Below are 228461 nucleotides of genomic sequence, written 5' to 3'. Positions count from 1 at the left end.
CGCCGCTGTCGATCAGGAACAATTGGCCGGGCACGACCTGGGCGTTTGTCTGCTCTGTCACCCGGTAATGGACGATCGCGCCGTTGGGGCCGGCGCCTGCGATGGTGTCAAACGAGAGCTCTTTCAACGCGCCGGTGTCGCGCCGGAAGCTCTCGAGTTGTTTGGCCACGTCGATTTCCGTCAGGGTGCCGGTGGGTGCGGTTTCATCGAACCAATGCAGGAACCGCGCCATCGCCACGGCGTCGCGCAGGTGTGCGGTGCCTGTGGCGGCGATCTCGGCGTCGGTTTTGCGGGCCTTGGGCAAGACCGTCGGGTCGCGCTCGGCGGCGATATCCACGCCCGCGTCTTGCAGGATTTCCGAAATCGCGTGGGGCGCGCTGGCGGTATCCAGGCGCACGGTGCCTTCCAGCCCTTCCAAGGCAGCGGGAAAGCTGGACGGGGGGGCAGTGTGCACCTGAGGCCCCAGATGCGCCCGCAGGTCTGGCGTCAGTCGCGCGTCGTCGAGGAAAAGGCGCAGGGTGCCATCGTCAAACAAGATCGCATTGGCTTGGACCACAGGATTACGCGCAATGTCCGAGCCTCGGATGTTGAGCAGCCAGCAAATCCCATCGGGCAGGGTCAGCACCGCCGCCCCGTGGCCGGCATCGCGCAAAGCCTCGGCACAGGCTGCACGTTTTTCAGCGGCGGTTCTTCCGGCAATATCATCGGGAAAGATCGTGATCGGGGCAGCGGGCGGGGCCGGGCGGTCTGTCCAGATCGCATCCACCAGATTGTTCGAGGGGACCAGTTCAACGCCTGAGCCGCCAAGCGCCGTTTCCAGCGTCGCAATCTCGCGCCCCGTATGCAGCCAGGGGTCAAACCCGACCTTGCCGCCTTGGGGCAGGGCCGAGCGGAGCCATTCGGCCAGTTGGACCTCGGGCCAATCCACGGGGGTAAAGACATCGGCCACCTGCGCCCGCACCTGCACCCGGTAGCGTCCGTCCACGAAAACACCCGCCACATCGGGCAGCACGGCGGCAAACCCGGCCGATCCGGTGAAACCCGTCACCCACGCCAGTCGCGCATCGCAGTCGGCCACGTATTCGCCTTGGTGGGCATCGGCGCGTGGCACAAGAAAGCCATCCAACCCGACCTTGGCAATCTGCGCCCTTAGGGCGGCAAGGCGCGGGGGGCCATCTTCGGGCCGGGTCGATGCGGTGAAATCTTGGAACATGCTTAACCTTTGTTCAGCGCCCCGCAGGGGCCACCGCGCCCAAGCCGAAGGCGCGGGCGCAAGGGAGGTGGCCTGAGGCGTCGTTGTCGATGCAGCCCTGAAAGGGCGGCGGGCCCGGTTGGAGGGCCAATATCGCGGGGCCGTTGTAAGAGGCGCCGACGAGGCGCCGGTCAGGGGGGCCTAGCCGACCCGTTTCATCCCCATTACGCGCGCGCGCGCCCGTGGGTCGGTATCAAACAACGACGCCAGTTGTTCTGTAATCGCGCCCGCCAATTGCTCGGCGTCGGTGATCGTCACCGCCCGCTCATAGTAGCGGGTCACGTCGTGGCCAATGCCGATTGCCAGAAGCTCCACCGCGCGGCGTTTCTCGACCATGGCGATCACGTCGCGCAGGTGTTTTTCCAGATAGTTGGCCGGGTTTACCGACAACGTGCTGTCGTCCACCGGCGCCCCGTCCGAGATCACCATCAGGATCTTGCGCGCTTCGGTGCGGCCCACCATCCGGCGGTGCGCCCATTCCAGCGCTTCGCCGTCGATGTTTTCCTTCAGCAGACCCTCTTTCATCATCAGGCCCAGATTATCGCGCACGCGCCGCCACGGCGCATCGGCCGATTTATAGACGATGTGGCGCAGGTCGTTCAGGCGCCCGGGCTGTTGCGGGCGACCCTCGGCCAACCATTCTTCCCGTGCCTTGCCGCCCTTCCACGCCCGCGTGGTGAAGCCCAGGATCTCTACCTTCACGCCACACCGCTCCAACGTGCGGGCCAGAACATCGGCACAGATCGCCGCGATAGAGATCGGGCGGCCCCGCATGGAGCCCGAGTTATCGAGCAGCAGCGTCACCACCGTGTCGCGGAATTCGGTATCGTTTTCGACCTTGAAGGACAGGGGTGTTGTGGGGTTGGCCACCACACGCGCCAGGCGGCCCGCATCAAGAATGCCTTCCTCGCGGTCAAATTCCCAGGATCGGTTCTGTTGCGCCTGAAGGCGGCGCTGCAATTTGTTGGCAAGGCGCGACACAGCGCCCTTCAGCGGATCGAGCTGTTGATCCAGATAGGCCCGCAGGCGTTCCAGTTCTTGTGCCTCGGCAAGGTCTTCGGCGGCAATTTCCTCGTCATTCTCGGTCGAGAACACCGTATAGCCGGGATCTGCCTCGGAATGAGGTGCAGGCGGCAGAGGTTCCTGCGGCGCTTCGCCGTCGGGCATTTCCTGCTCTTCCGCCTCGTCCATATCGCCGTTGTCGTCCATCTCGACCTGGGCTTGGGACTCGTCCTGCTGTTCCTCTTGCGACTGCTCGGGAGAGGCCTCTGCCTCTTCGTCATCATTGTCGTCTTCGCCGGTGCTGTCGGGGGCGTCGTCTTCTGTGTCTTCGCCGGCGTCGTCTTCGGCCTCGTCGTCCATATCATCGGGGTCATCGCCCAACTGGTCGCCGTAGCCCAGATCGTCAATCAACTGACGGGCGAATTTGGCGAAGGACTTTTGGTCAGACAGCACGTCTTGCAGGTCTTCCAAAGTGCCGTCGCAACGGTCCTCGATAAAGCCACGCCATAGCTCCATCACATTGCTCGCCTCAGGCGGCAGATCGCGGCCCGTGGCAAGGTGGCGGATCAGGTAGCCCGCCGCAGTGGACAGGGGGGCGTCTGATGCTTCGCGAATTTCGCCGTAGCCTTTGCGGCGGGCATCGTGGCCGATTTTCGCGTCGATGTTGCCTGCGGTGCCGGGCATGTCGCGGGCGCCCATGGCTTCACAGCGGGCGTTTTCCATCGCGTCCATCAGGTCGCGGGCCATCGCCCCTTGCGGCGCGTACCGCGCAGCGGTGCCTTGGTCGTGATATTTGTGGCGCAGGGCCAATGCATCGGCGGTGCCACGGGCCAGTAGAACCTCCTCGCGGGTCATCCGGCGGCTGACCTGAGGCAAGCGGACGCTGTCGGCGCTGAGCCCGGGGGGATCAACGGTATAGGTCACGGCGAGATCGGGATCATCGGCCATCACCCGCGTCGCGTCGGCAAGGGCCTTCTTGAACGGGTCAGCGGGATTATCGGAGGGGTTGAACTTGCTCATCCCTGATATCTGGACCGACACGGGGCCAAGAGCAAGACCTGCGACTGAAGCAGGGGCGTAAAATCACTGCGGGGCTGCCTCGTACCACGCGGTAAAGACATCGTCGCAGGGTTGCGGGCGGCTTTGTTCCGGGTTCCATTGCGACAACGCGATATGGGCCCCGGCAATCTGTCCGCGCTCGGTCACATCGAAGATCGGCGCGTCTTGGGTTTCGTCGGGGTCGGGACGTTCGGCCGAAGCGATCCAGTCTCCGGTCAGCAAGTTTGTATCGCAGCTATACGATCCGCCCATGATCCGATCATAGGTTGAATAGGTCTGCCCCGCCATCACGAAGGCCCCGTCCCGGTAGGCGATGGTTAATTCATTTGTCCAGGTAAAGCGGCCGATGCCGATTTGCTCTTCGATCACTTGTAGCGATCCATTCTCAGCCTGCGCAAGGCTGGGAGATTGGCCAAACATCGGTCCATTGAAAGCAATGTTGCGCGCCACGGCAAGGCTTTCGTGCGGCGCGTTGGCACGGCGGTCCGAGAAGATCAGCAGGTCGGCGGTGTCCGGTTCCGTTTCTGACGTCAGGAGCACGACGGTCTCGCAGCCGTGACGCTCTTCCACCAGATCAAAGCAGGCACTGGCGATCAGGCGTGGAAGGACTTCCATTTCCGCCGAGGTTTGCGCCGTGGCGGGCAGGGGAACAAGGGCGAGGGCTGCAAGGGACAGAAAACGCATGGGATATCCTTGACATAAAACGCCACTTTGACCGGCGCGGCAGCGCAGGCCAAGGCTGGAAAACCCGCAGCGTTTTGCGCGTGGCGATGGGCAGGGCGCGTCGCGACATGCGCCTATGCTGTTAATCGCCGCTACTGGACGAACCAATCGGGCTCGGCATTGCCGCCGCAGAGCACGACGCAAACTTTCTCGTCCTTCTCTGGCACATAGGCGCCCGAGGTCAGCGCCGCCAACGCCACGGCGCTGCCCGGCTCTCCGATCAGGCGGGTGGCCTCCCACAAGCGGTTGGCGGCATCAAAGACATCCGAGTCCGGCAAGATCACGGCCTCGTCCACAAACTCTCGGATCAAGGCAAAGCTATCGACGCCAAGCCTTGGCCCGCCCAAAGACCCCGCTGCGACCCCGCTGGCGGAAACGTCGATGTCTGGACCTTCACGCATGGATTTCTCCAGCGTGTTCGTTCCCTCGGTCTCGACCGAGACGATCTTCACGCGGTCCCGGAACCATGCGGAAATACCGCCAATGAGGCCGCCGCCGCCGGTGGATACAAAGATCGTGTCAATTCCGTCCATCTGCGCCTCGATCTCCCGGGCTAATGTGCCCTGGCCGGTGAGCGTCGGGATCGTGTCATAGGGATGCACCGAGAGCGCACCAGAGGCCTGCGCGTAGGCGGCATATTCGTCCATGCAGGCCCCCACGGAGCCTTCAGTCAACACGACCTCGCAGCCAAAGCCGCGCATCCGGCGCAGTTTCTCCTCTTTCGCGATCAACGACGGGACGTAGATGCGGCTTTGATGGCCGAGCGTTGTAGCCGCGTAAGCCACGGCGGCGCCATGGTTGCCGCCTGACGCGGCCACCACACCGGTGGGGGGCACATCCCGGGTTAACATGTTGTAAAACGCGCCGCGCAGCTTGAACGATCCGGTGATCTGTGTGTGCTCCAGCTTGAAAGTCACGGGGCAGGGCAGACCGAGCGCATGCGCTTCCACTGAAAGAATTGGCGTGCGGCGAATATAAGGGGCGATCAACGGGGCGGCGGCCGAAATGGCGTCAGGCATAGGATGTGTCATGGGCGCGACGATGGACCCGTCACGCGCGATGGTCAACGGGCGCGCGGCAGGCTTTTGCAAAAGCCTGTGCAGAGCCTTGCAAGGCTCTGATTAACGCCCTTGCAAGGGCGTTGGACAGGAATTTGCAAATTCCTGCCCTGCGCTGGCGTCACAATCCGGCGCAAGGGTCGACGGGGGCGGGCGCTGAGGGGCGTCCTTCGATGCGGCGCGCGATGTCTTGGCTGCGACGGATGAGTCCCAGTGTGTTGCCCGGCAAGCCCGCCGCTTCCAGCACGGCGCCCTCCACGGCGCCCCGTACCTCACCCCGCACCCGGTTCTGGGCGTATTGGCCCGCCCGGCAGGCGGCCTCTGCCTCGGTTTGCGGAATGACCGGGATGTTGGGCACGCCGGGAATGTCGCCAAGCCGCACGCCCGGCGCGATTTCAGGGTTGAGTTGCGCATTGATATCGGGCGTTTGGATATCCGCGATAATCACCCCACGGGTCGCACAATCAAGCCGTGTGCCCTGCGGGTCCGGGCCAAGCACGGTGCAGGTCTCCCCGCCCGCAAGGGTCACAGTTTGACCGGGATTATAGGTGGGCTGGCAGGCCGCGATGAATAGAACGGGCAGAAGAGCGAGGTGTTTCATCGGGCAAATGTGACCCAAGGAGCTGCCGCGGGTCGAGGGGAAAACCCACGCCCCTTGCCCCGAAGCCTGCCGTCAGGACGACTGGCAACGCAAGGCGGCGCTATCGCCAATCGGGTGGCAGGTCAGATCCGACGGGTATTCCTGAAAGGTCAGCACACCGGACCCGCCTTGGGTCAGGGTGGCCCGTCGGCTGGCCTCGGGGTTGGCGATCAGCACTCGGACGTAAAACCGGGTCAGCGCCCCTTCCGGGGAAGTCTCGATACGCTGCAAAAGGTCTGATGCTTCAGCAGCTGTCAGGTCGGTGATGATTTCAGGGGCGGGCAGCAGCAATTCCGCCGCAATCCAGCGCCGTTGTACGCCTGAGGGGATGCCTGCGATATCTGCAAGCTCAAGGTCCTCTTGGCCCGAGATCAGGCGGGCGAGGTCGCGCAATTCGGTTTCAAATTGTCCGGCCTGCAATACGTCGTCCACCGCTGCCAGGACATAGCCCATGCGGGTCGCGCGGCCTTGGTCGAAGCGCTGTGGGTCCAGCAAATCCCCAAGCTCCCTCTCTCCGTCCTCCAAAGCAACCTCGGGCAAAACGTCCCGCGCCATTTCGTGGCGGAGGACATTGCGCATACGCTCAAAATCCTGGCAATCGGATTGAACTTGGCGCAGCAGCGAGAGGAACGGTTCCGGCGGATTGCGCGGGGGCTCCCCACCGGCGTGCAATACGGCGACGGCAACGGCGTTCTCTCGGCCCCGTGCCTGGGCCAAACGGGTGATCTCCTCCAGCGCGACGCCGGTTTCTTCCGACAGCGAAGCGAGGCTTACCGATGCGCCGTAGTGGTCGATCTCGCGGGCGTTCATCGCGCAATGGGCCCCGAACCACGCAATCGCAGCGCGGATGTCAGCAAGCGCCGCAGGGCGAGTGGAAAAGGCGGGCGGGCGAAGTCCCTCCGCATTCAGCGCGCCCACAGTCAAGACCAGCGCGACGAGGGAAATGAGGTATCTCAGGCCCATAACGTTCCCAGCTTTGGTTGCACACTTGGTGCTGCAAGCCCTGATGCTCTAGACGCCCGATAAGTGGGGCGCCCGATACGTTAGGTGCCCGATACTTCAGGCGAGTGTGCTTCCAAGGCTCGCGAACACGAACACCATAAAAGAAACCACGAAGTAACCAAGCCCTCGGTTTCGCCGGAACAGCAAACCTAGGCACCCGATCACCAAAGGAACGAACAGGCTGCCCAATTGGTAGCCAATGTAGCCCGCCCAATCCATTTGGCCCATCATGTCCCGCTGCACGATGATCGCAAGCGACGGGCCAAATTGCAGAACCGCGAGAAATGCGATGGTGACACCGACCCAAAGCGACGTTCGCGGCTTTTTCGACGGCGTTACAACAGGGTTACGGCCGAGATGATCCGCGCCCGAATTGCCGGACGCGGGTGTAGTATCGTTCCGATCAGCCAAGGCTCATGGAGGCGGCACTTTCGGGCAGCTCTTCATCGAAGCAACGCTGGTAGAACTCGGCCACGGTCTGGCGCTCCAACTCGTCACATTTGTTCAGGAACGACACGCGGAAGGCATAGCCCACGTCGCGGAAGATTTCAGCGTTCTGGGCCCAGTTGATGACAGTCCGAGGCGACATGACGGTGGAAAGCTCTCCGTTCATGAATGCCGTGCGGGTCAGCTCCGCCACCGTCACCATCTGGCTCATCGTCTTGCGACCGGCCTCGGTGTTGTAGTGGGGCTGCTTGGCGAGAACGATGTTCACCTCCGCATCATGGGACAGGTAGTTCAACGTTGCGACAAGAGACCAACGGTCCATCTGCGCTTGGTTGATCTGCTGGGTGCCGTGGTACAGACCCGTCGTGTCGCCCAAGCCCACGGTGTTGGCCGTGGCGAAAAGGCGGAAATAGGGGTTTGGGGTGATGATCTCGTTCTGATCCATGAGGGTCAGCTTGCCGTCGGTTTCCAACACGCGCTGGATCACGAACATCACGTCGGCGCGGCCCGCGTCGTATTCATCAAACACGATGGCCACGGGATTGCGCAGCGCCCAAGGCAGGATGCCTTCGTGGAATTCTGTCACCTGTTTGCCGTCGCGCAGCTTGATGGCGTCTTTACCGATCAGGTCGATCCGGCTGATGTGACTGTCGAGGTTTACCCGCACGGTGGGCCAGTTCAGACGTGCGCCAACTTGCTCGATGTGGGTGGATTTGCCGGTGCCGTGGTAACCCTGCACCATAACGCGGCGGTTGTAGCCGTAGCCTGCAAGGATCGCCAAGGTGGTGTCGGGATCAAACTTATAGGTCGGATCAATCTCGGGCACGCGGTCAGTCGGCTCGGCAAAACCCTTGACCTTCATATCCGTGTCGATGCCGAACACCTCACGGACCGAGAACTCTTCGGTGGGTTTCGCGTCGATGCTCAAGCTGTTGCCGTCGGCCATGGTGCCCTCAAAAATCTGGAAATTGCCTTCCGCTCGAAATGCATTAAATAACGCGGCGCTGCAAGGGGGAGGGCGCCGTGACAACAGGAACACTCGTGACTGGCAACCTGGCGCAAGCTGTGCTTTGGGTAGGCCCATGACAACGCCGCAGGACCTTGAGGAAATGATGGCGCGCATCCAATTGCGCGACCGTTCGGCTTTTTCTTCCCTCTATTCGGCAACCTCTGCGAAACTTTTCGGGGTGATCCTGCGTGTCTTAAAGGACCGAGCTGGCGCGGAAGATGTTTTGCAGGATGTTTACGTCAAGATTTGGAACAAGGCGGACCGTTACCGGGTGACCGGGCATAGTCCGATGACATGGATGATTACGATTGCACGCAACGCGGCGATTGACCGATTGCGCGCACAGGGTCCCGCGACGGACGATGTCGATGACATCGTGACGCTCTCGGCCCTCGGCGCCACGCCCGAGCAGACGGCGATTGCGGCCAGTGAAGCGGGCCGGATCGTGGATTGCCTGGCGGAGCTGGACGCGGACCGCGCCAACGCCGTTCGCGGCGTCTATCTGGAAGGGCAGTCGTATCAGGACATGGCCTTGCGGTACGATGTGCCGCTAAACACGATGAAAACATGGCTGCGCCGCAGTCTGAACAGTTTGAAGGAGTGCCTCGCGTCGTGAGCGACCGGACCGACATACCGCCTGAGACGGACCCGCTGGCGGCTGAGTATGTGCTCGGCCTGCTGTCGCCCGTTGAGCGCACCGCGTTTGAAGCGCGGCTGCGGGCCGAGCCCGTGTTGGCCAAAGAAATCCGCCAATGGGAGGTCTATTTCGCCACGATGGCTGATCTGGAGGTCGCGCCCGTGGCCCCGCCCGCCCGTGTTCTACACAGCATCGAGGCGCAGGTTTTCAGCACCGAAACCACCCGCGGCAGCCTATGGGACCGCGTGGGCTTCTGGCGCGGGCTGTCGGTCACAACCTCGGCACTGGCGATTGCGGCGGTGGGCTTTGCCGTTTTGACCAATATCCAGCTCCCCACCACCGATGTGCCGGAAACGGGCATCCCGGCGGGGACGTTGTTGATGACCCATCTGGTGCCCCTTGAAGGCTCCACCCTGGGACTTGCCGTAACCCGAGAGCCCTCTGGCGTGCTGCAAGTGCGCCGGGTGGCGGGCACCATGGCCGCAGACCGCTCGCAGGAGCTGTGGGTGATTGTGGGCGACAATGCGCCAGTGTCGTTGGGTATTTTGGACGACGACGCGCTGACCACCCTGACCCCTGACGCGGATTTGGATGCGCTGTTCACGGTGGGGGCGGCGCTGGCCATCACTGATGAGCCTTTGGGCGGCTCGCCCACGGGTGATCCGACTGGCGATGTTCTTGCCTTGGGCACGCTTGTTGCGCTGTAAGGTGCTGGTCGGAAACGACTTTTCCAAGATCACAAATCGTTCATCAGAATATTTCATCTTTTTTGAAACAAGATGAACCGTCTTTTCGTGGCTTCTCATGTCTCCGGGCAGCGACCCGGCAACCAACTGAGGAACACTCACAATGACAATCAAATCCTTTGCAGCAACTTTGTCCGCAGCAGCTCTTCTTTCCGGCGCAGCTTTCGCCGATGGCCACGCGAACCCACAGGTTGGCGGCGCTGACATGATGATGGAAATGAACATCGTCGAGAACGCCAGCAACTCGCCCATCCACACAACGCTGGTCGCAGCGGTTGTGGAAGCAGGCCTTGTGGACACGCTGGCAGGCGACGGTCCGTTCACCGTATTTGCGCCCACCGATGACGCATTCGCCGCGCTGCCTGAAGGCACCGTGGCTGCGTTGCTCGAGCCTGAAAACCGCGACCGACTGGTCGAAATCCTGACCTGCCACGTTGTGGGCGCGGAAGTGTTCTCTGACGCCATTGGCGGCATGATCGCAGATGACGGCGGCGCGCACCCGGTTGAGACCCTCGGCGGCTGCACCCTGACCGCTGAAATGAACGGCGACATGATCACATTGACCGACGAGCAGGGCCAAGTCGCCACGGTCACGATCCCCGATGTGGACCAGTCCAATGGCGTGATCCACGTGATCGACACAGTAATGTTGCCTGCCGCTTAAGCCAGATATTCGGATGGTCCGCGTGTTCGTGCGGGCCATTCGTGCAGGCAGCAGCCATCCTTGCGGTGTGTACTTGCCCAACACGTCCTTCTGTCCCCTGTGTATGGGTCCCGTTTGTGACACACCAAAAGGAAAAGCCGGGCGTATCATGCGCCCGGCTTTGTTATGTATTCAGACTTTTGACGCGCCTGAAGAAGGCGCGCGGCTAAGGTTTAGTTCCAGCAGCTGACCCGAACCGTCATGTCTGCGGCTTCACGGCTGATGTTTTCGCGGTTCAATGCGCCCACGGGCTGCGCCAGCGTCAGGCCAATGCCCGCGCCTTGCAAAACAGGCACCAGTTGGTCCGAGCGCAACGCCAGCGTCACATCGGAGGGCAGGGTGCGGTTGCCCACAGTGCCCGGAAGAACCACGCCAATGACATTGCCCGACAGGTCCAGAACCGGGCCGCCGGCCTCGGTATCGGCGGTGTCTACGGCAAGGCGTTGTACGGTTTCTTCACCGTTCACGCCGCGCAGGTCCGCCAAGGTGCCGAAGGTGGTGGAGGCCGAAGACAACGCGCCGCCAAAGGGGAAACCCGCCACGGCGATCTCTGCACGCAGACGCGAAGGTGCATCGGCCACCTGGGCAAACCCCAATGGGGCAAGCTGTTGGTTGGGGGTCAAGACGGCAATGCCCAAAGCCTCATCACGGAAGCTGACCGTTGCCTCATAGGCGTTGTCGATCAGGATCTGACCGCATTGGCCGATCACTTCCGTCGTTGTCAGGACCGAGCCTTGGGCATCCAGATAGAAGCCAGAGCGCACGATATCGGGTCGGCGCACGGTCAAGCCAGAGACCATGTCGATGCTTTCATCCAGCCCCTCAGGCACCGCTGCCGGGTCAAGCGAGCCTTCAACGGCCTGGAAGCTGGCCTGCATCATCGGCAGAACACGAGCGATCTGGTCGTCGGCGGAAGGCTCCCAAATCAGGGTGAAGCCCTTGACCGCGCCGTTCACCAGCCGCGCTTCGGTATGAGAGCGCAGCTCAGGCGATTGGCCGGTCAGCACGAAGCTGTCGTTGCCACGCTCCCGTTCGCCCTCAAGGGGGACGATGTCGAGGGTTTGCATGATCTCGTAGAGGCCAAACAGCGTCGCCCGGTCGCCCGGCTGGCTGATCAACATGACGCGCACGCCGCTGTCGTTGATTTCGTCATATTGGGCGAAGGGGAAGTTGTAGCTGCCGAAATTCACCATCGCCATGGGCAGATCCATCTGGATGCCCGCGCGTTGGTCCAGCACGTTGCGCATGCCCAGGGCGTTCAACTCGCCCTGATATTCGCCAAGCAACTGCGCCCGTTGACGGGTGGTGAGGATTCCCGAAGGCTCCATCCCGCGGTCGGTCTGATACGCCTGCATGGAGCCGCGCGTACCGGGGCCGAAGGCGCCGTCGATGCGGCCATTGTAGAAGCCGAACCATTGCAGGGCGATTTGCAGCTGGTCGCGCTCTTCGCGGGTCAGGGCGGCCTCGGACTGGCGGGCCTGTTGCGGGGTCTCGTCTGGGACGACGACCTCTTCAACCACCTCTTCGACGACGATTTCCTCGGCAGTCTCTTCCTCAACAAGCGGGGTTGTTTGGTCCAGATCGCCCGCAGCAACGGGGTAGAATTGCGAGGCATAAAGATCGCCATCTTCCAGGAAACTATCGCGTGGGATCAGACCTTGGCCGAGCAGACGCTGGATCACCAACTGCCCGGTTTCCGGGTCAAACGGGCCAAGGGCCACGGCGTAAAGACCGGTGGTGGCGCGAAAACCGTTCACGTTTTCGACCAGTTGCGCATAGGCGCGTACCCGTTGTTCGGCGGCGGCAAGGCTTTGATGCGCCTCGATCTGAACCCAGACTTGGTTCTGCGCCTGTGCGCTGCCAACAAACCCAAAAACCACAAAACTCAGGGCCATAAGCCCCTGCAAAAAACGCATCGCCATGATTATCCCGTAACCCTGTATGTAATTCTCAACACGCTTGGCCCTACGTGACCCGCGCGATCCAGTCCTGAACGTACCGGGGCTTTGCGTCGATTGCACCCTGTTTTGCAATAGTTTTCCGCAAGTGATGCCCCTAGCGTGGCCGATATGCGCCATCGCCGCATCGGCGCTTTGGATCGGGTCGCTTTGTTGACCACGGCCCGCGCCCCGTCTAGTCATCGCGCCAAACCCGCTATACCGGAGCCGTTCACCGATGACTGAGGCAACCACCCCCCGCTCGTTCCAAGAGATCATCCTGCGCCTACAGGCGTATTGGGCGGCCAAGGGCTGCGCGATCATGCAGCCCTACGATATGGAAGTTGGCGCAGGCACGTTTCATCCTGCCACAACCCTGCGTTCGTTGGGCGACCGGGCGTGGACGGCGGCCTATGTGCAGCCCTCGCGCCGCCCCACCGATGGGCGCTATGGCGAGAACCCCAACCGCTTGCAGCATTACTATCAGTATCAGGTCATCATCAAACCAAGCCCGCCCGACCTGCAGGACCTCTACCTTGGCAGCTTGCGGGCCATCGGAATTGATACCGATCTGCACGACATCCGTTTCGTGGAAGACGATTGGGAAAGCCCCACCCTTGGCGCCTGGGGCTTGGGTTGGGAAGTGTGGTGTGACGGCATGGAAGTGTCTCAGTTCACCTATTTCCAACAGGTTGGCGGCCACGATTGCCACCCCGTCTCGGGCGAGTTGACCTACGGGTTGGAGCGTTTGGCGATCTATATCCTTGGCATCGATCACGTCATGGACATGCCCTACAACGACCCCGATGCGCCGATCGCGCTGACCTACGGCGACGTGTTCCGCCAGACGGAAGAGGAATACTCCCGCCACAACTTCGACGCGGCCACCACCGAGACCTTGTTGCGCCACTTTGAGGATGCCGAGGCCGAGTGTCAGCAACTGTTGTCCCACGACGCCGTGGACCCAAAGACCGGCAAACTTATCATCATGGTCCACCCCGCCTACGACCAAGCGATCAAGGCGAGCCATATGTTCAACCTTCTTGATGCCCGTGGCGTGATCTCGGTCACGGAACGCCAAGCCTACATTGGCAGGGTCCGTGCCTTGACGAAGATGTGCGCCGATGCCTTCGTGCAAACGGCAGCAGGCGGCGCGGATGTGACAACTGCGGCAGGTGCCGCGTGACCTCGGGCCGCATCATCGTGGTGGTGATCGTGCTGTCCACGATCCTGTTTGGCGTGGGTCTTTGGTACACCAACACCCGCGCCTATTATGCGCCGTTGGAAGAGGTTTCTCTGACAGTTCAGGCCGAAGACGGCACGCTGGTGCCGCTGGCGATCTCGGACGCGCAAGGCATTGACGCCGCGACCTCTCCGTTGCGCTACCGGGCCTGTTTCACGCTGGATGATATGGCCCCTCTGGCCGATGCCACACCCTACGCCGACCCCACGCCTCTGTTCCCGCCCGCGTGGTTCGATTGCTTTGATGCCTCCGCTATTGGCGGGGCGCTGGAGAGCGGCGCGGCGCAGGCCTACATGAGCCAATTCGACTTCGCCCGTGGCGTGGACCGCGTGGTTGCCATCTTCCCCGACGGGCGCGGCTTCGCCTGGACCCAACTTAACGGCACGCTGGAATAGGTGCCGCCGATAACCCCATTCGCGCGATTGCCCGCGCCTGACGATCAATAGGACGCTTCCCATGCCCGACCTTCTGCTGGAACTCTTTTCCGAAGAAATACCCGCCCGAATGCAGGCTCGCGCCAGTGCGGACCTCAAGCGGATGGTGACCGATGGTCTGGTGGAGGCAGGGTTGACCTACGCCTCTGCGGGCACTTTCGTCACGCCCCGCCGCCTTGTCCTGACCGTTGAGGGGCTGACGGAATCCTCGCCCACCACGTCCGAAGAACGCCGTGGCCCCAAGGTCGGCGCGCCGGAGAAAGCGTTGGAAGGCTTCCTGCGCGGGGCAGGGGTGTCGCGTGATGCGCTGGAAGAACGCGAAGAAAAGAAGGGCACCTTCTACTATGCCAAAGTCACGACCGAGGGCCGCGAGGCGCAGGTCATCATCGCCGAGTTGATCCCGCAAGTGATCCGCACGTTCCCTTGGCCCAAGTCCATGCGCTGGGGCTCGGGTAGCCTGAAGTGGGTGCGCCCGTTGCAGTCGATCCTGTGCATTCTGTCGCGCGAAGATGGCTCGGAAGTGGTGCCATTCGACGTGGACGGCATCACGGCAGGCAACACGACCGAAGGCCACCGTTTCATGGCACCGGGCCGCTTTGCGGTGTCCTCGTTCGATGATTACTCTTCCAAACTGCGGGCCGCCCATGTGGTTCTGTCGGCCCAGGACCGGGCCGATGCGATCTGGCACGATGCCACCAACATGGCCTTCGCGGCGGGGCTGGAGGTTGTGGAAGACGCCGGCCTTCTGGCCGAGGTCGCGGGCCTTGTGGAATGGCCCGTCGTCTTGATGGGCGAGATTGCCGAAGATTTCCTGGGCCTGCCCGCCGAAGTGCTGCAAACCTCCATGCGCGAACACCAGAAGTTCTTCTCGGTCCGCAACCCCGCCACGGGCCGGATTGAGCGTTTTATCACGGTTGCCAACCGCGACACGGCCGATGCCGGAGCCACGATCATCGCCGGTAACTCCAAGGTGCTGTTCGCCCGTCTGGCAGACGGAAAGTTCTTCTGGGACAACGACTTGCGCATTGCGCGCGACGGTATGGGCGCATGGCGCGAGGCGTTGAAGAACGTCACGTTTGAGCGCCGCTTGGGCAGCCAGTCGGAACGGGTGGAGCGCATCGCCGCCTTGGCCCGCGAAATCGCCCCCATGGTCGGCGCGGACCCAACGGCGGCCGAGACTGCCGCCCGCATCGCCAAGGCCGATCTGTCGTCGGAAATGGTCTATGAGTTCCCCGAGCTGCAAGGCACGATGGGGAAATACTATGCCTTGGAAGCGGGCCTCGCCCCCGAAATCGCCGCCGTGGCCGAAGAGCATTACGCCCCCCTCGGCCCCACCGATGACGTCCCCACAGCGCCGTTGAGCGTCGCCGTGGCGCTGGCCGACAAGCTGGACCTGCTGACAGGCTTCTGGGCGATTGATGAGAAGCCTACCGGGTCGAAAGACCCGTTTGCGCTGCGCCGTGCGGCACTGGGGGTTATTCGTCTGGCGCTTGAGAACGGCCTGCAATTCTCGCTTCAGGCTTTGATGATAAAGGCGTTTGAAGGCGGCTATGACAAAGAACCTCAGGACGCTATTGAACTTTCCGCAGACTTGATCGGATTCTTCCATGATCGCCTAAAAGTTCTGCTTCGCGATCAAGGCATTCGCCATGACGTTATTGATGCGTGCCTAGGCGGTGCTAATGACGATGTGCTGGATCTTCTCGTAAAGCGCGCCCGCGCGTTGCAATCCTTCCTCGACACGCCCGACGGCGAAAACCTGATCCAGGGCTACAAGCGTTCCGCCAACATCCTTGCCCAAGCCGAGCAGAAGGACGGGGTGGAATATCGCTTCGGTGCGGACGCCAAATACGCCGAAACGGCTGAGGAAACGGCCCTGTTCGACGCCCTTGAAGCGGCGAGGAAAGCCATCGCGCCAGCGGTGGCCGAGGAGCAGTTTGAAGCCGCCATGGGCGAGATGGCCAAGCTCCGTGCCCCCATTGATGCCTTCTTCGAGGCCGTTCAGGTGAACGCCGACAGCGATATCATCCGCCGTAACCGGTTGAACTTGCTGCACGATATTACGCAAACCTGTGGCTCGGTGGCGGATTTGACCAAGATCGAGGGGTAATCCGCCTACGCCGCGCCGCAGCAACACTTCTGCACAAAACTGTCACATGATTGCCCGGTTAACTGGACAGTCATGGCTCCGACTGTATCGTTCGCGAATGTTAACCCGGAACCCGGCCCATGCTTACCACGCCTGACTTCACCGAGATCACACCCACCGCCGATATCCGCAAGGACCGGCATGGGAACCGTGCGAAGTGCCTTCAGCGGTTGGTGCGGCTGGATATGCCCGTGCCGCCAACGGTCGCGCTCAGCTTCGATACAGTGCGCGCGATCGCGGAAGGGCGGATGCCTGATCTGGAATCGCTGGTGGGCCTGTTTGGCTCCGGTGCGCTCTTGTCTGTGCGGTCGTCTTCGGAAACGCCCGATTGGGGCGGGCCGGGCACGATCCTGAATGTCGGCATGTGTGACGCCACCCATGACGCGCTGGCGCAAACCCACGGCCCCGACGTGGCGGGCGCGGTCTATACGAATTTCATCCGCTCCTACGCGGTGCACGTCCATCGCCTTGATGCCGATGATTTTGAAAACCCCATCACCCCAAGAATCGCCAAGGCGGCCTATGAGGCCGAGATGGAAGAGCCGTTTCCGCAGGACCCCACGGTGCAATTGGCGGAAGTTCTGCGCTCCATGGCGCGGGCGTGGGAAGGGACGACGGCGCGGCTCTTGCGGCAAGCCCGAGGGGCGCCCGCCGATGCGGGGCTTGGCCTTGTAGTGCAGAAGATGGCGCTTGGCCCGGCGCAGGGGATTTCCGGGGCAGGGGTCATTCAGTTCGTTTCCTCCGACACCGGGGAACCTCAAGTTACCGGGCGATATCTGCCCCGCGGGCAGGGGCGTCAGGCGCTGACAGAAGGGGCGGCGCAATTTATCGAAAGCGACCCCCGTGGCGCTGCCTTGGAAGATGTCGCGCCCGAGCAATTGCAAGCCCTGCGCAATGCCCACGGTGTGATGCGTCACCGGCTGCGCGAAGAAATGCAGATCGAATTCACGTTGATGGATGGGGAACTGTCGATCCTCGATGCCATACGCACCCCCCGTTCAGCCCGCGGTGAGGTTGAAATCGCCGTCGCCCTCTCGGAAACCGGCGTGATTTCTCGGGAAGAGGCGTTGATGCGCATTCCCCCGTATACGCTCAACGGATTGCTACACCGGCAGGTCAAACCCGGCGGGGATCGTGATTTGCTGACCACGGGCATTCCCGCCGCCCCCGGTGCCGCGACCGGTAAGATCGTGTTCTCAAGCGCCGGTGCCACCGCTGCCGCCGCGCAGGGGGAGCCTTGTATTCTGGTGCGCCGCGAAACCTCGCCCGAGGATATTCGAGGAATGCACGCGGCACAGGCGATTTTGACAGAACGCGGTGGCGTGACCTCCCATGCGGCGGTCATTGCCCGCGGTTTGGGCCTGCCCTGCGTGGCGGGCGCGACGAGCCTGCAACTGGATGCGCGCAAGAAAACCATCACGGTGCCGGGGCGTCGGGTGTTTCATGAGGGCGATATCATCACCATTGACGGCTCGGCGGGGGAAGTGCTCGTCGGCGCGGCGGAGATGATCGAACCCGCCCTGGGCGGTGCCTTCGCCAAACTGATGGATTGGGCCGATGAGGCCCGTGATATTGGTATTCGCGCCAACGCAGACACGCCCGAAGATGCGGCCATGGCGCAGAGTTTCGGGGTGGACGGGATCGGCCTGTGCCGGACCGAGCATATGTTCTTCGACGCCACGCGCATGACAGTGATGCGCGAGATGATCTTTGCCGAGAACGCCCAGGATCGCGCGGCGTCCCTTGATCGCTTGCTGCCGATGCAGCGGGAAGATTTCACCAAATTGTTCGAGTTGATGAAGGGCCAGCCCGTCACAATCCGCCTGTTTGACCCGCCCTTGCACGAATTCCTGCCCCGTGACCGCGATGGCATCCGCGCCTTGGCGGAAGCGCTGGACATACCGGTGAGCCGTGTGGCGCAGCGAATTGAGGCGTTGCAGGAATTCAACCCGATGTTGGGGATGCGTGGGGTCCGCTTGGGCATTACCGTGCCTGAGATCTATGACATGCAGGCCCGCGCGATTTTTGAGGCGACCGTTGCGTCCTCCAAGAAAGGCGCGCCGATCGTCCCAGAGATCATGATCCCCCTGGTCACGGCCCGCCGTGAAGTGGAGATTGTGAAAGCCGCCATTGACGGTATTGCTGCCGAAGTGCGCAACAAAACCGGCGTGAATTTCACCTATCGCCTTGGCGTCATGGTTGAAACGCCGCGTGCTGCCCTGCGGGCCGGAGAGATCGCCGAACATGCGGCGTTTTTGTCGTTCGGCACCAATGACTTGACCCAAATGACCTATGGCCTCAGCCGCGATGATGCGGGCCGTTTCATGTCCGCCTACGTGCAACAGGGGGTCTTCCCGGAGGATCCGTTTCGAGAGTTGGACATGGACGGTGTGGGGGAGTTGGTGCTTCTGGGCGCTGAGCGGGGGCGCTCGGTGCGGCCCGAACTGACCCTGGCGCTTTGCGGCGAACACGGCGGCCATCCAGAGTCGGTTGAGTTCTCGCGCAAGGCGGGTTTCGACTATGTGTCGTGCTCTCCGTACCGGGTGCCGGTGGCAAAGCTTGCAGCCGCTCAATTCTCCATCCAAGACAAGGGCTTGCTGGGGGACGTTAAGGTATAGCTTTAAGGCGTGTCCTCTAAATCTAGTGGGCCTCATACGGGCCAACACAGGACTCAGGGCCGATTTTGCCGTTCCTAAAATTTGAGTTAACTACCCGCCAACGAGATCAGCCAGGACCCGCAATAGAACGGGACCGGCTTTTTCCCTTGGAAGGGTGCAGTGATGAAACTACGGATTCTGTCCGCGTTTGGCGCGGGCTTTTTAATTGTTTGCGCCGCCTCAGGTGCCAACGCGCAAAACATGTCGGCCACGGATGTGACGCTGAGTACATCGACCGCGGCCAACGGGCTTTCCGGCGTGCTGGATCAGTTGATGGGGATGGAGGCGGCCTCTCTTTCGTCGCTGACAGCCACACGCTTGCGCCAGATCGGTTCTGCCTATGACGCGGCGCTCGCGGGCGACGACCCCCGGATCATGGATGCCGCCGAGTTGGACGCATTGCGCACCCCGCGCGGCAACGCCCAATGGCAATGCTTGACGGAAGCGCTCTATTTTGAAGCACGGGGGGAGCCGATTGCCGGCCAATACGCCGTCGCTGAAGTGATCTTGAACCGCGTTGATGCGGGGAATTACCCCGACACGATCTGCGGCGTCATCACCCAAGGTACGGGCCGCCAGTTCGCCTGCCAGTTCACCTATACCTGCGACGGACGCTCGGAAGAGATGACGGACGAGACCGCGATGCACCGTCTTGGCCATATCGCGCGGATCATGATTGACGACGCCCCGCGCGACCTGACGGCGGGGGCCACCCATTACCACGCCGATTGGGTAAACCCCCGTTGGGCAAGCGTTTATCCGCAAACAGCTGCCATCGGCATCCACCAGTTCTACCGCCAGCAATACTGAGTTCGCGTCGGAATTGGCGGTATAGTCGCCGCAAGCTGGCCCTTGCGGCGCGATTTTCTCGTGTTAGACGAGCCTTGTCCCAATCCAAGGCGCACGCCCATGTCTGACGAGATTTCCCAAGCTTTTAGCCATCCCTCTGAACGGGCCAAGGCGACCGCCGACGGCACGCCGCGCGACCGTATCTCGATGACGGACCATGTGCGCGAGGTGGAGATCGGGGCGTTTCAGGCCGAAAGGGGCGTGACCCAGAAGATCCAGTTCGATGTGGTGGTCGAGGTCGAGACCCGCGCAGAAAGCGCCACCGATGATGTGGATCGCATCCTGAGCTACGACACCATCGCCGAAGCGATTGACGCCGCCCTGGCCGCCGAGAGGGTGAACTTGCTGGAAACCCTCGCCGCGCGTATCGCCGACAGCATTCTGGAACACCCCTTGGCCGCGCGGGTCTTCGTGCGGATCGGCAAGTTGGACCGGGGGCCCTATACTTTGGGGGTCGAAATCCTCCGCCAAGCGCCCGAAGGCCGTCGCCGCCTGCGTTTGCTGGCCGAAGCCGCCCCCCATCCCATCGTGGTCTACCTCTCCGATGCCGCTATTCACCGGACCGACCTTCCTGCCTTGTTGGACGCATTGGAGAAGGCCGAAGCGCCGTTGATCCTATGTGTCGACGCCCCCAAGGTGGCCGCCCCGCAAGCCGCCCACGCCATGCCCCAACGGCGGATCGCGCTGTTGGCGATTGAGCAATCGGCCTGGGTCCTGGCGGCAAGGGACGCCCGATGCGTTGTCGTGGACAGCCGGACAGAGCTTGATTGGGCGATGAAACAAGGGAAAATCAGCGTTTGGGCCCCCTCCAAACTGGTCCTTGATGCGGTAGAGGGGCCGGGCACCGATGTGACCGATCCCGTCGCGCTGGCCATGTGGCTTGGCGATGCGTTTGAGGCGCAACGGGTCATTACCCTGGGGGCCGAAGGTGAAACGGGCCCCGATGCCTTCGCCGCCGATGCGATGCCCGATCTTACGTAAGGCGCATCAACAGGCGTTTGTCTGCCTCGTTCTGCGCGGGAACAAATCCGGCCTTTTGCATCACGCGGACCGAGGCGTTGTCGTCGCGCTCCACATAGCCAAAGAAGCGATCTTCGCGCAGATCAACGCGCCCGTAATCGAGGGCAGCCCTCAGAAATTCGCTGGCAAGGCCTTGGCCCCAAACCTCTGGTATGAAATGGAAAAGAACCTCTAGACCGTTGTCGGCAAAGCCAATGCGGAAGCCGCCGACGCCCACTTCATTGCCCGCATGAGACAGGCGCCAAGGCGCGATGGAATGGCGCTTCCAGTCCTGAATATCGCGGCTCAGGTCATTTTTGGCGCTGTCGCCGAACAAGCGCCCATAAAGCGGCGCCGCCTCTGGAACAGGGGGACGGCCGGTGAGCCGTTGGGTCCGAAAAGTAGGTGTTTGTGCCATGCCACTTGGTGCCAGAGATCCGGGCAGAGCGCGACCCCGCATTCGCGGGTATACTGCACATAGTTTGTGCACACTTGTGTCGCGCCGCATCGGGCGATATTTCGCGCCATGACCTATTATTGGCGAGCCATCCCCAGCATTGACCCCGCGCGCCCCGTCGCCGCCCTGCCTTTGGCGGGCGGTTGGGCTTGGTTTGACCGGGTTGAGAGGCTGTCCCGTGGGGGACCCGCGCAGATCGTGCCCTTGTCCGACGTGCCGGAAGACGTGCTGAGCCGGATGAGCGCACCGCGTGCCCCGCTCGGTGCGCTGTCGCTTGACGAACCTCGGACCATGGGGATTCTGAACACGACGCCCGACAGTTTCTCGGACGGGGGGCACCATATCGAGCTGGAGGCCGCCGTGGCACGGGCGCGTCAGATGGTGACCGAGGGGGCCGAGATTATCGACATTGGCGGCGAATCTACGCGCCCCGGTGCGGCTTTCGTGACGCCTGAGGAGGAAATTGCCCGCACCGCCCCGGTGATCGAGGCGTTGCAAGGCGTCGGCACGGTAATTAGCCTTGATACCCGCAAATCAGCCGCGGCGCGGGCTGGCATGGCGGCAGGCGCGCATATTCTGAATGACGTGTCGGGCCTGCGGTATGACCCGGAAGTGGCCGATGTAGCCGCCGCCATAGGCGCACCGCTGATCCTGATGCATTCCATCGCCACCCCGGACACCATGCAAGCGATGGCCGCATCTGCCTATTCGGACGTTCTGTTGGATGTATATGACGGGCTGCAAGACGCCATTGAAATGGCCGTGTCCGCTGGTGTGGCCCGCGACAGGATTATCGTCGATCCGGGCATCGGCTTTGGCAAGACACAACCGCAGAACCTTGCGCTGATCCAGCGGGTGTCACTGTTCCACAGCCTTGGCTGCGCCATCTTGCTTGGCGTGTCACGCAAAGGGTTTATCGGGACGATTGCGGCTCAACCGCTGGCTGACCAGCGGGGACCAGGGTCGGCGGGCATTGGCCTATGGGCCTTGGGGCAGGGCGTTCAGATATTGCGCGTCCATGATATTGAGATGCACACTCAGATGATCGCGCTTTGGCGCGCGGTTCATCGTGGGCAGTGACCTGATTGGTTAAAGCGAAGGTATTGGAACTGGAATGACGCGTAAATTATTTGGCACCGACGGTGTAAGAGGCCAAGCCAACACCTATCCGATGACCGCCGAAATGGCGCTGCGCATGGGGGCGGCGGCAGGGCGCTTCTTCCGGCGCGATGGCTCGGCGGCGCATCGGGTTGTGATCGGGAAGGATACGCGGCTTTCAGGCTACATGATCGAGAATGCGCTGACGGCGGGGTTTACCTCGACCGGAATGAATGTGCTGTTGCTGGGGCCGGTGCCGACCCCTGCGGTGGGGATGCTGACACCGTCGATGCGGGCGGATGTGGGCGTGATGATCTCGGCCAGCCATAATCCGGCGGTGGATAACGGCATCAAGTTCTTCGGCCCCGATGGGTTCAAACTGGATGACGAAGCCGAGCTGGCGATTGAGACGATGACCTTGGACGGCGTCGATCTGGTCCAATCCACGAACATTGGCCGTGCCAAGCGCATTGATGACGGGCGCTTCCGGTATCTGGAGCGGGTTAAATCCACCTTTCCCAGCGACTTGACCCTCGATGGGATAAAGGTCGTGATTGATTGCGCAAACGGTGCGGCCTACCGGGCGGCGCCAGAGGTGCTGTGGGAATTGGGCGCCGATGTGATCCCGCTTGGGGTGGAGCCTGACGGGCTCAACATCAACCTCGGCTGCGGCTCCACCAAGCCCGAGGCGGCAGCGGCAAAGATCCGGGAAGTGGGCGCGGACGTGGGCATTTGCCTTGATGGCGACGCTGACCGGGTCATTTTGATCGACGAGAAGGGTAATGTTGCCGACGGCGACCAGATCATGGCCCTTTTTGCCAAGCGCTGGTCCGATGAAGGCCGCCTGAAGGGGCGCACTCTGGCGGCCACGGTCATGTCCAATCTGGGGTTGGAGCGATATTTGGCGGAATCTGCGATCACGTTGCATCGCACCGCTGTGGGCGACCGCCACGTGGTGGAAGCGATGCGCTCCAATGGGCTGAACCTGGGCGGAGAGCAATCGGGCCACATCGTGATGACTGATTATGCGACGACCGGTGACGGCTTGATCGCGGGTCTGCAATTCCTGGCGGAAATGGTCCGGACGGGGCAAAAGGCCAGCGCGTTGGCCCATAGTTTCGAGACCGTGCCGCAGCTGTTGAAGAACGTCAGGTTCGAGCTTGGCGCGACGCCTTTGGACACGCCCGGCGTGAAAGCCGCGATTGCGGCGGGCGAGCAGAGGTTGACCGGAACCGGGCGTTTGCTGATCCGTAAATCCGGCACGGAGCCCCTGATCCGCGTGATGGCTGAGGCGGAAGATGAGGCGCTGATGACGGCGGTGGTCGATGATATCGTCGGCGCGGTCGAGGACGCGGTTTAGAGGTCCTGCGGGCGTATCGCCCCGGGGTGAAGACGGCATGAACGCGGCTTCGCCGCGTGCTGGGGGCGCTGCCCCCAATGCGGTGATTTGCAGGCAAATCCCCGCCCCCCGGGATATTTCAAGAACGAGGAATTACGGAACCGAGGTGACCGGTGTGCCGGCGACATAAGTTTGCGTGATGGCGCGATCGTCGCCCATCATGATGGTGGGGAAGATCGCCTCCCATATCGTGGTGGCGCGGGCGGAGCGTTGGGCAATGGCGGGGGTGGAGGAGAGGGAGAGGACGCAGAGGTCGGCCTCGAACCCTGGCGCGACGCGGCCGATCTTGTCCGACAGGTGGAGCGCCTCGGCGGAACCGCCGGTGGCGCGCCAAAGCAGTTCTGCCGGGTGGAGCGCCTCGCCGCGCAGCTGGCCGATCTCATAGGCGGCGGCCATGGTGCGCAACATCGAGAAGCTGGAACCGCCGCCGGTATCCGTCGCGAGACCGACGGGAAGCTTATCGGCAAGGGACATGTCGAACAGGCCCGAGCCGATGAAGGTATTGGAGGTCGGGCAATGGATCAGCGCGGCGCCGACCTCGGATAAGCGGCTGATTTCGCGGGGTTTGAGGTGGATAGCGTGGCCATAGAGGCCTTTTGCTCCAAGCAGCCCGTGGGCCTCGTAGGTATCCAGGTAGTCGCGCGCATCGGGGAAGAGGTCGCGCACCCAGGCGATTTCGTCCACCTGCTCGCTCAGGTGGGTTTGCATCAGGCAATCGGGGTGTTCAGCCCAGAGCAACCCCAAGGCGCTGAGTTGCTCGGGCGTGGAGGTGGGCGAGAACCGCGGCGTGATGATGTAGCCGAGGCGGTCTTGCCCGTGCCACTTTTGCAGCAGCGCGCGGCTATCGTCATAGGCCGATTGCGCGGTGTCGCGCAGGTTGTCGGGCGCGTTGCGGTCCATACAGGTCTTGCCGGTCAACGCACGCATATTGCGGGCTTGGGCTGCCGCAAAGAAGGCATCGACCGAGGCGGGGTGGATCGTGGCGTAGCTGGCGACGGTGGTGGTGCCGTTGGCCGTGAGAAGATCCAGATAGCGGCCCGCGATATCGGCGGCATAGGCGGGGTCGTCAAAGCGGGCTTCTTCGGGGAACGTGTAGGTGTTGAGCCAGTCAATCAGCCGCTTGCCCCATGATGCGATCATCGCCGTTTGGGGGTAGTGGGTGTGGGCGTCCACAAAGCCCGGCAAGATCACGTCGGACCCGTGGTCTGTGACGGGCACCGATGGATGCGCCGCCCGCAAAGCCGCGCCATCGCCGACATCGGCAATCATGCCGTCGCGGATCAGGACGCCGCCTGCGCTTTCATGGTGCACAGTGTCCAGCCCCAGCTTGCGAGGGTCGCCGTCAAAGCACAGGACTTGGCCAAGGATCAAATGTTCTTGCACGGTAGTCTCCGGTTTTTCTTTCTCGGTGATAGCCCTTCTAGAGCCCCCATGTTAGGCGGTTTATGAGCGAAAAACAGGGGGCACCCCATGGCCGTAGATGTAGACGAGTCCACCGACGATGCACGCGACACCTATGCGCTGGATAAATCCCTGCGCGCCCGCCTGCGTGATGCCCTAGAAGCCCACGATGTGGCCGCCATCGATGCGTTGATGGAACCGCTCCATCCTGCTGACATTGCCGACTTGTTGGAACAGGTGACCAGCGCCGAGCGCGAAGATTGGTTAACGCATTGGTCCAAGGGCATCGACGGCGAGGTTCTGTCCGAACTTGAAGAAGGCCTGCGCGAAGAGGTTCTGACGCTGCTGCCTGATACGCAGATCGCCGTGGCCGTGCGCGAGTTGGACTCGGACGATGTGGTCGATCTGTTGGAAGACGCCGGCGATGACCAGGCTGAGGTGATCCTTGAGGCGTTGGAACCGGCGGATCGGGCCGCCGTGGAAGCGGCGCTGAACTACCCTGAAGATACCGCCGGCCGCCTTATGCAGCGAGAGATCGTGGCCGTCCCCGAGCATTGGTCGGTGGGCGAGGCGATAGATTACATTCGCGATCAGGCCGGAAATTTGCCGGAAGAATTCTACCACGTCATCCTGACAGATCCTCGTATGAAGCCAACGGGTTACGTGATGTTGGGGCGCCTTCTGGCGACGGTGCGCGGGGTGAAGCTGCACGACATCACAGAGGACAGTTTTCGTCCCATTCAGGCAAACCTGCCGGAAGAAGAAGTCGCCTATGCCTTCAACCAATACCACCTGATCACGGCTCCCGTCGTTGATGACGATGGCCGTTTGGTGGGCGTCATCACCATCGATGACGCGATGATTGTTCTGGATATGGAGGCCGAGGAAGACATCCTGCGCCTTGCCGGTGTGGGCGAGGAATCGAGCCTTTCTGACGGGGTGATTGAAACCACGAAACAGCGCTTCCCGTGGTTGTTTGTGAACCTTGTCACCTCGATCATCGCCTCGCTGGTGATTGCTCAATTCGAGGTTGCCTTGGCAACCATCGTGGCCTTGGCGGTCCTGATGCCGATCGTGGCATCCATGGGCGGAAACGCGGGCACTCAATCGTTGACGGTGGCCGTGCGGGCGATTGCGACGAAGGATTTGACCCCCTCCAACTTGATGCGCGTGGTGGCGCGGGAGGCGGGCGTCGGCCTGATTAACGGCGCCATCTTTGCGGTCATCATGGGGATCGTGGGCATCGTGTGGTTTGGAACCGTGATGTTGGGCGTCGTGATCGGCGCGGCGATGATCATCAACCTGTTGGTGGCGGGCCTTGCGGGCATCTTGGTGCCTGTGGTGTTGGACCGCTTGCGGATTGACCCGGCGCTGGCCTCGGGCGCGTTTGTGACCACGGTGACAGATATTGTCGGCTTCTTCGCGTTCCTGGGCCTGGCGGCGCTGCTGCTGCTGTAGGGGCCTTGCGGCTGCAGGGGATCGTGCGCGGCGGATCGCGGCGCATTTTCAGCAGGTTAGCCCGGAATTTCCAGCGTCACAGTGCGTCCGCTGCGCACGTATTGCAGGGTTGTCTCGCCAATGGCGGCGACCCGGCCCCCGTCCAGGCGATCACCGACTGTGACCCGCACAAAGCGGCCCGAGGCAAGGCGCACAAGGGCGCGACGCGACGAAGAGGTGCCGCTGACGCCGATCAGATTCACGTTACGCAGGCGGATCACATTACGCTCGGTCGCGGCGCGGCTGACATCGGCGTTGGATGGAATCGCGGGGCCGGGCGAAACGGCAGCGGCGGCAACGGCGGTGGGGGCCTCGGTCGGGGTGCGGTCTGCGGCGGCCACGATCTCGGCAATATTGCCGGGGCGGGTACGCGGCAAAAGGGAGCGCGCAATCGCCAGCTCTGTGCCCGCAAGCGCCAGTTCAACAGCCTCATCCACGGCATCGGGGTCCGTCGGGGAAGCTTCATCCTCGGCCGGGAAAAGCGAGGCCTGCGCGGCTGTTTCCTGCGGCGAAGCGGGACGGGCCGAAGGGCGGCGTTCGCTCAACTCCACCTGCGTCAGTCCGCCCAGGATTTGCCGTTCACGATTTTCAGAAAGACCACCGGGCCGCTCGGCCGGGCGGAAGGCGGCAAGGATCGCATCCTCGGCGTCAATCACAGGCGCGGCCGCGGCCACCTCACGCGGGCGCGGAACGGCGCCCCGAGGCGGCACCCCTAAAACGACAAAAGCGCCCTCGGGCGTCAGTACGCCTTCTGGCGTTGCGGCGATCAGGCCATTCTCTGTCAGGTTGAACTCGGTCCCGAAGGCCGGCGGCGGGGGGAAACGGCGTAAAATTTCGCCGGGGTTCACGCCCGGATCAGGCAAGGCCACCGCGTCAAAGGCGCTGACCTCAGGGTCAATCGAGGCGGTGTAGACGCGGTCCAGCAGATCAAAGGGCCGCAGGTCTGGCCGCTCGGGGGACCGGGCCCAAATGCCGTCCTCGGCGTAAAGCGCTTCGGCTTCTTCGATCGAGGGGTTGCGCCCCTGGTCGATAACGGGAAGCGGCGGCAGATCAAGGTCTGCGTCAATATCCGGTAGCTCGGCGATATCCGCGTCCGTGGCGGGATCACTGGCGGCCATATCCGGGAGTTCCGGCGTATCGCCTTCCAGCACGATGCCATCGGCTGCGGCCTCATCGGCAAAAGTCGGTTGCTCTGTCTCGGAAACGCCGAAGACGGGCGGTGCGGTTCCCACAACGGGGGCGGGCACGCCGCTGGCCATGGTGGTGTCATCCTGACCGATGCCAATGAAGCGCGCGACGGCGCTGTCGGGCATGAACAGCACGGACCAAATCGCCACGAGCGCCAACAAAAGAAGCAAGATTACCGTAAGGACCAAGCCGGTCCTGAACGATCCGCCCGTCGGTTTGGTCGCCTTGCGCGCCAATAGGCCCGAAGCAAAGGTCCGATCGCTTGCTGTTTCACCCTCAACCGCAGGGGCAGTGGCCTTCTGACGGCGCCGCAGACTGCCACGGGCCGGCGCCGCCACTTCCGTCGTTTCCGGCGAAGGCGCTGCATCTGATGCGGCGGTGTCCACAGGCGGGGCAGGGCGCGGGTCCGCCTCGGCCGGCTTTGCGTTGGACCGACGCTTCAATATCCCGGCAAGGCGCCCGCCGCGCGTCGCGGATTTCGCCGACCCGGCAGGCGGTTCATCAAACGGAGAGGGCTTGCGCTGCGCCGCGACTCCGGTGACGCCCAATGGTGGTTGCGGCACAATTTCCACCCGGGGGCGCGGCGGCGGCGTTTCGCCCGATGCGGCCTCGGGGCGGGCCTTGCTGGCGTTGCGCACGCGCTGCAATTGCTCGGCCAAGCGCGGCATCGGGGAACCGGATGCCGCTGCTGGCGTAGCACCCGCAGGTGGTGTGGCCGCGCCGGGTGCGTGGTCCTGTGACGTAGGCGTTGGGGCGCTGCGGGCGGGATCATCGGGATGAGCCAGCCCAAGGCGCGAGCTGCGTTGCCCAACAAGTGAGCCACGCCCGCGGTCGGGTGCTGGCACGGCGCCGCTGGTCTCGGTGGGCGTCGCAATCGCGCGGTCCGAGCCTGTGGGGGCAGCGGTCGGCCCCCGACGTGCTACGAATTGCCCATCTGCGGGGGCGTCCGGCTTTGGCGCTGATTCCAGCGGCGCTTCGCCTTTTGGGACGTCTTCATTCTTCGGAGCCTCGGTCGGTGGCGAAGTTTCGCGCAGCGCCCGCGCCCGTTGCCGAGCCTGCAATGAGGCAGGCGACGGGGCAGGGGGCAACAGATCATCGCCGTCGCCTGCGTCGCCAATGGTTTCCAACGGCAATTCTGGCGCAACGTTGGGCAACTGCGCCGGGGAGTCGTCTGCTGGCAATGCCGTGATCGGGCCAGAAACGCTGGGGTCTTCAATGGCTTGAACGGTGGTTTCTTCTTCAGCCTCTGCGGCAACCTGTAAAGCCTCGGCCAAGGCGGCATTCGGCTCGGCTACGGTGTCTTGCGGTTCTATAGATGGCGGTACCGGTAGGGATGCCTCGCCCTGCGGCTCCAGCGACAGTTCGGGCGCGTCATCCTTGGGGGCAGCCTCGGGATCGGGGGCGTCTGTCACGGTGCTTTCGCCGGCGTCTTGCTCCGCCTGCTCGGCAGCCGCCGCAACGGGCGTTTCCGCAGCAGGGACTTCCGGTTGGCCGTGGGTATCTGGGCCAAAGGCAATCCCCTCGGCGCTGAAGCCCATCGCTTCGGCCTCTTTCCCAAGCCCGAAAGTCGGCACGCCGGGGAAACGCTCCATCGGGGGCATCGCGGCGAACCCTTTGCCGGCGAAGCCGTATTGCGCGGCAAACCCGCGCGCTTCGTCCAGCGTTTCTCGGGCGACCACGGCGATCTTTACCCGGTCCTCTTCCAAAACCTGCCAGTCGTATTCCAACTCGGTCACGGCGTAGGGGGTCAGACCCTCCAACCCTTCCTCAATCCGAAACGCGGTCAGCTCAGGGTCGGCGGTCGGCGCGGTCAGCGAGGTGTAGAGGATCTGGTCGTCAGGCAGCACCAAGAGCGCCTCAAACCCGTCGCCCTCGCGTTCCACCGCAAGGTCGCGCAGGCCCGCAAGCGTGGCGCTTAGATCGGGCACGTCCAGTGCCGTCTCTCCGATCATCGCCCAATGGCCTGCGGCTTGACGATGGGCCAAGGCAATGCCGTCGGACGAAAGGAAGAGTGCGATTTTCACAGTCAAGTCAGGCCTCAATATTTCGTCTGCGCCGTGGCTCAGGTGCCACAATCGCCCCCTCTTACAGGGGAATCCGATTGGGGCAAACCATTCACAGCGCCCCGAACCCTCGATCGGCAAGTTTTAGACTAAACCTTTTAAGGGCATGGCAAAAGGGGGAGGGCGCCTGTGAAAAAAAAGGGGGCAGCATGGAATGCTCCACACCGCCCCCATTTAGGGTCGAATTGGTTAACGAAGCCCTTACGCTGTTGCCGCCGACAGGGCTCGGTCCAGATCAGCGATCAGGTCGTTCACGTCTTCCGTGCCAATTGAAACGCGCACAACATTGGGGGCCGCACCGGCGGCTTCCTGCTGTTCAGGCGTCAACTGGCGGTGCGTGGTCGACGCGGAATGGATGATCAGCGACCGCGTATCGCCCAGGTTCGCCACATGGCTGAAGATCTCCAGCGAATCGACCAGCTTCAGGCAAGCGTCGTAGCCGCCCTTCACCGCAAAGGTGAACAACGCACCCGCCCCCTTGGGGCAAACATCCTTCACCCGGTGGTAGTAGGGAGAGCTCTCCAACCCCGCATAGGTCACGAAATCAACCCGCGGATCATCCTCCAACCACTTGGCGATTTTCTGCGCGTTCTCCACATGGCGCTCCATGCGCAAGGACAACGTCTCGATCCCCATCAACGTGTAATGCGCCGCCTGTGGGTTCATCGTCATGCCCAGATCACGCAAACCAATGGCAATTCCGTGGAAGGTGTAGGCCAGCGGACCGAACGTCTCGGCGAACTTCAACCCGTGATAGGCAGGCTCCGGTTCGCTCAGCGATGGGAACTTGTCCGAGGCGGCCCAGTCAAATTTACCCGAATCGACAACACACCCGCCGGTGACGGTACCATTGCCCGTCAGATACTTCGTTGTGGAATGCACAACCAAGGTCGCCCCATGCTCAATGGGGCGGTGCAGATAAGGCGTCGCCGTGGTGTTGTCGATGATCAACGGAATGCCCGCGTCATCGGCAATATCGGCCACCGCGCGTACATCCATGATGTAGCCGCCGGGATTGGCAATCGCTTCGCCAAAAATAGCCCGCGTATCGTCGTCGATGGCAGCTTTCACGGCATCCAGATCGTCAAAATCGACAAACTTCGCATTCCACCCAAACCGCTTGATCGTCTGGCTGAACTGCGTGACCGTGCCGCCATAAAGACGTGTGGAGACAACCACATTGCGCCCCGGTGCCATCAACGGGAACAAGGCCATCAACTGCGCCGCATGACCCGAGGAACAGCACACCGCCCCCGCGCCGCCTTCCAGGGTGGCAATCCGCTCCTGCAACACGGCAACCGTGGGGTTGGTCAGGCGCGAGTAAATATACCCCACCTCCTGCAAGTTGAACAAAGCCGCCGCGTGATCTGCATCGCGAAACACATAGGCCGTGGTCTGGTAGATCGGTGTCTGCCGTGCCCCCGTCGCCGGATCAGGCCGAGCGCCTGCGTGAATCTGAAGGGTGTCAAAGCCGTAGCTGGGGCCATCTGTCATCAAGTCTCTCCCGATAAATTTGCCCGCTTGTAGGTCATCCGGCCCGCGGCCCGCAATATCTGCGCCCCATCGAAGACCAAATGTTCTGCGCAACGGCCAATGAAGAAACGCCCGGCCCGCTCCTTCATCTTGGCCAATACAACTCAATCCGTCCTCTCCCCCAAGCGCGACGCAACGCGCACTGGACGCCGCCGCCGCAACAGGGCAAAACCCCCTCAAACGACCCAACCGCGCGGATCACAGCCCATGGCCAGCCTCATCAATCGCCTTTTCACTTGGTGGAACGGTCAAACCATCGGAACTCAGCTTTTTACCGCCCGCAAAGGCGAAAAAGTGGGGGAGGATGCTCAAGGCAACATTTTCTATCGCACCTCCGATGACAGCAAACGCTGGGTGATCTTCAATGGCGATGTCGAGGCGTCTCGCATTGATCCTGAATGGCACGGCTGGCTTCACCGCACGTGGGATGAGGCGCCCTCCGACAAGCCCGTGATTCACAAGGCTTGGGAAACGCCGCATTTGCCAAACCTGACTGGCACCGCCATGGCCCATGCGCCAGCAGGCTCGATCCGACGCGAGCAACCCGCCCCGCGCCGCGATTATGAGGCTTGGACGCCGGAGTAAGACGCCCGGGTAAGGCGCCGGAATAACCGCCTCCGCCCGATCCACACCCCTTGCTCTATTCCCCCTTGGCGGCAGGCCGTGGGCAGGATACCTACGTCCCATGGCCGAGACTGATTATTCCTTCACCGAAATCGCAACTGGCGGCGCCGTTCTGGCCGCCGCTGTTGGATTTTTCCTCTATGCGCAAAGCCCCGGCACCGTCTCGGGCTCGGGCAGTTATGAGCTTTTGGCCGCCTTCCGCTCGGCCGAGGGGATTTCCGTAGGCACGGAAGTGCGCCTTGGTGGCGTTCAGATCGGCACGGTCACCGGGATGGAACTGAATCCTCAGACCTTCCTCGCGGAAACTACCTTTTCCGTCGATAACGCCATCGTCCTTCCCGACGACAGCGCCATTGCGATTTCCTCCGAAAGCCTGCTCGGCGGCTCTTATGTAGAGGTTATTCCCGGCGGCTCCCCCTTCAATCTTGAGGCAGGAGGCGAGTTTCTCGACACGCAATCCTCAGTCAGCCTCATCACATTGCTCCTGCGGTTTGTGGGCGGGGCGGCGGATAACTGATGAAACTTGTATCCACCCTTGGCCTGTCCGCACTACTTCTGGCTGCCCCCGCTATGGCGCAGCAATTTGACGTGATCGACGGCGATGGCACGTTTGATGAATTCCAACTGGACACCGGAGACGGCGACGGCACTGGCCTGACGCTCTCTGAAGGGGCGGAAAACGGCGATATCCAGCTGAACCTCGGGACCGGCGCGGCCGGCACGTTTGAAACCTTCCCCGGTGTCAGCGGCCCCGTCACCTCGGTCAGCCAACCCGCCACGGAAACCGGCACAACGGTATCGCTTCGTGCCCTCGATAAAATGCTGGGACAACCCACCGATATCGAGCTTTCCATGGGTCAAACCGTGGTTTTCGGGCGCATCGCAATCCGCGTGATTGAATGCCGCTATCCCTCAGCTAACCCCGAAGGCGATGCCTTTGCGTTTCTGGAAGTGCTTGATCTGGAAGGGGAAACCCTGTTTTCTGGATGGATGATAGCTTCTAGTCCGGCGTTGAATGCGTTGGAGCATTCGCGCTACGACGTTTGGGTCTTGCGCTGCGCGGCCTAGGCTAGAACGTCAGCGGCGCGTCTTCCGGCAAGCGCAAGAAATCCGCTTCTTTCTCCAGTGCTTCCGTCAATTTTTCGCGGTAAGTCGCCCTTGGGATTTCGATCGCGCCAAGGCTGATCAGATGATCGGTGACGAATTGCGTATCAAACAGGGTGTAGCCCCCGGCGTGCAGGCGGTGGACCAGATGGGCAAGGGCCAGTTTCGATCCTCCGGTGCGGCGCGAAAACATGCTTTCGCCAAAGAACGCGCCCCCGAGCGCGATGCCAAAAACCGCGCCGGCCAGCCCTTCGTCGTCCCAGATCTCGACCGAATGCGCAAAGCCGTGGGCGTGCAGCGCTCCGTAACACGCGGTCAGATCGGCGTTGATCCAGGTTTCGTCCCGGTCCGCACAGCCCGCCACAACGCCTGCGAAGTCTCGGTTCACGTGAACGCTGTAGTCGCCCCGTTTGATTCTGCGCCGCAGGGAGCGGGAGATGTGGAAGTTTTCCAATGGAAAAATACCGCGCCATTGGGGGTCGACCCAAAAAACCTCGGGGTCATTCACGCTTTCTGACATCGGAAAAATGCCCGAGGCATAGGCCCGGATCATCAGGTCCGGGGTTAACCGGGGCCGGGCATCAGAGGTCATATCATGGGCCATGTCTGAATTTTAAGGGGCGTGGCCGCAAAAGCCCATGGAAAATTCCCCCCATTATGATCGGGAACCGGCCGAGAATGAAATTTCGCCGTGCGCTTAACCGGGCATTAAGATTGTTATGATTAATTCTCTCCCGTCAAAGCTCCGTTGAGGCTCTGGTTCAGGGCAGGGGCTTTCAAGTGCAGTGGCCGGTGAAGCAGACGCTTTCGGTTGCACCCCTCGCGCCCCTTTGGGGGCCGCTTATGCAAGATGTATTGCATTGCATTGTTCGTGGGCCTCACCCCGCCGGACGCTTCAGTGCTTCATCGTGTTCGTGAAAAAGACGGCCAGCCGATTCCCTGGACAGGGGCATCGGCTGGCCGTCAGCATCTAGCAAATAAGCTGAAAGGCCCTGCGCTGAGCGCCAAGGCGCCAGCACTCAAGCCAGAGGACCGGGCCAAATCAGATGATCCGGCCCGAGACCGCGTTAGGACATGTTTTCTTCCAGCCAGTGTTCCAACCAGTGGATGGTGTAATCACCGGTTTGCACGGCATCCGCTTGCAGCAGCTCGTGAAACAGCGGGACCGTCGTGTCGATGCCATCGACGATCAATTCACCCAAGGCGCGGTTCAGACGTGCCAAAGCTTCGGGCCGGTCACGGCCCTGCACGATCAGCTTGGCAATCAACGAATCGTAGTACGGCGGGATACGGTAGCCATCGTAAAGCGCGCTATCCATCCGCACACCAAGCCCGCCGGGGGCGTGGTATTGGGTAATCGTGCCGGGGCAGGGGGCGAAGTTGGGCAACTTCTCGGCGTTGATCCGCACCTCGATCGCGTGGCCTTGCACCTGTAGATCGGCTTGGTTGAACGACATCGGCTCACCTGCCGCGACCCGGATTTGTTCGCGGACAAGATCCACGCCCATGATCGCTTCGGTAATGGGGTGTTCCACCTGCAAGCGGGTGTTCATCTCGATGAAATAGAACTCACCGTTCTCGTACAAGAACTCGATCGTGCCCGCGCCTTCATAGCCCAGTTCGGCCACCGCGTTGGCGCAGATCATGCCGATGCTGTCGCGCAATTCCGGGGTGATGGAGGGGCCGGGGGCTTCTTCGAACACCTTCTGGTGGCGGCGCTGGAGCGAGCAATCACGCTCTCCCAGATGGACGGCATTACCTTTGCCATCGCCAAACACCTGCACCTCGATATGGCGCGGTGTGCCAAGGTATTTCTCGATATAGACCTCATCGTTGCCGAAGGCGGCCTTGGCCTCCTGGCGGGCGCCTTTGAAGGCGGTGTCAATCTCATCGGCAGATTTGGCCAGCTTCATGCCGCGCCCGCCGCCACCGGCGGTGGCTTTGACAATGACCGGATACCCGAATTCTTCGCCAATGGCGCGGGCCTCTTCTATCGTCGCCACGCCGCCGTCCGAGCCGGGAACGCAGGGGATGCCCAAACGCTTCGCGGTTTCCTTGGCGGTGATCTTGTCACCCATCATCGAGATATGCTCGGCCGAGGGGCCAATGAACTTGATGCCGTGGTCTTCAACGGCCCGCACGAAATTCGCGTTCTCGGACAGGAAGCCATAGCCGGGGTGGATCGCTTCAGCGCCGGTGATCTCACAGGCAGAGAGGATCGCGGACATGGACAGATAGCTATCGGTGCCGGGCGGAGGACCTATGCACACGCTTTCGTCGGCCATGCGCACATGCATCGCATCGGCGTCAGCGGTGGAGTGCACAGCGACGGTTTCAACACCCATTTCACGGGCCGCGCGGATGACACGCAGGGCAATTTCGCCCCGGTTGGCGATCAGGATCTTACGGAACATGGGCCAGGACCCTTTCAGTTATTCGATGATCATCAGCGGCGCGCCGAATTCGACGGGGGCGCCATCGCCCACGACAATCCGCTTTACGGTGCCAGCATGGGGTGCGGGGATATGGTTCATCGTTTTCATTGCTTCGATGATCAGCAAGGTTTGGCCTTCCGAGACCTTGTCGCCAACGCTGACGAAGGCCGGGGTGCCGGGCTCTGCCTGCAAATACACGGTGCCGACCATGGGTGAGGTCACGGCGCCTGCGGCCTGAGACGGATCGGCAGCGGCGGGCGCAGCAGCCGGAGAGGCCGGCGCCGCAGCGGCAGGGGCCGCCGGCGCAGCAGCGGGGGCAGCTGCCGGGGCCTGCACTACCGCAGGCGCGGCCATTGCGGCCTGTTTGGCGACGCGGACGTTCAGCCAATCATTCTCGCCGTATTCACGCTTTACATGCAGTTCAGTCAGCTCGTTCTCTCGCAATACGTCTGCCAGTGCCTTGATAAAGGCTACGTCGTTGTCATGCGTCTTTTCTGCCATGTTGCTCTCACCGTCTGTCATTGGCCCATGTCTATGGGTCTTCCTGTCATATCGGCTATAACGCAGCGTTGCCTTGGGGAAAACCCGCCGCGTGCGGTGACCCTTTTTCGGGAACATTGCACTTTTCGCCTAATATAGCAGCAAAACCGCCCGCACGCGGGCGTCGGAGCAAAAACCGGTCACGTAAAAATTTTACCATTTGATAAATTTTTGAACTCGTGCCAGCCTGATTCCTGACCAAGCCATGATTTCAAGCGAGGCCCTATGCGTAACACTCCCTTTACTCCCGGTATCGCGCCTGCGCGTCTTGATGCCGCCGAGCTGGCGCAGAATTTCACCGATCTGCACGCCCCTCTGGATGGGCACGAGGCCCTCGTGGCCGCCGATCGGTGCTATTTCTGCCATGATGCGCCCTGCATCACGGCTTGCCCCACATCCATTGATATACCTCTGTTCATCCGGCAAATCGCCACCGGCACGCCGGAGGCCGCGGCGACAACAATCCTGGAGCAGAACATTCTGGGCGGCATGTGCGCCCGCGTCTGCCCGACCGAGACGCTCTGTGAAGAGGCTTGCGTGCGCGAAACCGCAGAAGGCAAGCCCGTGTTGATCGGCCAATTGCAACGCTACGCCACAGATACCGTGATGGCAGCGGGCATACATCCGTTTACCCGTGCCGCTGAAACCGGCAAGCGCGTAGCCGTAGTGGGGGCGGGGCCTGCGGGCCTAGCTTGCGCACACCGCCTTGCGATGAAGGGCCACGATGTGGTGATGTATGACGCAAGGCCCAAGGCTGGCGGTCTGAATGAATACGGCATCGCCAGCTATAAAAGTACCGACGATTTCGCTGCTGCCGAGGTGGATTGGCTCCTGAAAATTGGCGGCATTACCCTGGAAACGGGCAAAGCCCTTGGGACGGACCTGACCCTTGATGGCCTGCAATCAGATTTCGACGCGGTGTTCCTTGGCATGGGTTTGGGCGGCGTCAACGCCCTGCGTGCTTCTGGTGAAGACCGCGCCGGCGTGACGGATGCTGTTGAATTCATTGCCGATCTTCGCCAGACGAGCGATCTTGGTGTGCTGCCTGTGGGCCGCAATGTCGTGGTGATCGGCGGCGGCATGACGGCGATCGACGCCGCGGTCCAATCCAAGCTTCTGGGTGCGGAAAGCGTGACGCTTGTCTATCGCCGGGGACGAGATGCCATGCCCGCCAGCCGGTTCGAGCAAGACCTCGCGGCCTCCAAGGGGGTGCGGTTCATTTTCAACGCCATGCCGGTCGAGGTGCTTGGAAACGGCGCTGCTACCGCGCTACGGTGCGAATACACCAAGGCAGAAGGCCGTAGCCTGACAGGCACGGGGGAAACCTTCGATATCCCCGCCGATCAGGTTTTGAAAGCCATCGGCCAAACATTGGACGGCGCGCCGGACAAGCTGGCGATAGATGGCGGCAAGATCACCGTGACGGACGCGGGCCGCACCAGCGTGGACGGCGTTTGGGCGGGTGGCGATTGCGCGTCTGGCGGCGAGGACTTGACCGTGACCGCGGTGGCCGAGGGGCGCGACGCCGCCGAAGATATGCATAAAACACTGATGGGTAAGGAATAAATCATGGCTGACCTGACCTCTAACTTCATCGGCATTACATCGCCCAACCCCTTCTGGCTGGCCTCTGCGCCGCCCACTGACAAGGAATACAACGTCCGCCGCGCGTTCGAGGCGGGGTGGGGCGGGGTCGTCTGGAAAACACTCGGTTCTGAAGGGCCGCCCGTGGTCAACGTGAACGGCCCGCGCTACGGCGCGATTTATGGCGCGGATCGGCGGCTATTGGGGCTCAACAATATCGAGCTGATCACCGACCGCGATCTTTATACAAATCTGGACGAGATCAAACGCGTCAAGGCCGACTACCCGGACCGCGCGATCATCGTGTCAATCATGGTGCCTTGCGAGGAAGAGGCGTGGAAAGCCATCCTGCCCCTGGTGGAAGATACCGGCGCCGACGGGATCGAGCTGAACTTTGGCTGCCCCCATGGGATGTCCGAGCGCGGCATGGGCGCGGCGGTGGGGCAAGTTCCCGAATACATCGAAATGGTGACGCGCTGGTGTAAGCAATATTACTCCAAACCCGTGATCGTGAAGTTGACCCCCAATATCACCGACATCACCAAACCGGCGGCCGCGGCCAAGCGGGGCGGGGCCGACGCAGTGTCGTTGATTAACACCATTAACTCTATCACCTCGGTCAACCTCGACACGATGTCGCCCGAGCCATCTATCGACGGAAAAGGCTCTCACGGGGGGTATTGCGGTCCGGCAGTAAAGCCGATTGCCATGTCGATGGTTTCGGAAATTGCGCGGGGCGCTGAGACCCAGGGTTTGCCGATTTCGGGCATTGGTGGCGTCACCACTTGGCGCGATGCGGCAGAGTTCATGACCCTTGGCGCGGGCAACGTGCAGGTTTGCACGGCGGCGATGACCTACGGCTTCAAGATCGTGCAGGAAATGATCTCGGGCCTGTCGCAATTCCTTGATGAGAAAGAGATGTCTCTGGATGAACTGGTGGGTCGCGCGGTGCCGAACGTGACGGACTGGCAGTATCTGAACCTGAATTACGTGGCCAAGGCGAGGATCGACCAAGACGCCTGCATCAGCTGCGGCCGGTGCTATGCGGCCTGCGAGGACACCTCGCATCAGGCAATCTCCATGTCCGAGGATCGCGTTTTCGAGGTGATGGACGACGAATGCGTTGCCTGTAACCTCTGCGTGAACGTCTGCCCGGTTGAAAACTGCATTACGATGGTGGAACTTGAAGCGGGCGCGTTGGACGAGCGCACCGGTGAAAGAGTCAGCAAAGACTATGCAAACTGGACAACCCACATCAACAATCCGGGCCGGGTTGAGGCCGCGGAATGATTGAACGGCTCGACCATGTGAACCTGCGCACGACGCAGCTTGATAAGATGATCGCGTGGTACGAGCATATTTTGCAGCTGGAAAACGGGTTTCGGCCCGGTTTCCCGTTTCCCGGTGCGTGGATGTATGCGGGCGACGTGCCTGTCGTGCATCTGGTGGGCGTGGATCAAACGCCCCCGAAGGCCGACGATCTGGCATTGGAACATGCCGCGTTCAGCGCCAAGGGCCTGCACGAATTTATTGCGCGTCTGCAAGAGGCGGGTGAGGGAATGCGCTTTGTGCGGGTGCCCGATGTGGCGCTGGTTCAGGTTAACGTTTGGGACCCCGACGGAAACCATTTGCACATTGATTTCCATGCGTCCGAAGCTGATGGCCTGGATTTGGAAGACTTCAATACCACGCAGATCAGGGCGTAAGAAGCCGCGAGAACAGCGTTTCAAGAAACCCTTCCGCCTCTTTCAGCGGGTCGCGATCTTCCCCCAGAACGGCGCGGACCTGCGCGTCGAAATCGGCGTAATGCTGGGTCAGCGACCAGATCGAGAAAATCAGGTGGTGCGGATCGCTCGGCGCGAGTTTTCCGGCTTCCATCCAGCCTTGGATTACGGCAGCCTTTTCATCCACCAGGGACCGCAAATCGGTGGAAAGACCGTCGCCAATCCGCGGCGCACCCTGCACGATTTCTTGGGCGAACAGCCTCGATTCGCGGGGGAGATCCCGGCTCATCTGCAATTTCCGCCGCACATATGCCAGCAATTCTTGCTGCGGGTCACCGTCGTCGCGAAGCTCTCTCAACGGGTCCAGCCAAGTGTCCACCAAGCCCGCCAGAAGGGTGACGTGAATCTCTTCCTTGGAGGCGAAATAGTATAGAAGATTTGGCTTCGACAGCCCCGCTTCCTTGGCAATCGCATCCAATGTCGCGCCGCGGAAACCGTGGGCGGAAAACACCTCGAGCGCGGCCCCCAACACCAAGGCACGGTTCTTTTCTTGGATGCGGGTCCGAGGTTTCTGCGCAGTCATCTGTCCGCCTGTTTATTTGGTGCCCAAAGGGGCGGCAATTTTGGGCCCGGAATGCTGAATTCGAGCCATCGAGGACAATAAGTCCGGGGTTTTGGTGCGGTTTGTGCCCGCGAATGGATCGTTAGCGTTGACTGCTACGATTCATTTGCTAGCGTGCTCTTGACCATTTGGTCAAAAGATTTCGCGCTACAAGCGCGTTAGATGAAAATTTTGCCGCCTCCGTGCGGCGGGGGGAAATAGCCATGGCTCTCGACCGCAGCAACCCGGTTCCCAATGATCTTAGCGCCTTTTGGATGCCGTTCACTTCCAATCGGCAGTTCAAGAAACAGCCGCGCATGTTCGTCGGTGCCGACAAGATGCACTACACCACCGCCGACGGGCGGCAGGTGTTGGACGGCACGGCGGGTCTCTGGTGCTGCAACGCGGGCCATAACCAGCCCCGCATCGTTGAAGCGATCCAGAAGCAAGCCGCCGAGATGGACTATGCGCCCGCGTTCCAAATGGGCCACCCCAAAGCGTTCGAGCTGGCCAACCGCCTGCGCGACATGGCCCCAAAACCGTTTGAGCATGTGTTCTACACCAACTCTGGCTCGGAAAGTGTTGAGACGGCGTTAAAGATCGCCATCGCCTATCAACAAGCCATCGGGCAGGGCACGCGGACCCGGCTGGTGGGGCGTGAGCGAGGCTATCATGGGGTCAACTTCGGCGGCATTTCCGTCGGTGGCATCGTGAACAACCGCCGGACCTTCGGCTCCCTCCTGACCGGGGTGGATCATCTGCCTCATACTCATCTGCCGGACCAGAATCGCTTTGTAAAAGGCCAGCCCGAGCACGGCGCCCACCTGGCCGAAGAGTTGGAGCGTATCGTGGCCCTGCACGGTGCCGAGACCATCGCCGCCTGTATCGTCGAGCCAATGGCCGGGTCCACCGGTGTTCTCATGCCGCCAAAAGGCTATCTCGAAAAGCTGCGCGAGATTTGCACAAAGCACGGAATTATCTTGATTTTTGACGAGGTTATCACCGGCTTCGGGCGCTTGGGTTCCAGCTTTGCGGCGGAACATTACGGCGTCATGCCGGACTTGATTACCACCGCCAAAGGGCTGACCAACGGCGTCATTCCCATGGGCGCAGTGCTCGCCACCAAGCAGATCCACGACGCTTTCATGTCTGGTCCCGAACATCTGATTGAGCTGTTCCACGGCTACACGTATTCGGGCAATCCCATCGCCTCGGCCGCCGGTCTGGCGACGCTGGAGACCTATAAAGAGGACGGCCTGTTTGAACGCGCCGCCGAGCTTGCGCCCTATTGGGCCGATGGCGTTCATTCCTTGCGCGACTGCCCCCACGTGATCGACATCCGGTCAGAGGGTCTTATCGGCGCGGTTGAGCTGGAGCCGATCGCGGGCGAGCCCACAAAACGCGCGTTCCAAGCCTTCCTTGATTGCTACGACAAGGGCGTTTTGATCCGCACCACGGGCGATATCATTGCCATGTCTCCGCCTCTCATCATCTCGAAGACCGAGATAGATCAACTGTTTAGCACGTTGCGAGACGTCTTGACCAACTTGGACTAGCGCGCTCCAGCACCGCCCCCACCCCAAGCCAGCATTCGAAGGACGAAGAATATGCCAGCCCCCGCAGAGAACATGAAAATCGACGGCGCCCGCCTGTGGGATAGCCTGATGGAGATGGCAAAAATCGGCCCCGGTATCGCGGGCGGCAACAACCGCCAGACCCTGACCGATGAGGACAGCGAAGGTCGGCATTTGTTCAAGGATTGGTGCGACGCTGCGGGGTGCACGATGGGCGTGGACCAGATGGGCAACATGTTCGCGCGGCGCGAAGGCACCGACCCGGACGCGCTGCCGGTATATGTGGGCAGCCACCTGGATACGCAGCCCACCGGCGGCAAATACGATGGCGTTCTGGGGGTGCTTGGCGGGCTGGAAATTATCCGCACGATGAATGACTTGGGGATCAAAACCAAACATCCCATCGTCGTCACCAACTGGACCAACGAGGAGGGGACGCGCTACGCCCCCGCCATGCTCGCGTCCGGTGTTTTCGCTGGGAAACACACTCAGGAATGGGCCTACGACAAGGTCGATGCCGAGGGTAAACGCTTCGGGGATGAGCTGGAGCGGATAGGTTGGAAAGGCGACGAAGTCGTCGGCGACCGCAAGATGCACGCCTTCTTCGAGCTGCATATCGAACAGGGCCCGATCCTTGAGGCTGAGGGTGTCGATATCGGCGTGGTCACCCACGGCCAAGGTCTGCGCTGGATCGAATGTACGATCACGGGCAAGGAAAGCCACACCGGCTCTACGCCCATGCACATGCGCAAGAACGCGGGCCGGGGCCTCGCGCTGGTGACGGAACTGGTCCATGAAATCGCGATGAAGAACCAGCCCAATGCTGTCGGCGCGATTGGCCATGTGGATGTCTACCCGAACTCTCGCAACATCATTCCGGGCAAGGTTGTGTTCACAATCGACATGCGCACACACATCCTCGACAAGCTGGAAGGCATGGTGGCCGGGCTGATGGAACGCGCGCCAAAGCTGTGTGAAGACATCGGCGTCACCTTCGAGGCCGAGATCGTCGGCCAGTTCAACCCGCCCGCCTTTGACGACAAATGTGTCACGGCGATTAGACAAGCGGCTGAAAGACTTGGATATTCGCACATGGATATCGTATCCGGGGCAGGGCACGATGCGTGCTGGATCAATGACGTGGCCCCGACAGCGATGGTGATGTGTCCCTGCGTGGACGGTCTAAGTCACAACGAGGCCGAAGAAATCAGCCCGGAATGGGCAGCGGCCGGTGCGAATGTTCTCTTTCACGCGGTCGTCGAGACGGCGGAGATTGTTACATGAATTCAAAGATTTGGTTGGCTATGGGAGCGACTTTGGCGCTTGCTGGATGTGTGTCGCCTACGCCTGAGGGGCAAACGGAGACATTGCCCGAGGAAGTGCTGGTGCTTGTCGCGCCGGGCCAGGATACCTCGTCGGTCCGTCTGCAAGATGACGGCTGCTACTGGTACTTGCACAACAACGTGGTCGAAAGCGTCTACATCCCGCTTATGACCCGCGACCAGCGGATGATCTGCGTGGTGGCACAGTAACATGCGAAAATAGGGGGTTTCATGAGCAAGGTTATCAAGGGCGGCACGATTGTCACCGCAGACCGTCAATGGAAGGCGGACGTACTGATTGAAGGCGAAAAGATCGCTGCAATCGGTGAGAACCTGACCGCAGATGAGGTAATCGACGCGGAGGGCGCTTATGTGATCCCCGGCGGGATCGACCCCCACACGCACCTGGAGATGCCCTTCATGGGCACCACAGCGGCGGAGACCTTCGAGACAGGCACCTTCGCGGCTGCCGCTGGCGGCACGACAATGCTGGTGGATTTCTGTTTGCCCGGTGAAGATGGCTCCCTTCTCAACGCCATTGATGAGTGGGACCGCAAATCCAAGGACCAGATTTGCGTCGATATTTCCTACCACATGGCGATAACCGGCTGGTCTGAAGATATCTTTAACGAGATGGACGCCGTGGTTAACCAACGCGGCATCAACACCTTCAAGCATTTCATGGCCTATAAGGGCGCTTTGATGATCGAGGACGACGAGATGTTCGCCTCGTTCAAACGCTGCGCCGAACTGGGTGCGCTGCCGCTGGTCCATGCGGAAAATGGCGATATCGTGCAGGAACTGCAGCAGAAATATATGGCGATGGGGGTGACGGGGCCGGAAGGCCACGCCTATTCCCGCCCACCCGAGGTTGAGGGCGAAGCCGCCAACCGTGCCATCATGATCGCTGACGCCGCCGGTACGCCTTTGTACATAGTTCACGTGTCCTGCGAGCAGGCCCACGAGGCCATCCGCCGTGCGCGTCAAAAAGGCATGCGTGTCTATGGCGAGCCACTGATCCAGCACTTGACGCTCGATGAGTCCGAGTATTTCAACAAGGATTGGCAATACGCCGCCCGCCGTGTCATGTCGCCTCCGTTCCGGTCCAAGGACCACCAGGATGGGCTTTGGGCGGGCTTGGCATCGGGATCGTTGCAGGTTGTAGCGACGGACCACGCGGCCTTCAGCGACGAACAAAAACGCATGGGCGTCGACAACTTCGGCATGATCCCCAACGGCACCGGCGGTCTGGAAGAACGCATGGCGATGCTCTGGACCAACGGCGTGGAAACAGGCCGTCTGACGCCGGAAGAATTTGTCGCGGTGACGTCCAGCAACATCGCCAAGATCCTTAACATCTACCCGATGAAGGGCGGTATCAACGTGGGCGGTGACGCAGATATCGTGGTCTGGGACCCGAAACTGGGCCGCACGATCACCACGGCTACGGCAAAATCCATCCTTGATTACAACGTGTTCGAGGGAATGGAAGTCAGCGCCTCGCCGCGCTACACGCTATCGCGCGGCGACGTCGTTTGGGCTGCTGGCCAGAACAGCCAGCCGCAGCCGGGCAGGGGCAAGTTTGTGAAGCGTCCCCCAAGCGCCAGCGCCACGCAGGCTCTGTCGAAGTGGAAGGCGCTGAACACGCCCCGCAAGATCGAGCGTGATCCGATGAACATTCCGGCGGGGGTTTGACCGCACCCGTATTTCCTGTGTTTCGCCCGGCCACACGCCGGGCGGCCCCCGACCGCTCCCCCGGGCGGGGGCTCCTCCCCCACCCGCGGCCGGGGTCCGCCCGATGAGCAATGTATTGACCGATCAGCTTCATACATCCGGTGCGACAGATGCGGGATCTCCCGTTATCCAAGCCAAATCCCTTGACCTCACGTTCCAGACCAACGACGGGCCGGTGCAGGCGCTTTCTGATGTCTCGTTGGATATCAACAAGGGCGATTTCGTTTCCTTCATTGGCCCTTCCGGCTGCGGGAAAACCACGTTTTTACGCACGATCGCGGCGCTGGAACAGCCCACAGGCGGCAGTGTCACCGTCAACGGCATGTCACCGGACGAGGCGCGGCGGCAGCGGGCTTACGGCTATGTTTTTCAGGCGGCTGGCCTTTACCCGTGGCGGACGATTGAGAAGAACATCAAGCTTCCGCTGGAAATTATGGGGTATTCCAAAAGCGACCAACAGGCGCGGGTGGATCATGTCTTGCAGCTTGTCGATCTGGAAGGGTTCGGGAAGAAGTTCCCGTGGCAGCTGTCCGGTGGGATGCAGCAGCGGGCCTCCATCGCGCGGGCGTTGGCCTTTGATGCCGATATTCTGCTGATGGATGAGCCATTCGGCGCGTTGGATGAGATCGTGCGCGACCGTCTGAACGAAGAGCTGTTGAAGCTGTGGGCACGCACGGAAAAGACGATTGGGTTCGTGACCCACTCGATCCCTGAGGCGGTCTACCTGAGCACCAAGATCGTGGTCATGTCGCCCCGCCCCGGGCGGATTACCGATGTGATCGAGAGCGATTTACCCCGGGAGCGTCCCTTGGAAATCCGCGACACGCCGGAGTTTCTGGCGCTGGCCCACCGGGTCCGGGAAGGGCTGCGCGAGGGGCATGCCTATGAGTGATATCGCGGCCCCGGCACCCTGCGCGTTTTGCGTGACCATGCGCCGGATCACCGGGGCGGTGTTGCCGGTACTGGTCGTGGTCGGCGTGATCGTCGCGATCTGGTACGCGGCGGCCTACAATATGAACCGCGCGTGGACCTTGGATCAGGCAGAGCGGCGGGGGCTGGAGGTCAGCGCCGGAGAGCTGTTTACCGACACCATGTGGCAAGAGCGGCCGCGGCTGCCCGCGCCGCATCAGGTGGCGATTGAACTGTGGAACACCACCGCCGGAGAGGCGATGTTTCGTGAGCGCCGCGGCGAGCTGCGCCCAAACCCCAGAAGCCTGTGGTTCCATGCCTTCCAAACCCTCGCGCCGACGCTGTTGGGCTTTGTGATCGGCACGCTGTCGGGCATGTTGTTGGCGGTGGCGATTGTTCATAACCGGGCGATGGATATGAGTGTGATGCCTTGGGCGATTGCCTCGCAGACCATCCCGATCCTGGCGATCGCGCCCATCGTGATCGTGGTTTTGAATGCCATTGGTTTGGTGGGATTGGTGCCGAAGTCTCTGATCTCGGCCTATCTGTCGTTTTTCCCGGTCGTGGTCGGCATGGTGAAGGGGCTACGAAGCCCCGGCGCAATGGATCTGGACCTGTTGCGGACCTATTCGGCCAGCCGGGGCGAGACATTCTGGAAATTGCGGTTGCCGGCCTCGGTCCCGTTTTTGTTCGCCTCTTTGAAGGTGGGCATCGCGGCGGCACTGGTGGGCACGATCGTGGCTGAGTTGCCAACGGGGGCTCGGTTCGGATTGGGGGCCCGGTTGCTTACAGGAAGTTACTACGGCCAAACGATCCAGATTTGGAGCGCATTGTTCATGGCGGCGCTCTGCGCAGCGGTGTTGGTGAGCATTTTAGGGGTCGTGGAACGGACAACGTTGCGGCGGATGGGCCTGGATCGATGAAGGCGCATGGGGCGGGTGTTGGAGTGAGTTGTATTTGCCAAGATGAAGGAGCGACGCGGTGAGTGAAGTTCAGGCACGCCAAGCTGTCGGGCCCATGGTTTGGATGGGCGGTGCGGTTCTTGCTATTGTCATCGTGGGAATTCTGGATTGGCGCGCGGCCTTGTTGATGGCGGTTTGGCTTGGCGCTTGGGCATTGAACGCCTGGATGGCGCGGGAGTGTGTGGCGGGCGCGCGCATTTTGGTGCCGGTGGTGTTTGGGTTAACGCTGTTAACGCTTTGGGAACTGGCGGTGCGGCTTTACGAGGTGAGCCCGGTCATCTTACCCGCGCCAAGCGCCATTGCGCTGGCGTTCGCGGCGAATATTCCGACGCTTTGGGTGGATTTCGTCCAGACGATCTTGCGCGGTGCCTTGGTGGGATACGTATTGGGCTGCGGCATAGCGTTTCTGGCAGCACTGGCGATTGATCGGTCTGCGTTTTTGCAGAAGGGCTTGTTGCCGGTGGGCAATTTCATCGCGGCACTGCCAATCGTGGGCACCGCGCCGATTCTTGTGATGTGGTACGGATTTGGCCCGTCCTCCAAGGTGGCCGTTGTGGTGGCGATGGTGTTTTTTCCCATGCTGGTCAACGCGGTGCAGGGGATGAAGGAAAGCGACGCCATTCAGCGCGATTTGATGCACACTTACGCGGCCAATTATTGGCAAACATTGCTGAAGTTGCGTCTGCCCACAGCGATGCCGTTTTTGTTCAACGGGTTGAAAATCTGCTCAACCCTTGCGCTGATCGGGGCAATTGTGGCTGAATTTTTCGGCTCGCCCACGGTGGGCATGGGCTTTCGGATTAAGATCGAGGTCGGACGTCTGGCCATGGATATGGTTTGGGCAGAGATTGCTGTCGCGGCACTTGCCGGCTCGGGCCTGTATGGGTTGATGGCATTGATGGAGCGTCAGTTGACGTTTTGGCATCCGTCGCACCGAAGTGTGCGCAAATGAAGGCTGCACCGAAGTGTGCGCTGATAGGAAGATGCGAAGCTGAGCGCGATTGAGATAGCGGTCGCCGACGTGATTGCCTGAGGCACAAGTGCACCGGAGAGTGCTGCTGAGGGTGAAAAGACGAAGTTAACGACAACAATAACTACGCAACTTGGAGGGAATATTATGAAACATCTGACACTTGGCGCTGCGGCGCTTTTGGCGAGCGGCGGCATGGCGCTCGCGGATGGCCATGCGGCCGAGGTAAACTTGCAGCTTCAGTGGGTCACGCAGTCGCAATTTGCGGGCTATTATGTGGCGCTGGAGAACGGCTACTACGACGAAGAAGCGCTTACGGTGAACATTATTCCTGGCGGCCCGGACATTGCGCCTCCGCAGGTGCTGGCCGGTGGCGGCGCGGATGTGATGCTGAACTGGATGCCTTCGGCTTTGGCGGCCCGGGAGAACGGCCTTCCGGTCGTGAACATCGCGCAGCCGTTCGTCCGCTCGGGCCTGATGCTGACCTGTTGGGCCGATAGCGGGATCACCGAGCCTGCCGATCTGGCCGGGCATACCGTCGCGCATTGGTTCTTTGGTAACGAGTATCCGTTTCTGTCGTGGATGTCCCAACTGGGTATCGGAGTGGAGGGCGGCGATGACGGCGTGACGCTGTTGCAGGCCGGCTTCAACGTCGATCCGCTGTTGCAGCGCCAAGCGGACTGCATGTCCACGATGACCTACAACGAATATTGGCAGGTCATCGATGCGGGCGTCACGCCCGATGAGCTGGTGACATTTCGCTATGAGGATTACGGCGTTTCCACGCTGGAAGATGGTATCTGGGCGTTGGAAGAAAACCTTGAAGACCCCGAGTTTGTTGACCGTTTGGCCCGTTTCGTACGCGCCTCCATGCGCGGTTGGGCCTGGGCGGCTGAAAACCCCGATGATGCCGCGATGATCGTGCTCGACTACGATGAGACCGGTGCCCAGACTGAAGAGCATCAGCTGCGCATGATGGGCGAGGTTGCCTTGCTGGTTGAAGGCGGCGATGGCCGTTTGGACGAGGCCGCGTATCAACGCACCGTCGACACGCTGTTGGCGGGTGGCTCCGATCCGGTGATCTCGGCCGCTCCCGAAGGGGCTTTCACCCACGTTGTGACAGACGCCGCTTTGGCCGAATAAACTCAGAGCCACTTGTCTGATTGGATCGAGAATTGGCCCCGCGCGCTATCTGCGTGCGGGGCCTTTTCGTGTTTAAGCCCATCGGTCCCGACCTGTCTGAGGACGTCCCATCGCGCTCCTTGGGCAGGGTGTCGCGACGTATCCGCTAGCGACGGATATCCACGGTCGGGTTTTCCGCTTCCCCATCGATATCGCGCAGTGTGGCGGTCATGGGATCTTCCATCTCTACCGGTTCGGCGGGCTCTTCAATTTCTGGCGCATCGGCGATGACGGCAAGCACCGTCGCCTCGCGTGGCGGTTCGGGGGGGACCGGGACGTGATCGTTGTCGCCCACCTCAAATGTATCCAGAGGCTGAAATTCCCCTTCGGTTTTGGCCCGTGTCGGATCAGTTCCGGCTGGCGCCAGGACAGGTCGCTGGGTTTCAGCAGATGTGCTTAGTGCATTCTGCCCATGGGATAGTTGTGTTGTTGCGGCAAGACCCGCGGCATCCGCCCTTGGCGAAAAACTTGAGTATTCCATTTCTCACTCCTCACACGAAAAATCGTACAGAGACACCCGCGACCAAGATGCCTCCAAAGACGTTTCCGACCCGTTAACGCCGCATTCTCAATGCGGAAAACTTGAGGAAAATGCGGCGAGGAGCGTAGCGAGGAGCCGTCGGCTGTACCCATTGCCCTGCGCCCCCGGTTGTGTAAATTGCTTGAAAATTCTGTAAAGAAGAGCCCCCATGGCGCAGCACAAACCCGACCATCTCACCGGCAGTCGCATACGCGAACGGCGCTTGGCATTGGGGATCAAGCAAGGGGCATTGGCGGCAGAGGTGGGCGTGTCGCCCTCATACCTGAACCTGATCGAGCATAATCACCGAAAGATCGGGGGCAAGTTGCTGCTGCAATTGGCCCATGCCCTGGAGGTAGACGTCTCGGCCCTGACTGAAGGGGTGGACGCGGGCATCAGCGAGTTGCTGGACGCGGCCGCGAGGGCCTTGGGCGGTGTCCCCGCGGAAACCGCGCGTATCGACGAATTGGTCGCCCGCTTCCCCGGCTGGACCGCGCTGATCGCCGCGCAAGAGGCCCGCGCCCGCGCGCTTGAGGGCCAGATTGATGCCCTGAGGGACCGATTGGCCCACGATCCGGCTTTGGCCGAAGCGATGCACGAAGTGCTCTCCTCGGTCGCTGCGATCCGCACCACGGCGGATATTCTGGTGAAAGAGGCTGATTTGGACCCGGCTTGGCGGGGCAGGTTTCACCGCAACCTGCATGAGGATGCGGAGCGGCTGTCGTCACGTGCCACGGGGCTTTTGGCGCAGTTCGAGGCGCCGGGGGCAGGGGCGGAAGTCTCGGCGCCGGAAGAAACCGTGGAGGCGATGTTTGAGGCCGAAGACCATTACTTCGCCGAGATCGAGGCCGCCGATAGCACAACCCTTGATGATGCCATTGCCGCCGTTTTGGCACGTCACGCGGGCATGATCGACGGACCCGCCCGCGTCAAGGCCGTGGCGCGTTTGCGCGCTTATGCCCGCGATGCGCAGCGCCTGCCCATGGCCGATTTAGCGCCCTTGGCCCAACACATGGCCTATGATCCGGCCCGCATTCTGGACGCGCTTGGGGGCGACGTTGCCCAGATGCTGCGGCGCATTGCGAGCCTGCCATCCGGCGCGGGTGTGCCGCTGATGGGGTTGGCGATTTGCGACGCATCGGGTGCGATGTTGCACCGCCGCAAGTTGCAGGGTTTTGTGCTGCCGCGCGTGGCGGCCGGCTGTCCCCTATGGCCGCTCTACCGGGCATTTGCGCGGGTGGGCCAGCCCGATACGGCCATTATCGAGACCCCAAGGGGCACAAGGTTCAAGGCATGGACCATAGCTCAGCCCGTGTCAGAGGAGGGCACAGCAAGCCCCCGTTTCGGCGCGCCCGCAAGGGTGGAGGCGACGATGCTGCTCATGCCGCTTACCGCAGCCTCGGAGCCATTGGAGGTGATCGCCGCCGGCCCCGGTTGCGGCACCTGCCCGCGAGAGGGCTGCACGGCCCGGCGTTAGGGCAGGGGCCATTCTGACAGGAAGTCATTGCGCGGCGGCGCAAGTCTATGCACACTCGCACAATCAGGCTTGGGGCGCAGGCGAACGGGAGGGTTCGTGCACCCTGAAGAGGAGGGCTGATGACCGGAGAACAAAAAGGCGCGGCTGCTATTGGCAGCTCGGCGGCGGAAATGACTGCACATGATGCCGGGCCCGATATCGGGCTCGATACGATAGACCGCGCGGGGCAAGGCGCTAAACCTGACGGGATAAACGCCACCGTCGGGCGCATCCTGATCGTGGAAGATGAATCCAATATCCTGGAGGCAATCAGCTTCATTCTTGGCCGTGCCGGATGGGATGTGCGCGGCCATGGCAAGGGCGGGGACGCGCTGGAAGAAATCGCCCGCCTGTCGCCGGATATGCTGGTGCTGGACGTGATGTTGCCGGGGCGTTCAGGGTTCGAGATCCTGGCCGACCTGCGGGCGCGCCCTGAAACCCGGGATCTACCGGTGCTGATGCTGACTGCGAAGGGGCAGGCCAAGGACCGAGATCAAGCGATGGCACTGGGGGCCAACGGCTTTCTGACCAAACCCTTTGCCAACACAGAACTGCTCGACGTTATTACCGGGATGCGCAAAAGCGTCGTACACTCAGAGGGGTAGACCCGTGGCCCGCCGCCTTTTTCTGGAACGCCGCACTTATCGGCAATACCGACTGCAAGACGCGGCGCGGCTTTTGCCGTTCCTCTGCGCGATCCTCATTTTCGGCCCCGTATTCATCCGCGACGGTGCGGGAGAGGACGCAACCCTGGCCGGAGAATTGGTCTATTACTTCGCCATCTGGCTTGGGATGATCGTCCTGACCGCTCTTGTCAGCCGCGCCCTTGTCGGCAGTGTCCCGGCCGAGGCAGAGCCTCCGATCGCGCCAGCAAGCCTGTTGGCCGACCCGTCAGAGCGCGACTGACATGCGCAGTCTCGACGGGTTGATCGCGGTCTGTGTGCTCTATGTTCTGGGCCTGTTTGCCATTGCGTTCTGGGCCGAAAAAAGCGCCCGGAGGGGCGGGGCGAGGTGGCTGAATTCCCCGATCACCTACACGCTAAGCCTGTCAATCTATGCCACCGCCTGGACATTCTACGGCGCGGTAGGTTCTGCGGCGCGGTCTGGGTTGGAGTTCCTGACCATCTACCTGGGGCCGACGTTGGTTTTTGTGGGCTGGTACTGGCTGCTCCGCAAGGTAGTGCGGATCGGGCGGGCGCAGCGGATCACCTCTATCGCCGACATGATCTCCAGCCGCTACGGAAAGTCCGGCGGCTTGGCGGCGCTGGTCACGGTTTTGGCGGTGATCGGCACCACCCCCTACATCGCCCTGCAACTGCAATCGGTGACGCTGTCGTTCTCGGTCTTCGCGCAACCCGGTGCGTTTGGCTCCGCCGGATCAGGGGCCACGGCGGTCTGGTTGGCGGGGGGGCTTACGGTCTTCACCATCATCTTCGGCACCCGATCCCTGGACCTGAACGAGCGTCACCCCGGCCTTGTCAGCGCCATCGCGTTCGAGGCCATCGTGAAGCTGGCCGCGATCCTGAGCGTGGGCGTCTTCGTGGTTTGGGGCGTGGCGGACGGGCCGGGGGATATGCTGGCGCGGATTGAAGCCTCTCCCATCGCGAGTGAGCCCCTGAACGGGTCCCGTTGGCTGGGGCTGACGGTGCTGGCGGGGGCGGCGATCCTGTGCCTGCCAAGGATGTTCCAAGTGCTGGTGGTCGAGAACTCGGACGAGCGCCACCTGGCCGTCGCAGGGTGGGCCTTCCCACTATATCTGCTGCTTATTTCGCTATTCGTGGTGCCCATCGCGGTGGCGGGGATGAGCTTGCCCGGCACCGGCACAAACCCCGACCTTTACGTGCTGACAGTGCCCTTGTCGTTGGACCAAGACCTATTGGCGCTACTGGTGTTTCTGGGCGGATTTTCGGCGGCGACCTCTATGGTGATCGTGGCCGCGCTGGCGCTTTCGACGATGGTTTCCAACCACATCATCGTGCCCTTGTGGTTGCAGATCATCCCGCGACGCGATGCCCGCGGTGGCGACATGCGGAGCATGGCGTTGATGGCGCGGCGCTTCTCGATCGCGGGGGTGCTGTTGTTGGGGCTGCTGTACTATCGGCAATCGGGGGGCAACGCGGCGCTGGCCTCCATCGGGTTGATCTCGTTTCTGGGGTTGGCACAGGTGCTGCCGGCCCTGGTGGGCGGCATCCTTTGGCGCGGCGCCACACGGCCCGGTGCGGCCCTGGGGATCGGCTTCGGCTTCGCGATTTGGGGCTGGTTCCTGCTGCTGCCCAATGTGGTGGAAACCGGCGGCATGATCGCCCCGATCCTGTCCGAGGGGCCCTTCGGCATCGGCTGGCTATCGCCCGCAACGCCATTGGGGTTAAAGGCCACGGATCCGCTCCTAACCGCCATGGTCCTGTCGCTCGGGGTGAATGCGTCGCTGTTCATCATGGGGTCACTCCTGACGTTCCCCACCCCCTTGGAACGCTTGCAAGGGGCACAGTTCGTCAATGTTTTCGACCATTCCCGCGCGTTGAAGGGATGGAGAGGCGCAGCCGGCACGGCCGACGATTTGTTGATCATGGCGCAACGTATTCTTGGGTCGGGCCGCGCGGGCCGGCTCTTTGCCGAGGTTGCCGCCGCTCAAGGCCACGAAGGCGACGTGCCTGAGCCCACGCCCGATTTCCTCCAACGGCTAGAGCGCGAGTTGGCAGGTTCGGTCGGCGCGGCAACGGCCCATGCGATGGTGGCCCAGATCGCGGGGGCGGCCAGTGTTTCCGTGCGCGACCTGCTGGCCGTCGCCGACGAAACGGCGCAAATCATGGAGTATTCCAGCCAGCTCGAGGCCAAGTCCGAGGAACTGGCCCAGGCCGCCCGCAGCCTGCGCGAAGCCAACGCCAAGCTGACGGAGCTGTCGGTGCAAAAGGATGCCTTCCTGTCGCAGATCAGTCACGAATTGCGCACGCCCATGACCTCGATCCGGGCGTTCTCGGAAATTCTGATGCAGTCTGACCCGCTCGACGATGCCGCCCGTGCGCGCTTCAGCCGGATCATCCACGACGAGTCCATGCGCCTGACCCGATTGCTCGACGATCTGTTGGACCTGAGCGTGTTGGAAAATGGCCGCGTGACGCTGAATATGGGCAGTGTGAGGCTGTGCGACGTGATGGACCGGGCAATTTCGGCGGCGGGGGCGGAATCGCAAACCCACATGATTATCAAGCGCGACCGGGATGCGGAAAACGTGAGCCTCTGGACCGATGCGGACCGTCTGTCGCAGGTGTTCATTAATCTAATTTCCAATGCGCAGAAGTATTGCGACGCGTCGGTGCCGGAACTGACGATTTCCGTCGTGCGCTCGGACCAAGGGGTTGCGGTGGATTTCCGCGACAACGGATCGGGGATACCTTCACGGCAAGAGTCTCTGATCTTTGAGAAATTTTCTCGTCTCGATACGGCCCGGGGGGCGCCGGGGGCGGGGCTTGGATTGGCAATCAGTCGCGAAGTCATGAGCCGTCTGGATGGGCGTCTGAGCTTTCTTGCCAGCCCCGGAGGAGCGTGGTTTCGGGTGCAGCTTCCTTTAGCAGCTTTAGAGGCGGCGTAAGGGGTTTGTTAACGGGTTTTGTGCGATGCCCTATCTTATGTGACCTGCCAGAAGGCCCCGCACAAAGATGTCCGCTACCGACACGCAATCCGTACTCTCCCGCATGATCGCGGCTCATCTCGGCTCTGGGGCCGAGAACGGCGATATTGTGCCCGGTTTGCAAACGGGGCTGACCCGCGCGATCCGCCGTTCGGCCATGCCCTACGGCACCTTGGCTCCGGAAGTGGCTGAGGTCAGCGTCACACGCGACGCCACCCTATCGGAATCCGTGGCCGGATTGCCGGAACATGGGCTGCTTGCCGCGATCGAAGACGACAGCGGGCGGCGCGGGTTGTTCGCGCTGGATCACCCCCTTGTCGATTCCCTGATCGAGGTACAGGCAACCGGCCATGTGGAAGAGGTCCTGCAACCGCCGCGCACGATCACCCGCATTGACGAAGCCCTCTGCCGCGACTTCGTGGATCTGGTCCTGGGGGCCTTTGCGTTGGAAACTGTCGCTCTGCCCGATCGTGATTGGCCGGACCGAATGAGTTACGGCAGCAGCATCACCGAACGGGGGCAATTGAACCTGCTGATGCCCGAACGCGGATACCACCTGTTGAAAGTGTCGGTCACGATGGGCGGCCATAAGACGGGTGAGTTGGTCGTTCTTATGCCCAATGATCCAGCCATTGCCCGGCGCAACGCGCTTGCCGCACCGCAAGGCGACGCGCCCGAACAGTGGGGCGCAAAGATGTTAGGCGCCCTCAGCACCGCCCCCATGGCGCTGGACGCGGTGTTGATGCGCGTGACCATGCCCCTCGGGAAGGTTGAGGCGTTGAAAGAGGGTGACTTGATCCCGTTCGAGTACAGCGACCTGACATCTGTGACGCTTGAAAACGAGAGCGGCCATGTGGTGGCCACGGGCGGGCTTGGGCAATTGTCGGGGCGCCGCGCGGTCCGCCTTGGGGGCGCGAAATCGTCCGGCGCAGGGCCCGACCCGGCAACCGGAGCGGCTGCAGAAACCGATGCGGCAAAACCTGCGCCGCTGCCCGCCGATGGATTGGCGGGCTTTCCGATGGCGCAACCGGGCGCAGGCGTGGGCATGCCTTTGGATGAGATGCCGATGGCAGCGGTGCCCGATATTGCGGTTAGCCCTGCCATGGCGCCCGGCGGGCTGAACATGGCAACAGGAACCGGCACCTTGCCATCCGGCCCCGACGGGGCTGATCCCGCCGCTGCTATAAGCAAGGCGAACCCAAGCACCGCTGTGGTGTAGGGGGCAGAAATTGCGCGCAGCTATCTTTCTTGCAATCCGTTGCCCTCTCTGTCAGCGTCCCCCTGAATGCTGACATCGCCCCGGCGTGAACCACGCCGATCGCCGCCCTTCGCCCCCCTGTATTTGTGTTCATCGCCTCCGAGCACGCTTGGATACTCAGCATCGCCAAGGCCCAGTTTGCGACCATCCGAGAGATCGTCTGACGCGACCCACGGATAATTTGCCTCTAATCTGCCTCAATCTGGGCCAGAAATCTCCCGCTTATGACCTTGGAAAGGGCGCGCCCTGTGCCTCTTTTCGCCGTGCTTTCCCGACATAAACCACCTGTCTCACCGGCGAATAAGTGGGACGCGCAGCAAGCGCAGACAGTTTGGCAAGTCGGGCTCTGAGGGCCCCTCACGCAGGAGAAGTCCCATGATGAAGTCCCGTTTCATCCCCGCCGTTATTCTTGGCGCCGCCCTCGCGGTTTCCGGCTGCGTCAGCAGCACTGACGTGTCGCGCGACATCGGCCCCGACAGCATTCCCGTGATCGAAAACATCGTGGTGCAGGATTGGGACGTTGCAGAAGTTGTGGTTAACGTGCCGCAAACGCTGACCGCTTCGGAAGCCAACACCATCAAGCCCCGCGCGGATATCGTATGGCGCGAAGACCCCATTGGCGACCGTCACGCCCAGGTTGCCGCTCTGATGAGCGCCGCGCTTGAACCTGCTTTCGCCAACGTATCGGGGGCCGTGCCGGTGATCGTGTCGCTCGACGTGACCCGCTTCCACGCTCAAACCCAACGAGTGCGGTATTCCAACATCCCCTCCGAGCAAGAGATTGAGTTCGTGATGACGATCCGCCACGCCACCACCGGAGAGATACTCTCCGGCCCCACCGACGTGGATCTGACCTTCCCGGCACTGGGCGGAAATGACGCCGTCATCGCCGACGCCGAAGGGGTGACCCAGCGCCTGCGCATCAGCCAGCGTTTGCAGGCTTGGGTCTCGGAAGAATTCATCGGCCCCGCGAACGCATCGCTTCTGGTGGCCTCGAACTAAGCCTTAACAGCACTTTCCATCTTACGAACGGGCCAATAACCCGCTAGAGGGGGCGCTATGACAGCGCCCTCTTTTCCCGTTCTCCGCCTTAAACCCAAGGCCGACGCCCGCCGTATCCGCCATGGCCACCCCTGGGCCTGGGCCGATGACCTCGTCCTTGATCGCCGCTCCAAAGCCGTGCCTGCGGGCGCTTTGGCCCTTCTGGAGGATGCCGAACGGCAGCCCATGGGCATTGGCGTGGCCACCGTCAACGCGCGCATCGGCCTGCGGGTTCTGGATCGTGCTCCCGGTGCCGTGATCGACACCGACTGGCTGCGCGCCAAGATCACCCGCGCCGTGGCCCTCCGTACAGCGCTCTATGACGCGCCGTTCTACCGCCTGATCCATGCCGAGGGCGATGGTCTTCCCGGCCTGATCGTGGACCGTTTCGGCGACACCTTGGTGATGCAACCCAATGCGATCTGGCTTGAAGAGCGGCTCGATGATCTGACAGCACTGCTGCTGGAGGCCACCGGCGCCACCACTTTGATCAAAAACGGCACCTCCCGCGCCCGCGCATTGGAGGAACTGCCCGAAGAAATGCTCACCCTGGCCGGCACCGCTCCCAAAGGCCCGATCGAAGTGCCGATGAACGGTGCCATCTACATGGCCGATGTCATGGGCGGCCAGAAAACCGGCCTGTTCTACGACCAACGCCCGAACCACGCATTCATGGCGAATCTCTCCAAGGACGCGCGCGTTCTAGACGTGTTCACCCACGTAGGCGGCTTCGCCCTTGCCTCGCTCGCGGCAGGCGCAAAAAGCGCGCTGGCCGTCGATGCCTCCGAGCCCGCGCTGTCGCTGGCCGGGCAGGGGGCCGCCGCCATGGGCTGCGCCGACCGGTTCTCAACCCGCCAGGGAGACGCCTTCACCGTGATGGAGGCTCTGGCCGCAGAGGGCGCGAAATTCGACGTCGTAATTGCCGATCCCCCCGCTTTCGCGCCATCGAAACCGGCGCTCGACAAGGGCCTGCGCGCCTATGAACGCGTCGCGCGTATCGCTGCCTCGCTGGTGGCGGAAGGCGGCACGCTGATGCTCTGCTCTTGCTCTCACGCGGCCGATCTGACGAAGTTCCGCGCCTCCTGCATCCGTGGCATCGGTCGCGCAGGCCGCGATCCCCGGATCATCTACACCGGATTTGCCGGCCCCGATCACCCGGTCCACCCAAGCCTCAGTGATACGGGCTACCTCAAGGCGCTCGCGTTTACCCTATGAACGCGGGCTCCCCGTTGCCGGTCGTCGTCATCGACGCCTGTGTGCTCTACCCTACGGTGCTGCGCCAAATCGTCTTCAGCTGCGCAGAAGAGAGCCTTTTCACGCCGATCTGGTCCGAGCGTCTGCTGGAGGAATGGACCCGCGCCGCGGCCCGCAATGGCGGCGCGCTGGATGAACAACTGGCCAAATCCGAGGCCTCAAGCGCCAACTTGCGGTTCCCCAAGGCGCTCACGCCCCCCGGCGACGAAGCACCCCTCTGGCTGCCCGATCCCGCCGACATCCACGTGCTCGCCACCGCGGTCCAAGGCGGCGCGTCCACGATCCTGACCCAAAATCTCAAGGATTTCCCGGCCCGCGAACTCTCGGGCTACGGCGTCAAAGCCACCGCGCCCGATCCCTTTCTGATGGACCTCTGGCTCACCCATCCCAAAGCCGTCGCCCAGGCCGTCGCCACCACCCATGCCGAGGCCGAGCGCCTCTCAGGCCAAACCCTCCCACTGCGTGCGCTGCTCAAACGGGTCAGGCTCCCCCGCCTCGGCAAAGCACTGTCGGCCTAGCTTCATCTTTTTAAAAATATCGCGGGGGTAGGCGCATCTTCAGATGCGCCAAGGGGGCTGGCCCCCTAATTTCCAACCATAAAACCCGTCACTCCGATGGCAATTCAGACCGCCACCGAGCTTCCATCGCCTCAATCGCCGCGATCCGTTCTGCTGTCTTGGGGTGGCTCATCAACCATGCCGGCGCGCCACCGCCCTTCAAACCCGCCAAATGCTCCAGCTTCTCGAACATCGACTTCTGTGGCGCAGCCCCAAGCCCCGCCGAAACCATCAAGGACGTGGCATAAGCGTCGGCTTCATATTCGTCCTGTCGGCTCAACCGCGCCGCCAGCAACGCCCCCACAGCGTTGCCGATCATCGGACCGATACCGGGAATGAACCGCCCCAAAACACCCGCCAACACCGCTCGCACCGCGTTTTGGCCGGAGAAATCAATCATCCGCCGCCTTGTGTGCCCCAAGGCAACATGGCCCAACTCATGGGCTATCACGCTGGCCAACTCCTCGGCCGTAACTTCGCCCGCAAGGTAGCGATTGTAGAACCCGCGTGTCAAAAAAATCCGCCCATCGGGGGCAGCCAGCCCGTTTACGGCATCAACCTCGTAGACGTTCACACGGATGTTATCGACACCCAGAACCTTCGCAAATTTTTCGGTAATCTCGCGCAACCGGGCGTCGGCCAACTCAGTGGAGCGTGCATCAAGGTCGCGATTGGTGCGCCAGGCCGAGAACATATAGCTCACAAGGCCGTAGCCCACGGCAAGAAGGATCGGGGTCAGCTTCAACATACCTCAGATATGGGGCGCGCGGCTCGGTGCGGCAATGGCAAATGCCAACAGCTCAGGACGTGGCTCTGACCCGGCGCATAAGGGCCACGCCCAAACCCACCGTCACCAAACCCGCCACCAGAAAGCCCGAGGTGTTGCCAAGCAAGGTCGCAAGGTCTTGCACTCGGTCACCGAACAGGTAGCCGAGCCCCAGATAGAAGCTGACCCAAATTGCCTCCCCCGCCGCGTCCCACAGCAAGAAGCGGGGCCAACGCATTCGAACCGAACCTGCCACGATATTGACGTACGGCCCCAAGGGCGCGAACAACCAGGTCGAGAAGAAGACCCCAAGTCCGGCCTTCTGGCGCAAGGTTTTCTGCGCTTTGGCAATCACCTTCCCTCGGGAAGGGCTTCGGCCCCAACGCGCCAAAAGCGCGGCCCCGCTGGTGCGCCCCAAAAGATAGCCAGTGTTGTCGCCCAACACTGCCGCAGTCCACGCCGCAAGCCATAGCTGCGCCGCCTCCAGATCGCCTGCCGCCACAAAGGCGCCCGCCGACAGCATCACGATCGAGGTCGGGATCGGAACCAGAAGGCAAGAAAAGAAGGCGCAAAGGGCCACGATGATCGCCCCGTAAGTGGCCACAAGGGCAAGGGCGGTTTCGGTCATTGACCAGACGCCCGATGGGCTGCGATCGCTGTATTGATCTGGGCAATGATGTCCGACAAAGGCACGCTGCGTTGATCGGCGAGGTCTTGCAGCCGGATCGGTCCCCGGTCGGCATCGGTCAGGTTCAGGGCGTCGCGCATGATTTCCCTTGGAACGCTCCAAGACATGCCGACGTAGCCGGGCGTCATCCAGCCAGCGATAGGCTGCTCCACATGGCGCGGGTCAGCCCAGTAGATCGCCTTTCGTGCGGCATTCACCCCAAAGAACAGCGTCGAGAGCAGCGCCAAGGTGAAGGCGGTCATCAACCACGGTGCCTTGGCCCAAGCGGCCCGAAGGCGCGCGATCAGCGGCCCAACTCCCGCATGCCCCGGTCGATGCCCTCAAGGGTCATGGGGACCATACGGCCCTCGAATATCTCATCAATCATCTGGGTCGATTGCGTGTAGCGCCAGTGCCGTTCGGGCGTTGGGTTGATCCACATATGATCCGGCCACTGGGTGCGGGCCCGTTGCAACCATGTGCTGCCCGGTTCCTCGTTCCAATGCTCATTGGCGCCGCCCGCAAAGGCGATCTCGTAGGGGGACATCGCCGCGTCGCCCACGAAAATGCATTTATAATCAGATCCGTAGGTGTTCATCACCTCGAAGGTCGGGATCGTCTCTGTCCAGCGTCTGCGGTTGTCGCGCCAGACGCTTTCATACAGGCAATTGTGGAAATAGTAGTATTCGAGGTGCTTGAACTCGGCCTTGGCGGCGCTGAACAATTCCTCCACCACTTTCACATGGTCATCCATCGACCCGCCCACATCCAAGAACAGGATCACCTTCACCGCATTGCGCCGCTCGGGCCGGGTCTTCACATCCAGATAGCCGTTTTCAGCCGTGGCGCGGATGGTCCCGTCGAGGTCCAGCTCCTCCGCCGCGCCGTTACGCGCCCATTGCCGCAGCCGTTTGAGCGCGACCTTGATGTTGCGCGTGCCCAGTTCCACATCGCCGTCCAGGTTCCTGAAATCGCGCTTGTCCCAGACCTTCACGGCCTTGCGGTGGCGGCTTTCGTGCTGCCCAATGCGCACGCCTTCCGGGTTGTAGCCATAGGCGCCGAAAGGGGACGTGCCCGCCGTGCCGATCCACTTGGAGCCGCCTTGGTGGCGTTTTTCTTGTTCCTTCAAGCGCTCGCGCAGGGTCTCCATCAGCTTGTCGAAGCCGCCTAACGCTTCAATCTCGGCGCGTTCTTCCTCGGACAGGTGCTTCTCGGCCAGCTTTTCCAACCACTCCTGCGGGATTTCCGTAGCTTCCAGCACATCTTCTGCACTGATCGCCTCCAGCCCGCCAAAGGCGTGGGCAAAGGCCTGGTCGAAGCGGTCCAGATGGCGTTCATCCTTCACCATCGCCGCGCGGGCGAGGTAGTAGAACCCGTCGATGTCGTAGGTTACCAGCCCCACAGAAACGCCTTCCAGAAACGCGAGGTATTCGCGCAGGGAAACCGGGATGCGGGCGGAGCGTAGGGTTTGGAAGAAGGGCAAAAACATGGGCGTAGCCTAGCTACTGAGGGGCCGGGATCACAAGCATAAGAAGGGTGCCGATCAGAAAGCCGATGATCGCAATCACCGCCCCATATTGCGCCATGTCGGCCGCGTTGCCGCCTTTGCGACGGGCCAGAAATACGCCGATGACAGCGCCCAGAGCGGCGCCAATGAAGTTCAGCATGGGATGTCCTGCCTTTGGCCTGTTTACCTGCCGGGCGACAATGCCGCGACCTCGGTCAGCCGTGCGCTGACGGCTGCGTTCGAGCCGAAGCCATAGCGGCCCCAAGCGAGGCTATCAAGCCGAACGCTTCGGGCCTCGGAAGCGCGGCCCGTGTCGTCCAGCGCCTCGGCGCGGATCATCAGTAGCGTCGACAGAAGCGAGGCGTTTTGCGCCTGAGTGGCGGCGGGCATGGCGCGTTCGGTCAGGCGCAACGCCTCGGTCGTGCGGCCAGCGGACAACGCGAAGGCGGCCAGTTGCATGTCCACATGGGCCGATTGGATGCCGCGGGGGGCGACCCTTTCAAAGATGGTCGAGGCCGATTGGAACGCTTGGATCGAGGTTTCCACATCGCGCGACAGGGTCAATCGGCCCAAGGCGAAGTAGCTGAAGGCAAGGCGCGTGTCGGTCCATTGGCGTTGCTGCGCCATGCGCAGGGCACGTTCCGCCGCCGTGATCCGTGCCTCGTCCGACGAACCCGGCCCAAGGGCTGCTTCAATCGCGGTGATCCACGCCCGCGGCGTCTCCGAGCCTTGGCCCCCCGCAACCGATCCGCCGCGCGGATTGTGACGGGCAAGGATGCCGGGCAGGGCGGCGGAAACCTGGCCGCGCGTCATGCCAGAGCGAAGCGCCCCGTCATAATACGTGCGCAGGACCAGCATATCGAAGCCCGTCAGCACGGCGTTGAAGTTGTCATCGTTGAACACGGAATCCGACAGCCGGTAGAGGTCGTTTAGCGGCCCGAGGGCTTGGGCGATCTCCTCGTGCAGGCAATCGCGTACCTCTTGCGGGGACACGTCGGAGGGGATGAAAACGGCGACCCGTTCGCGGGTATCCAAGGTTGTCCAATCCAGCGTCCGACCCGACCGGGCGCGGCGGAACTCGGACCAGGAACTGACGCGCGGCACCACGAAACACGCGGCCTGCGGCACCACACGCTGCATCCGGGCACGGGGCATGGTCTCGATCGTGATGGAGGCCGTGGCGCTGGAGCTGCGGGAAATGTCGATCCCGGCTTCAGTCCGAAGCCTGCTGAGCAACTGATCGAGGTCCGCGTTCAGCGAGGCAGGCGCGCCAGAGGTCACGGCGACAGTAATGGGGCCTTCAAAACGGCTCATCCGGTCAATGACGCGGCCCGATTCCATCTGAAACGTCAGATCAAGAAAATCCGCCGCGATAGAGGTATTGGACCGCGAAGGTGACGCCACGCGGGGGCTGCCAAAGGTGTTCATCGCGGGAAGGTTCGCTGGCGTGGCCGCCGCCCCACGAGCCGGAACATCCGTTGCAGCGGTGGGCGCACAGGCCGAAAGGGCGAGGGCGAAGAGGGGGGCCGATAGGGTCAGAAAACGGAACAAATACGTAGCTTTCAATTTCTAGAGTATTTCATGAAATCAGTCGGTTGCGCGATACGATCGTAAAGCGTGCGCGCGGTGGTGTTAGTCGTCTGGGTCAGCCAGTAGACGGTGCCGCGCCCCTTGGCGTCGGCATCGGCGTAGACCGTTTCAATCAGCGCCCGTCCCAGGCCGGTGCCACGCGATTGCGGGGCGGCAAAGAGATCTTGCAGATAGGTCACCTGCTCAGCCCGCCACGAATGGCTGTGAACGACGATATGAGCGAATCCCACCAGCTTGCCGTCTTGCTCTGCGACCCAACCTTGCAGATCATCCCGTTCCCCGTCGATCAGGCGCGAAAACAGCAGATCATCATGGTCGTCGGCGACGTCCGCCCCATAGAACTCAAGGTACCCACGCCACAAGGCGCCCCAAGACGCTCTGTCCGCTGCCCGTAAGGGGCGAATGTCGAATGAAGCGGTCAAATGGAGGTCTGCCTTAACCTTGGGGTGGTGCCTTACGCGCAAATTGCCTCGTGATTATGGCAGGAATCAGGCAGCCTGAAAAACGTTCGCGAAACAATACCGGCGAATGACCGCCTACCGTTGCCCACGCGCCATAAATGCCAACCTTTCAAACAGCGCGACATCCTGCTCATTTTTCAGCAATGCCCCATGCAGCTTCGGCAAGGCCGAGGCCCCATCGCGGCGCAAATCTTCGGGCTGCAAATCCTCGGCCAGCAGTAATTTCAGCCAATCAAGCACTTCCGAAGTCGAGGGCTTTTTCTTCAAACCTTGCTGATCGCGGATCTCGTAGAATTGTGTCAAAGCGGTGGTCAGAAGGGCGGGTTTAATGCCGGGGTGGTGGACCTCTACGATCTTCTTCATCACCTCCATTTCGGGGAAGCGGATGTAATGGAAAAAGCACCGGCGCAAGAACGCATCGGGCAGTTCTTTTTCATTGTTGGAGGTGATGATGACGATGGGCCGAACACGGGCTTTCACGGTTTCGCCGGTCTCGTAGACGAAGAATTCCATCTTGTCGAGTTCTTGCAGAAGATCGTTCGGAAACTCGATGTCCGCCTTGTCGATCTCGTCAATCAAAAGCACGCATTTGTCAGTGCGTTCAAAGGCTTGCCAGAGCTTCCCCTTCCGAATGTAATTGGCAACATCGTGGACACGTTCTTCGCCCAATTGGCTGTCGCGTAGACGAGAGACAGCGTCATATTCATAAAGACCCTGCTGCGCCCGAGTGGTGGATTTGATGTGCCATTCGATGATCGGAAGGTCCAAGGCGCTGGCCACTTGGCGGGCCAGTTCCGTCTTGCCTGTACCCGGTTCGCCCTTGACCAAAAGTGGCCGCTCCAGGGTTACGGCGGCGTTCACCGCCACGGTCAGGTCTTGGGTCGCAACATAGTCGGCGGTGCCGTCAAATCTTAACAAGGTGTTTCCTCTCAACCGGGCAGGGGTGGTTTATAAATTGGCTACCTCACACACTATCTAGGTGACAAGCCACCTTTGCGGGTGTAATCGACCGCCACGGGGATACATGGACTGGCGGAGGTTAGACACCATGGTTGAAAAGAACCCCATTGAGGGGAGCGACATGAAAGCAGAAGTTTTTTTACCGGATGACTACCGTCCTGCCGAAGACGAGCCATTCATGAATGAACGCCAGGTGGAGTATTTCCGCCGGAAGCTATTGAACTGGCGCGACGATCTGCTTGACGAAAGCCGCTCGACGGTGACGACGCTACAAGACGGAACACGCAACATTCCTGATGTGGCTGACCGCGCGTCTGAAGAAACGGATCGGGCGCTGGAACTGCGCACACGCGATCGCCAACGTAAACTGATCGCCAAGATCGACCAGGCGCTCAGGCGTGTGGAAGAAGGCGAATTCGGGTATTGTGAAGTGACCGGTGATCCGATCTCGCTCAAGCGGTTGGATGCACGCCCCATTGCCACGATGAGCCTTGAAGCACAAGAACGGCACGAGCGCCGTGAAAAGGTGCACCGCGACGACTGAGACGGCCGCGACAGCGGGCCGCTTGGCGTTTTGGAAATTGAAGGGGCACCCATCGCGGGTGCCCTTTTCGTTGGGAGAGGTAAGATGTTGGTTGGCAAGCAGATTACAGTGATTGGCGGGGGCATCGGCGGCTTTGCGACGGCTTTGGCCTGCGCGCGCCACGGGGCGTCGGTCACGATACTGGAACGGGCCGAAACGATTGCCGAGGTCGGCGCAGGGTTGCAGATATCGCCCAACGGTTGGGTCGTGTTGAAGGCGTTGGGGCTGGCCGATGAGCTGGCCGCCACCGCAACGAAAGGCATGGCGGTTTGCCTGCGGGACTTCCGCCACGGGGCAGAGGTATTTCGGATGCCCCTACGTGATCCGTTTCATTTCGTCCACCGCGCCGATCTGATTGACGCCCTGCAAAACGCTGCGATTGATGCGGGCGTGCAGGTCCGTCTTGGTGTTCAGGTGGCGCAAGTTGTGGCCGAGGAGCATGAGGTTCATCTGACCCTTGCCGATGGTACGACAGAAGTGCACGGGCTGACCATCTCTGCTGATGGCCTGCACTCGGCGGGACGCGCGCACCTCAACCCGCGCTCAAAGCCGTTTTTCACCGGGCAAGTGGCCTGGCGTGCGCTGGTCCCGACAGAGGCGCTACCGCCAGAGGCCCATGTCTTCATGGGACCGGGCCGGCATCTGGTGCGCTACCCTCTGCGTGGCGGCGCGTTAACCAATATCGTCGCCGTGGAAGAACGCGACGCCTGGGCGGCAGAGGATTGGGATTTGACCGACACGCCGCGCAACCTACGCGCGGCGTTTACGGATTTCTGCCCTGAAATCAGGGACCTATTGGCAGACGTTGAAGCGCCGAACCTTTGGGGCCTGTTTCGCCACCCGGTGGCGAGCCAATGGTGCAATGGCCCCTTGGTACTGCTTGGTGACGCCGCGCATCCGACCCTGCCGTTTCTGGCGCAAGGGGCGAATATGGCGCTGGAAGACGCTTGGGTCCTGGCCGAAAGCCTTGCGGGGATCGACGATGTGGGGCTTGCGCTGCACAGTTATCAGTCGGCGCGCAAATCCCGGTGCGCCAGGATCGTGGAGGCGGCCAACGACAACGCCACCAACTACCACCTGCGCCCCGGTCCGTACCGGTTTGCGGCCCATACCGCCCTTCGTGCGGCGGCGCGTTTTGCCCCGCACGCGGTGACCAATCGCTTCAACTGGCTCTATCATCACGACGTGACGCGGTAGGTCAGGTGGCGGTATCCAGCCAGATCGTGACCGGCCCATCGTTGATCAGGTGAACGTCCATATCGGCGCCAAATGTGCCGGTTTCCGTGGCAACCCCGAGCCGGCGAAAACACTCGGCGGCGTGCAGATACAGCGCCTCTCCGATCTGCGGGGCAGCAGCGGCGGAAAATCCGGGGCGGTTGCCACGGGACGTATCGGCGGCCAAGGTGAACTGGCTCACAACAAGCACCCCGCCGCCCTCATCAACGAGAGAGCGGTTCATTTTGCCCGCGTCATCTTTGAAAATTCGCACTTTGGAAATCTTGGTGACCAGCTTTTCGGCCGCGTCCTGCGTGTCGCCTTCCATGGCGCAGAGCAGGATCAGCAGGCCGGGACCGGTTTGGCCGACCACTGCGCCGTCAACCTCGACCCGCGCTTCATGGACGCGCTGAAGAAGCGCTCTCACAAGAGCTCATCCCGGCGCGGCGGATTGGCGCCCGCACGGGTCACGGTGACAGCCGACGCCCGCACCCCAAGGGTCAGGGCCGATCGCAGGGTATCTTCGTCCAAGCCATTGACGATCTTGTCTTTGTCCAACGCACCGGCATCATCAAGCCCGGCCAGAACGCCCGCGTTGAAAGTGTCGCCAGCGCCCACCGTGTCCACCACCTGCACCTTGTTGGCATCGACGTGAATGTCGCCGCCGGCATGGAAGGCGGTGACACCGTCGGAGCCCTGGGTGATGAGCACGATGGCGGGGCCTTTGGCGCGCAGTCGCTCGGCCAGAACCGGCAGGGAATGGTCCCCAAGCAGCCACCGCAGATCCTCGTCCGAGGCTTTGATAATATCGGAATGGGCCAGAATTTGATCGAGCCGGGCGCGGAAGCGGGCCTCGTCGGCGATGAAGCCGGGGCGAATGTTGGGGTCGATCATTACGACACGGTTTTGCGTATGGGCTTGTTGGATCAACGCGGCGTAGGCCTCGGCGCAGGGTTCAACGGCAAGGGAGATGCCGCCGAAGAAACAGGCTTTGGCAGCATCCGGGATCGTGGGCAGGTCGGCCTCTGTCAGCATTCTTCCAGCGGTGTTTTCGTCGTAAAACGCGTAGCTGGCCTGACCATCGGTAAGGGTCACAAAGGCCAGCGTTGTGGGGCGGTCGTTGCGGTGGGCCAGCGCGCTGCCGACACCATTGGCCATCAACACCCCATCGAGGCGTTCGCCAAAAAGGTCGGTGGAGAGGCCCGAAAAGAACTCGGTCTGCGTTCCCAAACGAGAGAGAGCAATGGCCGTGTTGAACACCGAGCCGCCGGGGTAGGGCGCAAAGGCAGCCTCGTGGGCCTCGGTTTGACGGGGCAGCATGTCGATCAGGGCTTCGCCGGCGCACAGGATCATGGGGTCTCTCCATCTTGGTTGCGGGTGAGTGTTAGCGGTAACAGGCCCATGGGGGAAGCCTGTTGTTACCTCAATCGCATAACAATGACCAAACGGCTCATCCGCGCAGCGTCTTCGCCGCGTGGATGATGACGGCGAAGACGCCCTGCGGATGAGCCGTTCGCCTTACGAAAAGAGATCAGCGATCCATCAGCTCCAGACCATAAAATACGGCACCAGCGATCACGATGGCCCCAAGAACGGCCAGTGCAATCTTGCCCCAGCTATAAGGACGCTCGCCCTGTACCTTGCCGTTTTGAGCGTTGACCACGAAACGATAACTTTTGTCGTGGTACTTGTAGGCGGCGATCCAGACGGGCAGCAGAATATGCTTGAAGGTCACGTCATCCACATGGGTGTTCATCGCGTCGATTTTCTGGGCGTCCCCGCCGATATCTCGGCGAATGTCGCGTTCAATCTGGGCGTTCATGATCGCCCTTGCCTCGACCATGCCCTCGTCCAACTCCACCGTGTAGCCTTCGGCGCGAAAGCCCGACAGGAACTCGGGCCGATATTCCGCCAGCGCACTCAGATCCCAGGGCGCCAGCGCATCGGTATAGCGTTTGGGCAGCGATTTGGAGGCGAGCACGAGGATATCGTCAAAGAACCGGCTGACCCGTCCCGATGCGCGGGTCCAGCGGATGCGACGTTCTTGCCGGGGCTTTCCATCGGGGCCTTTCACCGTCACGTAATAGGCCGTGCCCTTTTGGCCGCGATAGCTGGTGTTTGTGTCGGCATCGTAGGTCCAATAAGGCACATAAATCCCGTCGAGGCTGCTCTCCTTCCGGGCATATTCCTTTAGCCCGCCGGGGGCGAACCAAAGCCCGCCAAGCCAGTCGTTCATGGCCTTTTTCGCCTCGCGCTCGGTCAATTGGAACGGCACCAGCCCCTTGGGCTTGATGTGGCGATGGGTGCCCGTATCCGCCACCACAGGCGTCGCGCAGAAAGGGCATTCCTGGCTGTGATCGGCCCCGTCAAACTGCACCTGCGCCCCACAAGAGGGGCAGGCGGAGACCCGGGTTTCTTCCATCTCGGCGGCAGCAACTTCGCCGCGCAAGGCCGCCTCGAAATCGTTCTCTACAAGGGCCGAGCTTTCGCCAGCGGTTTCACCGTTCCAGGGGCCATCTTCGACTTCGATCGGTTCCTCGTTGCCACAGTGATCACAGATCATCTTCCCCTCGGTCGGGGCGTAGCGCATGTCAGAGCCGCAGTTGGAGCAAGGAAAACGATGTTCATCCTCGGGGCGGGCGGGCTCGGGCGTGCTATCAAAGGTATCGGACATGGGAAAAGGTCTTCCGGTGGAATGCGTGATGAACCCAGTGTCTTGCGAGTTGCGGCCAGATTCAAGCAGGGAAATCCGCCGCTTGGCACAGCCGCGCTGACGTCGCCGTCACAAGAACCGATGCAGCGCCTTGGGGGCCATGATCCGTAGAGCATTGTCGCGCAGGTGGATGTGGCGCCAGATATGGAAGCCCGCGTGCAGCAATGCGATCAAAGCCAGCACGTAGAATTGATAGACATGGACCCACGACACGACGCGGTGGGCCTCCGGCAGATCCAACGGCGGCGCGATGGGCAAAAAACCCCCCGCTCGCAGCATCACGGCCGAGGTCAGCCCCAATCCAAAGCCTGTCAGGGCCACGCAAAACAGCCCCCATATCAAGCTCTTATGCAACATCGGATGCAGAGCCCGGGCGCGGGGCGGCAGCTTGGGACCGGGGCGCGAGGCCAGCCCCCGGCAGAGGTGCGAGACTGTCCACAAGAGGGCAAGGGTCACGAAAATCAGCCCATTGATCGAATGCAATTGAAACCATCCCGGGCCCAACCGGCGCAGGGCATCGGGATCGGCGAAAATGAACCAGATAAAAAACGGGATGATTCCCCAGTGTAGCAGCTTCAGGCGAGTGCGGCGGTTGGGAAGGCGGAAGGGGAACAGGGACATCGGGATGCTCTTTCGGGCCTCAAGAGATAGCGCGATTTTCTCGATTGGAAAGGGTAGCCGGCACGGGCAGGAGTTAATGCTGCCAATCGGGCCGCCTGCGGGCGGCTTCATCGGTGGTTGTCTTACAAATCGTGCCAAGCAGCGGGGTTATTACCCGAACCAACGGCCGCTCGGATCGCAACTGTGCCAATTGTTTGGTCGGATCAGACAGGAACGCCGGATCATTCAGCTTAAAGATCATCGCGCCGCTCATTTCGCTGGTCTGTGCGCCCTTGAAACGGTGCATGCGCGGGCAAGCGCCTTTTCCTTGCGCCAACACCGCGTTAAATAGGCAGTATATCACAATTCTGGAAGCAACATGACCCGCCCCGTCATTGGCATTATCGGCAATCACCATCTTATCAACGATCAATATGCGACCCATGCGGGTGGTATAATGAACTCGGAAGCTGTGGCGGAAGTCTCGGGCGGCTTGCCGTTGATTGTGCCTTCCAACCCCGGATTCGTAGATTTTGAATCGCTTCTGGCGACCTGTGCGGGCTTTGTTTTCACTGGCGGGCGGCCCAATGTGCACCCCGAAGAATACGGTGAAGACTATACCGAAGCCCATGGCACCATGGATCGGGATCGGGACGCGCTGACCTTGCCTTTGATCCGCGCCTGCGTGGAGCGGGGCCAGCCGATCCTTGGACTTTGCCGTGGATTTCAAGAGGTTAACGTCGCCATGGGCGGGTCCCTCTATCCTGAGATACGTGATCTACCGGGCCGGATGAACCACCGGATGCCCCCAGACGGCACGATTGAGGAAAAGTTCGAGTTGCGCCACACGGTGACCTTCACGGAAGGCGGGCCGTTCCACCGCTTGATGGGCGCCCGAGAGGTGATGACAAACACGCTGCACGGCCAAGGGATCAAGCAAGCGGGCCCCCGTGTGGTGATTGATGGCCATGCCCCCGACGGCACGCCCGAGGCGATTTATATCGCCGACGCCCCCGGATTTACCCTTTCGGTTCAATGGCATCCGGAATACCGCGCTGCCGATGATCCGGTGTCTCGGCCGCTGTTTTCTGCCTTCGGTGAAGCGGCCGCTGCTTGGGCCGCCGGCAGAATGCCCGTTACCGTGAGTGACGTGGCCTAGCGCTCGGCGCCTCATCGGCTTCCATATTTTTGTTGCCTGATCGCGCGGCGTTCGGGCAAAGTTGCGGCCATGAACGGCTGTGGTCAGCGCAAAGGGTTTGCTTTCACAAACCCCGCCGATCACGCGCCCCTATGGGTGTAGTTCGTTGCATTTACGTGGAAAAATTTGAAAGGTTTCCTGATGATCTCTAATTTGCTGAAGACCAGCATCGCCGCGACCGTGCTTCTTTCCAGCCCCGCATGGGCTGATTGGAGCGCCAATTTAATCTCTCTCGGGGCAACGGGCGCGGGGGCGACGGGGCAGGTGGAATGCGCGCCCAATGGGTCGTTCGGATCGGTCTGGGGCACGGGCACCTATACGTCCGACAGCTCCGTCTGCACCGCTGCGGTTCACTATGGCTGGATCGCCCACGACCAAGGCGGGATGGTCGATTTCCGCCAGGTGCCGGGGCTGGATTCCTACGCCGGATCGGCACAAAATGGTGTCACCTCATCGGACTACGGTGCTTGGAGTGCAAGCTTCCAGATCACGGGCGCGACGCCAATTGGCGGCGGTGTGCGGCAGATCGCGTGGGGCGATAGCGCGGATTCACTCGGCGTCGCCAGCGCGGTGGGAGAGGTCATTTCGCTTGCGTGTCCTGCCGATAGCCTTGGTGGCGGCTCGGTCTGGGGCACGGATGTTTACACCTCCGACAGTGCGATTTGTGCGGCAGCGGCCCATCGCGGACACATCGTCCCTGCAACGGGCGGCATCGTGACGGTACGCATTCTGGGTTCGCAGCCCAACTATGGCGGCTCCGAGCGCAACGGCGTTGTGTCCTCGGATTACGGGGAATGGTCGCGGAGCTATTCTTTCCACTAGAAAATCAAGGCACTAAGGCTTGCCCCGGTCCCATGGTTAGGGGCAAGCGCTGCGGTGGCAGTCACGCCACTTTGGCTGCCAGAAATGCACCCATTTTCGCAATGGCCGCATCTGCTGCGGGGGTCCGTCCGGCGTGTAGCTGCCAGACATGGGGCAAGCCGGGCCACAGGTCGAGCGTGGCGTCATCCATCGCGTCGAGCAACCGTTTCGCGTCTTGGGCCAAGGCCTCTCCGGTGGCGGCCTGGATCAGGGTTGGGGGCAGGTTGCTGAGGTCGCCAGACAGGGGCGAGATCGCTGCACTGTCGCGGTCCATCCCCGGTAAGTAGACGTCTTTTATGCGCTCGGGCCACGATGGCGGGATCAGGATCTCATCCTCAGCCTCCGCGAAACGCGCTTCCACCTCGCCAGACAAATCGGCGATCGGGGCCAGCAATCCGAGGGCCTTGGGAGTCGGCGCATTCCTGTCGCGGGCATGGCAAGCCACCTGCAAAGCCAAGCAACCGCCGGCGCTGTCGCCGCAAATGGCGACCGGCGGCGTTCCGGCCTGAACCAAAGCGTCAAACGCGGCGATGGCGTCTTGCTTGGCGGCGGGGAAGGGGTGCTCCGGCGCAAGGCGGTACTTCGGGACGACAGCGCGAAGCCCACATGCGGCGGCCAGATGGGCGACCAACGCGGCGTGGGTTTGGGGGCTGCCGATGGTGAAGCCGCCGCCGTGCAAGTACAGCAGGACCGGGGCATCCGGGGCGACACCGGCGGGAAGAATGTGCAAGCTGCCGTCGGCCTGTTTGGTCACACTCGCGCCTTTGGGCAGCGCAGCCCCCAACGGCGCGGTCATGGAAAATAGCTTGCGAAGAATGGGTTGCGAAGGGATGAGCCGCAAAGCGGTCCGGTCAACGTAGCGCGCCATGGCCCGCCAGAAGCGGTCTGTCAGTGTCAGTTGCATCGCGATCAGGCCCTTTGCCGTGTTCCGGTTGGCCTGATCTTTGCTGTCCGGGGCCATTTCCACAATCCCCCTGTCGCGACGTCGCGTGACAGAACCGGCGAAAGACGCGCTTATTCCGGCGGGGGCAACAGCGTGATTTCCCCCTGATCCGCCAGGTCGCGAATGGTGGAGACCAAATCAGACATTGCGGCTTCGCCTTCCTCGGGTTTCGGGGCGCCAAGCCCCTCTGCCTCATCGCGCATCTGTTCGGCCAAGCGTTTTGACATATTCTCCAACAGAAATTCGACCGAGAGCGGCGCGGCGGAAAGCCCTGCCGCGAATGCCACGATGATCGACTGCGCGTCCGCCTTTCGAACAATGATGGGCACATCGCCTGGTTCGACCCGTTCCGGGATGTGGTTGAACGAGAAGATGGACTTGCGCACTTCCTTGGCGAAAGGCGCGTCCTTGTCGTTGAGCCCCTCTAGCATCTTGTCGCGGGCTGCCTGCGGGGTGGAGTTCAGGATCGCGCCCACCCGTTCAGCGGCGGTCTTGGAGAAGGCCTGCGGTGGCACCGCCTCCAATATCGCGGCGACATCGGCGCCGATACGCGTCACCAGATCGGGCGAGATCGTTTCGGTCAGCGCAACGGTATGGGCAAGGATTTGAGCCCTGTCTTCCGGCACTTCCGCCAACAGCGCCGCCGCCTTTGCCACGGTCAGCTTCGACAAAAGCACAGCGCAAACTTCCGCGCTTTCGCTTTCCATCAACGGAGAGAGCCGATCCACCGGTTGCTTGGCGATCCGTGCCCACGGATCGTTGCCTTCGCTGTTGGCGGCGGCCGAGCGCAGCGCGCTGAGCGCGTCCTCGCCAAGGTGCGGTTCCAGAAGATCAATTGTCTCGCCAAGACCATCGGGGAAGCTCAGGGCCAGATTGTCGATCCGATCCGTAAATTCACGCACCACAGCCGCCAAGGTCTGGCGATCAATATTTCCAAGTTCCGAGATGATATGAGCCAGCCGCGTCTGATGGTGCGGCGCCAATTTTTGTACGCCCGGTGACACGCCTTGCCCCAGCAAAAGCCGCACAATCACGGCCGCCTTTTGCTGCTGTCCCATGCGTTTGGGGGTGACATCAATCATCCCCGCACCGCCATTGGCCACGCCATCCAGCGATAGTGAAGACGAATTGCCGTGAACGTCGCGCAGCACTTCCATATTGGCCCTTTCTCATCACCAAATAGGATCAGTAGAGCCAAAGCATTAAGGTTCGGTTAGTGCGCGACGCTCGCTTTCAGGAAATAGCGTTATTCGCCAAACACGCGGGCGAAAATCGTGTCGACGTGCTTGGTGTGATAGCCTAGGTCGAACTTTTCCTCGATCCCGTCCACGCCAAGGGCAGCCACAACGGCCTCATCCGCCAGCAATTCCTCCCGGAAGTCAGTGCGTTCCTCCCATACTTTCAGGGCGTTGCGCTGTACCATGGCATAGGCGTCTTCGCGGGAAACACCCGCCTGCGTCAGCGCCAAAAGCACCCGTTGGGACATCACAAGACCGGGGTACTTGTTCATATTGTCCATCATGTTTTCGGGGAAGATCAGCATCTTGTCGATGACACCGGTCAAACGATGCAGGGCGAAATCAAGGGTCACTGTCGTATCAGGCCCGATGGCACGTTCCACGGAGGAATGCGAAATATCGCGTTCATGCCACAGCGCCACGTTCTCCATCGCGGGCACCACGGCCATACGCACCAGCCGCGCAAGGCCGGTCAGGTTCTCGGTCAGGACCGGGTTTTTCTTGTGCGGCATCGCGGAAGAGCCCTTCTGCCCGACCGAGAAAAACTCTGCCCCTTCAAGGACTTCCGTGCGCTGCATGTGGCGGATTTCTGTTGCCACGTTTTCGATGCTGCTGGCGATCACGCCCAGGGTCGCGAAGAACATCGCGTGGCGGTCGCGCGGGATCACCTGGGTGGAAATCGGCTCTGCGATCAGGCCCAATTTCTCGCAGACGTGGGCCTCAACAGCGGGGTCGATGTTGGCGAAGGTGCCAACTGCGCCGGAAATCGCACCGGTGGCGATCTCTTCGCGGGCCTGCACCAGACGGGTGCGGTTGCGATCCATCTCGGCGTAGAAACGGGCAAACGTCAAACCCATGGTGGTGGGCTCGGCGTGGATGCCGTGGGACCGGCCCACGCGGACCGTCATCTTATGCTCCATCGCGCGTTTTTTCAGGGCCGCCAGAAGCGCATCCATATCGGTCAGAAGGATGTCAGCGGCGCGCACCAGTTGTACGTTCAAACAGGTGTCGAGCACGTCGGAAGAGGTCATGCCCTGATGCACAAAACGTGCTTCTTCGCTGCCCACATGCTCTGCCAGATGGGTCAGAAAGGCGATCACATCGTGCTTGGTCACGGCCTCGATCTCATCAATGCGGGCGACGTCGAAGTCTACGTCTTTGGCCTTCCACACAGCGTCGGCATTTTCGCGCGGGATCACGCCCAGATCGGCCTGGGCGTCGCAGGCGTGGGCCTCGATTTCGTACCAGATGCGGAACTTCGTGGCGGGCTCCCAGATGGCGACCATTTCGGGGCGGGAATAGCGGGGGATCATGGGCTTGCCTTTCACGAGAGATTTCGGCTGTCTGATACGAGGCTGAAGCAAAGGGAGCAACCGGGTGGGGCGATTGGCAGCAGGGGGCGCGGACAGATGATAGGGTTGGACGCGCTGAAGGGGCGTTGGCGCCTGTCGCGCGTTATCACCGATTACCGTGCAGATATGACCGGGCGCTTTGAGGGGGAGGCCATGTGGCGGCCTTTCGATGATGGGCTTGAGCAGGTTGAGGAAGGCACGTTGCGCTATGGCGCGGCGGCGCCGATGCAAGCGACGCGGCGCTACCTGTGGCGATCTGAAGGTGCTGACCTTGCGGTGTTTTTTGACGATGGCCGTCCGTTCCACACCGTCCCGAAAGCGGCCGAGGAAGCCTTGCACGACTGCCCGCCTGACACCTACCGCGTGCGCTATACCTTTGCAGACAAGGACCAATTCTCGACCCTTTGGCGCGTCACCGGCCCGCGCAAAGACATGCTTCTGGACACCACGTTCACCCGCATTTGATCTTTCGCGCCTGCGACGGCAGGAAAGCCGCCGCTTGCAAATAAAACGGGCCTCGGTGACGGTGTCTCCATTGATCCTTTACCTTTTTCCCGGAGTTTCTTCATGCGCCTCCTCCTCGCGACTGCTGTTCTTGCCGCCCTCAACTTGCCGCTGACCGCCACGGCGCAGCAGGGTGGAGGCCTTACGCCTGATCTTGGGCCCAACATCACGGGCCACGTGTGGTCGCGGTTCACGCAAATCAGCGACAACGTGTTTGATACGGTCCTTGGCGTGAGCTACGGCGTGCCGGAAACCGATGATGTCGCCATCATGGGGCAGTGCTTTATTGGCGCTCAGGGACCGTTGGTCGCGCTCCAGGTGGGCGCCGATATCGAGGGGCTGGCCGAGGATTCGGTCGCGACGCTGAGGGTGCGTGCCGATGACGGGCGCGTCGTTGACGTGGACGGCAGCGTGGTCGGCACGAATGCGGAATTCGGCGTTTCGGGGATCGAATTGGTGTTAGAAATGTCTGACCCCGCGTGGCTGGTGATCGCAGGCAGCAACACGGTGCAATTTGAGAGGGTCGGCGGGCGCGGGGGCTTTACCCTTACGGGCAACGGACCCAACACCCTCGGGCCGTTTCTGGCCGATTGCGATCAGATCGACACGCTGACACCGGAAAGCGGGCTGCGCCCCTCGGCCCCCATTGGGGCGCAGGATGGGTTTTTGTCTTGCGATAACCTTGGTCGGGTTGCCTCGCGCAATACGGGGCAAAGCAACGTGCTGACCTTTACCAACGAAAGTGGCCTGTTTCGGGCGTTGTTGTGGGTTGATACCAACGGTGTGCCCGTCGACATGGGCGCGATGAACCCCGGTGAGCAAATCTCCTTCAACACAGATCCCGGCCATGTCTGGATGGCGACCGACGGCCCCGGCAATTGCCGTGAGATGATCCAGCCCGTAGCCGGACAAATCGGCTATACGCTTACGGTTCAGTAGGCTCTTCAAACCCTGATGGGGGAGGGCCGGGGCCAGGGCAGGGCCTTAGCCCTCTTCAGCCTTGGCCGCCGCCATGATGCGATCTGCTTTCTTGCGCACCAGAACGCTGCGCAGGTCGTGCATGGCCAGCAAAAGGCGGTCTGTCACGTCCTCCAGATCATCATCCTCGGCCCGGCTGTTGGCCCAATGGGTGGTGAGGTTCAGATAATCAACGGCCCGGTGGATATCGTCGATATCGCGGTCTTTCAGGACCGCGCGACGTTCCTCCATCCATTCCGCGATAACGGCGGTCTCTTCCGCGTCCAAGACGTGATCGCCGTGGGGTTTGACATTGCCGTTACGGATGTTGACGACGGCAATTTCGTCCATCTCAATTCGGCGCTGGCGGTTCTCGGTCGAGACCCGAAACACCGCGGCGCCGTTTTCGCGGATGCGGAAGTAGTATTCGGGAAGATCGGTCATCGTGGGCCTGTTCCGGCATTGTTTCGTTGCGGCGACTGTCCGGACAATAGGTTCGGACGTCAAGGCGCAGGGCTAAACACGCCGCGCGATCATGTAAAGACGCGGCGGGGTTCCCGGTTGAATGGACTCTTCCACCACCTCAAACCCGGCGTCCAGGATGGCCTTTTGCAGCTGCGAAATCCGCTGGTGACGCACGAAAGGCGCTTTGCCAAACAGGGCCATGATGCTGACCAGGGGTTTGAAAAACCACTTCTCCCCCAGACAGGCGGTCTTGGAGATGAGCAGCCCGCCCGGTTTCATGTTCGCATGAAGTTGCGCGAGGACGCCGGCCTGATTTTCCAGCAGATGCAGAACGTTAAGGGCAAGAACGCCATCAAAGGGGCCGTTGGCAAACACGGTCGGGTCATCGGCTTCACCCGCGATGAGGGTGATGTTCTCCACGCCCACCTCAGCCGCTTTTTCGCGCCCGATTTCGATCATTGCGGGGGAAATATCGGTCGCGGTGATATGGGCCACGTGCCCCGCCAGCTCCAGCGCGGTGGAACTGGTGCCGCAGCCGATTTCCAACACGTGATCGGTGGGCGACAGATGCGCGATTGTCCGCTCCAGCGTGGCGCGATACCCCTCGGGGTCCGAAATCTTGCTGGCGGCGTATCTGGGCGCGGCCTTGTCCCAGAAGGTGGCGGCAGAGGTCATGGTGAGGCTCCTTTGCCAATCAGCTTACGGGGCTCGTCCCCTGAACAACACGGGGAAATCCCTCCGGTTCAGGCCCGGATCGGCGCAAGCCCCTTGGCGATCCACCGTTGTGCGAAAATGAACACGATCAGCGGCGGCACCATGGCAATCACCGCCAGCGTCAGCGATGCCGGAGAGCCCGCGCGCAGCAACGCGATGCCGCTGACCACCGTGGCCCGGTCCGGCGCTGAGGGGGAAGCGATCATCGGCCAGAGGTATTGATTCCACCCCAACACGAAGAAGAACGCCAGAAGAGCGGCTATGATTGGCAGGCTAAGCGGCACGATAATATCGCAGAAAACACGCACAGGCCCGGCCCCATCAAGGCGCGCGGCCTCGATCACTTCCGGCGGGAGCTGCATCAACTGTTGCCGCAGGATCAAGGTGCCAAGGCCCGTGGCGGTGATCGGCAGGATCAACCCGGTGTAGGTGTTCAACAGCCCAAGGGCGTCGGTCACAAGTATCGTCGGCATGATCCGCGACTCGATGGGCAGGAACAGAGGCAGCAGGATCAGGGGAAAGATGAAGCCCGTGCCGGGGACACGAAAGAAGACGAGGGCGAAGGCGGCGAGCAGGGAGGTCGCCGTTTTGATCAGGGCCACGCCCGCCGCGATGATGAATGAGGTGGTCAGGAGCTGCCAGAGATCGGGGCGTGGCGCGACTGGATCGGTGAGGGCCGAGAGGGAGGCCAGCGGAAATCCGTTGACCAGCAGGAGGGCGGGCGGCCCCAGCATGACGACGCAGCCGAGGATCAGGATCGCGTGGTCGATGAGGCGGGCGCGGGGCATGGGAAAGGCCTAGCGGGCGCGGGGCGTGCGGGCAAGGGGCGAGGCCCGTGTGGTGGGGTGCTCAAGCTTGAGCATCTTCGTAAGCTATTGTTGATACTCAGTATTCCGTTTGAGCTTAACGGTTTGTTAAGGGTTTAGACTTGACCACTTAGTCGAGCAGGCGATCTACCAGCAGCGTCAGGGCTCCGGCTGTCTCAGACATGCCGCGGGCTTGCAGGTCGTCGAGGCCGACGAAGGCGCCGTAGAACAGCGTCGCGGCAGAGCGGGGGTGGCCGAGCGGTTCCAGAAGGTCGGCCACGTAGTCTATCCGCGCCGTGTCGATTGCGGCGACGGCCTCTGCCGCGCGGGCATCGCGGAGCGACCAGGCGCGGATGGCCGGCTCGATCAACAGGCCGCCAAAGCGATCCGGCGCGCCGTCGTTGGCGATTTGTGCGAGGTGGCGCAGCTTGGTCTCGGGCGTCGGAAGGGCCTCCAGCGCGGCGACGATCCCGGTGAAAGCCTTGTCCTGCCAGAGCGCCAACATGGCGGCGTGGAAGGCGGGCACATCTTTGAAATGATGATAGAAACTGCCCTTGGAGGTCTTGAGCCTGCGAGCCAACGGCTCGGCCTTCACGGCCTCGGGGCCACCTTCGGCAAGGGCGCGGAAGCCAGCGGCGATCCAATCATCAGGGGTGAGGCGATTTGTCATGAGCGGACCATACGGATGCGTATTGTGCAGCGCAACACTTTGACCATACGGTGGCGTATGGTTGTTTGTGAAAGGGTAGGCTGATGACTGTGCGCGCTTTGAATGTTCCGATTGTAGTGGCCGGGGGGCTGTATCTGGCAACGGCGGCGATCCACGCGTTCATGGGCGGGCCAGAGGTCAACGCGCCGGTGCAGGCGAGCGGGTTGGACCCGCTGGTGCGGGCCGTGTCAGCGGTTGTGTGGCACGCGCTGACGGCGATCTTCGTGGTGTTTGGCGTGGCGCTTCTGTGGACCGCGCGGAGGCCGAGCGCGGCGCTGGTGTGGACGGTGCTGGCGGTGTCTGTGGCGTTTGTGGGGTTGTTCTTGGGGGGCGGCGTGGTGGCGCTGGGGACGGTGTGGCCGATGCCTCAGTGGGTGCTCTTTGGGGGGATTGCGGGGTTTTGGGATGGGGGGTGAGGCGAGAAGGGTGAGCGGTAGGCGGGTCTTAACCGATTTTCCGCATGCAGCACAAAGCTCCAGTATCGCAGAAAAAATGCCTCAAAATCTCTCAAGACCGAGAGGAAGCGCCACTGTATGACCTAAACGCAGCTTTCAGAGATAACCGGAGACAAGGAGACAAATATATGCACCGAAATAACGCGTGCGAAGCTCAGTCCGGCGTTTTTCCCCACTCTCGCGCGGCTATTGGTTCTAATCAGATTTATCTTCTATAGCGGCGTACCGCGTGCGATCTGCGGTAATCAAAAATGCTAAATCTCCTTCGCCTCCCGGCTTGTCAATTTGGGACTTTATTACAAAATCCACTTCCATGATCAACTTTGTTGCAAGCGAATTCGGAGCCACTCCGAAAGCGATTGACGCCACCGCCGTACCGGAAAGCCCCTGAACGTCGTTGTAACAGGTCGCGCGGCCAGCGATGGTTGCTTGGTTCGATGTGGGGGCGTAAGGATTGCGACCACCGCCACCTCCCGTACCGACAATCTCATTAGAGAGTTTGAATTGGCGGGGTTCGGAAATTTCGATCCAAAGCGGTTCCTTTGAGCGGTTACGCGTAAAGAATCGCGCCACAAGCTCATGGCTGTCAACGGTCCTTTTGCATGACAGTCGAAAGAACTCATCAGGACTCGGGACCAAATGATGCCCGTCCGCGTTCGGAGAGCCTTGGGACGGTGAAAACTCGGGTGCATTGATTTTTCTTGCGTCGATACGCTCATTTGACTTCGCTGCTATAGGAATAGATGCCGAGGCTGTTACTAGGCGCTTCTGGGCAAAAAAATGTACCCACATACCGATCCCAATACCCATGACTAACGTGAGAAGTGGCATGTTGTTCGTTAGCACATCCACAAACGGCAAGGCGAAATTCTCAGTATCCCATCCAAGAATATCGAAAAGAGCTTCGAAAAACGGCTCCACTAGCATTGCCGCGAGTGGCCCGAGAAAAAATATAAGACCAATGGTTCTGAGCGCTGACATATAGGCACTAATTTCACACACGGTTTCGGTTGTGGAGTCCCAAACATCAACATGTTCGCCGTGGTTTGACAAAAGTCCGGAAATTTCAAGAGCTGATCTTGATCTTCTTTTTGGGGTTGGGAGCGGTCACTGCTGTCGCTGAGCCTATCCTAGCCGGCGTTACCGTCGCCGGAGCCGTTAACGTATGCTCCCTCGCCAAATCTTTGATTTGGCAGCGCCCGAACCGCCCCCGTCGTGCCGAAGGCACGCCTATGGCGTGACGCGGGCGCTTCACGCCCTCCCCTCGGTTCGGGCGCGGTTGCGCGTAATGGCAGAGGTCTGGTCGTTGGGGGGTGCGAAGGCGGGCCGGGGCCCGCCCTACGCCATTAGCTCAGGTCTGCGCAGAACTTCTGGATGCGGGTGCAGGCTTCCTTGAGGTTCTCGTCCGAGGTCGCGTAGGACACGCGGAAGGCGGGCGACAGGCCGAAGGCACCGCCGAAGACCACGGCCACGCCGTTTTCCTCCAACAGCGCCTTGGCGAAGGTCTCATCCGTGTCGATCTTCGTGCCCCCGGCCGAGGTCTTGCCGATGCAGCCATGGATCGAGGGGTAGACGTAAAAAGCGCCTTCGGGAGTTGGGCAGTCGATGCCCTCGGCCTCGTTCAACATCTTCACCACCAGATCGCGGCGACGCGCGAAGGTTTCGTTGTTGGGGGCAAGGAAATCCTGCGGCCCGTTCAACGCCTCCACGGCGGCCCATTGGCTGATCGAACAGGGGTTCGATGTGGATTGCGACTGCACTTTGCGCATCGCTTTGATCAGCTCATCGGGACCCGCGGCATAGCCGATACGCCAGCCAGTCATCGCATAGGCCTTGGAGACGCCGTTACAGGTCAACGTGCGGTCCATCAGCTTGGGTTCAACCTGCGCGGGGGTGGCGAATTCGAAGCTGTCGTAGACGAGGTGTTCGTACATGTCATCCGTCATCACCCACACATGGGGATGCTTGAGCAGGACATCGGTTAACGCCTTTAACTCTTCCGCCGTATAGCCCGCGCCGGTGGGGTTGGAGGGAGAGTTGAAGATGAACCACTTGGTCTTCGGCGTGATCGCGGCGTCCAACTGCTCGGCCGTAATCTTGTAGCCGGTCTGGGAGGGGCCTTCGACGAACACAGGCTCGCCCCCCGCCAACAGAACCATATCGGGGTAGGAGACCCAGTAAGGGGCGGGGATAATCACCTCATCGCCGGCATTCAGGGTCGCCATCAGCGCGTTATACAGAATCTGTTTGCCGCCGGTGCCCACGGTGACCTGTGCGGTGGTGTATTCCAGATCGTTATCACGCTTGAGCTTGGCGACGATCGCCTGCTTCAGCTCTGCAATCCCATCAACGGCCGTGTATTTCGTCTTGCCCGCATCAATCGCGGCTTTAGCGGCGGCCTTGATGTTTTCAGGGGTGTCGAAATCGGGCTCACCCGCGCCGAGGCCAATCACGTCCTTGCCCTGAGCCTTCAGCTCGGCAGCGAGGTTGGAGACGGCGATGGTGGGAGAGGGTTTCACCCGGGCAAGCGTGTCGGAAAGGAAGGGCATCGTGTCGCGTCCTTTGGGGATGGAGCCCGCCAAGATCGGGCTATATTGCAGATAACAGGTGCATAGAGCGGCCTATCGGCGCGATCAACCTCTAGGAGAGACATTCCCATGGACGACCAGTCAAACGACGGAACCACATGGTTCGATGCGGAGACCACGACCTTCGGAGATCGCGTCACCGGCGCGCGCGAGGCCGCAGGGCTGACGCAGCCCGAATTGGCCAAGCGGTTGGGCGTAAAGGTAAAGACGGTGCGCGGATGGGAGAACGACCAATCCGAGCCTCGGGCCAACAAGCTGGGCACCTTGTCGGGGGTTCTGGGCGTGTCGATGATGTGGTTGCTGGCGGGGCATGGAGAGGGACTGGACAGCCCGGAACTAACCCAGCCCGTTGACGCGGACGTAGAGAAAATCCTGATTGATCTGCGGCAGATGCGGCAGGAACAGATCAATCTGGCCGAGCGGATGGGACGGATCGAAAAACGCCTGCGCGCCGCCCTTGGCAACCCATGAGCGAGCCGCGCGAAACCCGCCTGAAGCGCCTGCGTCTGCGGGCATGGCACCGGGGCATCAAGGAGATGGACCTGATCCTGGGCGGTTGGGCTGACCGCAATCTGGCCCAGGCCGACGATGCCACCCTCGATGCGTTTGAAGCGGTGATGGCAGAGTCCGACCACGACCTGTATCAGTGGGTATCGGGACAGGCGGAGGCGCCCGCGGAGTTGGCGGAAATGGTCACCCGCATCGGTGCCGATATGCGGCCAACCTTGGGGCGCGGGGCGTAACCCTCTTGTAAGGCGCTCAAACTAAATAATTTTTCTGGTTTAACGGAATGTTCGTGTTTTTCCCCGAATCTACGGAGAAAGCAGTGATTGCGGAGCCAAAAATTATGAGTATGCATGCGCCCCTCGCCTCGCCGACCCAAGCGGGTTTCTTGGCAGGCTATCTAGAATCCCTCGCGATGGTGGAGCGATTGCATCGACTGCTCCTCGACGTGATAAAAGATGAATTCGAACGCTTGGGGGTGCTTGATATCAACGCCGTCCAGGCGCTGTTGTTGTTCAATATTGGCGACAATGAAGTCACCGCAGGCGAGCTGAAATCGCGCGGTTACTATCAGGGGTCCAACGTCAGCTATAACCTCAAGAAGCTGGTCGATATGGGCTATATGCACCACCAAAAATGCGAGATTGACCGCCGCTCTGTCCGGGTGCGCCTGACGGAAAAGGGCCGCCATGTACGCGACACCGTCGATGGCCTGTTTGAGCGCCATTCAGAAGGGTTGGAAAAGCAAGGTGTGCTAAACGCCGATGGTGTGGATCGGCTGAACCATTCCCTTAAGCGGATCGAACGGTTCTGGTCCGACCAAATTCGCTACATCTACTAGGGTCGCGTCCCGATGCTGCGCGCTCAGTTTGACTCAATCGGAGCGAGCGGCGGAAGATCGGGCAGCGTGTATCCGGCCTCTGCCAAGGCAGGGCGGACCTGGTTGTCGAGCGATCGGCGCACGATGGGGCCGCGAAAGTGCAGGACGATAACGCCGTCGGCATTGATGAAGAAGGTCTCGGGCATCGCCACAACACCCCAATCGCGGCCATTGCGGGCGGCGGGGTCGGCACCGATCAGATCGTAGGGGTTGCCCAGTTCCTCAAGGAACGACAGGGCCTGAACCTCTCGGTCGCGATAGTTGACACCGTAAAGCGGCACCCCGGCCTCGGCCAAGGCGGTCAGGGTCGGATGTTCGGCTCGGCAAGGGGGGCACCAAGACGCGAAGAAATTCAGGATGACCAGATCTTCCCCCTCCAACGCATCACGTGTCAGAAGCGGGGTTCCGGGCACCAGTTCCAGATCAAGGGGCGGGGCAGGGTGACCTTGCTGCGGCGACGGCAGGGCTTGGGGGTCAATGCCCGCGGTTTGGGCGTCTTGATTGTTCATCAACTGCCAGCCGGCAATTCCGAAAAAGCTGGCGGTCAGCGCCAGCGGAAGGATCATTAACCAATTGAGTTTCACGACGGACGTCCCGATGCTTTGCGGGCTTCAACCTCGGCCAAACGTCGCGCCACGCGGCGCGAGCGGGCCACAGAGAAGGCGATCAGCGCACAAAGGCACAATATCGTCCCACCGTAAGCTGCCAGAACCGGCACGGCATATTGTCCAAGATCAACCATCAAGCCATTTGCTCCTGTGCGATCAGAGCCTTCAGGCGTCGAGCGCGGATTTCAGTTCGGGTGCGGAACAGGACGAGCGCCACGAACAGAAGGAAAAACCCGCCGATACAGGTCCACAGCGGATAGGCGAAGACATCGGCGACGTTCTCTTCTGCATCCATGCTCAGCGACGCGCCCTGATGCAGGCTCTGGTTCCAGAACAGGATCGCATAGCGCGAGATGACAGCAAAAACCGTTCCCACAAGACACAGGACCGAGGTCAGATCCGCCGCCGCGTCGGGGTTTTCGACAGCCTCCCACAGGGCGATGTAGCCCAGATAAAAAAGGAACAGGATCAAGAACGCGGTCAAGCGCGGGTCCCATTCCCACCACGTGCCCCACATGGGTTGGCCCCAAACCGCCCCAGTCAGAAGGCCGATCAGCGCGAAAACCATGCCCACGGGCGCGGCCGCCTTGGCAGCCAGGGCGCTGACGTGATGGCGGCGTACAACCCAGATGATCGAGGCGACGAGCATCATGAACCAAGCCGAGGTTGCCATGATCGCGGCGGGCACATGGATGTAGATGATCTTGACCGTCGATCCTTGGCGGAAGTCGTTGGGAGTAAAGAAGAAACCCCAGATCAGCCCCCCCACTACAAACAGTGCGGCCAATGCAGAAATCCAGGGCAGAAGCGCCCCAGAGGTTGCCATGAACCGTCGCGGGTTCGCGTATTCCCAGATCGAGGACATGGGCGGAACATAGGCGGGGTATCAGCGGGTCACAATGGGGCGTTCGGACGCAAAGCTAGCGCAGATTGACGCGGAGGGCGCTGGCCGCCGCAAAGGGCAAAATCGCACCGGCCCCAAGGGTGATCCCGGCCAATAAAAACAGGGGCGCGGCGGCGTCCAGCCCCTGCGCCCCACGCGTCACCGTCAAGGCACCAAAGATCAGCGTCGGCACGTAAAGCGGCAGGACCAGCAACGACAGGAGGAGCCCGCCGCGCTTGATCCCCACGGTAAGCGCGGCCCCAAAGGTGCCGATGGCCGACAGGGCGGGGGTGCCCACCGCCAAAGAGGCGATTAACCAAGGATAAGCCGCGCCGGGCAGGTTCAGCAAAAGGGCCAAAACCGGGGCCAGAGCCACCAGCGGCAAGCCGGTCGTCAGCCAATGGGCCAGCGCCTTCAAGGCGGCGGCGGCCTCTAGCGGAAGCGGGGAGGTGGCGATCAGGTCAAGCGTCCCGTCCTCCCAATCCAGTTGAAAGATGCGGTCCAGCGACAGGAGGCACGCCAACAAGGCCCCAAGCCATAGCAGGCCGGCGGCGATCTCGGACAGACGCGCGGTCTCCGGCCCAATCCCCAAGGGAACGAGGGCGGTAAAGACAAGGAAAAACGCAAGGCTCAGACCAAAGCCACCGCCCGCGCGGAAGGCGAGGGTGAGGTCGCGTTTCAGCAGGGCAATCACAGCGCCTCTCCCAAAAACGGATCATCGGCGAAGGGATCGCTGGCGGGAAAGCCCTTGGCGATAAAGGGCGTGATGTCCAACGTGCGGGCCGTGGGCAAGCCAAGGTCGATATGGGTGGCGATGATGGCCGCGCCCCCATCGCGCAAATGCGCCTCGACCGCCGAGACAAAACGGGCGGTATTCTCGGTATCAAGGGACACCGTCGGCTCATCCAGCGCCCAAACGGTGCGCCCTGTGACCAGAAGGCGGGCCAGGGACAGGCGGCGCTTCTGCCCGGCAGAAAGCTCTCCGGCGGCGCGATCGGCAAGGGGGAGCAGGGCAAAGGCCGCAAGGGCGGGCGCGATATCCGAGCGCCCAAAGATCCCGGCCCAGAACAGCAGGTTTTCCTGCACGGAGAGCTGTGATTTCAACCCATCGGCATGGCCGGCATAGGCGATGGCCTCGTCTGCGTGGTCGATCGTGCCCGCAAGGGGCGGGGTCAGCCCCGCCAGGGTGCGCAAAAGCGTCGTTTTGCCCGCGCCGTTGGGGCCACGCAGAATTAACGCTTCTCCCTCCGTAAGGGAAAAGGACACGCCCGCAAGGACTTGGGCAGGCCCACGGGCGCAGGCAAGATTGGTAACGGTCAGAACCATTCTCTTTCGGTAACGGGTTTGGCGCGAGCGGGGAAGGGGGTGCGGCCGGGCTTGTGACCCGCCCTGCGCTCTAGTGGCCCTGACGGATTGCTTGGGGACCTTATGGGGTGCTGAAATGTATGCAATTGCATACAAAAATTGTCGCAGGGACCTTTTGACCGCTTGTTTACATGCGGCAGAGGTGGCACATGCACCCGTGACAAGACCTTCGCAGCACACACCGGACAGGAGCCGCTTTATGCCCATCACCGTTGGCCACGATCAATCCAAGACCCGTAAGACATTGACCGTAGGGGACCAGTCGGTCGCCTATTACTCGATCGCCGCCGCAGAGGCCGCGGGCCTTGGCGACTTCTCCAAACTGCCCGCCGCCCTGAAGGTGGTGCTGGAGAACATGCTGCGGTTTGAGGACGGCAACACCGTTTCCGTGGACGACATCAAGGCGTTCAGCGAATGGGCCACCAAAGGTGGCAAAAACCCCCGTGAAATCGCATACCGTCCCGCGCGCGTGCTGATGCAGGACTTCACCGGCGTGCCCGCCGTGGTCGACCTTGCCGCCATGCGCGACGGCATCAAGAACCTCGGTGGCGATCCGCAGAAGATCAACCCGCTCAACCCCGTTGATCTGGTCATCGACCACTCGGTCATGATCGACGAGTTCGGCAACCCGCGCGCGTTCCAGATGAACGTGGACCGCGAGTACGAGCGCAACATGGAGCGTTACACTTTCCTCAAGTGGGGCCAGACCGCGTTCAACAACTTCCGCGTCGTGCCCCCCGGCACCGGCATCTGCCACCAGGTGAACCTTGAGTACCTGGCGCAGACCGTCTGGACCGACACCGACCAGAACGGCGAAACCGTGGCCTACCCCGACACGCTGGTCGGCACCGACAGCCACACCACCATGGTCAACGGCGCGGCGGTTCTGGGCTGGGGCGTTGGCGGGATCGAGGCCGAGGCCGCGATGCTGGGCCAGCCGATCTCCATGCTGATCCCCGAAGTCGTGGGCTTCGAGCTGACCGGCGCGATGATGGAAGGCACCACCGGTACTGACCTCGTCCTGAAGGTCGTGGAAATGCTGCGTGCGCGCGGCGTGGTGGGCAAGTTCGTGGAATTCTACGGCAAGGGCCTCGACAACCTGCCGCTGGCCGACCGCGCCACCATCGCCAACATGGCACCGGAATATGGCGCCACCTGCGGCTTCTTCCCGATCGACGGCGAAACCCTGCGCTACCTGCGCACCACGGGCCGCGACGAGGACCGCATCGCGTTGGTCGAAGCCTACGCCAAGGAAAACGGCTTCTGGCGCGGCGACGATTACGCGCCGATCTACACCGATACGCTGCACCTGGACATGGGCACCATCGTGCCTGCCATCTCGGGCCCCAAGCGGCCTCAGGACTATGTGGCCCTGACGGAAGCTGCCGAGGTCTTTGGTGAATATGTCACCGGCGAGCGTCCCGGCTGGAAGGCCGACGACGAGGACAAGGAAGAATGGGCGGACGAGGGCGGCGCGCTGGCCCCGCGCGACATCCCCGGCGACAAGGGCAAGCACAAGCGTGCCAAGGTCAAGGGCGAGGATTACACGATCCACGACGGAACAATCGTGATCGCTTCGATCACCTCGTGCACCAACACGTCCAACCCCTATGTGATGATCGGCGCGGGCCTTGTGGCGCGCAAGGCGCGGGCCTTGGGCCTGACGCGGAAGCCCTGGGTGAAGACATCGCTCGCGCCCGGCTCTCAGGTGGTGTCGGCCTATCTGGAAGCGGCCGATCTGCAGGACGATCTGGACGCCATCGGCTTCAACCTTGTCGGCTATGGCTGCACGACCTGCATCGGCAACTCTGGCCCGATCCAGAAGGAACTGTCGGAAGCGGTAAACGAGGGCGACATCATTGCGACCTCTGTCCTGTCGGGCAACCGCAACTTCGAGGGTCGGATCAGCCCGGACGTGCGCGCCAACTACCTGGCGTCGCCGCCGCTGGTCGTGGCCTACGCGTTGGTTGGTGACATGAATGTCGATCTGACCAAGGACTCGCTGGGCAAGGACAAGGACGGCAACGACGTTTACCTGAAAGACATCTGGCCCACGACGCAGGAAGTCGCGGAACTGGTGGAGAAGACGGTGACGCGGGAAGCCTTCCAGGAGAAGTACGCATCGGTCTTCGAGGGCGACGAGAAATGGCAGGCCGTGGACGTGCCGCAGCAGGAGACCTACGACTGGCCGGCACAATCGACCTACATCCAGAACCCGCCCTATTTCCAGGGCATGACGATGGACACCAAGAAGATCGAGAACATCGAGGGCGCCAAGGTGTTGGCGGTGTTGGGTGATTTCATCACCACCGACCACATCAGCCCGGCCGGTTCGTTCAAAGAATCGCACCCCGCAGGCCAGTACCTGGTGGAGCGTCAGGTGCCGGTGCGGGAGTTCAACTCATACGGCAGCCGTCGTGGCAACCACGAGGTGATGATGCGCGGCACGTTCGCCAACATCCGGATCAAGAACGAGATGCTGGACGGCGTGGAGGGCGGCTATACCCTTGGGCCGGACGGCGAGCAGACCTCGATCTTCGATGCGGCGATGGCCTATCAGGAGCAGGGCACCCCGCTGGTGATCTTCGGCGGTGAGCAGTACGGCGCGGGGTCCTCGCGCGACTGGGCGGCCAAGGGCACCAACCTGTTGGGCGTCAAGGCGGTCATCGCGGAGTCGTTCGAGCGTATTCACCGCAGCAACCTTGTGGGCATGGGCGTGATCCCGTTCGAGTTCACCGGCGGTGACACGCGCAAGACCCTGGGCCTGAAGGGCGACGAGACGGTGTCGATCCACGGCCTCGACAGCGTGACCCCGCTGGCGGAAGTGCCTGCGACGATCACCATGGGCGACGGCGGCACGAAAGAGATCACGCTGAAGTGCCGGATCGATACCGGTGTCGAGATCGAGTACATCGAGAACGGCGGCGTGCTGCACTATGTGCTGCGCAACCTTGCACGCGAGTCAGTCGCGGCGGAATAAGCGCCAAGCATTGCGTTACAGGCGGGGCTCCTTCGGGGGCCCCGTTTGCGTTCAAGTTTAAGTTCAAGTTCAAGTTTAAGCGGAAAGGCTTTCCGGGTCGTAGACGTCGCGCACCCAGGCCTCAAACCCGATACGGGTGGCGGCATGGGCTTCGGCGTAGCTGTCGAGAAGCAGATTAACCACGCCCGCGCGCCCGAAAGGGTTATGCATGTATTTCAACGCCAACTGTTCCCGCGCTTGTGCAAGAGGCACGCCCTTGAAGACATGAAGGTACACAATGGCTGCGAAGCCCGTGCGATCCGCGCCGGATTTGCAGTGGATTACCATTGGTTTGGGACCATCGCGCAGCGCGTCGATCAGTTCCAGCAGCGCCGCCTTTTGGGGCAGTTGCACGGCGCGCAGGGCGATGGCGTGGAACTCCAGCCCCAACGCGGCGCAAATCTCGGCCTCACGGGCGCTGTGGGTCGAGTCTTTCCCACGCAGGCTAAGAACGGACGCCGCCCCCATCTCTTTCAGGCGCGCAAGGCGGGCGGCACTGGGGTGGTTGTGGCGCCACACATCGTCGTCGAGCTTATGGAAGTTGCGCCAGAACCCCCGAAGAAGCCCGTGATCTTTCAGCCAGTATTGGAACCACGTCGAAAGGGTGGAACGGGAGGGGGGCGTTTGCGTCATGGACCCGGCGGTATCATGGGCAGGCTAATGTGGTCCAGTGATCCCGCAAGCAGCGGGGCCGGTGTGGTGCGAAAACATCTATGTCACATGATCTCGCGAACGCTTGATTGGCCTTCGCGACAGGGATGACATAGCTGTTGGGGGACAGGACATTCAACGGATGACCAACCATATGACACATCGTTTCGGGTTTCTCACCGCAGCAGCACTTTCGGTGCTGTCGTTTGGCACGACCGCATCGGCAGATGAACCGGTGGTGGTGGAGCTTTTTACATCCCAGGGGTGTGTTTCCTGTCCGCCCGCCGATGCTATTTTGGCTGAATTGGCCGAGCGCGACGACGTGATCGCCTTGGCGTTGCATGTGGATTACTGGGATTACATCGGCTGGCAGGATACCTTCGCGCAATCGGCCTTCACGGAGCGCCAACACGCCTATGGGCGCGCCGCACGCTCCACTGTCGTCTATACGCCGCAGATGGTGATCGGTGGCGTGGATCATGTGATCGGCATCCATGCCATGGAAGTGGCCGACACAATTGCCGCCCATCGCAGTGCGCCAGACCCCGTTTCGGTCGAGGCGACGCAGACCGCGACCGGCTGGCGCGTTCATGCGACGTGGGTAGGGCAGGGACAAGCCCCCGCCATGGTGGTGCAAGTCGTGACCTATACCCCCGCCGAAGAGGTGGCGATCAGCCGGGGCGAAAACGCCGGTCTGTCGGTGGAATACCATAACATCGTGCGGTCTTGGCAGGTCGTGGCGGAATGGTCCGGTGCAGCTGATTTCGAGGCAGAGGTCTTGCCATCCAGCGACATTCCCCACGTGGTCATCGTGCAAGCCGCCGCCAATGGCCCGATTTTGGGGGCCGAGCGTCTGAACTAACGCGCGGCTTTTAGAGCCGCCTTCTCCGCGCGTTCTGGCTTCCACCGGTTATGAACCCAAAACCATTGCTCCGGCGCACCATGAACCCGTGCGGAAAGGCTGTCGTTCAGGGTGCGGGTCATGGTCTTGGCATCGGAATGGGGAACCGGAGCTTCCAGCTCGACCGAGAAATCGAGGCCATTTTCCAAGCGCGTAGAATAGATCGGCACAAGCAATGCGTTGTATTTCAACGCCATTTCCGCCGCCGCAAGGGAGGTGGGTGCCGGGACGCCCATGAAATCAAGGATCGTCCCGCCGTAAAGGTATTGGTCGATCAGGATCGCCCCCTGCGCCCCGGATCGCAGATGCTTCACGAACCCCGCAAGGCCGCGCCTGTCGCGGGTGAAAGCGCCGCCGCCGACGTCGTCAATGGTGGCGACATAATGGGCGTTCAGGTAGTCGTTATTGAGCGGACGGTAGAGCCCCCCCATCTGATACCCCCGCGCGTTCAGCGCTGCGCGACCCGCTTGGTAGTTGCCGTAGTGGCCCGAGACAAACAGGATCGGCCTGCCGTCAGCACGGGCCATTTCACAGGCGCTCCAGCCGGGCCCGGTAGGTTGCCATGTCAGGGCACGGGTCATTTGATCGGCGGTGGCGTAATTCTCCATGACCACGCGGCCTACGTTGTCCAAGACGGCGCGGGTGATGCGGCGACGTTCGCGCTCGGGCATATCGGGATAGATCATCGCAAGGTTCTGATCCGCTTGCCGCGACCGGCCCGAGAGCGGTCCCAAGATACTGCGAAACAGCCACCCCATTGCCGCCACCCGTGCCCGATGGGGCAGGCGCAGCGCGATCCAGATCAGCCCGCGCCAGAGGCGGTCTACGATCCAGTCAAACTTTGTGCGCCCGGGTCCGGGGGCGGCGGTGGACATGGGGTCAGGCTCCGGTGGCTGTGGCGCGCATTTCGCGGTGCCAGACATAGACACCCGCCCCAACGATCACAAGCGCACCCACAACGGTCGCCGTGTCGGGGACCTCGGAAAACAGGGTCAGGCCCCAGATGCTGGAGAAGACGACGCCCGAATAGCCAAAGGGGGCCACTGCGCCCGCCTCGGCGATAGTCAGTGAGCGGATCAGCAGAAACTGCCCCGCCGCGCCGATGGCCGCGAACACCAGAAAGATACCCCAATCCGCAGGCGCCACGGGCTGCCATTGCGGCACCACAAGGCATGTGGCGGCCAAGGTGCCGATCAGGGCGGTGTAAAGGAAGGAGGTCAGGATCGGCTCATCACGCCCCAGAAAACGGGTCGTCAGGGCGTATGAGGCATAGCAGCCCCCCGCCGCCAAGGGCAGAAGCGAGGACCACGTCATCACGTCCGAGCCGGGGCGAATGATGATGAGCGCCCCGGTCAGGGCAAGGGCGATGCCGATGATCCGCCGTGGGCCAAGGCGTTCGCGCAGGATCAGCGCAGCCCCGAGGGTCAGGAGAACGGGGTGGATATTCATGACGGCCGTGGCCGAGGCGATCTCCATGAAGGAGAGCGATGTGAAGAAGCAATAGGTCGCCGCGAACAGAAACGCTGAGCGCAGGAGTTGCAGGCCAAGGTGCTTTGTGCGGATCAAGGCCGGCAGACGCGGCAGCAAGAGGACGGCGACGATCACCATCTGCCCGGCATACCGCGCCCAAACCACTTGCAGGACGTCAAAGCGCCCCATCAGCATCTTGGCCATGGCGTCCATGGTAGAGAACAGGAAGATGGCGGCGAGCATCAACAAGATGCCATGGGTCGTGGGAGAACGTTCGCTCACCCGAGGTTCCGCGTGGCGGCAGCCTCCAGCGCCGGGCGCAATTGCTCGAACGGGTAGCCGTAGGACGTGGCGAGCGCGATGATCTCATCAACCGGAACATGACCGGCGGCGCCGAAGGCCCATACCACCGTGCAGCGATTGCCGGAGGCGCAGTATCCCACAACGGGGCCTTCCGCATCGGCCAGCGCGTCGCGCTGCTCGTCCACATGATCCTGGGTCATGGTGTGGCCCTGGAACGGGTTGAAGATGAAGTCGATCCCGTGGGCCTCGGCCTCGGCCTGCATCGCTGCGGCCTGAAGGGGCGCAGGGTTTTCAGCATCGGGGCGGTTACAGATAAGGGTCTTGACCCCCATGCCCGCCAAGGTGGCCACGTCAGAGGGCTCGATCTGGGGGGTGACGGAATAGGTCTCGGTGATCTTGCGAAGGTCCATGGGAAATGTCCGGGCTAAATTTGGTTGGGCGCAACCTGCCTTAAACCGGCGCGAAGGGCCAGAGCTGTGCCTGCGCCAATGGGCAGCAGATGCATGGCATCGAGAAGGGGCGTCCGGATCGGAGGTAGGTGGGGGCGCTGCCCCCGACGCATCGAAGATGCGCCACCCCCGGAGGTGTAAGGCCAAGGTGAATGGGGGAGCGGAGGTTAGCTGAGGAAAACGCCCAGAACGACGCACATCAGGCCAAGCACAGAGAGCAGGAGCGCGCCCATGTTGATGGCCACAATCTTTTGCAACCGTTGGCGCATGGCGGCGTCGTCAAGCCCGGAGCGTTTGGCAGAGATCGCTTGAAATATGCAATAGCCGAGCAAGCACAGGCCGATCACGGCGAGACCGCTGCCCACTAGTACCAACCAACCCATGATGAACCCTCTCGTCGTTTTGGGAGACACTAGTGAAGTTGGCGCAGGCTGCAAGTCTTGCAGGCGCGGTGCGGCGCGGCTACGGAAGAGATATCGAGAAGTCCGGTGAATTAACAAGGATCAGGCCCTATGGAAGACATGCAAGAAACCGACGCCCGCCCCGACAGCTACCGCGTAACGGCCGATGAGCTGCGCCAGTTTATCGAGCGGATCGAGCGCCTAGAGGCGGAGAAGAAGGACATCGCGGAGCAACAGAAGGAAGTGATGGCCGAGGCAAAGTCTCGGGGTTACGACACCAAGGTGATCCGCAAGGTCGTGGCGCTGCGCAAGCGGGAGCCCGACGATATCGCCGAGGAAGAGGCGGTTCTGGAGATGTACAAAGAAGCGCTTGGCATGAGCTAAGCGTCCCGCGCTATGGGCAGGGGCAGCCATTGCCCCGCCCGCAAGGCTGCCATATCGGCCTGCGTGTTGAGGCGCAGAAGGTTGGAGATGGCGCCGTTATGGCTGCGGTCCTGGGCTGTCAGCCAAGGAGAGAGTGCGTTTCCTGGGGCGTGGAGAACCTTTGTGAGTGCAAGGTTCATGGAAGGCGTCCCCCGCGGAACGGATGAAGCTGGGGCGGTCTGGCCGAGAGCGTGCAATGTCGCGAAGGCGATAGCGGCACGATCTGGCATGGCGTGCAGCGCGGCAAGATCCCCGGGCGCGATCCTGAGACAATAGCGGCGATCAGAATGGCCCATATCAACGGGCACCTCCAGGACAAGGCCGGATGCGGTTTCGACCACCAGCGGCTGCCAGGCCCCACCATAGAATACAATGGGGTCGGCCTTACCCAGTGCGCGCACCCAAAGCTGGCTTGGCGCGCCTCCTAGCTGCACCTCTCCGGCGTTCCTGAACCCTGTTTTCTGCAACACGCGGCTGGAAGCGGGGTTGGCGGGCCGTGCCAAGCCGTGGAGATACGGCACCTTCAGGGAGGCATCCGCCAAGGTGACCAAGCCGTTAGTCAGGAGGCTTGCCCATCCTTTACCCCAGTCCTGCGGGCGCAGGTGATAGGAAAGGTTCAGGCCCGGAAATCCCCGTCGAACTGACAAGCCGCAAAGGCCGACCTTGGTGTCGCCGGCCATCACCACATAGCGCCCCAGACCGTGGCGTTCCCAATGGCTGAAGGTCTCGCCATGGGCCGCCGCAATGGCCGCCTGCGTCGGGAGGGTCGGGTCCGGCTTGTGGCTGTGCATTTGCGGGGCGGCCATCAAGCTTTGGACGAACGCCAGATCCTCTGCCGTGATGCGCCGTGCCGTCAAGCTGCCAGCTTTGAACGTTTCCGGCGCGAGGGCAGGGTGGGTCCTCATGGGGTCAGAAGGTTTACACCGGGGATGCGGGCGATGACATCCATATCCTCATCATAGCTTTGGGACATCTCGTCCATCAGCTCTTCCGTCCAGCCGGGCAGGTTGAGCGTTTCCTCAATCTCGGCGTCCTTTGCATAGCGCTCCAGGAACGCGGCCAAGACACGGCGGCGCTGGGTCTCGGTCTCGGGCGGGTTCTGATCCAGCCAGCCGCGCATCCGGCGGTAGCCTTCCTCCTCCATGATCGAGGCGGCGAGATCATCGATCCCGTCAAGTTCCGCGCCGGGGCCGACACCAGCCATTTCGCGCAGGATCTCGCCCCACAGAAGCGGCGTATCCTCGTTGCACCATGTGGTGATGCGGCAATCGGGATGGGCCATTTGCAGGCGGCGCAAGGTTTCAGACCACGCGACGGCGTGGGGCTGCATGTTCTCGGTAAACTCTTGAAAATCCGAGAAACGAGAGGCCTTGAACAGGGCAGGGATCAACGTGGCGGGATCGCGCATACCGATAAAGAATTCGATCTGCGCCTGAGGGAATAGGGCGCGTAACCCCGTCGCGGCACGCTCCACCATGGGCCAGATTTGCGCGCCTTGGACCACAAGACGGTTGATGCAGACAAAGCGTGGGTCCGACAGGATCAGGCGGTCGACCTCGGCATCATCGACGATGGCATCCAGCAGCGCGTCCTGCACATCCTCGCCCGCGGGCCGCCCCTTGAGCGCCCGCGCCGTATCGCGGATGACCGAGCGGTAGCGCCCCGGCGGCGGCACAGAGATCCCCGCCTGCGCCAATCGCAGACGGTTCTTCAATAACGACATCATTAGCTGGTCTGCATCGGTGCAGGGTGCGCCGAGATGATAGACAACCTGCATGGTCTGATTTCTGCCCTGATCAGAGTTTTGAAGGAGTGTAACCCCAACCGGCAACAGGGTGCAATTGCCGTTCGCAGCCCTCCGTTGTTGGAGATCCGGGGCCGTGTACCGCTGTGATCGGAAGATTTGAGCAAATTCTGTCGACCCAGAGGCGTTTTCCCCGTTGCCCGCCGCCGCAAAACCTTGCTATAGCGCGTCCCGTAGCCAATGCGCTGCATGTGCCCCTATAGCTCAGCTGGTAGAGCAACTGATTTGTAATCAGTAGGTCCGCGGTTCGAGTCCGTGTGGGGGCACCATTTATCCGTCCAGATTTATCCAATGACATGCGAAAGAGCCTTGTATATAAGGCTATTAACGAGATCGTTCGTCCAGCGTTGTTCGGTGGCGTCCAGCAGCGTACCCCCATTTGGGGGGTATTTCTGGGGGTACGGTGAACACTGGAATAACTGCGTACCCCCACTATGCCCCTCAACGACATTAAGATTCGAAACCTCAAATCCGGCGATAGAGCCTATAAAGTCAGCGACTTTGAGGGTTTGTTCATTCTGGTAAAAGTCAGTGGCGCGAAGTCGTGGCGTTTCAAGTATAGGATCGACGGCAAGGAGCGGCTGTTAGTGATAGGCGACTATCCCGCTGTGTCGCTCGCCAAGGCACGGCAAGCCCGTGATGTTGCTAAGGCGCAGTTGGCTGATGGGGTTGATCCCAGCGAGGCCAAGCAAGAAGAAAAGCGATTGAGGCTAGAGGCCAAGGGGCAAACGTTTGAGAAGATCGGTGCTGCATTCCTCGCCAAGCAGCGCAAAGAGGGGAAATCGGCGGCTACGCTTTCGAAGACCGAATATCACATCAAGTTGGCCAATCGCGATTTTGGCCGTAAGCCTGTCTCCGAAATCACTGCGCCGATGATCCTGAAAACCCTGCGCAAGGTCGAAGCCAAAGGCAACTACGAGACCGCCCACCGCTTACGTGCCCGCATTGGATCTATCTTCCGTTACGCAGTCGCGAGTGGCATCGCGGAAACGGACCCAACGTATGCATTGCGCGACGCGTTGATCCGCCCAACCCGCGTTCACCGTGCTGCGATTGTTGATCCTAAGGCGCTGGGCAGGCTAATGGTCGAGATCGACGGCTTTGACGGGCAGGCGACGACACGCATTGCCTTGAAATTACTCGCCATCCTTGCACAGAGGCCTGGGGAGGTGCGCAATGCTAAATGGGATGAGATTGATTTAGCGGAAGCGGTTTGGTCAATTCCCGCCGCCAAGATGAAAATGCGCCGCGATCATAACGTGCCGTTGCCCAAACAAGCTTTGAAGTTGTTGGAACATTTGCGGGCTATGAATAACAAAGGCGACTATCTGTTCCCGTCACTGCGCACTTGGACCCGCCCGATGTCAGAAAACACCCTCAACGCGGCTTTGCGCCGTATGGGGTATTCCGGCGACGAAATGACGGCCCACGGTTTTCGCGCATCATTCTCCACGCTTGCCAACGAAAGCGGCCTTTGGAACCCCGACGCTATCGAGCGGGCCTTAGCGCACGTTGAGAAAAACGAAGTGCGCCGCGCTTATGCGAGGGGAGAGCATTGGGAGGAGCGCGTTAGGTTGGCAGTCTGGTGGGCTGGATTCTTGGATGAGGTGCGGGCAGGGTAGTCGTGGTTTTGAAAAAGGGCCGAGTTTGACCACGATACGATTTGACAAAATGCAGGTGACAGGGGCGTTTGATGTGATCATGCGCCGGAAATTCGTTGAGCTTTATGATTGGGAAATTCCTGATCTGGTTCAAACTGTGGGGCCATATGAGCCTGATCTGTTCTCTGAATACGCCGCGAAAATTGATCAGCTCTTGGATGTAGCGTTTCAAGTCCTAACCGATGCGACGGATGTTGAGCTGGATGCAATTATTGCCGATGATCGGAATGAGCAAACGGGCGCGCGCAAGCAGTGGCGTGAACTCTTTGCAAGAGAAATTTCGCTACTGCGAAAGCACCGTCCGTTCTGGGCAGAAGGTGGTTTCGGACATCCCGATTACGTCGCAGACTTCGAGTACTGGGGGCGGATGCCAAGTCTGCTGCTGGATGAGGCCGTTTGTTTGACACTTGGTGTCGAGCCAAAACATTTTAAGAATCTATTGAATGAAGATGATGAAACCCTGCTCTATTTGGGCAAACCGATGATTTTTGCCAAAAGGCGAGCCGAACAATTTTCTCGCCAATTTCACGTTTCACGGCATAATCAAAAGATCCCAGCAGATGACCTCCTTAAGTGGATCAGGACCGTCGATCTTGAGGTTCACGCACAAGCGTTGAATGTCTTGGAGCGGTTTCATGGCTGTGAAGGCGTGCCAACGAGGAAAACGCAACGGGAAGACCCGCGTGCCGTTCGTGCCGTCGCAAGAATATTAACGGCCATTGCAATTGAAGAATACGGATACGACCCCAAGAGTCCACGTAGCCCAATTCCGAATGAGATATTGGGAATCATGGACCGATTGGGGCTACAGGGGTCCGCTGAAACTGTCTTGAAGTACTTAAGAATCGGTTCGGCGGACCTTCCACCCGACTAGATCAAGATTATAACTAATCGTATAACGGCGTGTCGTGATTTTTTCGTTTAACATCAACGAGGGATTTCTATTCTGGCAGCCTAGATCCTATTCGTCCTAGCTCTAAATTGACCGTGCCACATGTCGCTGCACATACTGACATGAGGATACACAATGGTGGACAACAACGAATTTCCGACGACAGGTTTTGTGCGGCTAGCGCAAATTCTGGCTCCCGCTGGCCCGATCCCAGTTTCCAAATCTACATGGTGGCAAGGCGTCAAAGAGAACCGTTTTCCGCAACCCCAAAAGCTCGGCCCTCGCACGACGGTTTGGAAGGTCGAAGAAATCCGTGCCTTGTTTGAAGGGCATGCCGATGGGTAAACGAGTAAACCCAATGGGGGTCAAATCCGCGCTTACTTACGAGGTGTCCGAAGCTGCCGTTGCGCTGGGTGTAAGCAAAGCAACGATCCGCAATTGGGTAAGGGATGGGCTGCCGATCATGGCAACGAAGAAACCTTACCTGATTTCTGGCGCGGAAATACGTGCATATCTGCGTTCTAAGAGCAAAGCCGCTAAGAAGCCGCTCAACCATGATGAGTTGACTTGTTTCAGGTGCGGTGCAGGGCGCAAGCCTTTCGCGATGTCCGTTGAATGCTTCCCAAATACCATCAAGACATCCCGCCTTGCCGGGGCGTGTGAGCAATGTGGTGGCGCTGCAAGCCGTATAATTTCAAACAGCCGCCTCGATGAGTTCGCCGCAACTTTCCATTTCAAAACAGGTGCGGGCAGCGAACCTTAATGGATACCCACGATCACCGTCTAAAATAACACTTACAGAGGAGCGTTCGAGCATGCGCAAAATTAACGAAGAGAACGAGCGGATCAAGCGCCGTTACTTGCAGTACCTCAAGACCGCGAAGCGCAAGGATGCCAGCACGGTGCAAAAGGCAGCCGAAGGAATTTTGCGGTTCGAGGCGAGTGTGAATTTCACCGACTTTAAGAAGTTCCGTATCGAACAAGCGGTGAAATTCCATGACCGTTTGAACAATGAAATCAGCAAGGCCACAGGAAAGCCTCTGTCGAAATCGACAATCCGCACAGTTTTGGCTGCCAACAAAGACTTTATCTTTTGGCTGGCGGATCAAAGCGGTTACAAGAGCCGCATCCGTCATAGTGATGCGGATTATTTCAACATGGACGCCAAGGGTGCGCGTGTTGCAAGCGCTTCCCGCGAAACGCCTTATCCCTCTATGGAGATGGCCCGCCATGCGTTTTCGTACATGCCCGAAACGACTGGGATCGAGCGACGCAACAAAGCAATGTTCGCTTTCTTTATGTTGACGGGCGCGCGGGACGGGGCAGTGTCGTCGCTGCGGATCAAGCATATCAACATGTTTGACGGCTGCGTATATCAGGATGCCCGTGAGGTGAGGACGAAGAACGCCAAGACGTTCACGACCTATTTTCTGCCCGTCGATCCTGACTATTTGGCCTGCTTCACGGCTTGGGTGAACTACCTGAAAACCGATGCGCTGTTCGGTCCGGATGATCCTTTGTTTCCCCCGCCAAAGATCGAGGCGCGCGACGGTGAGTTTCAAGTCACCGGATTGCGCCGCGAGGCGTACAAGAACGCAAATGCAATCCGCACGGTCATCAAGGATGCGTTCACCCGCGCAGACTTGCCGCCGTTCACGCCCCACGCATTCCGCAAAACCTTGGTAAAATGGGCCGATGTCGCCTACCCAACCCGCGAAGGCTTCAAGGCATTTTCGCAGAACATCGGTCATAGCAGTGTCGTCACGACGATCAGCGCATATTGCCCGGTGTCTACGGAACGGCAGGCGGAGTTGTTAAAGCAGCCCACGCTATGAGTTTTCGACTTTCACACCGTTCACAACACGGGCAGAGTGCTAAAAAACGAAAGAGCATCCATGTTTGAGCAAACCTTCAAAACCCTCGACGATATCATGTTCCAAGAGCCGGGCTGCAATTCCGAACTGGACTACGCCGAGCAATCATCGTGGATGCTCTTTCTTAAATACCTCGACGACCTTGAAGAGGAACGCGAAGCCGAAGCCCTGATGGACAACACGCCCTTCGTGCCCCTGTTTGAGCCGCAATACCGCTGGTCCGCTTGGGCCACGCCTAAAACGCCGGACGGCAAACCTGACCTCGACAACATGCGGATCGGCCAAGACCTTGTGGATTTCGTCAACAACGACCTGATGGCCTACCTGCGCGGCTTTTCATCCGCCACTGACCCCAACTCGATCCAATCCAAGATCGGGCAGATCTTCGGTGAGGTGCGCAACAAGTTCGGCAATGGCTACATGCTGCGCGACGCGCTCGACAAGATCGACGAGCTGAACTTCGGCACCCAGGATCAGAAATCCGAACTCTCCGACCTTTATGAAACGCGCATCAAAAACATGGGCAACGCGGGGCGCAATGGCGGGCAATACTACACGCCGCGCCCGCTGATCCGCGCCATGATCCAAGTGGTGCAGCCGCAATTGGGCGAAACCATCTACGACGGGGCCGCTGGGTCTGCGGGCTTCCTGTGCGAGGCGTTTGAATACCTCAAGGGCAAGGCAACCACGCCGGACCAGCGCCAACTACTGCAACGGCGCACGTTTTATGGTAAAGAACAGGCGCCGCTGGCCTATGTCATCGGGCTGATGAACATGATCCTCCACGGGGTCGAGACCCCCAACTACCTGCGCACCGATACGCTGGCTGAACGGGTCGCGGATATCGAGGAAAAAGACCGTTACGACATCATCCTTGCCAACCCGCCCTTTGGCACCAACAAGAACAAGCAACTGCAGCTGAACTTTCCGGTGAAATCATCGGAAAGCGCCTATCTGTTCATGCAGCATTTCATGGAAAGCCTCAAAGGCGGCGGGCGTGCGGCGATTGTGATCAAGAACACCTTCCTGAGCAACACCGATGGCGCATCCATTGCGCTGCGCCGTCAACTGCTGGCGGACAACGCGCTGCACACGATCCTTGATTGCCCCGGTGGCACGTTCCTTGGGGCAGGGGTCAAAACCGTGGTGCTGTTCTTTGAGAGGGGCAAGCCGACAAAGGACATCTGGTATTACCAGCTCGACCCCGGGCGCAACATGGGTAAGACCAACCCGCTGAACGACAAGGACCTGGAAGAGTTCGTGGCCATGCAGGCGACCCGCAGCTTAGGCGACAAGGCTTGGATCGTGAACGTCGATGATCTGGACGAGGACACCTGTGATCTGTCAGTCAAAAACCCCAACACGCCAGAGGAAGCGCCACTGCGGGAGCCGGAAGAGATCATCGCGGATATGCTGGCGCGGGACGCAGAGACGGCCGAGATTCTGCAGAGTATTCGGGGGATGCTGTGAAGGCGGGCTGGGAAAACGTTCGGCTTGATGAAATTTGTAAGATTGCACGAGGGGGATCACCGCGTCCGATCAAGAAGTTCATCACTGATGATCCGGACGGCATCAATTGGATTAAGATCGGCGATACCCAAGTTGGAGGTCGATATATTGATAAGACTGAGCAGAAGATAATCAAGGAGGGCATACCTCGTTCACGTTTCGTAACAGCTGGGTCTTTTTTGCTTTCAAACTCGATGAGTTTCGGCAGACCGTATATCCTTCGAACTGACGGTTGCATACACGATGGATGGCTCGTCTTAGAGCCAGATTATTCCCGTGTGGATCAAGGGTACCTCTACTATGCGCTAGGTTCACGGGTGGTCTTCGATCAATTCAACGCCTTGGCCGCTGGGTCGACTGTTCGCAATTTAAATATCGACTTGGTTTCGAAGGTAGTCGCGCCACTCCCTCCCCTCGAAGAGCAAAAGCGGATTGTTGCGGTTTTGGATGCGGCGTTTGAGGGCTTGGACCGCGCCCGCACCCATATCCAAACCAACCTCCAAAACGCGCGGGAGTTGTTTGAGCGTCAAAGTCAGGAGTTGCTGACGAAGTGTTCTGATGCGGAACCGAAAATGCTTGGTGAAGTTTGCAACTTTGAGAATGGTGACAGAGGCGAAAACTATCCTGGTCGAAAAGCATTCGTTCCAAGGGGCGTCCCCTTTATTAACGCGGGGCATCTCGACGATGGGCGAGTTGATTGGGCGAAGATGAACTACATTCCGAAGGAGCATTTTGATCGGCTTGGCAATGGAAAGGTTCGGAGAGGCGACGTGTTGTTCTGCTTGCGTGGGTCGCTAGGAAAATTTGGTTTAGTGGATGTCGATGATGATGGAGCGATTGCCTCGTCGATTGTTATTGTCCGACCTAAAGAAAAGGTCTCATCGGCGTTCCTCTGTGCTTATTTCGCATCCGGAGTTTGCGCAGATATGATCAAGCGCTTTGCGAACGGTGCTGCACAGCCAAACTTATCGGCTGCGAACTTGAAGAAATTTGAGATACAGGTCCCGTCAATCGAATCGCAAAAGAGTCTAACGGATGCATTGGATCAACTTCAAAGTGGCGTTGGGGAACTCCAAGCCCACTACACCACCAAACTCGCCGACCTAGACGACCTGCGCCAATCGCTCCTGCAAAAAGCCTTCGCGGGGGAGCTGACATGACCCGCGCAATCATGGCTTGCATCCGCTCTGCCACCCCATAAACTCGCCAAATGGTTGATTATGCGTCCCTTCACCCCGATCTGATCGCCACAGAAAGCGAGGCCGACACCCGCGCGCGGCGTATTGATCCGCGCCTGCGCGATATGGGCTGGGACGTGGTTCTAAACTCCCTGATCAGCCGCGAAGACATCGCACCGGGGCGGATTGCCGTGGGCGGCAAGCGTGAAAACCCGATGTCTTGTGATTACGTGCTGACCTACCGCGACCAAAAGCTCGCCACGCTCGAGGCCAAACGCGCAGGGATCAACACCGCCGAAGGGGTAGCACAGGCCAAGGAATACGCCCGCCGCCTGCGCACGCGCTTCACCTACGCCAGCAACGGGCGCACATGGTACGAGATCGACACCAAAACAGGGGCCGAGCGCGATATCAGCGGCCCGCCCACCCCCGACGACCTTTGGGCGCGCACGTTTGCCGAAGATCTTGAATGGCGCAATCGTTTCGGCGATGTGCCGTTTGAAACGGGCGGCGGCAAATGGCAGCCGCGCTATTACCAGCACAACGCCATCCAAGCGGCATTAGAGGCCGTCGCGCGGGGGGAGGATCGTATCCTGCTGACCCTCGCCACAGGGACGGGCAAAACTGGCATCGCGTTTCAACTGTGCTGGAAGCTGTTTCATTCCAAATGGAACCTGAGCGGCAAACCGAGCCGCCGCCCGCGCATCCTGTTTCTGGCGGATCGCAATATTCTGGCGTCGCAGGCGTATAATTCATTCGGCGCATTCGAAGATGGCGCGCGGGTGCGTGTCAGCCCCGACGAGATCAGCAAGCGCGGCGGGATGCCCCAAAACGCATCGATCTTCTTTACGATCTTCCAGACGTTGACGACGGATCAGGGCGGCAAGCTGGGGTATGAACATTACGACCGCGATTTCTTCGACTTTGTGATTGTCGATGAATGTCACCGTGGCGGCGCGAATGCCGAAAGCTCTTGGCGGGAAATCCTGAACCATTTCGAACCTGCCGTGCAGTTGGGGCTGACGGCCACGCCTAAGCGGACAGACAACGCCGACACCTACGCCTATTTCGGCGACCCCGTTTACACCTATTCTCTGCGCGAGGGGATCGAGGACGGTTATTTGACCCCGTTCCGAGTACGCCAATTCGGATCAGACCGCGACGTGTATCAGTTTGATGGCGCGGATGAGGTTCTGGCGGGGGAGGTCGAAGAGGGTGAGGAGTTCAGCGAGGCGGATTTCAACAATAAGATCGAGATCAGAGAGCGAGAGTTGCACCGCGTGCGCACGTTCCTGAGCGAGATAAACCTCAAAGAGAAAACAATCGTTTTCTGTGCGACCCAGAACCACGCCGCGTTAATCCGCGACCTGATCAATCAAGAGGTGCAATCCCCAGACGCCAATTACTGCGTCCGTGTGACGGCAAACGACGGGGCAGGGGGCGAAGCGTTTCTGGAGTTGTTCCAGCAAAACAGCCGCACCATTCCGACGATCCTGACTACCTCGCAAAAGCTTTCAACAGGGGTGGACGCCAAGAACGTGCGCAATATCGTTCTCATGCGGCCCGTGAATTCAATGATCGAGTTCAAGCAGATCATTGGGCGGGGCACGCGGACGTTTGAGGGTAAGTGGTATTTCACGGTTTATGACTTCGTAAAGGCCCACGAAAAGTTCGACGACCCGCAGTGGGATGGCGACCCAGCTAGCATCATCGTCGCCCCGCCCAGCGAGCCCAACGGCCCTATGCCCGGGGGAGACCCAAATGGGCCAGAGCCTTTGACACCGTCGGGAGGTGAAGACCCGACGACACCCAAGCCTGAAATGGTGCAGATCAAGCTAGCGGATGATCATATCGTCAATATCGCCGCGACGACTTTTTGGGGGCCAGACGGCAAGCCGATAAGTTCACGACAGTTTATCGAGCGTATGTTTGGCGAGTTGCCTGAGCTGTTTAAAGACGAGGATGATCTACTTGCCCAGTGGAGTGATCCCGACACCCGCAAGGCATTGCTCGAACGTTTGGCCGAGCGAAGCTATGACGCCACGATCCTTGCCGAAGTTCAAAAGGCAATGAGTGCCGAAGACTGCGATGTCTTCGACGTGCTGTCACACATTGCATATGATCGAAACATGAGAACGAGAGAGCATCGTGCTGAGGTAGGCCGTCGGCGGGTCGAGGATCAGTTCGACCCGAAGATTGCGGCCTTCCTAGACTATATCTTGGATAGCTACGTGGTGCATGGTGTCGGAGACTTGGACCGCTCAAAGTTGTCTGATTTCGCAAGGATCAGGTACGGCACTTTGAAAGAGTGTGGCGCTGAGCTGGGTGGTATGGACGCCGTTATCGGCGCGTTTGTAGGATTTCAGAGGCACCTCTACACGCCTTCAAATTAGCATTTGGGGGTATGATTGGGGGTATTGCCTATTGTGGTGTGAGATTAACTACTTTTAATCAATGCATTGAGTGGTGAGTGTGGGTCCGTGTGGGGGCACCACTTTCCAATCCGAACATGGTCAGCCGCATCCGATATCGCGGCCCTAAATTGGGTCTTCCAATGCAGCGTTGAACGAAGCCGTCCAGCCGCAACCCGTGAAAGGGTCGCCGTTTTTCGGGGAGGCATCGCGTAGACGCAAGATAGGATGCTTCCGGATGTTTCAGAGCGATGCCATGCAACGCATGGGTAAGCTGACGCGACAGTGGGCGAAACGGAATGGTCACAGGGCTTGGATTGCGGGAATTCGGTCCCTCCCTGTTACGTCTACCGCCGCGCGGATAATTTTAGCTGTTTGCGCGAGGTAGCAGCGGTGCGGAAAGTTCAAACCGTCAAGCCTCGTGCACGGTCATGGGGTCGTTTTGCGACAAATCAAAAGCCGCAATGGATTGACTAGATTCTGGCTCATTGCGCGATGGTGTGACCGGTGACGAGCGTTCAGCAACCTCCCATTAAGAACCGTATCGGTCGAACTTGCGCCGCGCGTAGAATCCTATTGGGGGAGGGAAGGGCGGATGTAAGTGCCTTACGGATTTCGACCTCTCGTATGGGGGGCGGCGATCGAAGTGTTTCTTATAAGTGCTTGAATATTAAGTATGATCTGAAATCGTACTGGCTGCGCGCGACGATAGTTGACAGGTTAATTAAATGAAGATTAACATGTTAAATTAAATGGTGGGCCGGGAGGGCCGATCGGTTCGGCCATGGCCAGATTTGGGAGGAGAACACTATGAAAAGGAATATCCGCAACATCACTTTCGGGGCGTTCGTCACGCTCAGCGTGGGCGCTTCCGGCGTCTATGCTCAAAGTGCCGGGCAGTTTGCTCTTGGTTTGCCCGGTGGGGCAGGGCCGACTGATGTTCCAACAATTCTGGCGATGGAGAGCTTTGCCGCAGACGGAATGGAAACGAGCACGATTGAGTTCGATTCTCCCGATATTCAGACGCAAGCGCTTCTGAACGGCGATATCCAAGTGGCGCTGATGGGGCCGGCCACTGTCTTTGCGGCGAACGCTGCGGGGGCCGATTTGCGGATGATCGCGCCAAACAACTCGATTGACCTGATGGTGGTGGCTGGGGCGGATATCGCCACGTGCGAGGACCTGGACGGTGAATTGGTTGCCTATCATTCCGCGGGATCCACCAGCACAGCGCATTTGCGCAAGTACCTCGAAGACACATGTCCCGATGCGACACCCAATTTCGTTGTAATTTCAGGCTCGTCCAACCGAGCGGCGGCGCTTTTGGAAGGTCAGATTGCGGGCACGATTGTTCGTTTGGAAGACTGGCTGGCCGTCACCGGCGGCAACGATGAACGGGTGCGTGTGCTGGCGATGTTGTCCGAGGCGCAAGCGACGCTGCTGACCTCAACTATTGTGGTTACTGCCAGCACCCTTGAAGAGAACCGCCCGCAGTTGGAAGGCTACCTTGCCACACTGCAAGACCAGTACGCAGCCGCCTACGAGGACCCTGCGGCATACGCCGCTCTCGCGCTGCCGCACCTTGCCGGTGCCACCCAAGAGAGCATGGAAATGGTTTTCGGTGCGCTTGCAGAGGCCAACCTGTTCCCCACCGACATGTCCTTTAGCGAGGTACAGGTGACCGATACGCTTACCTTCTACGAGAATGCTGACCGGATCGACGCCGGAGCGCTATCTGCTGCCGACGTTGCGGACTTCTCGTTCTCGTCGAACTAGGAGAACCTCGTGGTGATATCTGCACCGACTGGGGTTGAAGCTCAGGCTTCAACCCCACGCCAAGTTTCGGTTCTGGAGTTGCGCGGCAGGCTTGGCTTGGGGGGGACGATTGTCAGCCGAGTGGTTGCTTTCATCGTCTTTGCGCTTTTGTGGGAAGTTTCGGCAAAGGCGGCGGACTCGATCCTGATCCCGACATTCACGGAAACCCTCGCCGCCCTGTACGAGACGATGTTTCTTACAGGAGAGATTTGGCCGGCCCTGTGGGTGAGCAATATCCCCCTCATAATGGGATACGCGATTGCCATAGCCATATCCGTCCCCTTGGGGCTGATGATGGCCCGATGGAAGACCGTGGATCGGGCGCTTAGCCCCATCACAGCGCTCGCCTTGGCACTTCCGATTTCGCCGCTGATACCTATCGTTCTGGTTGCCCTCGGCTTTGGGCTCGCGCCCAAGGTCGTGATTATCGTCCTGTTTTCGTGGGTGTTCATCACCACCAACGTCCGGGCGGGTGCCCGCATGGTCGATAAGTCACTGGTCGAGATGGCGCGCAGTTTGGGGGCGAGTGAACGCCAGGTCTGGTTCCGCATCTTGATCCCCGGTGCCATTCCAGCGGTTTTCGCGGGGCTACGCATCGGATTGGGGCGGGCCTTTGCCGGGATGGTGATTGTCGAATTGATCATGCTGCCAGTCGGTATTGGGGCGCTCCTGCTCGACTACCGAGGAGATTTCGAGGCGGCGCTGCTCTACGCGACAACGATCCTTGTGGTCATCGAAGCTGTGGCCTTGGCAATTTTAATGCAGGCGCTCGAACGCCATTTGATTAGGTGGAAGTGACGACATGGGAATGATCAACGTAGCATCTGTGACGCACCGTTATGGCGCGCCGGGGCGGGAACAGACCTTGGCTTTGTCAGAGGTGAACTTGGAGGTCGAGAAGAATGAATTCGTGACCCTTCTTGGCCCATCGGGCTGCGGCAAGACCACTCTAATGCGCGCGATTGGCGGGCTGGTGACACCATCTCAGGGGAAAATCACCGTCAATGGGCGTGCGGTGTCCGGCCCCAACCAAGATTGTGCGATCGTATTCCAAAGCTTTGCCCTGATGCCTTGGGCCACTGTCTTGCAGAACGTGGCATTCGGATTGGAAATGCGCGGCGTTGAGAAGGCGGGACGAATGGAAAAGGCCATGGCCGGGATCGAATTGGTCGGCCTGAAGGGATTTGAAAACAAATACCCAAAAGAGCTATCGGGTGGCATGCAGCAACGGGTCGGCCTTGCCCGCGCGCTGGTGATCTCGACACCGATCATGCTGATGGATGAACCCTTTGGCGCTTTGGACCATCAAACACGGCGATACATGCAGGAAGAGCTGCTACGCATTTGGCAGCAAGATCAGCGCACTGTCGTTTTCGTTACCCATGATATGGAAGAGGCGATCCTGTTGGGCGACAAGGTTGTGCTGATGTCCAACCGTCCCGGTCGCATTGAAGAGGTGATCGACGTGAGCTTCACCCGTCCCCGTGACCCGGAAGAAGTAGAGCGCTTGCCAGAGTTCACGGAGCTCAAGGAATACCTTTGGAACCGTCTGAAACAAATGCATGAAATGAGCATGGCATGAGCAGTGCTTCGCCAAATATGCCCGACGCAACAGCGGCCCCGACACCGTTCCGCGATGGTACGACATATCTCTTCACCAACTGGGGCGGGCTTTTCGGGATCGCTTTGATCTGGGAAATCGCGGGGCAATTGATTGATTTACGCTGGTTGCCGCCGTTTTCCTCTGTGGTCGTCAGGCTCTTTTGGATGGTGTTCTCAGGCGAGATCACCCCGCATCTTCTGGGCAGCTTGGGGTCGCTGGCGATCGGTTTCTCCATCGCGCTGGTGATCGGATTGACGGTCGGCTTGTTAATGGGGTTATTCACCTGGATAAACACGGCGCTTGACGTCTATGTGAATGCCTTACTTTTCACGCCGGGCTTGATATTCGCCCCAATTCTCTTCGCGATTTTCGGCCTGTCCTATGCCACGCGCGTCAGCGTCGTGGTGATCTATGCCGTCTTCATCATTATCATCAACACGGCCGCCGCAATCCGAAATGTTGATCAACCCTTGCTGGAAATGGCAGCCTCCTACGGGGCCAGCCGGACCTCTGCCCTATGGCGCATCGTGTTGCCCGCTGCTTTCCCGCTTATCGTGGCAGGCATTCGCATGGGCGTCGGTCGTGCCGTCAAAGGCATGGTCAACGGTGAGATTTTCATCTCTCTCGTTGGGATCGGCGGCCAAGCGGCCCGGTTTGGTAACCAGTTTGACTTTGTCTCTGTCTGGGCAATTTCCCTGTTCATCATGTGCTTGGCTGTCACGATCAACCAGACCGTAAGTCTGACAGAGCGCCGATTGACAGCATGGGTGGATTAACGAAGGCCGCAGCCTAGGTGTCTTTGCGGTGTCAGGTTGTGTGACGCGCAATGGTTGGGCCGTTCACTTGGAAAAAACGCCGCAGAATGCTACGGCAACGCGCCGAGGCGCCGAGCTTGGCCAGCAGCGAAAACAATAGCGAGGCCAAAGCATGGGCATGTCGAACGTAGAGCGCGAAAGAAAGATGGCCGAAACGCTCGCCCGTACGCAGCGCACGCTTCCCATCGCTCTGTTGCGGGTTCGGGAGGCGGTCATGGACCGCCTGCGCCCCGTTCTAAGCGCCTATGGCATTAGCGAAGCGCAATGGCGGGTGTTGCGGGTGTTGCAGGAAATCGGCCACGCCGACGCCTCGCAACTCGCACAACAGGCCTGCATCTCGCCACCGTCCTTGACGCGTATTCTAAGAAATCTGGCTGAACGCGAATTTCTTTCCCTAGAGAAAGACAAAGCCGACGGGCGGCGTACGGTGATTGAGTTGTCACCAGAAGGAGAGGCCTTAATTGTCAAGTTGACGCCCCCGGTCACCCAAATCCACATGGACATCGAAGCCAGACTGGATGCCGATAGGGTCGAGAATTTCTTGAATGAACTTGAATACTTCCAAACGGCCTTAAGCGCCCCCAGCCAATGATCCTAGACTGATGCTTGGGAAGGTGATGTCGCGCCATGTGGGCGGCTTTACCTATGAGAGCTATGGCAGAGATTTTTGCCGCGATAGACGGGATACTGAGGGCCATAGATCGCTGTGCGGGTTTTGCACGCCTTCTCTATTGCACTGACTATTCTACCAAAAAATTTGAAAATTTTCCTATGTCGCGTTGTTTTCTCACCTTTGCTGGCATTGCTTTCTTCGCCGCGCCCGTCTTCGCCAAGATGTTGACCCCGCCCGATCTGCTTGATTTGTCTCGGCGCTGGAAGCCTATGGTTGCGTGCTGTCGCAAGAGGATACACAGAATTTCGTGCTCTCCAATGGCTTTGCCGATGCTCCTGAAACCCAATGGCCCGTCGGGGCGCTGATTGCAGCAGGCGCGGCGCGCACCGAAGGGGCCAACTTGATTTTGGAAAGCCCCAATTGTGCGAACGGGGCGGCGCAGGCGACACCTCAACCCGTTCCTGTTCCGGTTCCTACGCCGCAACCTGCGCCTGCACCGCAACCGGTGCCCGAGCAAGCGCCGCAGCCGGTGCCCGTATCTGTGCTGCAAACCGCCAACGCTTGTCCGACGTTCGAGCAAATGGGCCAGACCTACTCGATGACCGGCGATCAGCTTTATAGCCCGCACTCCCTGACGCTTCAGGCCGGCGGCTCCACCGATATCAGCGGCTGTAACGTGGGCGGCGTGGGCTTTGCCAATGCGGTGCCGCATCTGTCCATCGGCCTATCCGGGATGGAGACCTATGGCCGTTTGGAGGTCGAGGTGGATGCCCAGTGCGACACCACCTTGCTGGTGAATACACCGACCGCGCAATGGGTCTTTGACGATGACAGCGGAGGCAATCTCCAACCGTTGTTGAACCTTCCGTCCTCGGCGGCCCTGAACGGGCGGCTCGATATCTGGGTCGGCACCTACAACGGCGCCGCCTGTGCCGCCACGATCGAGCTAGAGACCTGGAACGGCTAAGCGCCTCGCACCATCGGCGTTGTGATAGAAAAAGGCCCGAGGGAGAACACCTTCGGGCCTTCGCTGTTGGCAGGCGTCACGAAGCGCGGGCCTAGCCGTTGCGGCCACGCCCCTCAAACCGGGGCAACATGGCCGAAAAGTCCCGGCCCTTGCCGTCCTCATCCTCGACGAACTTCTGGTAAAGCGCCAAGGCGGCGGCCCCCATAGGGGTGTCCGCATCAGCGGCCTCTGCGGCGGCTTGGGCAAGACCCAGATCCTTCAGCATCAATTCGGCCGCGAAACCGGGCTGATAATCGTTGTCGGCCGGGCTCGAGGGGCCGACGCCGGGGGCAGGGCAGTAGGCGTTCATCGTCCAGCTATATCCGCTGGAGGTCGACACCACGTCAAACATGGATTGTCGCGCCAGCCCCAACTTGTCGGCCATGGCGAAGGCCTCGCAGGTGGCGATCATGGTGACGCCCAATATCATGTTGTTACAGATCTTTGCCGCCTGTCCGTTGCCCGCAGGCCCACACAACACGGCCTTCTGGCCCATGATCTCAAACAGCGGCGTGACCGTTGCAAAGGCGTCCTCTCCGCCACCGACCATGAAGGTCAACGTGCCGCCCGCCGCACCGCCAATGCCGCCCGACACCGGGGCGTCCAGCCACCCAAGGCCCGCCGCCTCGGCGGAAATGGCAACTTCTCGCGCCGCGTCCACTTCCACGGTGGAGCAATCGACGAACACGGCGCCGGGGCGCATCTGCCCGATCACCTCGGCGGCAACCGCGCGCAGGATGGCGCCATTGGGCAGCATGGTGATGACGACATCGGCGCCCTTGGCCGCCTCCGCGCCACTGGCCACGCGGGTGACACCCTCGGGCGCATCGGCGATGGTGTCGAACCCCACGACCTCATGGCCGGCCTTGGCCAGATTAGCCGCCATGGGCGCGCCCATATTCCCAAGCCCGATAAACCCGATCCGCATCACGTCATCCTCCATTCATCTGGCCCAAGGGGCTGCAACATGGCTGCCACCTCGACCAGAGCCACATCCTTTGCGGCGCTATGTTTCCATGTCGGCGATCTATCCTTGTCGATGATCGCCGCTCGAATACCTTCCAGAAAATCCCCGTGCTCCATGGCGCGCGCCGTGAAGCGATACTCATTTTGCAACGCCCTCACGATATTGTCGTGCATCCTTGCGCGGTGCACCAATTCAATGGTGCATGCCATCGCAAGAGGAGAGTTCCGCCCCATCACTTGCAACGCCTTGTCCCCAAATTCCGACGGCGCATGGGCGATGTCTACCAAGACATCTCTCAACCCTTCGCCCCCGAATAAATGATCGATCTCGGCCTGCTGCGCGGCCAGCGCGCTCTCGGGTGGGGTCTGCGCGGCCCGGTCCACGGCCTCCCAGGCTCCCCCCAGTAGCTCCGCCTTCAACGCGTCCCAGCCAGCCTCCGGCACGAAAAAATCGGCAAACTCCGCGTGGATCGCATCCCCCGGACCCATGCGTGAGGCCGTCAGCCCAAGGTATTCCCCCAGCCGTCCCGGCGCGCGCGACAGCAACAACGTCCCGCCCACGTCGGGAACCAACCCGATCCCCACTTCCGGCATCGCAATCAACGAACTCTCTCCCACAATCCGGTGCGACCCGTGGCAACCAATCCCCACGCCACCGCCCATCGTGAACCCATGCAGGAAGGTGACCACCGGCTTGGGAAACGCAAACATCTTGGCGTTCATCCGGTATTCATCGGCCCAAAACTTGCGCCCATAGGCAAAATCCCCGGCCATGCCCGTCTCGTACATCTCCTGGATATCGCCGCCCGCGCAAAAGGCCCGCTCTCCTTCGGCGTCGATCATTACCAACGACACGGCATCGTCCATGGCCCAGGCATCCAGCGCCGCCTCAATGTCCAGACACATCTGGTAACTCAACGCGTTCAACGCCTCGGGCCGCGTCAGGGTGATCCGCCCGGCGCGTCCCTCAATGCGGATGTCAATGTCCTCACTCATCGGGCGCTTCCCCCTGCTTCACCTTTTCACAAATATCGAATCCCACAGCTGCCAAATAACGCAACCTCACCCGCGATCCGCCAACATCTGCCGCGAGACAATCATCCGCATGATCTCGTTAGTGCCCTCAAGGATCTGGTGAACCCTCAGGTCTCGTACGATCTTCTCGATCCCGTAATCGGCCAAATACCCGTAGCCCCCGTGCAATTGCAGACATTGATCTGCAATTCGCGATCCAGCCTCCGTGCAAAACTTCTTCGCCATCGCACAGGCTTTTGTCGCGTCGGGCGCCCCATTGTCCAACTTCCACGCCGCCTGCCGCAGAAAGACCCTTGCCGCCTCCAACTCAATCTCCATATCCGCCAACCGAAACTGGAGCGCCTGGAACTGGTCGATGCTCTGCCCGAATGCCTTGCGCTCACCCATATAGGTCAACGTCGCCCGCAGCGCCGCCGCGGCGCCGCCCAGGGAGCACGCCGCAATATTCAACCGCCCCCCATCGAGCCCCGCCATCGCATAGCGAAACCCCTTGCCCTCGTCGCCCAACAGGTTGCCTGCCGGCACGACGCAATCGTCCATCTGCACGGCCCTCGTGGGTTGCGACCGCCAGCCCATCTTGTCTTCCAAGCCGCCAAACGACAGCCCCTCGGTGCCATCCTCGATAATCACCGCCGAAATCCCGCGCGGCCCGTCTTCTCCCGTGCGGCACATCACGACATAGGCGTCGGAATATCCGCCCCCGGAAATGAACGCCTTGGTGCCGTTCAGCCTATAGCCATCGTTGGTGCGCTCCGCGCGGGTCTTCAACGCCGCCGCGTCCGAGCCTGATCCGGGCTCCGTCAGACAATATGACAGCACCGTTTCCATGGTCAGCGCCTTGGGCAGGAACTTCGCCTTGACCTCGTCCGAGCCGAATTTCTCGATCATCTTGGCGCACATATTGTGGATCGACAAAAACGCCGCGACCGAGGCGCAAGATTCCGACAGCGCCTCAAACACCAGCGTCGCCTCCAGCCGCGACAGGCCCGAGCCGCCGTTCTCTTCACTGACGTAAAGCCCGGCAAATCCCAGTTCAGCCAGCTTTGGCCAAATAGCTTTCGGAATTTCCTCTGCGCGTTCCCACGCATGGGCGTGGGGGGCGATCTCTGCCTCTCCGAACGCGCGGGCCATATCGTAGATGGCCTGCGCCTCTTCGCTCAGTGCAAATTCCATGTCATCCCTCCCAAGATCCGAATTGAACGCCCGTTTAATTAACGAGTGTTACACGAATATTGCAACCTCACACCTGGCGTTTCGCCAGGAGCAATAAGATCAGCCCCAAAGTCGCGGCGATCAGGGCAACCACAAGGTCGACGGCGCGGCTTATGATGGCTCTCCAAAAAATTTCGCGCCACGATGATTGCCAGCGCGCGGCGATGTCGCCTGCGCATCGGCCCATCCCTGCCACTGCGCCCCGTCGAATCCTCGGCCTCACGGATCACCATCCGTTTTCCGTCGGTCCGGTTTTCCGCAGTCGCCTGCTTAGGACACATCGGGCAGAACACCCACACCAGCCCTGCATTTCCGGGGCGCATTCAAACGAACCACATTTAAGGACCCCATATCATGAACCGTCGCTCTTTCCTTACCGCTTCCCTTCTTGCCGCCCCTTCGCTGATGACCCTCTCCAGCCTTCCCGCCTTCGCAGGCTCCACGGGCTCCACCCTGATCGAGGCCGCAGGCCTCTCTGCCTCGGGCACCGTGGACATTCCGGGCTTCGGCGCGGGCGGCAATGGCTTGGTCAACATGGCCTTTACATCCGGCCCCAACATCAATGCCCAATTCGGCCCCGCCGCCGTGTCCCGGGTGATGGGCGCCGCCTCCGGCGATCGCTTCGGCGTGGTGTTCAATGGCTACAACGGCTCCGACACCCACCGCACTGAATGGATGCTGGATGGAGTCTCAGCCGCGGGTGCCCATGGCCGCTTCCGTGTCGACGGCGGGCTCGAGGCCGACGCCTCCGCCGTGATCGGCGGCGACCAATACCAAGGCGCCGGTGTCGCCGCGATGATCATGGCGGCCCTCTCAGCGGGCTCCACCCTCCGAGGCTCCTCCGCCAGCCTGGTCCAGGCCCTGGTGCGGCCCCATTCCGCCCCCGCGGGCATGGCCTTCGGCCTCGAAGTGACCGTGCGCGCTGTCTGATCCGCGCACGCGCCCCTCGGCTCCAGCGGCCGGGGGGCTTTTTCTTGCAGGGTAAGGCTTTCCTGCATCCGACACCCCGCCCGGTAAGGTTTCCCGCAATACCGCCGCCACCCCGCCTCAGATACAACCAGGACAACGCATTAAAGGAGACACTGCCATGCTCATCCGCTCAATCCTCACCGTCGCTGTCCTTGCCTCCTTCGTCTTTGGCGCCGCCGCGAACGCCTCTCCCGCGGCACCTGCCACAAACCTGACGGCCCAGATCGACGGCATCTCTGCCCCGATGAGCGAGGGTTTCGCCTCCGCCGGTGGCCTCGGTACCACCCGCCGCTAACCCCATTGCCCACGACCTCCCTGTTGGACTTGCCCCTCGGACCTCCCTCCGAGGGGTTCTTTTTTGCCTCACGCCCCGAACGTCGCCGCCCCCCCCCCCCAATTCCTCGTTCTTGAAATATCCCGGGGTATGCGCATCCTCGATGCGCAAAAGGGGCAGCGCCCCTTCCTCTTAAACAAATAAAAAGAGGGGCCCCCCGGGGGCCCCTCACAATTTTCAAACGATGATCCGATCCCTTATTCCATGACAGGAATGGTGAACTCGCCGCCCTCCTTGATGCCCGAGGGCCAACGCGCGGTGACTGTCTTCGTCTTCGTGTAGAAACGGAATGCATCGGAGCCGTGCTGGTTCAGGTCGCCGAAGGCCGATTTCTTCCAGCCGCCGAAGGTGTGGTAGGCCAGTGGAACCGGGATTGGCACGTTGATGCCGACCATGCCCACGTTGATCCGCGAGGCAAAATCGCGCGCCGCGTCGCCGTCGCGGGTAAAGATCGCGGTGCCGTTGCCGTATTCGTTATCCATCGCCAGCTTCAGCGCTTCCTCGTACGAACCGGCGCGAACCGTGGCCAGAACCGGGCCAAAGATCTCTTGCTTGTAGATATCCATGTCGGGTGTCACGCGGTCAAACAGGTGCGGGCCGACAAAGAAGCCGTCCTCATAGCCCTGGAGGCTAAAGTCACGGCCGTCCACGACCAGCTCTGCCCCTTGATCCACGCCGGTTTGCACCAGCCGCAGGATGTTTTCCTTTGCCATTGGCGTCACGACGGGGCCGTAATCCACGTCATTGCCGCTGGTGTAGGGGCCGACTTTCAGCGCCTCGATCTTCGGCACCAGCTTTTCGATCAAACGATCCGCGGTTTCCTCGCCCACGGGCACAGCAACCGAGATCGCCATGCAGCGTTCACCCGCCGCGCCGTAACCGGCACCCACCAGCGCGTCGGCGGCCTGGTCCAAATCGGCGTCAGGCATGATGATCATGTGGTTCTTGGCTCCGCCAAAGCACTGCACGCGCTTGCCGTTGGAACAGCCACGACCGTAGATATATTCCGCAATCGGGGTAGAGCCGACAAAACCCACAGCCGCGATGGTCTCGTTATCCAAGATCGCGTCCACGCTTTCCTTATCGCCGTTGATGACCTGCAAAACGCCATCGGGCAGACCGGCTTCCTGCATCAGCTCGGCCAGCATCATTGGCACCGATGGATCACGCTCGGACGGCTTCAGGATGAACGCGTTGCCGCACGCAAGGGCAGGGGCCATCTTCCACAATGGGATCATCGCGGGGAAGTTGAACGGCGTGATGCCGGCGGCCACGCCCACGGGCTGACGCATGGAGTACATGTCAATGCCGGGGCCCGCGCCGTCGGTGTATTCGCCCTTCAGGTGGTGAGGTGCGCCGATGCAGAATTCCACAACCTCAAGACCGCGCTGAACGTCGCCTTTGGCGTCGGGGATGGTCTTGCCGTGTTCGCGCGACAGTGCCTCGGCCAGCTTGTCCATGTCCCGGTGCAGCAGGCTGACGAAAGCCATCATCACTCGGGCGCGGCGTTGGGGGTTGGTGGCGGCCCATTTGACCTGCGCCTCGGCAGCGTCTGCCACAGCCGCGTCCAGTTCCGCCTTGGAGGCCAGTGCCACCTTGGCCTGAACTTCGCCCGTGGCCGGGTTCCACACGTCCTGTGTGCGGCCGGAGGTGCCCGCGACGTGTTTGCCGTTAATCCAGTGACCAATCTGTTGCATCTGTCTTCTCCCAAAAGGTTTCGTGTTGCGGGTCTTATACGCTTGCATTTGTGCCGGGAAAAGAGACAGCTTCGCAGGATCATTTTGCAAAAATAGGCGTATAAGATGAATTGGGACGATCTTCGCGTATTCCTGGCCACGGCGCGGGCAGAAAGCCTGACGGCGGCGCGGGGCAGCCTGCGGATGGACCCTGCCACCATTGCGCGGCGGGTTGCCCGGCTGGAGCAATCGGCGGGCACCGCGCTGTTTCTGAAATCCCCCCAGGGCTATCGCCTGACCGAGGCGGGCCTGCGCCTTTTGTCCCATGCGGAAGAGGCCGAAGCCGCCCTTTCACGGGGCATCGGCGCGTTGACGGGCAGTGCCGAACAGCTTTCTGGCACCATCCGCATCGGCGCCCCGGACGGTTGCGCCACCTACCTTCTGCCGCAGGTCTGTGCACGGATCGCCGATCACCATCCCGATCTCGATCTGCAAGTCCTGGCCCTGCCGCGTATCGTGAACCTGTCACGGCGCGAGGCAGATCTGGCGATCACTGTCAGCCGCCCCAAAACCGATCGCCTGGAGGCGGAGCGGCTCTGCGACTACAAGCTGTCGCTTGCGGCCTCTCGCGGGTGGTTGGCGGAGAATGGCACTCCTGCTTCTCTGGGCGATATCAAGGGGATGCGGGTCATTGGCTACATTCCCGACATGATTTTCGATGCGGAACTGGATTACCTGTCCTCCCTTGGGGTGGGGCGGGTGGCCTTGGCGTCCACCTCGGTTTCGGTGCAACTGCAAATGGCCCGTGCGGGTGGCGGGCTGGCGGTGGTTCATGACTTCGCCTTGCCCACAGCGCCGGAATTGGTGCGGGTCTTGCCCGATGACGTCAGCCTCATTCGGACGTTCTGGCTGACCACCCACGCCGGGCCCAAAGACGCGCGCCTTGACCGGATCACGGCCCTTCTGCGCGACGGTATCCGCGACGAGATTGCCCGCCTCGAGGCCGAGGCCGCACGTCCGCCCGCGTAGATGAATGGCCCGCGGCTTGGCCGAAAGTCTTGACAGGTCGGCAGTTTAGCGACGACGCTGGACCTCGCTATTTTGTGAAGGAGGCGCCAAAATGCTCGTGCAACAGATCCTGAAAGACAAGGACGGGGACAAGGCAGGAGAGGGCGTCGTGACAATCACGCCCACCGCCAGTGTGGGAGAGGCGGCAAAGGTGCTTTCAGCCCGCCGGATCGGTGCCTTGATCGTGTCAAATGACGGCACAGATGTGCAGGGCATCTTGTCGGAACGCGATATCGTGCGGGCCATCGGCGCAAGCGGGCCGGGGTGCCTTGCAGACCCGGTGACATCGCTGATGACGGCGGACATCGTCTCGGCCACCCGGGATGAGACGGTGCAATCGGTGCTGGGAAAGATGACCCAAGGCCGGTTCCGCCACATGCCCGTCATGGACGGCGCGGCCATGATCGGCCTGATCTCCATCGGCGATGTGGTCAAGGCGCAGTTGTCCGAACTTTCCATGGAAAAAGAGGCGCTGGAAGGCATGATCAAGGGCTTCTAGCCCCACAAATCCGCCGTTCCGCTGCCGTTTTGTCCCGGTTTTGCCCGCGTTTTGGTTGCAACCCATGCAGCAATCGTGTTTGCGTCCTGCCCTAGAAACAGGGGGACAGCCATGCGCACTGGGCTTTATCCGGGGACATTTGACCCCATCACAATGGGCCACGTCGATATCATCAAGCGGGCCTGCAAATTGGTCGATAAGCTGGTGATCGGCGTGGCGATCAACCGTGACAAGGGGCCGTTATTCTCCCTTGAAGAGCGCGTCGCCATGGTCGAGGCCGAATGCGCCAAGATGACCGAGGCTTTCGGCACCGAAATTGTGGCCCATCCTTTCGAGAACCTCCTGATCGACTGTGCCCGCGACGTGGGGGCAGAATTCATCATTCGCGGCCTGCGTGCGGTTGCGGATTTCGAATACGAATACCAGATGGTTGGCATGAACCGGAAACTCGACGCCAGCGTCACGACCGTCTTTTTGATGGCCGAGGCCGAGCATCAGGCAATTGCCTCGAAGCTGGTGAAGGAAATCGCTCGCTTGGGCGGCGATGTGTCGTCATTCGTCACACCCGCCGTCAACGCGGCGCTACGCGAGAAATACCCGCTCTGAGAGTGGGGACAATATACCTAGAGGAGAGCCAAAGTGGCCGATATCAAAGATCCCGAAAACACGATCCTGATCGAGTTGAAAGACGGCACCGTTGCCATCGAACTGCTGCCCGACGTGGCGCCAGAGCATTCCAACCGGATGAAGGAACTGGCCCGTGAGGGTGCCTATGACGGCGTTGTCTTCCACCGTGTGATTGACGGCTTCATGGCCCAGACCGGCGACGTGCAGCACGGCAAGAAAGGCGGCAACCTGCGGGCTGCTGGCACTGGCGGTTCCGACAAGCCGGACCTTCCTGCCGAATTCTCCAAGCTGCCCCATTCCCGTGGCACCCTTGGCGCGGCGCGGTCGTCCAACCCGAACTCGGCCAACAGCCAGTTCTTCATCAACTTCAAGGACAACGACTTCCTGAATGGTCAGTACACGGTCTACGGCCGCGTGATTGACGGCATGGAGCATGTCGACGCGATCACCAAGGGCGAGCCGCCCGCGAACCCTGACGAGATGATCTCGGTCAAGGTGGCGGCAGATGTCTAAGACCCCTCGCTTTGCTCGGGCGGGGGGGCTGCTCCTCGCTGCGCTCCTCGCCGCGTCCCCGATTGGGGCGACGGGCATCGAGATTGACGTGACAGGGGAAGCCGAGGGCACGATCATCATCGACCTGTTCGAAGATGTCGCCCCTTTGCATGTCGAGCGGATCACCACATTGGCCGAAGAAGGCGCCTACAACGATGTCGTGTTCCACCGCGTGATCGACGGCTTCATGGCGCAAACCGGGGATGTCGAATTCGGCAACCTTGGCCAAGACATGCGCTACGCCGGGCGCGGCGGGTCCTCCTACGACGACCTGCCTGCCGAATTCTCGGACCTGCCGTTTGAGCGCGGCACCCTGGGCATGGCGCGGTCGCAGCGCCCGAACTCGGCCAACAGCCAGTTCTTCATCGTGTTCGAGGCCTCGCCTCACCTGAACGGGCAATATACCGTTTTCGGCCAAGTGGTTGAGGGCATGGACATCGTGGACATGATCCGTCGGGGCAGGGGCCGTAACGGCGCCGTCACCGGCGAGCCTGACCGCATGACCGCTGTGCGTGTGCTGGATTACGATCCCGTGGCGCCCGAGCCCGAGGAAGAAGAAGCGACGGAGTAGACCTTCGTTTTCTATTGATCCGATGAACGGGCGTGCCATCAGGGTGCGCCCGTTTCTCGTTTCCTGCGGGCGGCGCTTGCCCGTTTCCTGCGCGGGGCGCTTGCCCATTTCCTGCGGGCGGCGCTTGCCCGTTTCCTGCGCGGGGCGCTTGCCCATTTCCTGCGGGCGGCGCTTGCCCGTTTCCTGCGCGCGGCGCTTGATTGTCCGGCCTTCGTGCCGTACGCCGCGTTCATGGCCAGACCTCCTCTCTTACAGCTTTCCGACATCGCCCTGACTTTCGGCGGCGATCCCGTATTTTCCTCGTTGGACCTTGTGGTTCAGGCGGGCGACCGCATGGCACTTGTGGGGCGCAACGGCTCGGGCAAATCGACCCTGATGAAGGTGATGGCAGGGCTGGTAGAGGCCGACGCCGGCAGCCGGGTTTTGCCCGATGGCACGACGGTAGGCTATCTGGAGCAGGAACCCGATTTTGAGGGGTTCGAGACCCTCGGCGAATTCGCCCTCGCGACCCTTGGCCCGTCGGAAGCGTGGCGCGTGGAAGCCGCCGCAGAAGGCCTGAAGCTGAACCTGGAGGCCCGCGTTGACGCGGCCTCGGGCGGGGAACGCCGCCGCGCCGCTTTGGCGCGCCTGCTGGCGGAAGCGCCCGAATTGATGCTGCTGGACGAGCCGACCAACCATCTGGATATCGACGCGATTGAATGGCTGGAGGGAGAGCTGAAATCCACCAAGGCGGGCTTCATCCTGATCTCTCACGACCGGGCATTTCTTAAGGCTTTGGCCCGTGGCACCCTATGGCTGGATCGCGGCGTCGTGCGCCGGCGCGATGGCAGTTTTGACGGCTTTGAAGAGTGGCGCGATACCGTTTGGGCCGAAGAGGACATGCAGCGCCATAAGCTGGATCGGAAGATCAAGGCCGAGGCCCGTTGGGCGGTTGAGGGCATCTCGGCGCGGCGCAAACGCAACCAGGGTCGGGTGCGGGCGTTGGGGGATTTGCGGGCTGAGCGGTCTTCAATGATCCGACGTCAGGGCACCGCGGCGATGCAGCTGGAAGCGGGCAATGCCTCGGGCAAGCGGGTGATTGAAGCGCGTGGTATATCAAAGACTTACGGCGACAAGGTGATTTTGCAACCGTTTGATCTGCGGGTGTTGCGCGGTGACCGGGTGGCCTTTGTTGGCCCGAACGGCGCAGGTAAGACGACGCTGCTGAAAATGCTGGTCGGAGAGCTGCCGCCCGACACCGGGGAAGTCATCCTTGGCACCGGGATCGAGATGGCGGTGTTCGATCAAACCCGCTCGGCCCTGGACCCAAACGCGACCCTTTGGGAAAGCCTCACCAACGACCCGACACTGGGTGTCTCTGGCAGCTCGGACCAAGTTCTGGTGCGCGGTGCGCCGCGCCATGTGGTGGGTTATCTTAAGGATTTCCTCTTTGATGAGGCCCAGGCCCGCGCCCCCGTCCGCTCCTTGTCGGGCGGTGAAAAAGCGCGACTGTTGCTGGCGCGGATCATGGCCAAGGAAAGCAACCTTCTGGTTCTCGATGAACCGACCAACGATCTCGATGTCGAGACGCTGGATCTTCTGCAAGATCTTCTGGGCGACTACCCCGGTACGGTGCTTCTGGTCTCCCATGATCGGGACTTTCTGGACCGTGTGGCGACGGCTACCATCGCGCTGGAAGGCGCGGGCAAGGCGGTTGTCTACGCCGGCGGTTGGACGGATATGTTGGCCCAACGCGGCGACAAACCGCGCCCGGATTCCGAGAAAGCCCGTGCCAAGGCTGCGAAGAAAGCGGAGCAACCCGTTGAGAAGGCCGCGAAATCTTCCCTATCCTTCACAGAAAAACACCGTCTGGAAGAACTGCCTTCCGTCATCGCACGGCTAGAGGCCGAGATCGCGAAATTGTCCGAGCTGTTGTCCGATCCGCAGATCTACACGACCCAAGCCGTGAAGGCGCAGAAGGCCTCCGACGCGCTGGCGGAACGTCAGGCATTGCTGGAAGAGGCAGAGCTTGAATGGTTAACGCTGGAAGAGAAGGCCGGTTAGCGGAATTGGTTAACGGGCCGCGCCCAATTGCGTGATCGCGACCCCAAGGGCCATGACGGATATCCCGGTCAATCGCAGGCCAGTCACCGCATGCACCTGCGCGCCGAACAGCCCGAAATGGTCGATCGCGGCTGAGCTGACCAACTGTCCCACGATAACGAAAAACACCGCGTTCCCGACGCCGAATGCGGGCGCCACATAGGTGATGCTCAGCACGTAAAAGGCCACGAGAATGCCCGCCAGAAACAAGTGTTTTGGCTGTGCCGGAATGGCACGCAGGGCCTCTGGCCCAGTCAAAATCATGGTGACGGTTGCGGTGATGAACGCGACGATGAAAAGTATCGTCGCCGCCGCCGCGGGAGAGCCGATGTTGGCCCCCAACCGCGCGTTCAATGCGGCTAGAACCGGGATGCCGATCCCGGCGGCGAACATGATAAGGGCCTGGGTGGGCATAGGGTAAGCCTTTGATTAGGAACAGATACCGCGAATGGGCGCATCTTCCCACGGCAGAAAAATGGGGGTGCTGTCGGCACGGTCTTGCAAGGGCGTGACAGGCATTACTTGGCCGATCAGAGCCTCTAATCTTGCTGTCCGCGCGCCCTGCGGGTCGGTGGCACGGCAACAGACGTATTCCTCTACCAACGAGGCCTGCTGTTCGTACCCATAAGACAAGAACGGCCGAGGGTCGTCATTGGAAAAAAGGTAAGGATCGTCGATAGTTGCGTGTTCTGCAAAAGCGCGGAACGGGTGGTATCCGGTCAGCTCTCGGTTTTGCCATTGCCAGATGTGGGTCATCTCATGGGCAAAGAACATCGCCGCCACAAGGCTGCGGGTGCCATCGGGGAATTCCGTGTAGTCGTCGATGACCAGATCTTCGCGCAGGTATAGCGTGTTGAAGAAGACGATCCCCCCGGTTCGCGCCGAGATTGTGGGCGTCTGCGGTGGCGGCACGATCCTCTCTCGGCAGGTGGTGGGCGGGCGTGTGGCGTAGGTCTGGGTGATGAGGCCGACAAAGGGGTTTTGGGTGATCCGCACGGCGCTTGGATCTAAGGTGTCACCCTGCAATTCAGCCATATAGGCAGCCTCGGTATCCGTTAACGGACGCCCGCAGCCGGCCAGAAACGCGGCAGCGGCAAAGGTCAACAAGATCAGGTGCATTTTTCGCATGTGCGAGAACGTGCCGTGATTTCAGACCCGACACAAGCGCTTAGGGCAGGGCGAGCGTGGCCGTCGCGGTGGCCACCAATTTGCCGCTGTCCTGGGCGGTCAAATCGGCCCGCGCGAAAGCCATCGAGCGGCCCGCGCGGATGATCTCCGCCCGACACAAGATCGCAGTTCCCGTGCCGGGCCGCAGGAATTGCGTGTCGAGCGTGACCGTTCCCGCCGGCACGAACGCGCCGCGATGCCCCGCCAGCGCAAGGATCACGCTGGTGTCGGCCAGCGCCGTCAAGGCCTGCCCGCTTACGATCCCGCCCACGCGCATCAACCGAGCCGACAGGGGCATTCGGGTGATCGTGTGGCTTACCGCGACCTCAACCACCGATAGGTCCAAGTCCAACACCCACGGGGCAAAATGTTCGGCCAACGTGGCTTGAAGATCGGCTGAGGTCATTGCACGGCCAGCACGTGATACATGTCGCGGGCCAGCAGAATTTGGCCGTCAATGACCTGCCAAAGATGCATGTAACGGGTGACGATCCGGTTCTCGCCCACTTGCAGAACAACCTCTCCGATGGCGACGGCAGTGGTCTCGGTGGCCTGGATGTCAAAGGTGGTGAACTGCACGTCCCGCGCACCGCCTTCAATGGCATCGGCGTAGTGCTGCATGATCGCGTCGCGCCCGATTATCATCCTCTCACCGGGGGCCAAAAGCGCCGCATCGGGGGCGTAGATCGCTCCAATCGCGGCCACATCCTGGGCATTGTACGCGGCCACAAGGGCATCAATGCGGGCGATGATCGGGTTGGAAGTGTCGTTGCTTTGGGCGTGAACAGCCGCGGGAAGCAACAGGGCGAGAGCAAGTAAAAGAGCGCGCATGGGAAACAGCTTTCGGTTGTGAATATGCGCGTGAGTGTGGGCCAGAGCAGGCGATTTGGGAAGAGTAGACCGGGCCTTGGCCCGGTTTCCCGCCATTCCCGGGCCACGACTTGGCCCTAAGGATCAAGCCACTTGCAGGTCGAACACTTCCCCATCGGTCGTCTCGCACACCCCAATCGCTGTGATCTGCACGCCCGTATAGCGGAATTCGCAGCGCATGGAGCGGCCGCCGTCGCTTGTCAGGATCGCCGTGCCGAAGCCGGCTTCCGTCTCGGACAACAGCCGCGCGGTGGAACGTAGGACCGATCCGTTGCCATAGGCTTGCAGCAACTCCAGGCTTTGGTTTGCCCCTTCTCGCACCGCGACCCAGCGGCCCGAGAATGTCTCGTGGGGGGTGATGATCGTCATGTCGCCGGAGTTGCGCAACACGCCTTGGGTGATCTCCCCCGATCCGGTCAGGCCGGTGCGGCGGCTCATGATCAGGGTTTCCGGGTCCGAGCCGCAGCCAGATAGCGTGAGGGCGGCGGCAACCGTTAATGCCGTCAACCTAAACATCCAATTCCTCCACAAAACGGGCATTTTCCTGGATGTATTGGAACCGCATCTCGGGCTTTTTGCCCATCAATCGCTCCACCAGATCGCCGGTTTCGCCGGGCACGTCGTCGTCCACGGACACTCGGATCAACTTGCGTGATCCGGGGTCCATCGTGGTTTCCTTCAGGTCTTTCGCGTCCATCTCCCCCAGACCCTTGAAGCGGGAGACGTCGATTTTGCCGCGTCCGCCCAAGCCCTTTTCCAGCCACGCGTCACGCTCTTCCTCGTCGACGCAATAGACGCGGTGGGCGCCTTGGGTCAGGCGGAACAGGGGCGGGCAGGCCAGATACAGGTGGCCGCCGTCAATCATCGGGCGCATCTGGCTGAAGAAGAACGTCATCAACAGAGCCGCAATATGCGCGCCGTCCACGTCCGCGTCGGTCATGATGATGATCTTGTCGTAGCGCAGGTCTTCTATGTTGAACTTGGTGCCCATGCCGACGCCAAGGGCCTGACACAAATCGGAAATCTCGGCGTTTTGCCCCAGTTTGGACGAGGCCGCCCCCAACACGTTCAGGATCTTCCCGCGCAACGGCAGCAGCGCCTGATTTTTCCGGTTCCGCGCCATTTTGGCAGACCCGCCCGCGGAATCACCCTCCACGATGAACAGTTCGGTGCCGTCGCGGGCCGATTGCGAGCAGTCCACCAGCTTACCCGGCAGGCGCAGCTTTTTGGTGGCGGTCTTGCGCTGAGTCTCTTTCTCTTGCTTGCGGCGCAGGCGTTCTTCGGCGCGCAGCACAAGGAAATCGAGGATCGCGCCCGCTTCCTTGGTGTTTTGCCCCAGCCAGTTGTCGAAGTGGTCACGTACCGCTTGCTCGACCAGTCTTTGCGCTTCGGTCGTGGCCAAACGGTCCTTGGTTTGTCCGACGAATTCGGGCTCCGAGATGAAGCACGACACCAACGCGCCCGCGCCTGTCTGCAAATCATCGCGGGTGATGTTGGCGGCCTTCTTGTTGCCTGCCAGCTCGCCATAGGCGCGGATGCCTTTCAGGATCGCGGCCCAGAACCCCGCCTCGTGGGTGCCGCCCTCGGGCGTGGGGACGGTGTTACAGTAGGACTGGATGAAGCCGTCACGCGCGGGCGTCCAGGAAATCGCCCATTCGACCGAGCCGGGGACCGAGAAGCGCGACTGGAAATCCACCTTTCCGGCAAAGGGCTTGTCGGTGTAGGTGACCGCTTTCCCCAAGGTCTCCACAAGGTAATCGGACAGGCCGCCGGGAAAGTGGAACACCGCTTCGGCCGGGGTTTCGCCGTCATCAATGGCGGACTTCCAGCGGATTTCGACGCCGCTGAACAAATATGCCTTGGAGCGCACCGTCTTGATCAACCGTGCCGGTTTGAACCGATGCGACCCGAATATCTGCTCGTCGGCATGAAATGTAGTGGTGGTCCCCCGACGGTTAGGGGCCGCGCCGATTTCCTCGACCGGGCCAAGGGGGATACCGCGTGAAAAGCGTTGCTCCACCAACTTACGGTCCCGCGCGACCTGCACCACCATGCTATCGGACAACGCGTTGACCACCGAGGCGCCAACCCCGTGCAGACCGCCCGAGGTCTGATAGGCCTTACCGCTGAACTTGCCGCCCGCGTGAAGGGTGCAAAGGATCACCTCCAGCGCGGATTTGCCTGGGAACTTGGGGTGTGGGTCAAAGGGCATGCCGCGCCCATTATCGCGGATGGTGACCGAATAATCGGCGTGCAGCTCCACCTCGATGCGCGTGGCGTGGCCGGCCACCGCTTCATCCATGGAGTTATCCAGGACTTCCGCCACAAGATGGTGCAACGCCCGCTCATCCGTGCCGCCGATATACATGCCGGGGCGTTTGCGGACGGGTTCCAACCCTTCAAGAACCTCGATGGAGGAGGCGTCATAGGCCTGCGCGTCGGGCGTGCCGGAGAGAAGGTCGTCAGCCATGTGTCTGCTCTATGTTGTGGGCGGTTTTCCCAATAATGGCAGGTTTGGGGGGCAGGGGGAAGGGCACTCCGCAGGGCAGTGCCACTAACGGGAGCAGAAAAACAAAAGCACCCGGCGCGGTCCGCGCGGACCCCAGCAGGTGCAACAAAATCTAGGGGGAATTGGGTTTAGTTGGTGGCCGTAGGCGCGTTGGCCATGGTCATGTAGTAAGGGGTGGAGCCACCAAAGCCGAAGTAATGGTCCAGGATACCGTCATCCACGATGTTGCGCTGATACGCGACCGAGGCGAGCGCGACCAAAGTGACAAGCTCTTGCTCGGTGATCGTGCCTTCTTCCATCGCGGTGATGCCAGCGGCCAGGTTGGTGATGACATCGTGGTTCATCAGCTCTTCAACTTCCGAATAGGCAGTTTCTGCCTGCGTCTCGGAAATGGCGCCCACGGCAAGGATCGGCTCGAAGTGGTTGGCATAGAATTGCACCCACTCATCGCTCAACTGACGCGACCGCAACTCGCTATCCATGCGCATGGACAAGTTCTCGATGGTATCGGTCATGATCGCCGTGGTGGCGATGGCAACGCTTACGGCGCCGGCAGACAGGACGGTCCAGTCAACGCTCATCGCGCCGCGGTCGTCTGCCAAGTAGTTTGATACGAGTGTAAGAACAGTCACAAAACTAGCCTCTTCATGGGTGGGGCTGTTTTGCGCAATGAAAAGGGCAGCAATGTGGCGCATTGTATCACGAATTGTGAACAATACGAATTAGATTGAGCAACAATTCGCACGACCGCCCTGGGACCGCTTGCAGCACGGTCCCACGCGGACAATAAGACGCCATGAGATTTCCACGGTCAAGACCCGGCCACGCGCTGAACATCGCCCTGGGGGCCCTTGTAGGCTTGTGGCCAAGTGCGATCTGGGCGCATCCGCATATCTTTGTAGATGCTGGTTTGGCGATTGTGGTGGAAGGTGGGCGCGTTACCTCGGTCGAGGTCACATGGCTCTATGATGAGCTTTATTCCCTGATTTTGCTGGAAGATTACAACCTCGATCCCGACTTTGACCTGCACCTGACGGAACAGGAGGTTGCCCAAACCCTCGGGTTCGATCTGGATTGGTCCTACGGGTTTGAGGGCGGTCTAGTGATGCAACGCGATGGTGTGGCGCTGGAACTGGGCCCGCCCGAGCCGGTGTCGCTGGAGCTGGTGGCAGAAGGCCAGTTGCGCACGGTCCACCGCCGCGCGGTCGTGGATACCGATGCCGAAGGGGCGCTTTTGGCGCAAGTGTTTGACCCGGAATTCTACGTTGCATTTGAAATGACCGGAGAGATGAGCGTGAACGGCGCCCAATGTACGCCGCAGCTGATCCGCGCCGACATTGATGCCGCCTACGCCGGGTTAGAGGCCGCGATGGACGCCATCGGCGGCGCGGTCGCCGCAGAAGATAACTTCCCTGCCGTGGGGGAATTGTTTGCAGATCGGGTGGTTTTTGAATGCGGGCCATGATGCCGAAGGTCATTGCAACGGTCGTCGTGGCCCTCGTTCTGGCAGGCGCCGTGCTGTGGCTGTTGGGGGCGGACCGGATCGTGTCCACCTGGGCGCTCGAGGGTCAACGCGAGGCACAGGGCGCCATGGCCGGCGCCTTGCGCCGCTTGCGCAGCGGCGACGCCACGGCGGTCGCCTCACTGATGGCAGTGTGCTTCGGCTACGGCTTCTTCCACGCGGCAGGTCCCGGCCACGGCAAAGTGTTGATCGGCGGCTACGGCGCGGCCCGACAGGTAAGTGCTACGCGGCTTTCGCTGGTGGCGCTGGCCTCCAGCCTCGCCCAAGGGCTGACGGCAGTGGTGCTTGTGGGGGCAGGCCTGTGGCTGGTGGGCTGGAGCCGAGAGAGGATGACCCAGATGGCGGACGAGCTCTTTGCCCCGCTCAGCTTTCTGGCAATTGCGCTGGTGGGTCTTTGGCTGGTCTGGCGCGGCGCGCGCGGCTTGTGGCGATTGCAACAGGCCCACCACCACGACGACCACGACCACCGCCATGAAGGCCCCGACCTTGTTTGCAGCAGCTGCGGCCATGCCCACGCCCCGTCGCCCGAGGCCGTCGCCCATGCCACCGGATTGCGAGAAATCATCACCCTGATCGCCGCCGTCGCCATCCGCCCCTGTACCGGGGCGCTGTTCGTGCTGATCCTGACCGCGCAGATGGGGGTGTTCTGGGCCGGGGTCATGGGCGCGTTCGCCATGGCCTTGGGCACTGCCAGCGTCACCATTTTGGTCGCTCTGGCCTCTGTCGGATTGCGTAAGGGGGCCCTTGCGGGCCTGGCCGAAAGCGCGGCTCTGGCCCGGGCGCAGCCGATGATCGAGCTTGCCGTGGGCGCCATCATCGCAGCGATTGCCCTTCAACTGACCTTCGCCGCCCTTTAGCCATTCGGGCGTTGCGCAGCCGCCCTCTTTGCCTTGCCTGAAAACTGTGCGCTTGCCCCTTTCGACAAGCCCTCGTAAGGCAATGGAATGACACTCAGTTCCCACATCCGCGCCACCCTGAAATTGGGTCTGCCCCTGATCGGCGGCCAATTGGCTCAGGTCTTTATCGGCGTGACGGACACGGTGATGATCGGCTGGTACGGGGTGGAGGAACTTGCCGCCGTGGCGCTTGGCTCGTCCTATTTCCACCTGATCTTGATCCTTGGCATGGGTTTCGGCTTGGCCGTCATGCCCATGGTCGCTTCGGCCGCGGCCCGAGATGACGACCAACAGGTGCGCCGGGTCACGCGCATGGGGTTGTGGATCTCTTTGGGGTTTGCGGCACTGGTGATGCCGCTGTTTTGGTACTCCGAGGCGCTTTTGCTGTGGTCGGGCCAAACGGCGCAGGTGTCGGCGGACGCGCAAACCTATCTGCGCATCGCCGGGTGGGCGATCTGGCCCGGTTGCCTGTTGGTGGTGCTGCGGTCCCACCTCAGCGCGTTGGAGCGGCCCAATATCGTGCTTTGGGCTTGGGTGGGCGGCGTATTCCTGAACGCAGGCATCAACTGGGTGCTGATCTTCGGCAACCTGGGCGCGCCCGAGATGGGGATCGCGGGTGCGGCGACGGCGTCGGTCTTCACCAATCTGCTTATACTGCTGGTCCTCGCGCTCTATGCCTCCCGCGCCGAGGGCCTGCGCCACTACGCGCTGTTCACCCGCTTCTGGCGCCCCGATTGGGAGGCTCTCTTGCAGGTCTTCCGCTTGGGCTGGCCCATCGCGATCACGTTGTTGTCCGAAGCCGGGTTGTTCATGGCCACGATGATCATGATGGGCTGGATCGGCACGATGGAGCTGGCCGCCCACGGGATCGCGCTCCAGATCATATCAATCACGTTCATGATCCATATCGGCCTCAGCTCTGCGGCGACGGTCCGCATTGGCCGCACCAGAAGCCGCAATGACGCGCCCGCCCTGCGCCTCGCCGCCTGGGCCGCGCTTATCCTGTCGGGCGTCACGGTGGCTGTGACGATCGTGGCGCTCATGTCCTTTGCCGAGCCGCTGGTGGGCCTTTTCGTGGACCCCTCCGACCCCCTTCGCCCGCAGATTATCGCCATCGGCGCCAGCCTGTTGATCGTGGCGTGCATCTTTCAACTGGCCGATGCCGCACAGGTCATGGCGCTGGGCCTGCTGCGCGGCGTGCAGGATACGAATGTGCCCATGGTCTACGCCTTCATCAGCTACTGGATCATCGGCGTGCCCCTGGCCTATGCGCTCGGCTTTCCCCTGGGATGGGAGGGCGAAGGCATTTGGGTCGGACTGGCAATCGGCCTGGCGGTGGCGGGCCTAGTCCTGGTGATCCGCTTCTGGCGCATCGCCGCGCGGCTGGGATCAGAGCCATCGCCCGCCTAGGATCACGCCCCTTAACCAGCGCTCCGCTTTTGGCATCCGGTGTGCAGTTAAGATGGATATTTGAAGAACGAGGAATTTAAGGTCAGCCCCCAGTTTAAAACCGGGGGCCTTCCTCGTTCACGGTCATCGGCTTCCCAGCCTGTACCGTGCCATGACACTAGCACGCGATTGGTTAAGGAAGCGTTACGGGCCCCTTCCTCGTTCTAAAAATATTCCCGGGGGGCGGCTTTTCCCTTAGGAAAAGACGTGGGGGCAGAGCCCCCTAGGGCCGTGCAACCCACACACCGCCCGCTAACCTTACCCCTGCGCCAAGCCTCCCAATACCCGCGCCCATGACCGGATGCCTCGGTGGAAGCTTTCCACATCGTACTTCTCATTGGGCGAATGGATCGCGTCGTCATCCTTGCCGAACCCGGCCAGGACCGAATCCATGCCGAGGATCTCCTTGAAATAGCCGGCCACCGGGATCGAGCCGCCGCAGCCGATAAACGCGGCATCTCCGGGCCATTCGTCACTCAACGCCTTCAGCGTCGTCTCGAAAACAGGGTGGCTCGTGTCCATTTGACTGGCCGGAGAGCCGATGGCCGGCGCGAAGCTGGCGGTGCAGTCGGGCGGCAGTTGCGCCTCGACCCAGGCTTTGAAATTATCGTGCAACCGGGCCGGGTCCTGGCCCGCCACCAAACGGAAGCTGACCTTGGCGTGGGCCTGCGAAGGCAGCACCGTCTTGAACCCCGCGCCGGTGTAGCCGCCCCAGATGCCGTTGACCTCTGCTGTGGGACGCGACCAGATCATCTCCAGCGGCGTGCGCCCCGCCTCGCCCGCAGGTGCGCTCAGCCCCACCGGGGCCAGAAACGCCTGCGCATCGAAATTCAGCTTGTTCCAACTTTCCCGCAGCGCGTCGCTGATCTCGGGTACGTCGTCGTAGAAACCCGGCACCGTGACGGCGCCTTTTTCGTCGTGCAGCCCCGCCAGAATGCCCGACAACACCCGGATCGGGTTCATCGCGATGCCGCCGAACATGCCGGAGTGCAGGTCGATGCTCGGCCCCGTGATGGTCAGCTCTTCCTTCATCATCCCGCGCAACTGCGTCACGATCGCGGGCACGCCTTCGGCAAACAGGCCCGTGTCGCAGATGAAGGCCACCTCCGCTTTCAACTCGTCCGCGTGGGCTTCCATGAACGGCACCAGCGATGGCGAGCCGCTTTCCTCTTCGCCTTCCAGAAAGATCGTCACCTTGGCGGGCAGTTTCCCGGTCACCGCTTTCCACGCGCGGCAGGCCTCGATGAAGGTCATCAGCTGGCCCTTGTCGTCCGACGCCCCCCGGGCGCGGATCACGGGCTTGCCGTTTTGCTCCTCTATCACCGGATCAAAGGGGTCGCGGTTCCACAGATCCAGCGGGTCCACCGGTTGCACATCATAGTGGCCGTAGAACAGCACATGGGGCCCCTCGTCATTGCCGTGGGCCACAACCATCGGATGTCCCGTCGTCTCACGTACAGATGCGTCGAACCCAAGCTCGTTCAGGTCATCGGCCAAAATCTGCGCCGCCTTCGCCACGTCGCCATCATAGGCAGGATCGGTCGAGATCGAAGGCACACGCAGCAGCGTCATCAAACGCTCCATTGCGGCATCCAGATCGGCGTCCACACGGGCGAGAACAGCGTCGAGGGTCATGGGGGCACTCCTATAGGGAAAACATTTGCCGTCATCTTGGCGAGCCGGGCAGGGGGGCGCAACGCGAATGCGCCGCCGCGCGCGGGGGCAAGGGATCAACCCCGCTCCCGTTAACGTGAACAAGGTTTATTACGTTTACCTCAGGGTAGCGATTAGCCTGCTTTCACCACGGGACCAAAACCAGCAGGACAGCCAGATATGTACACCCGCCTTATTCTTTCCGCCGCCGTCGTTGCGGCCACCAGCAGCGTGGCCCTTGCCGACGCGCATTCTTGCACGTTCGAGGCTGACATCCTCGATTTCACCCAAGAGCAGATCGACGCGCTGTATGACTGCGTAAGCGATGAGTTGCTGGAGAACTACCAATCCGGCGACAATGAAGTCGCCGCCGTCTACCGCGACTGGGGACACGCCCAAACCGGCCCCGCCGCGCCGGGCTTCCATGGCGGGCGCTTCCTGAATACCTTCGTCAACGAAGTGGGCTTTGATGCTTACATCCAGTACGAAGACGACGATGAAGCTTTCGAGATGCCCGTGGGCTCTGTCATCGCCAAGGAAAGCTACACCCTGCGCGACGGCGCCCCGCGCCGGGGCCCGCTGTTCATCATGACCCGTGCCGAAACCGCCGATTACCCCGATACCGACGGCTGGATCTATTCCGCGGTGCAGCCTGGCGGCGATCCCATGGGCATCTCTCAAAGCTTTTGTCACGATTGCCATGGCGGCTACACGCATTCCGACAGCCTCGGATATCCGGCCTTCGACGTACGCTTGAGCCAATAATACCGCTTGCCCCCGGTCCCCGCAGCGCTGTGATGCGACGTCAGCGGGGGCCGGTTTCCCTTTTCTTTTATATGTTTGATGCAGATCAAAGTCCGCCTCGCGGCAAAATGTAGCTTGGCGTTCTGGAAGCGGGCGCAATATGTCTGCACCAGCGCGGGAATCCCCCGCTTTAGCCATCTATCTGCGGAGGCGACTGCGCCCCCGATGAGGAGACCGCCAGTGAACTACGATTCCGCGCTCGATGCTGCCCTTGGCAAGCTGCACGACGAAGGCCGCTACCGGACCTTCATTGATATTGAGCGTCGTAAAGGCCAGTTCCCCCACGCTGTCTGGAAAAAGCCCGACGGGTCCGAGCAGGAAATCACCGTTTGGTGCGGCAACGACTACCTTGGCATGGGCCAGCATCCGGTGGTTCTGGAAGCGATGCACGAGGCGTTGGAAGCCACGGGCGCAGGCTCGGGTGGGACACGCAACATCTCCGGCACGACCGTCTACCACAAGGCGCTGGAGGCAGAGCTTTGCGATCTGCACGGCAAGGAAGCGGCGCTGGTTTTCACCTCGGCCTATATCGCCAATGACGCGACGCTTTCCACGCTACCCAAGCTGTTTCCCGGCCTGATTATCTATTCCGATGCGCTCAACCATGCCTCGATGATCGAAGGCGTACGCCGCAACGGCGGGGCCAAGCGCATCTTCCGCCACAACGATGTGGCCCATCTGCGTGAATTGCTGGAGGCCGACGATCCCGCCGCGCCCAAGCTGATCGCGTTCGAGTCGATCTATTCCATGGATGGCGATTTCGGCCCGATCAAGGAACTCTGCGATCTGGCCGATGAATTCGGTGCCCTGACCTACCTCGATGAAGTCCACGCCGTCGGCCTCTACGGTCCGCGCGGGGCAGGGGTGGCCGAGCGGGACGGCCTGATGGACCGCCTCGACATCATCAACGGCACCTTGGGCAAGGCGTTCGGCGTCCACGGCGGCTATATCGCCGCGTCTGAAAAGATGTGTGACGCGGTGCGCAGCTACGCGCCCGGTTTCATCTTCACCACCTCCATTCCGCCCGCGGTTGCCGCGGGGGCGGCGGCGTCGGTTCGGCACCTGAAGACGGATCAAGCCCTGCGTGATCTGCACCAGGAACGTGCCGCCGTGCTGAAACTGCGCCTGAAGGGCATGGGACTGCCGGTGATTGACCACGGCAGCCACATCGTTCCCGTGATGGTCGGCAACCCCGTCCACACCAAGGCTATTTCCGATGCGCTGCTGGCCGATTTCGGCATCTATGCGCAGCCGATCAACTACCCTACCGTGCCCCGCGGGACCGAGCGTTTGCGCTTCACCCCCTCTCCGGTGCACGACACGGGCATGATCGACGGGTTGGTGAAGGCAATGGATGGCCTGTGGTCTCATTGCGCATTGAACCGGCAGGAACTGGCGGGCTGACGCCTTTTGCCGGACAAGATTGAGCGTCTGCGCAAACTTTGGGCAGGCGCTACCTATGCCCTTATTTAGCAATGAAAAAGATGCGCGTGTTCTCGCCTAGGGTGGTAACTGTGTCATCTTGCAGGGTGCATTCGTGCAACGCACGATGATATCTACGGGCCACGGCGGCAGACTCTCTTTGGGAATCACACCGGTTGGGGTAACATCTAGTTGTATTCGGACGCACCACTACTAGGCAGAGTGGGCTAACCATAGAATCGGGGCAGGCCGCATGGGCCAGGACAACGGGCAGTATTGGGACCACGAGACAGAGGGCCAGGCGCAAGCTTCTGGCACCCCGTCTTCAGACGTGTGCCCCTCGGCGATATCAGAAGTGCCCGTCATGCCGGCGTTTGACGGCTATGACCTGAATGACGTCCCCCTGGGCGACCTGATGCGTGGCGAGCGGGCCACCTTGGGCAAATCGTTGCTCGACGTGGAGCGAGAGCTTCGGATTCGCGCCACCTACATCGCCGCCATCGAAAACGCCGACGTGGGCGCGTTCCAGTCTCCGGGCTTCATTGCCGGTTACGTGCGCTCCTATGCCCGTTACCTCAACATTGATCCCGAATGGACGTTCCGCCGCTTCTGCGATGAAACCGGCTTCCGGGGCATCCACGGCAGTGCCAGCAGTCAGGCGGCCACGGTCAAACGCTCTGTCTCCACGGCGCCGCGCCGGATGGACCCGAACGAGGTGATGTCCTCGTCGCGGATCTCCTACGCGCAAACGAACGATAGCTTGCTGTCTCGGGTCGAACCCGGCGCCCTGGGCTCTGTCGCTGTGCTGGTCGTTCTGGCGCTTGGCATCGGCTACGGTGCCTGGGCGATCCTGCACGACATCCAACGCCTGCAAATTGCCCCGATTGATGAGGCACCGGCCTTGCCCCTCGCGCAACTCGACCCCTTGTCCGGGGTGCAGACAGGCACGCCCACATTCGGCGGCGACCAAAGCTTCGATATTGCAATGCCGGGGCCAGAGGCGGGCAATACGCTCTACCGCCCCCAAGCCCTCGAAGCCCCCGTGCTGACGCCGCGCGATGGCGCGCTGGCCACCCTGAACCCCGATGAGGTCGGCACCCTCCCAGCCAGCACAGGCACAACCTCTGCCGCGGCTCCAACAACCGTGGCCGATGCCGGCGCCAGCGCAAACAGCGCCGTCCAGGTCACCGCAGGCCGCGCCGATGAGGTGATGATCTTCGCGACCCGCCCCACATGGGTCCGCATCTCCTCCGCCGACGGCTCGACCCTCTACGAGGCGACACTCAACGCCGGCGATAGCTACGTGGTGCCCGCCTCCGATGGCGCGCCGCGCCTGCGCTCCGGCAACGCGGGCTCTCTCTATTTTGCGGTCAACGGCGTGGCGCTCGGCCCCGCGGGCGCAGGCGCTACAATCGTGCGCGATGTGGAACTCACCGCCGATGCGGTAACGGCCACCTATCAAATTGCCGATACCGAGGCTGACCCAGACCTCACCCAAGTCGCCTCCTTGATGTTCGACGCCACATCCGTGCCCGATGTGGCCCCCGTCGTGCCCGCCACGCCGAACCCGGCCCCGGCGGCGCTGGCCTATAACCCCACTGGCCCCGCACCCAACCAGCCTCAGGCTCAGACCCTCGCGCTGTTCCCCGAAATCCCCGCCGATGTCGCCGCCGCGATTCACGCCAGCAACGCGCTGCCCGTAACGGTTCTGACCCCTTCCGCGACGGATGAGCGTCCAATCCCACGCCCCTGAAACGCGGCGTCCAACAAACAGCGCCCCGACACCGCCCGCATCCCCGCAAACCGCGCGGCTCTGGCACAACGCCCTCCCTTCACCTTTTTTCAAATATCGAATCCTCCTCCCACCTCCCTCGGGTCGGTGTCTTTTTGCCGCGATCCAAACCATCGCGTTGTCCCTGCGTCCCGACAGCCTTATCTAGAGCGTAACCAGCACGAGAAGGCCCGCGCCCCATGTCCCATAACCCGATCCGCCCTTGGCGCAACATCGAGCGGCGCAAAAGCCGTCAGATCATGGTAGGCAACGTGCCCGTGGGCGGCGACGCGCCAATCTCCGTGCAGACCATGACCAACACGCTGACCACGGACGCCAGCGCCACCATCAAACAGGTAATCGCCGCGGCCGAAGCGGGGGCCGACATCGTCCGCGTCTCGGTCCCCGACGCAGAGTCCGCCAAAGCCATGCACGAGATCTGCCGCGAAAGCCCGGTTCCGATCGTGGCCGACATCCACTTCCACTACAAACGCGGAATTGAGGCCGCCGAGGCCGGCGCCGCCTGTCTGCGCATCAACCCTGGCAACATTGGCGACGCCACCCGTGTGAAAGAGGTCGTCAAGGCCGCCCGAGACCACAATTGCTCGATCCGCATCGGCGTGAACGCAGGCAGCCTGGAAAGGCACCTGCTGGAAAAATACGGAGAGCCTTGCCCCGACGCGATGGTCGAATCCGGCATGGCCCACATCAAGCTTCTGGAAGACAACGACTTTCACGAGTTCAAGATTTCCATGAAGGCGTCCGACATCTTCATGACCGCCGCCGCCTATAGCCAGCTCGCCGATCAAACCGACGCGCCATTCCACATGGGCATTACCGAAGCGGGCGGCTTTGTCGGCGGCACGGTCAAATCAGCCATCGGCCTTGGAAACCTGCTCTGGTCCGGCATCGGTGACACCATGCGCGTGTCTTTGTCGGCCGATCCGGTGGAAGAGGTGAAGATCGGGTTCGAAATCCTGAAATCCCTGGGCCTGCGCCACCGGGGGGTGAACATCATCTCCTGCCCCTCCTGCGCGCGGCAAGGCTTCGACGTTATCAAGACGGTGGAAAAGCTGGAAGAACGGCTGGAGCATATCAAGACGCCCATGAGCCTCTCGATCATCGGATGCGTCGTGAATGGCCCGGGAGAGGCGTTGATGACGGACGTCGGCTTCACCGGCGGCGGCGCCGGCAGCGGTATGGTTTATCTGGCGGGCAAGCAAAGCCATAAGATGAGCAATGACCAGATGGTCGATCACATTGTCGAGCAGGTCGAAAAGCGCGCCGAAGTGATCGAAGCGCAGCGCCGCGCCGAGGAGGCAGCGCTTTAGCTGCCGAGGAGGCGGCTGACACGGAGCGAAGCGATTGAGACGCCGATGGATTGCTTGGGGATAGGACGGGATTGAGTTGTATTTACCAAGATGAAGGAGCCAGCGCTTGAGAGCTGCCAGCGGGGGCGATAGGTGTTGGGGAAGATTTCAGGGAGGCTCCCATGGGCGTGCAGGAAGACATTCAGCGGAACGATGAAGGTATCGCCACGGCGCTAGGCATCCTGACCCAAGCCTATGGTCCTCGGGTCGAGACCGGTTTGGCCCTGCGCGAGCAGCATGGTCATACGACCACCTGGCTGCGAAATCAGCCCCCCGACGCGGTGATATTCCCCAGGTCCACCGAAGAAGTGCAAGGCATCGTGCGGATTTGTGCGGCTCATAAGGTGCCGATCATCCCCTTTGGGACCGGGACGTCTCTGGAGGGGCATGTAAATGCGCCCGCGGGCGGGATCTCGTTGGATTTCAGCCAGATGGATGCAATTCTTGAGGTGCATGCCGAGGATATGGATGTGGTCATTCAGCCGGGCGTGACGCGCAAGGCGCTCAATACTTATCTGCGCGATACGGGGTTGTTCTTTCCCATTGATCCGGGCGCTGACGCGTCCCTGGGGGGGATGGCGGCCACGCGCGCCAGCGGCACGTGCGCCGTGCGATATGGCACGATGAAAGACAACGTATTGGCGCTGAAGGCGGTCTTGCCATCGGGTGAAATCCTGAAAACGGCGGCGCGGGCGCGGAAGACCTCGGCCGGGTATGATTTGACCCGGTTGATGGTCGGCTCCGAGGGTACGCTTGGCATCATCACGGAGCTTACCTTGAAGCTTCAGGGCATCCCCGAGGCGACCTCGGCGGCGACTTGTTCTTTCGCGAGCCTTGAGGATGCGTCCAACGCGGTGATTGCGTGCTTCCAATACGGCCTCCCTGTGGCCCGGATTGAGTTGCTGAACGCGTTGCAGGTGAGGGCGTGCAATGCCTATTCCAAATTATCGCTGCCCGAGGCACCGTTGCTTTTGTTGGAGTTTCACGGGTCTGAGACCGGCGTGACCGAGCAGGCGGAGTTGTTCGGAGAGATTGCCGCAGATCACGGCGGGACGGGGTTTGAGCTGACGGTTAAAGAAGAGGACCGCGCAAAGCTGTGGCAGGCGCGCCATGATGCCTATTGGGCGGCCCTGCAACTGCGCCCCGGCGCGAAAGGGATCTCCACCGATGTCTGTGTGCCGATTTCTCGGCTGGCGGAATGCGTCGCGGCGGCAGAGGCGAAGTTGGATGAATTGGGCGTGATGGCTCCCATCGTTGGCCACGTGGGGGACGGTAACTTCCACGCGCTCCTGTTGCTGGATATGGACAACCCGGCCGAGATAGAGGTGGCAGAGGGCTTCATCGGCTGGCTCAATGATCTGGCCATATCAATGGACGGGACCTGCACCGGAGAGCATGGGATCGGGCAGGGCAAAGCCAAGTATCTGGAGCGAGAGCTCGGCACCGGCGCGATGCAGGTGATGGGCGCGATCAAGCGTGGCATTGATCCTGACAATATCTTCAATCCCGGCAAACTGGCGCTGTCGTAATGGTCCGTCCGACTGCCTCTGGGGTGCCTTCCGCCCACGCTGAACCGCATCTGTCGGGCCGGGCGGGCTGGTTGCGGGCGGCGGTGATGGGGGCCAATGATGGCATCTTGTCCACGGCGTCACTGATTGCCGGTGTGGCGGCGGGCTCGGGCGACCACGGCACGATCTTTTTGGCCGGTCTTGCGGGGTTGGTGGCCGGGGCCCTTTCCATGGCGGCGGGCGAATACGTTTCTGTTTCCAGCCAGGCCGACGCCGAGCACGCCGACATGGAGCGTGAACGCGAGGAATTGGAGCTTAACCCCGAGGCGGAATTGGCCGAATTGACCGCCATTTACGTGCAGCGGGGATTGTCGGTTGATCTGGCCGAGCGTGTGGCCATTGATTTGACCGAAGTGGATGCCTTGACCGCCCATTTGCGCGATGAGATCGGGCTCACCGATTTGTCCCCTCCGCGTCCGGTTCAGGCGGCGGTCGTGTCGGGGTTAACCTTTGCCGCCGGGGCGGCGGTGCCACTGGTTGTCTCTTGGATCGCCCCGCTTGATGGCGTAGTGATCTGGGTTGCCGTTGCGACCTTGGTGGCCTTGGGGTCACTGGGGGCCCTTGGGGCGCAGGCTGGGGGGGCGCCCAAGGGCCGCGCGGCTGTGCGGGTCATGTTGTGGGGCGCCATAGCAATGGCGGCGACAACGGCCATTGGGGCGATGGTGGGCGGCGCGGTATAGATGCCGTGAGGTCGGCTCGAATTCGCCGACCCTGATCCAGCTTGCGCAAAACTGTTGTTTATTCCCCGATTGTTAAGGGGAAATTAACCATTTTCTTTACATTTGACGGGTGTGGAATTGTTCGATACCGCCATGCGGTAGTGAACGTGATATCGTATACGTCGTTGGATCGCTGGCTTTTTTGGTCTTTTGTGACCCTCCGCGTTTAGAGAGACATTGATGAACCTTAGCTCTCTTTCCCGCAAGCAGAAGCGGATCATGTTTCTGGTGTTCGATTGTGGCCTTGCCCCGATCGCCCTTTATCTGGCCTTTGCCTTGCGGTTCGGCACCGGGCTGCCGTTTGCTCAGATTGAGGGGTCATTGCCGCTTTTTGCGGTGATAATCTTCATCTCGCCGTTTCTGATCGTTGCCTTCCGACTGCCCTGGATCAAGCTGACCGCGCTGGAATTTTCGTCTTTGACAAGGATCGCCTCGGCGGCCGCCGTCCTGGGCCTCGTCGCCATGTCGACCAGCTACGTGATGAACCTTGGCGCCCCGCGTTCCGTGCCGATCATCTTGGCGGTGACCTTCTTTGGCCTTTCAATATTTGGCCGGACGCTGCTCTTCATGCTTATCCAACGCTCTTGGAGTAGCCGGGATGGCGTACCGGTGGCCATCTACGGAGCGGGGGCGGCGGGCATTCAGTTGGCCTCTGCCCTGCGGCGCAGTCAAGAGGTCAACCCGGTCATATTCATTGACGACAACCCCGCGCTGCATGGGTTGATTATGTCGGGCCTGTTTGTGGCCGCGCCGCGTCGCCTGCGTGAAATGGTCGAGCACGGCCGCGTTAAACGTATCCTTGTGGCGATGCCGTCGATGCCCAAAGGGCAGTTGGATACCCTCCTGACGCGGCTGGGGGAATTGCCCTGTGAAGTGCAGGTCCTGCCCTCGTATGTCGATCTTATTTCGGGACGGTCGACGCAGTTGAATACCGTGTCACCCGATGCACTTTTGGGCCGGGGTAAGGTGGCGCTGGATGTGCCTGATATCGCCAAGGCCTATGCCGGTCGCTCGGTTATGGTGACCGGGGCGGGCGGCTCGATCGGGTCGGAGCTATGCCGCCAATTGCTGGAATGCAGCCCGGCGCGGATCGTGTTTCTGGAACGCTCGGAACTGGCGCTTTACCAGATCGACCGGGAAATTCGCCCCGCCGCTGCCCTGCGCGGGATCGAGGTGACGGCTCGGCTCGGCTCGGTCACCGATGGGGCGCGGGTACGCGCCGTGCTGGAACAAGAAGGCGTGGAAATCGTCATTCATTCCGCCGCCTACAAACACGTGCCGCTGGTGGAAGAGAACGAGTTGGAAGGCGCGCGTAACAATACTCTTGGCACCCAAACCGTTGCCGCCGCCGCGGAGGCCGCGGGATGTGAGCGCTTCATTCTGGTCTCCACCGACAAGGCCATTCGCCCGACCAACATCATGGGCGCCACCAAACGTATGGCCGAACTGGTCATTCAGGATATGGCGTCGCGGGCGAGCAAAACCCGGTTCTCCATGGTGCGTTTCGGCAATGTTCTGGGCTCCTCCGGCTCGGTCCTGCCGCTGTTCCAAGACCAGATCCGCAAGGGCGGCCCCGTTACCGTAACCGACGAGAAAGTCACGCGTTTCTTCATGACCATTCCCGAAGCCGCACGGCTTGTGCTGCTGGCGGGGGCCTATTCCGAAGGCGGTGATGTCTTCGTTCTGGATATGGGCAAACCGATGCGGATCATCGACATCGCCAAACGCATGATCTTGATGTCGGGCGCCACCGTGCGCGAGGGCGATGAAGGCCCCGGCATTGCGATTGAGATTACTGGCCTGCGTCCCGGCGAAAAGCTGTATGAGGAACTGCTGATCGACGCGGCCTCGATGCAAACCACCCCCCACGAGAAGATTTTGCGTGCCCAGGAAGATCGCCTCAGCCAGATCGAAGTGGCCGGAATGGTGCGGGAGCTGCGTGGCGCGATCGACGCGGGCGATGCGTCGCGTGTTCGGGCGGCCGTAAAGGCCTCGGTGAAGGGCTATCAGTTGCCCAACGTCGGCAAAGACACAGAACACGCCACCGCGCCGAGGGTGTCCGGTTAACGTCTTGCGGCGCTGGCAGCCGCTGACCTAGTTCAGATCAACGGCGCGGCCCGTACGTGCGCTTTCCTGCGCCGCCATGCCCATGCGCACCGCCATAGCCCCATCGTTCAAGGTGACCTCAGGGCTTGCGCCGTTGCGGACGACATCCAGAAACTGGACGTGCTGATAATAGGTCGATCCGTGGTGATCGCCTGCGGTCAGCAGATCCTTATCCACCGGCGTGTCATGGACAACTTGCCCCGTTGTCGGCGCGCGCGGGCTGACCACCACTTTGGGCATCGGCGCGGGCCCCAGATCGGGGTTCCAGAACCTCGTGGGGCCGGGCACCAATGCCTCGATCTTGCCCGCCGGACCTACGGCGCTGATCTCCTCCTGATACTCGCTGCCCTCGGCAAACATGCACAGCTCCAGCAGCGCACGCGCGCCGCCTTTGAAGTCCACAATCACATAGCCGTTGTCCCAAATGTCCGGCGTCTCACCGGCGTAGCGTTCATCCAGATGGTTCACTGACTGCCCGGCGCTGGCCATGATCCGAATAGGTTCATCGTCTAGAATCAGGCGCATAAGGTCGAAGAAATGGCAGCACTTCTCAACAAATGTGCCGCCAGAGTTGCGGTTGAAGCGGTTCCAATCGCCAACTTTCTCAAGGAACGGAAACCGATGCTCGCGGATCGTCAGCATCTTGATCCCGCCTGTTGCGCCCTCCACCATCTCGCGGAATTTGGCGACGGGGGGCATGTAGCGATACTCCATCGCGACCCAGATCGGGGCGCCATAGCTTTGCAAGGCGGCCACCACTGCGGCGTCCTCTGGCGCAGTATAGAGCGGCTTTTCGCACAGGATCGGCAGCGTCACCTTGGCTGTAATTTCTTTAAGCTGCCCGACGTGGCAAAAATTAGGAGAGGCGATCACCAGCGCGTCCAGATCATCGCGCGCCAGCAACGCATCCAGGCTGTCGCAACGCACCGCATCGGGCACCAGCGCCAGCGCTTTCGCCGCCATGTGGTCGTCCGGTTCATAAAACGCCGTCACTGCCGTGTCTGGCAACAAGGCGATGTTGCGAATGTGCTCTTGGCCCATCATGCCCGCGCCCACGAGGCCGTATCTTGTCATGTAATTGTCCTTTGTGCGGCCCCAGGGGCCGGTGTCTCGGGTACCGTCGGATCACGGAACTCTCGAATAATATTGAGCGAGTTCAGGGTTGAACCATGTCCACGACGCCTCGCACGGCATCCCGTGCTGGTCATAGGCGCGGCGTTCCACGAAGCCCGCAAAGCTGCCCGGCGCCAGCCCCAGTTCGGGCGGTGTCCAGTCGGGCAGGGGGGCCGCGCTGATGACGTCCTCGGCCTCGCGAATGTGCAGGCCAAGGCGGTCGGCGTAGGTGCGATACAAAGATTCCGAGACCGTCCGCGCGTTCAGCCCGTTGTCATCATGCCACCGCAGATCGAGCCAGATTTCCTCGACCGCTACCGGAATATCCGCCAGGAACCGCAGCCGCCGCATCCGTATGCCCACGTCAAAACTGCGCCCGATATTGGGCAGATCGTCGGGCTTCTTGGCCTTCCTGATGTCCAGAAGTCGCGCCGTGGGAAGCCCGCCGCCGACCCCGCGCAGCTCCAGCCGAAACAGCGCGTAGGTGCCGATGTTCGTGGCCCCGCCAAGCACGTAGTTCCCCGAGCCCTGTCGCCGCTCAATCAGGCCGCGCTCCACCAGAAGTTTCAGCGCCTTTCGCAAGGTCGCCACGGCCACGCCCTTGTCGCGGGCCATCTCGCGTTCGGGGGGAAGCTTCTCGCCGGGGGCCAAACGGCCGCCGCCAATGTCGATGGTTAACGCCTCGGCGATCCGCAGGTAAGTCGGCAACGCGCCCGAGGCGGCGTCGATGGTCGTCGCGGCGTTTTCTGTGTCCTCGGACATCACGACCTCCCTCGCGTTTTCCGAAATTGATATACCATTGATATACCCTTGTCGGATTGCTACGCCTTAGGACAAGAACGGTCAAGGGCCCGATATGGGCGAGGGGAGAGCGCGCATATGACAGTGGTTCCAGTCACATCGGCAGATCTAGACGCGGCAGAGGTCAGCTGGTTCGCCGCGCTCTGCTCGGACGATTACGAATTCCTCGGCGTGCCCGACGGCAAACTGCGCTCCTCCTGGGACCATTGCAGCGGTTTGGTGCGCGAAGCCGAGGCTCAGGGCTTCCGCAACATCCTGTGCCCTTCGTCATATCAAGTGGGCCAGGATACCCTGTCTTTTGTGGCGGGATGCGCGCCAATCACAAGCAAAATCAACATGTTGGCCGCTGTCCGCTGTGGCGAGATGCAACCCATCATGCTGGCCCGAACAGTGGCCACGTTGGATCATATGTTGCAAGGCCGCCTGACGGTTAACATCATTTCCTCCGACTTCCCGGGCGAGAAGGCCGACAGCGCGTTCCGCTACCAACGCTCCCGCGAGGTGGTGGAAATCCTCAAACAGGCATGGACCCAGGACGAGATCAATTATCACGGCCAAGTCTATGATTTCGAAGGGTTAACCACTGATCCCGTGCGCCCCTACCAGACCGGCGGCCCGCTTTTGTATTTTGGTGGCTATTCCCCTTCGGCGCTGGAGCTGTGCGGCCAGCATTGCGACGTCTACCTGATGTGGCCCGAGCCGAAAGAGGCCTTGGCGCAGCGGATGAAAGACGTCAACCAAGTGGCTGAAAACTATGGCAGAACCTTGGATTACGGCCTGCGCGTCCACATGATCGTGCGCGACACCGAAGCGGAGGCGCGCGACTATGCAGAGCATCTGACCTCCAAGCTGGATGACGAATACGGCCAGTTGATCCGCGAACGCGCCCTCGACAGCACGTCCTTGGGCGTGGCCCATCAGGCTAAGGCACGGGAATTGGCCGATAAATTCGGCTACGTGGAGCCGCACCTCTGGACCGGCATTGGCCGCGCCCGCTCGGGCTGTGGGGCGGCTTTGGTGGGCTCTGCCGATCAGGTTCTGACCCAGATCGAAGAGTATCAAAAGATGGGCATCCGCGCCTTCATCTTCTCGGGCTATCCGCATATGGATGAGTGCAAGCACTTCGGCCGCTTGGTCATGCCAGAGCTGAAAACATGTTCATTGCCAGAGGCTTACGGGCGCGTCCCGGCCTCGGCACCAGCCACACCACTCGGCGTAGGGGAGAGACGATAATGGATCGCGTTACACTTGGCGGGGTTGATATGTCCCGCATCGTTTACGGGATGTGGCGCTTGGGCGACGACGCGGATACCTCTGCGGCCCACGTGCAGGCGAAGGTGGAGGCCTGCTTGGCGCAGGGCATCACCACGATGGATCAGGCCGACATCTATGGCGGCTACGCCGCCGAGGCGCTCCTCGGGCACGCCCTCCTCGCCGCGCCCACGCTGCGCGATCAGATCGAGATCGTGACGAAATGCGATATCGTGGCACCCATGGGCCTGCACGCGGACAAGCGGGTGAAATACTATGACACCAGCGCGGATTATGTGACGGCGGCAGTCGATAGGTCATTGAAAAACATGAACATTGACGTGATCGACCTGTTGTTGATCCACCGCCCTGATCCGTTGATGGACCACGTGGAAACGGGCGCTTGTCTGGACGCTTTGGTGGCATCGGGCAAGGTGCGCGCGGTCGGCACATCGAATTTCCGCCCGTGGGATTGGGAGCTTTTGCAATCGGCGATGAAGACCCCGTTGGCGACGAACCAGATAGAGGCCTCGGTCCTGTGCCACGCGCCGTTTACCAATGGCGATGTCGCGTTCCATCAGCGCCAAGGCCAGCCGATCATGGCGTGGTCGCCGCTGGCGGGCGGGGCGTTGTTTGGCGACGAAGGGGCCGCCGTTCGCGCGGTGCTGGACCGGATCGGCGCCGATCATGGTGTGGGTGCCGATGCGGTTGCCGTGGCGTGGCTCCTGCGTCACCCGGCGCAGATCATGCCGGTGATGGGGACCAATAACCTCAACCGGATCAAGGGCTTGTCAGACGCGATACAGGTCACGCTGGACCGTCAGGATTGGTACGAGATCTACACCGCAGCCCTCGGTCACGAGGTCGCCTGACGCGGCGAGAACGGCTTGGCCCTGTCAGGGGCCGGGCCGGCGGAGCCGTCTGAGAGGGGGCGTTTCAGGCCCGCGACAGGTGGCTCGCGCAGCCCGTCAGGGCGGCATAATCGTCGCTGACAACCGACACGCCGAACTGTTCCATGAAGCCTGAGAATCGCCCCTTGGACCGGAATGCACCGACGAAATCGAATTGTTCTAGATAGGGCGCGAAGGCGCGGGTCACGCCGCCCACAAGGAACACGCCGCCAAAGGGCAGATGCGACAGCACAAGGTTGCCCGCTACGTCGCCCAAGACCTTCACAAACAACGCGCCGGTATCGCAGGCCAAGGCCTCACCTTCGCCAATGCGGGCCAAAATGTCTGCTGGATCAATGGTTTCGCCGTGCAATGCCGTGTGAAGGTGGCTCACGCCTCGGCCTGACAGAACCTCTTCCACCGAGGGGTAGCCGCCGGAGTCTTTCAGGTTCTCGAGAAGCGGATGCAGCTCGGCAATAGATGTGGGCAGGCTCACATGCCCCGCCTCCGACGGCGGCACAAAGCGGCCCGCGGTGGTGTCAAACACGGGGCAAGCGTTAAAGCCCGTGCCGAGGCCGATCACCAATTTCGCAGCCGTGTCAGGCACTTGCGGTTGCGGGAGCACCTCATCCAGATCGCCCGCCGCGATGTTGCCGATGGCGTGGCCCTGAGCTTGCAAGTCGTTCAGAACCGCCACACGCTCGGCGCTCAACACCTCGGCCAGCACCGCCTTGTCGATGCGCCAATCCAGGTTGGTCAGCGTGCCCACCCCATCATGCACAGGCCCCGCCATCGCGACGCAAACCCCTGAAATCCCTGACGCATCCTGGCCGCTATCGGTCAGATACCGCGCAATGACAGAGCCGATCCCGTCAAATTCAGCGTTACGATAGCGGCGCACGGTATCGACGCGCACCGTGGCGGCGTTGGCCAAAGCGACGCGGGTGTTGGTGCCGCCGATGTCAGCCACCAGCGAAAGGGTTGCGGGAACCATAATTCTTTTCCTTAACACGCGGTTAGCGCGGTTACTGTGCCAGCCAAGGGCGGCACGCGCCACCCGTAAGCTGGCCATGTCCCGTTAGCGCCACCAGTTTGCCAAAGCGTGATAGGACGCTTTTGGCGTCCGTGCCAAGGTCTCAAAATCAACATGCACAAGGCCAAAGCGCTTTTCGTAGCCCAGTGCCCATTCGAAATTGTCCATCAATGACCACACAAAATAGCCCGCCACCGGCGCCCCTTCGGCGATGGCGGCGCGGGTGGCGTTGAAGTGATCGGTCAAGAACGCGATCCGGTCCGGGTCTGGATCAGTGGTCGAGGCCATGCCGTTTTCCGTCACGTAGATCGGTAAATCGCCAGTGTATTCGCGGGCCGTGCGGGTCAGGAAATCTTGCAGACCTTGGGGATAGATCTCCCACCCCATGTCGGTCAGCGGGCCTTCAGCGGGCTCGTAGGCATAGGCGGGCCAGGGGTCATTCGTGGCCGAGACGCGCTTGCGGGTGTAATAGTTGACGCCGACCCAATCGAGGGGGGATTGAATGGTGGCGAAGTCGTCTTGCCAGCCTTGGGGCAGATGCGGCTCCAGCCCCTCCAGAGCGTCGGCGGGATACTCGCCCTGGAACAGTCCGCCCATGAAAAAGCGGTTGTAAATCGCATCATAACGGCGCGCGGCGGCGACGTCGGCGGGGCTGTCGGTGGCGGGGGCGGACCATTCGAAGTTGCACACGGCCCCAAGGTTCGACACGCCCAGACCCTTCATTACCTGTGTCGCGCGGCCATGGCTCAGCAGGACATGATGCATCGCGCGGGCGGTGGCGCGGATATCACGCAGACCGGGGGCGTGGTGGCCCTCAAAATGCGATAGCCAACCGACGCACCAAGGCTCGTTGATCGGGGCGGCGGACCACGTGCGGTCGCCGATGCGCCCCATGATGACCTCGGTGTAATCGGCGAACCAATTGGGCATATCGGCGTTGCGCCACCCCCCCAGATCCGCCAGCGCCTGGGGCATTTCCCAATGGTAAAGCGTCACGGCGGGGTCAATGCCCCGCTCCAGCAGGCCGTCCACAAGTCGGTCGTAAAAGTCCAACCCCTCGGCATTCGGCCGGCCCCGCCCTTCAGGCATGACACGGGCCCAAGAGGTGGAGAACCGATACACATCCGCCCCAAGATCGCGAATAAGATCAAGGTCTTCGTCCATGCGGTGGTAGTGGTCACAGGCCAGGGCGCCGTTCTCGAACCGGACGACGTTACCCGGCGTGGCGGCGAAACTGTCCCAATGGGTCGGACCCGCCCCGCCATGGGCGTGCCCCTCGATCTGATAGGCAGAGGTGGCGACCCCGAAGCGAAAGCCCTCGGGGAAATCGGCGCGTGTGAAGTTCATGGCAATTCCTTAACGGCGTTAACTTGGGGCAGGTCCGGTAGAGCGCCCAAGGGTCAGGTCGGTTTCCCAAAGCTCCTGAACAGGCGGCTGGTTGGGATTATCAATGAGGGAGAGCAAGATCTCCGCGCAGCGCTGCCCGGCGTCGCGGATCGAGGACCGCGTGGCGGTAAACGCGGGACCTTTGGGGGCGTTAATGCCATCGTTATCCATATAGCTCAGCACATCATCGTGGCAGATGATGGAGACATCGCGCCCGGTCCGCAGCCCCCGTTCTCCGGCGGCGCGGCGGACGCCGACAGCGGGGATCATGGAGGACACGATAAAGGCCGTAGGCGCATCATCGCGGTCCAATAGCGCGCTTGCAGTGCGGTAGCCGTATTGCTCGGTCATGGCGTCATTATGCATGAAATCAGGGTTCACGGGCACGCCGCGCTCGGCCATGGCTTCCTCAAAACCCCGGCGACGGCGCAACGCGAAATCAAGGGTTTCCTGGCCATTCAGAAGGCAAATCCGCCGATGCCCAAGGTCCAGCAACAATTCTGTCGCCCGCCGGAAGGCGCGTGCGTTCGCCACATCCAGCCAGCTATAGCTGTCGGCCACGGCCGTGCGCCCGTGAACCACGAAAGGCAATTCAAGTTCCTGCAACAGGGCGATGCGCGGATCATGCAGGGTAGGGGCCTGCACCATCACGCCATCCACCGACGCGTTGGCCGCCATCTGGCGATAGGCGGTCTCGACCCCATCGACGGGCACCATGGAGAGCAGAAGATCGTACCCTTCGCGGGCATAGACCTCGCCCACGCCGGTGATGAAGTCGGCGAAAATCGGGTTCACCAGTTCCTCTCGCCCGGACAGGGGCAGCACATGGCCGATCGCCATGGATCGCCCCGTTGCCAATTTCCGCGCGCGCGAGTTGGGCGTATAATTCGCCGCCTTTGCAGCAGCTTGCACGCGCTGGCGCGTCGCTTCCCGAACCTCGGGGTAGCCGTTCAAAGCCCGGCTGACAGTTGTTTGACTTAGCCCGAGTTGCTCGGACAGTTCTTTGAGGTTCATTGCAACGGAATTTTTCAAAGCGCTTTGATTACGGAGGGAGGCTATGAAAGGTTGCCCGGTCTGTCAAAGGGTGAATTTAGGGAATTTCCGCGCAGTATGGATGCCTGAGGGCGTTTTATTGAGCAAAAAAGAGACTCGTTGACTCGCGAGGTGTATTGCGCGAGTTTGCAAGAAGTCCAAAGCGCTTTGGGAATTGCGCGATGGGGTCTGACAATGGACAGCCGACGCCTGGGCGATCAACCAAGCGCGCGGTAAACTGACTGGGAGGTCACCAATGAAGAAGTTTTATTTGGCCAGCGCCGCCGCGCTGGCGATTTCCGCGACAGGTGCGTTGGCCGATGGCCATGTCGAGCATATCTTCCCCGTGGGCGAGGGCGCCTTCAACTGGGATAGCTACACCGCCTATGCGGATGCGTTCGATCTGACGGGCCAAGAGCTGACGATCACCGGGCCTTGGACCGGCGCGGATGCGGAACTGGTTAACGCCGTTATTGATTACTTCGAAAGCGCGACCGGCGCGTCGGTGCAATATTCCGGCTCTGACAACTTCGAGCAGGACATCGTGATTGCGACACAAGCGGGCTCGGCGCCGAATATCGCTGTGTTTCCTCAGCCCGGCCTGATGACAGACCTTGCCGCGCGCGGTGCGCTGACGCCTCTGGCCCCCGAAACCGCCGATTGGATCCGCGCCAACTATGCGGCAGGCGATAGCTGGGTGTCCCTTGGCACCGCCGCCGGTGCTGACGGCGAAGAGGGCCTTTTCGGCTTCTTCTATAAGGTCGATCTGAAATCATTGGTCTGGTATTCGCCAGAAGCGTTTGAAGAGGCGGGCTACGACGTTCCAGAAACCATGGAAGAGCTGCTGGCGTTGAACGACCAGATCGTGGCCGACGGCGAAACCCCCTGGTGCATCGGTCTGGGGTCCGGTGGCGCAACGGGCTGGCCCGCAACCGATTGGGTCGAAGACCTGATGCTGCGTACGCAATCGCCAGACGTTTATGACGCCTGGGTGTCGAACGAGATGCCGTTCAACTCCCCAGAAGTGATTAACGCGATCGAGACCTTCGGAACGTTCGCCCGCAACGGCGACTATGTGAACGGGGGCGTCGAAGCCGTCGCGGCCACCGACTTCCGCGAAAGCCCCCTTGGCCTCTTCACCTTCCCGGCGGAATGCTACATGCACCGTCAGGCGTCGTTCATCCCGACGTTCTTCCCGGAAGATGCCGACAGCGATTTCTTCTACTTCCCGGCCTTTGAAAGCGAAGACCTCGGCTCCCCCGTTCTGGGCGCGGGCACGTTGTTCGGGATCACCCAAGACAGCGATGCAGCACAGGCGTTCATGGCGTTCTTGCAGACCGAGATCAGCCACGAAATCTGGATGGCGCAATCGGGCTTCCTGACACCGCACACCGGCGTCAACAGCGAGCTGTTCGCCTCGGACACGCTGCGTCAGATGAACGACATTCTTCTGGGTGCCACAACCTTCCGCTTTGACGCCTCTGACCTGATGCCGTCCGAGATTGGCCAAGGCATCTTCTGGTCCGGCATGGTTGACTATGTGGGCGGCGAAGACGCAGCATCCGTTGCGGGCCGCATTCAGGACCGTTGGGCAGAGATCCAGTAAGTATCTGACCTGATACACTTTTCCGGCCCCGCCATGCACAGCGGCGGGGCCGGGCTCCGGGCCAAGGCCCGGTCTACGGCAGGGGCGCGCTTTCGGGGGCGCCTGGCCGAACCAGGCACAGGGGGAGGCACGGGCATGCCGCCAATTCTACAAGGCATCATCACCATCATCATCGGCGTCGGTGGCTGCGTTGGCTACTTCTACGCCGCGAACCTGTTCCTCGACAAAGTGCTGTTTCCAGCCCGTGGGCCAAACGCCGGGCGCAACATCAACCGCGCCAATATCGTCCGCCCTTGGGTGTTCCTGTTCCCCGCCGTCTTCGCCTTGGGCCTTTACCTTGTCTATCCGGTGATCGGCTCTTTCATCCGGTCCATGTACGACCGCTCGGGCGATGAGTTCGTGGGGGCGGGCAACTATATCCGCTTATTTAACAACCCGGATTTCCGCCAAGCCTTCCTCAACAACATCCTTTGGGCCTTGGTCGTGCCTGCTGTCACCACCTTCATGGGGCTGCTGATCGCGCAACTCACAGACCGGCTGAAGTGGGGCAATATCGCCAAGTCGATCATCTTCATGCCGATGGCGATTTCCTTCGTGGGCGCGTCCTTGATCTGGAAATTCGTCTACGCCCAAGACCCCGATCTGGGCATCATCAACGCCATTCGCACCAGCTTCGGCGGCGAGGCTCTGGACCCTTTGCAAATCCCGTTCTGGAATAACTTCCTGCTGATGGTGATCCTGATCTGGATTCAAACCGGCTTTGCCATGGTGATCCTGTCCGCTGCCCTGCGCGGCGTGCCCGAAGAAACCATCGAGGCCGCGATCATCGACGGCGCCAACTCGTTCCAGGTGTTCTTCAAGATCAAGGTGCCGCAGATCATCGGCACCATCGTTGTGGTCTGGACCACGATCACCATCCTCGTGCTGAAGGTCTTCGACATCGTCTACACGATGACCGGGGGCAACTATGGCACCGAAATTCTGCCCTCCTTCATGATGGATTTCATGTTCCGCGACGACGGGCAGGCGACGGCGGTGGCCTTCGTCATCATGCTCGTCGTCCTGCCGGTGATGATCTGGAACATCGTGCAAGCCCGCAAGGAGATGCGCTAATGGCCCGTGACCTGAGGAGCGAAGTCAATGGATAACATCGCAGGACAGAAATCCGGCCTTTCCATTGTCACCAACGTGGCTGTGTTCATCATCGTGTTGCTGTGGCTGATCCCGACGGTGGGGCTGTTCGTGTCCTCGTTCCGGGACCGGGACCAGATCAGCGCCTCGGGCTGGTGGGAGGCGCCTTTCTCGGTGGAGCTCTCCTACCGAACCCGCGCCGACGATGCGCCGACCCGCGACGGTGATCTTTACGTCGTCCAAGGCAATATTTTCGAGACCGGCGAAGTGCGCGATCAGTTTACCTCGGGCGCGAACGCCATTGCCGCTTTCGGCCTTCGGGGCCGAGAGCCGGGGGCCTTTGCCGCCGGCCAAACCGCTGAGAACCGCGATGGCGGGACGGTCGTGGTCAATGCCGATGGCAGCTATGTCTACACCTCGCCCGAGCCGATTGATGACGCGGGCCCAAGGCTCTACTTCCTTGCCGAAACGCCCCCCGATTTCACCTTGGGCAACTACGCCGAGGTCCTGACCGGACTGGACGAGGAAGAACGCGCCCAAGAAATCGCCTCGGGCGCCACCTTTGGTGAGCTGTTGTTTGAAGAGACAGGTATTTTCCGAAATTTCATCAACACGTTGACCGTCACGATTCCGGCCACGATCATTCCGATCCTGATTGCAGCTTTCGCAGCCTACGCGCTGGCGTGGATGGATTTTCCGGGGCGTGGCTTCCTGATTGCCTGCGTCGTGGGCCTGCTTGTGGTGCCGCTGCAATTGGCGCTGGTGCCGCTGCTGAACCTGCATAACCAAATCGGGATCGGGCAATCTTTCCTGGGGATTTGGCTGGCCCACACGGGCTTTGGCTTGCCGCTCGCCGTCTATCTGCTCCGCAACTACATGGTCGGTCTGCCCCGCGATATCATCGAGTCCGCCAAGGTGGACGGCGCGACAGATTTCCAGATCTTCACCAAGATCATCCTGCCGCTCTCCTTCCCGGCGCTGGCCTCCTTCGCGATCTTCCAGTTCCTGTGGACGTGGAACGACCTTCTGGTCGCCAAGGTCTTCCTGCCCTCCACCGGAGACGCGCAGGTGATGACCGTTAAAATCGCCGATGACCTTCTGGGGTCTCGTGGCGGCGATTGGGGCATCCTTGCGACGGCGGCTTTTGTCTCCATCGCGATCCCGCTCGTCGTCTTCTTCTCCATGCAACGCTATCTCGTGCGCGGCCTTCTGGCCGGGTCCGTGAAGTAAATCCTCCAGCGCAGAGTTCTTGCCAATGTCCGCTATCCAAGCCTTGCACCCTGAACAAATCCTTGCCCCTGACGCCGATTGGTGGCGCGGCGCGGTGATCTATCAGATCTATCCGCGCAGCTATCAAGACAGCAATGGCGACGGGATCGGTGACCTTAACGGGATCACCCAACGCCTGTCGCACATCCAGTCCCTTGGGGTGGATGCGATCTGGATCAGCCCTTTCTTCACCTCTCCGATGAAGGATTTTGGCTATGACGTCAGTGACTACTGCGATGTGGACCCGATGTTCGGATCGTTGTCGGATTTCGATGTCCTGATCGAAACCGCCCACACCCTTGGCCTGAAAGTGATGATTGATCTGGTGCTGTCGCATACCTCGGACGCGCACCCGTGGTTCGCGCAAAGCCGGGCCAGCCGCGACAACGACCGCGCCAATTGGTACGTCTGGGCGGACCCCAATGACGATGGCACGCCGCCCAATAACTGGCTGTCGATCTTCGGCGGCTCGGCTTGGCAATGGGACGCCCGGCGCGAGCAATACTACCTGCACAACTTCCTTGTCTCGCAGCCTGATTTGAACTTCCACGAACCTGCGGTGCAGGATGCGCTGCTGGATGTGGTGCGCTTCTGGCTGGATCGGGGCGTGGACGGGTTCCGCCTTGATACGATTAACTTCTACGTGCACGACAAGCAGCTCCGCTCGAACCCGGCGCTGCCCAAGGATCAGCGCGACGATACAATCGCGCCAAGCGTGAACCCCTATAATCACCAGCTGCACCTCTACTCCAAGAACCAGCCCGAGAACCTTGAATTTCTACGGCGGTTCCGTGCGGTGTTGGATGAATACCCCGCCGCCACGGCCGTGGGGGAAGTGGGCGATGCGCAGTTCGGGCTAGAGATCATGGGCCAATACACCGCCGGCGATGACATGGTTCACATGTGCTACACCTTTGAATTCCTGTCGAAAGAACGCCCCACGGCCGCACGGTTTGTCGATGTTCTGGCGCAGATCGACAAGGCCGCCCCCGATGGGTGGGCCTGCCTTGCGTTCTCCAACCACGATGTGGTGCGCCACACGACACGGTGGGATTTGCCGCCTGCCGCGGCGCGTGCGTTAACGACGTTAATGATGTGCCTGCGCGGGTCATTGTGCCTGTATCAGGGCGAGGAATTGGGCCTGCACGAGGCCGACGTCCCGTTCGAGGCGCTGCAAGACCCCTACGGGATCGAGTTCTGGCCCGAGTTCAAGGGCCGCGACGGGTGCCGCACCCCGATGGTGTGGGAGGCCTCTAACCAGAACGGCGGCTTTACAAAGGGCCAGCCTTGGCTGCCCGTCAGCCATGAACACCTGTCCCAAAATGTCGCCGCGCAAGAGGAAGACCCCGGATCGCTCCTGCACCACTACCGCCGCGCCATTGGCTTCCGCCATGCCCACAAAGCCCTCAGCAAAGGCACCCACGCCGATGTAACGGCCCAGGGCGACGTGCTGCACTTCACTCGGACCCAGGGCGACGAGACCGTCTTTGTGGCCATCAACCTGTCGGGAGAGCCTGCCGTCATCGACGCGCCCGCAGGCAATTGGGTGCAGATCGGGCAAGAACTGGGATCGACCGGCCCCGCGCCGGACGGAAAACTACACCTCGGACCGTGGCAGCCCGCGCTTGCGCTGCGTGTCGCAAGATAGGGAGAAACGGCAATGGCCAGTCTAAAACTCACGGACGTGGAAAAGACCTACGGCGGCTCGGTTCAGGTGTTGCGCGATATCAATCTGGAGATCGAACAGGGCGAACTGATCGTGTTCGTCGGCCCCTCGGGCTGCGGCAAGTCCACCCTGCTGCGGATGATTGCGGGCTTGGAAAAGATCACCGGCGGAGAGCTGGAGATCGACAATCAGGTCGTCAACGACGTGCCCCCTTCCGAGCGCGGCATCGCAATGGTGTTCCAATCCTACGCTTTGTATCCCCACATGACGGTGCGCGATAACATGGCCTTCGCCCTGAAGATCGCGGGCGATGATGCGGCCACCATCGACGCCAAAGTGCAGGCCGCGGCGGAAAAGCTCCAGCTGGAAAACTTCCTCGATCGTCTGCCCAAGGCGCTGTCGGGCGGGCAACGCCAACGCGTCGCCATTGGCCGCTCCATCGTGCGCGACCCCAAGGTTTACCTCTTTGATGAGCCGCTCTCCAACCTCGACGCCAGCCTGCGCGTCGCCACCCGCATCCAGATCGCGCAACTCAAGGAAGAGATGCCCGACAGCACGATGATCTACGTCACCCACGATCAGGTCGAGGCGATGACCTTGGCCTCGCGCATCGTGGTGCTGGCCGGCGGCGGTGTGGCACAGGTGGGCGCGCCGCTGGACCTGTACGAACGCCCCAATTCCACCTTCGTGGCCCGGTTCATCGGCTCGCCCGCCATGAACCTTTTGCGCGGCAAGATCGTGGGTACCGGCGCCAAGACGACGCTGCAGATGCATGAGGGCGGCGGCATGATCATCTCCGATTACCCCTCCACCGACGCCGACACGGGCGCCGAGGTCGAGGTCGGAATTCGCCCCGAGGACATGATGGAAACCGATGCCTCCAATTTCGCCTTCCAGGCCAAGGTCGAAATCACCGAAGCATTGGGCGAAGTGACCCTGCTCTATTTTGAAAAAGCCGCCCCGGATCATGAGCCGGTCATCGGCAAACTTGCGGGCATCCACAAGGACTTGCGTGGCACCTCGGTCAAGCTGACCGCCGCGCCCGAGAAGGTCCATGTGTTCAAGGACGGCATCTCCTTGCTCTACCGTGATCAGCCGGTGTTCCTGCCCGGCGTGCAGCCCCATTAGACCCCACCGCGGCGCGGGAAAATCGCCCGTTTTCCCAGGGGCCATGACGCCCGCCGTGGCCCTTTTTTTCGGGGCCGCAGGGCAGGGGGCAGAACAGTGTTTTCGACCTCTGGACGTGTTAGCGCTAACATGATACCTCATGCGCAACTGACCTCACGGAGCAGCCCCCATGCCACTCGACAGCCGCATCGCCGCCATCACAGACCGCATCATTGAACGTTCCCGCCCTACGCGCGTCCCCTATCTGGAACGCATGGGCAAACTGGCCGAAGATGGCCCCCGCCGCGCCCATCTGACCTGCGGCAACCAGGCCCACGCCTATGCGGCAATGGAAGGCGACAAGGATGCTCTGGTCGCGGCACGTGCGCCCAACATCGGCATCGTCACCGCCTACAACGATATGCTGTCCGCGCATCAACCGTTCGAGACCTTTCCGCAGAAGATCAAGGACGCCGCCCGCGCCGCCGGTGCCACGGCCCAGGTCGCAGGCGGCGTGCCCGCCATGTGCGACGGCGTCACGCAAGGACAGGTCGGGATGGAACTATCGCTCTTCTCCCGCGACGTCATCGCCATGGCCGCAGGCGTGGCGCTCTCCCACAACACCTTTGACGCCGCGCTTTACCTCGGCGTCTGCGACAAGATCGTGCCGGGCCTCGTCATGGCCGCGGCCACCTTCGGCTATATGCCTGCGCTGTTCGTGCCCGCAGGCCCCATGGTCTCGGGCCTGCCCAACGATGAAAAAGCCCGCGTGCGTCAGCAGTTCGCCAACGGCGAAGTGGGCCGGGATAAACTGATGGAGGCCGAAATGGCCTCCTACCACGGGCCGGGCACCTGTACCTTCTACGGCACGGCGAACTCCAACCAGATGCTGATGGAATTCATGGGCCTGCACCTTCCGGGCGCCTCCTTCGTCAATCCCGGCACCCCCCTGCGCGATGCCCTGACCGCCGCCGCGACCGAACGCGCCGCCGCCATCACCGCGCTTGGCAACGCCTATACGCCGGTCTGCGATATCCTTGACGAAAAAGCCTTCGTAAACGGCCTCGTGGGCCTCATGGCCACGGGCGGCTCCACCAACCTGGTGATCCACCTCATCGCCATGGCGCGCGCCGCCGGGATCATCCTGGAATGCAGCGATTTCAACGACATATCGGAAGTCACCCCGCTGATGGCGCGGGTCTATCCCAACGGCTTGGCCGACGTGAACCACTTCCACGCCGCCGGTGGCCTTGGCTACATGATCGGCGAACTTCTGGACGCGGGCCTGATGCACGAGGATGTCAAAACCGCTGCCGGCGATGGCCTTTCGCTCTATACCCAGGAACCCGCCCTGAACGACGGCGCGTTCCACTATCGCCCCGGCACCAAGACCTCCCTCAACGACAAGATCCTGCGTCCCGCAGCCGATCCCTTCGCCCCCACGGGTGGTCTGGCCGAGCTGAAAGGCAACCTCGGCATCGGCGTGATGAAAGTCTCTGCCGTCGATCCTGAGCGCCATTGTATCGAGGCACCCGCCGCCATCTTCCACACCCAGGATGCGGTCAAAGAAGCCTTCAAGAACAACGAACTCAACCGCGATGTGGTCGTGGTCGTGCGCTTCCAGGGCCCCAAAGCCAACGGTATGCCGGAACTCCACTCCCTCACGCCGCTGCTCTCGATCCTTCAAGGGCGTGGCCACCGGGTGGCGCTGGTCACCGATGGCCGCATGTCCGGGGCATCGGGCAAAGTCCCCTCCGCCATCCACGTCGCCCCCGAGGCGCTGGACGGCGGCCTGATCGGCCGCCTGCAAAACGGCGACATGATCCGCGTCGATGCCACCAACGGCACCCTCGATGTCCTCACGGAAGGCGTGGACACCCGCCCCATCGCCACCCCCGACCTCTCCAGCAACACCCACGGCGTCGGACGCGAACTGTTCGAAATCTTCCGCCAAGCCGCAGGTCCCGCTACCAACGGTGCCGGTGTCGTCGTTTAACCCCACCCGAAACGGAAACGCTCCCCGGCTTCATCTTGGCCGGTACAACTCCCGCCGGAGGCTCCCGTCCTCGCCACCTGCGCCCCGGCCCGAAAGGAAGTCGCCATGACGCCCCAAGCACAATCCCTTGCTGCCCACCGTATTGCGGCCCTCGCGCCGATCATCCCGGTCCTCGTGGTAAACGACGCCGCCCATGCCAAACCCCTGGCTCAGGCGCTGGTTTCGGGCGGCCTCCCCGCCCTGGAGGTCACGCTGCGCACCCCTTGCGCGTTGGATGTCATCTCGGAAATGGCGACGGTCGAAGGCGGTGTCGTGGGGGCAGGGACATTGCTCACCCCCCGGGACGTCGAGAACGCCAAAGCCGCCGGGGCCACTTTTGGCGTCTCTCCCGGCGTCACGGCGCGGCTGATTGATGCCTGCATCGCCAATGAACTGCCCCTGCTTCCCGGTGCCGCCACCGCGTCCGAGGTGATGTTCCTGTTCGAGCAGGGCTTTGACATGCTGAAGTTTTTCCCCGCCGAGGCCAACGGCGGCGCGCCCGCGCTCAAAGCCATCGGCGCGCCGATCCCCCAGGTGTCTTTCTGCCCCACGGGCGGGGTCAGCATGGGCAACGCAAATGATTACCTCAGCCTGCCCAACGTGGTCTGCGCAGGCGGCTCCTGGGTGGCCCCCAAATCCGCCGTCGAAGCAGGCGATTGGGCCGAGGTCGAACGCCTCGCCCGCGAGGCCGCCGCCCTGCCTCGTTAACCTTCCCAGACGTCACTTCACAACGATGTGACGGGCCAGGACGCGGCGGCAATTTGCTGCCTACCAGATTGAAAACAAGCAGGTTTTGGCCGTCACCCCCGGCTCACCTGCTTGTGAGGTGTAATCGCGCCGCAAGACCTTAGCTCTGTGTCGGAACCCACGCCAACCCAAGGCGTTGGTCACCCGGAACCTATAAAATTCCTGACACGGACAATGAGGAAATCAGCTATGAAAAACGCTCTCTTATCAGGCACGATCGCATCCATTCTCGCCCCCGCCGCAGCTTTTGCCGGTGGCGTTGCCCCCACACCTGCGCCGGCGCCCGCCCCCATCGTGGCCCCGATCACGCCCGTTGGCACCGATTGGACCGGCGCATATGGCGGTATCCAGCTGGAATACGGTGACGTTGACGCCGATCCCAACGCAGGTGACGGCGCGCTTTACGGCGTGTTCGGCGGGTACCGTTACGACTTCGGCAACGTTGTTGTTGGCGGTGAGCTGGACCTGAACTTCGCCGACATCGATCTGGAAGGCACGACGGGCACCACCGTTGGTTCGCTCGACTCCGTGCACCGTTTGGGCGTCGAAGTTGGCTATGATGCCGGCCCTGCGCTGATCTACGGTACAGTGGGTGTCGCCCAGGCGTCTGCCGAAATCGCAGGCGTCGACTACGACGACACCGGCTACTTCTTCGGTGCCGGCATGGATTACATGGTCACCGATCAGATCACCCTTGGTGCAGAAGTCCTTCAGCACGAGTTTGAGGACTTCGACGGCACCGGCAATGATATTTCCGCCACGACCTTCGGCATCAACGCGGCCTTCCGCTTCTGATATCCGATACGCTACCGCGATGGCCCGTCCCCAACCAATGGGGGCGGGCCTTTTTCGTGGCGGATACTCCCTCCACCACCGCGGCGCCTACGCCGCCAGTTTCCGCGCCGCAAAGGCGAACAGACGATCCATCGCCTCGGCGAAAATCTCATCGGGCAGGGTCAAGGCGACCCGCACATGGCCCGCTGCGGCCTCGCCAAAGCTTTCGCCGGGCATCACGGCGACCATCTCTTCGTCCAGCAACGCCTCTCCGAAGGCTTTCCCGCTCAGGCCCGTGGCGCGGATGTCGAGCATCACATACATCGCCCCCGCAGGCGGAATGGCCTTGATCGCCTGCTGCCCCGCCAGCTTTTCCAGCAATATGGCCCGGCGGCGCACGAATGGCGCGGCCACGATCGCCTCGGCCTCGGGGCCTTGGGACAGTGCAAACTCGCCCGCGTCCTGAATGTAACCCGGCACCCCATAGGTGGTGTGGGTGGACAGGTTCGTCAGATGCTCAATCGCCTCCACAGGGCCCGCAACCCACCCGAGCCGGGACCCGGTCATCGCGTGGCACTTCGACAAAGACCCCACCGTCAGGGTGCGCTCGAACATGCCGGGCAAGCTGGCGATGGGGCGGTGTACCCCTTCCCACACCTGACTGTCATAGACCTCGTCGGCGATCACCCAAAGGTCATGGGCCTTGGCGACGCGGGCAATCCCGTCCAGCGTGGCGTCGGTGTAGACCGCGCCCGTGGGGTTGTTGGGGCTGTTCATCAGCAGGCTCTTGGCGCCTTCGGCGGCGGCCATCAAATCCGCCTCGCGCGGTTGAAACCCGTCTTCCGGGTAGGTCGGCACGGCGCGGGGGATGGCGCCGACACCGCGCAGGGTGCCGGGGTAGGTGGCATAATAGGGGTCGATCATCAGCGCCGTGTCGCCATGGTCGCACGCAAGGCTATGGGCGGCAAACAGCGCCGATTGCCCGCCCGGCGTGACCAGCACGTTTTCGGGGCCGTAGGGCAGATCCGCAAAGGATCGCAAGCGCTTGGCGATTGCTTCGCGCAGGCCCGTGGTGCCGGGGATCGCCGCGTATCCTGTATGTCCGCCCCGCGCCGAGGCATCCATGGCATCAAGGATTTCGGGCGCGGTGCCGATGTCGTGCTCTCCAATAGTCAACTCCAGAACCGGCTCTCCGGCGGTCTTCATGGCGCGGGCGCGGTAGAACAGGCCCCAGCCGTCGTCCCCTCCGCCGTTCAGTCCTTCAAGACGGTTTGAATATGCAGGCATGGGCAAAGCTCCGAAACGGGGTTGGTCGGGCGGACCGTCCAAGCCCGCGTTCCACCCGACGGTGCTTGGACAGGCGGGCACACGCAACCCCAATTGTGTCACCGCGTCCCGCAAATTCACGGGCAGCTTGTCGCGGCGAAGCCCGCCGTGCTACACCAAGGCCATGACGCACACATTGTCCTGTCCCGGTTGTCTCATTATCCGCTAACTTCTGCGGACCGGCTAAGTGTGGTTTTCTTAATTCTACCTATCTGATAGCCCGGTCTCGCGCTTTGTTCTCGCCTGCCCGAAAGCTTGATATTATGGTCGAAATCCGCCTGAAGAACTCCAAGTCTCGCCGCATCGAGGTGTTGCAACCGATCGAGCCGGGAAAGGTCTCGATGTATGTCTGCGGGCCCACGGTTTACGACCGCGCCCATATCGGCAACGCGCGCTCTGCCGTTGTGTTTGACCAGCTGTTTCGCCTGCTGCGCCATGTCTATGGCGAGGGGAACGTCACTTTCGTGCGCAACTTCACCGACGTGGACGACAAGATTAACGCCCGCGCCGCCGAAGAAGGGCGCAAGATCGCGGACCTCACCGCCGAGACCGCGCAATGGTACCTCGATGACACCCGCGCCCTTGGCGTGCTCGACCCCACCCATATGCCCCGTGCCACCGAGTATATCGAGCAGATGGTTGCCTTTATCGAGGATCTTATCGAAAAGGATTTCGCCTATGCCCGCGACGGCCACGCCCTGTTCCGGGTGCGCAGCTTTGACGACTACGGCAAGCTGTCGGGGCGCTCTGTCGATGACATGATCGCAGGCGCAAGGGTCGAGGTCGCGCCCTATAAAGAGGACCCGATGGACTTCGTCCTCTGGAAGCCGTCGGCAGATGACATCCCCGGCTGGGACAGCCCGTGGGGCAGGGGTCGCCCCGGCTGGCACATCGAATGCTCGGCCATGGCCCATTCGATCCTGGGAGAGACCTTCGACATCCACGGCGGCGGCGCGGACCTGCTGTTCCCGCACCACGAAAACGAGGTCGCACAATCCTGCGCGGCAGGCCACGGCTTTGCAAATATCTGGATGCACAACGAGATGTTGCAGGTCGAGGGCAAGAAGATGTCCAAGTCCTTGGGCAACTTCTTCACTGTGCGCGATTTGCTGGACAGCGGCGTGCCGGGCGAGGTGATCCGCTTCGTGATGCTGTCCACGCATTACGGCAAGCCGATGGACTGGACCGAGAAGAAGCGGGTTGAGGCGGAGAAGACGTTGCGGAAGTGGTACGCGGCGGCAGAGCCGGGCGACGCGGTGCCCGAGGCGGTTGTCGCGGCACTGGCCGACGACCTCAACACCCATCAGGCCTTGGCCGAGATGCACAAGCTTGACGGGGCCGAGCTTGGAGCGGCGTTGTCGGTGATGGGGCTTTGGGAAGGGCAGGTGCCGGAGTGGGCTGTGAGCGACGGGGCCGATTTGTCTGCGTTCGCGGCGCGTCTTGGGACGGCTCGCGAAGAGGCGATGCAAACGAAGGATTTTTCGACTGTGGATGCCCTCAAGTCCGCGCTCACCGATGCAGGCGTCGAGGTGCGTATGTCCAAGGCGGGAGTGGACCTTGTCCCGGGCCCCAACTTCGACCCAGCCAAACTGGAGAACCTCTGATGCATAACCCAACGCAGGTTCGCGCCCGGCCCGAGGGTGGGGGCGATTTCGCCCCCGCCCTGGGGGGCGGGTCGGGGGCGAACCGGATCGCGGGCGATCCGGTGGCTAAATCAAACAAAAACAATATCTTAAAGGTCTGCTCAAGCTTGAGCACCCCCACCGGAGGCCCCCAATGAGCAAAGACCGCCTCTACCTCTACGACACCACTCTCCGCGACGGCCAGCAGACCCAGGGCGTGCAATTCTCCACCCCCGAAAAGGTCCGCATAGCCGAGGCACTCGATGCCCTCGGCCTCGATTATATCGAGGGCGGCTGGCCCGGCGCGAACCCCACCGACAGCGCCTTTTTTGATGCCGCCCCCGCCACGCGGGCGAAGATGACCGCCTTCGGGATGACCAAGCGGGCAGGCCGCTCGGCCGAGAATGACGACGTGCTGGCTGCCGTCCTCAACGCAGGCACGAAAACCGTCTGCCTCGTCGGCAAGTCCCACGATTTCCACGTGACCGAGGCCCTCGGAATATCGCTCCCCGAGAACGTCGAAAACATCCGCGCCTCCATCGCTCATATCAACGCCCAAGGCCGCGAGGCCCTGTTTGATGCCGAGCACTTCTTCGATGGCTACAAGGCCAACCCCGACTACGCGCTGGAATGCATCCACGCGGCCCATCAGGCCGGTGCCCGTTGGGTCGTTCTCTGCGATACCAACGGCGGCACGCTGCCCGCCGAGATCTTCGCCATCGCCAAAGAAGTGATCGCCTCAGGCATCCCCGGCGACCATTTGGGCATCCACACCCACAACGACACGGAAACCGCCGTGGCAGGCAGCCTTGCGGCGGTGGAGGCGGGCGTGCGCCAGATCCAAGGCACGCTGAACGGTTTGGGAGAGCGTTGTGGCAACGCCAACCTCACCACCCTGATCGCGACGCTGCTGCTGAAAGAGCCCTATCGTTCCGCCTTCGATACCGGAATTGCAGAGGAAAAGCTGGCTGGTCTGACGCGTCTGTCACGGATGTTGGACGATATCCTGAACCGCGTGCCCCAGCGCCAGGCGCCCTATGTGGGGGCCTCGGCCTTTGCCCACAAGGCAGGGCTCCATGCCTCGGCCATCGTCAAAAATCCGACGACCTATGAGCATATCGAGCCGGAAACCGTGGGCAACGCGCGCATCATTCCGATGTCCAATCAGGCGGGCCAATCCAACCTGCGCAAACGGCTGGCGGACGCGGGTTTGCAGGTGGAAAAGGGCGATCCGGCGCTGGCGCGTATCCTCGATACGATCAAGGAGCGCGAAGATCAGGGCTATAGCTTCGATACCGCGCAGGCCTCATTCGAGCTGCTGGCACGGCGGGAACTTGGCCTTCTGCCCGAATTCTTTGAGGTGAAGCGCTACCGGGTCACCGTGGAGCGGCGCAAAAACAAGTATAACCGGATGATCAGCCTGTCCGAGGCAATGGTTGTCGTGAAGGTGGGCGGGGTGAAGACCCTGTCCGTCAGTGAGTCGATGGACGAAACCGGCAGCGACCGCGGCCCGGTAAACGCGCTCTCCAAGGCGCTGGCCAAAGACCTGGGCCCGTATCAGAACCTGATCGAAGACATCCGGCTGGTCGATTTCAAGGTGCGCATCACCCAGGGCGGGACCGAGGCTGTGACTCGCGTCATCATCGACAGCGAAGACAGCACCGGGCGGCGCTGGTCCACGGTGGGCGTTTCCCCCAACATCGTCGACGCCAGTTTCGAGGCGCTGTTGGACGCGGTGAATTGGAAGCTGATCCATGAAGGGGCGAAACCATGACGCAACTACCGATCTCTGCCGATGATGTGGCCGCCCTGACACCGGTGCGGCTGAGCAATCTGGAGCTATACGGCGATGGGTTTCGCACGGTGGAGGTCGTCAGCAACGACGACCGGGTCGCGGTGCTGACCGGCGACCCGGAAGGCGGAGACCTGACCACCCTGATCGAGCCGGGCCGTTTTGCGCAAACCTGGGCGCGGCTCGCGCCGCATCTGGTGGGGCTGTCGGCTGTGACCGGAGAGCCCGGCACCGGAGAAGATAGCCTGCGCCACGAGATTGCCGCGCATCTCCCCGATGGCACCGCCCTGCGTTGGGTGGGGCACGGGGAAGATAACGATGTTTTCCACGCCACGGCCGCCTTCGGCATGGACGACGAGCGCAGCTATTCCGACCTTGCGCTAGAGCAGGTCGAGAGTGACCATCCCATGTTCACAGCCCCCCTTGGGGACTGGCCTTGAACGGGCCGAGACGGGAAGAAGGATAACACCTGCGATGTGCGCATGGGATAAAGAGAGTTTCTACAAGATCCACGCCGACCTGCCCCGAGAGGGGCCGGGAGAAACCGCCGATGTTGCGTGGGCGGCAGAGGTGGCGGGGCTTCGGGCCGGAGCCCTGATTTGCGACGCGGGCTCTGGCCCCGGCGGCGATCTGGGCGCTTTGTTGCGGGCGGCGAAAGACGCCCACGTCACGGCAATCGACGCCCACGCGCCGTTTATTGAAGCGGCGCGAGAGCGCTGGGGCGCGGATAAGCGGGTTGAGTTGGTGGCGGGCGACTACACCGAAATCACCGGGCCGTTTGATTTCATCTGGTCGGCGGGGGCGGTCTATTTCCACGGGATCGCTGATTTGCTTCCCCAATGGGCGCCGGCCCTGGCACCGGGCGGGGCGATTGCGTTTTCGGAGCCCTGTTTGTTCACCGATGGCCCGCCCTCGGATGTGGTGAAAGCTCTGTGGGATGATTACCCGCGCCTGACCGATGCCAAGGGCATCGCGGCGCAGGTGACACTGGCGGGGTTTGAGACGATTGCCACAAGGAAGCTCTCGGATGTGGCGTGGGAAAGTTATTACCGCCCGATGGAGGCGCGGATTGCGGTGCTGCGGCGCACGGCAGACGCCCGCATGAACGGCGCGTTGGATGAGGCCGAGGCCGAGATCGCCGCGTGGCGGGCGAACCGTGCCGAGACTGGATATCTGCTGTCCGTTGCGAGGCCCTTGTGAGCATCCAAGCCTGTGCCGATCTGGTCGCCCGCGGCGATCCGGGCCGTTTCCGCGCCGCCATGGCCGCGCCTTTGGCCGCGCGCGAGGTGTTGTTGCCGCTATATGCGTTCAACATCGAAGTCAGCCGCGCCCCTTGGGTGACGGAGGAGCCGATGATTGCCGAGATGCGCCTGCAATGGTGGCGCGACGCATTGGAGGAAATCGCCGAAGGCCGGGCGCGGCGGCACGAGGTTGTGGACGCCCTTGGCTTTCTGGACGCAGAAGGGGCAACGGCGCTGGACCGGCTGATCGCGGCGCGGCGGTGGGATATTTACAAGGATCCGTTCGAGGATGAGGCGGCCTTTGCGCAGTATATCCAGCGGACCTCGGGCCATTTGATCGACACGGCCCTGCGGGCCTTGGGGGGGACGCCTTCGGCGGCAACGGAGGCCATCGGCTACGCCGCTGGTTTGGCACGATATCTGGTGGCGGTGCCCGCGCTTGAAGCGCGCGGGCGGGTGCCGCTCCTCGATGGCCGCGCGGCGGCCATCTCCTCGCTGGCGGAAGAGGCGCTGCGCGCGTGGCCGGGGCGCCATGGGGTGGCGATGCCGGCCCGCGCGGCCCTGTTTGAGGTGGCGGGGGCCAAGGCGATTCTGAAGCGTGCGGTGGCAGACCCGATGGCCGTGGCCGAGGGGCGGTTGGAGCCGCCCGCAGGCCGAGAGAAGCTGAGCCTGATGGCGGCGGCTTTCCTCGGGCGGATCTGAGCCGGAGGGGATTTAGGCGGGACGCGCCTGCGGGCGCATCGCCAGCCAGATCAGGGCGGCCCCGGCGAGGACCAGGAAGGGGACCATGGCGAGGTTTACAGAAGTCCAGCCGCGCACGACATCATCGCCACCGGAATACATCAGCACGCCGGAGCTGAGCGAGGCGATGAAGACTGCGCCAAAGACGATGAAATCGTTCATGCCCTGCACCGCGCCGCGTTCCTCAGGGGCATGGGCAGACGTCAGCATGGCGGTGGCGCCGATAAAGCCGAAGTTCCAGCCGAGGCCCAGAAGGATGAGGGCAGCGAAGAACTGGAACAGCTCCACCCCCGTCATGGCGACTGCCCCTGCGGCGGCCAGAAGCGCCAGCCCGGTCGCGACGATCTTGGTGGCCCCGAAGCGCGCAATCAGGTGTCCGGTGAAAAACGACGGTGCAAACATGGCGATGACATGGGCAGAGACAACATCGGCGGCGTTGCCTGTTGTGAAGCCACAGCCGACCACCGCCAGCGGCGTTGAGGTCATCATCAGGTTCATCAGCGAATAAGACACCGCGCCGCAGATCATGGCGACGATGATCTTGGGGTCCCGCAACAGCTCGGCCCGGGTGCGGCCCTTGGGGGCGTCGGCACGGGCGGGTTCAGGGCGCGGCAATTGCAGGAAGGCAAACAGAACCGCACCGAGGGCGTTGATTGCAAAGATAAAGGCGTAGGTGCCGACGAAGGGAATAACTGTGGCCTCGCTTGAGGCTTTGACCAATTGCGGGCCGATCAAGGCCGAGATCAGGCCCCCAGCCATAACATAGGAAATCGCCTTGGGCCGGAACGCCGGGGAGGCGGTGTCGGTGGCGGCAAAGCGGTAAAAGCCTTGGGCGGACATGTAGATGCCGCTGAAGTAGGAGCCGACAAGAAAGACGGGGAAGCTGTCGATCCAGAGGCCAACGCCCGCCACAGCCGCCCCAAGAGCACCGCCCAGAGCCCCCACGTAGAAGCCGGTTTTGCGGCCAAACTTCTGCATCAGCGGAGAGATCCAGGGCGCCGTGGTCATGGAGCCGAAGACGATCAGGGAGATCGGCAGCGTCGCAAGGGCAGGGGACGGCGCGATCATCAGGCCCGCGAGCCCGCCGATCACAAAGAGCATTGGCATTTGCGCCCCGAGGAAGGCTTGGGCCATCACTAAAACGATTACATTGCGCTTGGCGCTGGTGTCATCATGGGCGGTGTGGGGGAGCGTGCTATCGGTCATGGGGCAAGCGGTATAGGGTTTGCGCCGGAGCGTCCAGATGAGCCGGCGTCACGATTTGTGGCGGGTGGTATTTTCGATATTTATGAAAAGATGAAGGAGGGGGCATGGGGCAGATCTTGGCGCGTATCGAGACGGCGGCGGATGTGGCCGAGGGATTTGCGCAGTTGTGCCGGATAGAACCTAGGTTTCAGGCGGTTTCGGGCCCGCTGCCGTTGCGGCGCAGGGAAGATGGGTTTGGCGCGTTGCTGAACGCCATTGTCGGGCAGCAGGTTTCGACCGCGTCGGCGGCGGCGATATGGGGCCGGGTTCTGGCGGCAGGTTACGGCGCGGAGGGGGCGGTGGCGGCGGCCTCGGAGGCACAGTTGCAGGCGTGCGGGCTGTCACGACCGAAGGTGCGCTATGCCAAGGCTTTGGCCGATGCGGGCCTTGATTATGGGGCGATGCGCGGGGCCCCGGTGGAGGATGTCCTGGCTACTTTGATTGCGGTGCCGGGGATCGGGCGGTGGACCGCGGAGATTTATGCCAAGTTTGCCCTGGGCCATGCGGATGTTTTCGCGGCGGGGGATTTGGCGCTGCAAGAGGGGGCAAAGCTGTTGTTTGGGCTGGAGAGGCGCCCCTCGGAAAAGGACATGCGGGCGATGGCTGAGGCTTGGACACCGGTGCGGGCCATTGCCGCCCGGGCGCTCTGGGCCTACTACCGGGAGATGACAAAGCGAGAGGGCGCGATATGAGTGATGTGTTGGATTATGGGACGAAGGCGTCGCAATCTGGGGATGTAACCTCGCTTGTGGTGTTTTTGCACGGCTATGGTGCCGATGGGCGCGATTTGCTGGGGTTGGCTGATCCTTTGGCGGACCATATGCCCAACACTGTTTTCGTGGCCCCCGATGCGCCGGAGCGCTCGGCAATGAATCCGGCGGGGTTTCAGTGGTTTCCGATCCCCTGGATTGACGGATCCAGCGAGGCGGCGGCGGCGGAAGGCATGGCGCGTGCGGTTGTGGATTTGAACGCTTTTCTGGATCACGTCATGGAGGAACATGGGGTGAGTGCGGCGGAAACGGCGATTGTGGGCTTTAGCCAAGGGACGATGATGGCCCTGCATGTGGCGCCGCGCCGGGAAGAGGAATTTGCCGCGGTCGTGGGCTTCTCGGGGCGGTTGTTGGAGCCGGAGACGCTGGCGGAAGAGGTTGTTGTGCGGCCCCCGGTCTTGTTGATCCACGGAGATGCCGACGACGTGGTGCCGCCTCAATCTTTGCCTGAGGCCGCGGAAGGCCTGGAAGCGGCGGGGTGGGAAGAGGTCTATGCCCACGTCATGAAGGGCACGGCCCACGGGATTGCGCCCGATGGATTGTCGGTCGCGTTGGCATTCATGAAAGACAAACTGCCGAGATAACGGGTGATTAATCGTCATCTGATTGTTGCATTGGCACCCTAGTCATAGGGTGCGACCACATCATGTTGTTTTTCTTGCCCCAGGGTCGCGCCTAGATATAGTGGGAGTGACGGCTTGGGCGGGTGCTCTCGCCCTGGAGCCATGGCGGCGAACCGGGTGGAGAAACTTTGCGATGCAGGTGCAGGCCAGCGAAGAGATTGATTTCAAGACATCATTTATCAGGTCGCCAGGGGCATTGAAGCAGAACCCCGCTTTGGTTTTGAATGCGGATTATCGCCCCTTGAGTTATTTGCCGCTATCGCTTTGGCCGTGGCAGGAGGCGGTGAAGGCGGTCTACCTTGATCGCGTGCAGATCGTGTCGGAATACGAGGAGGTTGTGCATTCGCCGTCGACCACGATCCGTATTCCGTCGGTGGTGGTATTGAAGGATTACGTGAAGCCGCAAAAGCGGGTGGCTTTTACCCGGTTCAACCTGTTTCTGCGCGATCAGTTCAGTTGTCAGTATTGCGGGGCGACGGGGGATTTGACCTTTGACCACGTGGTGCCAAGGGCCAGCGGGGGGGTGACGTCGTGGGAGAACGTGGTGGCGGCGTGTTCGCGGTGCAATTTGCGCAAGGGGTCGAAATCGTTGCGGCATTCGGGCTTGGTGTTGAGGCGCGCACCGAGGCAGCCGGAGGCGGCGGAGTTGCACAACCACGGGCGGCGCTTTCCTCCGAACTATCTGCATGAGAGTTGGATGGATTTTCTGTACTGGGATACGGAATTGGAACCTTAGGCCCCTGTGGCTGGCTGCGGGATTGAGTTGTATTTGCCAAGATGAAGCAGGGGCGCGGTGCGGGGTGACAGGGAGAGGTCCGCGCGTTAGCGTCGCCGGGACAATTTGAGCCGGGACAGTTTGAGCCGGGACAGTTTGAGAAGGAATCCCCATGGCCGATCCGTTTTTCCAGCCGCCCTCGGGCACTGATTTGCCCCGCTATGCCGGGGTGCCGTCTTTCATGCGGTTGCCCTATCTGGCGGCTGAAGATCCGAAGCGAGAACAGGTGGATATCGGGGTGTTTGGGTTGCCCTGGGATGGGGCGACGTCGAACAGGCCGGGCGCGCGCCATGGGCCAAGGGCGCTGAGGGATGCCTCGACCATGTTGAGGGAGATGAACCGGGCCACGGGGCAATTGCCGTTTCAGGCGCAGCGCATTGCTGATCTGGGCGATGTGGCGATGTCGCCCGTGGATCAGGATGAAGCTTTGGAGAATGCGCAGGCTTTCGTGGCGGGTGTATTGGGACAGGGGATTACGCCGTTCATGGTGGGGGGCGATCATCTGTGCACGCTGACCGTTTTGAGAGAGTTGCGCGCGGCGCGCGGCGAAGCGTTTGGGTTGGTGCTGCTGGATAGTCACACAGATCTCTATCCGCCGTATTTTGGTGGCAAGACCCTGACCCACGGCAACCCGTTCCGCCAAGCGATTGAGGAAGGGTGCATCGACCCCAAGCGTTGCGTGATGGCGGGGATGCGGGGCACGTCCTATAACACATCGGATTTCGATTACGGCCATGAAAAGGGCGTGCGGATCATGCCAATCGAGGAATGCATGGAACGCGGCTGGCCGCAGGTGATGCAGATTTGCCGCGATGTTGTAGGGGACGCGCCCACGTATGTCTCGTTCGATATTGATTTCATTGACCCCGCTTACGCGCCGGGCACGGGAACGCCGGAAGTGGGGGGGCCGACTTCGTTCGAGGCGATCTCTTGCGTGCGGGGACTGAGGGGGTTGGACGTGATCGGGGCTGACTTGGTTGAGGTGTCTCCGCCCTTCGACAACGGCGGGATTACGGCGTGGCTTGGGGCGTCGATCATGTTTGAGTTGATTTGCGCGATGCAGCCCTAGATGGGGCGATATGGGGCGCTTTTGTTTCGACCGATATCGGCCTGATCGTTGCCGATTTCGGCGCCGATTGACGCGATGTTGATGGCTGCGTCGGTTTTATTAGACATTCGGTTGCAGTGTCAGTTAGAAGGGCGCCGTTAGCGCTAACGCAAATCGAGGAGGACCTCCATGGTCTCGCGCGTCATTCCGGTTGAACCGTTTGATTTGGTCATTTTCGGCGGTACGGGCGATCTTGCCCGGCGCAAGATCCTGCCGGCATTGTTTCGGCGCTTCAGTGATGGGCAGATGCCGGAGGAGGCGCGGATCATCGGTGCTGCGCGGACCGAGCAAGACGCTGCCGCATGGGCTAAGTGGGTCGAGAAGGCGCTGAAGGAATTTCTGCCGAAGGCGGAACTGGATAAGGCGCTGATCGCTGCATTTCTGGAGCGGCTCGATTATCTGGCGATTGACGCCATGGGCGATGGTGGCTGGAAAGAACTGAAGGGCAAGATGCGCGACGGGGTCACGCAGGCTTTCTACTTTTCGGTCGGCCCGAGCTTGTTTGGTGCGCTGGCAGAGCGGCTTCATTCGTTTGAGATCGCCAGCAGCGACGCGCGGATCGTGGTGGAGAAACCTTTCGGGCGTGACCTTGCCTCGGCCAAGGCCCTGAACGCCACGCTGGCCGAGCATTTTGACGAGACGCAGATCTACCGGATCGACCATTACCTCGGCAAAGAGACCGTCCAGAACCTTATGGCGATCCGCTTCGGCAATGTGCTGTTCGAGCCCCTTTGGAACGCGCAATACGTGGATCACGTGCAAATCACCGTGGCCGAAGAGGTCGGCGTGGGCGGGCGCGGGGCCTATTACGACAAGTCCGGGGCGATGCGCGATATGGTGCAGAACCACCTGATGCAACTGCTTTGCCTGACGGCGATGGAGCCACCCAACAAGTTTGAGCCCAATGCTGTTCGAGACGAAAAACTCAAGGTGATCCGGGCCCTTGATCCTGTGGCTCCTGCGGACATCGTGCGCGGGCAGTACAAGGGGAAGCACTCGTATCTGGACGACGTGGAAGACCCGGCATCGCGCACGGAATCCTACATCGCCATGAAGCTGCACATTGCCAACTGGCGCTGGAACGGCACGCCGTTTTACCTGCGCACGGGCAAATGCATGAAGGCACGCGGGTCCGAAATTGTGGTACACTTCAAGGATACGCCCCACTCGATCTTCGAGGCAGACGCCGGAAGCCGGGCAAATGTCCTGTCGATCCGGTTGCAGCCCGACGAGGGCATCGACCTGCGGGTGACGATCAAGGAGCCGGGTCCGGGGGGCATGCGTCTGGTGGATGTGCCGCTGGACATGTCGTTTGCGGACGCGTTGGGCTCCGACGTGGGCCATGTGCCGGACGCCTATGAGCGGCTGATCATGGATGTCATCCGGGGCAACCAAACGCTGTTCATGCGAGGCGATGAGGTCGAGGCCGCCTGGGCGTGGACCGACCCGATCATTGAAGGCTGGATAGAGCGGGCGGAAAAGCCGGTGCAGTATGAAACCGGCAGCTCGGGCCCGGAAGAAGCACTCATGCTGTTGCACCGTGACGGCCGCCGCTGGAGGGATATCGCATGATGGATTTTGTCGAATACGCCGACCGTGAGATGATGATGCTGGACTTGGCCGATCGGTTAACCGCAGAGCTGGCCGAAGCGCTGCGTGGCAATGACCGGGCGACGCTGTGCGTGCCGGGAGGCACCACACCGGGGCCGATTTTCGATGTGTTGAGTGAACAGGCCTTGGACTGGGACCGCGTTTCAGTCGTGCTGAATGACGAACGTTGGGTGGGCGAGGATAGCCCTCGATCCAACACCACGCTTCTCAAGAAAAAGTTATTGGTATCAAAGGCATCTGGCGCGACGCTCATCCCATTGTTTAAGGATGACGCAAGTGCGGAAGACAGCATGGACGCGCTGTCAGAGGGGCTGGAGGGGCATTTGCCGATCTCGGTCCTGCTGCTTGGCATGGGCGCGGATATGCACACCGCCAGCCTGTTCCCCGGCGCGGATAATCTGGAGGCGGCCTTGGCCGCGGACGCGCCGTTGCTGATGCCGATGCGCGCAGAGGGCGCGGGCGAGCCGCGGATCACCCTGACGGCGCGGGTATTGAACGACGCGATCAACAAGCACGTGGTCATCACGGGCACAGAGAAACGCGAAGCATTGGAACGGGCGCTGAAACTGCCCCCGGAAGAGGCGCCGATTGCGGCGGTTCTGTCTGGGGCCACGGTGCATTGGGCGGAGTAGTGGAAATGGGCGAATTCTGGTCAGAACTGCGGGCGCATGGCGCATCAACGAAGGACCGCAACATTCTGAAATCGTTTGATAAGCCGGGGCGGGTAGAGCGTTTTTCTGTCCGCGCCGATGGGTTGTATTTCGATTTCTCCAAGACCCAGATTGACGACGGGGCGCTGTCGCTTCTGCTTGAATTGGCCCGTGTCAAAGGCGTCGAGGCGCGGCGGAGTGCGATGTTCTCGGGAGAGAAGATCAACGAAACCGAAGGACGCGCCGTGCTGCATACGGCGTTGCGGGCAAACAAGGGGCCAATCATGGTGGATGGCGAAGACGTCATGCCCGAGGTTCTGGACACCCGCGCCCGCTGTCTGGATTTTGCCGAGGCCGTACGCTCCGGCAGCTTTGCCGGGCAAGGCGGGCGGTTTACGGACGTGGTGAACATCGGCATTGGCGGCTCGGATCTTGGGCCGGCCATGGCGACCCTTGCCTTGGCCCCGTATCATGACGGTCCGCGTCTGCATTACGTGTCCAACGTGGATGGCGCGGACATGAACGACGCTCTGCAAGGTCTTGATCCAAAAACGACTTTGGTGATCGTGGCCTCCAAGACTTTCACCACGATCGAGACCATGACCAACGCGCAGACGGCGCGGGATTGGATGGCGAAAGACGTGTCTGATCCTTCGGCGCAATTCGTGGCCCTGTCCTCCAGTACCGAGAAAGCGGGTGCCTTTGGCATCCCGGCGGAGCGGGTCTTCGGGTTCGAGGATTGGGTCGGCGGGCGCTATTCCCTTTGGGGCCCGATTGGCCTTGGCCTGATGATCGCCGTGGGGCACGATGCCTTCACCAATTTCCTTAACGGCGCCGCCACCATGGACCGTCATTTCCAAGAGGCCGATCTGGCCGACAACTTGCCGGTTCTGCTGGCCTTGGTCGGCATGTGGCATAATCAAGTACAGGGTCACGCCACCCGCGCCGTTCTGCCCTACGACAACCGCCTAAGCCGTCTGCCCGCGTATCTTCAGCAGCTTGAGATGGAGAGCAACGGCAAGTCCGTCGCGATGGACGGCACCGCGTTGGAGTTGGACTCGGGCCCCGTCGTTTGGGGCGAGCCGGGCACCAACGGACAGCACGCTTTCTATCAACTGATCCACCAAGGCACGCGGATTGTGCCTTGCGAATTCCTTGTGGCCGCCAAGGGGCATGAGCCCGATCTGGCCCACCATCACCGTTTGCTGGTCGCCAATTGCTTTGCCCAATCCGAGGCGCTGATGCGGGGCCGATCCATGGACGAGGCCCGTGCGATGATGGCTGCCAAGGGCCTTGAGGGGGCTGAGTTGGAGCGCCAAGCCGCGCATCGTGTGTTTGCCGGCAACCGGCCTTCCACGACGCTTCTCTACGATCAGTTAACGCCGTTTACCCTTGGCCAGATCATCGCGCTCTACGAGCATCGTGTGTTTGTGGAGGGGGTCATCCTTGGCATCAATTCCTTCGACCAATGGGGCGTGGAATTGGGCAAGGAACTGGCCGTCGCGCTAGAGCCGGTCTTGACCGGCGAAAGCGATGGGGCGGGCAAGGATGGATCCACCCTTGCGTTAGTAAAGGCCGTGCAGGCCGTGGGCGGGGTCTAGAACCCGCCCACATTGCTAGGCCTGTGCTATCTACTCTCGCAGTTTCCCTCGCAAATTGTTAGGCATCGGCAATTGGAGGCTGCTCTGGCTGCTCTGGTGGCTCTTGTGGCGGGGCCGGTTGTTCGGGTTCGGGGTCACTGTCTTCACTGCGGATGCCGCAGACAAAACCGCCGTAGTTCCCAAAAACACTGTCCTCCGGGAACAGGCCAGAGGCCGCCGCCCACGCCAATGCGGCGCGTTCGTTAAAGATGATGTCGCGGGTTAATCCCCCTTGGCCAACCGCTACAGTGAGACGGCGTCCGCCATCGACAAAGTGCAACACCGGCTCGGAGCTGCCCCCGGCCGCGTTACATTGGCTGACGCCGACAAAGCCGGCAGTGGCGGGTAGGGTGAAGGCGGCACTGGCTAGTGCTGAAGCAGCAATCAGCTGCCCCAATCGCGTTTGAATTTTCGTCATGGTGTTTTCCTTCTGAAATACCGAAGCCGCGGGGGCGACCACGGGCGGGCGTAGACCAAAAAAGTTGCGCCGTTTGATCCAAGGTGCCGAACAAGCGCAGAAACCTGTGATCCGATGGCAAAAAATAAAATTAATATGGTGATTATACCTTATTTTTCGCGCCGATGCATACTGCGGAAAACCGGAAGCGTCCCCTAACCCTCGGCCACGGCGCTGTCGTGGGTGATAAACGCGTCGCGCCCGGCCTCGGGGATCGGGTGGCGTCCCGGCCCGTCGCGGTTCAGCAAGACGACGACGCAGCCGCCGTGGGCGGTCTGTTCGGCCGGGTGATCCGACGCCACCCGCCACGTTGCAAATTCCATCGTGAAAGACGTGTTGCGAAAGGCGCTGACCCGGCCCGTGACCACGTAATCCTCGCCCATCAACATCTCGGCGTCGTAGGTGCAGGTCACTTGCTTCAGAACCAGGCGCGGGCTGGATGGGCCATAATCGGTGACATGGCGGGCTTGCAGGAACGGCAGGCGAAAGCTCTCGAACCAGCGCAAGTAGGCGGTGTGGTTAACGTGGCCGACGGCGTCCAACTCTCCGAAACGGACCCGGTCGGCAAGGCCGAAAGTCCAAGGGGCGGGAATACCGATGGCGCGTAGGGCGTCGGCGGAAATTGGCGTGAGATAGGGGGGCATGGCAGTCTCCGGTTGGTTGCCTTGTCTTCCCCCGAACGCCTCGTTACCTCAAGGGGCAGAGCTGCATTGGAGGACCCCATGGCCCGCATCGTTTTTGACCTCGACGGCACGTTGATTGATAGCGCGGCGGATATCGCCGCTGCCGCCAATGCCACCTTGGCCGAGGTGAATGCCGCCCCTTTGAGCGTTGATGAGGCGCGTGGGTTCGTAGGGGCGGGCGCGGTGGTGTTCGTGCAGCGTATGGCCCGTGCCCGGAACTTGGCCGACCCGGCCGCGTTGCAGCCCCGCTTCATCCACCACTACGAGGCGGCGGTGACAAAAACAGTGATCTACCCCGGCGTGGAAACTGCCTTGGATGCCCTTGGCGCGGCGGGCCACAGGCTGGGTCTTTGCACCAACAAACCCGGCCGGCCTACGCAAGCAGTCTTGGCGCATCTGGGGTGGCAGGACCGGTTCGAGGTGGTGTTTGCGGGCGACACGCTGGCCAGGCGCAAGCCCAATCCGGCGCCGCTTCAGGCGGCTTTCGAAGGCTTGGGCGAGGGACCGAAGATCTATGTGGGCGACAGCGAGGTGGACGCCGAAACCGCCGAGCGCGCAGGCGTGCCGTTTTTGATATACACCCCCGGATATAGAAAGTCCCCGTTGGAGAACTTGCCCCACACCGCCGCCTTCGACGATTGGGCCGAGGTGCCGGGCATCGTGGACGGTCTGCTTTAGACACGAGGGAGGAATCACCCGATGGACGTCGTGCTTTGGGCCTTCGCGGGGTTCACCGCTTTGGTGTTGGGGATCATCGCTGTTGCCGCATGGGTCACCTTGCGCCGCGAAGGCGATCATCCCAACATGCGTACCAAACCCAGACGTCGACCGGGCAGGGGGCCAAGACAAGGCCCCGGACGCGGCGTTCCAAAGTCCCGATGAACCTCGGCGCACTTTATCGGTCTGGGGGAGTTTTTGGAGCGGGTAACGGGAATTGAACCCGTAACTAAAGCTTGGGAAGCTGCCGTGATACCTTTTCACCATACCCGCGCCGGGTATGGGCCTGAGATAAGCGAGCCCGCCGGGCGCGTCAATGGCAGACGCGCCGGAATACGCTATCCACGGCGGCGTCTGCGGCGGCCACCGCCTTCGCCTGGGGCAGAGCCGCTGGCCCCGAATGCCACGTTGGGCAGGGTCACGATCTGCGCCAGTTCGGGGAAAGGATCGGTGGCGTGGGGGATGGCGTTGGCGTTGACGAAATGCTCCTGGAACTTGGGCTCTACCGCTGTCTCGACCTTGTGGATGTCGCCGACGATCTGCTCGATCCGGGTGCGGGCGGCGCGGTTGCACAGCGCGATACGCGCGCCGTGGCCTGCGGCATTGCCCGCCGATTGCACCATGTCCAGCGGCGCATCGGGGATCATGCCCAGAACCATCGCGTGCTTGGGGCTGATATGGGCCCCAAAGGCCCCGGCCAGCACCACGCGGTCCACTTTATCCACGCCGCGCTGATCCATAAGCAGGCGCGCGCCGGCATAGAGCGCGGATTTCGCCAGTTGAATGGCGCGGATATCGCCCTGGGTGACGGTGACGCGGGGGCCGCCCGTCGCCGTGGCGTCATGGATCAGGTAGGCGTGGACGCGGCCGGCGGGCTCGCATCGTGCGGTCCCCGTGGCCTCGGCGCTGCCGATCAAGCCGGAGGCGTCCAACAAGCCCGCCATGCGCATTTCGGCAACCGCCTCGATAATGCCGGATCCGCAGATCCCGGTGATCTCCGTATCCGCAGCAAAGGCGGGGTCGTCGGACCAGATATCTGAGCCGATGACACGGAAACGGGGTTCTTTGGTTATGGGATCAATCTCGATCCGCTCGATCGCGCCCGGTGCTGCGCGTTGGCCCGAACTGATCTGCGCGCCCTCAAAGGCAGGTCCCGTAGGGGAGGAACAGGCCAGAACGCCGTTGGTGTCCCCCAAAAGGATTTCCGCGTTGGTGCCCACATCGACAATCAGCACGAGGTCTTGAGAGTTGTTGGGCTCCTCCGCCAGGGCAACAGCGGCGGCGTCGGCCCCCACATGGCCCGCGATGCACGGCAGCAAGTAAAGCTGCGCGGTGGGCGCGATGTCTGATAGACCAATGTCGCGGGCGTCCATGGTGAGGCTGCCCGAGGTGGCCAAGGCGAAGGGGGCCTGGCCGAGTTCGACCGGGTCGATGCCAAGCAGAAGGTGGTGCATGACGGGGTTGCAGACGATCACCGTCTCAAAAATCAGAGCGGGATCGACGCCCGCTTCTGCCGCGATTTCCAGCGCCAGCGTGTTCAAAGCGCCTTGGACCGCCGCGGTCATCTCGGCGTCGCCGCCCGGGTTCATCATTACGTAGCTGACGCGGCTCATGAGATCTTCGCCAAACCGGATTTGCGGGTTCATCAAGCCAGAGGACGCCAGCACCCGACCATCGGAGAGATCACAAAGATGCCCCGCGATGGTGGTTGAGCCGAGGTCCACCGCAAGCCCGTAAAGCCCGCCCTCGTGGTAGCCGGGCCAGACACCGAGAATTTCAGAAGCTTCGCTGCCCGCAGGCGTATGCACCGCCACCGAGACCTGCCATTGCCCCTTGCGCAGCGCCGGTTGCAAAGCCTTCAGAACGGGAAGTCGGGCCGTTATTGGCCCGATGTTCCACTGGGCGTGCAGCGCATCAGCGACCCGTTCCAGATCACCGGAAGGGGAGTGCATGTCAGGCTCCACCACGTCGATCATCACCAGCTTGGTGGCAGGGTCCATGACGATGGGCTTGGTGGAGGCCGCCTTGCGCACCACTTGCTTGTGGACCTGGCTTTCTGGCGGCACATCCACGACGATATCGCCTTCGACCTTGGCCTGGCAGCCCAAGCGGCGGCCTTTCTTCAAGCCGCGGATACGGTCGTAGCGGGCCTCAACCTCATTCCAGTCGCTCAGCGCGCCCTCATGGACGGTAACGCCATGCTTTGGGAAGTCGCCGTAAGCGGGGACGATTTGACACTTGGAGCAGATGCCCCGCCCGCCGCAGACGCTATCCAGGTCCACGCCCAACTGCCGCGCCGCCGTCAGGATCGGGGTGCCGACAGGAAAATGGCCGCGTTTGCCCGAAGGCGTGAAAATCACGAGAGGGGGGGTATCAGCCATCGAAACGCGCTCCAGAATTTTCGTACGAAAATTCACAGGGTGTGAAAATTCGTACGAATTTTCTTGTTAGAATAAAAAGCGGACCGGGTTTGTGGTGCAGAACACGACCAATTGGCCGTTGCATTCCGCCATATGCCAACCGCGCCGCCGCACTTCGTGTTCGAAGACGGCGCGGCCCACTTCCGCTTCCACCCATCGCAGCGACCGTCTGACCACACCGCCATACCTGACGGTTTTGGCGGAGAAAACCTGATCGACCCAAGGGGCGGAGGGAAGCGAGATGGCGGGGCGCATATTCATCCCTGCATCCTGTGGCGATTCTGGTTAACACATCCTTACCCCAGACCTCAGCCGCGTCCGCGACGCCCGCCAGCACGCCCCCTGCGGGGCGCGGCTTCGGGATCTTTGTTGAAGGTGATCCAAGCGCCGCCGCCGTCATCGTGATTTAGCAGGAAGTTGGCGGCGCGGATCGCCTCCATCTCTTTGCCGGGGCGCGGCTTGGTGGAGCCCATTCCAAAGAGCTTTACGAAGGCCTCATCGTCCATCCCCTCGGGCAGAACCACGCCTGCGGCCTCTACCAGTGCCTTCTTTTCGGCGATCTTCTTGGGGCCGATGGGCAGAGCAACGGGGTTCATGATGGCCGAGGTCATGCCAGCGGAAAACGCCATCGGAAGGAAGGCGTTGTTGATGCCGTGGCGATTGGGCAGTCCAAAAGAGATATTGGACGCGCCGCAGGTGGTGTTCACGCCCAATTCTTCGCGCAGGCGTCGCACAAGGGTGAACACCTGGTGCCCCGCCGTGGCCATCGCGCCGATGGGCATAACCAGGGGGTCCACGACGATGTCATGGGCGGGGATGCCGAAATCGGCGGCACGCTCAACGATCTTCTTGGCGACGGCAAAGCGGACGTCCGGATCTTCGGAAATGCCGGTGTCGTCGTTGGAAATCGCGACAACGGGAACGTTGTACTTGGCGACCAGCGGCAGAACCAGTTCCAGCCTCTCTTCCTCGCCGGTCACGGAATTCAGGAGCGGGCGCCCTTCGGCGGCGGCAAGACCGGCTTCCAGCGCGCCGGGAACGGAGCTGTCGATGCACAAGGGGCAATCGGTGACGGCTTGCACCACCTCGATCAACTGTTTCATCAGGGGCGGCTCAACAAAGTTGTTGTCGGCATAGCGCGGGTCCTCGGCCATCTTGCCCGAGAAGACGGCGCCCGAGTTGATATCCAGCACCGTGGCGCCAGCGGCGACCTGGGCGATGGCATCGGCCTCCACCCGGCTGAAATCGCCGTTCTCAAGTTCTTGGTTCAGGATCTTGCGGCCCGTCGGATTGATCCGCTCACCGATAACGCAGAACGGCTCGTCAAAGCCGATCACGGTGGTTTTGGTCTTCGACTCGATAACAGTGCGGGTCATTTATTTGCTTTCAGGTAGGGGAGTCACGGGCGCCGCAGAGGCACCGCCATTGGCGATGGCCCAATTGGCGTTGGTCTTGATGCCGCCAAGGGGGAAGAAGTGGATGGATTGGATCAGGCTATCGGGATTGCTGGCCTTGTAGGTTGCCAGTTCCGCCAGGATGTCAGTGGGCTCAAACGGCATCAGCAGCTTGGTGACATCCTTGGCGCGCTTTTGCAGCACTTGAAGGGAGTTGCCCACGCCGCAAGCAATGGCGAATTTGATCAGCGTTTGCAGTTTGCCGGGGCCAGCGATGCCCAGATGGATGGGGAGGGTGATCCCCTCGGCGGCCAAGCGCTCGGCCCAGGCGATGACGGGGCCCGCCTCGAATGCGAATTGCGTGGCCATGGCCATGGAGGCGTCGGAACGCTCGTTGAAGGCTTGCTTCCAGCGCAACGCTTCCATCACGCCCGCGTCGCCGCTTTTGTCGATGTCGCGGTTGCCCTCGGGGTGGCCCGCGACGTGCAGGTGGGTGAAGCCTGCTTTGTCGAACAGACCCGTTTCGAGCAATTGCATCGAGGCGTGAAAGTCGCCGCGTGGCTCACTGATGCCGCCTGCCAGGATCAGACCCTGGCGCACGTCGGCCTCGCCCTGATAGCGGGCGATCCAATCGGTCAGAGTGGCAGCATCGGGAATGGAGCGCGCGGCGAAGTGGGGCATCGGCTCATAGCCCTCGGCGCGAATGCGTTTTGCCGTGGCGACCATATCTTCGATCGGGGTGCCGTCGATATGGGCGATGTAGACGCGGGTGCCGGCGGGCAGGTAATGGCGGAAATCGTCCACCTTCTCTGCGGTGCGGGGCATCACCTCGATCGAGTACCCCTTCAGGAGTGCCTCCATAGCGGCACTGGAGGCCACGGGGCCGGGGGCAGATTTGCGGAAATTGAGAAGGGCCATGAGGGTCTCCCGGAGGGTGGGCAAGGGATTAAGCAGGCTTTGAAGGGTCATACCCTTCGGCGTTGATCAGAGCTTTCAACCGGTCATTGTCGTAGGCGGCATCGAGTTTGGCAGCCTCGGCGGCGGCGGCTTCCTTCAAGTCGCCGTCCGCCTCGCCCACCACAACCCGGTGGAACCCGGCCAGATAGGCGTCATCGTCCCTGGCCCCGACTTTCATCGCGGCGCGGTCGATGGCTTGCTCAAACCGTTCCGGCAACGGCATTTTCGCACCAGACCGGCCTTTGCCGATAATCACCTGCGCGGGGATATCGCGCCAGAAGACATGGGTGATGGCGGTCATGGTGAGCTCTCCGGTGTTGGGGCCCGAATCCGGCCCAGTTGCTGGCACCATAAGCGGCGGATTACGCCGTGCTGGGCCTGTTTTCGACATCACGGGCTGTCATAACGACCTGCTTGCCCCGAGGCGCACCATAGTCGCCCCGTCGCAAGGCAGGCCAGAGGGGCGGCGACCCATATTCTTCATCATCTTCATGAGGCAACGGGATAGGCAGCGATTCGAGAGCGACGAGGGGGCAACAGGCGATCTGGCCCATTGTTTGAAACGGGTGAAGCAGTTAGGTTGAAGGCAACCCAATTCGGAAAGGCCACAGCCCGATGTCGCAAAAGCGCCCCGGCGGAGATGGCCCGTTCCCCAGACCTGTCGCCCCCGTGATCCCGAAAGGAGAGCCGGGCGCGGCCCCGACTGTTGAACGGCGCACCCCGCCCCCCGCCCAAAGTCACAAAAGTGGCCCCGATCCTGATGATCTATATGCGGCTTTGGATTTGGGCACGAATTCGTGCCGGATGCTGATTGCTCAACCCAAGGGGAGCCAACTGCACGTGGTGGATTCGTTTTCCAAATCGGTGCAGTTGGGACAGGGGCTGGAAGCCTCGGGTCGGATGAGCCGAGCCTCCATGGCGCGCGCCGTGGGGGCGTTGAAGATTTGCCAAAAGAAGCTGTCCAAGCATCGGGTAGAGATTGAGAGGGCACGTCTGGTGGCCACGGAAGCCTGTCGCCGTGCCGTGAATGGGACGGAGTTCATCGGGCTGGTGAAGCGAGAGACGGGCCTTGAGTTGGAGATCATCAAGCCCGAGGAAGAGGCGCAGCTGGCGGTGGTGTCCTGCGCGCCGCTGGTGTCCACGCGAACTGAGCAATTGCTGGTGGTCGATATCGGCGGCGGCTCCACCGAGTTGGTGTGGATTGACCTGAGCCGGGTGCCCAAGCTGGAGCGGCCCAAGGCGATCATGCGTCTGCATCAGGGGTTTGACTACGACGACAGCATCTTTCCAAGGGCGAAGGTTGTGGATTGGATCTCGATCCCGCTGGGTGTGGCTACATTAAAGGATATGTATGACGATGTGGCCGACGACGGGGCGCGGTTTGCGTTGATGTCGTGGTACTTTGAAGAACAATTGGCTGAGTTTTCGCCCTATACGGACGCGGCGGAGCAGACCCTGGAGGGGTTCCAGATCATCGGAACCAGCGGGACGGTGACGACGGTTGCGGCCTCGCACCTGGGGTTGCGGCGGTATGATCGCAACAAGGTGGACGGGTTAAGAATGACCTCGACCCAGATTGATACGGTTATCAATGGCTATCTGGCGCTGGGCCCCGACGGACGGCGCAGGGACCCGAGGATTGGGCGCGATAGGCAGACGTTGATCATGTCTGGGGCCGCGATTTTGCAGGCGCTGTTACGGGCCTGGCCAACGGACCGGTTGTCGGTTGCGGACCGGGGGCTCAGAGAGGGCTTGTTGTATGCGCAGATGAGCCGGGACGGGGTTCTGGAAGATGGGCCTTACTGAGGTTTTGCGCTGACTGCGTCATCGCGCGTGCAAATTTTCTACGAAAATTTGGGCGGGACGGGTGGCGGGGCCTGTGAATAATTGTCATGGGACCGGTTGGATCTATACGGCGTGCATGAGTTGTATTTGCCAAGGTGAAAGAGCGCATTGGCGCGAGGGTTGTGGCGATGGTTAAGAACACGAGCGGGCGCGGGCAGCGCGATTTGAAGGTGAAGGTGAAGACCGCGAGGGGGCGCAAGTTGAGCTCGACCCGGTGGTTGGAGCGGCAGCTGAACGATCCATATGTGGCCGCCGCCAAGCGCGACGGCTACCGGGGGCGGGCGGCTTACAAGATTATTGATCTGGACGACAAGTACCGTTTCCTTGTGCCGGGCGCGAGGGTGGTGGATCTGGGCTGTGCGCCGGGCGGATGGTGTCAGGTCGCGGTCAAGCGCGTGAACGCTTTGGGCGAGAAGTCTGGCAAGGCTGTTGGCCGGATCATCGGGCTCGATTTGCAAGAGATGGAGCCGATTGCGGGGTGCGAGTTACATCAGCTCGACTTCATGGAAGACGATGCGGATCTGAAGGTGAAGGAATGGCTTGGTGGGCGGGCCGACGTGGTGATGAGTGATATGGCGGCGTCGGCGTCGGGGCATAAGCAGACGGATCACATGCGGATCATGGCGTTGTGCGAGGCAGCCGCGGAATTGGCATTCGACGTGCTGGAGCCCGGTGGCACCTTTGTGGCCAAGGTCTTGGCCGGAGGGGCCGAGGGCACTTTGCAGGCATTGTTGAAACAGCGGTTCAAGAAGGTGGCCAATGTGAAGCCGGGCGCGTCGCGCGCCGATAGTTCCGAGAAGTTCGTGGTGGCCACGGGCTATCGGGGTCGGGAGGGGGATGACGCGTAAAGCGCACCAGATTTAGGTCTTGCCCCTGAGCCCACCCCATGGGATAGCGACGTGCCAACCGACATCCCCTCCAAGGAGCACCCAGATGGAGATTCGCGAGGCCCTCACATTCGATGATGTTCTGCTGGTTCCCGGCAAATCCTCGGTCCTGCCGTCGGACGCCGATACGCGTACGCGCGTGACAAAGAGCATCTCTCTCAACATTCCGTTGTTGAGTTCCGCCATGGATACGGTGACCGAAGCCCGCATGGCGATTGCCATGGCGCAGGCCGGTGGTATGGGCGTTATCCACCGCAATCTGGATATTGAGCAGCAAGCCCGCGAAGTGCGCCGCGTGAAGCGGTTTGAAAGCGGCATCGTTTATTCCCCCGTCACGCTGACGCCGGACCAGACATTGGCCGACGCGAAGGCGTTGATGGAGCGCTATGGCTTCTCGGGCTTTCCGGTGGTGGACGAGAACCGCCGGGTTCTGGGGATTGTGACCAACAGAGATATGCGATTTGCCCAGGATGACGCGACGCCGGTCGCGGCGATGATGACGTCGGATAATCTGGCTGTATTGCGTGAACCGGCTGACCGGGACGAGGCGATTAGCCTGATGCGCGCACGTCGGATCGAGAAATTGCTGATTACCGACGGGGCGGGCGCGTTGACCGGCCTTCTGACGTTGAAGGATACGGAGCAGGCGGTGCTGAACCCGCAGGCGTGCAAGGACCCGTTGGGCCGTTTGCGGGTGGCAGCGGCCACCACCGTGGGCGACGCGGGCTTCGAGAGATCGCAAGCATTGATCGACGCGGGCTGCGACCTGATCGTGATCGACACGGCCCACGGCCACTCGGAGGGGGTGGCCAAGGCGGTAGAGCGGGTGAAATCCCTGTCCAATGAGGTGCAGGTGGTGGCGGGCAATGTTGCCACCGGGGAAGCCACGCGCGCGTTGATTGGCGCCGGTGCCGATGCGGTCAAGGTGGGGATCGGGCCGGGCTCTATCTGTACCACGCGGATTGTGGCGGGTGTGGGCGTGCCGCAACTGACTGCGATCTCGGATTGTGCCGAGGCGGCGGGCGATACGCCGGTGATCGCCGATGGCGGCATCAAGTTCTCGGGCGATTTTGCCAAGGCGATCGCGGCTGGCGCCCATTGCGCCATGGTTGGCAGCATGATCGCGGGCACGGACGAGTCCCCCGGAGAGGTGATTCTGTATCAGGGCCGCTCGTTCAAGTCTTACCGCGGCATGGGCAGCCTTGGTGCCATGGCCCGCGGCTCTGCCGATCGGTATTTCCAGAAGGATGCAGCCAGCGACAAGCTGGTGCCGGAAGGGATCGAGGGGCAGGTGCCTTACAAGGGGTCCGCGGGCGCGGTCGTGCATCAGTTGATCGGTGGCCTGAGGGCCGCAATGGGGTACACGGGCAGTGCGACGGTGGACGAAATGCGGTCGAACTGTCAGTTCGTGCGGATCACCGGTTCTGGCCTGAAAGAAAGCCATGTGCACGACGTTCAGATCACCCGCGAAAGCCCAAATTATCGCGCGGGATAAGGGCGTTACGCGTTGTAGTTGAAGTGGTGGATTAAGATGCAACCTGCGGCCCGTTATTCGGCAGCGATAGAGGTTTTGGAGGCTTGGCTAAGCGGCACCCCCGTGGAGCAGGCCCTGACCCGTTGGGCACGAGGGGCGCGGTATGCGGGCTCCAAGGACCGGGCATCGGTGCGCGATCACGTCTATGACGTGTTACGGCAAAAGGGCGTGTGCGAGGCGCTGGGGGATGCCACCGGGCGCGGGTTGATCCTTGGGTTGGTGAGGGCGCAAGGCGCGGATATCGACGCGATATTCTCGGGGATTGGGCATGCGCCCGAGCCGTTGTCCGAGGCGGAAAGGCACGCGGACCAATCCGCCGCTGATCCAGCCTTGAACGTGCCCGACTGGACCTTGCCCCTGTTGCAAGCCCGCGCCGGGGACGCGCTGCCAGACCTGCTGCAAACCTTCACGCAACGGGCGCCGTTGTGGCTGCGCGTGAACTTGCGGCGCGGCACCCGAGAGGCGGCGCAGGAGGCCCTTGGCGGCGAAGGCCTGACCTGTCGCCCGCACCCCGATGTCCCGACCGCCCTGGAAGTGACAGAAGGGGCGCGGCGGTTGCGCCAAACCATGGCCTATATGAATGGTCTGGTAGAGCCACAGGACCTGTCGGTTCAAGCGGCCGTTGGGCGGGTTGACTGGCCGGAAAGCGGTGCAGTTCTGGACTATTGCGCGGGCGGCGGGGGCAAGGCCCTCGCGATTGCAGACCGTTGTGATGCCACGATTTTCGCCCATGACGCGTTACCTCAACGCATGGCAGACCTCGCGCCACGGGCCGAGCGCGCCGGGGTGCGGATCATGTCGATTGAAACCGGCGATATCTCTACCCGTGGGCCGTTTGATCTGGTGGTTACCGATGTGCCCTGTTCGGGGTCCGGCACATGGCGGCGTGACCCGGAGGCGAAGTGGCGATTGACGCCGGAAGCCCTTGAAAGTTTGATCGAAACGCAGGCTCAGATATTGGATGAGGCGGCAAAGGTTGTGGCCGAGGGCGGGCGTTTGATCTATATGACGTGCTCGTTGTTTGACGCCGAAAATGAGGCGCAAGTCGCGGCCTTCTTGGCGCGGAACAAGGGCTGGCGCGCCGGTCCAGCCCATGGGGATACGCCCCTGACGGCCTCTGACGGGTTCTTTACGGCAGAACTCGTGCGCGACATTCCCTAGCCAGGCGGCACATTTTCAGACAGGCTCGTTTATAGGTAATCTTAAGGTTAATTTAACCCTTTTGGTCGAAACCCTTGGGATGATTGAGAGGGCCGTTTCGGGACGGGCCTCTGACCTTTGGAAAGCGATTGAGACTGTGACAGACGAGACGGCGGATCGGGTTATCAAGGACGCACGCGGGATCAAACCCTTTGTTCAGCCTGTCGTTTTGCTGGTCTTGGGCATTGTTGCGGGGGGCGCGACGCTTCTGGCGCCCGTGGCTGAACTGCGTTTCGGCTTGATGGCCGCGACCGGTGGCTTTTTGGCGGCGGCGGGGTTGGTGACGCTACGCGATATCTGGCGCACGTGGCGGGTTCAGAACACGTTTCAAGCGGCATTTACCCTTATTCACCATGATCCTTCCCCGTGCTTTTGCACCGACGAAGACGGCGCAATTGTCTTGCAGAATGCGTCGGCAGAGCGTCGATTTGGTGACCGACTGGGTCAGCCCATGGCGCGCGCAATTGCGGGCGTGTTACCCAATGCGGCGGCGGTGGTGTTCCGGCAGGAAACCGCCATGGGTCGCCGCCCTTCCGCCCATGAAATAGTGGTGACACCGCGCGGGACAGTGCGCTTGGCGGCGCACCGGTTAAACGGCGGTGTGATTTGGCGCATGGACGATCTGGCAGATGCCAATTCCCGCCATGGGGAATGGATCGGCCTGCCAATGATGGTTGTCAGCCACAATGACACCGTGCTGTCGATGAACTCCGCGATGCGCGAAGTATTGGGCCGCCGAGCCACGACCCTTGAAGATGTATTTCCAGATCAACCGCTTGTGGCGGGGAGGCGCTCCAGTCTTTCGAGCGTGAACGGCAGTATCGAGGTCATTCCCATCGTTGTTCCCTCGAAGGACGGCCGTAGGGAGGTTTACGCCATCCCCGGTCTGTCCGAGCCGCCCGCCGCCTCGGTCGCCGCGCGGGCCTTTGAATCATTGCCCGTAGCGCTTTTGCACATCAGCGCGGACGGAGAGGTGTTAGCCTCCAACTTCCGCGCCCAGGCTCTGTTGGGGATCGACGCGTCGGTCACGGGGCCGATGTCGCAATTCGTGGTTAACTTGGGCCGCCCCGTAGGTGACTGGATCGCAGATTCCCTGGCCGAACGGGTCCCGAACCGATCCGAAGTAGCGCGGGCGAAGCAGCGCAAGGACGAGACGTTTTTACAGATTTCATTAAGCCGGATTGTTGACGGCACGGGGCCGTCGCTGCTGGCAGTGCTACACGACGCGACGGAACTCAAGAACCTGGAACAACAGTTCGTTCAAAGCCAGAAAATGCAGGCGATTGGCGAACTTGCGGGCGGTGTGGCCCATGATTTCAACAACCTGCTGACCGCGATCACCGGCCATTGTGATCTGTTGCTGCTTCGCCACGATCAGGGCGATCCCGATTACGCGGATCTGGTGCAGATTAACCAAAACGCCAACCGCGCCGCGAGCCTTGTGGGACAGCTTTTGGCGTTCTCGCGCAAGCAGACGCTGGAGCCAGAGGTTATGGATCTCAGCGATACCATCAGTGAATTGACGCACCTTCTCAATCGCCTAGTGGGAGAGAAGATCTCCCTGTCGTTGTCCAACGATCCGGACCTGCAGCCCATACGGGCGGACCGGCGGCAGTTGGATCAGGTGATCATGAACCTCGTGGTGAACGCTCGTGATGCGATGCCCGATGGCGGCGAGGTTCGTGTTGAAACGCGCATGGTGCATCTGACCTCGCCCATGGCCCGTGACCAAGTTATCGTGCCCAATGGTGCTTACGTGACGATCCGCGTGCGCGACCACGGACACGGCATCCCCGCCGACAAGTTGAACCGAATCTTCGAACCTTTCTTCACTACGAAGCGAACCGGAGAGGGGACGGGGCTCGGCCTTTCAATGGCTTACGGCATCATCAAGCAAACTGGCGGCTATATCTTCGTGGATAGCGTCGTGGGCTCGGGCACCACATTCACAATCTATATCCCCGCCCACGTGAACGCCAATTTGCAAGAGCCGACCAAGGTGATTGAGGCCAAGGCCACCGAGATCAACGATCCAGTCAACGGCGGCCGCCCCGGTGTGGTTTTGTTGGTGGAGGATGAGGCGCCGGTTCGTGCCTTCGCGTCACGGGCGTTGCGGCTCCGGGGGTACACGGTTCTTGAAGCCGCCTGCGCCGAGGAGGCTTTGGAAACCCTCTCCGATGATACGCTGGAGATCGACCTGTTCGTGACAGACGTCATCATGCCGGGCATGGACGGCCCCACGTGGGTGCGCGAAGCCCTGAAAGAACGCCCCGAAACCAAGGTGGTGTTCGTATCGGGCTACGCCGAAGATGCGATGGAGGGAGGATCAATTGGCGTTCCGGGCTCTGTCTTCTTGCCGAAACCGTTTTCGTTAACCGATCTGACAGACACCGTCCGGCAACAGTTGCATTAAGTCCGTGCGCCGCCCAGATGCTCCCACAAGGCGAATTCCTCGGGGGCCTCTTTGCGCAACCTGGCGTCCATGGCCGCGGATAGCCCGACGTCGCGGGCTGGGGACACATTGCTGCGGCCGACCTTCAGTTTTTTATTAATCCGACCTTCAAGAAAAGTAACGGCGCGATCCAACTGATCATGGCGAAACAGATGATCCACGCCAAGCGATCCATCCTCCTCAGCCACAAAGCGCGACTGACGCCCGACCTTGGCAAAATCCGGCGGAGATTCTTGCAGCCAAGCGTCCACGAATTCATCGAAGCTGACGTCGGCAGTCGAGTTGGCACTGCCGCGAATATCGTCGCGCGCCCGGTAACGATACCAACTGGAAAGCCAGCCGACGGGCTCTCGGACCACCGCCATCAGCTCAAGCTTTCGCTGACCGCGCTGCTCGAAAAACTTCTGCACCTGGTTCCGGTAGCGCCGGACTGTGCAGTGCTTTTGCTGCGGCGGGTTGAGAATTGCCGAATCCGCATAGGGCAACAGCGCCTGTTCCAGCGCCGTCGTTCCCGTCTTGGGGACCGCCAAAAGCACCAGCCGCGCCTTCCAGAACACTAACATGGGCTGCCTTTCTCAATTTTCCGTCCAATCGTAACCGATTGTTAACGCCTCACCGTGAAAGATCACAGCATAGAACTTTTAACTTGATTTGTTCTCGTTTTGTTTAGTACCCAAGATGAGAACAAGAAGAGAACAAAATAAAGCCGGCGCCCGGGGCGCTGCCCCAACCGGCCCCATTGCCGCCAGACCCTGCGGCGTGACATAAGGACGTGAATTCCATGGCAACGGCGAACCTTCTCGACATGACCGATCGTAAATCCGCAGATAAGCAAAAAGCCCTCGATAGCGCGTTGGCGCAGATTGAACGCCAATTTGGCAAGGGCTCCATCATGAAACTGGGCGGCGAGAATGCCATTCAGGAGATTGAGTCAACCTCAACCGGCTCTCTTGGGTTGGATATTGCGCTGGGGATTGGCGGCCTGCCCAAGGGGCGGATCGTGGAAATCTATGGGCCTGAAAGCTCGGGCAAGACGACGCTGACGCTGCACGCGGTCGCGGAAGAACAGAAAAAGGGCGGTGTCTGTGCCTTTGTGGACGCGGAACACGCCCTGGACCCGCAGTACGCGCGGAAGTTGGGCGTGGATCTGGATGAGCTGCTGATCTCGCAGCCAGACACCGGCGAGCAGGCGTTGGAGATTGTCGATACGCTGGTGCGTTCTGGCGCGGTGAACATGGTTATCGTCGACTCGGTGGCGGCGCTGACGCCGAAGTCCGAGCTTGAGGGCGACATGGGCGACAGCTCGGTCGGTGTCCACGCCCGCCTGATGTCTCAGGCAATGCGCAAACTGACCGGCTCGATCAACCGCTCCGGCTGTATGGTAATCTTCATTAACCAGATCCGCATGAAGATCGGCGTCATGTTCGGCTCGCCCGAGACGACGACAGGCGGCAACGCGCTGAAGTTCTACTCCTCCGTCCGTCTGGATATTCGCCGCATCGGCGCGATCAAGGACCGTGATGAGGTCGTGGGCAACGCCACAAGGGTCAAGGTCGTTAAGAACAAAGTCGCGCCGCCGTTCAAGCAAGTGGAATTTGACATCATGTACGGCGAAGGCATCTCGAAGATGGGGGAGCTGATCGACATGGGCGTGAAAGCGGGCATTGTCGAGAAGTCCGGCAGCTGGTTCTCCTACGGGGATGAACGCGTGGGCCAAGGCCGCGAGAACGCCAAGCAATTCATGCGCGATAACCCCAAGATCGCCCATGAGATCGAAGACAAGATCCGCGCGGCCCACGGGCTCGACTTCGATATGGATAAAGACGATCCCGATATGGTGGAAGACGACGCGTAAACCACCGCAAGTCGCAGATGGGTGACTGCTGAAATCCACCCCCCTGATCGGTCCCACCCCGAGCAGGAGAATATCCGGGGAAAGGGTGGCCTTCACGGGCCGCCCTTTTTCGTGCGCGACACGCGCAGCCTTTTTCGCGAAGGGAACATGGACAGGGGCGCGGGGCAGGGTTACATCATGCGCCGCACCTCTAGCTTTGGAACCGCCGCGCCATGACCAGCCTAAACGATATTCGCTCCACTTTTCTTGATTATTTTGGGCGGCAGGGGCACGAAATTGTCCCCTCCAGCCCGCTGGTGCCGCGCAACGACCCGACGTTGATGTTCGTGAACTCGGGCATGGTGCAGTTCAAGAACCTGTTTACCGGGGTTGAAAAGCGCGACTATGTCCGCGCCACCTCCAGCCAGAAATGCGTGCGTGCCGGCGGCAAGCACAACGATCTGGACAACGTGGGCTATACCGCGCGGCACCATACGTTCTTCGAGATGCTGGGAAATTTCAGCTTTGGCGACTACTTCAAGGAAGACGCGATCCGCTACGCGTGGGAGCTGATTACCCGCGATTTCGGGCTCGCCAAGGATCGGCTTTACGTCACCGTTTACCATACCGACGACGAGGCGTTCGAGATCTGGAAGAAGGTTGGCGTGCCGGAAGACCGTATCATCCGCATCGCCACCAACGACAACTTCTGGCAGATGGGGCCGACGGGCCCGTGTGGGCCATGTACCGAGATTTTTTATGATCACGGTGAGCATATCTGGGGCGGCCCTCCGGGCTCGGCGGAAGAGGACGGCGACCGGTTTATCGAGATCTGGAACATCGTTTTCATGCAGAACGAACAGTTTGCGGACGGCTCGATGGTGCCTCTGGACATGCAAAGCATCGACACCGGCATGGGGTTGGAGCGGATTGGCGCGTTGCTTCAAGGCAGCCACGACAACTACGACACCGACACGATGCGCGCGTTGATGGAGGCTTCGGCCCACGCGTCCTCCACCGATATCGACGGCGACCAGAACGTGCACCACCGGGTGATCGCGGATCATCTTCGCTCGACCTCGTTCCTGATTGCCGATGGCGTGATGCCCTCCAACGACGGGCGCGGTTATGTGCTGCGCCGGATCATGCGCCGCGCCATGCGCCACGCGCATCTGTTGGGCGCGAAAGACCCACTGATGTACCGCCTTGTGCCCGCGCTGGTCAGCCAGATGGGCCAGGCTTACAGCGAACTCGGCCAGGCGCAGGCGCTGATCACCGAGACGCTGAAGTTGGAAGAAGAACGTTTCCGCCAGACGCTGGATCGCGGTTTGAAGTTGCTGGATGATGAAGTGTCCAAGCTGCCCGAGGGCGGCAACCTGCCCGGCGAGGCGGCGTTCAAGCTGTATGACACCTATGGCTTCCCGCTGGACCTGACGCAGGACGCGCTGCGCGAGCAGGGCCGTGCGGTGGATACCGAAGGTTTCGACAGTGCCATGGCCGAACAGAAAGCCAAGGCACGCGCCGCGTGGAGCGGCTCTGGCGACGCGGCCGATGCCACGATCTGGTTTGATATTGCAGAGAAGAATGGCGTGACAGAGTTTCTGGGCTACGACACGGAAGTGGCTGAAGGCCAAGTGTTGGCACTGGTTCAAGACGGCGCCCAGGTAGATGCGGCCAAGGGCAGCGTCACCGTGGTCACGAACCAGACGCCGTTCTACGCCGAATCCGGCGGTCAGGTCGGCGACACCGGCATCATTCGCACCGAAAGCGGCGTCGTGACGGTGACCGACACGCGCAAGGTGGCGGACGTGTTCCTGCACATCGGCGATGTGACCGAGGGCGAGATCAAGGTGGCCCAGGGGGCGGAGCTGACGGTTGATCACGCGCGCCGCACGACCATTCGCGCCAACCATTCGGCCACGCATCTGCTGCACGAGGCTTTGCGGGTGCGTCTGGGCGATCATGTGGCACAGCGCGGATCGCTCAACGCGCCGGACCGTTTGCGGTTCGACTTCAGCCACGGCAAGGCGCTGAGCCTAGAGGATCTGGCAGAGGTCGAGGCGGAGGTGAATGCCTTTATCCGCCAAAACGCCCCGGTTGAGACGCGGATCATGACGCCGGATGATGCAAGGGATCTGGGCGCGCAGGCCCTGTTTGGCGAAAAATACGGCGATGAGGTGCGCGTGGTGTCCATGGGCACGCAGGACGGGTCCGGCAAGGGCACGGCGGGCAACACTTATTCGCTGGAGCTTTGTGGCGGCACTCACGTGGTACGCACAGGCGATATCGGGGTTTTCGTGACGCTTGGGGACAGCGCGTCGAGCGCCGGTGTGCGCCGGATCGAGGCGCTGACGGGGCCTGCCGCGTTCGAGTACCTCAGCGCGCAGGATCACCGGATGGGTGCGTTGGCGCTGGAGTTGAACGCCCAACCTGACGACGTGATGGAGCGGGTGAAAGCGCTGAAAGACGACCGCAAGAAGCTGGAAAACGAAGTGGCTCAGCTGCGCCGGGAGTTGGCGATGGCGGGCGGCGCGCAGGCGACTGAGGCAGAAGCCGTTAACGGCGTTAACTTCCACGGCCAAGCGTTGAGCGGCGTGACGGGCAAGGACCTGGCCGGGATCGTGGACGAGCACAAGGCGCGTCTGGGATCGGGCGCGGTGCTGCTGGTGGCGGACACGGGCGGCAAGGCGGCGGTCGCGGCAGGGGTCACGGATGATCTGAAAGACAAGATCAGCGCCGTTGATCTGGTCCGCGCGGCCGTGGCCGAACTGGGCGGCAAGGGGGGCGGTGGCCGCCCGGACTTCGCCCAAGGGGGCGGGGCCAGTGCCGAGAACGCCGATGCCGCAATTGCAGCCGCGAAGGCTGTTCTGGCGCAGACAACATAAAGGAAAACAAGATGCCTCAAGCCTATTGGATTGCCCATGTGACCGTCACCGACGAGGCGGCCTATTCGAAATACGCGGCGCTGGCGACCGATGCGATTACCGCCCATGGAGGCTGTTTCCTGGCCCGTGGCGGCAAGGCGATTCAGAAAGAAGGTCGGGCGCATCCACGCAATGTTGTGGCGGTGTTCCCCTCGCTTGAGGCGGCGAATGCCTGCTACGATTCCCCCGAGTATCAAGAGGCAATGACCCACGCGACGGGCGCGTCTGAGCGGGATTTGGTGCTGATTGAAGCGCCCTGACCCCTTGACCTTGCGCCGCACGCCCTAGCTACCGCTTGAGGAGGGCGGCGCATGACATCAATCTATTGGGTACGGCGGGATTTTCGCCTGTCGGACAATCCGGCTTTGGTGGCGGCTTGCGCCAGCGGTGCGGTGGTTCCGGTTTTCATCTACGATGAGGTTGTGGCCGATTTGGGTGCGGCAGCTCTGTGGCGATTGGGTCTTGGGGCGGCAGCGTTCGGCGCGGCGCTGCGCGCGGCCGGATCAAGGCTGATCCTGCGCAAAGGGGCTGCTCTGCCGACCCTACGGGCCGTTATCGCCGACGTCGGCGCCGACGCGGTTCATTGGAACCGCCTCTATGATCCTGAAAGCCGCGAGCGCGATGAAGCGGTAAAGGCAGGCCTGACAGACGATGGGATTGAGGCGGTTAGTCACAAGGGCCATGTCCTGTTCGAGCCTTGGACGGTGGAGACCAAGACAGGCGGCTTCTACAAAGTCTACACGCCGTTCTGGAAGACTGTGCGTGACCGCTCGCCCGGTGAAGTTTTGCCTGCTCCGAAAATTCACGCACCCGCGACGTGGCCCGCCTCGGACACGCTGGAGGATTGGCACCTTGGCGCGGCGATGAACCGAGGCGCCCGGGTCGTGGAGCCGCATTTGAATGTGGGCGAGGCCGCGGCGCAGGGGCGTCTTGGGGCGTTCATAGCGCACGGGATCGGGGACTATGACGATGCGCGCGACAATCTGGCGAAGAACGGCACGTCGCTTCTGTCAGAGAACCTGACCTACGGCGAAATCAGCGCCCGCCAGTGCTGGCACGCGGGTCAACGCGCCATGGCCGAGGGAAAATCGGGCGCTGAGACGTTCCTGAAAGAAGTGGTCTGGCGCGACTTTGCCTATCATCTGGTCTACCACACGCCGCGCATCACCCACGCCAACTGGCGCGAGGAATGGGATGCGTTTCCTTGGAACACCGACGCCAACAGCAAGGAAGTGATCGCCTGGAAGCAGGGGTGCACCGGGATGCCCATCGTCGATGCCGCCATGCGCGAGATGTATGTGACGGGCAGGATGCACAACCGGGCGCGGATGCTGGTGGCCTCTTACCTGACCAAGCATCTGATGTGTCACTGGAAAATCGGGCTCGACTGGTTTGCAGATTGTCTGGTGGACTGGGACCCGGCCAGCAACGCGATGGGGTGGCAGTGGTCGGCCGGCTCTGGTCCCGACGCGACGCCGTTCTTTCGTGTCTTCAACCCCGAAACCCAGGCCGAGAAGTTCGACAAGGCGGGCCGCTACCGCATGCGCTGGTTGGCCGAGACCACGCAACCGGCGCTGGAAACGGCGCTGGAATACTTTGAGGCAGTGCCGCGATCTTGGAATCTGTCGCCGGACATGGGCTACCCGGCAAAGCCAATCGTCAGTGCGGCGGAGGGAAGGACAAGGGCGCTGGAGGCTTACAAGGGCAGGGCGCAAGCCGACTGAAGCGCCGCCCTATAAGGTGAGTCTTATTGGCCACCCCGCCAAAGCGATCAAGTGCACGACCCTTGCGCAAATCCCGTTCATCTTCGAAATTGCCCCCAACACGGATGCCGCGTGGTCGGCAGGCAACGGCGCAACGGGACAGGGGCGCAACGGGACAGGGACGCGATTATGCCTACAGGGGCGAAACTGGCTGGCGGTTTTCTTTTCTTCGCGGTCGCCTATCTGGCGGCAATGCAGGCGAAACTGACTTTTCCGCCGGAAACCTCGGCGACCTATTTCAACATCACAATTGCGGCGATCGGCTTCTGGCAGGGTTGGATGGTGATGGGCAACCGCGCCGGCGCGGGCGTGAGCCGGGCTTTGTCGAACGGCATGCGCACGGGGGCCCAGATCGCGTTTTTCGGCCTGTCGCTCTTTGCGCTGCGGACGATGTTCATGCGCTCGGCCGATTTGCGTTATGACGATCCCGGAGAGGCGGTCACTGCCACGATGGAGTTGTTCTTGGAGTATTTTCTGCAATCCCTGACCCCCGGCGTCTGGGGCGTGCTGCTTGTGGGCGGCCTGATTGGCGGCTTCCTGACGGAACTCGCCGCGAAAGCGTGGCGCTAAATGACCCCGATTTTTCTGTTTGGCACCCTGTGCCACGCCCCGCTTCTGGACCTTGTCGCAGGGGTAGAGACACGGATGGAACCGGCGCGTTTGCCCGGCTACAGGGCGGCTTGGGTGGCGGGCAAGTCCTGGCCGATGCTGGAAGAACGCTCCGACGCCGCCGCCGAGGGCGCCCTGATTATCCCAGAGCCGCAATCGCTTCTGCGCCTTGATTTCTACGAGGCCTGCTTTGCCTATACCCGCCGCCCGGTAAGGGTGATCTGGGACGAGACTGAAATTGATGCAGAGGCCTGGTTTCCGCCCGAACAGGCCGGGGAGCCCGGGGAAGATTGGTCTTTGCCCACTTGGGCCCGCCAATGGGGCGAGATACAGGTGAACGCCGCCGCCGAGGTGATGCGCCAGATGGGCGAGCAGGACCCGCTGGACGTCGGGCGTCGTTTCGGCATTATCCGCGCCCGCGCCGAGGCCACTGTGCGGGCCGGGCGGTGGCGCAGGCCGGGCCATGTGGGCGCCGGAATGACCCGCGCTGACGTGGTCGAGAAGGGCACGCACCACATTCACGACGGCTTCTTCAACACCGAAGAACGCAGCCTGACCCACCGCCGTTTTGACGGGGCCACACAGGGGCCGATCAGCCGCTCGGTCTACCGGGTGGCCGATGCCGTGACCGTGCTACCCTATGATCCGGTGCGTGATCGCATCTTGTTGGTGGAACAGTTCCGCATGGGCCCCTATGCCCACGGCGACGCCTCGCCCTGGTTGCTGGAGCCCATTGCGGGCATCATCGACGCGGGCGAAAGCATCGAGGCAACCGCCCGCCGCGAGGCCCGCGAAGAGGCGAAATTGACCCTTGGCCAACTGCATTTCATCGGGCGCTATTACCCCACGCCCGGCGGCATTGCGCAGGTCTTGTTTTCCTATCTGGGGATCGCGGATCTGCCGGACCAGGTAGCCGGATTGGGCGGCCATGTGAACGAGGGCGAAGATATCCTGAGCCATCTGGTGCCGTATGATCTGGCTTGCCGGATGCTGGCCGAAGGCGACATGGCGAACGCTCCGCTGATCTTGTCGATGCAATTTCTGATGATGCACCGTGATCGGCTACGCGCGAAGGTCAGGTTGGGTTGAGTTCGCCCATTCGCGGGTCTACCTATGCGGGAACCTCTGGGGCGTGATATGCGCCTGATCCAAGAGCAAACCGAAAGGGCCCGCGCCATGACGATCCATTCCGACCTCGCCTCTGCCATCGGCAACACGCCCCTGATCCGCCTTCGGGCCGCGTCCGAGGCCACGGGATGCGAGATCCTTGGCAAGGCCGAATTCCTCAACCCCGGCCAGTCGGTCAAGGACCGCGCGGCGCTGTTCATCATCCGTGCGGCGGTGGAAAGCGGCCAACTGCGCCCCGGCGGCACGATTGTGGAAGGCACGGCGGGCAACACCGGCATCGGCTTGGCGCTGGTGGGGGCCTCGCTTGGGTTCAAGACGGTGATCGTCATCCCCGACACCCAGTCGCAAGAGAAAAAAGACATGATCCGCATCGCAGGCGCGGAGCTGATCGAAGTGCCTGCGGTGCCGTATTCGAACCCAAACAACTATGTGAAATACTCGGGCCGTCTGGCCGAGCGTTTGGCCCAATCCGACCCCAACGGCGCGATCTGGGCCAACCAGTTTGACAATGTCGCCAACCGCCAAGCCCATATCGACATGACCGGCCCCGAGATTTGGGAGCAGACAAATGGCGAAGTGAACGGCTTTACGTGCGCTGTCGGCTCTGGCGGAACGCTGGCGGGCGTCGGCATGGCGTTGCAGCCCAAGGGCGTGAAAGTCGCGCTGGCGGACCCTGAAGGCTCGGGGCTCTACAAGCTCTATACCGGCCAAGAGGCGGGCGGGAACTCCATCACCGAAGGCATCGGGCAGGGGCGTATAACGGCCAACCTCGAAGGCTTTACGCCAGATGTGTGCTACAAGATCCCCGACACTGAAGCGCTGCCGATTGTCTATGATATTCTTGCCGATGAGGGCCTTTGCCTTGGCGGATCATCGGGGATCAACGTGGCAGGCGCGATCCGTCTGGCCCGCGATATGGGGCCGGGCCATACCATCGTGACGGTGCTGTGCGACTATGGCACGCGCTATCAGTCGAAACTGTTCAACCCCGAATTCCTGCGCGAAAAGGGCCTGCCTGTGCCTGCGTGGATGGACGGGGCAGGGCGCGATGTGCCGTCGGTCTTCGCGGAATGACCATGCGCGGCCTTCGCCTTTGGGTGGCGGTGCTTCTGGCACTGCTGCCGCTTGCCCTTTCGCCATTGCCTCAAGGGTATGGGGCGGCCTACGCGCAGACCGCGGCCGCCACCGAGGCCATTGATTATGAGGCATGGGAGACCTTCGCCACGGGTGCCGAGGCGATTATTTCCGGGTCGCGGGCGTCAACGTCGATGCTGGATACACGCCGCGCCGAGTTGGTGAACTGGCGCGCGCGGTTCTTGGCGGCGGACGCGCAAAACGACGTGCGCATCGCCACGATTCAAAGCCAGATCGAAGCTTTGGGGCCGGCCCCAACCGAGGGCGAGACCGAGCCCGAAACCATCGCCGCGCGCCGTGCGGCTCTGAACGAGGCTCTGCGCGAAGCTCAGGCGCCCGGGCTCCGGGCGAGCGAGGCATTCAACCGGGCCAATGGCCTGATCTCCGAGATCGACGCCATTGTGGTGGATCGGCAGACGCAAGAATTGCTGCGACTGGAGCCCACGCCCGCCAATCCGGTTAACTGGGCCACAGCGCTGAGTTCATTGGTCGATCTGGCCAATGACCAACACACCCAGACGGTCGCCCGCCTGAACAATGACGCTGTGCGCGCCAGCATCGCCGACGATGCGCCGCTGCTTTTGCTACTGGTGCTGGTGGGCGTCGTTCTGATCCTTCGGGCCCGGTCATTCGTGGCACGGATGGGCGACAGGTTCCTCGACGCGGACCGTCGCCGGGGCCGCGTGACCCTCGGCTTCCTCGTTTCCTTGGGCCAGCTTTTGCTGCCGGTTGCGGGCTTCTTGTTGTTGGCCATAGCGCTGGCGGTGTCGGGCTTGTTGACGGAAGAAGGCGCAGCCATCGCGGAATCCGCCTTCGTCCTGATCATCGCAATCTACGCGGCCCTTTGGTTGGGGGGGCGGTTGTTCCCCAACCACGAGGAACGCGCCGCCGCCTTCGATACGCAGATGCCGCTGCGCAAGAACGCGCGGCGCACGATCTTGTTTATTGGCGTTTTCATGGGCCTCGCCAACGTGACCGAGGTGATTGCCGCCCTCGACATCGTGCCGCCCGCGGCCCGTGGTGTGCTGGTCTTGCCGGTCTACGTGGGTCTTGCGTTGATGTATTGGCGCTTCGCTCGGCTCATGCATCGTATCCGCGAAGACCTGACCGAAAGCGACGTGTCTTCGTTCAACCTTGGGGTGATGAACATTCTGGCCCGCGCCCTGTCATTGGTGGCGATCGTCGGTCCGGTATTGGCGGCCATAGGCTACCTTAACGCGGCCGAGGCCCTGATGGTGCCGACGGCGACCACCTTGTTCATTCTGGGCGTGTTGTTGGTGTTGCAAGCCGTTGTGCGCGACCTCTACGCGGTCATTTTCCGCACCAACATAGAGGCCGCGTCCGAGGCACTACTGCCGGTGCTGGCGGACTTCATCCTGTTCCTGACCGCAGCCCCCCTTGTGGCCATGGCTTGGGGTGTGCGGGCCCAACGTCTGGGGGAGCTCTACGCCCGCGTGCTGGAAGGCTTCACCCTTGGCGACACGCGGATCACGCCGGGCGTCGTTCTGGCTGTGGTACTGGTCTTCGCGGCAGGGCTATTGGCCACGCGTCTGTTGCAAGGGGCGCTGAAATCCACGGTTCTGCCGCGCACCCATATGGATGTGGGCGCGCGCAATGCCGTGACCTCGGGGGTGGGCTACATCGGCATCGCGCTGGCGGGTCTGATCGCGGTCACCAGCGCGGGCATTGATCTGACAGCGTTGGGTTTCGTGGTTGGTGCCTTGTCGGTGGGCATTGGTTTTGGCCTGCAAAACGTGGTCTCCAACTTCGTATCCGGCATCATCTTGTTGATTGAACGCCCGATCAGCGAAGGCGATTGGATCGAGGTTGCGGGCAACATGGGGATCGTCAAGGACATCTCGGTCCGCTCCACCACGATCGAGACCTTCGACAAGACCGACGTGATCGTCCCCAACGCCGATTTCATCAGCGGCACGGTCACCAACTGGACCCGCGGCAATACCGTGGGCCGCGCCGTGGTGACCGTGGGCGTGGCCTACGGCAACGACACCCGCCGCGTGTCCGAGATCCTGCTGGAAATCGCGCGCAATAACCCCGACGTGGCCACCTTCCCGGAGCCGGGCGTCGATTTTTTGGGGTTCGGGGCCGACAGCCTCGATTTTCGGATGCGCTGCATTTTGCGCGACATTAACCAATTGGTCGCTGTGAAGACCGAAATCCATCACCAGATTAACGAACGCTTCAAAGAGGAAGGGATCGAAATTCCCTTCGCACAGCGCGACATCTGGCTGCGCAACCCCGAGGCGCTGACCCAAGCCATGCCCCCAAAGGACGCCCCTGAATGACGACCCAAACGCTGTTTCTTGACGACCCCTATCGTACCACGACCACGGCCCGTGTGATCGGCCAGACGGAAGAGGGCGGGGTGATCGTTGACCGCTCGATCTTCTATCCTCGGGGCGGCGGACAACCGGGCGACAGCGGCACGCTGGATTGGGAAGGCGGGCGCATCCCCATCGCCACTGCCGTGAAGGGTGACGGGGGGGCCATCGTGCTGATCCCGGCAGAGCCCGCCGCGCTGCCCCCGGTGGGCGCCGAGGTGGAGCAACGCCTTGATTGGGACCGCAGACTTGGCCACATGCGCATCCATACGGCGCTGCACCTGCTTTCCGTGGTAATCCCCATGCCTGTAACCGGCGGCGCAGTTGCGGCTGACAAGGGACGCCTGGATTTCCACATGCCCTACGCGCCCGAAGACAAGCAGGTGCTAGAGGGGCAATTGAACGCGCTGGTTACCCGCGATCTGCCCATTAGCGTTGACTGGATCACCGAGGCCGAGTTGGACGCCAACCCCGATCTGGTCAAAACCCTTTCCGTGCAACCGCCGCGCGGCGCCGGCAAAATCCGCCTCGTGCAAATCGGAGAGGGCAAAGACCGCGTAGACCTGCAACCCTGCGGCGGCACCCACGTGGCGCGCACCGCCGAGGTCGGCAAACTGAGCGTTGTGAAGATCGAGAACAAGGGCAAGCAGAACCGCCGTGTGACCATCGCGTTCGCCTCGTGAATTACTACCGCGTCCTCTACACCGTCACGGGCCTTTTCGCGCTGGTGCTATCCGCCTTGCTCCTGCTGGCCCCCCGGATCTACCTGTCGCTATACGTTCCAAACTATGATCCCGCGATGGCCTTTGCCGCGCAACGTCTTGCCCCCGCAGTCTCGGGACTGGGAGTACTGCTGCTGTTGGCCCGTGACTTGCCCGACGGCGCTTTTGCAGCGCGTTTTGCGGGATTGGCCGCTTTGGTATGGTTCGGCGTGGCGGGGACGGGCGTATTCCACTTCGCAACCGGCGTGGCAACGCCGATGATCCTGACCGCTGCCGTATCCGAGGCCACGTTGGGCGTGCTTTTCCTGATTGCGGCACGGGGGAAAAGCGCGCGCTAGGCTCTGCTGCGCTTTGGGGTGAAATTTCTCTGCAAAGCCTCTTGCAAACCTGGCACGATAGCCGCTAAACGCACCGTCACGGACAGGTGGCCGAGTGGTCGAAGGCGCACGCCTGGAAAGTGTGTAGGCGGGAGACCGTCTCCAGGGTTCGAATCCCTGTCTGTCCGCCACTATACCATTTTAGTGAGTTTGATTGGGTCGCCTTGGGCGGCCCTTTTGTGCTGTATCGTTGCGTCTTCTTACTGTCGGGCATTGCTTTGGGTTACTTTCGATCCTATCTAGTTTTGTATCTTGAGTGGTATGGAATGTGGTATTTTTGATGGCGCTGACGGGCAAGCTGACGAAGAAGCTGGTGGAGAACCTTGGACCGGGGCGGCACGGGGATGGCAGTGGCCTCTACCTCGTCGTTGACCCGTCCGGCGCGCGACGCTGGATCGTCCGGGTGACAGTGAAGGGTCAGAAGAACGCCAAAGGAGCACCCTTGCGAACAGACTTCGGTTTGGGCGGCGCGGATGTGGTCACGATCAATCAAGCGCGCGACCGGGCGTTGGAATATCGGCGAATGGCTAAGCAAGGCCTGAACCCTCGCTTCAATGCCACGCGGGATATTCCCACCTTTGAGGAAATTGCGCAGCAAGTGCATATCGACCGGATGCCGACGTGGAAGAATCAGAAGCACGGCCAACAATGGATCAACACCCTGCGCGACTACGCCTTCCCCAAAATTGGGCGGATGCCGATTGATAGCATTGGCCAGCCTGAGGTGCTGATGTGCCTGTCGCCAATCTGGACCGACAAACACGAAACAGCGCGGCGCTTGGCGCAACGGATCAAGACTGTGTTGGACGTGGCGCGCTCTAAAGGCTTCCGAGAAGGCGAGAACCCGATTACGGCGATCAAGGACGCGGGCGTGTTGCCCAAAGTGAAGGCCAAGGCCAAGCACCATAAAGCGATGCGCTGGCAAGACGTGCCGGAGTTCTACGCCGCATTGCAGGGGCGCAGCGCGATGGCCGCAAAGGCGTTGAAGTTCACTTGCCTAACCGGGTCGCGGACAGGCGAGGTCTTGGGGATGCGTTGGGAAGAGATCGACTTGCCCGCGCGTTTGTGGACGTGTCCGGCGGTGCGCATGAAGACAGGAGAGGATCACCGCGTGCCACTTACAGATGCGATGATGGAAATTCTCGAGCCGCTGATGGCGCTGCAATCGGAAGTCGTGTTTGAGGGTCAAAAGCGGCACAAGTCGTTGTCGAACATGTCGATGCTGATGCTCCTGCGCCGGATGGGAGTTGAAGGTGTCACGGTTCACGGTTTCCGTTCGACGTTTCGCGATTGGGCAGGCGAGGTGGCCAATGTGCCCCGCGAAGTGGCCGAGTTGAGCTTGGCGCACAAGGTTGGGTCGGATGTTGAACGCGCTTACGCGCGGAGTGATTTGCTGGACCGGCGGCGAGCGTTGATGGATCGCTGGTCCAGCTACGTGACCCGCCAACCCAGTGATGTGGTTCGGCTTGCAGGGGCTGGCGGCTCTAAATGAAAGAGCGAAAGCCCCCAATGCCTCAACCTTTTGAGAGGCGGCAATCATTGAAAGAAATTTGAGCCAATGCATTGAAAGAGCGAAAGGTGATTCCCAAATGACCTTTTGATGGATGAAAATAGTACGACCGAACGTTTATGGGACATCGCACGGCGCTTTGGGGTTCATGAGCCGATCGGACTTGTTGGCACGTCATTGCCGCCGTTCGACATCTCTCAACCCAATTTTCATCTCTCGAAAGCGGACTTTTCGGCTGAGCTTCAAGCGGTTGAAAAGGCTCTCAAGGATACCGAGTCTCTCGCATTGTTTTTGGCCGCACCATACCGTGAGACCGATACCTTAAAGGCTGTGGCAACGCCTGTTTCTGAGGTGATCAACGATCAGGCGTGCAAGTCAGCGCAGGCGATTGTTCCAAAATCTCCGATTGATCTTATCCAGAAAAACGCTGGTGACACGGATCTATGCTTCGCAACCGCCATACTTCTGCTTGACACACGCAGCGGCTTAATTTCGCGATTTCAGCAACTTAAAGATCAAGAACGCACCTATTGGAATCTAAAAGGACGCGCACCAAACCACTACGCACGGGCGATAGCCCTACGGTTTGCGCGGCTCGTTGCCAAACACACCGGCAAGCGACCAACTGTTGGGGTGTCGCGCGAAGGAAATTTCCCTTCCACGGACTTCGGCAGGGCTTTGGAAGAGATATTTGAGCTGCTCGACATCAAAGCGGTATTTCGTCGGCATGCGCAGTGGGCAGTTGCAGAACTAACGGATGACGATTTCCGAGTTGAACCTGTGAACGTCTTTCGGGACTTGATGAATTTCTCTGTTGATCAAGTTGACCCGCGCCGAGATGCGCTTGCTGCAATTTTTGGCACGGACGCAAAAGGCGACGAAGAATAGCTCTTTGGTTGCGTTAAATACTGGCTTTCCCTCATACTTCCCAAGTAGACCCATCATCTCCAAGACGGACCTCGTATCAAAATACGGAGTCCAAAAATGGCAAACCTATTCGAGCAAAACCGTAACTATACTCCCGGGGATCCTGAAATTGAGATCATCGGAAATCGTGAAAAACTCGCCCAGTGGCGGCACAAGGGCATGGGGCCAGCATTCTATCGCCTTGGTCGCAAGATCATCTATCGCGGCGCTGATCTCAATGCATGGGCGGAAGCCAATCGCGTGGACCCTGCGCGGGGGGCGGAATGATGGGGCGGCGGTATTCAACGCGTGGTCTCGCTAAGGACCGCACCTACACTCTCAAGATGGCTGCCCGCACGATTGGTGCGTCCGAGGCCACATTGCGAAAATACGGGAGACAGGGTTTGCGGGTAATCCGTGACTTTCGCCCGTATCTGGTGCGCGGCGCGGACTTGATTGAGTTCCTGCAAGAGCGTGAAGCGGCGAACCGCAATGACATGGCTGCTGGGCAATTCTTTTGCATGACTTGCAAAGCCCCGCGCGACGCCGTCTTAACCTCCATTTCCTTCACTGTATACTCTCCCCTGACGGGTCGTTTGAGCGGCTTGTGCGGTACATGTGGCGGCAAGGTCGGGAGGTTTTGTAAGGCGTCAGATGCGACGCCAGACAGGTCCAACGCTTCGGGACCGCTCCAAGGATAGGTCGCAAGCCTAATCTGACCCAACACCTTCCACTGAAACGTTCACTTAGCGGCCCTAAGAATTAGGCCGGTTTGTGCAAGGCCAATTGCCTTGTTTCCCTCAATCCCAAAGGATCTCCCTCATGAAGAAGATCGACCCAAAAAACGAACGCCTCAAGCTCGACTATCAAGACTATCTGCGCCACGCGGATGGGCTAGATCATAAGACCATCGACAAGGTGATGACGGCAATTCGACAGTTCGAGATTAGTACCAACTGCAAGCCGTTTCTGCACTTCAACAAAGAACAGGCGATGGCGTTCAAAGATTGGCTGGACACTGCCCGCAACGCGCGCACGGGCAAGCCTCTGTCAGTCGCGACCATCGGTTCCACGCTGCGTATGGTGCGGGAGTTCTTTCGGTGGGTCGCGGGGCAAAAAGGCTACAAATCTGCGATTGGCCGCAACGATTGGGTTTACTTCAAACAGGCGCGAAAGGATGCCCGTGCGGCCCAAGCCTCCACGCCCCGTCCAGTACCAAGCGTGGAGCAGGTGCAGCGGGCGTTTGAAGGGATGGCATGCGCCACAAGTATCCAGAAACGAGACCGCGCGCTCTTAGCCGTTCTCGCCCTTACTGGCGCGCGGATCGGCGCGGTAGCGTCTTTGCGCCTTAAGCACGTCGATTTGGAGCGGCGGCATGTGTTTCAAGACGCGCGGGAGGTGAACACCAAAGCCGCAAAGACAATGAACACCACGTTCTTTCCAATGGGCGATGAGTATATCGCTGCCTTGGCCGACTACATCACGCATATGACCCAGGATTTGATGTTTGGACCGGAAGATGCGCTGTTTCCCAAAGTCGAGATGGTTGTCGGTCCCAACGGTTTCCAAGTCGCAGGACTATCGCGCCACCCTTTCGCCAGCACCGGGCCATTGATTGAGATCGTCAAAGGCGCCTTCGTCGCTGTCCAACTGCCTGCCTACACGCCCCATAGCTTCCGCCACATGCTGGCGCTTCATGGCGATAAGCTCTGCTCGACCCGTGAGCAGTTCAAGGCATGGTCGCAAAACTTGGGTCACACCAACCCGATGACAACGGTATCAAGTTACATGCCCGTGTCCGCAGATAGCCAACGGACAATTATCTTGGGGCTTGATGACGAGGGTCTTGGCAATTCGCATTAATACCGCGCTAGCCTTTGCCTATTCCGCTCGCCAACGAGTGGGCTAGCGCGCGCAACTATACCGGGCGCGGGGCGGCCATTCGCTTTAATTTCTCGGGCTGTAGGGCAAACTGGAGAAAGCAGCCGTTAATTTGGGAATCGACCTCATGAATACTGCGACCACTCCAACGGCGGCAGAGAGCCCATAGTTTCCGACGCTAAACATAAGCGGACAACAAAGAGGAAAGACTTTTATTCGACCCCCGCAGGCGGCAGGATATCGAACCCCTTCAATTTATTCACTTGCGCTTAAGTTGTTCTCGAAATGGCATTCGCTTGCGCAAGACACTTGCATACCACTTTAGCTTTTCAAGCAGCGTTGGGCTCTGAGGTTGCAGATCATAGCGATCCAACGCTGCGATTTCGACCGTAAACCGCTCGACAAGCGCTACATCTTCCGCACTTAGCAAAAATTTCGTGCTGACAACTCCCGACGCTTGAATAGGTTGGCGAAGGCTTTCGGGAGTGTAAAAATGCTCGCCTCCAACGCCTGCACCAGCGAGGACAATGTTCTCGATATTCAGCATATCCGACTGATAAGTGAGTCCGGTATGGTCGCAGACACGGCGGATTTCTCGCTCAGGGTTGTTGACAAAATCTTCGTAATACACGAGCAAAATCTTGTCACTCTTCTCGGCTGCGATCAGGCTAGGCCTATAGTACTCATTGATTATCTGTACGCTAGCGGCAATTGACCTGGTGAAGCGCGGGGGTTTTTCCCCTTTGGAGAGGAACTTCTCTCGCACTGTTCTCATCGAGTTTACGATATCGCGTGGGTCGCGTACCATTATGATATGTCGAGCGTCCGGGAAAATTTTCTCTAATTCCGGAACGACAGTAGCATTCCTTGGAGTCTTCTCACAGAAGAATGATTTCCCAGATTTCGTTAGCCGCTCTTCAAACATCGTGCAGATGAAAGTTCGGACGGCCTTGTCCAATGTTTCTTCGTCAACAAGTGCATTGATCCTGCCAGACTGGATGCTGCGCAACATTCCATTGCGTAGCCCGACGATTGACGGAATGAAATCGAATTCGGGACCAGCGAATACATCATCGTGTGTGCTCAGCACCCTCTGCATCAGTGTGGTACCTGATCGTGGAGCGCCACCGACGAAGATCAGACCACGACCGTTTTTCAAACTGTGCTCAATTGCCAAATCGCCTCTCTCAGTGATACGAATTACAAAAATATTTAACGCGTGGTTCTAGCTTTGCCAAGCGCAATTCCTGTCTCGCTCTGCTAACCTTCATCCCTCCAAAATGTTGCGCGGGATGCGCGAACGGCTAGTTTCGTGAAGCTGCACTGCGGCCAAGGCTTCAGTGGTGAACGGCAGAAGTGAGTCGAAAGTGACGAACGACGCGAGGCCCCAGAAGTGCCGAATTTGACGAACACTTCCATGAAGTGAGTTGTGCATTTGATAGCGTGATGTGGTATGTAATGTGGTAGCTTGATGGATGGTCGAGATAATTATCGCTAGTAAACAGCATGCTGGCGGTTATTATTGGCGGACTGTCTGTCCGCCACCATACCATTTTCGTCGGTTTGATGGGGTCGCCTTGGGCGGCCCTTTTGTTATGGGTTACCGCGAGAATGCATATTCGCGATCGTCACCGCGACGAGGACGCCCAAGGCGAGGGGTTACAAGAGACGCATTTTGAAAAGACCCACAACTGGCCAATCTCTATCGCATTGATGGACGCGGCCATACCTATCCGCGGATTGCAGCAACCTCAGGCGTAAGGGCCGCAATGGCGTCGTATTGGGACAGGAACACCGTCCCATTCAGGTCGTCGATCAAGTGAGAGGCCCGCAGGCGATCCATGACCGGACCCTTCACTTCAGACAGATGAAAGCCCACCCCCATCTCCTTGAGCCTCAGATTGATGGCCTCAAGGCTTTCCAACGCTGAATAATCGACCTCGTTCACGGCCGAGAACATCAGGACGACGTGGCAAATATCGCTCCCCTCGGTGACCCGTGACTGGATCAAATCCTGTAGGAAACGCGCATTGATGAAATAGAGACTTTCATCCACGCGCAGCGACAACAGACTGGGGTCGGTGGCGACATCATGGCGATTGATGTTGCGAAAATGCTCGCTCCCGGGAACGAGGCCCACTTCGGCCACGTGGGGGCGCGATGTCTTGTAGAGGTGAAGCAGGATTGAAATGACCACGCCGCTGGCGACTCCGATCTCGACCCCCATCCCGAGGGTAAGAACGATGGTGGAAAGGACAGCCAGAAAATCATCGCGGCTGTAACCCCATGTTTTCTTCAGGATCGAAAGATCGACAAGGCTGAGGACGGCAACAATGATCGTCGCGGCCAGCGTGGCTTTGGGCAGGAAATACACCAACGGCGTCAGGAACAGGGCGGCAATGGCGAGGCCAATCGCGGTGTAGATGCCCGCCGCCGGTGTCTCGGATCCCGCGTCGAAGTTTACCACAGATCGTGAAAAGCCGCCCGTGACGGGAAAGCCCCCGGTGAAAGCCGCGCCAAGGTTTGCGGCGCCCAGGCCGATGAGTTCCTGATTGGGATCAATTGTCTGACGCTTCTTGGCGGCAAGGGTCTGCGCCACGGATATGCTTTCGACAAAGCCGATGATCGAGATCAGAATGGCCGGAACCAGAAGCGCCCCGATCAGATCTGGTGACACACCGGGCAGTGTCAGCGGCGGCAGGCTTTGGGGGACCTCGCCCACAATCTTGACGCCCCGATCCACAAGGTCGAACCCCCAGACAACCAAGGTCGTGGCGACAACCGCGGCGACTGGCCCCGCTTTGGCCAGAATATCGGCCAGTAGCGGCGGCAGCCCCAATCTGTTGAGCAGAGGTTTCAGGTTGTTGCGGACCCAGAAGAGGAACGCGGTTGCGCCCGCTCCGATAAGGACCGTCGCCCAGTTTATCTGCCCAAGGTTTCCGATTATCGAGGACAGCATTTGCGGCAAGGTATGCCCGTGTCCGTCCACCCCCAGGATGTGTCTCAGCTGGCTGGTTGCAATCAAGATACCCGAGGCCGTGATGAAACCCGCGATCACAGGATGGCTCAGGAAATTCGCAAGAAACCCGAGCCGGAACACCCCCAGAAGAACCAGAAACCCGCCCGACAAAAAGGCAAGTGTCAGGGCCGCAACGGCATAGCCAGCCGTGCCTGCTTCAGCCACTTGCCCGATCGCGGATGCGGTAAGCAGTGACACCACGGCGACGGGGCCGACGGCCAAGGCGCGACTTGTGCCGAAGATTGCATACAGCACAATCGGCGCAATCGAGGCATAGATACCCGCCTCCGGTGGCAGGCCCGCAAGCAGCGCGTAGGCCAATGATTGCGGGATCAGCATGATCGTCACGATCACGGCGGAGATCATGTCATTGGACAGGGCGCGTCGATCATAGCGGCTGCCCCAGTCTAGGATTGGAAGATAGCGGCGGAGAGAGTTCATCGCGGGTGATCCAGAAATGGCAGTGCTTCACGCATGCTGCCTTGGGTTGGGAGAACGGCGCATTCAGCCTAGCTGGCTTGGTGGGAACAGCCAGCCCGGCTGCTGTATCAATCATGACTAACGGCTAATCAGCCGACACCTTGATGTCTTCTGGCTTGGCCATCCATTCTTTGCCCCTCAGCATGGCCTTCCAATAGATCGGCGGAAGCAGCTTTTCCTTAAGGAACCAGGCCGCCCGGCTTGGTTTTGTGCCATCAATGATGAATTTCGGGAAACTCGGCTTGAGTGCACCGCCATAACCGAATTCCGCCAGCACGATTTTGCCGCGCTCTACCGTTAGCGGGCAGGAGCCGTATCCGTCATATTGCGCCACCGGTGAGCGCCCTTGAATGTCGGCGACGATATTTTCCGCGACGGTCGGCGCTTGCTTGCGGGCGGCGGCCATCGTCTTGGCATTCGGGGCGTTCATGACGTCACCAAGGGACCAGATGTTATCGAAAGTCTTGTGCCGCAACGTCGCCTGATCGACGTCCACCCATCCGGCGGCGTCTGCCAGCGGCGACACCCGAATGAAATCTGGTGCAACCTGCGGCGGGCAAACATGCATCATGTCGAAATCGACGGTCACAACCGTCGGATCAGTATCGGGCTTTGTGACTTTGAATGTCGCCTTCCTGGCCTCGCCATCAACGGACGTGAGCGTGTGGTGGAAATTAAGGGTCGCATCATACTTGTCGATGTAGTTCATCAACGCAGGCACGTATTCCTTGACGCCGAACAGAACTCCGCCAGCGTTCATGAACTGAATATCAATGTCTTTGAGCACGCCGCGCCGGTGCCACGCGTCCCCTGACAAATACAGGGCCTTTTGCGGAGCGCCTGCGCATTTGATCGGCATCGGCGGCTGAGTAAACAAGGCGCGGCCTTCGTTCATTTCCTGAACAAGCTGCCAAGTGTAGGGCGCAAGGTCATAGCGGTAGTTCGACGTCACCCCGTTGCGGCCCAAGGTCTGCTCCAACCCTTCCACAGCCCCCCAGTCAAGTTTGAGACCGGGCGCGACGACAAGGCGCTGATAGGTGACGACGGCACAGCCATCGAGGATGACGGCGTTGTTGCGCGGTTCAAATGCGGCAACAGCGGATTTGATCCACTTCACCCCGCGCGGAATCAGAGAGCCCATCGTCTTTGCAGTCTCACGCGCGTCAAACACGCCGGCGCCGACCATTGTCCAACCGGGCTGGTAGTAATGGACATCCGACGGGTCAATGACCGCGATAGACAGATCCGATTGGCGGGCAAGCAAACTAGCCGCCGTCGCAATGCCGCCAGCTCCACCACCGACGATCACGACGTCGTATCTGGCATCCCCCGTTTGCGTGGGTGTCTTGCCGCCATTGGCAATGCGGCGTGCGACGCCGTTCATGTCGTACCCGGCCGCGCACGTAGCCGCGAGAATTTCGGGCAACGGACGCTTTTGCGCTTCGTGCAAGGACCACAGCGTGGCCGAGCGTGTGCCGGATCGGCAATATCCCAGGACGGGTCGCGGCAGGTCCTTCAGAGCCGAGCCAAAACGCGCGACATCTGTGTCGGTGACCATTCCCGCCTCGATTGGCACGTAAGCAGCAAGCAATCCGTGCTGTTTCGCGGCGGCTTCTATCTCTTCAAAACTTGGCTGATCGGCACCTTCGCCGTCCGGCCGGTTGCAGATGATCGCGCGAAAACCAGCCGTCTTGATCTCGGCCATGTTCTCGACAGAGATCTGCGCAGAGACAGAGACCTTCTCGGTGATTTTTTTGATTTCCATCGTCGTTCCCTTTTCGCGCTCAGCAAACCTTCACCCGGCGGCGTCAGGCGGCGGCACCAAAACGGGTGCCTTACTGAGACGGAGTTTCATTTTCGGTGATTGAAACAAACGTCGCCCTAAAGCTGGTTGATCGGCACTTTAAGCATCGGGTTGCCATCTTTGTCGGTCGGCACCTCTCCTGCGCGCATATTCACTTGCAAGGATGGGATGATCAGCCTGGGCATCGCTAATTGGGCATCGCGTTCGGTGCGGAACCTGACGAAGTCTTCCTTGGTCTTGCCGCCACCAACATGAATGTTGTTGGCCTTTTCGTCGGCAACGGTTGTCTCCCACGCGATATCGCGCCCGCCCGGCCCGTAGTCGTGACACATGAACAGCCGCATGTCGTCGGGCAGGCTGAGAACTTTCATGATTGAATCGTAAAGCACGCCGGCGTCTCCACCGGGGAAATCAGCCCGTGCAGATCCACCATCCGGCATGAACAAGGTATCCCCCACAAAGCTTGCGTTGCCTACAACGTGTACCATGCACGCGGGGGTGTGGCCGGGCGTAAACATTGCAAAGGCTTGCATGTTTCCGATCGCGTAAGTGTCGCCATCCTTGAACAAAGCATCAAATTGCGAGCCATCACGCTGAAATTCCGTGCCTTCGTTGAAAACCTTTCCGAAGGTCTCCTGCACAACCATGATGCCCTCGCCGACACCGATTTTACCGCCCAGTTCTTGTTGGATGTAGGGGGCCGCGCTCAGGTGATCTGCATGGACGTGGGTCTCGATGATCCATTCCAGCTTCAGACCGCGTTCTTTGATCCTGGCAATCATCTGATCCGCGCTGACATGGGTGATCCGTCCAGCGGCATAGTCCAGATCCATAACGCTATCTATGATCGCACAGGCGTCGGACGTAGGGTCTTTGACCACGTAGCTGATTGTGTTGGTCGGCTCGTCAAAGAAAGCTTCGACCTCTGGATGAATGTCCATGTTTACCGGATAGTCCATTGTTTCCTCCTGACATCTATTGATGCGACTTGGCCGCCGGGGCGTCGTTCTGGCTAACTTGAATGTGAGATATTACGTCGCCCGCCGCAGTTCAGTGACATAGTCACCTAAGCGTCTGGAATAGAATTGGCGGGTCGTGCCACGTCGGTCATCGTCGCAGAATCTGACCTGATTAAATGGGCTCCGTGCCACGGCGATATTTGGTCAAGAACGCTTCCTGACTGCTTTGGGCCGTGTGGGGTTACCCTTGGGCATTGCGATTACAGAAAACGATTTGCCGGTTCCACAAAGGTCCAGTTCGTAATCGTCTCGGTTCTACCTATGCAGGGAACGGAAAGGGGAGGGGGCCGCAATGCAGCATAGGACGGGCATGGCCAAGGGCAGGAATGGCTGCAAGCCGTAGATCGTGCCGAGAGAGCAGCGCCGTTATCTTGTTCGAAAAACGTCACAACGGCCCCGCCTTGTTCTGGAAAGCGTGGGTTGTGGAACTTGGAAACCTTAGTTGAACACCAAAAGCGGTCTGGATCCGCGTCGACTGTCAGGGCCTTGGGGCACTAGGCGGCGGTGGTTGTCGCTGGAGGCTCGGCCTTGCCACTGGGCCTTGCGGTCACCTTATGGGATCAGGACATGGAAAGAGCGCGTGATGTCGGCAACCAGGGCCGCTTGGGCCTTTTCCTTGTCACCGGTTCGCAGCGCCGACAGAATTTCATCATGGTGCACATGTTCCGAGATCATGCTCGCCGTGGGTCGATTGATAATCAGGTTCAAATAGGCGCCATACTGAAGCCACAGTGCCTCGATCATCGGTAGCAAGACTTCGGATTTGCTACAGCGGTAGAGCGTCTGGTGAAAAGCGTGATTGGTCACCAGATCGGGCAGGGTGTCCGGCCCCGTCTTGGGGCGCTTCAAAATGGCTTCCAGCGCGTCGATTTCAGCGGGTGTAATGCGGTCCATTGCCTGATCAAGAACCAGGCTTTCCAGCGCGAGACGCGCCGATTTCAAATCGGCGGCGCGGCGGGCATCGAAGGGCGGAACCATCAACGTGCGCGATGGCGTGTCGACCAAGGCCCCCTCTGCCACGAGGCGACGGACGGCCTCTCGGACCGGTGTCATGGAGACCCCCAATTGATCAGCCAGATTGCGCAGGCTCAGCACATCCCCCGGTGCAAAGTCGCCTCTTGTGAAGGCATCTCTCAGGGAGAAGTACACATTTTCACGCAGTTTTAGCGGATCGAGGCGGGCAATTGTTGGTGTGCTCATGACATTCTTGACAGGTCCAGACTGTATCGTTGATAAAATATCACACATCACAGCGGAATCGGTCAAGCACGAAAGGCTACCCAATGGAAGAAGGCGGCGAACGCGGTTTTTGGCTTTACGATCTGAGGGTTGAGACCGTTCTGGACGGCCGCGCGCCGGTTTGTCGACACGTGGAGGGGGAGTCCTTCCGGGTTGTGGGCGAGAACCTTGTTTTCGATGGGCCGTCCAAGATTTCCATGTTCGCCCTTGCGTCGGTGCTTCCGCTTCTGCCCGCGAAACAGCGGGAGACTGACGCAGATGACTGGATGACCACTGACGCAGAAGTTGCGTGCCCTGACCCCCATTGCGGCGGGCGGCTGCGCATCGTTCGCGAAGATCGCCGCTGGTATTCGCACGCGGCCACGACCGGGCTGCCAGAACAGCGCGGGACACCTTATTGGAAGGACGAAGCATGACCGTAGAAACCGCTGATCTGCGACCGGGCCACCGCATCTCGCGCGTTATAAAAGGGGGCTGGCAGTTGGCGGGCGACCATGGCGAGGTGCGCCGTGAGGATGCCATTGCCGATATGGAGGCGTTTCTCGACGCCGGGATCACCACCTTCGATTGCGCGGACATCTATAAAGGCGTCGAAGAAATGATCGGGCATTTCATTGCCGACGTGCGCCGCCGTCGCGGGGCAGAGGTGGCGGACCGCGTGATGGTTCACACGAAGCTGGTTCCTGACCTTGGCCGCCTAGCCGACATTCGACCCGACGAAGTTGAGGCGATTGTGGATCGTTCACTCCAGCGCCTACAGATTGAGCAAATTCCGCTGGTGCAATTCTTCTGGTGGGACATGAGCGTCGGCAATGCGGTTGAAGCGCTCGATGTTCTGAAAGAGTGTCAGCGCAAGGGCAAGATTGCCAACCTCGGCACGACGAACTGGGATTGGCCGGTGATGGATCGGTTCATTGATGCTGATTTCGATGTGGTCTCCGCGCAGGTGCAATATTCCATTCTCGATCGACGCCCTGCGGGGGCCTTCTCGGAATGGGGGGCGCAGCGCGATGTGCAGATCTTGTGCTACGGCACCTTGGCGGGCGGGTTTCTGACCGATGCCTGGCTCGGCAAGCCCGATCCCGGTTTCGAGTTCGAAAACCGAAGCCTCATCAAGTACCGTCTGATTATCGACGAATTCGGCCCTTGGGAGCTGTTCCAAACCTTGCTGGCAACGTTGAAGGCCGTGGGGGACAAACATGGGGTGTCGCTCGCCGCCGTGTCGTCGCGCTGGGTGCTGGATCAACCACAGGTCGCCGCCGCCATCGTCGGAGCGCGCTATGCGCGGCATCTGCCCAAAACGCTGGAGATCTTCGACTTCGCCCTCGACGACGCGGACCGCGCGGCGATCAATGCGGTTTTGGATCAGGCCGCCGGGCCCAATGGCCCCGTCTATGGGCTGGAAGGCGATCGGGGCGGGCGACACGGGAAGATCATGAAGTACAACCTAAACACCAACCCTGCTGACAAGGTTTTCGCTGAATGACTATTGGCCTTGGCGCTACCGAAGGGGGGGCGTGATGCTCTACGCGATTGCGCAGAAACTGCTGTTCCCGCTCATGCTGCTTACCTCTGCGTGCATCGTCATCTTGATGGGGGTGTCGTTCTCGGATGTGATCCTTCGCAGCCTGAATAGCCCCATTCCGGGGGCTTACGAGATCACGGAGATCGCCGTTGGCGCGATGGTCTTTGCGGCCCTTCCCTTGGTGACATTGCGGCAAGAGCATGTGCGCGTGACATTGTTCGGGAAACTGGCGGATCAACATAACTGGCTTAGGCTCATTTTCACGATTGTCAGCCGGGGTGTCGGCGTCCTCGTCTTCGCTTTCTTCGCGTGGCATTTGTTCCGCTTGGGCAACCAGATGAATGCCAATGGGGCGCGGGCTATTTTTGCGGGGTTCCCCCTGGCGCCCTTTGCCTGGTTCGCATCGGCCATGTGCGCCGTGTCGGCGGTGGCCACGTTGTTCAGTCGCCAAGACGCGGCACCCGATGGGATTGGGGAACTCTGATGACCATCATGCTTTGCGCGCTGGCGCTGCTTTTCCTGCTGCTGTTTCTTGAGGTGCCGATTGCGTTGGCGATGCTGGCCATTGGCGTCGGAGGCTTTGCCTGGATCGTTGACTGGGGCCCGGCCGGGTATATGGCGGCCGATACCGCTTACCGGACCGTTCACAACTTCAACATGTCTGTGATCCCGCTGTTCATGTTGATGGGCAACTTGATCAGCAGGGCCGAGATCTCACGGGAACTCTTCGATCTTGCGTACAAATTTGTTGGCCACCGGCGCGGCGGGTTGGCAATTTCCACAGTTCTTGCGGGGGGCATGTTTGCGGCGGTTTGTGGATCGAGCCTAGCCTCATCGGCCACGATGGGGCGCGTCGCTTACCCGTCGATGAAACGCTACAACTACGATGACTCTCTGGCCGCCGGATCTATCGCGGCCGCGGGAACATTGGGGATCATGATCCCGCCCAGTGTTGTGCTGATCGTCTACGGCATCTTGACCCAGACCGATATTGCCTTGCTGTTCATCGCAGGCATCATTCCGGGTCTTCTTGGTGCGGTGCTATATGTTGGCGCGGTGGTTTTCGCCACCACGCTCAACCCCGCTGCCGGACCAGCGGGTGAGCGTAGCAGTTGGACCGAGCGGCTTTTGGCGTTGCGATCGGTTGGCTCCGTGGTCTTGCTGTTTGGTTTGGTGATCGGCGGCATTTACGGCAACTTGTTCACCCCGACCGAGGCCGCCGGGGTAGGGGCCGTGGGGGCCCTTGCGATTGCAACGCTCCGGCGCAAGCTTACATTCAGCACATTCCTGGCCACCCTCGGCCAGACGGCCATCATGAGCGCATCAATCTTCTTCGTTCTCGTGGGGGCTCAGGTCTTCGGCAACTTCATCAATGTCGCGGGCTTCACCGCAGAGCTGAACGCCTTTGTCACCGGATTGGAGCTTCCAGCGTGGGCGATGATGTTGGTCATTGTCGCGATGTACCTGATCCTTGGATGCGTGTTGGAGAGCATGTCGATGCTCCTGCTGACAATTCCGATCACATTCCCCCTTATCTTGCACCTCGGCTACGATCCGGTCTGGTTCGGCATCGTTGTCGTCACCCTTGTCGAGGTGGCGCTGATTACGCCGCCGGTGGGGATGAACATCTACGTGCTGCAAGGTGTTCTGCCCAAGGTGCCGCTGCGCAAGATGTTCGCCGGGGTCACTTACTTCGTCATCGCCGATGCAATCCGCATTCTCTTGCTCACCCTCATTCCTGCGCTGGCCTTGTGGCTGCCGGGACTGATGTGACGTTTCACCCATAATAAAACCAACTCAACAAGGAGAAGAACCAATGAAAAGAAGAACATTTACCGCTGCCCTGTCGGGCCTTGCGTTGCTGGCCAGCGGGACCGCTGCCTTTGCCGAGGACGTGGTCTTGCGATTCTCGAACTGGCTGCCGCCCACGCATCCGATCGTCACGGACATGATCGAACCTTGGGCCGCAGATGTGGCGGAGGCGACCGAGGGTCGTGTGACGCTTCAGATCTTGCCCGCACTCGGCGCGCCGGGGGCGCATTTCGACTTGGTTCGCAATGGCGTCGCCGACATCGCCTTTGCCGTCCACGGCTATACGCCCGAGCGTTTCAAGCTGACGGAGATGGTCGAGTTGCCCTTCACCGCCGAGAACGCGCAGGTGAACTCGATCGCGAACTGGCGCACCTATCAAGAGTATTTCATGGGCGCGGATGAGCATGAAGGGACGCATCTTCTGGGCCTTTGGGTGCCGGGGTCTTACCAGCTGTTCACCCGCTCCGGCGTGGAAGAGATCGGCGACCTCGACGGTCTGCGCATTCGGGTCCCCGGCGCCATCGTGGAGCAAATCGCGACGGAGCTTGGCCTTGTGTCGATCTCTTCGCCGTTGACGGAAGCCTACGACCAGATCTCTCGCGGGATTATTGACGGCATGTTCCAGACCTACGGCACGGTGATGGACTTTAACATGACCGAGCACATGCCTGTCGTGTTCACGGTCCCCGGCGGTTTCGCGGCCTCCAGCCAGTTCATGGTGGTGGACGAGGACGCTTGGAACCGCATCAGCGCCGAGGATCAAGCCGCAATTGATGCGCTGTCTGGCGAGGCCATGGTCAGCCGTTTCGCCGCGGTTTGGCAGGAGCACAATGCGACATCTTCCGAAGCCCTGATTGAAGGCGGTCTGACCCGTCACGAACTGGAAGGCGAAGACTTGGCCCGCATGGAGGAACTTCTGGCACCGATCCAGAGCCAATGGGTTGAAGCCGCAAGTGAGCGCGGTGTGGACGCCGAGGCCGCTTGGGGCTTCTATCAGGAACAGTTGGACGCCGTAGCAGAAGAGCTTGGTGTGTCGCGCAACTGAATATTCATGGCAGGGCTCCCGCGGCCCTGCCATAGATTTAATATACGAGAATTCAAAAACCGGAGCCGTGACCGTGTTTCATAAAATAGAAGATTGGGATCGCGCCTATTCCAATTCATCCCACATCCACCGCAGCGACCGGTGGCCGGACGCTTGGGTTCAACCTGCCGCTGACTTTCGCGATGCAATGGATGCCCAAGGCCGCGCTGCCCTTGATCAGCCTTACGGGGACGGCGCCCGTCAGCGGTACGATCTGTTCATGCCTGAAGGGACGCCGCGGGGGCTGTTTGTTTTCGTTCATGGTGGCTACTGGCATTCGCTCGACCGCAGCTATTGGTCTCATCTCGCGGCGGGTGCGGTGGCCAACGGACATGCTGTCGCTGTCCCCGGCTATACGCTTTGCCCCGAGGCGAGCATCACCCAAATCGGGCAGGAGATAGCCAAGGCGATTGACACTGCGGCCGCCCGCATTTCCGGGCCTATCGTGCTTTCGGGACATTCCGCCGGCGGCCATCTGGTCGCGCGTGTTGCGGCGCAGGGCTCTGCGCTATCGGAAGCTTCGCGCGCGCGGCTTTCGATGGTTATGCCGATCTCCGGTCTCTTCGATCTGCGTCCCTTCTTGCGTCTCGAAATGAATGAAAGTCTGCGACTGGACCTGGGCGAGGCAGAGCGCGAAAGCCCTGCGCTGTTAACGCCGCCCGAGGGCCTGCGTGTGCTGTGCTGGGTCGGCGGGAGCGAGCGGAGCGAATTTCTGCGCCAGAACCAACTTCTCGCCAACATTTGGACCGGCCTTGGGGCCGAGGTGGCAGTCTGGGAAGAGCCGGACAAACATCACTTCGATATTTGCGATGCCTTGGCGGACCCCAGTCACAAGATCCACCAACTCTATCTCTGAGCAACCCACGCGCGGGTAAATAGTATTGAAACGGTGCCTTGCGTTGCGCCAAGGCGGCCAAGAGGGCCCAATGCGCTTGCCACACCCCCACCCCTGAGAGCCGGCACATCAGACCGGCTGTCACTGGCGATGAACGATACGACCTCGGGCGGGCCGGTCACGACAGCGGTTGAATGCGCCCGCCGATGCGGTTCAGGTCGATCGGTCGATGACGCCCGCGGCCCATCTATGGGTCGACGCGCCGAAGCAGTCGTGCAGAGAATCCGTGGCGATCACACTGCCCAGAGACAGCCGGCCAAGCAGGGACAGGCCGTTTTGCACAGTCCCATTCCGGTCAACAAGCGATCCGTCAGGCCGCGTTTGTGCGCCAAATCCTTCGGCGACAGCCGTGATTGACCCTTCGTCCATTGCGCGCTTGAAGAGGGGGGCAGTGATGTTCTCCAAACTCGGGTTGGGGAGCACCGCGTCAATCATGACGGGGGCCAGCAACGCCGCATCTTCTTCAACCAGCCGCCAGCCGTCCGGCTCCATCAGGATATCGGGATCTTCGACTGCTTGTAAGCTGACCAACCCGTCGTCGATCAGCGTCAAAAGTTGTTCGGAAGCCGTAACGGGCGGGCCGTAGCTGTACCGTTTCAAAGCCCCGTCGAACCCGACAATTGCAATTGCGGTGTCGGGCGCCACAACGGCGCCGTTGACGCCGCTGCGCAGGTCGTTCTGCATTTTGCGCCAGATTTGCCCAATCACATACCCGATGGATGGGGCGATGCGCTGATGCGCCATATCAATCGTGACGCGCAGGGTGGCGATTGTGTCTTGAATGTCCTGCGCGCCTGGGTCGTCGCGCTCCGTGGCGAGCCATTGCTCCACTGCGGGCCGCGACTGTGCTGCGTCGCATTCAGCAAGGATGCGCATAGCAGGGGGGACCAAGGCCGCGCAGATCGTTTTCAAGGCGTCGTCAGGGTCTTGACCCACGGCCTGTGTCAGGGCGGCTTTGAACGCTTCGATCTCTCCACGGGTCGGATCGAACAGCCTGTCGATCTCTGCTGTTGCGGGCTTTGGCGCGGGGGGAAGTCCATCGCGAGAGAACGGCAGGATCTTGCGCGGTTCGCGGCCCGATCGCGTGTAGGCGCCCCTCTCAAATCGCCCGCCGAGCCCAATGGTCAACAGCCGCAAAACGTCATGGGTCGACAGCCCCAATCCGCGGATCGCGACGGTTTTGTCCTGCCAGTCATGGGCCGCCGCTAACAGTTTTGCGCCGGGGTAGGCGTGGAGTAGATCAAGTTTGTGATCCTGAGCGTGGTCCGTCCATTCCTTCATCTGCGGATCCAGCTTGGTCGCGGGCTGTCCGGGAGACAAGAGAACCTCGTCGTAGGGGCCGTAGTGCTGGTCTTTTGTCGTGACGTGCCAGCCATCATCCCGGCTCAGGGCACGGGCCTTGGCCTTGATATGGGTGACATTGAACACATCGCGGGCCGTGTCACGAAGCGCTGCGAAGCGGGCTTCAAGATAGGCACCCAGATCTGCACGGGGCGGGAAATCGTCGCCGCCGTAATCGGTGGCGGACCATTCGGCGAAGGGCGCGATATGGTCGGACATGCAGGCAGGCGGATCAATGTCGAGGATACGCACGGGGATGTTGAGAATGCACAAAGAATCTTCTTCGGGATGAAAGTTTGGTCCGGCGCCCAAAACATCGAGGGTGTCGAAAATGTCGATCTTGAAGCGGATGTTGCGCTTCATGGCCTCAATCGCCAAAGCCTCCAGAGCGCCGAGGCCCCGGGGACCGAAGCCAATGACGGCGAGTGTGCGGGTAGGTGTTTTCACGGGGCGCCCTCGTACAGCTTTCACTCGATAACGCGCGAAGGCTGAAAATGATCCTTGGGCGCGGAAGTTTATTCCATGACCCGCCATGTCGCCGCGTGTTGGCCCGCGCACGCCGTATCCGCTTTCCAATGACTTTCGGACAGGGTAGGCCATGCGATCTTTGGATATGCGGGACAAATCATGGCGCAAAATGCCACCATTCATAAAATCGAGCTGACGGTCTCTGACATGGATCGCCACTATTATGAGACCCACAAGCTCACCGTGGCCAAACACCCCTCCGAGACCGATGAACGGCTGATGGTGCGCCTTCTCGCCTTCGCGCTGAATGCCCATGAACACTTGGAGATGACCAAGGGATTATCGACGGACGATGAACCCGACATCTGGCAAAAGAGCCTGAGCGGAGAGATCGACGTCTGGGTAGCGCTGGGGTTGCCAAGCGAGAAGGTCATGCGCCAGTCCTGCGGCAAAGCGGCGAAAGTGATCGTTTACCCCTATGGCGGAAGGGTTGCCGAGATGTGGTGGGACAAGGTCCGCAACAGCACCACCCGTTTCGACAACCTGCACGTTGTCAGTTTTTCGGAGGCCGACACGGGCGCCTTGGCGAAACTGGCCAGCCGCGCAATGAAGCTTCAGGTGAACATACAAGATGGCGACGTTATGGTCAGTGTCGACGAAAGCGTCGTTTACGTCACACCCAACACGTTGAAAGGCGCGCCTTAGCGGTCAGCGCCCCTTGGCGCCGCTGTGCTTGGCTCCGTACGGGGAATGCAGAGAGTGCACGACAGGCCGAAGCGTATTAGAAACGGCGCCGTGCACGAACAGATGATGAGAGAAAATTGAAGCAGCCAGCAAAAGAGCTCCGCATTGATTTTGTCGAAGGTCCGGTCGCCCATCGTCTCCGGTTCGGGGGCGGGCGTGGTCAGGATTTACCCAAAGCGATGGGGCTGCGAGGCGGCAAGACGCCCAAGATCATCGACGCGACGGCTGGTCTGGGGCGCGACGCGTTCCTGTTGGCGTCCTTGGGCGCGCAGGTCACTCTGATCGAGCGGTCGGAAAAGATGCATCTGCTGCTTGCCGAGGGCATGGATCGAGCCGCAAGAGCCGGTGGTCAGATGCGGGAAATTATCGACCGCATGACTCTATTGAAAGGTGATGCGTTGGATCTGATACCCGAGTTGTACGGCGAAGCTATCTTGATTGATCCAATGCACCCCGAACGGAAGAATTCTGCCCTGGTCAAACAAGAACTACGCCAAGTCCGCGAGATCGTGGGAACCGATGATGATGCCGCTGATCTTGTGCGATTGGCGATCAGACATGCACGAAAGCGCGTGGTGCTGAAATGGCCTGCCAAGGCTGATCCGCTTGCGGGCGTTCCCAAGTGCAGTCACCAGATTATCGGCAAGACAACTCGTTTTGATGTCTTCATGACGGGTTGAGCGTCCTTGGAGCCACGATGCAACGCCGTCGCCCGCCCCGTTGACCGGGCGTTCCCTGACGGGGAGGGCAACACAACACACCAGGGACTGCCCACTCCAGTGCGCGGCGCTGCCCCAGGAACCTTTCAAGACCAGGGCGTTACAAGGTATTTTTCGCCCGTCTTCATGGTGCGGTAATCCATCACTGCGTCCTTTGTCAGCATGTCTTCCAAAGAGACGCGCGATTTATAGGTGCTGGCGAAGGTTGTAGTAAGGTTGTCGCTGACACGCTGCTGCATACGGGCCACGGTTTCCCGCCCAACAGATTGCAGGAAGGGGAACAATAGCCAGCCCGACAGCGTCCAGCCGAAACCGTAGGAAGGCGTCAGGATAGTTGGGCTGGTGTCGAGGCGACCGTAGATGAACATCCGTTTTTGCTGCGTGCTGCCGTAGCGCGAAAATTCGGTCATCTGTTCGGCCGCGACCTGTTCCATCGCCCGGAACGATCTATCGACGTGCTTGCCACCGCCAACAGGATCAAAGCCGTAGAACGCCCCGGTTTCACGAATGGCGCCGGTCAGTTGGTCCATGAAGTCATCGTCGGAAGAGTTGACCACATGCGCCGCCCCGATCCCCCTTAGCAGGTCAACGTGTTCACCCTTGCGCACGACATTGACCAACTCGATCCCGTCCTCTTGGCAGATACGTGTCAGCATTTGTCCAAGGTTTGACGCACCGACCGTATGCAGAATGGCGTCTTGCCCGTCAGCTTTGGCATTTTCGACAAAACCAAGGGCCGTCATCGGGTTAACAAAGGCGCTGGCCCCGTCTTCGGCGGTATGATCGCCCAGTGGCAGGCACATGGCGGCATCGGCAAGGCAATATTGGCTGTACGCATTACCCGGCACGCAAGAAACACGTTGCCCGATCAGTGCTTGCGCGGCGTCGCTGTCACCGGCCTCAACCACCGTGCCGGCGCCCTCATTGCCAGCGGGCAGCTTCAGTCCGTGGCGCGCCTTTGCGGCGGCGTTTGCGGCCTTTGGCATCCTCGCGACAAACTTGCCGCGCGTGTATTCAGCGTTTTCGACGTCCGCCCCGCCGACCAGGATCGCAAGGTCGGATGGGTTGATCGGTGCGGCTTCCATTTTTACCAGAACCTGGTTGCCGGTAGGGGCGTCAAAAGCCACATCCTCAACCGCGACAGTCAGAGTTCCGTCAGCCGCAAGCGTAGTGAACAGCTGTTTTCCAGTGGTCGTCATGATGAGGTCTCCTCCACCGCCATTAATGTCAGGGTCCTTGGGTATGCCATAGCCGCCAAGACGCAGCCAGTGTCGTCTGTCACGGCTTAGCTAGGGCTGTCAGCTGCGCCACCTGTGCAAGATCGTCCCGAAACTGTGCCTTCGCGGTCTTCTGCGCGGCGGGGTCGGTGGCACGAAGCAGATAGGATGGGTGCAGCGTGATAAATACAGGTCCGCCGGATCGCCCCGTCTCAATCTGCCCCCGACGCGACAAGATACCGGCGCCATTGCCTGTCAGACTATGGGCCGCCGTTGACCCCAATGCGAGAGTTAGCTTGGGGTTTACCGAGGCGAGTTCAGCGTCCAGCCACCAGCGGCAATGCTCGATTTCCGACGTATTCGGTCTCTGATGAAGGCGACGGCGCCCTTGTGGTTTGAATTTGAAATGTTTCACCGCGTTGGTGACATAGGCGGCGCGGCGATCCAGCCCTACCTCCGCCGAGATCGTATCGAACATTTGCCCCGCGGGCCCGACGAACGGCTGCCCGGTCAGGTCCTCCTGATCACCCGGTTGTTCGCCTACGATCATAAGATCCGCATCGCTGGGGCCTTGGCCAAGAACCGCCTGCGTCGCGGTGCAATGCAGCGGGCAGCGGGTGCAAGCAGAGATCGCGGCGGACAGGTCGCCATCGGGTCCATCCCACGCCGATTGGTGCGCCTTGAGCTGTGCCTGGACCTGCGGCAAGCGGGCGGGCGGCAGCGTGGGGGCGGCCAGTGCCATCTCGCGCGCGCGGGCAGGGGCGCCGGCGATCATATCGGGGATCGAGGCGGCCTCTGGCAGGTTCTTCCAGTATTTCTTGGGCATCTCGGACTGCATGGCGCTGACCATCAGACGCGCGGGGTTAAAGATGTTGCGGAAATAGGTGATCCAGAGTTGCTCGCCCGCGTCTTCGGGCAGGTCGGGCTTTGCGTGGCCTTCCTCGAACGTCAGTTCCCCGCCGATGAAAATGGCCGAGACATCGGGGGTCAGGATGCGCCAATCCATATCGCTGAACCGACGCACGAAGAAATCCGCCGTGGGCTCGACGGTGTGGTGCGTGGGTTCAAACCACGCGGCGAAACTGCGGCGGTTTGCACCGGGGGTGGTGATGTCACGGAAGCGCACGAAGGCTTTCATCTTGTGCTGACAGCGGTGCACGTTCTTTTCCAGCCGCCGCAGGTGGGCAAGGTCGGCGTCGCCCCGGTCCGACATCAGATGCGGCGCACTTTGCAGGCGCCACGCAAAGGCATAGAGCCGCGCAAAACGCTCTGGGTCACTGTGCCAGACCACCGTTTGCGCCATCGACATGAAACTGCGCGGCACTTTGGGGGCTTGGCCTTGGGGCAGGGCGGTTTGCGCGGCAAACAAATCAGGTTCGGCGCGGTGGTCGCCCCAGACAATGTCGCAGGGCGCCACCCCTGCGGACAGCAGGTCGCGCGCCGCGTCGCGCCACGCTTGCGCCGCGCCCAAGGTGGGGATCTGGACGTGGTGCATCACAACAGTATCAGTTGTTCGGGCGGTGGCGCGAAGCGCGCGCGTAGATCGGCGCTGTCGGTCAGCCCTCCGGGCGACCAGCCGCCCGCCGTGATGAACGCGCGCGCCCTTTTCATCGACGCACCCATGCGCATCAGGTCCTCGTATCGAAGGGTGCGATGGCGCCGCGTCTGCAAGATCCGCGTCACCGTCTTTACGCCGAACCCCGGCACCCGCAGCAGCATTTCGCGGCTCGCTCGGTTCACATCCAGCGGGAACAGCCCGCGATGTTGCAGGGCCCATGCGAGTTTTGGATCAATCTCCAGATCAAGGTTGCCGTCGGACGTCGCGGAGGTGATTTCATCCAGCTGGAAATCGTAGAACCGTAACAGCCAGTCGGCTTGATACAGCCGGTGTTCGCGCTGCAAGGGCGGGCGGATCAGCGGCAGTTTGGACGAGGAATCAGGGATCGGAGAGAAGGCCGAATAATACACCCGTTTCAGTTTGTAACTGGAATAGAGCCGCGTTGACTGGCCCAATACAGTCGCATCGTTGGACCCGTCCGCGCCGATAATCATCTGCGTGGATTGCCCTGCGGGGGCGAACTTGGGAAGGCGCTTTCCGGTGAAGGTGCGTTCTTTGCCTTCGTCCTTGCGCAAGCGCACGTCCGCCATGGCTTTGCGGATCTGGTTGGGCTTTTTTTCAGGCGCAAACTGTTCAACGGCGCTGTCGGTGGGCAGTTCTACGTTGATCGACAAGCGATCTGCCAGCAAGCCCGCTTCGGCGATCAGTTCGGGGGCCGCATCGGGGATGGTTTTCAGGTGGATGTAGCCGCGAAAGTTCTCTTCATGGCGCAGTTTGCGGGCGATTTGCACCATGTCGGACATCGTCGCATCGGGCGAGCGGATGACGCCGGACGAAAGAAACAGCCCCTCGATGTAGTTGCGGCGGTAGAACTCGATCGTCAGCTTCACGACCTCGTCCACGCTGAACCGCGCCCGGGTGACGTTGGACGAGGCGCGGTTGATGCAATAGCTGCAATCGTAGATGCAGAAATTGGTCATCAGAATTTTCAACAGGCTGATACAACGCCCGTCAGGCGCATAGGCGTGGCAGATGCCGCTGCCCTCATTTGACCCCAGTCCCTTTCCATCGCGGGAGTCGCGTTTGGTTGATCCTGACGACGCGCACGAGGCGTCATATTTTGCCGCATCGCTGAGAATAGCGAGCTTTTCATCGAGTGTTTGCTTTGCCATATGTTCTACATATGTTCCGCAAGCCGCAATGTCATTAATCTATCCTTAAGACGTGACGTTTTATCTGCTTCGGGCAAGGTTTCATTAGCCGTAGGTGGCCAACATCTCTTTCAGATCGTCTAGCGTGTTTGCCTCTGACGCGGGTTTGTCGTGGCGCCAGCGCAGCATGCGCGGAAACCGCAGGGCGACGCCGGATTTATGACGTGGAGAGGCCTGGATGCCTTCGAACGCGATCTCGAACACGTGGTGTGGGGTGACCTGGCGCACGGGGCCAAACTTGTTGAGGGTATTCTTGCGCACCCAAGCGGTAATCTGGCGGAATTCGGCGTCGGTCAGGCCAGAATAGGCCTTGGTGAAGGGCGTCAGCTCGTTCCCGTTCCAGACGGCGAAGGTGTAATCGGTGAACAGGTTGGCACGCCGTCCACTGCCCGATTGCGCATAGATCATCACCGCGTCGATGGTCAGCGGGTCAATCTTCCATTTCCACCAATCACCCCGTTTACGCCCCGCCAGATAGGGGCTGGCGCGGCGTTTGATCATCAGGCCTTCGGCATTGTGATCGCGCGACGTTTCACGTTCGGCGGCGAGCGCATCCCACGTGTCGAAAGGAACTTCTTGGCTTAGGCGGATGGGGGCCTCGGGCGGGACATCGGCCAACAGGTCGGCCAGCGCGGCCCGGCGTGCGGCGAAGGGCGTATCGCGGATGTCAGCCCCGCCTTGTTCCAGCAGGTCGTAGGCCATGAGGACGACCGGCGCCTCCGCCAACAGCTTCTTGGGCACCGTCTTGCGCCCGATACGTTTTTGCAGCGCATTGAAGCTCAGCGGCATGTCATCGGCAAAGGCGAGGATTTCGCCGTCAATCACCGTGCCGTCGGGCAAGTAATCGGTCAGCTGCGCCAACTCGGGAAATCGATCTGTCATCAGGTCTTCGCCGCGCGACCAGATGTGGTGCTCGCCGCCACGGGTGATGAACTGGCCGCGGATACCGTCCCACTTGCGTTCCGCGTGCCAGTCGGGCGGATCGCCAAGCTCCGCCGGGTCATCGACGGAATGGGCAAGGTAGAACGGGTAGGGGCGCGACAGGTCGGCCATGGGGTCATCCGCCTCGATCAGCGCGGCCCACGTCGTCGTTTGCGGCGTCCAGTTGACCATGAGTTTGTGGGTCAGCGCGGCGAC

Annotated in this window: 218 protein-coding genes and 3 tRNA genes (2 of these 221 only partly in view); 131 read left to right on the top strand and 90 right to left on the bottom strand. The window is 61.2% G+C overall.

Translation table 11 applies throughout. The annotated features are described in order from the left end of the window. From AADW23_RS15825 to cobS, 8 genes are all read right to left on the bottom strand, one after another. A protein-coding gene (locus AADW23_RS15825) for an aminopeptidase P family protein (RefSeq protein WP_341861906.1) crosses the window boundary here: on the bottom strand, positions 1 to 1213 show its 5' portion. The gene continues 599 nt to the left of window position 1, outside the view; the window shows 1213 of its 1812 coding nt (coding positions 1-1213); its start codon is at positions 1211 to 1213; the stop codon falls past the left edge of the window. Positions 1214 to 1393: 180 nt separating this feature from the next. Continuing rightward, positions 1394 to 3274 (bottom strand): cobaltochelatase subunit CobT, encoded by a 1881-nt coding sequence (cobT, locus tag AADW23_RS15820; RefSeq protein ID WP_341861905.1) that lies wholly within the window; start codon positions 3272 to 3274, stop codon positions 1394 to 1396. A 63-nt stretch (positions 3275 to 3337) separates the two neighbouring features. Further along, positions 3338 to 3997, bottom strand: coding sequence for a hypothetical protein (locus tag AADW23_RS15815; protein ID WP_341861904.1), 660 nt, complete (start codon positions 3995 to 3997; stop codon positions 3338 to 3340). A 131-nt stretch (positions 3998 to 4128) separates the two neighbouring features. Beyond that, positions 4129 to 5055, bottom strand: a complete 927-nt coding sequence (locus AADW23_RS15810; RefSeq protein WP_341861903.1) for a threonine/serine dehydratase — start codon at positions 5053 to 5055, stop codon at positions 4129 to 4131. A gap of 160 nt (positions 5056 to 5215) precedes the next feature. Further along, on the bottom strand, positions 5216 to 5695 hold the full coding sequence (locus AADW23_RS15805; protein WP_341861902.1) for a hypothetical protein: 480 nt from the start codon (positions 5693 to 5695) through the stop codon (positions 5216 to 5218). Between the two features lie 72 nt (positions 5696 to 5767). Beyond that, positions 5768 to 6697 (bottom strand): hypothetical protein, encoded by a 930-nt coding sequence (locus AADW23_RS15800; RefSeq protein WP_341861901.1) that lies wholly within the window; start codon positions 6695 to 6697, stop codon positions 5768 to 5770. Between the two features lie 96 nt (positions 6698 to 6793). Continuing rightward, a complete protein-coding gene (locus AADW23_RS15795) occupies positions 6794 to 7147 on the bottom strand; it encodes a hypothetical protein (RefSeq protein ID WP_341861900.1) in 354 nt (117 codons plus the stop codon). Continuing rightward, positions 7140 to 8129 carry a cobaltochelatase subunit CobS gene (cobS, locus tag AADW23_RS15790; RefSeq protein ID WP_341861899.1) on the bottom strand — a complete coding sequence of 330 codons (990 nt, stop codon included), beginning with the start codon at positions 8127 to 8129 and terminating at the stop codon, positions 7140 to 7142. Before cobS ends, AADW23_RS15795 begins: the two co-directional genes overlap by 8 nt. 136 nt (positions 8130 to 8265) lie before the next feature. Here cobS and AADW23_RS15785 point away from each other — a divergent pair, with 136 nt between their 5' ends. The 3 genes from AADW23_RS15785 to AADW23_RS15775 all read left to right on the top strand — a co-directional run bounded on the left by AADW23_RS15785 (position 8266) and on the right by AADW23_RS15775 (position 10239). Further along, a complete protein-coding gene (locus AADW23_RS15785; protein WP_341861898.1) occupies positions 8266 to 8808 on the top strand; it encodes a sigma-70 family RNA polymerase sigma factor in 543 nt (180 codons plus the stop codon). Continuing rightward, positions 8805 to 9536, top strand: a complete 732-nt coding sequence (locus AADW23_RS15780) for an anti-sigma factor (RefSeq protein ID WP_341861897.1) — start codon at positions 8805 to 8807, stop codon at positions 9534 to 9536. The genes AADW23_RS15785 and AADW23_RS15780 overlap by 4 nt, the downstream gene beginning before the upstream one ends. A 142-nt stretch (positions 9537 to 9678) precedes the next feature. Then, a complete protein-coding gene (locus AADW23_RS15775; RefSeq protein ID WP_341861896.1) occupies positions 9679 to 10239 on the top strand; it encodes a fasciclin domain-containing protein in 561 nt (186 codons plus the stop codon). Positions 10240 to 10451: 212 nt separating this feature from the next. On the opposite strand, the gene AADW23_RS15770 is transcribed toward AADW23_RS15775, so the two are convergent. Further along, a complete protein-coding gene (locus AADW23_RS15770) occupies positions 10452 to 12200 on the bottom strand; it encodes a serine protease (RefSeq protein WP_341861895.1) in 1749 nt (582 codons plus the stop codon). Positions 12201 to 12453: 253 nt separating this feature from the next. Here AADW23_RS15770 and AADW23_RS15765 point away from each other — a divergent pair, with 253 nt between their 5' ends. The 6 genes from AADW23_RS15765 (at position 12454) to AADW23_RS15740 (ending at position 20528) form a co-directional block, all read left to right on the top strand. Then, a complete protein-coding gene (locus AADW23_RS15765) occupies positions 12454 to 13401 on the top strand; it encodes a glycine--tRNA ligase subunit alpha (RefSeq protein WP_341861894.1) in 948 nt (315 codons plus the stop codon). After that, positions 13398 to 13853 (top strand): DUF6446 family protein, encoded by a 456-nt coding sequence (locus tag AADW23_RS15760; protein ID WP_341861893.1) that lies wholly within the window; start codon positions 13398 to 13400, stop codon positions 13851 to 13853. The genes AADW23_RS15765 and AADW23_RS15760 overlap by 4 nt, the downstream gene beginning before the upstream one ends. A gap of 61 nt (positions 13854 to 13914) precedes the next feature. Next, complete coding sequence (gene glyS / locus AADW23_RS15755) at positions 13915 to 16002, top strand: glycine--tRNA ligase subunit beta (protein ID WP_341861892.1); 2088 nt, start codon at positions 13915 to 13917, stop codon at positions 16000 to 16002. Between the two features lie 119 nt (positions 16003 to 16121). Then, entirely contained in the window at positions 16122 to 18659 is a 2538-nt protein-coding gene (locus tag AADW23_RS15750) for a putative PEP-binding protein (protein WP_341861891.1), read from the top strand. Between the two features lie 162 nt (positions 18660 to 18821). After that, positions 18822 to 19508 carry a cell wall hydrolase gene (locus AADW23_RS15745; RefSeq protein WP_341861890.1) on the top strand — a complete coding sequence of 229 codons (687 nt, stop codon included), beginning with the start codon at positions 18822 to 18824 and terminating at the stop codon, positions 19506 to 19508. A 99-nt stretch (positions 19509 to 19607) separates the two neighbouring features. Next, positions 19608 to 20528 carry a dihydroneopterin aldolase gene (locus AADW23_RS15740; RefSeq protein WP_341861889.1) on the top strand — a complete coding sequence of 307 codons (921 nt, stop codon included), beginning with the start codon at positions 19608 to 19610 and terminating at the stop codon, positions 20526 to 20528. Here AADW23_RS15740 and AADW23_RS15735 read toward each other — a convergent pair. Beyond that, positions 20521 to 20964, bottom strand: a complete 444-nt coding sequence (locus tag AADW23_RS15735; RefSeq protein WP_341861888.1) for a GNAT family N-acetyltransferase — start codon at positions 20962 to 20964, stop codon at positions 20521 to 20523. The genes AADW23_RS15740 and AADW23_RS15735 overlap by 8 nt on opposite strands. Positions 20965 to 21072: 108 nt before the next feature. Between AADW23_RS15735 and folP the strand changes: the two genes are divergently transcribed. After that, the gene (gene folP / locus AADW23_RS15730) at positions 21073 to 22083 is read left to right on the top strand and encodes a dihydropteroate synthase (RefSeq protein WP_341861887.1); all 1011 of its coding nucleotides are present in this window, start codon (positions 21073 to 21075) and stop codon (positions 22081 to 22083) included. Positions 22084 to 22117: 34 nt separating this feature from the next. Then, entirely contained in the window at positions 22118 to 23461 is a 1344-nt protein-coding gene (glmM, locus tag AADW23_RS15725; RefSeq protein ID WP_341861886.1) for a phosphoglucosamine mutase, read from the top strand. 132 nt (positions 23462 to 23593) lie between these two features. Here the strand turns inward: glmM and guaD are convergent, their stop codons facing one another. Next, positions 23594 to 24883 carry a guanine deaminase gene (guaD, locus tag AADW23_RS15720; RefSeq protein WP_341861885.1) on the bottom strand — a complete coding sequence of 430 codons (1290 nt, stop codon included), beginning with the start codon at positions 24881 to 24883 and terminating at the stop codon, positions 23594 to 23596. Between the two features lie 87 nt (positions 24884 to 24970). Between guaD and mgtE the strand changes: the two genes are divergently transcribed. Continuing rightward, positions 24971 to 26359, top strand: a complete 1389-nt coding sequence (gene mgtE / locus AADW23_RS15715; RefSeq protein WP_341861884.1) for a magnesium transporter — start codon at positions 24971 to 24973, stop codon at positions 26357 to 26359. A gap of 56 nt (positions 26360 to 26415) precedes the next feature. On the opposite strand, the gene AADW23_RS15710 is transcribed toward mgtE, so the two are convergent. Next, positions 26416 to 29616, bottom strand: coding sequence for a hypothetical protein (locus AADW23_RS15710; RefSeq protein WP_341861883.1), 3201 nt, complete (start codon positions 29614 to 29616; stop codon positions 26416 to 26418). A gap of 234 nt (positions 29617 to 29850) precedes the next feature. Then, positions 29851 to 31143, bottom strand: coding sequence for an O-acetylhomoserine aminocarboxypropyltransferase/cysteine synthase family protein (locus AADW23_RS15705; protein ID WP_341861882.1), 1293 nt, complete (start codon positions 31141 to 31143; stop codon positions 29851 to 29853). Between the two features lie 246 nt (positions 31144 to 31389). Here AADW23_RS15705 and AADW23_RS15700 point away from each other — a divergent pair, with 246 nt between their 5' ends. The 3 genes from AADW23_RS15700 (at position 31390) to AADW23_RS15690 (ending at position 32874) form a co-directional block, all read left to right on the top strand. After that, positions 31390 to 31767 carry an NADH:ubiquinone oxidoreductase subunit NDUFA12 gene (locus AADW23_RS15700; protein ID WP_341861881.1) on the top strand — a complete coding sequence of 126 codons (378 nt, stop codon included), beginning with the start codon at positions 31390 to 31392 and terminating at the stop codon, positions 31765 to 31767. A gap of 100 nt (positions 31768 to 31867) precedes the next feature. After that, complete coding sequence (locus AADW23_RS15695; protein WP_341861880.1) at positions 31868 to 32323, top strand: outer membrane lipid asymmetry maintenance protein MlaD; 456 nt, start codon at positions 31868 to 31870, stop codon at positions 32321 to 32323. Next, entirely contained in the window at positions 32323 to 32874 is a 552-nt protein-coding gene (locus AADW23_RS15690) for a DUF2155 domain-containing protein (RefSeq protein ID WP_341861879.1), read from the top strand. The genes AADW23_RS15695 and AADW23_RS15690 overlap by 1 nt, the downstream gene beginning before the upstream one ends. A gap of 1 nt (position 32875) precedes the next feature. Here AADW23_RS15690 and aat read toward each other — a convergent pair whose 3' ends face one another. The 3 genes from aat to accB form a co-directional block, all read right to left on the bottom strand. Then, entirely contained in the window at positions 32876 to 33502 is a 627-nt protein-coding gene (gene aat, locus AADW23_RS15685; RefSeq protein WP_341861878.1) for a leucyl/phenylalanyl-tRNA--protein transferase, read from the bottom strand. A gap of 475 nt (positions 33503 to 33977) precedes the next feature. Next, a complete protein-coding gene (accC, locus tag AADW23_RS15680) occupies positions 33978 to 35324 on the bottom strand; it encodes an acetyl-CoA carboxylase biotin carboxylase subunit (RefSeq protein WP_341861877.1) in 1347 nt (448 codons plus the stop codon). Between the two features lie 18 nt (positions 35325 to 35342). After that, on the bottom strand, positions 35343 to 35846 hold the full coding sequence (accB, locus tag AADW23_RS15675) for an acetyl-CoA carboxylase biotin carboxyl carrier protein (RefSeq protein WP_341861876.1): 504 nt from the start codon (positions 35844 to 35846) through the stop codon (positions 35343 to 35345). 264 nt (positions 35847 to 36110) lie between these two features. Between accB and AADW23_RS15670 the strand changes: the two genes are divergently transcribed. The 3 genes from AADW23_RS15670 to AADW23_RS15660 are packed head-to-tail and all read left to right on the top strand — an operon-like array spanning position 36111 to position 39175. Next, positions 36111 to 37451: an NAD(P)-dependent oxidoreductase gene (locus AADW23_RS15670; RefSeq protein WP_341861875.1), complete on the top strand. Its 1341-nt coding sequence runs from the start codon at positions 36111 to 36113 to the stop codon at positions 37449 to 37451. A 3-nt stretch (positions 37452 to 37454) separates the two neighbouring features. Then, positions 37455 to 38759 carry an NAD-dependent dihydropyrimidine dehydrogenase subunit PreA gene (preA, locus tag AADW23_RS15665; protein WP_341861874.1) on the top strand — a complete coding sequence of 435 codons (1305 nt, stop codon included), beginning with the start codon at positions 37455 to 37457 and terminating at the stop codon, positions 38757 to 38759. Next, positions 38756 to 39175 (top strand): VOC family protein, encoded by a 420-nt coding sequence (locus AADW23_RS15660; RefSeq protein WP_341861873.1) that lies wholly within the window; start codon positions 38756 to 38758, stop codon positions 39173 to 39175. The genes preA and AADW23_RS15660 overlap by 4 nt, the downstream gene beginning before the upstream one ends. Here the strand turns inward: AADW23_RS15660 and AADW23_RS15655 are convergent. Beyond that, the gene (locus AADW23_RS15655) at positions 39165 to 39776 is read right to left on the bottom strand and encodes a TetR family transcriptional regulator C-terminal domain-containing protein (RefSeq protein ID WP_341861872.1); all 612 of its coding nucleotides are present in this window, start codon (positions 39774 to 39776) and stop codon (positions 39165 to 39167) included. The genes AADW23_RS15660 and AADW23_RS15655 overlap by 11 nt on opposite strands. Positions 39777 to 40018: 242 nt before the next feature. Here AADW23_RS15655 and AADW23_RS15650 point away from each other — a divergent pair, with 242 nt between their 5' ends. The 8 genes from AADW23_RS15650 to AADW23_RS15615 all read left to right on the top strand — a co-directional run bounded on the left by AADW23_RS15650 (position 40019) and on the right by AADW23_RS15615 (position 48408). Next, entirely contained in the window at positions 40019 to 41350 is a 1332-nt protein-coding gene (locus AADW23_RS15650; RefSeq protein ID WP_341861871.1) for an aspartate aminotransferase family protein, read from the top strand. A 51-nt stretch (positions 41351 to 41401) separates the two neighbouring features. Continuing rightward, entirely contained in the window at positions 41402 to 42652 is a 1251-nt protein-coding gene (locus AADW23_RS15645; RefSeq protein WP_341861870.1) for a Zn-dependent hydrolase, read from the top strand. Beyond that, positions 42649 to 42900, top strand: a complete 252-nt coding sequence (locus AADW23_RS15640) for a hypothetical protein (protein ID WP_341861869.1) — start codon at positions 42649 to 42651, stop codon at positions 42898 to 42900. The genes AADW23_RS15645 and AADW23_RS15640 overlap by 4 nt, the downstream gene beginning before the upstream one ends. 21 nt (positions 42901 to 42921) lie before the next feature. Beyond that, entirely contained in the window at positions 42922 to 44385 is a 1464-nt protein-coding gene (gene hydA / locus AADW23_RS15635) for a dihydropyrimidinase (RefSeq protein ID WP_341861868.1), read from the top strand. A 103-nt stretch (positions 44386 to 44488) separates the two neighbouring features. Further along, positions 44489 to 45316, top strand: coding sequence for an ABC transporter ATP-binding protein (locus tag AADW23_RS15630; RefSeq protein ID WP_341861867.1), 828 nt, complete (start codon positions 44489 to 44491; stop codon positions 45314 to 45316). Positions 45317 to 45353: 37 nt separating this feature from the next. Continuing rightward, positions 45354 to 46256: an ABC transporter permease gene (locus AADW23_RS15625; RefSeq protein WP_341864345.1), complete on the top strand. Its 903-nt coding sequence runs from the start codon at positions 45354 to 45356 to the stop codon at positions 46254 to 46256. 205 nt (positions 46257 to 46461) lie between these two features. Further along, entirely contained in the window at positions 46462 to 47247 is a 786-nt protein-coding gene (locus AADW23_RS15620) for an ABC transporter permease (protein ID WP_341864344.1), read from the top strand. 165 nt (positions 47248 to 47412) lie between these two features. Then, entirely contained in the window at positions 47413 to 48408 is a 996-nt protein-coding gene (locus AADW23_RS15615; RefSeq protein WP_341861866.1) for an ABC transporter substrate-binding protein, read from the top strand. Positions 48409 to 48553: 145 nt separating this feature from the next. Here AADW23_RS15615 and AADW23_RS15610 read toward each other — a convergent pair whose 3' ends face one another. Further along, the gene (locus tag AADW23_RS15610; RefSeq protein WP_341861865.1) at positions 48554 to 48928 is read right to left on the bottom strand and encodes a hypothetical protein; all 375 of its coding nucleotides are present in this window, start codon (positions 48926 to 48928) and stop codon (positions 48554 to 48556) included. Positions 48929 to 49136: 208 nt separating this feature from the next. Here AADW23_RS15610 and AADW23_RS15605 point away from each other — a divergent pair, with 208 nt between their 5' ends. The 8 genes from AADW23_RS15605 (at position 49137) to AADW23_RS15570 (ending at position 58182) form a co-directional block, all read left to right on the top strand. After that, entirely contained in the window at positions 49137 to 50444 is a 1308-nt protein-coding gene (locus AADW23_RS15605) for a short-chain fatty acyl-CoA regulator family protein (RefSeq protein WP_341861864.1), read from the top strand. 119 nt (positions 50445 to 50563) lie between these two features. Further along, positions 50564 to 51088 (top strand): response regulator, encoded by a 525-nt coding sequence (locus AADW23_RS15600; protein ID WP_341861863.1) that lies wholly within the window; start codon positions 50564 to 50566, stop codon positions 51086 to 51088. A gap of 4 nt (positions 51089 to 51092) precedes the next feature. Next, positions 51093 to 51389 (top strand): hypothetical protein, encoded by a 297-nt coding sequence (locus tag AADW23_RS15595; RefSeq protein WP_341861862.1) that lies wholly within the window; start codon positions 51093 to 51095, stop codon positions 51387 to 51389. Position 51390: 1 nt separating this feature from the next. Next, the gene (locus AADW23_RS15590) at positions 51391 to 54072 is read left to right on the top strand and encodes an ATP-binding protein (RefSeq protein ID WP_341861861.1); all 2682 of its coding nucleotides are present in this window, start codon (positions 51391 to 51393) and stop codon (positions 54070 to 54072) included. A gap of 67 nt (positions 54073 to 54139) precedes the next feature. After that, positions 54140 to 55330, top strand: a complete 1191-nt coding sequence (locus AADW23_RS15585) for a FliM/FliN family flagellar motor switch protein (protein ID WP_341861860.1) — start codon at positions 54140 to 54142, stop codon at positions 55328 to 55330. A gap of 414 nt (positions 55331 to 55744) precedes the next feature. Beyond that, positions 55745 to 56371, top strand: coding sequence for a DUF6778 family protein (locus AADW23_RS15580; RefSeq protein ID WP_341861859.1), 627 nt, complete (start codon positions 55745 to 55747; stop codon positions 56369 to 56371). Positions 56372 to 56428: 57 nt separating this feature from the next. Next, positions 56429 to 57625 (top strand): RSP_2647 family RNA methyltransferase, encoded by a 1197-nt coding sequence (locus AADW23_RS15575; protein ID WP_341861858.1) that lies wholly within the window; start codon positions 56429 to 56431, stop codon positions 57623 to 57625. Continuing rightward, on the top strand, positions 57622 to 58182 hold the full coding sequence (locus AADW23_RS15570; protein ID WP_341861857.1) for an RSP_2648 family PIN domain-containing protein: 561 nt from the start codon (positions 57622 to 57624) through the stop codon (positions 58180 to 58182). Before AADW23_RS15575 ends, AADW23_RS15570 begins: the two co-directional genes overlap by 4 nt. An 88-nt stretch (positions 58183 to 58270) precedes the next feature. On the opposite strand, the gene AADW23_RS15565 is transcribed toward AADW23_RS15570, so the two are convergent. The 8 genes from AADW23_RS15565 to AADW23_RS15530 form a co-directional block, all read right to left on the bottom strand. Beyond that, entirely contained in the window at positions 58271 to 58969 is a 699-nt protein-coding gene (locus AADW23_RS15565) for a M48 family metallopeptidase (protein WP_341861856.1), read from the bottom strand. A gap of 52 nt (positions 58970 to 59021) precedes the next feature. Next, on the bottom strand, positions 59022 to 59615 hold the full coding sequence (locus AADW23_RS15560; RefSeq protein WP_341861855.1) for a DedA family protein: 594 nt from the start codon (positions 59613 to 59615) through the stop codon (positions 59022 to 59024). After that, entirely contained in the window at positions 59612 to 59917 is a 306-nt protein-coding gene (locus AADW23_RS15555; protein WP_341861854.1) for a hypothetical protein, read from the bottom strand. Before AADW23_RS15555 ends, AADW23_RS15560 begins: the two co-directional genes overlap by 4 nt. Positions 59918 to 59958: 41 nt before the next feature. Continuing rightward, the gene (locus AADW23_RS15550) at positions 59959 to 61143 is read right to left on the bottom strand and encodes a VWA domain-containing protein (RefSeq protein ID WP_341861853.1); all 1185 of its coding nucleotides are present in this window, start codon (positions 61141 to 61143) and stop codon (positions 59959 to 59961) included. A 13-nt stretch (positions 61144 to 61156) separates the two neighbouring features. Continuing rightward, entirely contained in the window at positions 61157 to 61321 is a 165-nt protein-coding gene (locus AADW23_RS15545; RefSeq protein ID WP_341861852.1) for a YtxH domain-containing protein, read from the bottom strand. Positions 61322 to 61344: 23 nt separating this feature from the next. Continuing rightward, a complete protein-coding gene (locus AADW23_RS15540; protein WP_341861851.1) occupies positions 61345 to 62712 on the bottom strand; it encodes a DUF2927 domain-containing protein in 1368 nt (455 codons plus the stop codon). A gap of 11 nt (positions 62713 to 62723) precedes the next feature. Next, positions 62724 to 63173 (bottom strand): GNAT family N-acetyltransferase, encoded by a 450-nt coding sequence (locus tag AADW23_RS15535; protein WP_341861850.1) that lies wholly within the window; start codon positions 63171 to 63173, stop codon positions 62724 to 62726. A 114-nt stretch (positions 63174 to 63287) separates the two neighbouring features. After that, positions 63288 to 64130: a MoxR family ATPase gene (locus AADW23_RS15530; protein WP_341861849.1), complete on the bottom strand. Its 843-nt coding sequence runs from the start codon at positions 64128 to 64130 to the stop codon at positions 63288 to 63290. A gap of 163 nt (positions 64131 to 64293) precedes the next feature. Between AADW23_RS15530 and dksA the strand changes: the two genes are divergently transcribed. Together dksA and AADW23_RS15520 are read left to right on the top strand one after the other, a co-directional pair. Beyond that, on the top strand, positions 64294 to 64716 hold the full coding sequence (gene dksA / locus AADW23_RS15525) for an RNA polymerase-binding protein DksA (protein ID WP_341864343.1): 423 nt from the start codon (positions 64294 to 64296) through the stop codon (positions 64714 to 64716). Positions 64717 to 64800: 84 nt separating this feature from the next. Further along, the gene (locus tag AADW23_RS15520; protein ID WP_341861848.1) at positions 64801 to 65952 is read left to right on the top strand and encodes an FAD-dependent monooxygenase; all 1152 of its coding nucleotides are present in this window, start codon (positions 64801 to 64803) and stop codon (positions 65950 to 65952) included. 1 nt (position 65953) lies between these two features. Here AADW23_RS15520 and dtd read toward each other — a convergent pair whose 3' ends face one another. The 5 genes from dtd to AADW23_RS15495 form a co-directional block, all read right to left on the bottom strand. Further along, positions 65954 to 66397: a D-aminoacyl-tRNA deacylase gene (gene dtd / locus AADW23_RS15515; protein ID WP_341861847.1), complete on the bottom strand. Its 444-nt coding sequence runs from the start codon at positions 66395 to 66397 to the stop codon at positions 65954 to 65956. Next, positions 66394 to 67323, bottom strand: coding sequence for a carbohydrate kinase (locus AADW23_RS15510; protein ID WP_341861846.1), 930 nt, complete (start codon positions 67321 to 67323; stop codon positions 66394 to 66396). Before AADW23_RS15510 ends, dtd begins: the two co-directional genes overlap by 4 nt. A gap of 178 nt (positions 67324 to 67501) precedes the next feature. Beyond that, complete coding sequence (locus AADW23_RS15505; RefSeq protein ID WP_341861845.1) at positions 67502 to 68644, bottom strand: TFIIB-type zinc finger domain-containing protein; 1143 nt, start codon at positions 68642 to 68644, stop codon at positions 67502 to 67504. Between the two features lie 108 nt (positions 68645 to 68752). Further along, entirely contained in the window at positions 68753 to 69304 is a 552-nt protein-coding gene (locus tag AADW23_RS15500) for a cytochrome b/b6 domain-containing protein (protein WP_341861844.1), read from the bottom strand. 73 nt (positions 69305 to 69377) lie between these two features. Further along, positions 69378 to 69590 carry a hypothetical protein gene (locus AADW23_RS15495; protein ID WP_341861843.1) on the bottom strand — a complete coding sequence of 71 codons (213 nt, stop codon included), beginning with the start codon at positions 69588 to 69590 and terminating at the stop codon, positions 69378 to 69380. A gap of 72 nt (positions 69591 to 69662) precedes the next feature. Between AADW23_RS15495 and AADW23_RS15490 the strand changes: the two genes are divergently transcribed. Next, a complete protein-coding gene (locus AADW23_RS15490) occupies positions 69663 to 70442 on the top strand; it encodes a gamma-glutamyl-gamma-aminobutyrate hydrolase family protein (RefSeq protein WP_341861842.1) in 780 nt (259 codons plus the stop codon). A 180-nt stretch (positions 70443 to 70622) separates the two neighbouring features. Further along, on the top strand, positions 70623 to 71303 hold the full coding sequence (locus tag AADW23_RS15485) for an LCCL domain-containing protein (RefSeq protein ID WP_341861841.1): 681 nt from the start codon (positions 70623 to 70625) through the stop codon (positions 71301 to 71303). A 61-nt stretch (positions 71304 to 71364) separates the two neighbouring features. On the opposite strand, the gene AADW23_RS15480 is transcribed toward AADW23_RS15485, so the two are convergent. The 3 genes from AADW23_RS15480 to purB form a co-directional block, all read right to left on the bottom strand. Next, positions 71365 to 72303: an alpha/beta hydrolase gene (locus AADW23_RS15480; protein WP_341861840.1), complete on the bottom strand. Its 939-nt coding sequence runs from the start codon at positions 72301 to 72303 to the stop codon at positions 71365 to 71367. Between the two features lie 53 nt (positions 72304 to 72356). Further along, entirely contained in the window at positions 72357 to 73442 is a 1086-nt protein-coding gene (locus AADW23_RS15475) for a FliG C-terminal domain-containing protein (RefSeq protein WP_341861839.1), read from the bottom strand. Between the two features lie 89 nt (positions 73443 to 73531). Further along, positions 73532 to 74836 (bottom strand): adenylosuccinate lyase, encoded by a 1305-nt coding sequence (purB, locus tag AADW23_RS15470; protein WP_341861838.1) that lies wholly within the window; start codon positions 74834 to 74836, stop codon positions 73532 to 73534. A gap of 96 nt (positions 74837 to 74932) precedes the next feature. Between purB and AADW23_RS15465 the strand changes: the two genes are divergently transcribed. Then, positions 74933 to 75340, top strand: coding sequence for a DUF6314 family protein (locus AADW23_RS15465; RefSeq protein ID WP_341861837.1), 408 nt, complete (start codon positions 74933 to 74935; stop codon positions 75338 to 75340). A 102-nt stretch (positions 75341 to 75442) separates the two neighbouring features. After that, a complete protein-coding gene (locus tag AADW23_RS15460; protein WP_341861836.1) occupies positions 75443 to 76318 on the top strand; it encodes a hypothetical protein in 876 nt (291 codons plus the stop codon). 45 nt (positions 76319 to 76363) lie between these two features. Here the strand turns inward: AADW23_RS15460 and AADW23_RS15455 are convergent, their stop codons facing one another. From AADW23_RS15455 to AADW23_RS15440, 4 genes are all read right to left on the bottom strand, one after another. Beyond that, entirely contained in the window at positions 76364 to 76780 is a 417-nt protein-coding gene (locus tag AADW23_RS15455; RefSeq protein WP_341861835.1) for a hypothetical protein, read from the bottom strand. Positions 76781 to 76852: 72 nt separating this feature from the next. Beyond that, on the bottom strand, positions 76853 to 77476 hold the full coding sequence (locus AADW23_RS15450; protein WP_341861834.1) for a class I SAM-dependent methyltransferase: 624 nt from the start codon (positions 77474 to 77476) through the stop codon (positions 76853 to 76855). A gap of 68 nt (positions 77477 to 77544) precedes the next feature. Further along, positions 77545 to 78303: an ABC transporter permease subunit gene (locus tag AADW23_RS15445; RefSeq protein ID WP_341861833.1), complete on the bottom strand. Its 759-nt coding sequence runs from the start codon at positions 78301 to 78303 to the stop codon at positions 77545 to 77547. A gap of 148 nt (positions 78304 to 78451) precedes the next feature. Beyond that, positions 78452 to 78991: a TetR/AcrR family transcriptional regulator gene (locus tag AADW23_RS15440; RefSeq protein ID WP_341861832.1), complete on the bottom strand. Its 540-nt coding sequence runs from the start codon at positions 78989 to 78991 to the stop codon at positions 78452 to 78454. An 83-nt stretch (positions 78992 to 79074) separates the two neighbouring features. Between AADW23_RS15440 and AADW23_RS15435 the strand changes: the two genes are divergently transcribed. After that, positions 79075 to 79446, top strand: a complete 372-nt coding sequence (locus AADW23_RS15435; RefSeq protein WP_341861831.1) for a hypothetical protein — start codon at positions 79075 to 79077, stop codon at positions 79444 to 79446. 234 nt (positions 79447 to 79680) lie between these two features. Here the strand turns inward: AADW23_RS15435 and AADW23_RS15430 are convergent, their stop codons facing one another. Both AADW23_RS15430 and AADW23_RS15425 read right to left on the bottom strand, forming a co-directional pair. Beyond that, positions 79681 to 80466: a hypothetical protein gene (locus AADW23_RS15430; RefSeq protein ID WP_341861830.1), complete on the bottom strand. Its 786-nt coding sequence runs from the start codon at positions 80464 to 80466 to the stop codon at positions 79681 to 79683. A gap of 365 nt (positions 80467 to 80831) precedes the next feature. Then, positions 80832 to 82034 (bottom strand): pyridoxal phosphate-dependent aminotransferase, encoded by a 1203-nt coding sequence (locus AADW23_RS15425; RefSeq protein WP_341861829.1) that lies wholly within the window; start codon positions 82032 to 82034, stop codon positions 80832 to 80834. A gap of 108 nt (positions 82035 to 82142) precedes the next feature. On the opposite strand from AADW23_RS15425, the gene AADW23_RS15420 reads away from it, so the two are divergent. The 3 genes from AADW23_RS15420 to AADW23_RS15410 all read left to right on the top strand — a co-directional run bounded on the left by AADW23_RS15420 (position 82143) and on the right by AADW23_RS15410 (position 83418). Further along, entirely contained in the window at positions 82143 to 82544 is a 402-nt protein-coding gene (locus AADW23_RS15420) for a helix-turn-helix domain-containing protein (RefSeq protein ID WP_341861828.1), read from the top strand. Next, the gene (locus AADW23_RS15415; RefSeq protein WP_341861827.1) at positions 82541 to 82816 is read left to right on the top strand and encodes a succinate dehydrogenase assembly factor 2; all 276 of its coding nucleotides are present in this window, start codon (positions 82541 to 82543) and stop codon (positions 82814 to 82816) included. The genes AADW23_RS15420 and AADW23_RS15415 overlap by 4 nt, the downstream gene beginning before the upstream one ends. 104 nt (positions 82817 to 82920) lie before the next feature. Beyond that, positions 82921 to 83418 (top strand): winged helix DNA-binding protein, encoded by a 498-nt coding sequence (locus tag AADW23_RS15410; protein ID WP_341861826.1) that lies wholly within the window; start codon positions 82921 to 82923, stop codon positions 83416 to 83418. Between the two features lie 23 nt (positions 83419 to 83441). Here the strand turns inward: AADW23_RS15410 and AADW23_RS15405 are convergent, their stop codons facing one another. Genes AADW23_RS15405 through ccmA form a run of 5 tightly spaced genes read right to left on the bottom strand, consistent with a single transcriptional unit; the run spans position 83442 to position 86274 of the window. Continuing rightward, positions 83442 to 84041 carry a DsbE family thiol:disulfide interchange protein gene (locus tag AADW23_RS15405; protein WP_341861825.1) on the bottom strand — a complete coding sequence of 200 codons (600 nt, stop codon included), beginning with the start codon at positions 84039 to 84041 and terminating at the stop codon, positions 83442 to 83444. Continuing rightward, complete coding sequence (gene ccmD, locus AADW23_RS15400) at positions 84038 to 84199, bottom strand: heme exporter protein CcmD (RefSeq protein ID WP_341861824.1); 162 nt, start codon at positions 84197 to 84199, stop codon at positions 84038 to 84040. Before ccmD ends, AADW23_RS15405 begins: the two co-directional genes overlap by 4 nt. Then, positions 84199 to 84930, bottom strand: coding sequence for a heme ABC transporter permease (locus AADW23_RS15395; RefSeq protein WP_341861823.1), 732 nt, complete (start codon positions 84928 to 84930; stop codon positions 84199 to 84201). Before AADW23_RS15395 ends, ccmD begins: the two co-directional genes overlap by 1 nt. 55 nt (positions 84931 to 84985) lie before the next feature. Further along, complete coding sequence (ccmB, locus tag AADW23_RS15390; RefSeq protein WP_341861822.1) at positions 84986 to 85642, bottom strand: heme exporter protein CcmB; 657 nt, start codon at positions 85640 to 85642, stop codon at positions 84986 to 84988. After that, a complete protein-coding gene (ccmA, locus tag AADW23_RS15385) occupies positions 85639 to 86274 on the bottom strand; it encodes a heme ABC exporter ATP-binding protein CcmA (RefSeq protein ID WP_341861821.1) in 636 nt (211 codons plus the stop codon). Before ccmA ends, ccmB begins: the two co-directional genes overlap by 4 nt. A 238-nt stretch (positions 86275 to 86512) precedes the next feature. Here ccmA and acnA point away from each other — a divergent pair, with 238 nt between their 5' ends. Beyond that, positions 86513 to 89293, top strand: a complete 2781-nt coding sequence (gene acnA, locus AADW23_RS15380) for an aconitate hydratase AcnA (protein WP_341861820.1) — start codon at positions 86513 to 86515, stop codon at positions 89291 to 89293. 75 nt (positions 89294 to 89368) lie between these two features. Here acnA and AADW23_RS15375 read toward each other — a convergent pair whose 3' ends face one another. Continuing rightward, positions 89369 to 89965, bottom strand: a complete 597-nt coding sequence (locus tag AADW23_RS15375; protein WP_341861819.1) for a tyrosine-protein phosphatase — start codon at positions 89963 to 89965, stop codon at positions 89369 to 89371. A gap of 172 nt (positions 89966 to 90137) precedes the next feature. Between AADW23_RS15375 and AADW23_RS15370 the strand changes: the two genes are divergently transcribed. Further along, positions 90138 to 90845 carry a DUF1223 domain-containing protein gene (locus AADW23_RS15370; protein ID WP_341861818.1) on the top strand — a complete coding sequence of 236 codons (708 nt, stop codon included), beginning with the start codon at positions 90138 to 90140 and terminating at the stop codon, positions 90843 to 90845. On the opposite strand, the gene AADW23_RS15365 is transcribed toward AADW23_RS15370, so the two are convergent. From AADW23_RS15365 to AADW23_RS15350, 4 genes are all read right to left on the bottom strand, one after another. Then, positions 90842 to 91759, bottom strand: a complete 918-nt coding sequence (locus AADW23_RS15365) for a lysophospholipid acyltransferase family protein (RefSeq protein ID WP_341861817.1) — start codon at positions 91757 to 91759, stop codon at positions 90842 to 90844. The two genes, AADW23_RS15370 and AADW23_RS15365, sit on opposite strands and share 4 nt — an antisense overlap. Positions 91760 to 91763: 4 nt before the next feature. Further along, positions 91764 to 92636 (bottom strand): DMT family transporter, encoded by an 873-nt coding sequence (locus AADW23_RS15360; protein ID WP_341861816.1) that lies wholly within the window; start codon positions 92634 to 92636, stop codon positions 91764 to 91766. Further along, positions 92633 to 93067, bottom strand: coding sequence for a TIGR01244 family sulfur transferase (locus AADW23_RS15355; RefSeq protein WP_341861815.1), 435 nt, complete (start codon positions 93065 to 93067; stop codon positions 92633 to 92635). The genes AADW23_RS15360 and AADW23_RS15355 overlap by 4 nt, the downstream gene beginning before the upstream one ends. A gap of 206 nt (positions 93068 to 93273) precedes the next feature. Then, entirely contained in the window at positions 93274 to 93489 is a 216-nt protein-coding gene (locus tag AADW23_RS15350) for a hypothetical protein (protein WP_341861814.1), read from the bottom strand. Positions 93490 to 93618: 129 nt separating this feature from the next. Here AADW23_RS15350 and AADW23_RS15345 point away from each other — a divergent pair, with 129 nt between their 5' ends. Next, on the top strand, positions 93619 to 93891 hold the full coding sequence (locus AADW23_RS15345) for a DUF2312 domain-containing protein (protein ID WP_341861813.1): 273 nt from the start codon (positions 93619 to 93621) through the stop codon (positions 93889 to 93891). Here AADW23_RS15345 and AADW23_RS15340 read toward each other — a convergent pair. After that, positions 93888 to 94787 carry a GNAT family N-acetyltransferase gene (locus AADW23_RS15340; protein ID WP_341861812.1) on the bottom strand — a complete coding sequence of 300 codons (900 nt, stop codon included), beginning with the start codon at positions 94785 to 94787 and terminating at the stop codon, positions 93888 to 93890. The two genes, AADW23_RS15345 and AADW23_RS15340, sit on opposite strands and share 4 nt — an antisense overlap. A gap of 44 nt (positions 94788 to 94831) precedes the next feature. Beyond that, the gene (locus AADW23_RS15335) at positions 94832 to 95707 is read right to left on the bottom strand and encodes a hypothetical protein (RefSeq protein WP_341861811.1); all 876 of its coding nucleotides are present in this window, start codon (positions 95705 to 95707) and stop codon (positions 94832 to 94834) included. A gap of 220 nt (positions 95708 to 95927) precedes the next feature. On the opposite strand from AADW23_RS15335, the gene AADW23_RS15330 reads away from it, so the two are divergent. The 15 genes from AADW23_RS15330 to AADW23_RS15260 all read left to right on the top strand — a co-directional run bounded on the left by AADW23_RS15330 (position 95928) and on the right by AADW23_RS15260 (position 111072). Beyond that, positions 95928 to 96003 (top strand) — tRNA-Thr (locus tag AADW23_RS15330). A gap of 165 nt (positions 96004 to 96168) precedes the next feature. Beyond that, a complete protein-coding gene (locus AADW23_RS15325; protein ID WP_341861810.1) occupies positions 96169 to 97356 on the top strand; it encodes a tyrosine-type recombinase/integrase in 1188 nt (395 codons plus the stop codon). A 25-nt stretch (positions 97357 to 97381) separates the two neighbouring features. Then, positions 97382 to 98269 (top strand): hypothetical protein, encoded by an 888-nt coding sequence (locus AADW23_RS15320; RefSeq protein ID WP_341861809.1) that lies wholly within the window; start codon positions 97382 to 97384, stop codon positions 98267 to 98269. Positions 98270 to 98422: 153 nt separating this feature from the next. Next, positions 98423 to 98632 carry an AlpA family phage regulatory protein gene (locus AADW23_RS15315; RefSeq protein ID WP_341861808.1) on the top strand — a complete coding sequence of 70 codons (210 nt, stop codon included), beginning with the start codon at positions 98423 to 98425 and terminating at the stop codon, positions 98630 to 98632. Then, complete coding sequence (locus AADW23_RS15310) at positions 98625 to 99050, top strand: helix-turn-helix domain-containing protein (RefSeq protein WP_341861807.1); 426 nt, start codon at positions 98625 to 98627, stop codon at positions 99048 to 99050. The genes AADW23_RS15315 and AADW23_RS15310 overlap by 8 nt, the downstream gene beginning before the upstream one ends. Positions 99051 to 99102: 52 nt before the next feature. Next, on the top strand, positions 99103 to 100122 hold the full coding sequence (locus AADW23_RS15305) for a site-specific integrase (RefSeq protein WP_341861806.1): 1020 nt from the start codon (positions 99103 to 99105) through the stop codon (positions 100120 to 100122). A 60-nt stretch (positions 100123 to 100182) separates the two neighbouring features. Beyond that, positions 100183 to 101631, top strand: a complete 1449-nt coding sequence (locus AADW23_RS15300; RefSeq protein WP_341861805.1) for an N-6 DNA methylase — start codon at positions 100183 to 100185, stop codon at positions 101629 to 101631. Beyond that, positions 101628 to 102830 carry a restriction endonuclease subunit S gene (locus AADW23_RS15295; protein WP_341861804.1) on the top strand — a complete coding sequence of 401 codons (1203 nt, stop codon included), beginning with the start codon at positions 101628 to 101630 and terminating at the stop codon, positions 102828 to 102830. The genes AADW23_RS15300 and AADW23_RS15295 overlap by 4 nt, the downstream gene beginning before the upstream one ends. 50 nt (positions 102831 to 102880) lie before the next feature. Next, positions 102881 to 105241, top strand: coding sequence for an EcoAI/FtnUII family type I restriction enzme subunit R (locus AADW23_RS15290; RefSeq protein WP_341861803.1), 2361 nt, complete (start codon positions 102881 to 102883; stop codon positions 105239 to 105241). An 828-nt stretch (positions 105242 to 106069) separates the two neighbouring features. Continuing rightward, positions 106070 to 107035, top strand: a complete 966-nt coding sequence (locus tag AADW23_RS15285) for an ABC transporter substrate-binding protein (RefSeq protein ID WP_341861802.1) — start codon at positions 106070 to 106072, stop codon at positions 107033 to 107035. A 9-nt stretch (positions 107036 to 107044) separates the two neighbouring features. Further along, the gene (locus AADW23_RS15280) at positions 107045 to 107872 is read left to right on the top strand and encodes an ABC transporter permease subunit (RefSeq protein WP_341861801.1); all 828 of its coding nucleotides are present in this window, start codon (positions 107045 to 107047) and stop codon (positions 107870 to 107872) included. 10 nt (positions 107873 to 107882) lie between these two features. Continuing rightward, entirely contained in the window at positions 107883 to 108656 is a 774-nt protein-coding gene (locus AADW23_RS15275; protein ID WP_341861800.1) for an ABC transporter ATP-binding protein, read from the top strand. Further along, a complete protein-coding gene (locus AADW23_RS15270; RefSeq protein WP_341861799.1) occupies positions 108653 to 109453 on the top strand; it encodes an ABC transporter permease subunit in 801 nt (266 codons plus the stop codon). Before AADW23_RS15275 ends, AADW23_RS15270 begins: the two co-directional genes overlap by 4 nt. 151 nt (positions 109454 to 109604) lie before the next feature. Further along, positions 109605 to 110084, top strand: coding sequence for a homoprotocatechuate degradation operon regulator HpaR (gene hpaR / locus AADW23_RS15265; protein ID WP_341861798.1), 480 nt, complete (start codon positions 109605 to 109607; stop codon positions 110082 to 110084). A 298-nt stretch (positions 110085 to 110382) separates the two neighbouring features. Next, positions 110383 to 111072, top strand: a complete 690-nt coding sequence (locus AADW23_RS15260; protein ID WP_341861797.1) for a hypothetical protein — start codon at positions 110383 to 110385, stop codon at positions 111070 to 111072. A gap of 91 nt (positions 111073 to 111163) precedes the next feature. Here the strand turns inward: AADW23_RS15260 and mmsB are convergent, their stop codons facing one another. From mmsB to AADW23_RS15245, 3 genes are all read right to left on the bottom strand, one after another. Next, on the bottom strand, positions 111164 to 112039 hold the full coding sequence (mmsB, locus tag AADW23_RS15255; RefSeq protein ID WP_341864342.1) for a 3-hydroxyisobutyrate dehydrogenase: 876 nt from the start codon (positions 112037 to 112039) through the stop codon (positions 111164 to 111166). Next, entirely contained in the window at positions 112039 to 113073 is a 1035-nt protein-coding gene (locus AADW23_RS15250; RefSeq protein ID WP_341861796.1) for an enoyl-CoA hydratase/isomerase family protein, read from the bottom strand. Before AADW23_RS15250 ends, mmsB begins: the two co-directional genes overlap by 1 nt. Before the next feature lie 66 nt (positions 113074 to 113139). Then, on the bottom strand, positions 113140 to 114285 hold the full coding sequence (locus AADW23_RS15245) for an acyl-CoA dehydrogenase family protein (protein ID WP_341861795.1): 1146 nt from the start codon (positions 114283 to 114285) through the stop codon (positions 113140 to 113142). A 393-nt stretch (positions 114286 to 114678) separates the two neighbouring features. Here AADW23_RS15245 and AADW23_RS15240 point away from each other — a divergent pair, with 393 nt between their 5' ends. Beyond that, positions 114679 to 115254, top strand: a complete 576-nt coding sequence (locus AADW23_RS15240; RefSeq protein WP_341861794.1) for a hypothetical protein — start codon at positions 114679 to 114681, stop codon at positions 115252 to 115254. A gap of 157 nt (positions 115255 to 115411) precedes the next feature. After that, the gene (locus tag AADW23_RS15235) at positions 115412 to 115588 is read left to right on the top strand and encodes a hypothetical protein (RefSeq protein ID WP_341861793.1); all 177 of its coding nucleotides are present in this window, start codon (positions 115412 to 115414) and stop codon (positions 115586 to 115588) included. A gap of 236 nt (positions 115589 to 115824) precedes the next feature. Here the strand turns inward: AADW23_RS15235 and AADW23_RS15230 are convergent, their stop codons facing one another. Beyond that, positions 115825 to 117324, bottom strand: a complete 1500-nt coding sequence (locus tag AADW23_RS15230) for a CoA-acylating methylmalonate-semialdehyde dehydrogenase (RefSeq protein ID WP_341861792.1) — start codon at positions 117322 to 117324, stop codon at positions 115825 to 115827. 105 nt (positions 117325 to 117429) lie between these two features. On the opposite strand from AADW23_RS15230, the gene AADW23_RS15225 reads away from it, so the two are divergent. The 6 genes from AADW23_RS15225 (at position 117430) to AADW23_RS15200 (ending at position 122663) form a co-directional block, all read left to right on the top strand. Further along, complete coding sequence (locus AADW23_RS15225; protein ID WP_341861791.1) at positions 117430 to 118332, top strand: LysR family transcriptional regulator; 903 nt, start codon at positions 117430 to 117432, stop codon at positions 118330 to 118332. A 91-nt stretch (positions 118333 to 118423) separates the two neighbouring features. Then, entirely contained in the window at positions 118424 to 118870 is a 447-nt protein-coding gene (locus AADW23_RS15220; RefSeq protein WP_341861790.1) for a CBS domain-containing protein, read from the top strand. Between the two features lie 111 nt (positions 118871 to 118981). Further along, positions 118982 to 119476 carry a pantetheine-phosphate adenylyltransferase gene (gene coaD / locus AADW23_RS15215; protein WP_341861789.1) on the top strand — a complete coding sequence of 165 codons (495 nt, stop codon included), beginning with the start codon at positions 118982 to 118984 and terminating at the stop codon, positions 119474 to 119476. A gap of 33 nt (positions 119477 to 119509) precedes the next feature. Then, on the top strand, positions 119510 to 120010 hold the full coding sequence (locus tag AADW23_RS15210; RefSeq protein WP_341861788.1) for a peptidylprolyl isomerase: 501 nt from the start codon (positions 119510 to 119512) through the stop codon (positions 120008 to 120010). Continuing rightward, positions 120003 to 120620: a peptidylprolyl isomerase gene (locus tag AADW23_RS15205; protein WP_341861787.1), complete on the top strand. Its 618-nt coding sequence runs from the start codon at positions 120003 to 120005 to the stop codon at positions 120618 to 120620. Before AADW23_RS15210 ends, AADW23_RS15205 begins: the two co-directional genes overlap by 8 nt. A gap of 231 nt (positions 120621 to 120851) precedes the next feature. After that, complete coding sequence (locus tag AADW23_RS15200) at positions 120852 to 122663, top strand: ATP-binding cassette domain-containing protein (protein WP_341861786.1); 1812 nt, start codon at positions 120852 to 120854, stop codon at positions 122661 to 122663. Between the two features lie 9 nt (positions 122664 to 122672). Here the strand turns inward: AADW23_RS15200 and AADW23_RS15195 are convergent, their stop codons facing one another. The 7 genes from AADW23_RS15195 to AADW23_RS15165 all read right to left on the bottom strand — a co-directional run bounded on the left by AADW23_RS15195 (position 122673) and on the right by AADW23_RS15165 (position 127880). Continuing rightward, positions 122673 to 123116: a DMT family transporter gene (locus tag AADW23_RS15195; RefSeq protein WP_341861785.1), complete on the bottom strand. Its 444-nt coding sequence runs from the start codon at positions 123114 to 123116 to the stop codon at positions 122673 to 122675. Positions 123117 to 123131: 15 nt separating this feature from the next. Beyond that, positions 123132 to 123830, bottom strand: coding sequence for a hypothetical protein (locus tag AADW23_RS15190; protein ID WP_341861784.1), 699 nt, complete (start codon positions 123828 to 123830; stop codon positions 123132 to 123134). 40 nt (positions 123831 to 123870) lie between these two features. Continuing rightward, entirely contained in the window at positions 123871 to 124275 is a 405-nt protein-coding gene (locus AADW23_RS15185) for a PaaI family thioesterase (RefSeq protein WP_341861783.1), read from the bottom strand. Further along, positions 124272 to 124700, bottom strand: coding sequence for a nuclear transport factor 2 family protein (locus AADW23_RS15180; protein ID WP_341861782.1), 429 nt, complete (start codon positions 124698 to 124700; stop codon positions 124272 to 124274). The genes AADW23_RS15185 and AADW23_RS15180 overlap by 4 nt, the downstream gene beginning before the upstream one ends. Positions 124701 to 124823: 123 nt before the next feature. Next, positions 124824 to 125255, bottom strand: a complete 432-nt coding sequence (locus AADW23_RS15175) for a hypothetical protein (RefSeq protein WP_341861781.1) — start codon at positions 125253 to 125255, stop codon at positions 124824 to 124826. Beyond that, positions 125248 to 127209 (bottom strand): DNA topoisomerase IV subunit B, encoded by a 1962-nt coding sequence (gene parE / locus AADW23_RS15170; protein ID WP_341861780.1) that lies wholly within the window; start codon positions 127207 to 127209, stop codon positions 125248 to 125250. Before parE ends, AADW23_RS15175 begins: the two co-directional genes overlap by 8 nt. 167 nt (positions 127210 to 127376) lie before the next feature. Beyond that, positions 127377 to 127880, bottom strand: coding sequence for a hypothetical protein (locus tag AADW23_RS15165; RefSeq protein WP_341861779.1), 504 nt, complete (start codon positions 127878 to 127880; stop codon positions 127377 to 127379). A gap of 164 nt (positions 127881 to 128044) precedes the next feature. Here AADW23_RS15165 and AADW23_RS15160 point away from each other — a divergent pair, with 164 nt between their 5' ends. The 3 genes from AADW23_RS15160 to AADW23_RS15150 all read left to right on the top strand — a co-directional run bounded on the left by AADW23_RS15160 (position 128045) and on the right by AADW23_RS15150 (position 131076). Continuing rightward, complete coding sequence (locus AADW23_RS15160; protein WP_341861778.1) at positions 128045 to 128713, top strand: DUF1007 family protein; 669 nt, start codon at positions 128045 to 128047, stop codon at positions 128711 to 128713. Then, a complete protein-coding gene (locus tag AADW23_RS15155) occupies positions 128710 to 129627 on the top strand; it encodes a hypothetical protein (protein WP_341861777.1) in 918 nt (305 codons plus the stop codon). The genes AADW23_RS15160 and AADW23_RS15155 overlap by 4 nt, the downstream gene beginning before the upstream one ends. Before the next feature lie 87 nt (positions 129628 to 129714). Then, a complete protein-coding gene (locus AADW23_RS15150) occupies positions 129715 to 131076 on the top strand; it encodes an MATE family efflux transporter (RefSeq protein WP_341861776.1) in 1362 nt (453 codons plus the stop codon). Positions 131077 to 131373: 297 nt separating this feature from the next. Here AADW23_RS15150 and AADW23_RS15145 read toward each other — a convergent pair whose 3' ends face one another. Further along, positions 131374 to 132750, bottom strand: coding sequence for a M20/M25/M40 family metallo-hydrolase (locus AADW23_RS15145; RefSeq protein ID WP_341861775.1), 1377 nt, complete (start codon positions 132748 to 132750; stop codon positions 131374 to 131376). A 198-nt stretch (positions 132751 to 132948) separates the two neighbouring features. Here AADW23_RS15145 and AADW23_RS15140 point away from each other — a divergent pair, with 198 nt between their 5' ends. From AADW23_RS15140 to AADW23_RS15110, 7 genes are all read left to right on the top strand, one after another. Then, positions 132949 to 133533 (top strand): recombinase, encoded by a 585-nt coding sequence (locus AADW23_RS15140; RefSeq protein ID WP_341861774.1) that lies wholly within the window; start codon positions 132949 to 132951, stop codon positions 133531 to 133533. Between the two features lie 204 nt (positions 133534 to 133737). Then, positions 133738 to 134976, top strand: a complete 1239-nt coding sequence (hemA, locus tag AADW23_RS15135; RefSeq protein WP_341861773.1) for a 5-aminolevulinate synthase — start codon at positions 133738 to 133740, stop codon at positions 134974 to 134976. 271 nt (positions 134977 to 135247) lie between these two features. Then, entirely contained in the window at positions 135248 to 136747 is a 1500-nt protein-coding gene (locus AADW23_RS15130; protein WP_341861772.1) for a RodZ domain-containing protein, read from the top strand. A gap of 218 nt (positions 136748 to 136965) precedes the next feature. Further along, on the top strand, positions 136966 to 138096 hold the full coding sequence (gene ispG / locus AADW23_RS15125; protein WP_341861771.1) for a flavodoxin-dependent (E)-4-hydroxy-3-methylbut-2-enyl-diphosphate synthase: 1131 nt from the start codon (positions 136966 to 136968) through the stop codon (positions 138094 to 138096). Positions 138097 to 138257: 161 nt separating this feature from the next. Next, a complete protein-coding gene (locus tag AADW23_RS15120; protein WP_341861770.1) occupies positions 138258 to 139664 on the top strand; it encodes an FAD-linked oxidase C-terminal domain-containing protein in 1407 nt (468 codons plus the stop codon). Next, complete coding sequence (locus AADW23_RS15115) at positions 139664 to 140383, top strand: VIT family protein (protein ID WP_341861769.1); 720 nt, start codon at positions 139664 to 139666, stop codon at positions 140381 to 140383. The genes AADW23_RS15120 and AADW23_RS15115 overlap by 1 nt, the downstream gene beginning before the upstream one ends. Before the next feature lie 219 nt (positions 140384 to 140602). Further along, positions 140603 to 142489 carry a nucleoside-diphosphate sugar epimerase/dehydratase gene (locus tag AADW23_RS15110; protein ID WP_341861768.1) on the top strand — a complete coding sequence of 629 codons (1887 nt, stop codon included), beginning with the start codon at positions 140603 to 140605 and terminating at the stop codon, positions 142487 to 142489. Positions 142490 to 142516: 27 nt separating this feature from the next. Here AADW23_RS15110 and AADW23_RS15105 read toward each other — a convergent pair whose 3' ends face one another. Together AADW23_RS15105 and AADW23_RS15100 are read right to left on the bottom strand one after the other, a co-directional pair. Next, a complete protein-coding gene (locus AADW23_RS15105) occupies positions 142517 to 143602 on the bottom strand; it encodes a Gfo/Idh/MocA family oxidoreductase (protein WP_341861767.1) in 1086 nt (361 codons plus the stop codon). Positions 143603 to 143653: 51 nt separating this feature from the next. After that, positions 143654 to 144403 carry a GntR family transcriptional regulator gene (locus AADW23_RS15100; protein WP_341861766.1) on the bottom strand — a complete coding sequence of 250 codons (750 nt, stop codon included), beginning with the start codon at positions 144401 to 144403 and terminating at the stop codon, positions 143654 to 143656. Between the two features lie 117 nt (positions 144404 to 144520). On the opposite strand from AADW23_RS15100, the gene AADW23_RS15095 reads away from it, so the two are divergent. Both AADW23_RS15095 and AADW23_RS15090 read left to right on the top strand, forming a co-directional pair. Further along, entirely contained in the window at positions 144521 to 145675 is a 1155-nt protein-coding gene (locus tag AADW23_RS15095) for an LLM class flavin-dependent oxidoreductase (protein WP_341861765.1), read from the top strand. Beyond that, positions 145675 to 146565, top strand: a complete 891-nt coding sequence (locus AADW23_RS15090) for an aldo/keto reductase (protein WP_341861764.1) — start codon at positions 145675 to 145677, stop codon at positions 146563 to 146565. Before AADW23_RS15095 ends, AADW23_RS15090 begins: the two co-directional genes overlap by 1 nt. 64 nt (positions 146566 to 146629) lie before the next feature. Here AADW23_RS15090 and AADW23_RS15085 read toward each other — a convergent pair whose 3' ends face one another. The 3 genes from AADW23_RS15085 to AADW23_RS15075 all read right to left on the bottom strand — a co-directional run bounded on the left by AADW23_RS15085 (position 146630) and on the right by AADW23_RS15075 (position 150016). Then, positions 146630 to 147577 (bottom strand): ROK family protein, encoded by a 948-nt coding sequence (locus AADW23_RS15085; RefSeq protein ID WP_341861763.1) that lies wholly within the window; start codon positions 147575 to 147577, stop codon positions 146630 to 146632. A gap of 84 nt (positions 147578 to 147661) precedes the next feature. Continuing rightward, a complete protein-coding gene (locus AADW23_RS15080; RefSeq protein ID WP_341861762.1) occupies positions 147662 to 148963 on the bottom strand; it encodes a GH1 family beta-glucosidase in 1302 nt (433 codons plus the stop codon). 18 nt (positions 148964 to 148981) lie between these two features. After that, positions 148982 to 150016 carry a substrate-binding domain-containing protein gene (locus AADW23_RS15075; protein WP_341861761.1) on the bottom strand — a complete coding sequence of 345 codons (1035 nt, stop codon included), beginning with the start codon at positions 150014 to 150016 and terminating at the stop codon, positions 148982 to 148984. Between the two features lie 274 nt (positions 150017 to 150290). Here AADW23_RS15075 and AADW23_RS15070 point away from each other — a divergent pair, with 274 nt between their 5' ends. From AADW23_RS15070 to AADW23_RS15035, 8 genes are all read left to right on the top strand, one after another. Further along, entirely contained in the window at positions 150291 to 151640 is a 1350-nt protein-coding gene (locus tag AADW23_RS15070; protein WP_341861760.1) for an ABC transporter substrate-binding protein, read from the top strand. A gap of 135 nt (positions 151641 to 151775) precedes the next feature. Then, positions 151776 to 152753 (top strand): sugar ABC transporter permease, encoded by a 978-nt coding sequence (locus AADW23_RS15065; RefSeq protein ID WP_341861759.1) that lies wholly within the window; start codon positions 151776 to 151778, stop codon positions 152751 to 152753. A 27-nt stretch (positions 152754 to 152780) separates the two neighbouring features. Beyond that, positions 152781 to 154001 carry a carbohydrate ABC transporter permease gene (locus tag AADW23_RS15060; protein ID WP_341861758.1) on the top strand — a complete coding sequence of 407 codons (1221 nt, stop codon included), beginning with the start codon at positions 152781 to 152783 and terminating at the stop codon, positions 153999 to 154001. A gap of 25 nt (positions 154002 to 154026) precedes the next feature. Next, positions 154027 to 155688 carry an alpha-glucosidase gene (locus AADW23_RS15055; protein ID WP_341861757.1) on the top strand — a complete coding sequence of 554 codons (1662 nt, stop codon included), beginning with the start codon at positions 154027 to 154029 and terminating at the stop codon, positions 155686 to 155688. Between the two features lie 12 nt (positions 155689 to 155700). Continuing rightward, positions 155701 to 156834 (top strand): sn-glycerol-3-phosphate ABC transporter ATP-binding protein UgpC, encoded by a 1134-nt coding sequence (gene ugpC, locus AADW23_RS15050; protein ID WP_341861756.1) that lies wholly within the window; start codon positions 155701 to 155703, stop codon positions 156832 to 156834. A 169-nt stretch (positions 156835 to 157003) separates the two neighbouring features. After that, positions 157004 to 158809, top strand: coding sequence for a phosphogluconate dehydratase (gene edd, locus AADW23_RS15045; RefSeq protein ID WP_341861755.1), 1806 nt, complete (start codon positions 157004 to 157006; stop codon positions 158807 to 158809). A 105-nt stretch (positions 158810 to 158914) separates the two neighbouring features. Next, complete coding sequence (eda, locus tag AADW23_RS15040) at positions 158915 to 159556, top strand: bifunctional 4-hydroxy-2-oxoglutarate aldolase/2-dehydro-3-deoxy-phosphogluconate aldolase (RefSeq protein WP_341861754.1); 642 nt, start codon at positions 158915 to 158917, stop codon at positions 159554 to 159556. Positions 159557 to 159784: 228 nt separating this feature from the next. Next, positions 159785 to 160390, top strand: a complete 606-nt coding sequence (locus AADW23_RS15035; RefSeq protein WP_341861753.1) for an outer membrane beta-barrel protein — start codon at positions 159785 to 159787, stop codon at positions 160388 to 160390. Positions 160391 to 160477: 87 nt separating this feature from the next. Here the strand turns inward: AADW23_RS15035 and AADW23_RS15030 are convergent, their stop codons facing one another. Beyond that, positions 160478 to 161656, bottom strand: a complete 1179-nt coding sequence (locus tag AADW23_RS15030) for an aminotransferase class I/II-fold pyridoxal phosphate-dependent enzyme (RefSeq protein WP_341861752.1) — start codon at positions 161654 to 161656, stop codon at positions 160478 to 160480. Positions 161657 to 161958: 302 nt separating this feature from the next. Here AADW23_RS15030 and cysS point away from each other — a divergent pair, with 302 nt between their 5' ends. The 5 genes from cysS (at position 161959) to AADW23_RS15005 (ending at position 167052) form a co-directional block, all read left to right on the top strand. Further along, a complete protein-coding gene (cysS, locus tag AADW23_RS15025) occupies positions 161959 to 163299 on the top strand; it encodes a cysteine--tRNA ligase (protein ID WP_341861751.1) in 1341 nt (446 codons plus the stop codon). Positions 163300 to 163471: 172 nt separating this feature from the next. After that, complete coding sequence (gene cimA, locus AADW23_RS15020; protein WP_341861750.1) at positions 163472 to 165091, top strand: citramalate synthase; 1620 nt, start codon at positions 163472 to 163474, stop codon at positions 165089 to 165091. Continuing rightward, positions 165088 to 165549: a hypothetical protein gene (locus AADW23_RS15015; protein ID WP_341861749.1), complete on the top strand. Its 462-nt coding sequence runs from the start codon at positions 165088 to 165090 to the stop codon at positions 165547 to 165549. The genes cimA and AADW23_RS15015 overlap by 4 nt, the downstream gene beginning before the upstream one ends. Before the next feature lie 34 nt (positions 165550 to 165583). Then, entirely contained in the window at positions 165584 to 166309 is a 726-nt protein-coding gene (locus AADW23_RS15010; protein WP_341861748.1) for a methyltransferase domain-containing protein, read from the top strand. Then, on the top strand, positions 166306 to 167052 hold the full coding sequence (locus AADW23_RS15005) for a squalene/phytoene synthase family protein (protein WP_341861747.1): 747 nt from the start codon (positions 166306 to 166308) through the stop codon (positions 167050 to 167052). The genes AADW23_RS15010 and AADW23_RS15005 overlap by 4 nt, the downstream gene beginning before the upstream one ends. A gap of 12 nt (positions 167053 to 167064) precedes the next feature. Here AADW23_RS15005 and AADW23_RS15000 read toward each other — a convergent pair whose 3' ends face one another. Continuing rightward, entirely contained in the window at positions 167065 to 168297 is a 1233-nt protein-coding gene (locus AADW23_RS15000) for an MFS transporter (RefSeq protein WP_341861746.1), read from the bottom strand. A 104-nt stretch (positions 168298 to 168401) separates the two neighbouring features. On the opposite strand from AADW23_RS15000, the gene AADW23_RS14995 reads away from it, so the two are divergent. The 7 genes from AADW23_RS14995 to pgi all read left to right on the top strand — a co-directional run bounded on the left by AADW23_RS14995 (position 168402) and on the right by pgi (position 175474). Then, complete coding sequence (locus AADW23_RS14995) at positions 168402 to 169028, top strand: DNA-3-methyladenine glycosylase 2 family protein (RefSeq protein WP_341861745.1); 627 nt, start codon at positions 168402 to 168404, stop codon at positions 169026 to 169028. Further along, complete coding sequence (locus AADW23_RS14990) at positions 169025 to 169690, top strand: prolyl oligopeptidase family serine peptidase (RefSeq protein ID WP_341861744.1); 666 nt, start codon at positions 169025 to 169027, stop codon at positions 169688 to 169690. The genes AADW23_RS14995 and AADW23_RS14990 overlap by 4 nt, the downstream gene beginning before the upstream one ends. Before the next feature lie 172 nt (positions 169691 to 169862). Then, entirely contained in the window at positions 169863 to 170465 is a 603-nt protein-coding gene (locus AADW23_RS14985) for an HNH endonuclease (protein WP_341861743.1), read from the top strand. 151 nt (positions 170466 to 170616) lie between these two features. Next, positions 170617 to 171573 (top strand): agmatinase, encoded by a 957-nt coding sequence (gene speB, locus AADW23_RS14980; protein ID WP_341861742.1) that lies wholly within the window; start codon positions 170617 to 170619, stop codon positions 171571 to 171573. A gap of 168 nt (positions 171574 to 171741) precedes the next feature. Next, the gene (zwf, locus tag AADW23_RS14975) at positions 171742 to 173184 is read left to right on the top strand and encodes a glucose-6-phosphate dehydrogenase (RefSeq protein WP_341861741.1); all 1443 of its coding nucleotides are present in this window, start codon (positions 171742 to 171744) and stop codon (positions 173182 to 173184) included. Further along, on the top strand, positions 173184 to 173855 hold the full coding sequence (pgl, locus tag AADW23_RS14970) for a 6-phosphogluconolactonase (RefSeq protein WP_341864341.1): 672 nt from the start codon (positions 173184 to 173186) through the stop codon (positions 173853 to 173855). The genes zwf and pgl overlap by 1 nt, the downstream gene beginning before the upstream one ends. Before the next feature lie 5 nt (positions 173856 to 173860). Further along, positions 173861 to 175474 carry a glucose-6-phosphate isomerase gene (gene pgi, locus AADW23_RS14965; RefSeq protein ID WP_341861740.1) on the top strand — a complete coding sequence of 538 codons (1614 nt, stop codon included), beginning with the start codon at positions 173861 to 173863 and terminating at the stop codon, positions 175472 to 175474. A 58-nt stretch (positions 175475 to 175532) separates the two neighbouring features. On the opposite strand, the gene AADW23_RS14960 is transcribed toward pgi, so the two are convergent. Then, positions 175533 to 175931, bottom strand: coding sequence for a hypothetical protein (locus AADW23_RS14960; RefSeq protein ID WP_341861739.1), 399 nt, complete (start codon positions 175929 to 175931; stop codon positions 175533 to 175535). Positions 175932 to 176125: 194 nt separating this feature from the next. Next, positions 176126 to 176614, bottom strand: coding sequence for an acyl-CoA thioesterase (locus AADW23_RS14955; protein WP_341861738.1), 489 nt, complete (start codon positions 176612 to 176614; stop codon positions 176126 to 176128). A 78-nt stretch (positions 176615 to 176692) separates the two neighbouring features. Between AADW23_RS14955 and gph the strand changes: the two genes are divergently transcribed. After that, positions 176693 to 177331, top strand: a complete 639-nt coding sequence (gene gph / locus AADW23_RS14950) for a phosphoglycolate phosphatase (RefSeq protein WP_341861737.1) — start codon at positions 176693 to 176695, stop codon at positions 177329 to 177331. 238 nt (positions 177332 to 177569) lie between these two features. On the opposite strand, the gene AADW23_RS14945 is transcribed toward gph, so the two are convergent. The 6 genes from AADW23_RS14945 to AADW23_RS14920 all read right to left on the bottom strand — a co-directional run bounded on the left by AADW23_RS14945 (position 177570) and on the right by AADW23_RS14920 (position 182442). Beyond that, a tRNA-Gly gene (locus AADW23_RS14945) sits at positions 177570 to 177643 on the bottom strand. A 65-nt stretch (positions 177644 to 177708) separates the two neighbouring features. Then, positions 177709 to 179751 (bottom strand): ASKHA domain-containing protein, encoded by a 2043-nt coding sequence (locus tag AADW23_RS14940; RefSeq protein WP_341861736.1) that lies wholly within the window; start codon positions 179749 to 179751, stop codon positions 177709 to 177711. A 66-nt stretch (positions 179752 to 179817) separates the two neighbouring features. Continuing rightward, a complete protein-coding gene (locus tag AADW23_RS14935) occupies positions 179818 to 180051 on the bottom strand; it encodes an N-(5'-phosphoribosyl)anthranilate isomerase (RefSeq protein ID WP_341861735.1) in 234 nt (77 codons plus the stop codon). A gap of 47 nt (positions 180052 to 180098) precedes the next feature. Next, complete coding sequence (locus AADW23_RS14930; RefSeq protein WP_341861734.1) at positions 180099 to 181166, bottom strand: dihydropteroate synthase; 1068 nt, start codon at positions 181164 to 181166, stop codon at positions 180099 to 180101. After that, positions 181167 to 182102: a methylenetetrahydrofolate reductase gene (locus tag AADW23_RS14925; RefSeq protein WP_341861733.1), complete on the bottom strand. Its 936-nt coding sequence runs from the start codon at positions 182100 to 182102 to the stop codon at positions 181167 to 181169. It abuts the gene before it with no gap. A 28-nt stretch (positions 182103 to 182130) separates the two neighbouring features. Further along, the gene (locus tag AADW23_RS14920; RefSeq protein ID WP_341861732.1) at positions 182131 to 182442 is read right to left on the bottom strand and encodes a virulence factor; all 312 of its coding nucleotides are present in this window, start codon (positions 182440 to 182442) and stop codon (positions 182131 to 182133) included. Between the two features lie 314 nt (positions 182443 to 182756). Here AADW23_RS14920 and AADW23_RS14915 point away from each other — a divergent pair, with 314 nt between their 5' ends. The 5 genes from AADW23_RS14915 (at position 182757) to AADW23_RS14895 (ending at position 190020) form a co-directional block, all read left to right on the top strand. After that, the gene (locus AADW23_RS14915; RefSeq protein ID WP_341861731.1) at positions 182757 to 183947 is read left to right on the top strand and encodes a Ppx/GppA phosphatase family protein; all 1191 of its coding nucleotides are present in this window, start codon (positions 182757 to 182759) and stop codon (positions 183945 to 183947) included. Between the two features lie 167 nt (positions 183948 to 184114). After that, complete coding sequence (locus AADW23_RS14910) at positions 184115 to 184834, top strand: RlmE family RNA methyltransferase (RefSeq protein WP_341861730.1); 720 nt, start codon at positions 184115 to 184117, stop codon at positions 184832 to 184834. Between the two features lie 85 nt (positions 184835 to 184919). Next, positions 184920 to 186368, top strand: a complete 1449-nt coding sequence (gene guaB / locus AADW23_RS14905; RefSeq protein ID WP_341861729.1) for an IMP dehydrogenase — start codon at positions 184920 to 184922, stop codon at positions 186366 to 186368. 36 nt (positions 186369 to 186404) lie between these two features. Beyond that, on the top strand, positions 186405 to 187568 hold the full coding sequence (locus AADW23_RS14900; RefSeq protein ID WP_341861728.1) for an RsmB/NOP family class I SAM-dependent RNA methyltransferase: 1164 nt from the start codon (positions 186405 to 186407) through the stop codon (positions 187566 to 187568). A 79-nt stretch (positions 187569 to 187647) separates the two neighbouring features. Beyond that, positions 187648 to 190020 carry an ATP-binding protein gene (locus AADW23_RS14895; RefSeq protein ID WP_341861727.1) on the top strand — a complete coding sequence of 791 codons (2373 nt, stop codon included), beginning with the start codon at positions 187648 to 187650 and terminating at the stop codon, positions 190018 to 190020. Here the strand turns inward: AADW23_RS14895 and AADW23_RS14890 are convergent. After that, positions 190017 to 190622 carry a gamma-glutamyl kinase gene (locus AADW23_RS14890; RefSeq protein ID WP_341861726.1) on the bottom strand — a complete coding sequence of 202 codons (606 nt, stop codon included), beginning with the start codon at positions 190620 to 190622 and terminating at the stop codon, positions 190017 to 190019. The genes AADW23_RS14895 and AADW23_RS14890 overlap by 4 nt on opposite strands. Positions 190623 to 190840: 218 nt before the next feature. Between AADW23_RS14890 and recA the strand changes: the two genes are divergently transcribed. From recA to AADW23_RS14815, 15 genes are all read left to right on the top strand, one after another. Further along, the gene (recA, locus tag AADW23_RS14885) at positions 190841 to 191914 is read left to right on the top strand and encodes a recombinase RecA (RefSeq protein WP_341861725.1); all 1074 of its coding nucleotides are present in this window, start codon (positions 190841 to 190843) and stop codon (positions 191912 to 191914) included. 212 nt (positions 191915 to 192126) lie between these two features. Further along, positions 192127 to 194778, top strand: coding sequence for an alanine--tRNA ligase (gene alaS / locus AADW23_RS14880; RefSeq protein WP_341861724.1), 2652 nt, complete (start codon positions 192127 to 192129; stop codon positions 194776 to 194778). Positions 194779 to 194789: 11 nt separating this feature from the next. Continuing rightward, on the top strand, positions 194790 to 195077 hold the full coding sequence (locus AADW23_RS14875) for a DUF1330 domain-containing protein (protein WP_341861723.1): 288 nt from the start codon (positions 194790 to 194792) through the stop codon (positions 195075 to 195077). 51 nt (positions 195078 to 195128) lie between these two features. Beyond that, complete coding sequence (locus tag AADW23_RS14870; protein ID WP_341861722.1) at positions 195129 to 196541, top strand: deoxyribodipyrimidine photo-lyase; 1413 nt, start codon at positions 195129 to 195131, stop codon at positions 196539 to 196541. Between the two features lie 168 nt (positions 196542 to 196709). Next, positions 196710 to 197150, top strand: coding sequence for a TrgA family protein (locus tag AADW23_RS14865; protein WP_341861721.1), 441 nt, complete (start codon positions 196710 to 196712; stop codon positions 197148 to 197150). Continuing rightward, positions 197151 to 198278: an NUDIX domain-containing protein gene (locus AADW23_RS14860; RefSeq protein ID WP_341861720.1), complete on the top strand. Its 1128-nt coding sequence runs from the start codon at positions 197151 to 197153 to the stop codon at positions 198276 to 198278. Positions 198279 to 198365: 87 nt separating this feature from the next. Next, on the top strand, positions 198366 to 199391 hold the full coding sequence (locus tag AADW23_RS14855; protein ID WP_341864340.1) for a cysteine synthase A: 1026 nt from the start codon (positions 198366 to 198368) through the stop codon (positions 199389 to 199391). Positions 199392 to 199393: 2 nt separating this feature from the next. Further along, positions 199394 to 201757, top strand: coding sequence for a DUF3772 domain-containing protein (locus AADW23_RS14850; protein WP_341861719.1), 2364 nt, complete (start codon positions 199394 to 199396; stop codon positions 201755 to 201757). Beyond that, positions 201754 to 202476 carry an alanyl-tRNA editing protein gene (locus AADW23_RS14845; protein ID WP_341861718.1) on the top strand — a complete coding sequence of 241 codons (723 nt, stop codon included), beginning with the start codon at positions 201754 to 201756 and terminating at the stop codon, positions 202474 to 202476. The genes AADW23_RS14850 and AADW23_RS14845 overlap by 4 nt, the downstream gene beginning before the upstream one ends. Continuing rightward, positions 202473 to 202853, top strand: a complete 381-nt coding sequence (locus tag AADW23_RS14840) for a hypothetical protein (RefSeq protein WP_341861717.1) — start codon at positions 202473 to 202475, stop codon at positions 202851 to 202853. The genes AADW23_RS14845 and AADW23_RS14840 overlap by 4 nt, the downstream gene beginning before the upstream one ends. Positions 202854 to 202933: 80 nt before the next feature. After that, positions 202934 to 203023: transfer RNA gene (locus AADW23_RS14835), tRNA-Ser, on the top strand. Positions 203024 to 203172: 149 nt separating this feature from the next. Continuing rightward, positions 203173 to 204384 carry a tyrosine-type recombinase/integrase gene (locus AADW23_RS14830; RefSeq protein WP_341861716.1) on the top strand — a complete coding sequence of 404 codons (1212 nt, stop codon included), beginning with the start codon at positions 203173 to 203175 and terminating at the stop codon, positions 204382 to 204384. 108 nt (positions 204385 to 204492) lie between these two features. Beyond that, positions 204493 to 205290 (top strand): hypothetical protein, encoded by a 798-nt coding sequence (locus tag AADW23_RS14825; protein ID WP_341861715.1) that lies wholly within the window; start codon positions 204493 to 204495, stop codon positions 205288 to 205290. 96 nt (positions 205291 to 205386) lie between these two features. Beyond that, positions 205387 to 205596 carry a MerR family transcriptional regulator gene (locus AADW23_RS14820; protein WP_341861714.1) on the top strand — a complete coding sequence of 70 codons (210 nt, stop codon included), beginning with the start codon at positions 205387 to 205389 and terminating at the stop codon, positions 205594 to 205596. A 534-nt stretch (positions 205597 to 206130) separates the two neighbouring features. Further along, entirely contained in the window at positions 206131 to 207171 is a 1041-nt protein-coding gene (locus AADW23_RS14815; protein WP_341861713.1) for a tyrosine-type recombinase/integrase, read from the top strand. 277 nt (positions 207172 to 207448) lie between these two features. Here the strand turns inward: AADW23_RS14815 and AADW23_RS14810 are convergent, their stop codons facing one another. The 5 genes from AADW23_RS14810 to AADW23_RS14790 form a co-directional block, all read right to left on the bottom strand. Then, entirely contained in the window at positions 207449 to 208366 is a 918-nt protein-coding gene (locus AADW23_RS14810) for a sulfotransferase (protein WP_341861712.1), read from the bottom strand. Between the two features lie 552 nt (positions 208367 to 208918). Beyond that, positions 208919 to 210649 (bottom strand): sulfate permease, encoded by a 1731-nt coding sequence (sulP, locus tag AADW23_RS14805; RefSeq protein ID WP_341861711.1) that lies wholly within the window; start codon positions 210647 to 210649, stop codon positions 208919 to 208921. A gap of 124 nt (positions 210650 to 210773) precedes the next feature. Further along, entirely contained in the window at positions 210774 to 212453 is a 1680-nt protein-coding gene (locus tag AADW23_RS14800) for a TIGR01244 family sulfur transferase (protein ID WP_341861710.1), read from the bottom strand. Between the two features lie 116 nt (positions 212454 to 212569). Further along, positions 212570 to 213451 carry an MBL fold metallo-hydrolase gene (locus AADW23_RS14795; RefSeq protein ID WP_341861709.1) on the bottom strand — a complete coding sequence of 294 codons (882 nt, stop codon included), beginning with the start codon at positions 213449 to 213451 and terminating at the stop codon, positions 212570 to 212572. A 612-nt stretch (positions 213452 to 214063) separates the two neighbouring features. Then, positions 214064 to 214711 carry a GntR family transcriptional regulator gene (locus tag AADW23_RS14790; protein ID WP_341861708.1) on the bottom strand — a complete coding sequence of 216 codons (648 nt, stop codon included), beginning with the start codon at positions 214709 to 214711 and terminating at the stop codon, positions 214064 to 214066. A gap of 83 nt (positions 214712 to 214794) precedes the next feature. Here AADW23_RS14790 and AADW23_RS14785 point away from each other — a divergent pair, with 83 nt between their 5' ends. From AADW23_RS14785 to AADW23_RS14760, 6 genes are all read left to right on the top strand, one after another. After that, positions 214795 to 215166, top strand: coding sequence for a TIGR04076 family protein (locus tag AADW23_RS14785; protein WP_341861707.1), 372 nt, complete (start codon positions 214795 to 214797; stop codon positions 215164 to 215166). Then, positions 215163 to 216236: an aldo/keto reductase gene (locus AADW23_RS14780; protein ID WP_341861706.1), complete on the top strand. Its 1074-nt coding sequence runs from the start codon at positions 215163 to 215165 to the stop codon at positions 216234 to 216236. Before AADW23_RS14785 ends, AADW23_RS14780 begins: the two co-directional genes overlap by 4 nt. A gap of 34 nt (positions 216237 to 216270) precedes the next feature. Continuing rightward, complete coding sequence (locus AADW23_RS14775; protein ID WP_341861705.1) at positions 216271 to 216759, top strand: TRAP transporter small permease; 489 nt, start codon at positions 216271 to 216273, stop codon at positions 216757 to 216759. Then, positions 216759 to 218048 (top strand): TRAP transporter large permease, encoded by a 1290-nt coding sequence (locus AADW23_RS14770; protein WP_341861704.1) that lies wholly within the window; start codon positions 216759 to 216761, stop codon positions 218046 to 218048. The genes AADW23_RS14775 and AADW23_RS14770 overlap by 1 nt, the downstream gene beginning before the upstream one ends. Before the next feature lie 43 nt (positions 218049 to 218091). Then, positions 218092 to 219132 (top strand): TRAP transporter substrate-binding protein, encoded by a 1041-nt coding sequence (locus tag AADW23_RS14765; RefSeq protein WP_341861703.1) that lies wholly within the window; start codon positions 218092 to 218094, stop codon positions 219130 to 219132. 73 nt (positions 219133 to 219205) lie between these two features. Next, a complete protein-coding gene (locus tag AADW23_RS14760; RefSeq protein ID WP_341861702.1) occupies positions 219206 to 220027 on the top strand; it encodes an alpha/beta hydrolase in 822 nt (273 codons plus the stop codon). A 192-nt stretch (positions 220028 to 220219) separates the two neighbouring features. Here AADW23_RS14760 and AADW23_RS14755 read toward each other — a convergent pair whose 3' ends face one another. Next, a complete protein-coding gene (locus AADW23_RS14755) occupies positions 220220 to 221854 on the bottom strand; it encodes an FAD/NAD(P)-binding protein (RefSeq protein ID WP_341861701.1) in 1635 nt (544 codons plus the stop codon). 180 nt (positions 221855 to 222034) lie between these two features. Here AADW23_RS14755 and AADW23_RS14750 point away from each other — a divergent pair, with 180 nt between their 5' ends. Continuing rightward, positions 222035 to 222580: a YaeQ family protein gene (locus tag AADW23_RS14750; RefSeq protein WP_341861700.1), complete on the top strand. Its 546-nt coding sequence runs from the start codon at positions 222035 to 222037 to the stop codon at positions 222578 to 222580. 116 nt (positions 222581 to 222696) lie between these two features. Then, positions 222697 to 223299 carry a class I SAM-dependent methyltransferase gene (locus AADW23_RS14745; protein WP_341861699.1) on the top strand — a complete coding sequence of 201 codons (603 nt, stop codon included), beginning with the start codon at positions 222697 to 222699 and terminating at the stop codon, positions 223297 to 223299. A gap of 125 nt (positions 223300 to 223424) precedes the next feature. Here AADW23_RS14745 and AADW23_RS14740 read toward each other — a convergent pair whose 3' ends face one another. The 4 genes from AADW23_RS14740 to AADW23_RS14725 form a co-directional block, all read right to left on the bottom strand. Next, complete coding sequence (locus AADW23_RS14740) at positions 223425 to 224537, bottom strand: zinc-binding dehydrogenase (protein ID WP_341861698.1); 1113 nt, start codon at positions 224535 to 224537, stop codon at positions 223425 to 223427. Positions 224538 to 224616: 79 nt separating this feature from the next. Beyond that, the gene (locus AADW23_RS14735) at positions 224617 to 226050 is read right to left on the bottom strand and encodes a UdgX family uracil-DNA binding protein (RefSeq protein WP_341861697.1); all 1434 of its coding nucleotides are present in this window, start codon (positions 226048 to 226050) and stop codon (positions 224617 to 224619) included. Continuing rightward, positions 226050 to 227285: a putative DNA modification/repair radical SAM protein gene (locus tag AADW23_RS14730; RefSeq protein ID WP_341861696.1), complete on the bottom strand. Its 1236-nt coding sequence runs from the start codon at positions 227283 to 227285 to the stop codon at positions 226050 to 226052. Before AADW23_RS14730 ends, AADW23_RS14735 begins: the two co-directional genes overlap by 1 nt. An 84-nt stretch (positions 227286 to 227369) precedes the next feature. Further along, positions 227370 to 228461, bottom strand: the 3' portion of a protein-coding gene (locus AADW23_RS14725; RefSeq protein WP_341861695.1) for an ATP-dependent DNA ligase. It continues 498 nt past the right edge of the window; only the last 1092 of its 1590 coding nucleotides appear in the window; its start codon lies beyond the right edge, outside the window; the stop codon is at positions 227370 to 227372.

It is taken from the genome of Gymnodinialimonas sp. 57CJ19 (genome assembly GCF_038396845.1).
In the GTDB taxonomy this organism is placed as follows: Bacteria; Pseudomonadota; Alphaproteobacteria; order Rhodobacterales; family Rhodobacteraceae; genus Gymnodinialimonas.
The sequence above is the reverse complement of the archived record's forward strand: the minus strand, read 5'-3'. Positions and strand labels throughout refer to the sequence as shown.

Excerpts from the sequence above, each read along its gene's own strand:
- cobT (WP_341861905.1), bottom strand. The coding sequence starts at position 3,274 with ATGAGCAAGTTCAACCCCTCCGATAATCCCGCTGACCCGTTCAAGAAG.
- AADW23_RS15815 (WP_341861904.1), bottom strand. The coding sequence starts at position 3,997 with ATGCGTTTTCTGTCCCTTGCAGCCCTCGCCCTTGTTCCCCTGCCCGCC.
- AADW23_RS15810 (WP_341861903.1), bottom strand. The coding sequence starts at position 5,055 with ATGCCTGACGCCATTTCGGCCGCCGCCCCGTTGATCGCCCCTTATATT.
- AADW23_RS15805 (WP_341861902.1), bottom strand. The coding sequence starts at position 5,695 with ATGAAACACCTCGCTCTTCTGCCCGTTCTATTCATCGCGGCCTGCCAG.
- AADW23_RS15800 (WP_341861901.1), bottom strand. The coding sequence starts at position 6,697 with ATGGGCCTGAGATACCTCATTTCCCTCGTCGCGCTGGTCTTGACTGTG.
- cobS (WP_341861899.1), bottom strand. The coding sequence starts at position 8,129 with ATGGCCGACGGCAACAGCTTGAGCATCGACGCGAAACCCACCGAAGAG.
- AADW23_RS15785 (WP_341861898.1), top strand. The coding sequence starts at position 8,266 with ATGACAACGCCGCAGGACCTTGAGGAAATGATGGCGCGCATCCAATTG.
- AADW23_RS15775 (WP_341861896.1), top strand. The coding sequence starts at position 9,679 with ATGACAATCAAATCCTTTGCAGCAACTTTGTCCGCAGCAGCTCTTCTT.
- AADW23_RS15770 (WP_341861895.1), bottom strand. The coding sequence starts at position 12,200 with ATGGCGATGCGTTTTTTGCAGGGGCTTATGGCCCTGAGTTTTGTGGTT.
- AADW23_RS15765 (WP_341861894.1), top strand. The coding sequence starts at position 12,454 with ATGACTGAGGCAACCACCCCCCGCTCGTTCCAAGAGATCATCCTGCGC.
- glyS (WP_341861892.1), top strand. The coding sequence starts at position 13,915 with ATGCCCGACCTTCTGCTGGAACTCTTTTCCGAAGAAATACCCGCCCGA.
- AADW23_RS15750 (WP_341861891.1), top strand. The coding sequence starts at position 16,122 with ATGCTTACCACGCCTGACTTCACCGAGATCACACCCACCGCCGATATC.
- AADW23_RS15745 (WP_341861890.1), top strand. The coding sequence starts at position 18,822 with ATGAAACTACGGATTCTGTCCGCGTTTGGCGCGGGCTTTTTAATTGTT.
- AADW23_RS15740 (WP_341861889.1), top strand. The coding sequence starts at position 19,608 with ATGTCTGACGAGATTTCCCAAGCTTTTAGCCATCCCTCTGAACGGGCC.
- AADW23_RS15735 (WP_341861888.1), bottom strand. The coding sequence starts at position 20,964 with ATGGCACAAACACCTACTTTTCGGACCCAACGGCTCACCGGCCGTCCC.
- folP (WP_341861887.1), top strand. The coding sequence starts at position 21,073 with ATGACCTATTATTGGCGAGCCATCCCCAGCATTGACCCCGCGCGCCCC.
- glmM (WP_341861886.1), top strand. The coding sequence starts at position 22,118 with ATGACGCGTAAATTATTTGGCACCGACGGTGTAAGAGGCCAAGCCAAC.
- mgtE (WP_341861884.1), top strand. The coding sequence starts at position 24,971 with ATGGCCGTAGATGTAGACGAGTCCACCGACGATGCACGCGACACCTAT.
- AADW23_RS15705 (WP_341861882.1), bottom strand. The coding sequence starts at position 31,143 with ATGACAGATGGCCCCAGCTACGGCTTTGACACCCTTCAGATTCACGCA.
- AADW23_RS15700 (WP_341861881.1), top strand. The coding sequence starts at position 31,390 with ATGGCCAGCCTCATCAATCGCCTTTTCACTTGGTGGAACGGTCAAACC.
- AADW23_RS15695 (WP_341861880.1), top strand. The coding sequence starts at position 31,868 with ATGGCCGAGACTGATTATTCCTTCACCGAAATCGCAACTGGCGGCGCC.
- AADW23_RS15690 (WP_341861879.1), top strand. The coding sequence starts at position 32,323 with ATGAAACTTGTATCCACCCTTGGCCTGTCCGCACTACTTCTGGCTGCC.
- aat (WP_341861878.1), bottom strand. The coding sequence starts at position 33,502 with ATGACCTCTGATGCCCGGCCCCGGTTAACCCCGGACCTGATGATCCGG.
- accC (WP_341861877.1), bottom strand. The coding sequence starts at position 35,324 with ATGTTCCGTAAGATCCTGATCGCCAACCGGGGCGAAATTGCCCTGCGT.
- accB (WP_341861876.1), bottom strand. The coding sequence starts at position 35,846 with ATGGCAGAAAAGACGCATGACAACGACGTAGCCTTTATCAAGGCACTG.
- AADW23_RS15670 (WP_341861875.1), top strand. The coding sequence starts at position 36,111 with ATGCGTAACACTCCCTTTACTCCCGGTATCGCGCCTGCGCGTCTTGAT.
- preA (WP_341861874.1), top strand. The coding sequence starts at position 37,455 with ATGGCTGACCTGACCTCTAACTTCATCGGCATTACATCGCCCAACCCC.
- AADW23_RS15660 (WP_341861873.1), top strand. The coding sequence starts at position 38,756 with ATGATTGAACGGCTCGACCATGTGAACCTGCGCACGACGCAGCTTGAT.
- AADW23_RS15655 (WP_341861872.1), bottom strand. The coding sequence starts at position 39,776 with ATGACTGCGCAGAAACCTCGGACCCGCATCCAAGAAAAGAACCGTGCC.
- AADW23_RS15650 (WP_341861871.1), top strand. The coding sequence starts at position 40,019 with ATGGCTCTCGACCGCAGCAACCCGGTTCCCAATGATCTTAGCGCCTTT.
- AADW23_RS15645 (WP_341861870.1), top strand. The coding sequence starts at position 41,402 with ATGCCAGCCCCCGCAGAGAACATGAAAATCGACGGCGCCCGCCTGTGG.
- AADW23_RS15640 (WP_341861869.1), top strand. The coding sequence starts at position 42,649 with ATGAATTCAAAGATTTGGTTGGCTATGGGAGCGACTTTGGCGCTTGCT.
- hydA (WP_341861868.1), top strand. The coding sequence starts at position 42,922 with ATGAGCAAGGTTATCAAGGGCGGCACGATTGTCACCGCAGACCGTCAA.
- AADW23_RS15630 (WP_341861867.1), top strand. The coding sequence starts at position 44,489 with ATGAGCAATGTATTGACCGATCAGCTTCATACATCCGGTGCGACAGAT.
- AADW23_RS15625 (WP_341864345.1), top strand. The coding sequence starts at position 45,354 with ATGCGCCGGATCACCGGGGCGGTGTTGCCGGTACTGGTCGTGGTCGGC.
- AADW23_RS15620 (WP_341864344.1), top strand. The coding sequence starts at position 46,462 with ATGGCGCGGGAGTGTGTGGCGGGCGCGCGCATTTTGGTGCCGGTGGTG.
- AADW23_RS15615 (WP_341861866.1), top strand. The coding sequence starts at position 47,413 with ATGAAACATCTGACACTTGGCGCTGCGGCGCTTTTGGCGAGCGGCGGC.
- AADW23_RS15610 (WP_341861865.1), bottom strand. The coding sequence starts at position 48,928 with ATGGAATACTCAAGTTTTTCGCCAAGGGCGGATGCCGCGGGTCTTGCC.
- AADW23_RS15605 (WP_341861864.1), top strand. The coding sequence starts at position 49,137 with ATGGCGCAGCACAAACCCGACCATCTCACCGGCAGTCGCATACGCGAA.
- AADW23_RS15600 (WP_341861863.1), top strand. The coding sequence starts at position 50,564 with ATGACCGGAGAACAAAAAGGCGCGGCTGCTATTGGCAGCTCGGCGGCG.
- AADW23_RS15590 (WP_341861861.1), top strand. The coding sequence starts at position 51,391 with ATGCGCAGTCTCGACGGGTTGATCGCGGTCTGTGTGCTCTATGTTCTG.
- AADW23_RS15585 (WP_341861860.1), top strand. The coding sequence starts at position 54,140 with ATGTCCGCTACCGACACGCAATCCGTACTCTCCCGCATGATCGCGGCT.
- AADW23_RS15580 (WP_341861859.1), top strand. The coding sequence starts at position 55,745 with ATGATGAAGTCCCGTTTCATCCCCGCCGTTATTCTTGGCGCCGCCCTC.
- AADW23_RS15575 (WP_341861858.1), top strand. The coding sequence starts at position 56,429 with ATGACAGCGCCCTCTTTTCCCGTTCTCCGCCTTAAACCCAAGGCCGAC.
- AADW23_RS15570 (WP_341861857.1), top strand. The coding sequence starts at position 57,622 with ATGAACGCGGGCTCCCCGTTGCCGGTCGTCGTCATCGACGCCTGTGTG.
- AADW23_RS15565 (WP_341861856.1), bottom strand. The coding sequence starts at position 58,969 with ATGTTGAAGCTGACCCCGATCCTTCTTGCCGTGGGCTACGGCCTTGTG.
- AADW23_RS15560 (WP_341861855.1), bottom strand. The coding sequence starts at position 59,615 with ATGACCGAAACCGCCCTTGCCCTTGTGGCCACTTACGGGGCGATCATC.
- AADW23_RS15555 (WP_341861854.1), bottom strand. The coding sequence starts at position 59,917 with ATGACCGCCTTCACCTTGGCGCTGCTCTCGACGCTGTTCTTTGGGGTG.
- AADW23_RS15550 (WP_341861853.1), bottom strand. The coding sequence starts at position 61,143 with ATGTTTTTGCCCTTCTTCCAAACCCTACGCTCCGCCCGCATCCCGGTT.
- AADW23_RS15545 (WP_341861852.1), bottom strand. The coding sequence starts at position 61,321 with ATGCTGAACTTCATTGGCGCCGCTCTGGGCGCTGTCATCGGCGTATTT.
- dksA (WP_341864343.1), top strand. The coding sequence starts at position 64,294 with ATGAAAGCAGAAGTTTTTTTACCGGATGACTACCGTCCTGCCGAAGAC.
- AADW23_RS15520 (WP_341861848.1), top strand. The coding sequence starts at position 64,801 with ATGTTGGTTGGCAAGCAGATTACAGTGATTGGCGGGGGCATCGGCGGC.
- AADW23_RS15510 (WP_341861846.1), bottom strand. The coding sequence starts at position 67,323 with ATGATCCTGTGCGCCGGCGAAGCCCTGATCGACATGCTGCCCCGTCAA.
- AADW23_RS15505 (WP_341861845.1), bottom strand. The coding sequence starts at position 68,644 with ATGTCCGATACCTTTGATAGCACGCCCGAGCCCGCCCGCCCCGAGGAT.
- AADW23_RS15500 (WP_341861844.1), bottom strand. The coding sequence starts at position 69,304 with ATGTCCCTGTTCCCCTTCCGCCTTCCCAACCGCCGCACTCGCCTGAAG.
- AADW23_RS15495 (WP_341861843.1), bottom strand. The coding sequence starts at position 69,590 with ATGCACCGTTTCAAGGGCGCACAGACCAGCGAAATGAGCGGCGCGATG.
- AADW23_RS15490 (WP_341861842.1), top strand. The coding sequence starts at position 69,663 with ATGACCCGCCCCGTCATTGGCATTATCGGCAATCACCATCTTATCAAC.
- AADW23_RS15485 (WP_341861841.1), top strand. The coding sequence starts at position 70,623 with ATGATCTCTAATTTGCTGAAGACCAGCATCGCCGCGACCGTGCTTCTT.
- AADW23_RS15480 (WP_341861840.1), bottom strand. The coding sequence starts at position 72,303 with ATGGCCCCGGACAGCAAAGATCAGGCCAACCGGAACACGGCAAAGGGC.
- AADW23_RS15475 (WP_341861839.1), bottom strand. The coding sequence starts at position 73,442 with ATGGAAGTGCTGCGCGACGTTCACGGCAATTCGTCTTCACTATCGCTG.
- purB (WP_341861838.1), bottom strand. The coding sequence starts at position 74,836 with ATGATCCCCCGCTATTCCCGCCCCGAAATGGTCGCCATCTGGGAGCCC.
- AADW23_RS15465 (WP_341861837.1), top strand. The coding sequence starts at position 74,933 with ATGATAGGGTTGGACGCGCTGAAGGGGCGTTGGCGCCTGTCGCGCGTT.
- AADW23_RS15460 (WP_341861836.1), top strand. The coding sequence starts at position 75,443 with ATGCGCCTCCTCCTCGCGACTGCTGTTCTTGCCGCCCTCAACTTGCCG.
- AADW23_RS15455 (WP_341861835.1), bottom strand. The coding sequence starts at position 76,780 with ATGACCGATCTTCCCGAATACTACTTCCGCATCCGCGAAAACGGCGCC.
- AADW23_RS15450 (WP_341861834.1), bottom strand. The coding sequence starts at position 77,476 with ATGACCTCTGCCGCCACCTTCTGGGACAAGGCCGCGCCCAGATACGCC.
- AADW23_RS15445 (WP_341861833.1), bottom strand. The coding sequence starts at position 78,303 with ATGCCCCGCGCCCGCCTCATCGACCACGCGATCCTGATCCTCGGCTGC.
- AADW23_RS15440 (WP_341861832.1), bottom strand. The coding sequence starts at position 78,991 with ATGACAAATCGCCTCACCCCTGATGATTGGATCGCCGCTGGCTTCCGC.
- AADW23_RS15435 (WP_341861831.1), top strand. The coding sequence starts at position 79,075 with ATGACTGTGCGCGCTTTGAATGTTCCGATTGTAGTGGCCGGGGGGCTG.
- AADW23_RS15430 (WP_341861830.1), bottom strand. The coding sequence starts at position 80,466 with ATGTCAGCGCTCAGAACCATTGGTCTTATATTTTTTCTCGGGCCACTC.
- AADW23_RS15425 (WP_341861829.1), bottom strand. The coding sequence starts at position 82,034 with ATGCCCTTCCTTTCCGACACGCTTGCCCGGGTGAAACCCTCTCCCACC.
- AADW23_RS15420 (WP_341861828.1), top strand. The coding sequence starts at position 82,143 with ATGGACGACCAGTCAAACGACGGAACCACATGGTTCGATGCGGAGACC.
- AADW23_RS15415 (WP_341861827.1), top strand. The coding sequence starts at position 82,541 with ATGAGCGAGCCGCGCGAAACCCGCCTGAAGCGCCTGCGTCTGCGGGCA.
- AADW23_RS15410 (WP_341861826.1), top strand. The coding sequence starts at position 82,921 with ATGAGTATGCATGCGCCCCTCGCCTCGCCGACCCAAGCGGGTTTCTTG.
- ccmD (WP_341861824.1), bottom strand. The coding sequence starts at position 84,199 with ATGGTTGATCTTGGACAATATGCCGTGCCGGTTCTGGCAGCTTACGGT.
- AADW23_RS15395 (WP_341861823.1), bottom strand. The coding sequence starts at position 84,930 with ATGTCCTCGATCTGGGAATACGCGAACCCGCGACGGTTCATGGCAACC.
- ccmA (WP_341861821.1), bottom strand. The coding sequence starts at position 86,274 with ATGGTTCTGACCGTTACCAATCTTGCCTGCGCCCGTGGGCCTGCCCAA.
- acnA (WP_341861820.1), top strand. The coding sequence starts at position 86,513 with ATGCCCATCACCGTTGGCCACGATCAATCCAAGACCCGTAAGACATTG.
- AADW23_RS15375 (WP_341861819.1), bottom strand. The coding sequence starts at position 89,965 with ATGACGCAAACGCCCCCCTCCCGTTCCACCCTTTCGACGTGGTTCCAA.
- AADW23_RS15370 (WP_341861818.1), top strand. The coding sequence starts at position 90,138 with ATGACACATCGTTTCGGGTTTCTCACCGCAGCAGCACTTTCGGTGCTG.
- AADW23_RS15365 (WP_341861817.1), bottom strand. The coding sequence starts at position 91,759 with ATGTCCACCGCCGCCCCCGGACCCGGGCGCACAAAGTTTGACTGGATC.
- AADW23_RS15355 (WP_341861815.1), bottom strand. The coding sequence starts at position 93,067 with ATGGACCTTCGCAAGATCACCGAGACCTATTCCGTCACCCCCCAGATC.
- AADW23_RS15350 (WP_341861814.1), bottom strand. The coding sequence starts at position 93,489 with ATGGGTTGGTTGGTACTAGTGGGCAGCGGTCTCGCCGTGATCGGCCTG.
- AADW23_RS15345 (WP_341861813.1), top strand. The coding sequence starts at position 93,619 with ATGGAAGACATGCAAGAAACCGACGCCCGCCCCGACAGCTACCGCGTA.
- AADW23_RS15335 (WP_341861811.1), bottom strand. The coding sequence starts at position 95,707 with ATGCAGGTTGTCTATCATCTCGGCGCACCCTGCACCGATGCAGACCAG.
- AADW23_RS15325 (WP_341861810.1), top strand. The coding sequence starts at position 96,169 with ATGCCCCTCAACGACATTAAGATTCGAAACCTCAAATCCGGCGATAGA.
- AADW23_RS15315 (WP_341861808.1), top strand. The coding sequence starts at position 98,423 with ATGGTGGACAACAACGAATTTCCGACGACAGGTTTTGTGCGGCTAGCG.
- AADW23_RS15310 (WP_341861807.1), top strand. The coding sequence starts at position 98,625 with ATGGGTAAACGAGTAAACCCAATGGGGGTCAAATCCGCGCTTACTTAC.
- AADW23_RS15305 (WP_341861806.1), top strand. The coding sequence starts at position 99,103 with ATGCGCAAAATTAACGAAGAGAACGAGCGGATCAAGCGCCGTTACTTG.
- AADW23_RS15300 (WP_341861805.1), top strand. The coding sequence starts at position 100,183 with ATGTTTGAGCAAACCTTCAAAACCCTCGACGATATCATGTTCCAAGAG.
- AADW23_RS15290 (WP_341861803.1), top strand. The coding sequence starts at position 102,881 with ATGGTTGATTATGCGTCCCTTCACCCCGATCTGATCGCCACAGAAAGC.
- AADW23_RS15285 (WP_341861802.1), top strand. The coding sequence starts at position 106,070 with ATGAAAAGGAATATCCGCAACATCACTTTCGGGGCGTTCGTCACGCTC.
- AADW23_RS15275 (WP_341861800.1), top strand. The coding sequence starts at position 107,883 with ATGATCAACGTAGCATCTGTGACGCACCGTTATGGCGCGCCGGGGCGG.
- AADW23_RS15270 (WP_341861799.1), top strand. The coding sequence starts at position 108,653 with ATGAGCAGTGCTTCGCCAAATATGCCCGACGCAACAGCGGCCCCGACA.
- hpaR (WP_341861798.1), top strand. The coding sequence starts at position 109,605 with ATGGGCATGTCGAACGTAGAGCGCGAAAGAAAGATGGCCGAAACGCTC.
- mmsB (WP_341864342.1), bottom strand. The coding sequence starts at position 112,039 with ATGCGGATCGGGTTTATCGGGCTTGGGAATATGGGCGCGCCCATGGCG.
- AADW23_RS15250 (WP_341861796.1), bottom strand. The coding sequence starts at position 113,073 with ATGAGTGAGGACATTGACATCCGCATTGAGGGACGCGCCGGGCGGATC.
- AADW23_RS15245 (WP_341861795.1), bottom strand. The coding sequence starts at position 114,285 with ATGGAATTTGCACTGAGCGAAGAGGCGCAGGCCATCTACGATATGGCC.
- AADW23_RS15240 (WP_341861794.1), top strand. The coding sequence starts at position 114,679 with ATGAACCGTCGCTCTTTCCTTACCGCTTCCCTTCTTGCCGCCCCTTCG.
- AADW23_RS15235 (WP_341861793.1), top strand. The coding sequence starts at position 115,412 with ATGCTCATCCGCTCAATCCTCACCGTCGCTGTCCTTGCCTCCTTCGTC.
- AADW23_RS15230 (WP_341861792.1), bottom strand. The coding sequence starts at position 117,324 with ATGCAACAGATTGGTCACTGGATTAACGGCAAACACGTCGCGGGCACC.
- AADW23_RS15225 (WP_341861791.1), top strand. The coding sequence starts at position 117,430 with ATGAATTGGGACGATCTTCGCGTATTCCTGGCCACGGCGCGGGCAGAA.
- AADW23_RS15220 (WP_341861790.1), top strand. The coding sequence starts at position 118,424 with ATGCTCGTGCAACAGATCCTGAAAGACAAGGACGGGGACAAGGCAGGA.
- coaD (WP_341861789.1), top strand. The coding sequence starts at position 118,982 with ATGCGCACTGGGCTTTATCCGGGGACATTTGACCCCATCACAATGGGC.
- AADW23_RS15205 (WP_341861787.1), top strand. The coding sequence starts at position 120,003 with ATGTCTAAGACCCCTCGCTTTGCTCGGGCGGGGGGGCTGCTCCTCGCT.
- AADW23_RS15200 (WP_341861786.1), top strand. The coding sequence starts at position 120,852 with ATGGCCAGACCTCCTCTCTTACAGCTTTCCGACATCGCCCTGACTTTC.
- AADW23_RS15195 (WP_341861785.1), bottom strand. The coding sequence starts at position 123,116 with ATGCCCACCCAGGCCCTTATCATGTTCGCCGCCGGGATCGGCATCCCG.
- AADW23_RS15190 (WP_341861784.1), bottom strand. The coding sequence starts at position 123,830 with ATGCGAAAAATGCACCTGATCTTGTTGACCTTTGCCGCTGCCGCGTTT.
- AADW23_RS15185 (WP_341861783.1), bottom strand. The coding sequence starts at position 124,275 with ATGACCTCAGCCGATCTTCAAGCCACGTTGGCCGAACATTTTGCCCCG.
- AADW23_RS15180 (WP_341861782.1), bottom strand. The coding sequence starts at position 124,700 with ATGCGCGCTCTTTTACTTGCTCTCGCCCTGTTGCTTCCCGCGGCTGTT.
- AADW23_RS15175 (WP_341861781.1), bottom strand. The coding sequence starts at position 125,255 with ATGTTTAGGTTGACGGCATTAACGGTTGCCGCCGCCCTCACGCTATCT.
- parE (WP_341861780.1), bottom strand. The coding sequence starts at position 127,209 with ATGGCTGACGACCTTCTCTCCGGCACGCCCGACGCGCAGGCCTATGAC.
- AADW23_RS15160 (WP_341861778.1), top strand. The coding sequence starts at position 128,045 with ATGAGATTTCCACGGTCAAGACCCGGCCACGCGCTGAACATCGCCCTG.
- AADW23_RS15155 (WP_341861777.1), top strand. The coding sequence starts at position 128,710 with ATGATGCCGAAGGTCATTGCAACGGTCGTCGTGGCCCTCGTTCTGGCA.
- AADW23_RS15150 (WP_341861776.1), top strand. The coding sequence starts at position 129,715 with ATGACACTCAGTTCCCACATCCGCGCCACCCTGAAATTGGGTCTGCCC.
- AADW23_RS15145 (WP_341861775.1), bottom strand. The coding sequence starts at position 132,750 with ATGACCCTCGACGCTGTTCTCGCCCGTGTGGACGCCGATCTGGATGCC.
- AADW23_RS15140 (WP_341861774.1), top strand. The coding sequence starts at position 132,949 with ATGTACACCCGCCTTATTCTTTCCGCCGCCGTCGTTGCGGCCACCAGC.
- hemA (WP_341861773.1), top strand. The coding sequence starts at position 133,738 with ATGAGGAGACCGCCAGTGAACTACGATTCCGCGCTCGATGCTGCCCTT.
- AADW23_RS15130 (WP_341861772.1), top strand. The coding sequence starts at position 135,248 with ATGGGCCAGGACAACGGGCAGTATTGGGACCACGAGACAGAGGGCCAG.
- ispG (WP_341861771.1), top strand. The coding sequence starts at position 136,966 with ATGTCCCATAACCCGATCCGCCCTTGGCGCAACATCGAGCGGCGCAAA.
- AADW23_RS15120 (WP_341861770.1), top strand. The coding sequence starts at position 138,258 with ATGGGCGTGCAGGAAGACATTCAGCGGAACGATGAAGGTATCGCCACG.
- AADW23_RS15115 (WP_341861769.1), top strand. The coding sequence starts at position 139,664 with ATGGTCCGTCCGACTGCCTCTGGGGTGCCTTCCGCCCACGCTGAACCG.
- AADW23_RS15110 (WP_341861768.1), top strand. The coding sequence starts at position 140,603 with ATGAACCTTAGCTCTCTTTCCCGCAAGCAGAAGCGGATCATGTTTCTG.
- AADW23_RS15105 (WP_341861767.1), bottom strand. The coding sequence starts at position 143,602 with ATGACAAGATACGGCCTCGTGGGCGCGGGCATGATGGGCCAAGAGCAC.
- AADW23_RS15100 (WP_341861766.1), bottom strand. The coding sequence starts at position 144,403 with ATGTCCGAGGACACAGAAAACGCCGCGACGACCATCGACGCCGCCTCG.
- AADW23_RS15095 (WP_341861765.1), top strand. The coding sequence starts at position 144,521 with ATGACAGTGGTTCCAGTCACATCGGCAGATCTAGACGCGGCAGAGGTC.
- AADW23_RS15090 (WP_341861764.1), top strand. The coding sequence starts at position 145,675 with ATGGATCGCGTTACACTTGGCGGGGTTGATATGTCCCGCATCGTTTAC.
- AADW23_RS15085 (WP_341861763.1), bottom strand. The coding sequence starts at position 147,577 with ATGGTTCCCGCAACCCTTTCGCTGGTGGCTGACATCGGCGGCACCAAC.
- AADW23_RS15080 (WP_341861762.1), bottom strand. The coding sequence starts at position 148,963 with ATGAACTTCACACGCGCCGATTTCCCCGAGGGCTTTCGCTTCGGGGTC.
- AADW23_RS15075 (WP_341861761.1), bottom strand. The coding sequence starts at position 150,016 with ATGAACCTCAAAGAACTGTCCGAGCAACTCGGGCTAAGTCAAACAACT.
- AADW23_RS15070 (WP_341861760.1), top strand. The coding sequence starts at position 150,291 with ATGAAGAAGTTTTATTTGGCCAGCGCCGCCGCGCTGGCGATTTCCGCG.
- AADW23_RS15065 (WP_341861759.1), top strand. The coding sequence starts at position 151,776 with ATGCCGCCAATTCTACAAGGCATCATCACCATCATCATCGGCGTCGGT.
- AADW23_RS15060 (WP_341861758.1), top strand. The coding sequence starts at position 152,781 with ATGGATAACATCGCAGGACAGAAATCCGGCCTTTCCATTGTCACCAAC.
- AADW23_RS15055 (WP_341861757.1), top strand. The coding sequence starts at position 154,027 with ATGTCCGCTATCCAAGCCTTGCACCCTGAACAAATCCTTGCCCCTGAC.
- ugpC (WP_341861756.1), top strand. The coding sequence starts at position 155,701 with ATGGCCAGTCTAAAACTCACGGACGTGGAAAAGACCTACGGCGGCTCG.
- edd (WP_341861755.1), top strand. The coding sequence starts at position 157,004 with ATGCCACTCGACAGCCGCATCGCCGCCATCACAGACCGCATCATTGAA.
- eda (WP_341861754.1), top strand. The coding sequence starts at position 158,915 with ATGACGCCCCAAGCACAATCCCTTGCTGCCCACCGTATTGCGGCCCTC.
- AADW23_RS15035 (WP_341861753.1), top strand. The coding sequence starts at position 159,785 with ATGAAAAACGCTCTCTTATCAGGCACGATCGCATCCATTCTCGCCCCC.
- AADW23_RS15030 (WP_341861752.1), bottom strand. The coding sequence starts at position 161,656 with ATGCCTGCATATTCAAACCGTCTTGAAGGACTGAACGGCGGAGGGGAC.
- cysS (WP_341861751.1), top strand. The coding sequence starts at position 161,959 with ATGGTCGAAATCCGCCTGAAGAACTCCAAGTCTCGCCGCATCGAGGTG.
- cimA (WP_341861750.1), top strand. The coding sequence starts at position 163,472 with ATGAGCAAAGACCGCCTCTACCTCTACGACACCACTCTCCGCGACGGC.
- AADW23_RS15015 (WP_341861749.1), top strand. The coding sequence starts at position 165,088 with ATGACGCAACTACCGATCTCTGCCGATGATGTGGCCGCCCTGACACCG.
- AADW23_RS15010 (WP_341861748.1), top strand. The coding sequence starts at position 165,584 with ATGTGCGCATGGGATAAAGAGAGTTTCTACAAGATCCACGCCGACCTG.
- AADW23_RS15000 (WP_341861746.1), bottom strand. The coding sequence starts at position 168,297 with ATGACCGATAGCACGCTCCCCCACACCGCCCATGATGACACCAGCGCC.
- AADW23_RS14995 (WP_341861745.1), top strand. The coding sequence starts at position 168,402 with ATGGGGCAGATCTTGGCGCGTATCGAGACGGCGGCGGATGTGGCCGAG.
- AADW23_RS14990 (WP_341861744.1), top strand. The coding sequence starts at position 169,025 with ATGAGTGATGTGTTGGATTATGGGACGAAGGCGTCGCAATCTGGGGAT.
- AADW23_RS14985 (WP_341861743.1), top strand. The coding sequence starts at position 169,863 with ATGCAGGTGCAGGCCAGCGAAGAGATTGATTTCAAGACATCATTTATC.
- speB (WP_341861742.1), top strand. The coding sequence starts at position 170,617 with ATGGCCGATCCGTTTTTCCAGCCGCCCTCGGGCACTGATTTGCCCCGC.
- zwf (WP_341861741.1), top strand. The coding sequence starts at position 171,742 with ATGGTCTCGCGCGTCATTCCGGTTGAACCGTTTGATTTGGTCATTTTC.
- pgl (WP_341864341.1), top strand. The coding sequence starts at position 173,184 with ATGGATTTTGTCGAATACGCCGACCGTGAGATGATGATGCTGGACTTG.
- pgi (WP_341861740.1), top strand. The coding sequence starts at position 173,861 with ATGGGCGAATTCTGGTCAGAACTGCGGGCGCATGGCGCATCAACGAAG.
- AADW23_RS14960 (WP_341861739.1), bottom strand. The coding sequence starts at position 175,931 with ATGACGAAAATTCAAACGCGATTGGGGCAGCTGATTGCTGCTTCAGCA.
- AADW23_RS14955 (WP_341861738.1), bottom strand. The coding sequence starts at position 176,614 with ATGCCCCCCTATCTCACGCCAATTTCCGCCGACGCCCTACGCGCCATC.
- gph (WP_341861737.1), top strand. The coding sequence starts at position 176,693 with ATGGCCCGCATCGTTTTTGACCTCGACGGCACGTTGATTGATAGCGCG.
- AADW23_RS14940 (WP_341861736.1), bottom strand. The coding sequence starts at position 179,751 with ATGGCTGATACCCCCCCTCTCGTGATTTTCACGCCTTCGGGCAAACGC.
- AADW23_RS14935 (WP_341861735.1), bottom strand. The coding sequence starts at position 180,051 with ATGAATATGCGCCCCGCCATCTCGCTTCCCTCCGCCCCTTGGGTCGAT.
- AADW23_RS14930 (WP_341861734.1), bottom strand. The coding sequence starts at position 181,166 with ATGACCCGCACTGTTATCGAGTCGAAGACCAAAACCACCGTGATCGGC.
- AADW23_RS14925 (WP_341861733.1), bottom strand. The coding sequence starts at position 182,102 with ATGGCCCTTCTCAATTTCCGCAAATCTGCCCCCGGCCCCGTGGCCTCC.
- AADW23_RS14920 (WP_341861732.1), bottom strand. The coding sequence starts at position 182,442 with ATGACCGCCATCACCCATGTCTTCTGGCGCGATATCCCCGCGCAGGTG.
- AADW23_RS14915 (WP_341861731.1), top strand. The coding sequence starts at position 182,757 with ATGTCGCAAAAGCGCCCCGGCGGAGATGGCCCGTTCCCCAGACCTGTC.
- AADW23_RS14910 (WP_341861730.1), top strand. The coding sequence starts at position 184,115 with ATGGTTAAGAACACGAGCGGGCGCGGGCAGCGCGATTTGAAGGTGAAG.
- guaB (WP_341861729.1), top strand. The coding sequence starts at position 184,920 with ATGGAGATTCGCGAGGCCCTCACATTCGATGATGTTCTGCTGGTTCCC.
- AADW23_RS14900 (WP_341861728.1), top strand. The coding sequence starts at position 186,405 with ATGCAACCTGCGGCCCGTTATTCGGCAGCGATAGAGGTTTTGGAGGCT.
- AADW23_RS14895 (WP_341861727.1), top strand. The coding sequence starts at position 187,648 with ATGATTGAGAGGGCCGTTTCGGGACGGGCCTCTGACCTTTGGAAAGCG.
- AADW23_RS14890 (WP_341861726.1), bottom strand. The coding sequence starts at position 190,622 with ATGTTAGTGTTCTGGAAGGCGCGGCTGGTGCTTTTGGCGGTCCCCAAG.
- recA (WP_341861725.1), top strand. The coding sequence starts at position 190,841 with ATGGCAACGGCGAACCTTCTCGACATGACCGATCGTAAATCCGCAGAT.
- alaS (WP_341861724.1), top strand. The coding sequence starts at position 192,127 with ATGACCAGCCTAAACGATATTCGCTCCACTTTTCTTGATTATTTTGGG.
- AADW23_RS14875 (WP_341861723.1), top strand. The coding sequence starts at position 194,790 with ATGCCTCAAGCCTATTGGATTGCCCATGTGACCGTCACCGACGAGGCG.
- AADW23_RS14870 (WP_341861722.1), top strand. The coding sequence starts at position 195,129 with ATGACATCAATCTATTGGGTACGGCGGGATTTTCGCCTGTCGGACAAT.
- AADW23_RS14865 (WP_341861721.1), top strand. The coding sequence starts at position 196,710 with ATGCCTACAGGGGCGAAACTGGCTGGCGGTTTTCTTTTCTTCGCGGTC.
- AADW23_RS14860 (WP_341861720.1), top strand. The coding sequence starts at position 197,151 with ATGACCCCGATTTTTCTGTTTGGCACCCTGTGCCACGCCCCGCTTCTG.
- AADW23_RS14855 (WP_341864340.1), top strand. The coding sequence starts at position 198,366 with ATGACGATCCATTCCGACCTCGCCTCTGCCATCGGCAACACGCCCCTG.
- AADW23_RS14850 (WP_341861719.1), top strand. The coding sequence starts at position 199,394 with ATGCGCGGCCTTCGCCTTTGGGTGGCGGTGCTTCTGGCACTGCTGCCG.
- AADW23_RS14845 (WP_341861718.1), top strand. The coding sequence starts at position 201,754 with ATGACGACCCAAACGCTGTTTCTTGACGACCCCTATCGTACCACGACC.
- AADW23_RS14830 (WP_341861716.1), top strand. The coding sequence starts at position 203,173 with ATGGCGCTGACGGGCAAGCTGACGAAGAAGCTGGTGGAGAACCTTGGA.
- AADW23_RS14825 (WP_341861715.1), top strand. The coding sequence starts at position 204,493 with ATGGATGAAAATAGTACGACCGAACGTTTATGGGACATCGCACGGCGC.
- AADW23_RS14820 (WP_341861714.1), top strand. The coding sequence starts at position 205,387 with ATGGCAAACCTATTCGAGCAAAACCGTAACTATACTCCCGGGGATCCT.
- AADW23_RS14815 (WP_341861713.1), top strand. The coding sequence starts at position 206,131 with ATGAAGAAGATCGACCCAAAAAACGAACGCCTCAAGCTCGACTATCAA.
- sulP (WP_341861711.1), bottom strand. The coding sequence starts at position 210,649 with ATGAACTCTCTCCGCCGCTATCTTCCAATCCTAGACTGGGGCAGCCGC.
- AADW23_RS14800 (WP_341861710.1), bottom strand. The coding sequence starts at position 212,453 with ATGGAAATCAAAAAAATCACCGAGAAGGTCTCTGTCTCTGCGCAGATC.
- AADW23_RS14795 (WP_341861709.1), bottom strand. The coding sequence starts at position 213,451 with ATGGACTATCCGGTAAACATGGACATTCATCCAGAGGTCGAAGCTTTC.
- AADW23_RS14790 (WP_341861708.1), bottom strand. The coding sequence starts at position 214,711 with ATGAGCACACCAACAATTGCCCGCCTCGATCCGCTAAAACTGCGTGAA.
- AADW23_RS14785 (WP_341861707.1), top strand. The coding sequence starts at position 214,795 with ATGGAAGAAGGCGGCGAACGCGGTTTTTGGCTTTACGATCTGAGGGTT.
- AADW23_RS14780 (WP_341861706.1), top strand. The coding sequence starts at position 215,163 with ATGACCGTAGAAACCGCTGATCTGCGACCGGGCCACCGCATCTCGCGC.
- AADW23_RS14775 (WP_341861705.1), top strand. The coding sequence starts at position 216,271 with ATGCTCTACGCGATTGCGCAGAAACTGCTGTTCCCGCTCATGCTGCTT.
- AADW23_RS14770 (WP_341861704.1), top strand. The coding sequence starts at position 216,759 with ATGACCATCATGCTTTGCGCGCTGGCGCTGCTTTTCCTGCTGCTGTTT.
- AADW23_RS14765 (WP_341861703.1), top strand. The coding sequence starts at position 218,092 with ATGAAAAGAAGAACATTTACCGCTGCCCTGTCGGGCCTTGCGTTGCTG.
- AADW23_RS14750 (WP_341861700.1), top strand. The coding sequence starts at position 222,035 with ATGGCGCAAAATGCCACCATTCATAAAATCGAGCTGACGGTCTCTGAC.
- AADW23_RS14740 (WP_341861698.1), bottom strand. The coding sequence starts at position 224,537 with ATGACGACCACTGGAAAACAGCTGTTCACTACGCTTGCGGCTGACGGA.
- AADW23_RS14735 (WP_341861697.1), bottom strand. The coding sequence starts at position 226,050 with ATGCACCACGTCCAGATCCCCACCTTGGGCGCGGCGCAAGCGTGGCGC.
- AADW23_RS14730 (WP_341861696.1), bottom strand. The coding sequence starts at position 227,285 with ATGGCAAAGCAAACACTCGATGAAAAGCTCGCTATTCTCAGCGATGCG.